Annotated in this window: 208 protein-coding genes and 1 tRNA gene (2 of these 209 running past the window's edge); 129 read left to right on the top strand and 80 right to left on the bottom strand. The window is 67.9% G+C overall.

Going from position 1 to position 226236, the window contains the following annotated elements; translation table 11 throughout:
- On the bottom strand, nucleotides 1–248 hold the 5' portion of the coding sequence (locus PQB87_RS16240; protein ID WP_489242378.1) for a bifunctional 2',3'-cyclic-nucleotide 2'-phosphodiesterase/3'-nucleotidase. 1822 nt of this gene lie to the left of the window's left edge; only the first 248 of its 2070 coding nucleotides appear in the window; the start codon lies at nucleotides 246–248; its stop codon lies beyond the left edge, outside the window.
- A 315-nt stretch (nucleotides 249–563) separates the two neighbouring features.
- Here PQB87_RS16240 and PQB87_RS16235 point away from each other — a divergent pair, with 315 nt between their 5' ends.
- From PQB87_RS16235 to PQB87_RS16190, 10 genes are all read left to right on the top strand, one after another.
- Nucleotides 564–1688, top strand: coding sequence for an MlaE family ABC transporter permease (locus tag PQB87_RS16235; RefSeq protein ID WP_027789023.1), 1125 nt, complete (start codon nucleotides 564–566; stop codon nucleotides 1686–1688).
- Nucleotides 1685–2599 (top strand): ABC transporter ATP-binding protein, encoded by a 915-nt coding sequence (locus PQB87_RS16230; protein WP_021164214.1) that lies wholly within the window; start codon nucleotides 1685–1687, stop codon nucleotides 2597–2599. Before PQB87_RS16235 ends, PQB87_RS16230 begins: the two co-directional genes overlap by 4 nt.
- Before the next feature lie 18 nt (nucleotides 2600–2617).
- Complete coding sequence (locus PQB87_RS16225) at nucleotides 2618–3547, top strand: MlaD family protein (RefSeq protein ID WP_059687446.1); 930 nt, start codon at nucleotides 2618–2620, stop codon at nucleotides 3545–3547.
- 38 nt (nucleotides 3548–3585) lie between these two features.
- The gene (locus PQB87_RS16220; RefSeq protein ID WP_059687455.1) at nucleotides 3586–4209 is read left to right on the top strand and encodes an ABC-type transport auxiliary lipoprotein family protein; all 624 of its coding nucleotides are present in this window, start codon (nucleotides 3586–3588) and stop codon (nucleotides 4207–4209) included.
- Nucleotides 4210–4228: 19 nt separating this feature from the next.
- Entirely contained in the window at nucleotides 4229–5380 is a 1152-nt protein-coding gene (locus PQB87_RS16215) for a VanZ family protein (RefSeq protein WP_153488883.1), read from the top strand.
- 317 nt (nucleotides 5381–5697) lie between these two features.
- Nucleotides 5698–6015, top strand: a complete 318-nt coding sequence (locus PQB87_RS16210) for a (2Fe-2S) ferredoxin domain-containing protein (RefSeq protein ID WP_011694422.1) — start codon at nucleotides 5698–5700, stop codon at nucleotides 6013–6015.
- A 13-nt stretch (nucleotides 6016–6028) separates the two neighbouring features.
- Nucleotides 6029–6673, top strand: a complete 645-nt coding sequence (locus tag PQB87_RS16205; protein WP_027789027.1) for an alpha/beta hydrolase — start codon at nucleotides 6029–6031, stop codon at nucleotides 6671–6673.
- A 488-nt stretch (nucleotides 6674–7161) separates the two neighbouring features.
- Entirely contained in the window at nucleotides 7162–8472 is a 1311-nt protein-coding gene (locus PQB87_RS16200) for a D-alanyl-D-alanine carboxypeptidase family protein (RefSeq protein ID WP_021157031.1), read from the top strand.
- Between the two features lie 48 nt (nucleotides 8473–8520).
- Complete coding sequence (locus tag PQB87_RS16195; RefSeq protein WP_027789029.1) at nucleotides 8521–9447, top strand: D-amino acid aminotransferase; 927 nt, start codon at nucleotides 8521–8523, stop codon at nucleotides 9445–9447.
- Nucleotides 9447–9755 (top strand): HP0495 family protein, encoded by a 309-nt coding sequence (locus tag PQB87_RS16190; RefSeq protein ID WP_011353335.1) that lies wholly within the window; start codon nucleotides 9447–9449, stop codon nucleotides 9753–9755. The genes PQB87_RS16195 and PQB87_RS16190 overlap by 1 nt, the downstream gene beginning before the upstream one ends.
- On the opposite strand, the gene PQB87_RS16185 is transcribed toward PQB87_RS16190, so the two are convergent.
- The gene (locus PQB87_RS16185; RefSeq protein ID WP_059687444.1) at nucleotides 9739–10725 is read right to left on the bottom strand and encodes a transcriptional regulator GcvA; all 987 of its coding nucleotides are present in this window, start codon (nucleotides 10723–10725) and stop codon (nucleotides 9739–9741) included. The genes PQB87_RS16190 and PQB87_RS16185 overlap by 17 nt on opposite strands.
- Before the next feature lie 102 nt (nucleotides 10726–10827).
- Here PQB87_RS16185 and PQB87_RS16180 point away from each other — a divergent pair, with 102 nt between their 5' ends.
- The 6 genes from PQB87_RS16180 to PQB87_RS16155 all read left to right on the top strand — a co-directional run bounded on the left by PQB87_RS16180 (nucleotide 10828) and on the right by PQB87_RS16155 (nucleotide 16051).
- On the top strand, nucleotides 10828–11154 hold the full coding sequence (locus tag PQB87_RS16180; protein WP_021157035.1) for a DUF2917 domain-containing protein: 327 nt from the start codon (nucleotides 10828–10830) through the stop codon (nucleotides 11152–11154).
- Nucleotides 11155–11238: 84 nt separating this feature from the next.
- Nucleotides 11239–11997, top strand: coding sequence for a lipoyl(octanoyl) transferase LipB (gene lipB, locus PQB87_RS16175; protein ID WP_021157036.1), 759 nt, complete (start codon nucleotides 11239–11241; stop codon nucleotides 11995–11997).
- Nucleotides 11990–12982, top strand: a complete 993-nt coding sequence (gene lipA, locus PQB87_RS16170) for a lipoyl synthase (protein WP_011886137.1) — start codon at nucleotides 11990–11992, stop codon at nucleotides 12980–12982. The genes lipB and lipA overlap by 8 nt, the downstream gene beginning before the upstream one ends.
- A 251-nt stretch (nucleotides 12983–13233) precedes the next feature.
- Nucleotides 13234–14250, top strand: a complete 1017-nt coding sequence (gene tauA, locus PQB87_RS16165; RefSeq protein WP_321966558.1) for a taurine ABC transporter substrate-binding protein — start codon at nucleotides 13234–13236, stop codon at nucleotides 14248–14250.
- A 38-nt stretch (nucleotides 14251–14288) separates the two neighbouring features.
- Nucleotides 14289–15086, top strand: a complete 798-nt coding sequence (locus PQB87_RS16160) for a taurine ABC transporter ATP-binding protein (protein WP_489242377.1) — start codon at nucleotides 14289–14291, stop codon at nucleotides 15084–15086.
- On the top strand, nucleotides 15086–16051 hold the full coding sequence (locus tag PQB87_RS16155; protein WP_059687442.1) for an ABC transporter permease subunit: 966 nt from the start codon (nucleotides 15086–15088) through the stop codon (nucleotides 16049–16051). The genes PQB87_RS16160 and PQB87_RS16155 overlap by 1 nt, the downstream gene beginning before the upstream one ends.
- Nucleotides 16052–16068: 17 nt before the next feature.
- Here PQB87_RS16155 and PQB87_RS16150 read toward each other — a convergent pair whose 3' ends face one another.
- The 3 genes from PQB87_RS16150 to PQB87_RS16140 form a co-directional block, all read right to left on the bottom strand.
- Entirely contained in the window at nucleotides 16069–16665 is a 597-nt protein-coding gene (locus PQB87_RS16150; protein ID WP_489242376.1) for a hypothetical protein, read from the bottom strand.
- A 5-nt stretch (nucleotides 16666–16670) separates the two neighbouring features.
- Nucleotides 16671–18548, bottom strand: coding sequence for a gamma-glutamyltransferase (ggt, locus tag PQB87_RS16145; protein WP_059621161.1), 1878 nt, complete (start codon nucleotides 18546–18548; stop codon nucleotides 16671–16673).
- A gap of 71 nt (nucleotides 18549–18619) precedes the next feature.
- Nucleotides 18620–19582, bottom strand: a complete 963-nt coding sequence (locus tag PQB87_RS16140) for a LysR family transcriptional regulator (RefSeq protein ID WP_021157042.1) — start codon at nucleotides 19580–19582, stop codon at nucleotides 18620–18622.
- A gap of 249 nt (nucleotides 19583–19831) precedes the next feature.
- Here PQB87_RS16140 and PQB87_RS16135 point away from each other — a divergent pair, with 249 nt between their 5' ends.
- The 9 genes from PQB87_RS16135 (at nucleotide 19832) to PQB87_RS16095 (ending at nucleotide 32901) form a co-directional block, all read left to right on the top strand.
- Nucleotides 19832–21964 (top strand): 3-hydroxyacyl-CoA dehydrogenase NAD-binding domain-containing protein, encoded by a 2133-nt coding sequence (locus PQB87_RS16135; RefSeq protein ID WP_059697015.1) that lies wholly within the window; start codon nucleotides 19832–19834, stop codon nucleotides 21962–21964.
- Between the two features lie 29 nt (nucleotides 21965–21993).
- The gene (locus tag PQB87_RS16130) at nucleotides 21994–23202 is read left to right on the top strand and encodes an acyl-CoA dehydrogenase family protein (protein ID WP_111938911.1); all 1209 of its coding nucleotides are present in this window, start codon (nucleotides 21994–21996) and stop codon (nucleotides 23200–23202) included.
- Between the two features lie 14 nt (nucleotides 23203–23216).
- The gene (locus tag PQB87_RS16125) at nucleotides 23217–24353 is read left to right on the top strand and encodes an acyl-CoA dehydrogenase family protein (protein ID WP_027789038.1); all 1137 of its coding nucleotides are present in this window, start codon (nucleotides 23217–23219) and stop codon (nucleotides 24351–24353) included.
- A 30-nt stretch (nucleotides 24354–24383) separates the two neighbouring features.
- On the top strand, nucleotides 24384–25589 hold the full coding sequence (locus tag PQB87_RS16120) for a CaiB/BaiF CoA transferase family protein (protein WP_301863406.1): 1206 nt from the start codon (nucleotides 24384–24386) through the stop codon (nucleotides 25587–25589).
- Between the two features lie 191 nt (nucleotides 25590–25780).
- A complete protein-coding gene (locus PQB87_RS16115) occupies nucleotides 25781–26086 on the top strand; it encodes a DUF485 domain-containing protein (protein WP_021157047.1) in 306 nt (101 codons plus the stop codon).
- Between the two features lie 11 nt (nucleotides 26087–26097).
- Complete coding sequence (locus tag PQB87_RS16110; RefSeq protein WP_301863405.1) at nucleotides 26098–27792, top strand: cation acetate symporter; 1695 nt, start codon at nucleotides 26098–26100, stop codon at nucleotides 27790–27792.
- 355 nt (nucleotides 27793–28147) lie between these two features.
- On the top strand, nucleotides 28148–29437 hold the full coding sequence (locus tag PQB87_RS16105) for a dicarboxylate/amino acid:cation symporter (protein WP_059489813.1): 1290 nt from the start codon (nucleotides 28148–28150) through the stop codon (nucleotides 29435–29437).
- A gap of 4 nt (nucleotides 29438–29441) precedes the next feature.
- Nucleotides 29442–31451, top strand: a complete 2010-nt coding sequence (locus PQB87_RS16100) for a sensor histidine kinase (protein ID WP_174415898.1) — start codon at nucleotides 29442–29444, stop codon at nucleotides 31449–31451.
- A 94-nt stretch (nucleotides 31452–31545) separates the two neighbouring features.
- A complete protein-coding gene (locus PQB87_RS16095; RefSeq protein ID WP_027789045.1) occupies nucleotides 31546–32901 on the top strand; it encodes a sigma-54-dependent transcriptional regulator in 1356 nt (451 codons plus the stop codon).
- A 97-nt stretch (nucleotides 32902–32998) separates the two neighbouring features.
- Here the strand turns inward: PQB87_RS16095 and PQB87_RS16090 are convergent, their stop codons facing one another.
- Nucleotides 32999–33535: a TlpA disulfide reductase family protein gene (locus PQB87_RS16090; protein ID WP_027789046.1), complete on the bottom strand. Its 537-nt coding sequence runs from the start codon at nucleotides 33533–33535 to the stop codon at nucleotides 32999–33001.
- A gap of 160 nt (nucleotides 33536–33695) precedes the next feature.
- Between PQB87_RS16090 and PQB87_RS16085 the strand changes: the two genes are divergently transcribed.
- Nucleotides 33696–34268, top strand: a complete 573-nt coding sequence (locus tag PQB87_RS16085; RefSeq protein WP_059904176.1) for a hypothetical protein — start codon at nucleotides 33696–33698, stop codon at nucleotides 34266–34268.
- 332 nt (nucleotides 34269–34600) lie between these two features.
- Here the strand turns inward: PQB87_RS16085 and PQB87_RS16080 are convergent, their stop codons facing one another.
- Nucleotides 34601–36229, bottom strand: a complete 1629-nt coding sequence (locus PQB87_RS16080) for a YifB family Mg chelatase-like AAA ATPase (protein WP_301863404.1) — start codon at nucleotides 36227–36229, stop codon at nucleotides 34601–34603.
- A gap of 242 nt (nucleotides 36230–36471) precedes the next feature.
- On the bottom strand, nucleotides 36472–36723 hold the full coding sequence (locus PQB87_RS16075) for an accessory factor UbiK family protein (RefSeq protein WP_006489451.1): 252 nt from the start codon (nucleotides 36721–36723) through the stop codon (nucleotides 36472–36474).
- A 355-nt stretch (nucleotides 36724–37078) separates the two neighbouring features.
- Here PQB87_RS16075 and PQB87_RS16070 point away from each other — a divergent pair, with 355 nt between their 5' ends.
- The 7 genes from PQB87_RS16070 to ptsP (PQB87_RS16040) all read left to right on the top strand — a co-directional run bounded on the left by PQB87_RS16070 (nucleotide 37079) and on the right by ptsP (PQB87_RS16040) (nucleotide 44512).
- On the top strand, nucleotides 37079–37417 hold the full coding sequence (locus tag PQB87_RS16070; protein ID WP_027789049.1) for a P-II family nitrogen regulator: 339 nt from the start codon (nucleotides 37079–37081) through the stop codon (nucleotides 37415–37417).
- A 37-nt stretch (nucleotides 37418–37454) separates the two neighbouring features.
- The gene (locus tag PQB87_RS16065; protein WP_059489822.1) at nucleotides 37455–38969 is read left to right on the top strand and encodes an ammonium transporter; all 1515 of its coding nucleotides are present in this window, start codon (nucleotides 37455–37457) and stop codon (nucleotides 38967–38969) included.
- Nucleotides 38970–39212: 243 nt separating this feature from the next.
- On the top strand, nucleotides 39213–40502 hold the full coding sequence (gene gshA / locus PQB87_RS16060; protein ID WP_489242375.1) for a glutamate--cysteine ligase: 1290 nt from the start codon (nucleotides 39213–39215) through the stop codon (nucleotides 40500–40502).
- 26 nt (nucleotides 40503–40528) lie between these two features.
- Nucleotides 40529–41485, top strand: a complete 957-nt coding sequence (gshB, locus tag PQB87_RS16055) for a glutathione synthase (RefSeq protein ID WP_027789051.1) — start codon at nucleotides 40529–40531, stop codon at nucleotides 41483–41485.
- Nucleotides 41486–41715: 230 nt separating this feature from the next.
- Nucleotides 41716–42186 (top strand): PTS sugar transporter subunit IIA, encoded by a 471-nt coding sequence (locus PQB87_RS16050; protein ID WP_059688656.1) that lies wholly within the window; start codon nucleotides 41716–41718, stop codon nucleotides 42184–42186.
- Nucleotides 42187–42259: 73 nt separating this feature from the next.
- Nucleotides 42260–42529 (top strand): HPr family phosphocarrier protein, encoded by a 270-nt coding sequence (locus tag PQB87_RS16045; protein ID WP_006477716.1) that lies wholly within the window; start codon nucleotides 42260–42262, stop codon nucleotides 42527–42529.
- Nucleotides 42530–42739: 210 nt separating this feature from the next.
- On the top strand, nucleotides 42740–44512 hold the full coding sequence (ptsP, locus tag PQB87_RS16040) for a phosphoenolpyruvate--protein phosphotransferase (RefSeq protein ID WP_059688699.1): 1773 nt from the start codon (nucleotides 42740–42742) through the stop codon (nucleotides 44510–44512).
- Nucleotides 44513–44585: 73 nt separating this feature from the next.
- Here the strand turns inward: ptsP (PQB87_RS16040) and PQB87_RS16035 are convergent, their stop codons facing one another.
- The 3 genes from PQB87_RS16035 to gpmA form a co-directional block, all read right to left on the bottom strand.
- The gene (locus PQB87_RS16035; protein ID WP_048025695.1) at nucleotides 44586–45338 is read right to left on the bottom strand and encodes a HesA/MoeB/ThiF family protein; all 753 of its coding nucleotides are present in this window, start codon (nucleotides 45336–45338) and stop codon (nucleotides 44586–44588) included.
- 106 nt (nucleotides 45339–45444) lie between these two features.
- The gene (locus PQB87_RS16030) at nucleotides 45445–46992 is read right to left on the bottom strand and encodes a S41 family peptidase (RefSeq protein WP_027789055.1); all 1548 of its coding nucleotides are present in this window, start codon (nucleotides 46990–46992) and stop codon (nucleotides 45445–45447) included.
- Nucleotides 46993–47288: 296 nt separating this feature from the next.
- Nucleotides 47289–48035 (bottom strand): 2,3-diphosphoglycerate-dependent phosphoglycerate mutase, encoded by a 747-nt coding sequence (gene gpmA, locus PQB87_RS16025; RefSeq protein WP_021164239.1) that lies wholly within the window; start codon nucleotides 48033–48035, stop codon nucleotides 47289–47291.
- Nucleotides 48036–48171: 136 nt separating this feature from the next.
- Here gpmA and PQB87_RS16020 point away from each other — a divergent pair, with 136 nt between their 5' ends.
- The 5 genes from PQB87_RS16020 (at nucleotide 48172) to PQB87_RS16000 (ending at nucleotide 51088) form a co-directional block, all read left to right on the top strand.
- Entirely contained in the window at nucleotides 48172–48594 is a 423-nt protein-coding gene (locus tag PQB87_RS16020) for a rhodanese-like domain-containing protein (protein ID WP_021164238.1), read from the top strand.
- Nucleotides 48591–48851, top strand: a complete 261-nt coding sequence (gene grxC, locus PQB87_RS16015; RefSeq protein ID WP_021164237.1) for a glutaredoxin 3 — start codon at nucleotides 48591–48593, stop codon at nucleotides 48849–48851. The genes PQB87_RS16020 and grxC overlap by 4 nt, the downstream gene beginning before the upstream one ends.
- A gap of 107 nt (nucleotides 48852–48958) precedes the next feature.
- Entirely contained in the window at nucleotides 48959–49441 is a 483-nt protein-coding gene (gene secB, locus PQB87_RS16010) for a protein-export chaperone SecB (RefSeq protein ID WP_011353285.1), read from the top strand.
- Between the two features lie 28 nt (nucleotides 49442–49469).
- The gene (locus tag PQB87_RS16005) at nucleotides 49470–50468 is read left to right on the top strand and encodes an NAD(P)H-dependent glycerol-3-phosphate dehydrogenase (RefSeq protein WP_027789057.1); all 999 of its coding nucleotides are present in this window, start codon (nucleotides 49470–49472) and stop codon (nucleotides 50466–50468) included.
- A gap of 95 nt (nucleotides 50469–50563) precedes the next feature.
- Nucleotides 50564–51088 carry an O-acetyl-ADP-ribose deacetylase gene (locus tag PQB87_RS16000; protein WP_027789058.1) on the top strand — a complete coding sequence of 175 codons (525 nt, stop codon included), beginning with the start codon at nucleotides 50564–50566 and terminating at the stop codon, nucleotides 51086–51088.
- 34 nt (nucleotides 51089–51122) lie between these two features.
- Here the strand turns inward: PQB87_RS16000 and trmL are convergent, their stop codons facing one another.
- Both trmL and PQB87_RS15990 read right to left on the bottom strand, forming a co-directional pair.
- Nucleotides 51123–51593 (bottom strand): tRNA (uridine(34)/cytosine(34)/5-carboxymethylaminomethyluridine(34)-2'-O)-methyltransferase TrmL, encoded by a 471-nt coding sequence (gene trmL, locus PQB87_RS15995; protein WP_489242374.1) that lies wholly within the window; start codon nucleotides 51591–51593, stop codon nucleotides 51123–51125.
- A 105-nt stretch (nucleotides 51594–51698) separates the two neighbouring features.
- Entirely contained in the window at nucleotides 51699–52496 is a 798-nt protein-coding gene (locus tag PQB87_RS15990; RefSeq protein ID WP_233345227.1) for a ComF family protein, read from the bottom strand.
- Nucleotides 52497–52577: 81 nt separating this feature from the next.
- Here PQB87_RS15990 and PQB87_RS15985 point away from each other — a divergent pair, with 81 nt between their 5' ends.
- The 8 genes from PQB87_RS15985 (at nucleotide 52578) to PQB87_RS15950 (ending at nucleotide 59659) form a co-directional block, all read left to right on the top strand.
- A complete protein-coding gene (locus tag PQB87_RS15985; protein ID WP_059498614.1) occupies nucleotides 52578–53543 on the top strand; it encodes a methyltransferase domain-containing protein in 966 nt (321 codons plus the stop codon).
- Between the two features lie 195 nt (nucleotides 53544–53738).
- Nucleotides 53739–54263, top strand: a complete 525-nt coding sequence (locus tag PQB87_RS15980) for a DUF2244 domain-containing protein (RefSeq protein WP_021163744.1) — start codon at nucleotides 53739–53741, stop codon at nucleotides 54261–54263.
- A 57-nt stretch (nucleotides 54264–54320) separates the two neighbouring features.
- Nucleotides 54321–55916, top strand: a complete 1596-nt coding sequence (gene coxB, locus PQB87_RS15975) for a cytochrome c oxidase subunit II (protein WP_059688660.1) — start codon at nucleotides 54321–54323, stop codon at nucleotides 55914–55916.
- 43 nt (nucleotides 55917–55959) lie between these two features.
- Nucleotides 55960–57567: a cytochrome c oxidase subunit I gene (ctaD, locus tag PQB87_RS15970; protein ID WP_014895962.1), complete on the top strand. Its 1608-nt coding sequence runs from the start codon at nucleotides 55960–55962 to the stop codon at nucleotides 57565–57567.
- Between the two features lie 80 nt (nucleotides 57568–57647).
- Nucleotides 57648–57788, top strand: coding sequence for a cytochrome oxidase small assembly protein (locus PQB87_RS15965; RefSeq protein WP_027789063.1), 141 nt, complete (start codon nucleotides 57648–57650; stop codon nucleotides 57786–57788).
- 35 nt (nucleotides 57789–57823) lie between these two features.
- Entirely contained in the window at nucleotides 57824–58432 is a 609-nt protein-coding gene (locus PQB87_RS15960; RefSeq protein WP_011353276.1) for a cytochrome c oxidase assembly protein, read from the top strand.
- 16 nt (nucleotides 58433–58448) lie between these two features.
- A complete protein-coding gene (locus PQB87_RS15955; RefSeq protein ID WP_021163748.1) occupies nucleotides 58449–58649 on the top strand; it encodes a DUF2970 domain-containing protein in 201 nt (66 codons plus the stop codon).
- A 152-nt stretch (nucleotides 58650–58801) separates the two neighbouring features.
- A complete protein-coding gene (locus tag PQB87_RS15950) occupies nucleotides 58802–59659 on the top strand; it encodes a cytochrome c oxidase subunit 3 (protein ID WP_027789064.1) in 858 nt (285 codons plus the stop codon).
- Between the two features lie 174 nt (nucleotides 59660–59833).
- Here the strand turns inward: PQB87_RS15950 and PQB87_RS15945 are convergent, their stop codons facing one another.
- Complete coding sequence (locus tag PQB87_RS15945; RefSeq protein WP_059688661.1) at nucleotides 59834–60043, bottom strand: twin transmembrane helix small protein; 210 nt, start codon at nucleotides 60041–60043, stop codon at nucleotides 59834–59836.
- Nucleotides 60044–60127: 84 nt separating this feature from the next.
- Between PQB87_RS15945 and PQB87_RS15940 the strand changes: the two genes are divergently transcribed.
- The 5 genes from PQB87_RS15940 to PQB87_RS15920 are packed head-to-tail and all read left to right on the top strand — an operon-like array spanning nucleotide 60128 to nucleotide 64209.
- Nucleotides 60128–60838 carry an SURF1 family protein gene (locus PQB87_RS15940; protein WP_233345266.1) on the top strand — a complete coding sequence of 237 codons (711 nt, stop codon included), beginning with the start codon at nucleotides 60128–60130 and terminating at the stop codon, nucleotides 60836–60838.
- Between the two features lie 60 nt (nucleotides 60839–60898).
- Nucleotides 60899–61525 carry an SCO family protein gene (locus tag PQB87_RS15935; protein ID WP_027789066.1) on the top strand — a complete coding sequence of 209 codons (627 nt, stop codon included), beginning with the start codon at nucleotides 60899–60901 and terminating at the stop codon, nucleotides 61523–61525.
- A 24-nt stretch (nucleotides 61526–61549) separates the two neighbouring features.
- Entirely contained in the window at nucleotides 61550–62662 is a 1113-nt protein-coding gene (locus tag PQB87_RS15930; protein WP_021163752.1) for a COX15/CtaA family protein, read from the top strand.
- An 8-nt stretch (nucleotides 62663–62670) separates the two neighbouring features.
- Entirely contained in the window at nucleotides 62671–63573 is a 903-nt protein-coding gene (gene cyoE / locus PQB87_RS15925) for a heme o synthase (protein WP_006477738.1), read from the top strand.
- A gap of 18 nt (nucleotides 63574–63591) precedes the next feature.
- Nucleotides 63592–64209 (top strand): SCO family protein, encoded by a 618-nt coding sequence (locus tag PQB87_RS15920; RefSeq protein ID WP_042978155.1) that lies wholly within the window; start codon nucleotides 63592–63594, stop codon nucleotides 64207–64209.
- Between the two features lie 144 nt (nucleotides 64210–64353).
- Here the strand turns inward: PQB87_RS15920 and PQB87_RS15915 are convergent, their stop codons facing one another.
- Nucleotides 64354–64644: a YciI family protein gene (locus PQB87_RS15915; RefSeq protein WP_021163754.1), complete on the bottom strand. Its 291-nt coding sequence runs from the start codon at nucleotides 64642–64644 to the stop codon at nucleotides 64354–64356.
- Nucleotides 64645–64869: 225 nt separating this feature from the next.
- Between PQB87_RS15915 and PQB87_RS15910 the strand changes: the two genes are divergently transcribed.
- Nucleotides 64870–66507 carry a methyl-accepting chemotaxis protein gene (locus tag PQB87_RS15910; RefSeq protein WP_153488871.1) on the top strand — a complete coding sequence of 546 codons (1638 nt, stop codon included), beginning with the start codon at nucleotides 64870–64872 and terminating at the stop codon, nucleotides 66505–66507.
- A gap of 204 nt (nucleotides 66508–66711) precedes the next feature.
- Complete coding sequence (locus PQB87_RS15905; protein WP_048025688.1) at nucleotides 66712–67527, top strand: MetQ/NlpA family ABC transporter substrate-binding protein; 816 nt, start codon at nucleotides 66712–66714, stop codon at nucleotides 67525–67527.
- Between the two features lie 107 nt (nucleotides 67528–67634).
- Here the strand turns inward: PQB87_RS15905 and PQB87_RS15900 are convergent, their stop codons facing one another.
- On the bottom strand, nucleotides 67635–67943 hold the full coding sequence (locus tag PQB87_RS15900) for a VF_A0006 family four-cysteine protein (protein WP_489242373.1): 309 nt from the start codon (nucleotides 67941–67943) through the stop codon (nucleotides 67635–67637).
- 333 nt (nucleotides 67944–68276) lie between these two features.
- On the opposite strand from PQB87_RS15900, the gene PQB87_RS15895 reads away from it, so the two are divergent.
- The 6 genes from PQB87_RS15895 to PQB87_RS15870 all read left to right on the top strand — a co-directional run bounded on the left by PQB87_RS15895 (nucleotide 68277) and on the right by PQB87_RS15870 (nucleotide 76765).
- Nucleotides 68277–69242: an ABC transporter substrate-binding protein gene (locus PQB87_RS15895; RefSeq protein ID WP_060067331.1), complete on the top strand. Its 966-nt coding sequence runs from the start codon at nucleotides 68277–68279 to the stop codon at nucleotides 69240–69242.
- Nucleotides 69243–69381: 139 nt separating this feature from the next.
- Nucleotides 69382–70278 (top strand): ABC transporter permease, encoded by an 897-nt coding sequence (locus PQB87_RS15890; protein ID WP_021163152.1) that lies wholly within the window; start codon nucleotides 69382–69384, stop codon nucleotides 70276–70278.
- A gap of 1 nt (nucleotide 70279) precedes the next feature.
- Nucleotides 70280–71074 (top strand): ABC transporter ATP-binding protein, encoded by a 795-nt coding sequence (locus PQB87_RS15885; RefSeq protein ID WP_021163153.1) that lies wholly within the window; start codon nucleotides 70280–70282, stop codon nucleotides 71072–71074.
- Nucleotides 71075–71409: 335 nt separating this feature from the next.
- On the top strand, nucleotides 71410–72117 hold the full coding sequence (imuA, locus tag PQB87_RS15880) for a translesion DNA synthesis-associated protein ImuA (protein ID WP_060067328.1): 708 nt from the start codon (nucleotides 71410–71412) through the stop codon (nucleotides 72115–72117).
- Nucleotides 72050–73555, top strand: a complete 1506-nt coding sequence (locus PQB87_RS15875) for a Y-family DNA polymerase (protein WP_301863401.1) — start codon at nucleotides 72050–72052, stop codon at nucleotides 73553–73555. Before imuA ends, PQB87_RS15875 begins: the two co-directional genes overlap by 68 nt.
- A gap of 6 nt (nucleotides 73556–73561) precedes the next feature.
- Entirely contained in the window at nucleotides 73562–76765 is a 3204-nt protein-coding gene (locus PQB87_RS15870) for an error-prone DNA polymerase (RefSeq protein ID WP_489242372.1), read from the top strand.
- A 74-nt stretch (nucleotides 76766–76839) separates the two neighbouring features.
- Here the strand turns inward: PQB87_RS15870 and PQB87_RS15865 are convergent, their stop codons facing one another.
- Genes PQB87_RS15865 through PQB87_RS15855 form a run of 3 tightly spaced genes read right to left on the bottom strand, consistent with a single transcriptional unit; the run spans nucleotide 76840 to nucleotide 82723 of the window.
- Entirely contained in the window at nucleotides 76840–78291 is a 1452-nt protein-coding gene (locus PQB87_RS15865; RefSeq protein ID WP_489242371.1) for a short-chain fatty acid transporter, read from the bottom strand.
- 25 nt (nucleotides 78292–78316) lie between these two features.
- Nucleotides 78317–79252, bottom strand: coding sequence for a bifunctional Delta(1)-pyrroline-2-carboxylate/Delta(1)-piperideine-2-carboxylate reductase (lhpI, locus tag PQB87_RS15860; RefSeq protein ID WP_489242370.1), 936 nt, complete (start codon nucleotides 79250–79252; stop codon nucleotides 78317–78319).
- Between the two features lie 24 nt (nucleotides 79253–79276).
- Nucleotides 79277–82723, bottom strand: a complete 3447-nt coding sequence (locus tag PQB87_RS15855) for a molybdopterin-dependent oxidoreductase (protein ID WP_489242369.1) — start codon at nucleotides 82721–82723, stop codon at nucleotides 79277–79279.
- Between the two features lie 183 nt (nucleotides 82724–82906).
- Between PQB87_RS15855 and PQB87_RS15850 the strand changes: the two genes are divergently transcribed.
- From PQB87_RS15850 to nagE, 6 genes are all read left to right on the top strand, one after another.
- Complete coding sequence (locus PQB87_RS15850; RefSeq protein WP_060067312.1) at nucleotides 82907–83818, top strand: LysR family transcriptional regulator; 912 nt, start codon at nucleotides 82907–82909, stop codon at nucleotides 83816–83818.
- Between the two features lie 458 nt (nucleotides 83819–84276).
- Complete coding sequence (locus tag PQB87_RS15845; RefSeq protein WP_027789079.1) at nucleotides 84277–85011, top strand: GntR family transcriptional regulator; 735 nt, start codon at nucleotides 84277–84279, stop codon at nucleotides 85009–85011.
- Between the two features lie 98 nt (nucleotides 85012–85109).
- Nucleotides 85110–86213: an N-acetylglucosamine-6-phosphate deacetylase gene (gene nagA, locus PQB87_RS15840; RefSeq protein ID WP_048025681.1), complete on the top strand. Its 1104-nt coding sequence runs from the start codon at nucleotides 85110–85112 to the stop codon at nucleotides 86211–86213.
- A complete protein-coding gene (locus tag PQB87_RS15835; protein ID WP_027789081.1) occupies nucleotides 86206–87213 on the top strand; it encodes an SIS domain-containing protein in 1008 nt (335 codons plus the stop codon). The genes nagA and PQB87_RS15835 overlap by 8 nt, the downstream gene beginning before the upstream one ends.
- A gap of 15 nt (nucleotides 87214–87228) precedes the next feature.
- On the top strand, nucleotides 87229–89811 hold the full coding sequence (gene ptsP, locus PQB87_RS15830; RefSeq protein WP_060232908.1) for a phosphoenolpyruvate--protein phosphotransferase: 2583 nt from the start codon (nucleotides 87229–87231) through the stop codon (nucleotides 89809–89811).
- A 97-nt stretch (nucleotides 89812–89908) separates the two neighbouring features.
- Nucleotides 89909–91672 (top strand): N-acetylglucosamine-specific PTS transporter subunit IIBC, encoded by a 1764-nt coding sequence (gene nagE, locus PQB87_RS15825; RefSeq protein WP_059688672.1) that lies wholly within the window; start codon nucleotides 89909–89911, stop codon nucleotides 91670–91672.
- Nucleotides 91673–91826: 154 nt separating this feature from the next.
- Here nagE and PQB87_RS15820 read toward each other — a convergent pair whose 3' ends face one another.
- The 6 genes from PQB87_RS15820 to rpoH all read right to left on the bottom strand — a co-directional run bounded on the left by PQB87_RS15820 (nucleotide 91827) and on the right by rpoH (nucleotide 99412).
- Entirely contained in the window at nucleotides 91827–94310 is a 2484-nt protein-coding gene (locus tag PQB87_RS15820; protein WP_233345237.1) for a beta-N-acetylhexosaminidase, read from the bottom strand.
- Nucleotides 94311–94909: 599 nt separating this feature from the next.
- Nucleotides 94910–95026, bottom strand: coding sequence for a cytochrome bd-I oxidase subunit CydX (gene cydX / locus PQB87_RS15815; protein WP_059688674.1), 117 nt, complete (start codon nucleotides 95024–95026; stop codon nucleotides 94910–94912).
- A gap of 55 nt (nucleotides 95027–95081) precedes the next feature.
- A complete protein-coding gene (gene cydB / locus PQB87_RS15810) occupies nucleotides 95082–96218 on the bottom strand; it encodes a cytochrome d ubiquinol oxidase subunit II (RefSeq protein WP_021163034.1) in 1137 nt (378 codons plus the stop codon).
- A 31-nt stretch (nucleotides 96219–96249) separates the two neighbouring features.
- Complete coding sequence (locus PQB87_RS15805; protein ID WP_111938893.1) at nucleotides 96250–97830, bottom strand: cytochrome ubiquinol oxidase subunit I; 1581 nt, start codon at nucleotides 97828–97830, stop codon at nucleotides 96250–96252.
- The gene (gene cydP, locus PQB87_RS15800; RefSeq protein ID WP_174415966.1) at nucleotides 97820–98104 is read right to left on the bottom strand and encodes a cytochrome oxidase putative small subunit CydP; all 285 of its coding nucleotides are present in this window, start codon (nucleotides 98102–98104) and stop codon (nucleotides 97820–97822) included. The genes PQB87_RS15805 and cydP overlap by 11 nt, the downstream gene beginning before the upstream one ends.
- A gap of 372 nt (nucleotides 98105–98476) precedes the next feature.
- Nucleotides 98477–99412 carry an RNA polymerase sigma factor RpoH gene (gene rpoH / locus PQB87_RS15795; RefSeq protein ID WP_059688678.1) on the bottom strand — a complete coding sequence of 312 codons (936 nt, stop codon included), beginning with the start codon at nucleotides 99410–99412 and terminating at the stop codon, nucleotides 98477–98479.
- 358 nt (nucleotides 99413–99770) lie between these two features.
- Between rpoH and PQB87_RS15790 the strand changes: the two genes are divergently transcribed.
- Both PQB87_RS15790 and PQB87_RS15785 read left to right on the top strand, forming a co-directional pair.
- Nucleotides 99771–100340, top strand: a complete 570-nt coding sequence (locus PQB87_RS15790; RefSeq protein ID WP_021163039.1) for an acyloxyacyl hydrolase — start codon at nucleotides 99771–99773, stop codon at nucleotides 100338–100340.
- Between the two features lie 45 nt (nucleotides 100341–100385).
- A complete protein-coding gene (locus tag PQB87_RS15785; protein ID WP_027789089.1) occupies nucleotides 100386–100769 on the top strand; it encodes a nuclear transport factor 2 family protein in 384 nt (127 codons plus the stop codon).
- Between the two features lie 142 nt (nucleotides 100770–100911).
- Here PQB87_RS15785 and leuA read toward each other — a convergent pair whose 3' ends face one another.
- Both leuA and ybiB read right to left on the bottom strand, forming a co-directional pair.
- Complete coding sequence (gene leuA / locus PQB87_RS15780) at nucleotides 100912–102558, bottom strand: 2-isopropylmalate synthase (protein ID WP_233345267.1); 1647 nt, start codon at nucleotides 102556–102558, stop codon at nucleotides 100912–100914.
- 380 nt (nucleotides 102559–102938) lie between these two features.
- Complete coding sequence (ybiB, locus tag PQB87_RS15775) at nucleotides 102939–103913, bottom strand: DNA-binding protein YbiB (protein WP_059688680.1); 975 nt, start codon at nucleotides 103911–103913, stop codon at nucleotides 102939–102941.
- A gap of 193 nt (nucleotides 103914–104106) precedes the next feature.
- Here ybiB and maiA point away from each other — a divergent pair, with 193 nt between their 5' ends.
- A complete protein-coding gene (gene maiA / locus PQB87_RS15770; protein ID WP_059688681.1) occupies nucleotides 104107–104751 on the top strand; it encodes a maleylacetoacetate isomerase in 645 nt (214 codons plus the stop codon).
- An 83-nt stretch (nucleotides 104752–104834) separates the two neighbouring features.
- On the opposite strand, the gene ftsY is transcribed toward maiA, so the two are convergent.
- Nucleotides 104835–105989, bottom strand: coding sequence for a signal recognition particle-docking protein FtsY (gene ftsY, locus PQB87_RS15765; RefSeq protein WP_021163045.1), 1155 nt, complete (start codon nucleotides 105987–105989; stop codon nucleotides 104835–104837).
- A gap of 216 nt (nucleotides 105990–106205) precedes the next feature.
- Between ftsY and rsmD the strand changes: the two genes are divergently transcribed.
- From rsmD to PQB87_RS15750, 3 genes are all read left to right on the top strand, one after another.
- Complete coding sequence (rsmD, locus tag PQB87_RS15760) at nucleotides 106206–106820, top strand: 16S rRNA (guanine(966)-N(2))-methyltransferase RsmD (protein ID WP_027789093.1); 615 nt, start codon at nucleotides 106206–106208, stop codon at nucleotides 106818–106820.
- Nucleotides 106821–106931: 111 nt separating this feature from the next.
- Nucleotides 106932–107429 carry a pantetheine-phosphate adenylyltransferase gene (gene coaD, locus PQB87_RS15755; protein ID WP_021163047.1) on the top strand — a complete coding sequence of 166 codons (498 nt, stop codon included), beginning with the start codon at nucleotides 106932–106934 and terminating at the stop codon, nucleotides 107427–107429.
- Between the two features lie 59 nt (nucleotides 107430–107488).
- Nucleotides 107489–107755, top strand: coding sequence for a YfhL family 4Fe-4S dicluster ferredoxin (locus PQB87_RS15750; RefSeq protein ID WP_006477774.1), 267 nt, complete (start codon nucleotides 107489–107491; stop codon nucleotides 107753–107755).
- Between the two features lie 84 nt (nucleotides 107756–107839).
- On the opposite strand, the gene hisC is transcribed toward PQB87_RS15750, so the two are convergent.
- The 8 genes from hisC to PQB87_RS15710 all read right to left on the bottom strand — a co-directional run bounded on the left by hisC (nucleotide 107840) and on the right by PQB87_RS15710 (nucleotide 114999).
- On the bottom strand, nucleotides 107840–108907 hold the full coding sequence (gene hisC, locus PQB87_RS15745; protein WP_059688683.1) for a histidinol-phosphate transaminase: 1068 nt from the start codon (nucleotides 108905–108907) through the stop codon (nucleotides 107840–107842).
- 114 nt (nucleotides 108908–109021) lie between these two features.
- The gene (pth, locus tag PQB87_RS15740) at nucleotides 109022–109621 is read right to left on the bottom strand and encodes an aminoacyl-tRNA hydrolase (RefSeq protein WP_021163050.1); all 600 of its coding nucleotides are present in this window, start codon (nucleotides 109619–109621) and stop codon (nucleotides 109022–109024) included.
- Nucleotides 109622–109741: 120 nt separating this feature from the next.
- Complete coding sequence (locus PQB87_RS15735; protein WP_021163051.1) at nucleotides 109742–110347, bottom strand: 50S ribosomal protein L25/general stress protein Ctc; 606 nt, start codon at nucleotides 110345–110347, stop codon at nucleotides 109742–109744.
- Between the two features lie 161 nt (nucleotides 110348–110508).
- On the bottom strand, nucleotides 110509–111471 hold the full coding sequence (locus PQB87_RS15730) for a ribose-phosphate pyrophosphokinase (RefSeq protein ID WP_027789096.1): 963 nt from the start codon (nucleotides 111469–111471) through the stop codon (nucleotides 110509–110511).
- 45 nt (nucleotides 111472–111516) lie between these two features.
- Nucleotides 111517–111593, bottom strand: a tRNA-Gln gene (locus PQB87_RS15725).
- Between the two features lie 55 nt (nucleotides 111594–111648).
- Entirely contained in the window at nucleotides 111649–112530 is an 882-nt protein-coding gene (gene ispE / locus PQB87_RS15720) for a 4-(cytidine 5'-diphospho)-2-C-methyl-D-erythritol kinase (protein ID WP_226144869.1), read from the bottom strand.
- A 25-nt stretch (nucleotides 112531–112555) separates the two neighbouring features.
- A complete protein-coding gene (lolB, locus tag PQB87_RS15715) occupies nucleotides 112556–113176 on the bottom strand; it encodes a lipoprotein insertase outer membrane protein LolB (RefSeq protein WP_021163054.1) in 621 nt (206 codons plus the stop codon).
- Entirely contained in the window at nucleotides 113176–114999 is a 1824-nt protein-coding gene (locus PQB87_RS15710; RefSeq protein ID WP_301863396.1) for a tetratricopeptide repeat protein, read from the bottom strand. Before PQB87_RS15710 ends, lolB begins: the two co-directional genes overlap by 1 nt.
- Nucleotides 115000–115085: 86 nt before the next feature.
- Here PQB87_RS15710 and mutM point away from each other — a divergent pair, with 86 nt between their 5' ends.
- Nucleotides 115086–115913 (top strand): bifunctional DNA-formamidopyrimidine glycosylase/DNA-(apurinic or apyrimidinic site) lyase, encoded by an 828-nt coding sequence (gene mutM, locus PQB87_RS15705; RefSeq protein WP_042977157.1) that lies wholly within the window; start codon nucleotides 115086–115088, stop codon nucleotides 115911–115913.
- Nucleotides 115914–115951: 38 nt separating this feature from the next.
- Nucleotides 115952–117058, top strand: coding sequence for an A/G-specific adenine glycosylase (mutY, locus tag PQB87_RS15700; protein WP_060348972.1), 1107 nt, complete (start codon nucleotides 115952–115954; stop codon nucleotides 117056–117058).
- A gap of 106 nt (nucleotides 117059–117164) precedes the next feature.
- Here the strand turns inward: mutY and PQB87_RS15695 are convergent, their stop codons facing one another.
- From PQB87_RS15695 to kdsD, 11 genes are all read right to left on the bottom strand, one after another.
- Nucleotides 117165–117800 carry an LON peptidase substrate-binding domain-containing protein gene (locus PQB87_RS15695; protein ID WP_021162603.1) on the bottom strand — a complete coding sequence of 212 codons (636 nt, stop codon included), beginning with the start codon at nucleotides 117798–117800 and terminating at the stop codon, nucleotides 117165–117167.
- A gap of 27 nt (nucleotides 117801–117827) precedes the next feature.
- Entirely contained in the window at nucleotides 117828–118736 is a 909-nt protein-coding gene (rapZ, locus tag PQB87_RS15690) for an RNase adapter RapZ (RefSeq protein WP_021162602.1), read from the bottom strand.
- Nucleotides 118737–118811: 75 nt separating this feature from the next.
- Entirely contained in the window at nucleotides 118812–119780 is a 969-nt protein-coding gene (hprK, locus tag PQB87_RS15685; RefSeq protein WP_011353227.1) for an HPr(Ser) kinase/phosphatase, read from the bottom strand.
- 131 nt (nucleotides 119781–119911) lie between these two features.
- The gene (locus PQB87_RS15680) at nucleotides 119912–120451 is read right to left on the bottom strand and encodes a PTS sugar transporter subunit IIA (RefSeq protein WP_034195946.1); all 540 of its coding nucleotides are present in this window, start codon (nucleotides 120449–120451) and stop codon (nucleotides 119912–119914) included.
- A 168-nt stretch (nucleotides 120452–120619) separates the two neighbouring features.
- A complete protein-coding gene (hpf, locus tag PQB87_RS15675; protein WP_006477786.1) occupies nucleotides 120620–120979 on the bottom strand; it encodes a ribosome hibernation-promoting factor, HPF/YfiA family in 360 nt (119 codons plus the stop codon).
- Between the two features lie 158 nt (nucleotides 120980–121137).
- Nucleotides 121138–122643, bottom strand: a complete 1506-nt coding sequence (locus tag PQB87_RS15670) for an RNA polymerase factor sigma-54 (RefSeq protein WP_027789104.1) — start codon at nucleotides 122641–122643, stop codon at nucleotides 121138–121140.
- 171 nt (nucleotides 122644–122814) lie between these two features.
- Nucleotides 122815–123591, bottom strand: a complete 777-nt coding sequence (gene lptB, locus PQB87_RS15665) for an LPS export ABC transporter ATP-binding protein (RefSeq protein WP_021162599.1) — start codon at nucleotides 123589–123591, stop codon at nucleotides 122815–122817.
- Nucleotides 123588–124253 (bottom strand): lipopolysaccharide transport periplasmic protein LptA, encoded by a 666-nt coding sequence (gene lptA / locus PQB87_RS15660; protein ID WP_021162598.1) that lies wholly within the window; start codon nucleotides 124251–124253, stop codon nucleotides 123588–123590. Before lptA ends, lptB begins: the two co-directional genes overlap by 4 nt.
- Before the next feature lie 20 nt (nucleotides 124254–124273).
- The gene (gene lptC, locus PQB87_RS15655; RefSeq protein ID WP_059688689.1) at nucleotides 124274–124888 is read right to left on the bottom strand and encodes an LPS export ABC transporter periplasmic protein LptC; all 615 of its coding nucleotides are present in this window, start codon (nucleotides 124886–124888) and stop codon (nucleotides 124274–124276) included.
- 3 nt (nucleotides 124889–124891) lie between these two features.
- The gene (locus tag PQB87_RS15650; RefSeq protein ID WP_021162596.1) at nucleotides 124892–125428 is read right to left on the bottom strand and encodes a KdsC family phosphatase; all 537 of its coding nucleotides are present in this window, start codon (nucleotides 125426–125428) and stop codon (nucleotides 124892–124894) included.
- Entirely contained in the window at nucleotides 125428–126411 is a 984-nt protein-coding gene (kdsD, locus tag PQB87_RS15645; protein WP_021162595.1) for an arabinose 5-phosphate isomerase KdsD, read from the bottom strand. Before kdsD ends, PQB87_RS15650 begins: the two co-directional genes overlap by 1 nt.
- A 126-nt stretch (nucleotides 126412–126537) precedes the next feature.
- Between kdsD and PQB87_RS15640 the strand changes: the two genes are divergently transcribed.
- The 5 genes from PQB87_RS15640 (at nucleotide 126538) to purU (ending at nucleotide 131679) form a co-directional block, all read left to right on the top strand.
- Nucleotides 126538–128544, top strand: a complete 2007-nt coding sequence (locus PQB87_RS15640) for a monovalent cation:proton antiporter family protein (protein WP_048028905.1) — start codon at nucleotides 126538–126540, stop codon at nucleotides 128542–128544.
- A gap of 82 nt (nucleotides 128545–128626) precedes the next feature.
- Complete coding sequence (locus PQB87_RS15635) at nucleotides 128627–129193, top strand: adenine phosphoribosyltransferase (RefSeq protein WP_011353218.1); 567 nt, start codon at nucleotides 128627–128629, stop codon at nucleotides 129191–129193.
- A gap of 41 nt (nucleotides 129194–129234) precedes the next feature.
- Nucleotides 129235–129849 carry a LysE family translocator gene (locus tag PQB87_RS15630; protein ID WP_021162592.1) on the top strand — a complete coding sequence of 205 codons (615 nt, stop codon included), beginning with the start codon at nucleotides 129235–129237 and terminating at the stop codon, nucleotides 129847–129849.
- A gap of 5 nt (nucleotides 129850–129854) precedes the next feature.
- Nucleotides 129855–130721: an NUDIX hydrolase gene (locus PQB87_RS15625; RefSeq protein ID WP_059688690.1), complete on the top strand. Its 867-nt coding sequence runs from the start codon at nucleotides 129855–129857 to the stop codon at nucleotides 130719–130721.
- Nucleotides 130722–130794: 73 nt separating this feature from the next.
- Entirely contained in the window at nucleotides 130795–131679 is an 885-nt protein-coding gene (purU, locus tag PQB87_RS15620) for a formyltetrahydrofolate deformylase (RefSeq protein ID WP_021162590.1), read from the top strand.
- 86 nt (nucleotides 131680–131765) lie between these two features.
- On the opposite strand, the gene PQB87_RS15615 is transcribed toward purU, so the two are convergent.
- The gene (locus PQB87_RS15615; protein WP_165843528.1) at nucleotides 131766–132851 is read right to left on the bottom strand and encodes an AI-2E family transporter; all 1086 of its coding nucleotides are present in this window, start codon (nucleotides 132849–132851) and stop codon (nucleotides 131766–131768) included.
- Nucleotides 132852–133104: 253 nt separating this feature from the next.
- A complete protein-coding gene (gene uvrA, locus PQB87_RS15610; protein WP_027789111.1) occupies nucleotides 133105–135990 on the bottom strand; it encodes an excinuclease ABC subunit UvrA in 2886 nt (961 codons plus the stop codon).
- A gap of 264 nt (nucleotides 135991–136254) precedes the next feature.
- Between uvrA and PQB87_RS15605 the strand changes: the two genes are divergently transcribed.
- From PQB87_RS15605 to PQB87_RS15585, 5 genes are all read left to right on the top strand, one after another.
- Entirely contained in the window at nucleotides 136255–137442 is a 1188-nt protein-coding gene (locus PQB87_RS15605; protein WP_059688693.1) for an MFS transporter, read from the top strand.
- 101 nt (nucleotides 137443–137543) lie between these two features.
- Nucleotides 137544–138104, top strand: coding sequence for a single-stranded DNA-binding protein (locus PQB87_RS15600; RefSeq protein ID WP_059651374.1), 561 nt, complete (start codon nucleotides 137544–137546; stop codon nucleotides 138102–138104).
- Nucleotides 138105–138224: 120 nt separating this feature from the next.
- Nucleotides 138225–138773: a G/U mismatch-specific DNA glycosylase gene (gene mug, locus PQB87_RS15595; RefSeq protein WP_489242368.1), complete on the top strand. Its 549-nt coding sequence runs from the start codon at nucleotides 138225–138227 to the stop codon at nucleotides 138771–138773.
- Nucleotides 138760–139383, top strand: a complete 624-nt coding sequence (locus PQB87_RS15590; protein WP_489242367.1) for a DNA-3-methyladenine glycosylase — start codon at nucleotides 138760–138762, stop codon at nucleotides 139381–139383. Before mug ends, PQB87_RS15590 begins: the two co-directional genes overlap by 14 nt.
- Nucleotides 139384–139484: 101 nt before the next feature.
- Nucleotides 139485–140249 carry a ParA family protein gene (locus tag PQB87_RS15585; protein ID WP_059688697.1) on the top strand — a complete coding sequence of 255 codons (765 nt, stop codon included), beginning with the start codon at nucleotides 139485–139487 and terminating at the stop codon, nucleotides 140247–140249.
- 34 nt (nucleotides 140250–140283) lie between these two features.
- Here PQB87_RS15585 and PQB87_RS15580 read toward each other — a convergent pair whose 3' ends face one another.
- Entirely contained in the window at nucleotides 140284–140469 is a 186-nt protein-coding gene (locus PQB87_RS15580; protein WP_124544371.1) for a hypothetical protein, read from the bottom strand.
- Nucleotides 140470–140754: 285 nt separating this feature from the next.
- Between PQB87_RS15580 and phaP the strand changes: the two genes are divergently transcribed.
- The 4 genes from phaP (at nucleotide 140755) to PQB87_RS15560 (ending at nucleotide 144088) form a co-directional block, all read left to right on the top strand.
- The gene (phaP, locus tag PQB87_RS15575; RefSeq protein WP_059688698.1) at nucleotides 140755–141339 is read left to right on the top strand and encodes a TIGR01841 family phasin; all 585 of its coding nucleotides are present in this window, start codon (nucleotides 140755–140757) and stop codon (nucleotides 141337–141339) included.
- A 291-nt stretch (nucleotides 141340–141630) separates the two neighbouring features.
- Entirely contained in the window at nucleotides 141631–142812 is a 1182-nt protein-coding gene (locus tag PQB87_RS15570) for an acetyl-CoA C-acetyltransferase (protein WP_069253953.1), read from the top strand.
- A gap of 217 nt (nucleotides 142813–143029) precedes the next feature.
- The gene (gene phbB / locus PQB87_RS15565) at nucleotides 143030–143773 is read left to right on the top strand and encodes an acetoacetyl-CoA reductase (RefSeq protein ID WP_175829488.1); all 744 of its coding nucleotides are present in this window, start codon (nucleotides 143030–143032) and stop codon (nucleotides 143771–143773) included.
- Nucleotides 143774–143881: 108 nt separating this feature from the next.
- Nucleotides 143882–144088, top strand: coding sequence for a hypothetical protein (locus PQB87_RS15560; protein WP_048025658.1), 207 nt, complete (start codon nucleotides 143882–143884; stop codon nucleotides 144086–144088).
- Between the two features lie 97 nt (nucleotides 144089–144185).
- Here PQB87_RS15560 and PQB87_RS15555 read toward each other — a convergent pair whose 3' ends face one another.
- The 10 genes from PQB87_RS15555 to PQB87_RS15510 form a co-directional block, all read right to left on the bottom strand.
- On the bottom strand, nucleotides 144186–144485 hold the full coding sequence (locus PQB87_RS15555; protein ID WP_226144884.1) for a hypothetical protein: 300 nt from the start codon (nucleotides 144483–144485) through the stop codon (nucleotides 144186–144188).
- A 31-nt stretch (nucleotides 144486–144516) separates the two neighbouring features.
- Nucleotides 144517–145020, bottom strand: a complete 504-nt coding sequence (locus tag PQB87_RS15550) for a hotdog family protein (RefSeq protein WP_174415964.1) — start codon at nucleotides 145018–145020, stop codon at nucleotides 144517–144519.
- Nucleotides 145020–145835, bottom strand: coding sequence for a beta-ketoacyl synthase chain length factor (locus PQB87_RS15545; RefSeq protein ID WP_489242366.1), 816 nt, complete (start codon nucleotides 145833–145835; stop codon nucleotides 145020–145022). The genes PQB87_RS15550 and PQB87_RS15545 overlap by 1 nt, the downstream gene beginning before the upstream one ends.
- An 8-nt stretch (nucleotides 145836–145843) precedes the next feature.
- A complete protein-coding gene (locus tag PQB87_RS15540) occupies nucleotides 145844–147055 on the bottom strand; it encodes a beta-ketoacyl-[acyl-carrier-protein] synthase family protein (RefSeq protein ID WP_489242365.1) in 1212 nt (403 codons plus the stop codon).
- A 63-nt stretch (nucleotides 147056–147118) separates the two neighbouring features.
- Nucleotides 147119–148012, bottom strand: a complete 894-nt coding sequence (locus tag PQB87_RS15535; protein ID WP_489242364.1) for a polysaccharide deacetylase family protein — start codon at nucleotides 148010–148012, stop codon at nucleotides 147119–147121.
- On the bottom strand, nucleotides 148009–150483 hold the full coding sequence (locus tag PQB87_RS15530) for an MMPL family transporter (RefSeq protein ID WP_489242363.1): 2475 nt from the start codon (nucleotides 150481–150483) through the stop codon (nucleotides 148009–148011). The genes PQB87_RS15535 and PQB87_RS15530 overlap by 4 nt, the downstream gene beginning before the upstream one ends.
- A complete protein-coding gene (locus PQB87_RS15525; RefSeq protein ID WP_489242362.1) occupies nucleotides 150483–151136 on the bottom strand; it encodes an outer membrane lipoprotein carrier protein LolA in 654 nt (217 codons plus the stop codon). The genes PQB87_RS15530 and PQB87_RS15525 overlap by 1 nt, the downstream gene beginning before the upstream one ends.
- Nucleotides 151133–152116: a lysophospholipid acyltransferase family protein gene (locus tag PQB87_RS15520; RefSeq protein ID WP_489242361.1), complete on the bottom strand. Its 984-nt coding sequence runs from the start codon at nucleotides 152114–152116 to the stop codon at nucleotides 151133–151135. The genes PQB87_RS15525 and PQB87_RS15520 overlap by 4 nt, the downstream gene beginning before the upstream one ends.
- A complete protein-coding gene (locus PQB87_RS15515) occupies nucleotides 152113–153843 on the bottom strand; it encodes an AMP-binding protein (protein ID WP_489242360.1) in 1731 nt (576 codons plus the stop codon). The genes PQB87_RS15520 and PQB87_RS15515 overlap by 4 nt, the downstream gene beginning before the upstream one ends.
- A gap of 64 nt (nucleotides 153844–153907) precedes the next feature.
- Nucleotides 153908–154561, bottom strand: a complete 654-nt coding sequence (locus PQB87_RS15510) for a COG4648 family protein (protein WP_027789128.1) — start codon at nucleotides 154559–154561, stop codon at nucleotides 153908–153910.
- A 570-nt stretch (nucleotides 154562–155131) separates the two neighbouring features.
- Between PQB87_RS15510 and PQB87_RS15505 the strand changes: the two genes are divergently transcribed.
- The 5 genes from PQB87_RS15505 (at nucleotide 155132) to loiP (ending at nucleotide 159491) form a co-directional block, all read left to right on the top strand.
- Complete coding sequence (locus PQB87_RS15505; protein ID WP_042975727.1) at nucleotides 155132–155392, top strand: phosphopantetheine-binding protein; 261 nt, start codon at nucleotides 155132–155134, stop codon at nucleotides 155390–155392.
- A gap of 110 nt (nucleotides 155393–155502) precedes the next feature.
- Entirely contained in the window at nucleotides 155503–156219 is a 717-nt protein-coding gene (gene fabG, locus PQB87_RS15500) for a 3-oxoacyl-ACP reductase FabG (protein ID WP_021160651.1), read from the top strand.
- Between the two features lie 102 nt (nucleotides 156220–156321).
- Nucleotides 156322–157626: a chorismate transformation FkbO/Hyg5 family protein gene (locus tag PQB87_RS15495; RefSeq protein WP_489242359.1), complete on the top strand. Its 1305-nt coding sequence runs from the start codon at nucleotides 156322–156324 to the stop codon at nucleotides 157624–157626.
- 125 nt (nucleotides 157627–157751) lie between these two features.
- Complete coding sequence (locus tag PQB87_RS15490) at nucleotides 157752–158534, top strand: glycosyltransferase family 2 protein (protein ID WP_111938875.1); 783 nt, start codon at nucleotides 157752–157754, stop codon at nucleotides 158532–158534.
- A 195-nt stretch (nucleotides 158535–158729) separates the two neighbouring features.
- Nucleotides 158730–159491, top strand: a complete 762-nt coding sequence (loiP, locus tag PQB87_RS15485; protein ID WP_027789132.1) for a metalloprotease LoiP — start codon at nucleotides 158730–158732, stop codon at nucleotides 159489–159491.
- Nucleotides 159492–159601: 110 nt separating this feature from the next.
- Here the strand turns inward: loiP and PQB87_RS15480 are convergent, their stop codons facing one another.
- From PQB87_RS15480 to PQB87_RS15465, 4 genes are read right to left on the bottom strand one after another with little or no spacing between them, the layout of a single operon-like run.
- Nucleotides 159602–161314 carry a lactate permease LctP family transporter gene (locus PQB87_RS15480; RefSeq protein ID WP_021160647.1) on the bottom strand — a complete coding sequence of 571 codons (1713 nt, stop codon included), beginning with the start codon at nucleotides 161312–161314 and terminating at the stop codon, nucleotides 159602–159604.
- Nucleotides 161315–161371: 57 nt separating this feature from the next.
- Nucleotides 161372–162817: a LutB/LldF family L-lactate oxidation iron-sulfur protein gene (locus tag PQB87_RS15475; RefSeq protein ID WP_489242358.1), complete on the bottom strand. Its 1446-nt coding sequence runs from the start codon at nucleotides 162815–162817 to the stop codon at nucleotides 161372–161374.
- Nucleotides 162814–163545, bottom strand: coding sequence for a LutC/YkgG family protein (locus PQB87_RS15470; protein WP_489242357.1), 732 nt, complete (start codon nucleotides 163543–163545; stop codon nucleotides 162814–162816). The genes PQB87_RS15475 and PQB87_RS15470 overlap by 4 nt, the downstream gene beginning before the upstream one ends.
- The gene (locus tag PQB87_RS15465; RefSeq protein WP_174416054.1) at nucleotides 163542–164342 is read right to left on the bottom strand and encodes a (Fe-S)-binding protein; all 801 of its coding nucleotides are present in this window, start codon (nucleotides 164340–164342) and stop codon (nucleotides 163542–163544) included. Before PQB87_RS15465 ends, PQB87_RS15470 begins: the two co-directional genes overlap by 4 nt.
- Before the next feature lie 134 nt (nucleotides 164343–164476).
- On the opposite strand from PQB87_RS15465, the gene PQB87_RS15460 reads away from it, so the two are divergent.
- The 5 genes from PQB87_RS15460 to PQB87_RS15440 all read left to right on the top strand — a co-directional run bounded on the left by PQB87_RS15460 (nucleotide 164477) and on the right by PQB87_RS15440 (nucleotide 169785).
- Nucleotides 164477–165193, top strand: coding sequence for a FadR/GntR family transcriptional regulator (locus PQB87_RS15460; protein ID WP_027789137.1), 717 nt, complete (start codon nucleotides 164477–164479; stop codon nucleotides 165191–165193).
- 223 nt (nucleotides 165194–165416) lie between these two features.
- Nucleotides 165417–167039, top strand: coding sequence for a phospholipase D family protein (locus tag PQB87_RS15455; RefSeq protein WP_174416053.1), 1623 nt, complete (start codon nucleotides 165417–165419; stop codon nucleotides 167037–167039).
- A 147-nt stretch (nucleotides 167040–167186) separates the two neighbouring features.
- Nucleotides 167187–167960, top strand: a complete 774-nt coding sequence (locus PQB87_RS15450; protein ID WP_174416052.1) for a class II aldolase/adducin family protein — start codon at nucleotides 167187–167189, stop codon at nucleotides 167958–167960.
- A 338-nt stretch (nucleotides 167961–168298) separates the two neighbouring features.
- The gene (locus PQB87_RS15445; protein WP_021161337.1) at nucleotides 168299–168733 is read left to right on the top strand and encodes a CHRD domain-containing protein; all 435 of its coding nucleotides are present in this window, start codon (nucleotides 168299–168301) and stop codon (nucleotides 168731–168733) included.
- 89 nt (nucleotides 168734–168822) lie between these two features.
- Nucleotides 168823–169785: an alpha/beta hydrolase gene (locus PQB87_RS15440; protein ID WP_174416051.1), complete on the top strand. Its 963-nt coding sequence runs from the start codon at nucleotides 168823–168825 to the stop codon at nucleotides 169783–169785.
- Here PQB87_RS15440 and PQB87_RS15435 read toward each other — a convergent pair.
- Nucleotides 169755–170597 carry an EcsC family protein gene (locus PQB87_RS15435; RefSeq protein WP_060067143.1) on the bottom strand — a complete coding sequence of 281 codons (843 nt, stop codon included), beginning with the start codon at nucleotides 170595–170597 and terminating at the stop codon, nucleotides 169755–169757. The genes PQB87_RS15440 and PQB87_RS15435 overlap by 31 nt on opposite strands.
- 107 nt (nucleotides 170598–170704) lie before the next feature.
- Here PQB87_RS15435 and PQB87_RS15430 point away from each other — a divergent pair, with 107 nt between their 5' ends.
- On the top strand, nucleotides 170705–172300 hold the full coding sequence (locus tag PQB87_RS15430; protein ID WP_021161334.1) for an MDR family MFS transporter: 1596 nt from the start codon (nucleotides 170705–170707) through the stop codon (nucleotides 172298–172300).
- A gap of 26 nt (nucleotides 172301–172326) precedes the next feature.
- The gene (locus PQB87_RS15425; protein WP_021161333.1) at nucleotides 172327–172773 is read left to right on the top strand and encodes a MarR family winged helix-turn-helix transcriptional regulator; all 447 of its coding nucleotides are present in this window, start codon (nucleotides 172327–172329) and stop codon (nucleotides 172771–172773) included.
- An 81-nt stretch (nucleotides 172774–172854) separates the two neighbouring features.
- Here PQB87_RS15425 and PQB87_RS15420 read toward each other — a convergent pair whose 3' ends face one another.
- Together PQB87_RS15420 and PQB87_RS15415 are read right to left on the bottom strand one after the other, a co-directional pair.
- A complete protein-coding gene (locus PQB87_RS15420) occupies nucleotides 172855–173436 on the bottom strand; it encodes a DJ-1/PfpI family protein (RefSeq protein ID WP_021161332.1) in 582 nt (193 codons plus the stop codon).
- A 157-nt stretch (nucleotides 173437–173593) separates the two neighbouring features.
- A complete protein-coding gene (locus tag PQB87_RS15415) occupies nucleotides 173594–174874 on the bottom strand; it encodes an amino acid deaminase (protein ID WP_048023194.1) in 1281 nt (426 codons plus the stop codon).
- A 119-nt stretch (nucleotides 174875–174993) separates the two neighbouring features.
- Between PQB87_RS15415 and PQB87_RS15410 the strand changes: the two genes are divergently transcribed.
- From PQB87_RS15410 to PQB87_RS15395, 4 genes are all read left to right on the top strand, one after another.
- Nucleotides 174994–175932 (top strand): MurR/RpiR family transcriptional regulator, encoded by a 939-nt coding sequence (locus tag PQB87_RS15410; RefSeq protein ID WP_060067149.1) that lies wholly within the window; start codon nucleotides 174994–174996, stop codon nucleotides 175930–175932.
- A gap of 2 nt (nucleotides 175933–175934) precedes the next feature.
- The gene (locus PQB87_RS15405; RefSeq protein WP_059688762.1) at nucleotides 175935–177416 is read left to right on the top strand and encodes an N-acyl-D-amino-acid deacylase family protein; all 1482 of its coding nucleotides are present in this window, start codon (nucleotides 175935–175937) and stop codon (nucleotides 177414–177416) included.
- Between the two features lie 124 nt (nucleotides 177417–177540).
- A complete protein-coding gene (locus PQB87_RS15400; RefSeq protein WP_006751946.1) occupies nucleotides 177541–177927 on the top strand; it encodes a RidA family protein in 387 nt (128 codons plus the stop codon).
- Between the two features lie 174 nt (nucleotides 177928–178101).
- Complete coding sequence (locus PQB87_RS15395; protein WP_048023200.1) at nucleotides 178102–178521, top strand: bleomycin resistance protein; 420 nt, start codon at nucleotides 178102–178104, stop codon at nucleotides 178519–178521.
- Between the two features lie 142 nt (nucleotides 178522–178663).
- Here the strand turns inward: PQB87_RS15395 and queF are convergent, their stop codons facing one another.
- Together queF and ilvA are read right to left on the bottom strand one after the other, a co-directional pair.
- Nucleotides 178664–179488, bottom strand: coding sequence for an NADPH-dependent 7-cyano-7-deazaguanine reductase QueF (queF, locus tag PQB87_RS15390; protein ID WP_060067152.1), 825 nt, complete (start codon nucleotides 179486–179488; stop codon nucleotides 178664–178666).
- 11 nt (nucleotides 179489–179499) lie between these two features.
- Nucleotides 179500–181023, bottom strand: a complete 1524-nt coding sequence (ilvA, locus tag PQB87_RS15385) for a threonine ammonia-lyase, biosynthetic (RefSeq protein WP_021161327.1) — start codon at nucleotides 181021–181023, stop codon at nucleotides 179500–179502.
- A gap of 576 nt (nucleotides 181024–181599) precedes the next feature.
- Here ilvA and PQB87_RS15380 point away from each other — a divergent pair.
- The 18 genes from PQB87_RS15380 (at nucleotide 181600) to PQB87_RS15295 (ending at nucleotide 203675) form a co-directional block, all read left to right on the top strand.
- Nucleotides 181600–185625: a DUF3683 domain-containing protein gene (locus PQB87_RS15380; RefSeq protein WP_233345250.1), complete on the top strand. Its 4026-nt coding sequence runs from the start codon at nucleotides 181600–181602 to the stop codon at nucleotides 185623–185625.
- An 85-nt stretch (nucleotides 185626–185710) separates the two neighbouring features.
- Complete coding sequence (locus PQB87_RS15375) at nucleotides 185711–186154, top strand: HIT family protein (RefSeq protein ID WP_059688767.1); 444 nt, start codon at nucleotides 185711–185713, stop codon at nucleotides 186152–186154.
- Nucleotides 186151–186564 (top strand): gamma-butyrobetaine hydroxylase family protein, encoded by a 414-nt coding sequence (locus PQB87_RS15370; protein ID WP_021161323.1) that lies wholly within the window; start codon nucleotides 186151–186153, stop codon nucleotides 186562–186564. Before PQB87_RS15375 ends, PQB87_RS15370 begins: the two co-directional genes overlap by 4 nt.
- A gap of 53 nt (nucleotides 186565–186617) precedes the next feature.
- Nucleotides 186618–187349 (top strand): bifunctional demethylmenaquinone methyltransferase/2-methoxy-6-polyprenyl-1,4-benzoquinol methylase UbiE, encoded by a 732-nt coding sequence (gene ubiE, locus PQB87_RS15365; protein ID WP_111938866.1) that lies wholly within the window; start codon nucleotides 186618–186620, stop codon nucleotides 187347–187349.
- A gap of 41 nt (nucleotides 187350–187390) precedes the next feature.
- Complete coding sequence (locus PQB87_RS15360) at nucleotides 187391–188422, top strand: Tim44 domain-containing protein (RefSeq protein ID WP_111938865.1); 1032 nt, start codon at nucleotides 187391–187393, stop codon at nucleotides 188420–188422.
- A gap of 163 nt (nucleotides 188423–188585) precedes the next feature.
- Entirely contained in the window at nucleotides 188586–189212 is a 627-nt protein-coding gene (locus PQB87_RS15355; protein ID WP_006487883.1) for a ubiquinone biosynthesis accessory factor UbiJ, read from the top strand.
- A gap of 12 nt (nucleotides 189213–189224) precedes the next feature.
- Nucleotides 189225–190802 (top strand): ubiquinone biosynthesis regulatory protein kinase UbiB, encoded by a 1578-nt coding sequence (ubiB, locus tag PQB87_RS15350; RefSeq protein ID WP_039360107.1) that lies wholly within the window; start codon nucleotides 189225–189227, stop codon nucleotides 190800–190802.
- A 17-nt stretch (nucleotides 190803–190819) separates the two neighbouring features.
- Nucleotides 190820–191446, top strand: a complete 627-nt coding sequence (locus PQB87_RS15345) for a methyltransferase domain-containing protein (protein ID WP_489242356.1) — start codon at nucleotides 190820–190822, stop codon at nucleotides 191444–191446.
- 95 nt (nucleotides 191447–191541) lie between these two features.
- The gene (locus PQB87_RS15340) at nucleotides 191542–191889 is read left to right on the top strand and encodes an FmdB family zinc ribbon protein (protein ID WP_027789154.1); all 348 of its coding nucleotides are present in this window, start codon (nucleotides 191542–191544) and stop codon (nucleotides 191887–191889) included.
- Nucleotides 191890–191950: 61 nt separating this feature from the next.
- Nucleotides 191951–192601 carry a DUF502 domain-containing protein gene (locus PQB87_RS15335; RefSeq protein ID WP_027789155.1) on the top strand — a complete coding sequence of 217 codons (651 nt, stop codon included), beginning with the start codon at nucleotides 191951–191953 and terminating at the stop codon, nucleotides 192599–192601.
- Between the two features lie 67 nt (nucleotides 192602–192668).
- Nucleotides 192669–194471, top strand: a complete 1803-nt coding sequence (aspS, locus tag PQB87_RS15330; protein ID WP_021158416.1) for an aspartate--tRNA ligase — start codon at nucleotides 192669–192671, stop codon at nucleotides 194469–194471.
- Between the two features lie 159 nt (nucleotides 194472–194630).
- Nucleotides 194631–195125, top strand: a complete 495-nt coding sequence (nudB, locus tag PQB87_RS15325; protein WP_059688818.1) for a dihydroneopterin triphosphate diphosphatase — start codon at nucleotides 194631–194633, stop codon at nucleotides 195123–195125.
- Nucleotides 195122–196396: a cardiolipin synthase ClsB gene (gene clsB / locus PQB87_RS15320; protein ID WP_489242355.1), complete on the top strand. Its 1275-nt coding sequence runs from the start codon at nucleotides 195122–195124 to the stop codon at nucleotides 196394–196396. Before nudB ends, clsB begins: the two co-directional genes overlap by 4 nt.
- Before the next feature lie 199 nt (nucleotides 196397–196595).
- Nucleotides 196596–197195, top strand: a complete 600-nt coding sequence (locus tag PQB87_RS15315) for a TetR/AcrR family transcriptional regulator (RefSeq protein WP_006751498.1) — start codon at nucleotides 196596–196598, stop codon at nucleotides 197193–197195.
- A 58-nt stretch (nucleotides 197196–197253) separates the two neighbouring features.
- The gene (locus PQB87_RS15310) at nucleotides 197254–199041 is read left to right on the top strand and encodes an acyl-CoA dehydrogenase C-terminal domain-containing protein (protein ID WP_059485372.1); all 1788 of its coding nucleotides are present in this window, start codon (nucleotides 197254–197256) and stop codon (nucleotides 199039–199041) included.
- 112 nt (nucleotides 199042–199153) lie between these two features.
- Complete coding sequence (locus PQB87_RS15305; RefSeq protein WP_021158421.1) at nucleotides 199154–201589, top strand: 3-hydroxyacyl-CoA dehydrogenase/enoyl-CoA hydratase family protein; 2436 nt, start codon at nucleotides 199154–199156, stop codon at nucleotides 201587–201589.
- Between the two features lie 26 nt (nucleotides 201590–201615).
- On the top strand, nucleotides 201616–202815 hold the full coding sequence (locus PQB87_RS15300) for an acetyl-CoA C-acyltransferase (RefSeq protein ID WP_048026145.1): 1200 nt from the start codon (nucleotides 201616–201618) through the stop codon (nucleotides 202813–202815).
- A gap of 92 nt (nucleotides 202816–202907) precedes the next feature.
- Nucleotides 202908–203675: an enoyl-CoA hydratase gene (locus PQB87_RS15295; protein ID WP_027789159.1), complete on the top strand. Its 768-nt coding sequence runs from the start codon at nucleotides 202908–202910 to the stop codon at nucleotides 203673–203675.
- Nucleotides 203676–203726: 51 nt separating this feature from the next.
- Here the strand turns inward: PQB87_RS15295 and fdhD are convergent, their stop codons facing one another.
- Nucleotides 203727–204569 carry a formate dehydrogenase accessory sulfurtransferase FdhD gene (gene fdhD, locus PQB87_RS15290; RefSeq protein WP_370448782.1) on the bottom strand — a complete coding sequence of 281 codons (843 nt, stop codon included), beginning with the start codon at nucleotides 204567–204569 and terminating at the stop codon, nucleotides 203727–203729.
- Nucleotides 204570–204684: 115 nt separating this feature from the next.
- Between fdhD and PQB87_RS15285 the strand changes: the two genes are divergently transcribed.
- Complete coding sequence (locus tag PQB87_RS15285; RefSeq protein WP_489242353.1) at nucleotides 204685–205167, top strand: nitrate reductase associated protein; 483 nt, start codon at nucleotides 204685–204687, stop codon at nucleotides 205165–205167.
- A gap of 47 nt (nucleotides 205168–205214) precedes the next feature.
- On the opposite strand, the gene PQB87_RS15280 is transcribed toward PQB87_RS15285, so the two are convergent.
- Nucleotides 205215–205610, bottom strand: coding sequence for an acyl-CoA thioesterase (locus PQB87_RS15280; RefSeq protein ID WP_034208354.1), 396 nt, complete (start codon nucleotides 205608–205610; stop codon nucleotides 205215–205217).
- A gap of 174 nt (nucleotides 205611–205784) precedes the next feature.
- Between PQB87_RS15280 and PQB87_RS15275 the strand changes: the two genes are divergently transcribed.
- Nucleotides 205785–207656: an ABCB family ABC transporter ATP-binding protein/permease gene (locus PQB87_RS15275; protein WP_489242351.1), complete on the top strand. Its 1872-nt coding sequence runs from the start codon at nucleotides 205785–205787 to the stop codon at nucleotides 207654–207656.
- 311 nt (nucleotides 207657–207967) lie between these two features.
- On the opposite strand, the gene murU is transcribed toward PQB87_RS15275, so the two are convergent.
- Together murU and PQB87_RS15265 are read right to left on the bottom strand one after the other, a co-directional pair.
- A complete protein-coding gene (murU, locus tag PQB87_RS15270) occupies nucleotides 207968–208687 on the bottom strand; it encodes an N-acetylmuramate alpha-1-phosphate uridylyltransferase MurU (RefSeq protein ID WP_059495429.1) in 720 nt (239 codons plus the stop codon).
- Nucleotides 208688–208718: 31 nt separating this feature from the next.
- Complete coding sequence (locus PQB87_RS15265) at nucleotides 208719–209768, bottom strand: aminoglycoside phosphotransferase family protein (protein ID WP_111938862.1); 1050 nt, start codon at nucleotides 209766–209768, stop codon at nucleotides 208719–208721.
- 223 nt (nucleotides 209769–209991) lie between these two features.
- Here PQB87_RS15265 and PQB87_RS15260 point away from each other — a divergent pair, with 223 nt between their 5' ends.
- Genes PQB87_RS15260 through rsmA form a run of 4 tightly spaced genes read left to right on the top strand, consistent with a single transcriptional unit; the run spans nucleotide 209992 to nucleotide 215643 of the window.
- Complete coding sequence (locus PQB87_RS15260; protein ID WP_111938861.1) at nucleotides 209992–212352, top strand: LPS-assembly protein LptD; 2361 nt, start codon at nucleotides 209992–209994, stop codon at nucleotides 212350–212352.
- Between the two features lie 51 nt (nucleotides 212353–212403).
- Nucleotides 212404–213762, top strand: coding sequence for a peptidylprolyl isomerase (locus PQB87_RS15255; RefSeq protein ID WP_027789167.1), 1359 nt, complete (start codon nucleotides 212404–212406; stop codon nucleotides 213760–213762).
- An 11-nt stretch (nucleotides 213763–213773) separates the two neighbouring features.
- Nucleotides 213774–214763 carry a 4-hydroxythreonine-4-phosphate dehydrogenase PdxA gene (pdxA, locus tag PQB87_RS15250; RefSeq protein WP_059688774.1) on the top strand — a complete coding sequence of 330 codons (990 nt, stop codon included), beginning with the start codon at nucleotides 213774–213776 and terminating at the stop codon, nucleotides 214761–214763.
- Between the two features lie 49 nt (nucleotides 214764–214812).
- Nucleotides 214813–215643, top strand: a complete 831-nt coding sequence (rsmA, locus tag PQB87_RS15245; protein WP_027789169.1) for a 16S rRNA (adenine(1518)-N(6)/adenine(1519)-N(6))-dimethyltransferase RsmA — start codon at nucleotides 214813–214815, stop codon at nucleotides 215641–215643.
- A 135-nt stretch (nucleotides 215644–215778) separates the two neighbouring features.
- Here rsmA and PQB87_RS15240 read toward each other — a convergent pair whose 3' ends face one another.
- Nucleotides 215779–216711, bottom strand: coding sequence for a DMT family transporter (locus PQB87_RS15240; RefSeq protein WP_174416045.1), 933 nt, complete (start codon nucleotides 216709–216711; stop codon nucleotides 215779–215781).
- A gap of 378 nt (nucleotides 216712–217089) precedes the next feature.
- Between PQB87_RS15240 and gloA the strand changes: the two genes are divergently transcribed.
- Nucleotides 217090–217479 (top strand): lactoylglutathione lyase, encoded by a 390-nt coding sequence (gloA, locus tag PQB87_RS15235; protein ID WP_021161200.1) that lies wholly within the window; start codon nucleotides 217090–217092, stop codon nucleotides 217477–217479.
- A 105-nt stretch (nucleotides 217480–217584) separates the two neighbouring features.
- Here gloA and PQB87_RS15230 read toward each other — a convergent pair whose 3' ends face one another.
- From PQB87_RS15230 to glyQ, 5 genes are read right to left on the bottom strand one after another with little or no spacing between them, the layout of a single operon-like run.
- Complete coding sequence (locus PQB87_RS15230; protein WP_174416044.1) at nucleotides 217585–218472, bottom strand: M48 family metallopeptidase; 888 nt, start codon at nucleotides 218470–218472, stop codon at nucleotides 217585–217587.
- 46 nt (nucleotides 218473–218518) lie between these two features.
- Nucleotides 218519–219283 carry a lysophospholipid acyltransferase family protein gene (locus PQB87_RS15225; RefSeq protein ID WP_021161198.1) on the bottom strand — a complete coding sequence of 255 codons (765 nt, stop codon included), beginning with the start codon at nucleotides 219281–219283 and terminating at the stop codon, nucleotides 218519–218521.
- 43 nt (nucleotides 219284–219326) lie between these two features.
- A complete protein-coding gene (gene gmhB, locus PQB87_RS15220) occupies nucleotides 219327–219890 on the bottom strand; it encodes a D-glycero-beta-D-manno-heptose 1,7-bisphosphate 7-phosphatase (protein ID WP_089426288.1) in 564 nt (187 codons plus the stop codon).
- A 10-nt stretch (nucleotides 219891–219900) separates the two neighbouring features.
- Nucleotides 219901–222000 carry a glycine--tRNA ligase subunit beta gene (glyS, locus tag PQB87_RS15215; protein WP_489242345.1) on the bottom strand — a complete coding sequence of 700 codons (2100 nt, stop codon included), beginning with the start codon at nucleotides 221998–222000 and terminating at the stop codon, nucleotides 219901–219903.
- Nucleotides 222001–222022: 22 nt separating this feature from the next.
- Nucleotides 222023–223027 carry a glycine--tRNA ligase subunit alpha gene (gene glyQ, locus PQB87_RS15210; protein WP_081064905.1) on the bottom strand — a complete coding sequence of 335 codons (1005 nt, stop codon included), beginning with the start codon at nucleotides 223025–223027 and terminating at the stop codon, nucleotides 222023–222025.
- A 321-nt stretch (nucleotides 223028–223348) separates the two neighbouring features.
- Between glyQ and PQB87_RS15205 the strand changes: the two genes are divergently transcribed.
- The gene (locus tag PQB87_RS15205; protein WP_489242343.1) at nucleotides 223349–225013 is read left to right on the top strand and encodes a tetratricopeptide repeat protein; all 1665 of its coding nucleotides are present in this window, start codon (nucleotides 223349–223351) and stop codon (nucleotides 225011–225013) included.
- A 78-nt stretch (nucleotides 225014–225091) separates the two neighbouring features.
- Here PQB87_RS15205 and lnt read toward each other — a convergent pair whose 3' ends face one another.
- Nucleotides 225092–226236: the 3' portion of an apolipoprotein N-acyltransferase gene (gene lnt, locus PQB87_RS15200; RefSeq protein WP_489242341.1), read on the bottom strand. The gene runs 544 nt beyond the window's last position; the window shows 1145 of its 1689 coding nt (coding positions 545–1689); its start codon lies off the right edge, out of view — the gene reads right to left on this strand; it ends in the stop codon at nucleotides 225092–225094.

Here is a 226236-nt window from a genome sequence, read left to right as displayed (position 1 = left end):
ACGCGTTCGAAGCCGAGCGAATTGTCGGCGGCGAGCTTGAAATAGTCGTACGACAGCACGTTGGTGTGCAGGTCGGTCGTCTCGAGCAGGGCGAGCGTGGCCGTCGTGCCGACGGGCGCCTGGGCTGCCGGCGGCGTCGCCGGCGGCGAGGTGACGTCGTCGCCGCCGCAGGCGGCGAGGATGAAGGCGAGGCTGGCGAGCGCGGCGATGGCCGGCACGCGACGGCGGGAAAGCAGGGGGAGACGCATCGGTTGTCCTGTTCGGTGTTCTGTTTTATGAAACGCGAGGTGCGCAACGATTGGCGGCGCGGGGCGCCGACGGCCTGATGTGCGGCGCGAGAGAGTATCGAAAGGAAACGTGACGGAAGAATGAAAGGTGGTGACGTCGGCATCGGGCAACGGGCGGCGGCTTCCTCGCGCACGCCGGGGCGGGCGCCCGGCCGCCCCCGGCCAGGCTCCCCGGCTGCGCGCCCCGAGCTTGCCGCCCGCACGGAAATCCTCACGTCGCGGCGACGGGCGGTTCGCTACAATGGCCGCTGTCACCTTTTTGCAAACAACCTGCCCTTGGACTTCGAGACTCCTCCCGGCCTGTCGGTCGACGCCGGCGGCCAGGGCCAGACGGTGCGCCTGACCGGCCAGTGGACCGCACTCTCGCTTGCACGCAATCGCGGCGCGGTGGCGCGCCGTGTCGCGAGCATCGCGTCCGGGCGCGTGAGCGAATGGGATCTGTCCGGCATCGAGCGGCTCGACCACGTCGGCGGCCAGGCGCTGTGGCGCGTGTGGGGCCGCAAGCTGCCGGACGGCGTCGCACTGAGTGCCACGCAGCGCACGATCTTCGAGCGCATCGAGCGGCTCGACAGCGAGCGCGAGGCGCCCGAGCGCGTCGTGCGCGTCGATCCCGTCACGCGGCTCGGCCAGGCGATCTTCCGGTTCGGCGAGCACCTGCAGGGCGGCATCGCGCTGTTCGGCCTCGTGATCCTCGATGCGCTGTCGGTGTTGCGCCGTCCGCAGACGATGCCGTGGAAGGAGACCTCCGCGAACATCTACAGCGCGGGCGCCCAGGCGCTGCCGATCACCGCGCTCGTCGCGTTCCTGATCGGCATCGTGCTCAGCTACCTGTCCGCGCAGCAGCTGCAGATGTTCGGCGCGAACCGCTACATCGTGAACATCCTCGGGCTGTCGGTGATCCGCGAGCTCGGCCCGGTGCTGTCGGCCATTCTCGTCGCGGGCCGCTCCGGCTCGGCGATCACCGCGCAGATCGGCGTGATGCGCGTGACCGAGGAGCTCGACGCGATGCGCGTGATGGGCATCCCGCACGGGCTGCGGCTGATCCTGCCGCGCGTGCTCGCGCTCGGCGTCGCGATGCCGCTGCTCGTGATGTGGACCAACATCATCGCGCTGACGGGCGGCGCGCTCGCCGCGAAGCTCGTGCTCGGGATCGACGTCAACTATTTCGTGCGCTCGCTGCCGGGCGTCGTGCCGATCGCGAACCTGTACATCGGGGTCGGCAAGGGCGTCGTGTTCGGCATGCTGATCGCGCTGGTCGCCTGCCATTTCGGCTTCCGGATCAAGGCGAACTCGCAGAGTCTCGGCGAAGGCACGACCACGTCGGTCGTGACGTCGATCACGGTCGTGATCCTTGCCGACGCGGTGTTCGCGATCCTGTTCCAGAACGTGGGGCTCGGATGAACGCATCGAACGAAACGACCGCGCACGCCGCGGCCATCGGTGCCGGGTCGGTCGGCGAGCGGCCGGCCGCGGCGGCCGCTCCCGGCGATCTCGTGATCGAGGTGCGCAACCTGACCAAGCGCTACGGGCGCAACATCATCCACCAGAAGCTCGACTTCGACGTGCGGCGCGGCGAGATCGTGTCGATCGTCGGCGGCTCGGGCTCCGGCAAGACCACGCTCGTGCGGCAGATCCTCGGCCTCGAGCGGCCGACGTCCGGCACGATCAAGGTGTTCGGCGAGGACACGGCGACGATCGACGACGCGAGCGCGCGGATGATGCGCACGCGCTCCGGGATGCTGTTCCAGCAGGGCGCGCTGTTCTCGTCGATGACGGTGTTCGACAACGTCGCGCAGCCGCTGCGCGAGCTCGGCCGCGTGCCGCCGGACCTGCTGCACGACATCGTGATGCTCAAGCTCGAGATGGTCGGGCTGCCGTGCAAGCACGCGTCGAAGATGCCGGCCGCGCTGTCGGGCGGGATGGTCAAGCGGGTCGGCATCGCGCGCGCGATCGCGCTCGAGCCCGAGCTGCTGTTCCTCGACGAGCCGACGGCCGGCCTCGATCCGCAGGCGTCGGACGAATTCGTCGAGCTGATCGCGACGCTCCACCGCACGCTCGGGCTGACCGTCGTGATGGTGACGCACGATCTCGACACGATGGTCGCGCTGTCGACGCGCGTCGCGGTGCTGGCCGACCGCAAGGTGCTGGTCGCCGCGCCGGTGGAGGAGGCCGCGAACGTCGACCATCCGTTCATCCACGAATATTTCCTGGGGCTGCGCGGGCGCCGCGCATTGCAGGCGCTGCCGCCCGAGCGGCGCGCGAAGCTGCCGAAGGCGGCCCTCGAACCGGCGCTGTCGAGCGTCGAGCTGTAGGAACGAAGGAATCCGCGAATGGAAAACAAATCACATGCGTTCTGGGCCGGCCTGTTCACGATCGCGCTGACGCTCGCGATCGCGGGCACCGTGTTCTGGTTCAACGTCGACCGCACCGTGCGCGTGCCGTACGACCTGCTCGCGCGCACCAACGTGACGGGGCTGTTCCCGGACGCGGCCGTGCGCTTTCGCGGCCTCGACGTCGGCAAGGTGCAGTCGATCGGCTTCGACCGCGCGCACCCGGGGCAGATCCGGATCCGGATCCTCGTCGACCACGACGCGCCGATCACGCAGTCGACCTACGGCAGCCTCGGCTTCCAGGGCGTGACGGGGATCGCGTTCGTGCAGCTCGAGGACACGGGCCGCGACCTGGCGCCGCTGCCGTCGTCGCCGAAGGCGATCGCGCAGATCCCGATGCGGCCGAGCCTGTTCGACCAGATCCAGGAGCGCGGCGACGTGCTGCTGCGGCAGCTCGAACTGGCCGCGAAGAGCGCGAATGCGCTGATGTCGCCCGAGATGCGCGAGCAGTTGCGCGCGACCGCCGAAAGCCTGCAGCACGCGGCCGACGGTGCCGCCACGCTGACGAAGCAGCTCGGCCCGGCGGTCACTGCGCTGCCGGAAACGATGCACGAGGTGAACCGCGCGATGGCGTCGGCGAACACGCTGCTGCAGCCGAACGGGCCGCTCGTGTCGAACCTGAACAAGGCCGGCACGGCCGCCGAGCAGGTCGGCGTCGCGCTGAACGATCTCAACGCGCGCGTGCAGTACGACACGCTGCCGCGCTTCAACGCGCTGGCCGGCAGCGTCGGCGATGCGTCGCGGCAATTGAAGGACGTGGCCGGTGAACTTGGCCGCAACCCGCGCAGTCTGTTGTTCGGTTCGCCCGGCGCGGCGCCGGGGCCCGGCGAGCCGGGCTTCGTCTGGCCGGGCGCGACGGCCGGGCAGTGACACCCATCGAAACCGGAAACATCATGCAGGAACACGCCATGCCACGAATCCTTGACCGCGCGCTGCGTCCGGCCGCGGCCGCGCTTGCCGTGCTGACGCTGACGCTCGCGGCCGGCTGCGCCGGCAACAGCGCGGCGCTGTCGAATGTCCGCTACGACCTCGGGCCGGCCACGCAGGTCGTGACCGCGGGCACGGCCCCCGCGCTGAAGGTGCTCGACGTCGTCGTGCCCGACGCGCTCGACTCCGACAAATTCGCGTACCGCCTCGCATACGTGGACGCGCAGCACGTGGCCGTCTATCGCGACAGCCGCTGGACGGCACCGCCCGCACAACTGCTCACGCAGCGGCTGCGCGGCGCGCTGTCGTCGCGCGGCACGGTGCTCGAAGGGGCCGACGGCGTGCGCGCGCCGACCCTCAAGGTCGACCTGAACGAATTCGAGCAGGTGTTCGACGGCCAGTCGCAGAGCTACGGCGCCGTCACCGCGCGCGCGACGCTGACGCTGGACGGCAAGGTGCTCGGCCAGCGCACGTTCGTCGCGCGCGCGCCGTCGAGCACGCCCGACGCGGCGGGCGGCGCCCGTGCGCTCGCGGCGGCGAGCAACGAGCTCGTGTCGCAGATCGCCGCATGGGTCGGCATCCAGGCGTACGCGGGCACGCCGTGACGCGTGCCGCGCAGCCGCGATGAGCGCGACCGGCACGCCTCGCGCATCGCCGCTCGCGCGGCAGGCCTTTGCCGCTTACGCGGCACTCATCGTCTACGCGTCGCTGTATCCGTTCGCAGGCTGGGTGTCGCTCGGCATCGGGCCGTTCGACTACCTGTTCGCGCCGATGCAGCGCTACGTGACCGCATTCGACGTCGTCACGAACGTGCTCGGCTACCTGCCGTTCGGCGCGCTCGGCGTGCTCGCGCTGCACCCGCGCTGGCGCGGCGTGGCCGCGACGCTGATCGCGGCCGGGCTCGGCGTGCTGCTGTCGGGCGCGATGGAAGCGCTGCAAACCTACCTGCCGACGCGCGTCGCGTCGAATCTCGATCTCGCGGCCAACGCGCTCGGCGCGCTGCTGGGGGCGGCGCTCGTCGCGCCGGCCACCGGTGCGCTGCTCGATCGCGGCGCGCTGCGCCGGCTGCGCTTCGCGTGGTTCGAGGACGACGGTGCGACGCCGCTGCTGCTCGCCGGGCTGTGGCCGTTCGCGATCCTGTTCCCGTCGCCGTTCCTGTTCGGCATCGGCGACTGGCCGGCCGCGCTGTGGGAGCGTGCCGACGCGTCGATGCAGGACACGCTGCTCGCGTGGCTGCCGGCCGCGTGGCGCGTGGGCGAATGGCCCGAGCGCGTCGACGGCTGGCTGTCCGACTCCGCGTGGGAGGCCGCGCTCGGCGGGCTGATGCTGTTCGCCGCGCTGGCGATCGCGTCGCTCGCGATGCGGCCGCGCGCACCGCGCATCCGGCTGCTGATCGCGCTCGTCACCGCGACGCTCGTGCTGAAGGCGGCCGCGACCTTCATGCAGTCGGCCACCGGCCTCGTCGTCGTGTGGGCGACGCCCGGCGCGCGGCTCGGGATCGAGCTCGGCTTCGCGGCCGCGCTCGTCGCGCTGCACGTGCCGGCGACGTGGCGCGCGACGCTGGCGGCGCTCGCGCTGCTGGCCGGCGTGGCGCTCGTGAACCTGCTGCCCGTCAACCCGTTCTTCGACTTCACGCTGTCGGGCTGGCGGCAGGGCCGCTACGTGCACTTCAACAGCCTCGCACGCTGGCTCGCGTGGATCTGGCCCTACGCGGCGCTGATCTGGCTCGGCCAGCGCGTCGAGCACGCATGGCTGCCGGCCGTGCTGCGCCGCTGACGCGAAGGCTGCGGCGGTTACGCCGCGATGGCCGCGGCGGTACCGCGGGCAGCGGCGTGCGCCCCTCGTTATAATCGTCCGCACGAGTGCAGTGTTCGGCACCAATCGGCACTTGTGTGCGGCGCCTTCGCACCCGTGGCCGCGTTGCAAATCCTCGCGATGCCACCAGGCATCGCTGCGGTTTGCGCGTCGCCACGAGCACGAATCCGCTGGCACACAAGCGCCGCCGGGCACCGAACACTACACGCCCGTTGCCCCGCGCAGCGGCAACCGCTCCTCTTTCCGCACGGCCTTGCGCCGGGCAGCTCGCCACCACCATGGATTCCTACTACCAGCACCACGTTTTCTTCTGCCTGAACCAGCGCGAACCGGGCGCCGAACGCCCGAGCTGCGCGCAATGCGACGCGCAGACCATGCAGGAATACGCGAAAAAGCGCGTGAAGGAGCTCGGCCTCGCGGGGCCCGGCAAGGTTCGCATCAACAAGGCCGGCTGCCTCGACCGCTGCGAGGAAGGGCCGGTGATGGTCGTGTATCCGGAAGGCACGTGGTACACGTACGTCGACCAGGCCGACATCGACGAGATCGTCGAATCGCACCTGCGCGACGGCAAGGTCGTCGACCGCCTGAAGATCTGAGCGGGCCTGCCGAATGAACGTTCATACGCAGAAGTCGCTGATCGCGGGCCCGGTCGGGCAGATCGAAATCGCGGTCGACCTCCCCGATGCCGTGCGCGAAGGCGGCGCCGCGCCGCGCGGCATCGCGCTCGTCGCGCACCCGCATCCGCTGTTCGGCGGCACGATGGACAACAAGGTCGCACAAACGCTCGCGCGCACGCTCGTGCAGTTGAACTACGTCGTGTTCCGGTCGAACTTCCGCGGCGTCGGCGCGACCGAGGGCGTGCACGACAACGGCACCGGCGAGGCCGACGACCTGCTCGCGGTACTCGCGCACATGCGCGCGCAGCCCGCGTATGCGGACCTGCCGCTCGTGCTTGCGGGCTTCTCGTTCGGCACCTTCGTGCTGTCGCACGTCGCGAAGCGGCTGCGCGACGCGGGCGGGACGATCGAACGGATGGTGTTCGTCGGCACGGCAGCGAGCCGCTGGCAGGTGGCCGACGTGCCCGAGAACACGCTCGTGATCCACGGCGAAACCGACGACACGGTGCCGATCGCGTCGGTGTACGACTGGGCGCGGCCGCAGGAACTGCCGGTCGTCGTGATCCCCGGCGCCGAGCATTTCCTGCATCGCAAGCTGCACGTGCTCAAACGCATCATCGTCGACGCCTGGCGCTAGCCGGCACGCGGGAGGCCGGCGCGACGCCGGCGACCCGCGCGGTGTTGCATGCACGTGCTCCGGCCGGCGCCGGACGCGCGTTTCCCTTCTCGCGACATCGCGCCGCGGCGTGCGGCGCGACCCGACTTCTCCTTCGCTTGCGCACACCTTTCGCACACCTTCGCGTGCGATGACGCGCAGCTTGCCGGCACCCCGCGCCCGATGAAGATGGACGGCGGTCCGGCGCCAGGTTCGCGAAAACGCGCTGCGCGGCCACGTATAATGGCCGGATTCCGCGTCGCCCGCGGCCCGGCTGGGCCCATGCGGCGCTCGTTTCGCCGCCTGTCCGCCCGCTTGCGACGGCCGCGAACCGAACGCGTCCGCACGAGTCCAACCGGCGCGTTTCGCGTCGCCCGACGATTTCGGGCGAGTGCCCGAAACGCCCGCCGCCTTGCCGTTCAACCCTGCGCGTTTCGCACCGCACTTTCTGCCATCAGCCTGAATCGATCATGCGTCTGTCTTCCCAAGGCCTCAAGTCCCTCGCTTCCTCCATCGCCTTCGGCACCGCCGCGCGCAACGTCGCGCTCGGCGTGATGCTGCCTGTCGCGCTCGCGTCGACGATCGTCGTCGCCGAGGCCAAGCCGGCCGCCAAGGCCAAGGCCGCGCATGCGGCGCCGGCCGCCGAGCAGTTCACCGGCGCGCCCGCGACCTACATGCCGGGCGCGGTGCCGCCGCCGGGCGTGAATGCGCGCTCGTGGGTGCTCGTCGATGCGACCAGCAACACGGTGCTCGCGTCGGGCAATGCCGATGAACGCGTCGAGCCCGCATCGCTGACGAAGCTGATGACGGCGTACCTCGTGTTCGAGGCGCTCGACAAGAAGAAGATCTCGATGGAGCAGATCGTCACGCCGAGCGAAGCCGTGCGCCGCGTCGGCCGCGACGAGTCGCGCATGTTCATCGAGGCGAACAAGCCGGTGTCGGTGCACGACCTCGTGTACGGGATGATCATCCAGTCGGGCAACGACGCCGCGATCGCGCTGGCCGAACTGGTCGGCGGCAGCGAAGGGCAGTTCGTCACGATGATGAACGACGAGGCGGCGCGCCTCGGCATGAAGGGCACGCACTTCGCCGACGTGAACGGCATGCCCGACCCGAACCACTACACGACGGCCGGCGACCTCGCGAAGCTGTCCGCGCACCTGATCCGCGATTTTCCGCAGTACTACAGCATCTTCTCGGAGAAGGAATTCAAGTACAACAACATCCGCCAGGGCAACCGCAACCGCCTGCTGTGGCTGGATCCGACGGTCGACGGCCTGAAGACGGGCCATACGCAGGCGGCCGGCTACTGCCTGATCGCGTCGGCGAAGCGCGCGATCCCGGGCGTGGACGGCCAGCGCCGCCTGGTGTCGGTGATGATGGGCGAGCAGAAGGAAAGCGAGCGCACGCAGGACAGCATGAAGATGCTGAACTACGGCTACAGCGCGTTCGATTCGGTGCGCCTGTTCAAGGGCGGCCAGGCGATGTCGACGCCGCGCATCTACAAGGGCAAGGAAAACACCGTGCAGGTGGGCGTGAAGGGCGACCAGTGGGCGACCGTGCCGCGCGGCCTCGGCGACAAGGTCAAGACGGAAGTCGACGTCAACGCGCCGCTGATCGCGCCGCTCGCGGCAGGCCAGCAGGTCGGCACCGTGAAGATCGTCGCCGACGGCAAGACGCTGTCCGAATTCCCGGTCGTCGCACTGCAGGCCGTGCCGGAAGCGGGTATCTTCGGGCGTATCTGGGACTCGATCCTGCTGATGTTCAGCAAGAAGAAGTAAGCACGACGGGCCTTTGTTTTCACGACTTCATCCCCATCTGTCATAGCCATGAGCCAAGCCGAATTCGAACCGATCGTCTACCTCAGCGTGTCGTCGCAGGAGGAAATGGTGCCGCTGTCGGAAGCCCGTGTACCGGTGCTCGACCGCGGGTTCATCTTCGGCGACGGCGTGTATGAAGTTGTCCCCGTTTATGCACACGACGGCGCGCACGTGCCGTTCCGGATCGAGCAGCATCTGGCGCGGCTCGAGCGCAGCCTGAAGAAGATCGGCATCGCGAGCCCGCACGACGACGCGGGCTGGCGCGCGCTGATCGAGCGCGTCGTCGCGGCGAATGCCGAAGGGCTCGGCGACGGCAACGCGCTCGTCTACCTGCAGGTGACGCGCGGCGTCGCGAAGCGCGGCCACGCGTTCCCGGCGAACGCGGTGCCGACGGTGTTCGTGATGACGAGCCCGCTGCGCCTGCCGTCCGCCGACGAACGCGCGCAGGGCGTGCGCTGCGTGACGGCCGAGGACCGCCGCTGGCTGCATTGCGACATCAAGTCGATCTCGCTGCTCGGCAACGTGCTGATGGCGCAGCATGCGGCCGAACGCGATGCGTTCGAGACGCTGCAGCTGCGCGACGGCAACCTGACGGAAGGTTCGTCGTCGAACGTGTGGATCGTGAAGAACGGCGAGCTGCTCGCGCCGCCGCGCAGCAACAAGATCCTCGAAGGGATCCGCTACGCGCTGATCGAGGAGCTGGCCGACGAATGCAAGATCCCGTTCGTCGCGCGCGAGATCAGCGAAGTGGAATTGCGCGCGGCCGACGAGATCATGATCACGTCGGCCACGAAGGAAGTGCTGCCCGTCACGTCGCTCGACGATCTGCCCGTCCACGGCGGCAAGCCGGGCCCCGTATTCGCGGCGTTGTATGACGCGTACCAGCGTGCGAAGGCACGCGAGTTTGAACAGTTTGACCTAACCCGGAGAAAATGATGAGCGAACCGACCAAAACCATCGAGGTGACCGGCGCGATCGATACCCGGAAGGAGTCGCTGCTGGAGTTTCCGTGCGATTTCCCGATCAAGATCATGGGCAAGGCGCACCCCGAGTTCAAGGACACGATCTTCAAGGTCGTGGCCGTTCACGACAACGAGATCGACGTCGAGAAGATCGAGGAGCGTGCGTCGAGCGGTGGCAATTACACGGGCCTCACGATCACCGTGCGGGCGACCAGCCAGGAACAGCTCGACAACATCTACCGCGCACTGACCGGCCATCCGATGGTCAAGGTCGTACTTTAAGCGCCTTCCATCCTCCTTCCTGCGCGCACTCGGCGGGGGTCTTCCCCGCCGCGCGCCGCGCGTCCAGCTCGTCGCACAGCCGCTGGTATTCGGCGACTTCCTCGAGCAGCCAGGTCCTGAATGCCTGCACGCGCGGCGCGTTCAGCAGCGGCGGCGGACACACGAAAAAATAGTGCCACGGGCTCGGCCCGTCGATGTCGAACAGGCGCACGATGCGCCCGTCGAGCAGGTCGTGCACCGCGAGCGAGCGGCGCACGAGCGCGATGCCCTGGCCGTCGATCGCGGCCAGCAGCAGGTTCGACGAATCCTGGTACAGAATCCCCCGTTTCGGCTCGGTCAGCGTCTTGAGTCCGGCCGCGTCGAACCACGGCCGCCACAGCTCGTCGTCCGAGCGCAGCAGGTTGTAGTGCACGAGATCGGCGGGCGTTTGCGGCAGCTTGCCGCCGTTCAGCGTCGGCGCGCATGCCGGAAAGAACACTTCGTCGAACAGCGGCTCGACATGCAGCCCCGGATAACTGCCGTGGCCGAAGCGGATCGCGAGATCGACGTCGTCGCGCGCGAAATCGGTGAGCGAGTTGGTCGACTGCAGCTCGACGTCGATTTCCGGATGCCGTTCGATGAACGAGCCGATGCGCGGCGTGATGAAGCGCGCGGCGAACGACGACAGCATCGACACCACGAGCCGCCGGTCGCGGTCGCTCGCGCGCACGTCGCGCGTCGCGTCGGCGATGACCATCAGCGCGGTGCGGATCTGCTGCGCGTAGCGCATGCCGGCGTCGGTCAGGCACAGCCGCTTGCCGTTGCGCGTGAACAGCTGCACGCCGAGCTCCTCCTCGAGCGCGCGCACCTGGTGGCTGACCGCGCCGTGCGTGACGTACAGCTCGTCGGCGGCGCGCGAGAAATTCTCGTGACGGGCGGCGGCTTCGAACGCGCGAATCGCGTTCAGCGCAGGCAGCTGGCGGAGGTCCATTTGCTAATTTTCCTCACATCGACGTGAAAATTGGTCGTTTTGTCGGACGCCTTGAAGTGACTACGATTGTAGCCATCGAAGCACTTATTGGCGGAGTCGATCATGCAAGAAATTTCTTCAAGCATCACGTTCGAAATCCCGGTGGGCGAAACCGTGCCGTTGAAGGTACAGCGCAGCACGCGGCTGGTGGTGCAGTGCGGGCCGGTGTGGGCGACGCGCAGCAACGACGTCGACGATTACTTCCTGGTCGACGGCGAGACGCTGAAGCTGCGCCGCGGCGAGCGGCTGTGGCTCAGCGCGGAAGGCCGGGAGGGCGCGCGCGTGGCGTTCTCGGTGTCGCGGCCGCCCCGCGAAGTCGCGCTCGGCGGGCTGGCACGGCTGCGCGAACGCGTGAGCGCGCTGCTCCACGACGGATGGCGCACCGTCTGACCATCATTTCCTCCGACGGATACCGGCGATCCGTCCCCCCTCCGAGGCCGGCGAGACCGACGGGTTTTCGGTAAACTACCGCCCATGTCCGTTTCGCCGGTTTCCATCGTGTCCACGCCTGTCGCCGTTTCCGCATCGCCCGCCGGGTCCCCGGATCAGCCGGCCCCGCCGGTCACCGTGCGGTGGCGGGGCGTCGAGACTTACGAAACGAGCTTCGACGCGATGCGCGCGTTCACCGACACGCGCACGGCCGATACCGGCGACGAGATCTGGCTGGTCGAGCATCCGCCCGTCTACACGCTCGGCCAGGCCGGCGACCCGGCCCACCTGCTGGTGGCCGACAGCGGCGTGCCGCTCGTGAAGGTCGACCGCGGCGGGCAGATCACCTATCACGGCCCCGGCCAGATCGTCGCCTACCTGCTGCTGGACCTGCGTCGGCGCAAGCTGATGGTGCGCACGCTCGTGACGAAGATCGAGGAGGCCGTGATCGAAACCCTCGCGGCGTATAATCTCGCTTCGGTCCGCAAGGCGGGCGCGCCCGGGATCTACGTGGCATCCGGCGTGCACGAGGGCGCGAAAATCGCGGCCCTCGGCCTGAAGATCCGCAACGGCTGCAGCTATCACGGGCTGAGCCTGAACGTGAAGATGGATCTGCGCCCGTTTCTTGCGATCAACCCGTGCGGCTATGCCGGACTGGAAACTGTCGACATGGCGAGCCTCGAGGTTGCCGCCGACTGGAACGACGTCGCCCATACGCTGGTGCGCCGTCTGATCGCCAACCTCGACGGCGCATCCGCGGCCGCCGACAAGCCGCAGGCACTGGAACAACATTCGAATGACTGACGTTACCGCTTCCCCCGCACCGGCCGATCCGGCCGCGACCCCTGCCTACGATCCGACCGCCAAGCAGAAGGCGCAGGCGAAGACGGCGCGCATCCCGATCAAGGTCATTCCGATCGAAAAGCTGAAGAAGCCCGAGTGGATCCGCGTGAAGGCGGCCACCGGCAGCTCGCGCTTCAACGAGATCAAGACGATCCTGCGCGAGCACAACCTGCATACGGTGTGCGAGGAAGCGAGCTGCCCGAACATCGGCGAATGCTTCGGCAAGGGCACCGCGACGTTCATGATCATGGGCGACAAGTGCACGCGCCGCTGCCCGTTCTGCGACGTCGGCCACGGCCGTCCCGATCCGCTCGACGCGGATGAACCGAAGAACCTCGCGCGCACGATCGCGGCGCTGAAGCTCAAGTACGTGGTGATCACGAGCGTCGACCGCGACGACCTGCGCGACGGCGGCGCCGCCCACTTCGTCGAGTGCATCCGCGAAACGCGCGCGCAGTCGCCGGACACGCGCATCGAGATCCTGACGCCGGACTTCCGCGGCCGTCTCGACCGCGCGATCTCGATCCTGAACGCCGCGCCGCCGGACGTGATGAACCACAACCTCGAAACGGTGCCGCGCCTGTACAAGGAAGCGCGCCCGGGTTCGGACTACGCGCACTCGCTGAAGCTCCTGAAGGACTTCAAGGCGCTGCATCCGGACGTCGCGACGAAGTCGGGCCTGATGGTCGGCCTCGGCGAGACCGAAGAGGAAATCCTGCAGGTGATGCGCGACCTGCGCGCGCACGACGTCGACATGCTGACGATCGGCCAGTACCTGCAGCCGTCCGAGCACCACCTGCCGGTGCGCGCGTACGTGCATCCCGATACGTTCAAGATGTACGAGGAAGAGGCGTACAAGATGGGCTTCACGCACGCGGCCGTCGGCGCGATGGTGCGGTCGAGCTATCACGCCGATCTCCAGGCGCATGGGGCAGGGGTGGTCTGAGCCCCCTTGCTTCGTCGTCCTCAGGCGAACCCGAAAAAAGCCCGCAGCGATGCGGGCTTTTTCGTTGGTGCGGCCGCCGCCCGCGCATTCGCACGGCAATCGTCACCCGACCGGACACGCAATCCGGTCGAGCATGGAAAGCAAAGCTGAAACGGCATCGATAGCTTCGCAGGATAAGTTCGCTCCCGCCGTGCGCAAAACTCCTATAGTCGGCTCTCCCGCAGCAATGCCCGCATTCGAAGGAGAGCCGCATGTCCCGTTTCAGCTTCATCCGCCGCGCCGTCGTCGCGCTGACCGCCTTTGCCGCGCTGGGCGCGGCGCACGCCGAATCGCGCGAAGTCGTGATCGCGTACCAGGACATGGTCGTGCCGTGGCGCTATGCGCAGGCGAGCGGTGAAGTCGAAAAGGCGACCGGCTACAAGGTCACGTTCCGCAAGCTCGACAGCGGCGCCGACGTGATCCGCGCGCTCGCATCGGGCTCCGTGCAGCTCGGCGAAGCCGGCTCGAGCCCGATCGCGGCCGGGCTGTCGCAGGGGCTCGACATCTCGCTGTTCTGGGTGCTCGACAACATCAACGACGCCGAGGCGCTCGTCGCGCGCAACGGCTCGGGCGTCACCAACGTCGCCGCGCTGAAGGGCAAGAAGATCGGCGTGCCGTTCGTGTCGACGTCGCATTTCCATACGCTCGTCGCGCTGCAGGCCGCGGGCGTCAATCCGAACGACGTGAAGATCGTCAACCTGCGTCCGCCCGAAGTCGCGGCTGCGTGGGCGCGCGGCGACATCGACGCGACCTACATCTGGGATCCGGTGCTCGCGAAGGTCAAGCAGTCGGGCACCGTGCTCACGACGTCGGGCCAGGTTGCGAAGGAAAGCGGCAAGGCGACCTTCGACGGCTTCGTCGTGAGCCGCAAGTTCGCGCGCGAGAACCCCGAGTTCGTCACGCGCTTCGTGAAGGTGCTCGCGGCCGCCGATGCCGACTATCGCGCGCACGCTGCCGCGTGGAAGGTCGGCTCGCCGCAGGTCGCGGCGGTCGCGAAGGTGTCGGGCGCGAACGCGCAGGACGTACCGGCCAGCCTCGCGCTCTACGCGTTCCCGACGCCGGCCGAGCAGGCGTCGCCGACGTGGCTTGGCGGCGGTGCGCAGTCGGGCGCCGCGAAATCGCTCGCGGCCACGGCCACGTTCCTCAAATCGCAGGGCACGATCCAGACGGTGCTCGCCGACTACTCGGCCGGCGTCGATCCGCAGTTCGTGCAGAAGGCCGCGCGCTGAGTGCGGTCGCACAAGCTACTCGTCGCGGAGTCCTGAACATGAGCACGCTGGAAGTCCGTCAGGTATCGGTCGACTATCCGGGCGAACGCGGCCGGCCGACGACGCAGGCGCTCGCGCACGTCGACCTGCGCATCGAGGCCGGTGAATTCGTCGTCGCACTCGGCGCGTCCGGCTGCGGCAAGACGACGTTGCTGAACTGCATGGCCGGCTTCGTCGCGCCGACGACGGGCGACGTGCGCGTCGACGGCGTGCCGGTCACGGGCCCCGGCGCCGATCGCGGTGTCGTGTTCCAGAAATACGCGCTGCTGCAGTGGCTCGACGTGCTCGACAACGTCGCGCTCGGGTTGCGCTTCGCACGCGTGTCGAAGGCCGAACGCGAAGCGCGGGCGCGGGAGATGCTCGCGCTCGTCGGGCTCGACAGGCATGCGCATGCGCGCGTGTACGAGCTGTCGGGCGGGATGCAGCAGCGCGTCGGCATCGCGCGCGCGCTCGCGAGCGACCCGCGCGTGCTGCTGATGGACGAGCCGATGGGCGCGCTCGACGCGATGACGCGCGGCACGATGCAGGCGCTCGTGCTCGACGTATGGGCACGCACCGGCAAGACGGTGTTCTTCATTACGCACGATGTCGAGGAGGCGCTGTTTCTCGCGACGCGTCTCGTCGTGATGACGCCCGGCCCCGGCCGGATCGCGGAAACCTTCGAACTGCCGTTCGCGCGCCGCTACGTCGAATCGCGCGATGCGCGCGCGGTGAAGTCGTCACCGGATTTCATCGCATGGCGCGAACGGCTGATCGCGTACCTGCATCGCGACGAGGCCGCCGAGGCGGCGGCGTGATGCACGAACTCGCGCGACAGGGCGCGTCGGTCGGACGCGGTCGGATCAGCACCTTGCACAGGCAGGACAGCATGAGCACGCAGGATTCTTGGGCGGCCGATCGCACGGCCGCGGAGCCCGGGCAGGATCAACGCGCGACGCAACGGCGTCACGCGGCGCGTCCGGCTCGCGCATCGCATCGCTACCGGTTGCCGGGGCAGGGGAAGACAGCCGGGCTGAGCGCGGCGACGGTCGCGGCACTGGCACTGCTGTGGTGGGTCGCCACCCATCGCCAGTGGCTGCCGCCGCTGTTCCTGCCCGCGCCGGAAGCCGTGTGGACGGCATTCGTCGACGCATGGCACGGCCGCATCCAGGGCGGCCTGCCCTTGTCCGAGCATTTGTTGTGGAGCGCCGCGCGCGTGTTCGGCGCGTTCCTGCTCGCGACCGCGATCGGCGTGCCGGCCGGCATCCTGATGGGCGTGAGCCGCATCGCGCGCGGCGTGCTCGATCCGCTGCTGGAGTTCTACCGGCCGCTGCCGCCGCTCGCGTACCTGCCGCTCGTCGTGATCTGGTTCGGCATCGACGAAACGGCGAAGCTCGTCGTGATCTTCCTCGCGTGCTTCGCGCCGATCGCGATGGCCGCGCGCGCCGGCGTGCGCGCGGCGACGGTCGAGCAGATCAACGCCGCGTATTCGCTCGGCGGCAGTTTCGCGCAGATCGTGCGGCACGTGGTGCTGCCGGCCGCGCTGCCGGAGATCCTCACCGGGCTGCGGATCGCGATCGGCTTCGGCTGGACGACGCTCGTCGCGGCCGAGATGGTTGCCGCGACGGCCGGGCTCGGGCAGATGGTGCTCAACGCATCGAGCTTCCTGCGCACCGATATCGTCGTGATGGGCATCCTCATCATCGGCGCGATCGCGTGGCTGTTCGACCTCGCGATGCGGTGGGTCGAGCGGCGGGTGGTGCCGTGGAAGGGGCGCGGTTGACGCAGCGCGCAGGGCGCTCAGATGTGCTGGTGCACGACCGTCAGCGGCCGGCCGTACGCGGCGGTGAATTCGGCGATGAACGCATCGCTCAGCAGCCAGTTCTGGAAATTGAAGCCGAGATGGCCGAAGGCCCACGGCGGATCGTAGCGCCATTGCGTGACGGGTTGCCGATGGCCGCACGCGCCGCATACGAGCGGAGCCGCATCGTCACCCTCGAACCAGTCGGAAAATGCCTCACCCCATGCGGCGCCGAGCGCGGTCTGCTCCGCGTTGCACCCCGGGCAGAAAATCTCGAGGCCGTTCCCGCCTGCATCGAAGATGCGGCGTTCCACGGCGACCTCCAGCCAGTTCGGGATGGACGGCGGCAAATTTGCGCGCGCGTCGCAGGCGTTCGCATAAAGCGGGCCGGGTGGGTAACCGGTTCGGTCGATGGCCGTCAGATCGCTCTCCTTGAGCCCCCAGGTCGTGCCCCAGTCGCGGTACAGGTCGCCGACGCGCGTCGCCGCGCCGACGATTCCGCGCGCCTGCAGCCACGCGATCATGCGCTGTGCCTCGGCGGGCGCTTCAGCGAGCGAAACCACCGGATCGACCAGATAGGTGAAGTTGTCGCTCATCGCACTCATTCCCCCATCGCCACACCTTCCCGCCGCGGATCCGCCCCGCCGAACCACACCGTCTGCCCCTGCACGTTCAGCCGCTGGATTCCCTGCAGCCCCGAGTTCATCTCGACCACCCGCACGTCGTGCCCGCGGCCCTTCAGCCCGTCGGCGAGCGCATCGGACACGCGGCCGCGTTCGAGTTGCGTCGGCCCGTTCATCGACCCGAAGTTCGGCAGCGCGATCGCCTGCTGCATCGTCATCCCCCAGTCGAGCACGCCGACCAGCGTCTTCGCGACGTGATTGATGATCGCGGGGCCGCCGGCCGAGCCGACGATCATCGTCACCTGTTTCGTCTTCTTGTCGAACACGAGTTCCGGCGACATCGCCGAGCGCGGGCGCTTGCCGGGCTGCACGCGGTTCGCGACCGGCCGGCCGTTGTCGTTCGACACGAACGAGAAATCGGTGAGCTGGTTGTTCAGCATGAAGCCGCGCACCATCAGCCGCGAACCGAACGCATCCTCGATGCTCGTCGTCATCGACAGCGCCTGGCCGTAGCGGTCGACGATCGCGATGTCGGAGGTCGACGGCAACTCGGGGCTGCGGTCGTCGGCCATCGCGAGCGTCGCGCCCTGCGGCGTGCCGGCCTGCGCGACGCCCATGCTGCTGTCGCCGATCAGGTGCGCGCGCTGCGCGAGATAGGTCTTGTCGGTGAGGCTCGCCCAGCTGCCGCCCGGCAGCGGCACGAAATCGGGATCGGCGACATAACGCGCGCGGTCCGCATAGGCGAGCCGCCCGGCTTCGCTGAACAGGTGCGCGGCGAACGGCGTCGGCTCGTAGCCGACGTCGTTGCGCACCGGCTTCTGCGCGCCGATCTGCTGCCAGTCGGGCATCGCTTCGAGGATGCCGAGCATCTGCGCGATCGCGAGGCCGCCCGACGACGGCGGCGGCATCCCGCACACCACCGAGCGCCGGTAATCCGCGCACAGCGGCGCGCGCACCTTCGCCTTGTAGCGCGCGAGATCCTGGAGCGACAGCAGGCCCGGGTTGGTCGGGTGCCTGCGCACCTTCGTGACGATGTCGCGCGCGATCGCGCCGCTGTAGAACGCGTTCGCGCCGCGGTCGGCGACTTGCCGCAGCACGGTCGCGAGCGCGGGGTTCTTCAGCACCGTGCCGGCTGCCTTCGGCGTGCCGTCCGGGTTGTAGAAGTACGCACGCGCAGCCGGGTCGTTCTTCAGGTACTTGTCGTTGGCGATCAGCGTCGCGAGCCGCGGGCTGATCGTGAAGCCGTGCTCGGCGAGCCGGATCGCCGGCTGGAACAGCCGGCGCCACGGCAGCTTGCCGTGTGCACGGTGCGCGGCGTCGAGCATGCGCAGCACGCCCGGCGTGCCGACCGAGCGCCCGCCGACGACACCTTCGTAGAAGCTCATCGGCTGGCCGGTCGGCCCGTAGAACAGGCGGTCGGTCGCGGCGGCCGGCGCGGTCTCGCGGCCGTCGTAGGCCTGCGTCGCCTTGCCGTCGAAGTACAGCAGGAATGCACCGCCGCCGATTCCCGACGATTGCGGCTCGACGAGCGCGAGCACCATCTGCGTGGCGATCGCCGCGTCGATCGCGGTGCCGCCCGCCTTCAGCATGTCGTAGCCGGCCTGCGTCGCGAGCGGATTCGCGGCCGCGATCATGAAGTGCTGCGAGGTCCAGCCCGGCTTGTCGGTCCAGCCGGACGACAGCTCGGGCGCATGGACGCCGGGCAGCGGCACGGCGGCGCCCGATGCGGCGGCGACGGGCACCACCGCGCCCGACGGCGGCGTGGACGGGGACGTGCAGCCGGCGTTGAACGCGACGAGCGCGACGGCGGCGAGCAGCGTCCAGGAGCGCGAATGCGGACGAATCCGGTCGAACATTGAACCCTCGGCAGCAGTGAATTCGAAGGAGGCGACGATGCCGGCGCAACGCGGCTGCCCGCCCCGGCGCGCTATTGTCGCCGCGCGGCCGGCGGGTTGTCACCCGACAGGAAACCCTGACGCATCGCGCCGGGCCCGCCCCGGCCGGTCTTTCCGGCCTGTTCGAGGATGAACTCTATGAACGTCGACGTCGCGCGCGTGTGGTGCCGGTTCGGCATGTAGAGCATGTACATGTGCGTGCCGAAGATGCTGAGCCGGTACGCGTCGAGCGACGTGACGACCGTGCCGCGCCGGATGTCGTCCTGCACCACGTAGTCGGGCACGATGCCGACGCCGATCCCGCCGAGGATCGCCTGCCGCAGGAACAGGAAGTTCTCCGAAATCAGCGTGGGCTCGAGCAGCACCTCGTGGCGCTCGTCGCCGAGATACGCGGCGATCCTGAGCTGCCGGCCCATCACCGTCGCGGTGACGACGGGGGAGGCCGACAACGCGCCGAGGCTCGCCGGCATCCCGTGCTCGGCCGCGAACGCGGCCGATGCGCACGCGACGTAGCGCACCGCGCCCATGTCGCGCGCGACGAGGTTCTGCGGCGGCTCGGGCATCACGCGCACGGCGATGTCGATCTCGTCGCGCATCAGGTCTTCCACGCGGTTCTCGAACACGACGTCGAGCACGATGCCCGGATGCAGCCGCTTGAACGCGAGCAGCCAGTCGGACATCACCATCTGCCCGTAGCCGCTCGGCACTGACAGCCGCACGCGGCCCTGCAGATCCTGGCCGAGCGTCGTCACCGACTCCTGCGCGGCGAGCAGTTCGTTGCGGATGCGCCGCCCGTGCTCGTACAGCTTCAGCCCGATTTCGGTCGGCTCGATGCGCCGCGTCGTGCGCCGCACGAGCTGCTGGCCGATCGAGCGCTCGAGCTGGTTCAGCCGGTAGCTGACGTTCGCGCGGCTCATCTTGAGCCGCTGCGCGGCCTTGCTGAGATTGCCGGCGTCGAGGATCTCGACGAGCAGCGTCAGCGCGTTCAGGTCCATGCGTCGCGTCTCCTGATCCGTCCCGTTTAACGGTCGGAAGCATTCAGTGTCAAGTCAGACTTGACAGCTTGTAAAAGCGGGAGGGAATTGTCAATGAATCTCGATCAATCGAGAATCAGGTCATGCCCGGCGTACGGCCGGATCTTGTCCCGCTTCGTGCGGGACCGGGGCAGGCGCCCCGGCGCCGCTCGCGTGGCCGCGAGCCACGAACCGGCGTCGCCGCGCCTGCCGCCGCGTCAAGGAGACACGATGAACTCACCCGCTTCCCCCACCGGCCCGGCCGGCACCGTCACGCGCGAGCGGCGCGACAAGGTGCTCGTCGTCACGATCGACCACGCGCCCGTCAACGCGCTGTCCGCCGACGTGCGGCGCGGCCTCGCCGACGCGCTCGACGCCGCGCAGGCCGACGACGCGATCCGCGCGGTGCTGATCGTCGGCGCCGGCCGCAACTTCATCGCGGGCGCCGATATCCGCGAATTCGGCAAGCCGCCCGTGCCGCCGTCGCTGCCCGACGTGTGCGAGCGGATCGAATCGGGCACGAAGCCGGTCGTGGTCGCGCTGCATGGCGCGACGCTCGGCGGCGGCCTCGAAGTCGCGCTGGCCGCGCATTACCGGCTCGCGGTGCCCGGCGCGAAGCTCGGCCTGCCCGAAGTCACGCTCGGCCTGCTGCCCGGCGCGGGCGGCACGCAGCGCGCGCCGCGCCTGATCGGCGCGAAGGCCGCGCTCGACCTGATGCTGACGGGCCGCCACGCGAGCGCGGACGAAGCGCTCGCGCTCGGCCTCGTCGACCGCGTCGCACACAGCGACGACACGCTCGCCGAAGGCCTCGCCTACGCGCAGGAGCTCGTGTCGCTCGGCGCACCGGTGCGCCGCACGCGCGACGCGCAGGGGCTGGCCGACCGCGCGGCCGCGCAGGCCGCGATCGACGCGGCGCGTGCCGAGTTGCCGAAGAAGTCGCGCGGCCTTTTCTCGCCCGCGAAGATCGTCGACGCGGTCGAGGCCGCGCTCACGCAGTCGTTCGACGCGGGGATGAAGCTCGAACGCAGCCTGTTCCTGCAGTGCATCGACAGCCCGCAGCGCGCGGGCCTCGTGCACGCCTTCTTCGCGGAGCGTGAAGCGGCGAAGGTGCCCGAGGCACGTCGCGCGAGCGCGCGGCCGGTCGAGCGGATCGGCGTGGTCGGCGGCGGCACGATGGGCGCGGGCATCGCGGTCGCGGCGCTCGATGCCGGGCTGCCGGTGACGATGATCGAACGCGACGAAGCGTCGCTCGCGCGCGGCCGCGCGCACGTCGAGAAGGTGTACGACGGCCTCGTCGCGAAAGGGCGGATGACACCGGCCGCGCACGCTGCGCGGCTCGCGCGTTTCAAGGGCAGCACGTCGTACGACGCGCTCGCGCAGGCCGACGTCGTGATCGAGGCCGTGTTCGAGGACATGGCCGTGAAAAAGGCCGTGTTCGCCGAACTCGCGCGCGCGTGCAAGCCGGGTGCGGTGCTCGCGACCAACACGTCGTATCTCGACATCGACGAGATCGCCGCGAGCATCGACCGGCCGGCCGACGTGATCGGCCTGCATTTCTTCTCGCCGGCCAACGTGATGAAGCTGCTCGAGATCGTCGTGCCGGCGCGCGTGAGCGCCGAAGTGGTCGCGACCGCGTTCGCGCTCGCGAAGCAGTTGAAGAAGACGCCGGTGCGCGCCGGCGTGTGCGACGGCTTCATCGGCAACCGGATCCTCGCCGTCTATCGCACGGCGGCCGACTACCTGATGGAAGACGGCGCGTCACCGTACCAGATCGACCGCGCGGTGCGCGAATTCGGCTTCCCGATGGGGCCGTTCCAGGTCGTCGACCTCGCCGGCGGCGACATCGGCTGGGCGACCCGCAAGCGCCGCGCGGCGACGCGCGACCCGCGCGCGCGCTACGTGGAGATTTCCGACCGGCTGTGCGAGCGCGGCTGGTTCGGGCAGAAGACGGCGCGCGGCTACTACCTGTATCCGGACGGCGCGCGCGTCGGCACGCCGGACCCGGAAGTCGAGGCGATCGTCGCGCAAGAGCGCGCGAAGAAGGGTATCGCGCCGCGCACGTTTACCCACGACGAGATCATGCGCCGTTACCTCGCGGCGATGATCAACGAAGGTGCGAACGTCGTGCACGAGAAGATCGCGCTGCGCCCGCTCGACGTCGACGCAGTGTTCCTGTACGGCTACGGCTTCCCGCGTTATCGCGGCGGCCCGATGCATTACGCGGACACGGTCGGCCTCGCGAACGTGCTCGCCGATATCCGCGCGTTCGCGAAGGAAGATCCGCTGTTCTGGAAGCCGTCGCCGCTGCTCGTCGATCTCGTCGCGCGCGGCGCGGATTTCGCGAGCCTGAACCGCCTCGACTGAACGCCAACCGCATTCGCCACGGACTGACGATGGACCTCAATTTCACTCCCGAAGAGGAAGCCTTCCGCACGGAAGTGCAGCGCTTCCTGCAAGCCGAACTGCCCGGGCGCATCGCGCGCAAGGTGAAGGGCGGCCTGCATCTCACGCGCGACGACATGCGCGAATGGCACGCGATACTCAACGCGCGCGGCTGGCTCGCGAGCCACTGGCCGCGCGAGTACGGCGGCCCCGGCTGGAGCGTCGCGCAGAAGTTCCTGTTCGACAACGAATGCGCGCTCGCGGGTGCGCCGCGCATCGTGCCGTTCGGCGTGAACATGCTCGGCCCCGTGCTGATCAAGTACGGCGACGAAGCGCAGAAGCGCCGCTGGCTGCCGCGCATTCTCGACGGCACCGACTGGTGGTGCCAGGGCTATTCGGAGCCGGGCGCCGGCTCCGATCTCGCGTCGGTGAAGACGAGCGCGGTGCGCGGGCTCGACGCGCAGGGCGAGCACTACATCGTGAACGGCCAGAAGACGTGGACCACGCTCGGCCACTACGCGAACATGATCTTCTGCCTTGTGCGCACCGCGACCGACGTGCGCAAGCAGGAAGGCATCAGCTTCCTGCTGATCGACATGAACACGCCGGGCGTCGAGGTCCGCCCGATCATCACGCTCGACGGCGAGCACGAAGTGAACGAGGTGTTCTTCACCGACGTGCGCGTGCCGGCGGAGAACCTCGTCGGCGAAGAGAACCGCGGCTGGACCTACGCGAAATACCTGCTCACGTACGAGCGCACCAACATCGCCGGAATCGGTTTTTCGACGGCCGCGCTCGACCGGCTGCGCGCGGTTGCCGCGAAGGTCACGAAGAACGGCCGGCCGCTCGCGGACGATCCGTTCTTCGCGGCGCGCGTCGCGCGTGTCGAGATCGAACTCGAGAACATGCGCACGACCAACCTGCGCGTGCTGGCGGCGGTCGCGGGCGGCGGGGTGCCGGGCGCGGAAAGCTCGATGCTGAAGATCCGCGGCACGCAGATCCGCCAGGAGATCACCGCGCTGATGCGGCGCGCGATGGGGCCGTATGCACAGCCGTTCGTCGACGAGGCGCTCGATGCCGACTACGACGGCGAGCCGGTCGGCCCGGACGAAGCGGCAAGCGCCGCGCAGCAGTATTTCAACAACCGGAAGCTGTCGATCTTCGGCGGCTCGAACGAGATCCAGAAGAACATCATCGCGAAGATGATGCTCGGGCTGTAACGAGGAGCGCGACGATGGATTTCCAGCACACAGAAGACCGCCGGATGCTGGCGGACACGTTGAACCGCTTCATCGCCGAACAGTATGCGTTCCCGGTGCGCGATCGCATCGCGCAGTCGCCCGAGGGCTTCGATCGCGCGATGTGGCAGCGCTTTGCGGAACTCGGCACGGTCGGCGCGCTGTTCGCGGAAGCCGACGGCGGTTTCGGCGGCGCGGGCTTCGACATCGCCGTGGTGTTCGAATGCCTCGGGCGCGGGCTCGTCGTCGAGCCGTTCCTCGGCGCGCTGCTCGCGGGCCGCGCGCTGTCGCTCGCCGGCGGCGACGCACATCGCGAGCGGCTCGCCGCGCTGATCGACGGCAGCGCGAGCGCCGCGTTCGCGCATGACGAGCCGGGCTCGCACTACGAACTGACGACCGTGCGCACGCGCGCCGAACGCTCGGGCGACGGCTGGGTGCTCACGGGCGCGAAGGGCGTCGTCGACCAGGCTGCGCAGGCGGCGTTCTTCGTCGTCAGCGCGCGCGTGTCCGGGCAGGACGACGACGCGGCCGGCATCGGCCTGTTCGTCGTGCCGGCCGACGCACCGGGCGTGTCGCTGCGCGACTACCGGAAGATCGACGGCGGCCGCGCGGCCGAAGTGCGCTTCGAGCGCGTCGTGCTGCCGGCCGATGCGGCGCTCGGCGCGCACGACGGCGAAGCGGGCGCCGAGTTGCTCGAACGCGTGCTCGGCTACGGGCTGCTCGCGCTGTCGGCGGAAGCGCTCGGCGCGATGGACGTCGCGAAGGAGCACACGCTCGAGTACCTGCGCACGCGCAAGCAGTTCGGGCTGCCGATCGGCAGTTTCCAGGCGCTGCAGCACCGGATGGCCGACCTGCTGCTCGAAGTCGAGCAGGCGCGCTCGGCCGTGATCAACGCGGCCGCGCAGCTCGATGCGCCGCGCGTGGTGCGCGAACGCGCGCTGGCCGCGGCGAAATTCAGCATCGGGCGGATCGGCACGCTCGTCGCCGAGGAGAGCATCCAGTTGCACGGCGGGATCGGGATGACGTGGGAGCTGCCGCTGTCGCACTACGCGAAGCGCCTCGTGATGATCGATCACCAGCTCGGCGACGAGGATCACCATCTCGCGCGCTACATCGCGCTGTCGAAACAGTAAAGACGAACGACGCGAATGGAGGAGACAAGGATGACGAACGAATCGCGCGTTTTGCCGCTGGCCGGCGTGAAAGTGCTCGACTTCTCGCGCGTGCTCGCGGGGCCGTGGTGCGCGATGGTGCTCGCCGATTTCGGCGCGGAAGTGATCAAGGTCGAGCATCCGGCGCGCGGCGACGACACGCGCGACTGGGGCTTGAGGATCGGCGCCACCGAAACGACCTACTTCAACAGCGTGAACCGCAGCAAGCGCTCGATCTGCCTCGACCTGCAGACCGACGAAGGGCGGCGGCTCGCGCGCGAGCTGGCCGCGCAGGCCGACGTGGTGCTTCACAACTTCAAGTTCGGCGGCGCGGAGAAGCTCGGGCTCGGCTACGACGCGCTGGCCGAACTGAACCCGCGCCTCGTGCATTGCGCGATCTCCGGCTACGACCGCTCGGGCGCCGAGGCCGCGCGGCCCGGCTACGACCTCGTCGTGCAGGGCGAGGCCGGGCTGATGGCGCTGAACGGCGAAGCCGGCCAGCCGCCGCTGAAGTTCGGCGTCGCGGCGGTCGACCTGTTCACCGGCATGTATTCGGCGCAGGCGATCCTCGCGGCGCTGTACGAACGTCATGCGACGGGGCGCGGGCGGCGCATCGAGATGGCGCTGTTCGACTGCGGGCTGATGATCACCGCGTACTACGGGCTCGACGCGCTGCTGATGGGCGAGGACCCGCCGCGCTACGGCAACGCGCATCCGTCGATCGTGCCGTACGGCGTGTTCGACGCGGCTGACGGCCCGCTCGTGATCACGGTCGGCAACAACACGCAGTTCGCGCGCTTTTGCGACGCGATCGAGCGACCCGACCTCGCCGCGGACGAACGCTACAAGACCAACCTCGGCCGCTCGGAGAACCGCGCCGACCTGCTGCCCGAGATTCGTCGCGAACTCGCGCGCCGTTCGCGCGCGACTTTGCTCGCGGCGCTGGCCGACGCGGGCATTCCGTGCGGCGAAGTGCTCGGGCTGCACGAAGCGCTGACGTCGGAACGCGCGACGAGCGCGGGGCTCGTGACGCGGCAGCCGCATCCGGTCGCGGGCGTCGTCGACGTGCTGGCGCCGCCGTACCGGTTCGACGGCGCGCGGCTGCCGGTGCGCGGCGCGCCGCCGGTGCTCGGCGCCGATACGGCCGACGTGCTCGGCGGCTGGCTCGGGATGTCGGCCGACGAGGTCGCGCGGCTGCGCGCGGATCGCGTCGTGTAGATCGCTTTTTCCGCCACGGCGCGGGCGGGGTAGTCGACGCGCGCCGACCATTCCACACAACACCCTCGCAATGACGAGTTGGTTTGCCCTGCGGGGGCCTGAGTAGGCGCTGAAGCGCCAACTCAGGTCGACCGCGAAGCATGGGACCTGAGTAAGCGCTAAAGCGCTAACTCTGGTCGACAGGAGACACCATGGAGCTTTCGTTCATCGAATCGGTCACGGCGCGCCGCGACTATCAGCAGCTCGTGCGTGCGCGGCGCCGTTTCAGCTTCACGCTGACGGCACTGATGATCGCCACGTACTACGGCTTCATCCTGCTCGTCGCGCTCGCGCCGCACGTGCTCGCGGCGCCGCTGTATCGCGGCGCGACGACGACGGTCGGGATCGCCGCGGGCGTCGCGATCATCCTGGTCGCGATCGGGCTGACCGCGTGTTACGTGCTGCGCGCGAACCGTGCGTTCGACCGCCGCGTCGACGCGCTCCTGCAGCGTTCGTGAAGGAGGCCGACATGCGACGTACCTCGATCGCGCTCCGCGCGCTTGCCGTTCCCGCGGCCCTCGTTTCGTCTGCCGCGCATGCGGTATCGGTCGCGGGCCCGATGCCCGACAAGGTCGAACTGAACCCGGTCGCGATCGGGATGTTCTTCGCGTTCGTGTTCGCGACGCTCGCGCTCACGCGCTGGGCCGCGCGCCGCACGCGCTCGACGCGCGACTTCTACACGGCCGGCGGCGGCATCACCGGGCTGCAGAACGGGCTCGCGATCGCGGGCGACTACATGTCGGCCGCGTCGTTCCTCGGGCTGTCGGGGATGGTGTTCATGTTCGGCTTCGACGGGCTCATCTACTCGATCGGCTTTCTCGTCGGCTGGCCGTTCGTGATGTTCCTGATCGCCGAACCGCTGCGCAATCTCGGCAAGTTCACGTTCGTCGACGTCGTTGCGTACCGCTTCGCACAGCGGCCGATCCGGCTGCTGACGTCCGCGAATTCGCTGACCATCGTCGTGCTGTACCTCGTCGTGCAGATGGTCGGCGCGGGCAAGCTGATCCAGCTGCTGTTCGGGCTGTCGTACGGCACGGCCGAGCTGATCGTCGGCGTGCTGATGGTCGTCTACGTGTTCTTCGGCGGGATGACCGCGACCACCTGGGTGCAGGTGATCAAGGCCGTGCTGCTGCTGTGCGGCGCGACGCTGCTCGTCGTGCTCGCGCTCGCCGAATTCGGCTTCAGCGTCGACGAGATGTTCCGCCGCGCGGTGGCCGTGCATCCGGGCGCGCTGTCGATCATGGGCCCCGGCAAGCTGATCCGCGATCCGGCCAACGCGCTGTCGCTCGGCATCGCGCTGATGTTCGGCACGGCCGGCTTCCCGCACATCCTGATGCGCTTCTTCACGGTGCCGAACGCGAAGGAGGCGCGCAAGTCGGTGCTCTATGCGACCGGCTTCATCGGCTACTTCTACCTGCTGACCTTCGTGATCGGCTTCTCGGCGATCGTGCTGCTCGCGCAGCATCCGGAATTCTTCAAGCTGGGCGCCAACGGTTCGTTCAATCTCACGCACGACCTGCTCGGCGGCTCGAACATGGTCGCGGTGAAGCTCGCGCAGGCGGTCGGCGGGAACTGGTTCTACGGGTTCATCGCGGCGGTCACGTTCGCGACGATCCTCGCGGTGGTCGCGGGCCTCACGCTCGCCGGCGCGACGACGATCTCGCATGACCTGTACGCGCAGATGTGGGCGCGCGGCAAGCCCGACGAGCGCCTCGAGATGCGTATCTCGCGCGCGGCGACGATTGCGTTGTCGGCGGTCGCGATCGGGCTGTCGATCCTGTTCGAGCACGTGAACGTCGCGTTCATGGTCGGCCTCGTCGCGGCGGTGGCCGCGAGCGCGAATTTCCCGGTGCTCGCGATGTCGATTTTCTGGCGCGGGATGACGACGCGCGGCGCGGTGCTCGGCGGCGGCCTCGGCCTCGTGTCGGCGGTCACGCTCACGGTGCTGTCGAAGTCGGTGTGGGTCGACGTGCTGCATCACGCGCACGCGCCGGTGTTCCTCGACAACCCGGCGCTCGTGTCGGTGCCGCTCGCGTTCGTCGGGATCGTCGTCGGTTCGCTCGCGGATCGCGGCGAGCGTGCGCGGCGCGAGCGCGACGCGTTCGCGCAGCAGGAGTTCTACGCGCAGACGGGCTTGCTGGCGGGCGAGGCGGTGCAGCACTGATTCATCGGAAGAATGCGCCAATCCGTCCGAATCCCCGGACGGATATTTTCCGGAAATCCGGAAAGCCGGATTTCCTTGCCTGCCGCATTATGAGAAATACAATGAAAACAACGGTTTGAGGGGTTACGGAAACCTGGCATCGACCTTGCGATATAAAGCGCACGGCCACCCCCCCGGCCGAACTACTACAGCAAGCAAGGAGACAATCGATGACCACTGCCTTCCTCCCCTGTCGGATGTCCTGAGGCATCGCTTGTTGCGGCACGACAGCCGCGCGGGCGATTTGTTTCCCCTGACATTCGTCCGCGCGCGTGACGCCGTTTCCATCGGCTCATCTACTTCAGCAGGAACCATCGTGAAGAAGAAACCCTTCTACAAAGTGCTCTATGTGCAGGTGATCTTCGCCATCATCGTCGGCGTGATCCTCGGCCATTTCTACCCGTCGATTGCCACCGACATGAAGCCGCTCGGCGACGGCTTCATCAAGCTGATCAAGATGGTCATCGGCCCGATCATCTTCTGTACGGTCGTCACCGGCATCGCCGGCATGGAGGACATGAAGAAGGTCGGCCGCGTCGGCGGCAAGGCACTCCTGTACTTCGAGATCGTGTCGACCTTTGCGCTGGTGCTCGGCCTCGCGGCCACGCACATCCTGCGTCCGGGCGTCGGCTTCAACATCGATCCGGCGACGCTCGACGGCAAGGCCGTCGCATCGTACGCGGCGAAGGCGCACGGGCAGTCGACGGTCGACTTCCTGATGCACATCATCCCGAACACGATGGTCGATGCGTTCGCGCAGGGCGAAATCCTGCAGATCCTGCTGATCGCACTGCTGTTCGGCAGCGTGCTCGCGCACCTCGGCGAGCGCGGCAAGGTCGTCACCGACTTCATCGACGGGCTCACGCGCGTGCTGTTCGGCATCGTGCACATCGTCACGAAGCTGGCACCGATCGGCGCGTTCGGCGCGATGGCGTTCACGATCGGCAAGTACGGCGTCGGCTCGCTGGTGCCGCTGCTCAAGCTGATCGGCACGTTCTACCTGACGTCGGTCGTGTTCGTGCTCGTCGTGCTCGGCACGATCGCCCGCGTCACGGGCTTCTCGATCATCCGCTTCGTGTCCTACATCAAGGAAGAGCTGCTGATCGTGCTCGGCACGAGCTCGTCGGAAGCCGCGCTGCCGCAGTTGATGGAAAAGCTCGAGAAGGCCGGCTGCTCGCGCTCGGTCGTCGGCCTCGTCGTGCCGACCGGCTATTCGTTCAACCTTGACGGCACCAACATCTACATGACGATGGCCGTGCTGTTCATCGCGCAGGCGACCAACATCGAACTGACGTGGATGCAGCAGCTCACGCTGCTGGCTGTCGCGATGCTGACGTCGAAGGGCGCGAGCGGCGTCACCGGCGCGGGCTTCATCACGCTCGCCGCGACGCTCGCCGTCGTGCCGACGATCCCGCTGTCGGGCATGGTGCTGATCCTCGGCATCGACCGCTTCATGAGCGAATGCCGCGCGCTGACCAACATCGTCGGCAACGGCGTCGCGACGGTCGTCGTGTCGGCATGGGAGAAGGAACTCGACCGCAACAAGCTGCGCCAGGCGCTGAAGGGCGGCGGCGAAGTCACGCCGACCGAGACGGCCGGCGTCTGACGTCATGAAGGAGCAGGCGGCGGCATCGCCCGCGGGCGGTGCGGCCCGCGGCGGCCAGGGCGGGCAGGTGGAGGCCTATGACACAATAGGCGATCCGCATCGCCAGGAAGCCTCGACCGTGACGCGCCGCCTGCTCATTCTCGTCGTGCTTGCCGCCGCGCTCGCCGCGGCGTGCACGCTGACGTGGACGATCACCTGGCGGCGCGGCGTCGCAGAGTTGCAGCGCAACGCCGCGGTGCGCGTCGACCGCACCACCAACGCGCTCAAGAGCACGCTCGACCGCTACGAATCGCTGCCTTATCTGCTCGGCAGCCATCCGTACGTGCAGGACCTGCTCGCCGAGCCGAAGCGCACCGACTACACCGCACGCGTCAACCGCTATCTCGAAGACCTCAACGAACACGCGCACGCGACCGTCACCTACGTGATCGGCGCGGACGGCCTGTGTGTCGCCGCCAGCAACTGGCGCGCGCCCGACAGCTTCGTCGGGATCGAATACCGCTTCCGCCCGTATTTCCTCGATGCGATGAACGGCCAGGTCGGCCGTTTCTTCGGGATCGGCACGATCTCGCGCGATCCCGGCTACTACATCTCGCAGCCCGTGTGGCGCGACGGCAGGATCGCAGGCGTTGTCGTCGTGAAGCTCAACCTCGAATGGTTCCAGGGCGCCGATGCGTCCGAGCCGCTCGTCGTCGCGGACGACCATGGCGTCGTGTTCCTGTCGTCGGTGCCCGCCTGGAAGTACCACACGCTGCGGCCGCTGACGGGGCCCGTTGCCGCGTCGATCTACGAGACGCGCCAGTACGCGCAGCAGCCCGTCACGCCATTGCCGCTGCGCATCGAGCAGGTGCTGGGCCCCGATGCGGAGATCGTGCGTCTCGGCGCGGGCCTGCGCGCGCCGCGCTACCTCGCGAGCAAGCGCCGGATCGGCGAGCCCGACTGGCTGCTCGTCACGCTGGCGCCGATCGCGCCCGTCGACGCCGACGCGCGCAACGCGACGATCGTCACGGGCTTCGGCTTCGTGTCGGTCGCGCTGCTCGCGTTCTACTGGCGGATGCGCCGTGCGCGCGTGCGTGAAATGATTCGCGGCCGCGCGCTGCTGCAGCAGGCGTACGCGGAGTTGAACCGGCGCGTCGAAGAGCGCACGGCCGACCTGTCGGAAGCGAACGAGCAACTGCAGAAGGAGGTCGGCGACCGGATCCGCGCGGAACAGGAACTGCGCGCCGCGCACGACGAACTGATCCAGGCGAGCAAGCTCGCCGCGCTTGGCCAGATGGCGGCCGGCATCACGCACGAACTGAACCAGCCGCTCGCGGCGCTGCGCAGTTTCTCGGACAACACGCGTGTGCTGCTCGATCGCGGTGAGCAGGCGGCCGCGCGCGAGAACCTCGAGGCGATCGCCGCGCTCACGGAGCGGATGGGCAAGATCACGAACCAGCTGAAGCTGTTCGTCGGCCGCGCGAAGCCGCGCAACGAGCAGGCGCTCGTCGTGCGCGCGCTGCGCAGCGTGCTGTCGTTGCTCGACGAGCGCCTGCGCGGCGTCGCGCTCACGCTGACGTTGCAGGATGCGACCGTGTCGCCCGCGCACGATGCGCCGCTCGACCTGGCGCGCGACTATCCCGAGCTCGTCGCGCGCTGCGAGGACCTGCGCCTCGAACAGGTGCTGATCAACCTGCTCGGCAACGCGCTCGACGCGGTCGCCGGCGTGGCGGCGCCAGCGATCGAGGTGACGATCGCGGTGTCGGCGGCGACGCTCGCGATCGAGGTGCGCGACAACGGCTGCGGCATTGCGCCCGACCTGCTGCCGCGCCTGTTCGAGCCGTTTTTCACGACCAAGGAAATGGGGCGCGGGCTCGGGCTCGGGCTCGCGATCTCGTCGTCGATCGCGAGCGACGCGGGCGGGGCGCTGACCGCGCGCAACGCGCCGTCGGGCGGCGCGCTGTTCGTCTTGACGCTGCGGCGCGCCCGCACGCATCATCCGGACTCCGTGTCCGAGCCGGCGGGCTCGCGCTAGGCGCGCCACGCCGCCCGCCCGATCGGTGCACGACCGGTATCAACGCCGCCGCGCGCGCTGCTGCCGCGCGGCCCGTCAGGAGCAAGTGAGTACGATGGCCAACCGCCTGCAAGTGATCTATATCGAAGACGATGCGCTCGTTCGCCGGGCAAGCGTGCAGAGCCTTCAGCTGGCGGGGTTCGACGTCGCCGGCTTCGAGTCGGCCGAGGCAGCCGAGAAGGCGATCGTCGCGGATACCGCCGGCGCGATCGTCAGCGACATCCGGCTGCCCGGCGCGAGCGGGCTCGACGTGCTCGCGCAGTGCCGCGAGCGCGTGCCCGACGTGCCCGTGATTCTCGTCACGGGGCACGGCGACATCTCGATGGCCGTGCAGGCGATGCGCGACGGCGCATACGACTTCATCGAAAAACCGTTCGCGGCCGAGCGCCTGATCGAGACGGTGCGCCGTGCGCTCGAGCGGCGCGAGCTCGTGCTCGAGAACCACGCGCTGCGGCGCGAGCTGGCCGGGCAGAACGTGGTCGCGCCGCGCATCATCGGCCGCAGCCCCGCGATCGAGCAGGTGCGCAAGCTGATCGCGAACGTCGCGCCGACCGACGCGTCGGTGCTGATCAACGGCGACACGGGCGCCGGCAAGGAGCTGATCGCGCGCAGCCTGCACGAGCTGTCGCCGCGTCGCGACAAGCCGTTCATCGCCGTGAACTGCGGCGCGCTGCCCGAGCCGATGTTCGAATCGGAAATGTTCGGCTACGAGCCCGGCGCGTTCACCGGCGCCGCGAAGCGCCGGGTCGGCAAGCTCGAGTACGCATCCGGCGGCACCTTGTTCCTCGATGAAATCGAAAGCATGCCGCTCGCGCTGCAGGTGAAGCTGCTGCGCGTGCTGCAGGACGGCGTGCTGGAGCGGCTCGGCTCGAACCAGCCGATTCGCGTGAACTGCCGCGTCGTCGCGGCCGCGAAGGGCGACATGAGCGAGCTCGTCGCGGCCGGCACGTTCCGGCGCGACCTGCTGTACCGGCTCAACGTCGTGACGATCGCGCTGCCGCCGCTTGCCGAGCGCCGCGAGGACATCGTGCCGCTGTTCGAGCACTTCATGCTCGATGCGGCCGTGCGTTACGCGCGGCCCGCGCCGGTGCTGACCGACCGGCAGCGCGCGAGCCTGATGCAGCGCGACTGGCCCGGCAACGTGCGCGAGCTGCGCAACGCGGCCGACCGCTTCGTGCTCGGCGTGGCCGACATGCCGCAGGAGACGGGCGCGAACGGCGGCGACGCCGACAACGAGCAGACGCTGAAGGAGCGCATCGAGCAATTCGAGCGCGCGGTGATCGCCGAGGCGCTGAACCAGACGGGCGGCGCGGTCGCCGCGACGGCCGACCGGCTGCATGTCGGCAAGGCGACGCTGTACGAGAAGATGAAGCGCTACGGGCTGTCGGCGAAAGGCGAAACCGAGCGCTGAAAAGCGAACGGACCGCGGAACCGGGTTGCCCGGTCGTGCGGTCCGTCGTGCGGGGAAGGGCGCGGCGCGCGGCCCTTCGAGCCGGATCGGGCGGCGCTCAGGCCGCGTTGCTGTCGAGTGCCTTCTTGAGCAGTGCGTCGAGTTCCGCGAACTGCGGTGCGCCGACGTAGCGCTTCAGGATCTTGCCGTCCTTGTCGACGACGAAGGTCGTCGGCGTGAGCTGCACGTTGCCGAACTGCTTCGCGACGCTGCCGTCGTCCAGCGCGACCTTGAACGGCAGCTGGCGCGTCTGCGCGTAGTTCGCGACGTACATCGGCGGATCGTAGTTCATCGCGACCGCGACGAACTCCAGCCCCTGACCCTTGAAGCGATTATAGGTATCGACCATCTGCGGCATTTCCTGCATGCAGGTCGCGCAGCTCGTCGCCCAGAAGTTCACGAGATAGACCTTCCCTTTCAGGTCGCCTGCGGTCGAGACCTTCTGGCCCGACAGCAGCGTGAACGTGGCGTCCGGCACGGTGGACTTGCCGTTGAACGCGAAGAAGCCGGCAACGGCGATCGCCGCGACGACGGCGGCGGCGACGATGTAGCGGACGGGGCCGGCGCTGCGCCGGGCGGGAGGCGTGGTGTTCATCTGGAGCTCTCGGAGTCGGTCGATGACGCGGATCGAAGCAAAGGACATCGAAATTCGGCGCTCATTTTAGCGCGAATGCAGGATGTGCACCGACGGCGGCCACGCATCCCGGAATTCACGTTCGGCGGATAATGCCCGTTTTGCCTGCCCGCTCCACGCCATGCCGAAGGAAGTCACCGATTCGTTGCGCCCCCTTTTTCGTCCACTGCGACACTTCGCCGCGCTCGCGTGCATGAGCGTCGCGCTGGCCGCGTGCTCGCCGTCGTACGACTGGCGCACGCTGCACAACGACGCCGGCTACACCGTCGACCTGCCGGCGAAGCCGACCGTCGAGCAGCAGCCGGTGGCGATCGGCGGCGCGTCGATGCCGATGCGGATGCAGGCCGCGCACGTGGACGGTGCGGTGTTCGCGGTCGGCACGCTGACGCTGCCGGACGACAGCGACGACACGCGCCGCGCGGCGCTCGAGTTCCTGCGCACCGGGCTGTCGCGCAACCTCGACGGCGCGCCGCAGACGGCTGCGGTGCCGGTGCCGCTTGCAGCCGGCGGCGCGGTGAACGGGCTCGAGCTGCGCATCGCGGGCGCGGCCGCCGGCGGCGATCGCGCGCGCAAGACGATCGTCGCGCGGCTTGCCGCGCGCGGCCGGCATGCGTACCAGGCCGTCGTGATTGCCGACGGGCCGCTTGCCCAGGAGCAGCTCGACCAGTTTTTCGGGTCGTTCAAGCTCGACTGACGGCATCGGCGAGGGCGCCGGGATACCCCGTGACAACTGAAAGTTCGTTCGCAACTTTCGGCGCTAGTCGCCGGATTTTGCGAGGTTTTTTCGGCTATCCACAGCGCATGTGGATAACTTTGTTGAAAAGTTGCCCGAATTTCCCGCCAAGCCGCGCGGGACGGCCTTCCGGCCCATTTGGTCGCTCGCTCGTGTTTTGGGAAACGTCAATCAAAACAACGAGATACGGATTCCGTGCTGCAAAGGTCCCGCCGAGCCCCGATCCGGGGCCGGATTCGTGGAATTGTGCATAAGTCAAGTCTTGACAGCCGGATTTTGTCCTCCGCAGGCACTCACAGCGCCGTCAGCGCACGCCGGTAGCGGATCGCCTCGGCGATCTGCGCAGCCGTCGGCAGCGGGTCGCCGGCCAGGTCGGCGATCGTCCGCGCGACCTTCAGCACACGGAAATACGCACGCGCCGACCAGCCGAAACGCTCGCCGGCCTCGCGCAGCAGCCGCTCGCCTTCGTCGGTCGGCCGGCACAGGTCGTCGGTTTCGCGGCCGCTCAGCATGTGATTCGTCTTGCCCTGCCGGTCGAGCTGCAGCGCACGCGCGTGTGCGACCCGTGCGGCCACCGCGGCACTCGGCTCGCCGGGCGCCGTCGCGCGCGACGCGAGTTCGGCCGGCGACAGCGCGGGCAGGTCGATCTGGATATCGATGCGATCGACGAGCGGCCCCGACAGCTTGCGCAGGTAGCGCGCGGCGACGTCCGGCGTGCAGCGGCAGCGTCCGGACGGATCGCCGTGCCAGCCGCACGGGCAGGGATTCATCGCGGCGATCAACTGGCATGCGGCCGGGAAGTCGGCCTGCTGCGCCGCGCGCGAGATCGTGATGCGGCCGGCTTCCAGCGGCTCGCGCAGCATTTCGAGCACATGCCGGTCGAATTCCGGGAGCTCGTCGAGAAACAGCACGCCGAGATGGGCGAGCGTGATTTCGCCCGGCTGCGGCGGGTTGCGGCCGCCGACCAGTGCGGCGGCGCTCGACGAATGATGCGGCGCACGGAACGGCCGCCGGCGCCACTGTGCCGGTGAAAAGCCGAGGCGGCTCGCGGAGAGGAGCGCCGCCGACGTCAGCGCCTCGTCGTCGGTCAGCGGCGGCAGGAGGCCCGGCAGCCGTGCGGCCAGCATCGACTTGCCGGCGCCCGGCGGCCCGACCATCAGCATGTGATGGCCGCCCGCGGCCGCGACTTCCAGCGCGCGGCGGGCACCGCGCTGGCCGACCACGTCGGCGAGATCGGGGGCGGCCGGCATCGGCAGGCCGTCGAGGCATGGCGCCGCGACCGGCGCGAGCCGGGCGTCGGGCGTGCCGGCGAGGTGGGCGCACAGCGCGGGCAGGTCCGGCGCACCGAACACGGTGACGCCCGGCACGAGCGCCGCCTCGGCGGCGCTGGCGAGCGGCAGGTACAGCTCGGGAGCATCTGACGCGACGGCGGCCGGATCGGGGGCGGCCCGTTGATCGCCGTTGCCCGAGCCGGAAAGCGCGCCGGCGCGTGAACCGGAAGCCGCACCGCTTTCCGCGACCTGCCAGTCCCGCGCGACCCCGCACGCCATCGCGAACGCGCCGCGCATCGGCCGCAGCGCGCCGGTCAGCGACAGTTCGCCCGCGAATTCGCGGCCGGCCAGTGCGTCGGCCGGGATCTGGCCGTTCGCGGCGAGGATGCCGAGGGCGATCGGCAGGTCGAACCGCCCCGACTCCTTCGGCAGGTCGGCCGGCGCGAGGTTGACGGTGATGCGGCGCACGGGGAATTCGAAGCCGCAGTTCTGCAGCGCGGCACGCACGCGCTCGCGGCTTTCGCGGACCTCGAGATCGGGCAGGCCGACGATCGAGAACGACGGCAACCCGTTGGCGAGATGGACTTCGACGGTGACGTCCGGCGCACGGCCGGAGGCGGGCGCGCGACTGCGCACCACGGCGAGCGACATGGCGAGGCTCCTGTAAACAAGACGGACGGGCGACGGCCGTTCGTGGCCGCATGCCGCGGGAATCGGAGGAATCGGTGCGCGCTTGCCGGCGTGGCGCGAGGAAAGAACGAGGTGTTGCGAACGACGAACAGCGAAGAGCGGAGGGTGCTGCGAAGAACGACGGACGACGAAGTGCGGAGGAAGGTGGCGGGCGCGGGCCGCACGAGGCGGCCCGCGCCCGGACCTTGCGGCCGGGTGGGGCGTCAGGCTTGCGGCGCGGCGAGCTTCTGCTCGAGTTCGGCGACGCGCTTTTCGAGTTCCTCGAGGCGCACACGGGTGCGGGCGAGCACTTGCGCCTGCGTGTCGAATTCCTCGCGCGTGACGAGGTCGAGTTTCGAAAAGCCTTGCGACAGCATGGCCTTCACGTTGCGCTCGACGTCCTTGGCCGGCGAGTTTTTCAGCAGATCGCTGACGCGCGACTGCAGATCGTTGAAAACGTCGCTGGGTTGCTTCATGTGATTCCCCTTCCTTGCACAAAAAATGTGCATCTTCAGTTGCGTACGTGCCCATGATGCACGCATGACCGGAAATGGTGCGCCGGGGGCGCGAATTCCGGGCATGGCGCCGGCATGGGTGAATGGCCCGGTGACCCGGGACGTGCGTGCACTCTAGCAACGTTCCTTTCGCCGCGCCAGCAAACCCGCCCGCGTTGGCCATTCGGCCGGGCTTGCGCACCTTACATCGCGGGATGCGACCCCTTGATGAAGCCCTTTGAAACGGTGCTCGAACCGACATGGCATGCGAGTTGCTGAGGAGAGTCCGTTACAACATTCCAACCAATTCGACGGGACAACTCAGCGAGAGGACTTCATGAAACTCATTACCGCAATCATCAAGCCGTTCAAGCTCGATGAGACGCGCGAGGCGCTGTCGGCGCTTGGCGTCTCGGGAATCACGGTGACCGAGGTAAAAGGGTTCGGCCGCCAGAAGGGGCACACCGAGCTGTATCGCGGCGCCGAATACGTGGTCGATTTCCTGCCGAAGATGAAGATCGAGGCAGCGGTGTCCGACGATCTGGTCGACCAGGCGGTCGAGGCGATCGAGCGGGCCGCGCGCACCGGCAAGATCGGCGACGGCAAGATCTTCGTCACGGCGATCGAACAGGTGATCCGGATTCGCACCGGGGAGACGGGCGCAGACGCGCTGTAACAGAACAGACAAGACAAGCGACAAGAGGAAACCCAAGATGCGCAAACTTCTGATGTCCCTGCTGATGGCCGGCTCGCTGATCGCGGCAGGCGTCGGCTCCGCGCTTGCCGACGACGCGGCGTCCGCCGCCGCTGCGTCCGCGCCCGCCGCAACGGCTTCCGACGCCTCGGCTGCCGCCGCGCCGGCCGCTTCGGCACCGGCCGCAACCGATGCATCTGCACCGGCCGCTGCCGCCGCACCGGCTTCGGGCGCCGCCGACGCATCGGCCGCCGCCGCCGCGTCCGCGCCGGCCGCACCGGCTGCGCCGACCGCACCGTTCTCGGTCGATTCGTCGAAGATCAGCGCGGGCGACACCGCGTGGATGCTGACGTCGACCGCGCTCGTGCTGTTCATGACGATCCCGGGCCTCGCGCTGTTCTACGCGGGCATGGTCCGCAAGAAGAACGTGCTCGCGACCGTGATGCAGAGCTTCGCGATCACCGCGGTGATCACGGTGCTGTGGACGGTGGTCGGCTACAGCCTCGCGTTCACGCCGGGCAACGGCTTCATCGGCGGCCTGTCGCGTGCATTCCTGCACGGCATGAACTACATCAAGGGCGACAAGGCGACGACGCTGACCGTCAGCCATCTCGCGACGACGATTCCGGAATCGGTCTACTTCGTCTACCAGATGACGTTCGCGATCATCACGCCGGCGCTGATCTGCGGCGCGTTCGCCGATCGCATGAAGTTCTCGGCGATGCTCGTGTTCATGACGCTCTGGTCGCTGATCGTCTACGTGCCGGTCGCGCACATGGTGTGGGAGCCGACCGGCTGGCTGTCGGCCGACGGCGTGCTCGACTTCGCGGGCGGCACGGTGGTGCACATCAACGCCGGTATCGCGGGCCTCGTGTCGTGCCTCGTGCTCGGCAAGCGCGTCGGCTACGGCCGTGAATCGATGGCGCCGCACAACCTCGTGCTGACGATGATCGGTGGCTCGATGCTGTGGGTCGGCTGGTTCGGCTTCAACGCGGGCTCCGCGGTGGCCGCTGACGGCCGTGCCGGCTTCGCGATGCTGACCACGCAAGTGGCGACCGCCTGCGCGGCGCTCGGCTGGATGTTTGCCGAGTGGATCGCGAAGGGCAAGCCGTCGGTGCTCGGCATCGTGTCGGGCGCGGTCGCGGGTCTCGTGGCGATCACGCCGGCCGCCGGTTTCGTCGGCGTGGCGGGCGCACTGGTGATCGGCATCGCCGCCGGCGTCGTCTGCTTCTGGTCGGCGACCTGGCTCAAGTCGAAGCTCGGCTACGACGATTCGCTCGACGCGTTCGGCGTGCACGGCATCGGCGGGATTCTCGGCGCGCTGCTGACGGGTGTGTTCGCGGTCAAGGACATCGGCGGCGCCGACGGCAGCCTGCTGCTGCAGGCGAAGGGCGTGCTGATCACGCTGGTCTACAGCGGCGTGCTGAGCTTCGTGCTGCTGAAGCTGATCGACCTGACGATGGGCCTGCGCGTGTCCGAAGAGGAAGAGCGCGAAGGTCTCGACGTGATCCTGCACGGCGAGCACGTGGAATAAGTCACACGAATCAATGGCGGGCCGCCGCGACGACGGCGCCCGCCCCGAATGAGCGCAGCGACTTCGGCCCGCCCACCCGGCGGGCTTTTTTTCTCCTGTCACGCACTGACGTAGCGGATAACCCTTCACTCTATCGGGTCAATAGCCGAAAACTTCCTGCATATCCTTGTGAAGCCGGGAACAATCCCCAAATGGGCAAGGCAATTGCTCTACAATCTTCATTCTCCCGCTCGCGAGTGATTCATGGTTCCCCACCTCGTTACGGCGTTGAACGGTCCGCTGCTCGAACTCGAGCAGAAGATCCTCGACGCGACGCCTGCGATCGAACGCTGGTTCAGGCTCGAATGGCAGGAACACACCCCGCCGTTCTATTGTTCGGTGGACCTGCGCAATGCCGGCTTCAAGCTGGCGCCCGTCGACGCGAACCTGTTTCCCGGCGCGTTCAACAACCTGCCGTCCGAAGTGCTGCCGCTCGCCGTGCAGGCCGCGATGGCCGCGATCGAGAAGATCTGCCCGGACGCGAAGAACCTGCTCGTGATTCCCGAGCTGCCGACCCGCAACGCGTTCTACCTCGAAAACGTCGCGCGCCTCGCGACGATCATGCGCCAGGCCGGCCTGAACGTGCGCTTCGGCTCGCTCGACCCGAGCATCACCGACATGACGCCGATCACGCTGGCCGATGGCCAGAAGATCGTGCTCGAACCGCTCGAGCGTTCGCAGCGCCGCCTCGGCCTGAAGAATTTCGACCCGTGCTCGATCCTGCTGAACAACGACCTGTCGGCCGGCATCCCGGCCGTGCTGGAAAACCTGCACGAGCAGTACCTGCTGCCGCCGCTGCACGCGGGCTGGGCCGTGCGCCGCAAGTCGACGCACTTCGCGTGCTACGACGACGTCGCGAAGAAGTTCGCGAAGATGGTCGGCGTCGATCCGTGGATGGTGAATCCGTATTTCGCGCACGTGGAAGGCGTCGACTGGCAGGCGCATGAAGGCGAGCAGGCGCTCGCCGACGCGATCGACGGCGTGCTGAAGAAGATCGCGCGCAAGTACCGCGAATACGGGATCAGCGAGAAGCCGTACGTCGTCGTGAAGGCCGACGCGGGCACGGCGGGGCGCGGCGTGATGACCGTGCACGACGCGGCCGAGATCGGCCGGATGTCGAATGCCGAGCGCGCGCAGATGGCCGAGTCGAAGGCCGGCCTCGCGGTGCGCGACGTGATCGTGCAGGAAGGCGTGTATACGTTCGAGCGCGTCGGCGACGAAGTGGCCGAGCCCGTTGTATACATGATCGACCGCTACGTGGTCGGCGGCTTCTACCGCACGCACGCCGGCCGCGAGCGCGACCAGAACCTGAACGCGCCCGGCATGCACTACGTGCCGCTCGGCTTCGAGCACACCGCGCTGCCGGATGCCGGCGCGAAGCCGGGTGCCGCACCGCCGAACCGTTTCTACATGTACGGCGTCGTCGCGCGGCTGTCGCTGATCGCGTCGTCGATCGAACTGGAAAAGACCGACCCCGAAGCCATCCAGGTATAACGGACCTTCGCCAAGTACAGGACCTCATGGACATTCTCTTTATCGCCGACCCGCTCGAGCGCTTCAAGATCTACAAGGATTCGACCTACGCGATGATGGCCGAGGCCGCGCGGCGCGGGCATGCGGTGTACGCGTGCCAGCCGCACCAGCTCGCATGGACGGGGAGCGGTGTCGAGGCGGACGTGCAGCGCGTGACGATCGTCGGCGACACGGCCGACCTGCACCGCGAACCGTGGTACGAGGCGGCCGCTCACGAGTCGCGTGCGCTGACGTCGTTCGGCGCGGTGCTGATGCGCAAGGATCCGCCGTTCGACATGGAATACGTAACGGCCACGTGGATGCTCGAGCTTGCCGAACGGGCGGGTGCGCGCGTATTCAACAAGCCGCAGTCGATTCGCGATCACTCGGAAAAGCTCGCGATCGGCGAGTTTCCGCAATTCGTCGCGCCGACGCTCGTCACGCGCGATGCGGCGCGCCTGCGCGCCTTCCACGCCGAGCACGGCGACGTGATCGTGAAGCCGCTCGACGGGATGGGCGGGATGGGCGTGTTCCGCGTGAAGGCCGACGGCATGAACCTCGGTGCGATCATCGAGATGCTCGGCCATGACGGCACGCGCTCGCTGATGATCCAGAAGTTCATTCCCGAGATCAAGGCCGGCGACAAACGCATTCTGCTGATCGCGGGCGAGCCGGTGCCGTATTCGCTCGCGCGGATTCCGCAGGGCAGCGAGGTGCGCGGCAATCTCGCGGCGGGCGGGCTCGGGGTCGCGCAGCCGCTGACCGCGCGCGATCGCGAGATCGCCGACACGCTCGGGCCCGTGCTCGCGGCGCGCGGGCTGTTGCTGGTCGGCCTCGATGCGATCGGCGACTGGCTGACCGAGGTGAACGTCACGAGCCCGACGTGCTTCCGCGAGATCATGGAGCAGACGGGCTTCGACGTTGCCGCGATGTTCATCGACGCGCTGGAGCGTGCGGCCGCGTAGGCCGTCTCCCGCGCAACCCCGGCGGCGGCCGCGCAGGTCCCCCGTCGCCGGAGCAGTTCGACCGGCCTGCTACAATGCCCGCTTGCCCGGTGCCGCGATCGCGCACCAAAGGCCCGGCGGTCGGGCCGAAACTGTTGCAAGGCTGACCATGAAACGTTTCCCACACTCGCTACGCTCATTGCCCCGCCGCGGGGTATCGGCCCGCCAGGGGCGGCCGGGAGCGATCTGACATGGCCGGGATCCTGATCATCGCGCATGCCCCGCTCGCCACCGCGTTGCGGGACTGCATCGCGCACATCTATGGCGGCGTGCCCGCCCGCATCGGCTGTATCGACGTGATGGCGGACAGCGATCCGACCCAGGTGATGGCGTTCGCGCATGCGGAGCTCGCGCGGCTCCGGGAAGACAACGGCGTGGTCGTGCTGACCGACATGTACGGCGCGACGCCGGCGAACATCGCCGGCCAGCTCGCGAAGCTCGACAACGTGCGCGTGCTGGCGGGCGTGAACCTGCCGATGCTCGTGCGGGCCGTCTGCTACCGCACCGTGCCGCTCGACAAGCTCGTCGACAAGGCGTTGTCCGGCGGGGCGAAGGGCGTCCACGAGGTGTCGGCCGGCACGCCGCCGCCGCCGACGGAAACCGGCTGCGGCCAGTGCGCGCCGATTCCGCCGGAACCGCAACCGCGCACCGAGTCGCACTGATTTCCCGTTTTCCGTTTTAGACAGCACCGCCGGCGCGCGCCGCCGGCGGTCCCGACCGACCCGACCGAGAATCATGCTTCAACAAGAAACCACCATCGTCAATAAATTGGGGCTCCATGCGCGCGCATCGGCCAAGCTTACGCAACTGGCCGGTAACTTCCAGTCGGAAGTCTGGATGACGCGCAACGGGCGCAAGATCAACGCGAAGAGCATCATGGGCGTGATGATGCTGGCGGCGGGCATCGGCAGCACCGTGACGATCGAGACCGAAGGGCCCGACGAGCGGGAAGCGATGGACGCACTGCTGAAACTGATCGCGGACAAATTCGGCGAAGGCCAGTGATCCGCGCGCGCCGCGCACGGGATCGTTGCCGTTTCCAGTCAGAATGCCGCGGATTCCGCGGCATTTTTTTCGTCGGAAGCATTGATGCGGAATGTGCAATGCTGCGGTGCATGCAGTCAGCGGGGAGTCGCGGAATTTATAATCGCTAACCGGGGTCATAAGCGCATCGCAGCAGTGTGCCGCGGCTTTACTTGTACAGAGGAGGTGCGCGTGTCCTTCACGCTGCATGGCATTCCCGTCTCACGAGGTATCGCGATCGGGCGAGCGTACCTGATCGCGCCGGCGGCGCTCGACGTCGCCCATTACCTGATCGACGCAAACCAGATCGATGCCGAGGTCGAGCGCTTCCGCACGGCGCTCGATGTCGTGCATCACGAACTCGAGGCGCTGCGCGCCGACCTGACCGACGACACCCCGAGCGAGGTCGGTGCATTCATCGATGTCCACGCGATGATCCTGAGCGACGAGATGCTCGTGCAGGAAACCATCGACCTGATCCGCACGCGCCGCTACAACGTCGAGTGGGCGCTGACCGAGCAGCTCGAGCTGCTCACGCGTCACTTCGACGACATCGAGGACGAATACCTGCGCGAGCGCAAGGCCGACATCGAGCAGGTGGTCGAGCGCGTGCTGAAGGCGCTCGCCGGCGCACCGTCCGCGTCGCAGGCGCTCGACCGCGCGGCCGCGAACGGCACGAACGAGATGATCGTCGTCGCGCACGACATCGCGCCGGCCGACATGATGCAGTTCAAGTCGCAGTCGTTCCAGGCGTTCGTCACCGACCTCGGCGGCCGCACGTCGCACACGGCGATCGTCGCGCGCAGCCTCGGCATTCCGGCCGCGGTCGGCGTGCAGCACGCGAGCGCGCTGATCCGCCAGGACGACCTGATCATCGTCGACGGCGACCAGGGCATCGTGATCGTCGATCCGGCGCCGATCGTCCTCGAGGAGTATTCGTACCGGCAGTCCGAGAAGCTGCTGGAGCAACGCAAGCTGCAGCGTCTGAAGTTCTCGCCGACGCAAACGTTATGCGGCACCAAGATCGATCTGTACGCGAACATCGAGCTGCCCGACGACGCGAAGGCGGCCGTCGAGGCCGGCGCGGTCGGCGTCGGGCTGTTCCGTTCCGAGTTCCTGTTCATGCATCAGAAGGAGATGCCGGAAGAGGAGGAGCAGTTCGCCGCCTACAAGCGGGCCGTCGAGTGGATGAAGGGCATGCCGGTGACGATCCGCACGATCGACGTCGGCGCGGACAAGCCGCTCGAGGCGCTCGACGAGGGCTACGAGACGGCGCCGAACCCCGCGCTCGGCTTGCGCGCGATCCGCTGGAGCCTGTCCGAGCCGCAGATGTTCCTCACGCAGTTGCGTGCGATCCTGCGTGCGTCCGCGTTCGGCCAGGTGAAGATCCTGATCCCGATGCTCGCGCACGCGCAGGAGATCGACCAGACGCTCGACCTGATCCGCGAGGCGAAGCGCCAGCTCGACGACGCGGGGCTCGCGTACGATCCGAACGTGCGCATCGGCGCGATGATCGAGATCCCGGCCGCGGCGATCGCGCTGCCGCTGTTCCTGAAGCGGTTCGATTTCCTGTCGATCGGCACGAACGACCTGATCCAGTACACGCTCGCGATCGACCGTGCGGACAACGCGGTCGCGCACCTGTACGACCCGCTGCACCCGGCCGTGCTGCACCTGATCGCCTATACGTTGCGCGAAGCGAAGCGCGCGGGGGTATCCGTGTCGGTGTGCGGGGAGATGGCGGGCGACCCGGCGCTTACGCGCCTGCTGCTCGGGATGGGGCTCACCGAGTTCTCGATGCACCCGAGCCAGCTGCTCGTCGTGAAGCAGGAGATCCTGCGCGCGCACCTGAAGGCGCTCGAAAAGCCGACGGCCGACGTGCTCGCGGCGTTCGAGCCGGAGGAAGTGCAGGCCGCGCTGCAGCGCCTGTCGGTCGCCGAGCCGCGCGCGGATGCGGCCGCATAGGCGCCCACGTCGACGCTAAGACAGTAGCGAAGTGTCACCACGCATGCGCCGCCTGGCGCATGCCCGTCGCGCGTCAGTGCCGGCCCCCGCACACGGGGCAGTCGGCCTGGCGCGCGATTTTCATCGTCGTCCATTCCATCCGCAGCGAATCGAGCATCATCAGCCGCCCGTTGAGCGTCTTGCCGATGTCGCCGATCACGCGCAGCGCCTCGGCGGCCTGCATCGCACCGATGATCCCGACCGTCGGCGCGAACACGCCCATCGTCGCGCACGCGACCTCCTCGAACGGCTGGTCTTCCGGAAACACGCACGCATAACAGGGCGCGGCCGGGTCGCGGAAATCGAACGTGCTGATCTGGCCGTCGAAGCGCAGCGCGGCGCCCGACACGAGCGGCACGCCGTGCGCGACGCACGCGCGGTTGATCGCGTGCCGCGTCGCGAAGTTGTCGGTGCAGTCGAGCACGACGGTCGCGTTCGGCACGTGCGCGTCGAGCCATGCGTCGTCGACGCGCGCGGCGACCGCGTGTACCTTCACCTCGGGGTTCAGTTGCGCGAGCGTGTCGCGCCCCGATTCGACCTTGCTGCGGCCGACCGAGGCCGTCACGTGCAGGATCTGCCGCTGCAGGTTCGTGAGATCGACCGTATCGGCGTCGACGAGCGTGATCGTGCCGACGCCCGATGCCGCGAGGTACATTGCGGCGGGCGAGCCGAGGCCGCCCGCGCCGACGACGATCGCATGCGCATCGAGAAAGCGCTGCTGCGCCTCGATGCCGATTTCGTCGACGAGGATGTGGCGGGAGTAGCGAAGGAGTTGATCGTCGTTCATGGGGGGAGTCGTGGGCGAAGCGGCGGACGTGTCGTTATTTTAGGCGCGCATGAAAAACGGGCCATCGCGGTCTTCCCGCGATGGCCCGTCGGATGCCGGCCGGCGCTTACTTCGGCGCCGACGCGGGCTTCGGTGCGGAAGCCGGCTTCGCGCTTGCGCCCGATGCCTTCGGGGCCGTGGCGGCCTTGCCGGCCGTGCCCTTCGTGCTTTCGGCGAGCAGCGACTTCGATTCCTGCACCGGCTTGCCTTCGAGCTTGTTGAGCGCCTGCTGCATCATGAAGTCGTCGGCGCTGCCGAACTCGATCGGCTTGCGATCGCGATCCTTCTGGCGCTGCTCCGGCGTCTTCTTGTCGTTCTGCTCTTCGAGGACGCGCAGTTGATCCATCCGGCGCTGCTCGCGCTCTTCCTGTTCCTTCTTCTCGTTCGGATCCTGCGTGTTCGCGAGGTGGTTCGTGTAGTCGACCTCGCGCGTCACGAGCACGTCGTCCGGATCGCCGTCCGCGTACTGATCGACCGGCACGTCCGGCGTGATGCCCTTGTTCTGGATCGAACGGCCGCTCGGCGTGTAGTAGTACGCGGTGGTCAGGCGCAGCGCGGTGTCGGCCGTCATCGGGCGGACCGTCTGCACCGAACCCTTGCCGAACGTCGTCTTGCCCATGATCTGCGCGCGCTTCGAATCCTGCAGCGCACCGGCGACGATTTCCGACGCGGACGCCGAATAGGCGTTCGTCAGCACGATCATCGGCACCGTCTTGAAGACCGGCGGCAGGTTCTTCAGCGGATCGCCGTCGAAGGACGGCAGGCGATAGTTGTCGTACGTATCGCGGTAGACCTGCTTCGAATCGGGGATCTGGCCGTTGGTCGACACGACGACGGAGTCGGGCGGCAGGAACGCGCCGGCCACGCCGACCGCGCTCTGCAGCAGGCCGCCGCCGTTGTTGCGCAGGTCGAGGACGAGGCCCTTCAGGTTCGGCTGCTGGCGTGCGATGTCCTGCAGCTTCTGCGCGAGATCGGGCGTCGTGCGCTCCTGGAAGCTCGTGATGCGGACATACGCATAGCCCGGATCGAGGATCTTCATCTTCACGCTCTGGACCTTGATGATCGCGCGCGTGACGGTGACCGGGAACGTGCGGTCGTCGCTCTTGCGGAAGATCGTCAGCGTGACCTTGGTGCCCGGCTCGCCGCGCATCTGCTTCACGGCCTTGTCGAGCGTCATGCCGCGCACCGGCTTGTCGTTGATGCGCGTGATCAGGTCGCCCGGACGGATGCCGGCGCGGAACGCGGGCGTATCTTCGATCGGCGAGATCACCTTGACGAGGCCGTCTTCCTGCGAGATCTCGATGCCGAGACCCGCGAAGCGGCCCTTCGTCTGCTCCTGCAGCTCGTCATAGTCGGTCTTGTCGAGGAACGACGAGTGCGGGTCGAGGCTCGACACCATGCCCTTGATCGCGGCCGTCAGCAGCTTCTTGTCGTCGACCGGCTCGACGTACTCGCGCTTGATCTGTCCGAAGACTTCCGCGAACAGGCGGAGCTGGTCGAGGGGAAGCGGCGCCGTGGCGGTCTGCTCGGCCGATGCGGAAACCTGCAGCGTGGCGAACACGCCCGTGGCGAGGCCCGCGGCAATCAGGCCGATGTTCTTCAATTTCATTCGCATAGAGATCTGGTGCGGTCGGGAAGCGCGTGGCGGTAGCGGGGATGTAGCGGACAAGTATAACTGTTCGTCCGAAGACTCAGTGGAACGGCGCGAATTGCGTCGCAGCGGGCGTCGCGGCGGGCCCGGAGGCGGCCCGGCCGGGCACCGCCGGACGCGCCGCGGGTTCGAAAGCGGATTCGACAGCGCCGGGGGCGCGAAGGTTCGCGCGGTGCGCCGGCAAGGGGCGGGGCCGGGGTCGGGCATGCCGGGCCGGACGCGGCCCGCCCGGCCCGGCAGGCTCGCCCGGCCGACGGGCGTCAGCCCGCCTTGCCCTGCTTCGCGACGGCGGCCTGCGCCTGCGCGATCGCGTCCTGGTCGCCGAGGTAATAGTGCTTGATCGGCTTGAGGTTCTCGTCGAGTTCATACACGAGCGGCACGCCGTTCGGGATGTTCAGGCCGACGATGTCGCTGTCCGAGATGCCGTCGAGGTACTTGATCAGCGCGCGCAGCGAGTTGCCGTGCGCGGCGATCAGCACCTGCTTGCCGGCGCGGACCGCCGGGGCGATCGACTCGTTCCACAGCGGCAGCACGCGCGCGACCGTGTCCTTCAGGCACTCGGTGAGCGGCAGCTGCTCGCGCGGCACCTTCGCGTAGCGCGGGTCGTTGAACGGCGCGCGTTCGTCGGTCGGCTCGAGCGCGGGCGGCGGCGTGTCGTAGCTGCGGCGCCACACGAGCACCTGGTCGTCGCCGAACTTCGCGGCCGTTTCCGCCTTGTTCAGGCCCGACAGCGCGCCGTAGTGGCGCTCGTTCAGGCGCCACGAGTGGACGACCGGCAGGTACATCAGGTCCATCCGGTCCTGCACGTGCCACAGCGTGCGGATCGCGCGCTTGAGTACCGACGTGTACGCGATGTCGAACGTGTAGCCGGCCTCCTTGAGCAATTCGCCGGCCTGGTAGGCCTCGTTGCGACCCTGTTCGGTCAGGTCGACGTCGACCCAGCCGGTGAAGCGGTTTTCCTTGTTCCACGTCGATTCGCCGTGGCGGATGAGAACGAGTTTGTACATGGATCTTGCGGTCGGTAGTGATAGGGAAGCGGGGCGCGTCGTACGGGACCCGACCGGGGCCCGCCATCGCGCAAGACGGTTATTTTATAATGGCGGGATTGTCCTCATCCGATTTCTCTTTTTCCGGCGGAATTCCGTGACGTTCTTTACCGATTACACCAACCTGGCCCTTATCGCGATCCTGGTGGTATCCGGCGGCCTGCTGGCCTGGCCCGCGCTGCGCCGCGGTCGCGGCGGCCTGTCGGCCGCAGAGGCGACGCAACTCATCAACCGCCGCAATGCGGTCGTGATCGACGTGCGCGCCGCGTCCGACTTCGCGGCCGGCCACCTGCCGTCGGCCCGCCAGGTCGCGGCGGGCGAGATCGGCGCGAAGATCGCGCAGGTCGCGAAGAACAAGAGCACGCCGGTGCTGCTCGTCTGCCAGAACGGCCAGCAGTCGCAGAAGGCGGCGCGCGAGGTCGAGGCGGCGGGCTACGCCGAGGTGCACGTGCTCGAGGGCGGCGTGGCTGCCTGGCAGCAGGCCGGGATGCCGGTCGTCAAACAAGGAGTGGCGAAGTGAACAAGGTTTTGATGTACAGCACGCAGGTGTGTCCGTATTGCATCCAGGCCGAGCGCCTGCTGAAGCTGCGCGGTGTCGAGCAGATCGAGAAGGTGCTGATCGACCGCGATCCGGCCCGCCGCGACGAAATGATGTCGCGCACGGGGCGCCGCACGGTGCCGCAGATCTATATCGGCGACACGCACGTCGGCGGCTACGACGATCTGTCGAAGCTCGACCGCGAAGGCGGGCTCGTTCCGCTTCTGCAAGCGGCCTGATTAGGGCAGAATGGCCGCCGGCCGCGCCGCGGCTTGGGCGCGCAGGATTCATCCGTGGCGGCCGGCGCGAAGCCGGGCCGCCCCGTCACCACTTTTAGGGAAACACCATGTCCGACGTCGAAAACCAACCGTTCTTCAACATCCAGCGCGTCTACCTGAAGGATATGTCGCTCGAGCAGCCGAATTCGCCGGCCATCTTCCTCGAGCAGGACATGCCGTCGGTTGAAGTCGAAGTCGACGTCAAGGCCGACCGTCTCGCGGAAAGCGTGTTCGAAGTCGTCGTGTCGGGCACCGTCACCGCGAAGGTGAAGGACAAGGTCGCGTTCCTGATCGAAGCGAAGCAGGCCGGTATTTTCGACATCCGCAACATTCCGGACGAACAGCTCGACCCGCTCGTCGGCATCGCGTGCCCGACGATCCTGTTCCCGTACCTGCGTTCGAACATCGCCGACGCGATCACGCGCGCGGGCTTCCCGCCGATCCACCTGGCGGAAATCAACTTCCAGGCGCTGTACGAACAGCGTCTCGCGCAGCTTCAGCAGCAGGCCGGCGCCGCAGCAGGCGCGCCGAACGGCACGACGCTGAACTGACGTTTTGCTCGGAGGACCGGTGCTGGGTATGAAAGTAGCCGTTCTCGGCGCCGGTGCCTGGGGCACCGCGCTCGCGGGCCATCTGGCCGCGCGGCACGATACGCTTCTGTGGGCGCGCGATGCCGCGCTCATCGCCGGGCTGCAGGCCCGGCACGAAAATTCCCGCTACCTGGACGGCATCGCGCTGCCTGACGCGTTGCGCTACGACGCCGATCTCGGCGCCGCGCTCGCGCACGGCGCCGCGGACGACGCTCTGTGCGTGATCGCCGCGCCGGTGGCCGGGCTGCGCACGCTGTGTCACGCGATGCGCGCTGCGGGCTGCGTGCCCGCGCACATCGTCTGGGTTTGCAAGGGCTTCGAGGCCGACACGCATCTGCTGCCGCACCAGGTGATCGCGGCCGAGCTGCCCGAACAGCACAGCAACGGCGTGCTGTCGGGGCCGAGCTTCGCACGCGAGGTCGGGCAGTCGCTGCCCGTCGCGCTGACGGTGGCGAGCACGTCCGCCGAATGCCGCGAGCGCACGCTCGCCGCGTTCCATCACGGTGCGATGCGGATCTATACGGGGGACGACGTGGTCGGCGTCGAGGTCGGCGGCGCGGTGAAGAACGTGCTCGCGATCGCGACCGGTATTGCCGACGGCCTCGGCCTCGGGCTGAACGCGCGTGCCGCGCTGATCACGCGCGGCCTCGCCGAAATGTCGCGGCTGGGCGTCGCGCTCGGCGGCCGTGCGGAAACCTTCACGGGCCTGACCGGCCTCGGCGACCTGATCCTCACCGCAACGGGCGACCTGTCGCGCAACCGCACGGTCGGCCTGCAACTGGCGGCCGGCCGCACGCTGAACGATATCCTCGGCGCGCTCGGCCACGTGGCCGAAGGCGTGCGCTGTGCGCAGGCCGTGCTGGCCATCGCGCGGGCGCAGTCGATCGAAATGCCGATTACCGAAGCCGTGTGCGGCGTGCTGTTCGACGGCATCGCGCCGCGCGACGCCGTCAGCGGCCTGCTGCGGCGCGACGCGCGCGCCGAGTAGCGCGGCCGGGCGCCGCCTGGCGCCGTGTTCGCCGCGGGCGCGCGGCGTCAAAGCGCGCTACGCTTGAACAGTCTCCGGCGTTCCGGGAGGTTGTCATGCTGCAGATCCATTCCACCACGCTCGATGCGCAGGTCGTCGACATCACGACGCTCGATGTCGACGCGATCGTCAACGCCGCGAACGGCTCGCTGCTCGGCGGGGGCGGCGTCGACGGCGCGATCCACCGCGCGGCCGGCCCCGGCCTGCTCGCCGAGTGCCGCACGCTCGGCGGCTGCGACACGGGCGACGCCAGGCTCACGCGCGGCCACGGGCTGCCGGCGCGTTACGTGATCCATGCGGTCGGGCCCGTGTGGCATGGCGGCGGGCGCGGCGAGGCCGACCTGCTCGCGTCGTGCTACCGCCGCGCGATCGAGCTGGCCGAGGAGGTCGCGGCGACGTCGATCGCGTTCCCGGCGATCAGCTGCGGAATCTATCGCTATCCGGCCGAAGAAGCCGTCGATATCGCCGTGGGCACCGTCGCCGAAATGCTGCCACAGGCGCCGAACCTCGCACGCGTGGTGTTCGCGTGCTTTTCCCCCGACATCTACGACCTGTACCGCGCGCGGCTCGCTCGGACGTGACGCCTTCCGCGGGGCGGGAGGCGCCGTCCCGGCGTCATGCGCCGCCTTCGAAACCGGCCTGGCGCCACGCCTCGAACACGACCACCGCGACCGTGTTCGACAGGTTCAGGCTGCGGTTGTCCGGCCGCATCGGCAGGCGCACGCGCTGTTCGTTCGGGAAGCGCTCGAGCAGTTCGGCGGGCAGGCCGCGCGTTTCCGAGCCGAACACGAACCAGTCGCCCGGCAGGAACGCATGATCGTGGAAGCGGCCCGAGCCGCGTGTCGTGAACGCGAACATTCGCGCCGGATCGGGCGTTTCCGCCGCGATGAACGCGTCCCAGTCGCGGTGTACGCGCATCTGCGCATACTCGTGATAGTCGAGGCCCGCACGGCGCATCCGCGCGTCGTCGAGCGGGAAGCTGAGCGGCTCGATCAGGTGCAGGCGCGCGCCCGTGTTGGCGCACAGGCGGATCACGTTGCCGGTGTTCGGCGGGATTTCGGGGGCGACGAGGACGACGTTGAACATGTTTCGGTTTGGCTGGGCCGGCCGGGGCGGCGCTACGCGCGTGTTCCCGGCCGGCCGGTTCGTGACGGCCGCCGCCGTGTCCGGTCGGTCGGCCTCTCTATCTAATTAATCCCTGGCGGTGCGCAGCGCAACCAGATTCGTCACGCGTGCGGCGCCCGCCGCCTTCAGTGCGTGCGCGGCGGCCGCGAGCGTCGCGCCGGACGTCATCACGTCGTCGACGAGCGCAACGTGGCGGCCGGCGACGCCGCCCGTCACCGCAAATGCCGCGATCACGTTGTCGCGCCGTGCGTGCCGGTCGAGCCGCGACTGCGGCGCGGTGTCGGCGACGCGCGCGAGCAGCGCCGCATCCGCGCGCACCCCGAGCCGCCGCGCGAGCGGGCGCGCGATCGCCCACGCCTGGTTGTAGCCGCGCGCGACGAGCCGCCGGTGCGACAGCGGCACCGGCGCCACCAGGTCGAAGCCGCTGGCGCCGGGCGTATCGTCGATCAGCCGCGCGAGCCGTGCCGCGAATTCGGTGCCGAGCGCGAGTTGCCGGTGAAACTTCAGGCCGCGCGCGAGCCCGTCGAGCGGCGCGCGGTAATCCGCCAGCGCGAGCGTCGCATCGAACGGCGGCGGTGCCGCACGGCACGCGTCGCAACGGTACGCGGCCGCGCTGCCGGCGCGAGCGCCGCGGGGCCGGTGCGAACGCGGTTGCCCGATGCCCAGCGGTATCGCGCAGACGCCGCAGCGCAGCCGCGCTTCATTCCAGTACGCGGCGTCGCAGGCGACGCAAATCATCGTGTGTGACAAATTGCCGCACAGTGCGCAGCGATTCGGCAGCGCGACCGCGGCGACGCGCGCGGCCAGCGCGCGAACCTGCGACAAAGCGACGCGCATCGTGCGCCGGGCGGAACTGCGGATCATCGCAACACTCCTGACACCCCGCCTCAATGAAGCCTGCGGGGCGAGCGAGTATACTTCGGGCTCTTCGCCAGTGTGCCCGACATGTCCCCAGCTTCGACTTCAACCGGCCGTCCGGCCAATGACGCAAGGCGCCTGCGGCGGATCTTCGATCGCCGCGCCGCCACGTTCGACGCGGTCGCGTTCCTGCCGCGCGAGATCGCGCAGCGGATGAACGAGCGCCTCGAATACATCAAGGTCAGCCCCGCGGCCGTGCTGGACGCGGGCTGCGGCCCGGGGGACGACCTGCCGGCGCTGCGCGCGCGCTTTCCGGAGGCACCCGTATTCGGCGTCGACCTGTCCGGCGCGATGCTCGCGCGAGCCGGTCAGCGCGAGGTCGAGCAGACGAGCTGGCGCCGCTGGCTGCCGGCCTCGCTCGGCCGTGCGCTGGGCCAGCGCGGCCCCCGCGTCGCCCAGGCCGACTTCGCCGCGCTGCCGTTCCCGGGCGGCGCGTTCGACCTGATCTGGTCGAATCTCGCGCTCCACTGGCATTCGCGTCCGGACACGGTGCTGCCCGAATGGCAGCGCGTGCTGCGCGTGAACGGGCTGCTGATGTTCAGCACGCTCGGCCCCGATACGCTGCGCGAACTGCGCGCGGCCTGCGCGGATGCGGAAGCGGCGCTCGGCATCGTGCCGCCCGCCGCGCGCGTGATCGATTTCGTCGACATGCACGACCTCGGCGACATGCTCGTCGAGAGCGGCTTCGAGATTCCCGTGATGGATCAGGAAGTGCTGACCGTCACCTACAAGACCCCCGACTCCCTGCTGGCCGACGTGCGCCGCTGGGGCGCCTATCCGTTCGAGCGCGAGGCGCCGCAGCGCGCGACCCGGCGCTTTCGCGCGGCGCTCGGCGACGCGCTGGAGGCGCGCCGGCGCGCGGACGGCACGATCGCCCTGACGTTCGAAGTGATCTACGGCCACGCGTGGAAGGCCGTGCCGCGCACGACCGCCGAGGGGCACGGGATCGTGCGCATCGAGGACATCGGAAAGGGGCGTCCGAAGAATCGGTAGAGCGGTAAAGAGGGGTTTTGTTATGTCTGAAATTAGCGGCGCAAAGCGGGGTCGAATTGGCGCCTGAAATGGCCGGAAAGCTTGTCGCGCTTGGCTTGCGGGGCGATAGCCGCTTGCTTGTGGATGCCATTGAACCCGCCTATAATGCGTCAGCTTGTCGTCCCGGGGTCCCCGCAATACGGGGCGACGAGTCCGATGCAGGCATGCATCGCATGCCATTCGCGTGAGGCGGCGATGGAAGCAGCGAGGGTTTTGGCGGAGACGACGAACGGCGAGCCGGTCCTCGAAGACTGGCTGATGAAACGCAACTGTTCGGCGTCGCCGCGCCAGTTCGTGCTGTTTTACGCGTCGCTCGCGGGCTTCTCGCTGGTGATCGCGACATTGCTGATGTGGCGGGGGGCCTGGCTCGTCATGCCCTTCACCGGAATCGAGTTGCTGGCGGTGGGTGTCGCATTTGCGATCTATGCTCGCCATGCGGTCGATTACGAACGCATCAGGCTGTATCCGCACCGGCTCGTGATCGAGCGGATGGATGCGGAGCGGCTCACGCAGATCGAATTCAACCCGCGCTGGGTGCGGGTCGAGCCGGGTGCGACGCCACGCGATCCGATTCGGCTGGTATCGCGCGGGCAGACCGTCGTAATCGGGCAGCATCTCGCGCAGTACAAGCGTGCGCAGTTCGCCGACGAACTGCGTGCATCGCTCAGGCGCTGCGGCTGACGAGGCGCGGGCACTGGCCGGAAACGGGCCGGAGGCTTGCGACGGGGGAGGGTTTGAATGGAAATTTTGGGTAAGGATGCTATGAAAACAATCAAGCGAGCCCTCACGGGCGTGCTGGCATGCAGCGGATTGCTCTTTGCCGGTGCCGCCCTGGCGGTCGGTGATAGCCCGGGCGGCCCCCGCGTCAACGAGATCAACTTTCAGCCGCCGGTCACGAAAATCGCCGAGGAGCTCTACGATCTCCACACGATGATGCTGATCCTGTGTACGGTGATCTTCGTCGGCGTGTTCGGTGTGATGTTCTATTCGATCTTCGCGCACCGCAAATCCAAGGGCCACAAGGCCGCCAATTTCCATGAAAGCACGACCGTCGAGATCATCTGGACGATCGTGCCGTTCGTCATCGTCGTGCTGATGGCGCTGCCGGCGACGAAGGCCGTCGTCGCGATGAAGGACACGACCAACGCCGATCTCACGATCAAGGTCACCGGCTACCAGTGGAAGTGGGGCTACGACTACGTGAAGGGCCCGGGCGAGGGCATCGGCTTCCTGTCGACGCTCAGCACCCCGCGTGACGAAGTGATGGGCAAGAAGCCGATCACCGACACCTACCTGCAGGAAGTCGACAACCCGCTCGTCGTGCCGGTCAACAAGAAGATCCGCATCATCACGACCGCGAACGACGTCGTCCACTCGTGGTACGTGCCCGCGTTCGGCGTGAAGCAGGATGCGATCCCCGGCTTCGTGCGCGACACGTGGTTCAAGGCCGACAAGGTCGGTACGTTCCGCGGTTTCTGTACCGAGCTGTGCGGCAAGGAACACGCGTACATGCCGGTCGTCGTCGAAGTCCTGTCGGACGAAGACTACGCGAAGTGGGTCACCGCGCAGAAGGCCAAGCTGGCCGGCGCCGCAGTCGATCCGAACAAGGTCTACACGATGGCCGAACTCGTCGCGCACGGCGAGGAAGTCTACAAGGCGAACTGCGCGGCCTGCCACCAGGTGAGCGGCAAGGGCCTCGGCGCATTCCCGGCCATGGACGGCAGCCCGATCGTGAACGGCCCGATCGCCGGCCATGTCGAGCGCGTGCTGCACGGCAAGGGCGCAATGCCGTCGTGGGCGTCGCTGTCGGATCTCGACATCGCTTCGGTCATCACGTACGAACGCAACTCGTGGGGCAACCACAAGAACGACCTGCTGCAGCCGAAGCAAGTGGCCGACGCGCGTAACGGCAAGATGCCGGAAGACACCGCAGGCGCCGCAGCACCGGCCGAAGCGGCTTCGGCGCCGGCGCAAGCCGCGTCGGGCGCAGCCGAACAGCCGGCGGCAGCGTCGGCATCGGCCGCACTGTCGACGATCTACTTCGAGACGGGCAAGAGCGTGCTGCCGGCCGACGCGAAAGCGGCGATCGCCGCCGCGGCCGACTATGCGAAGGCACATCCGGACGCGAAGCTCGCGCTGTCGGGTTTCACCGACAAGACGGGCTCGGCCGACGCGAACGCCGAACTGGCGAAGCATCGCGCGCAAGCCGTGCGCGACGCGCTGAAGGCAGCAGGCGTGGCGGAAGACCACATTATTCTCAAAAAGCCGGAAACGATCACGGGCGGGGCGGACGCGAAGGAAGCCCGGCGTGTCGAGATTGGGCCGGCGGCTTGACGTGTCGCTGAGTTAGTCGACGTATTCGCATTAGGAGATTCTCATGTCTAGCATCGGGCACGACGTAGCCGCGGACCACGCGCACGACGACCACGCGCACGAAATGCCGCACGGCTGGCGGCGCTGGCTGTTCGCCACCAACCACAAGGACATCGGTACGCTGTACCTGCTGTTCTCGTTCATCATGTTCCTGTCGGGCGGCGTGATGGCCCTCGGCATCCGGGCCGAGCTGTTCGAGCCGGGCCTGCAGATCATGCGTCCGGAGTTCTTCAACGAACTCACGACGATGCACGGCCTGATCATGGTGTTCGGCGCGATCATGCCGGCGTTCGTCGGCTTCGCGAACTGGATGATTCCGCTGCAGATCGGCGCATCCGACATGGCGTTCGCGCGGATGAACAACTTCAGCTTCTGGCTGCTGCCGGTCGCTGCCGTGCTGCTGGTCGGTTCGTTCTTCGCGCCGGGCGGCGCGACGGCCGCCGGCTGGACGCTCTACGCGCCGCTGTCGACGCAGATGGGCCCGGGCATGGACTTCGCGATCTTCGCGGTGCACATCATGGGTGCGTCGTCGATCATGGGCGGGATCAACATCGTCGTGACGATCCTGAACATGCGCGCACCGGGCATGACGCTGATGAAGATGCCGATGTTCGCATGGACGTGGCTGATCACGGCGTACCTGCTGATCGCGGTGATGCCGGTTCTGGCGGGCGCGATCACGATGGTGCTGTTCGACCGTCACTTCGGCACGTCGTTCTTCAACGCGGCAGGCGGCGGCGACCCGGTGATGTACCAGCACATCTTCTGGTTCTTCGGCCACCCCGAGGTGTACATCATGATTCTGCCGGCGTTCGGGATCGTGTCGCAGGTGATCCCGGCGTTCGCACGCAAGACGCTGTTCGGCTATAGCTCGATGGTGTACGCGACGGCTTCGATCGCGATCCTGTCGTTCATGGTCTGGGCGCACCACATGTTCGCAACGGGCATGCCGGTCACCGGCCAGCTGTTCTTCATGTACGCGACGATGCTGATCGCGGTGCCGACCGGCGTGAAGGTGTTCAACTGGCTCGCGACGATGTGGCGCGGCTCGATGACCTTCGAAACCCCGATGCTGTTCGCGATCGGCTTCCTGTTCGTGTTCACGTTCGGCGGTCTCACGGGCCTGATGCTCGCGATGGCGCCGCTCGACATCCAGTATCACGGCACCTACTTCGTGGTGGCGCACTTCCACTACGTGCTGGTGGCCGGCTCGCTGTTCGCGCTGTTCTCGGGCTGGTACTACTGGGCGCCGAAGTGGACGGGCTGGATGTACAACGAGACGCGCGGCAAGATCCACTTCTGGTCGTCGATGATCTTCTTCAACCTGACGTTCTTCCCGATGCACTTCGTCGGTCTCGCCGGCATGCCGCGTCGTTATGCGGACTACCCGGCGCAGTTCACGGACTTCAACCAGGTCGCGACGATCGGCGCATTCGGCTTCGGCCTCGCGCAGGTGTACTTCCTGTTCGCGGTCGCGCTGCCGGCCTACCGTGGCGGCGGCGAGCTGGAAAAGGCGTCGGACAAGCCGTGGGATGGCGCGACGGGCCTCGAGTGGACGGTGCCGAGCCCGGCTCCCTTCCATACGTTCGAGCAACCGCCGCACGTCGAATAAGTTTCACCCTGCGCTCCGCCGTTGCCTGCCGCGCAGGCAGGCGCGGCGGGCGCGGAATTGAAATGTCAGCGAAGTTTCAGATGAACCGGAATCCACAACAAAGACGAACGCCCGAGCAGATCCGCGCGGGCAACAAGCGGCTCGGCCTCATCCTGCTCGTCATCGCCGCCGTTTTTTTTGTGGGTGTCGTGATCAAGCAGTGGTGGCTGTCCACTCACTGATGCAGCAACAGACGCAGTAGCGAGGAAGTTGTCGTATGTCGAAGCCGGAAGAGGGCGCCGTCGATCGCGCGTTCAATCGTTCGATGCTGGTGAAGCTCTTCGTCGTGGCCGGGCTGATGTTCGGTTTCGGCTTCGCGCTGATCCCGATGTACCGGGCGATCTGCCAGATCACCGGCATCAACAACCTGGTGCAGCGCGACGTGAGCGAGCGCGAGGTGAAGAATTCGCAGGTCGACACCAGCCGCACGGTGTCGGTCGAGTTCGACGCGAATGCGCGCGGCCCGCTCGGTTTCAAGCCGGAGCACAACAGCCTCGACGTGCATCCGGGTGAGCTGACGACGATCGTGTACGACGTGACGAACGGGCAGGGCAGGCCGGTCGTTGCACAGGCGATTCCGAGCTACGCGCCGAAGCAGGCGACGGAGTTCTTCAAGAAGATCGAGTGCTTTTGCTTTACGCAGCAGACGCTGGCCGCGAACGAATCGCGCAAGATGCCGGTGGTGTTCGTGATCGATCCGAAACTGCCGAAGGACGTGAAGACGATCACGCTGTCGTACACGTTCTTCGAGCTGAATACGCCGGCCACGCCGGCGCCGGCGCCGGGCAAGACCGCGGCGCAGGGCGCGGCGAAGCCGGACGCATGACGACGGAGGCGGGGCGATGACGGAGGTCAAGCGGGGCGGGTCGTTCGGTCAGGCGCTGAAGGCCGTGCTGTGGTCGTTCTTCGGGGTGCGCAAGCGGCGCGACCTGGAGGCCGACGCGACGCAGCTGAATCCGCTGCACGTGCTGATCGTCGCGTTGCTGGCGGCCGGTGTGTTCATCGGCGTGCTGATCCTGATCGTGCGTGCCGTCGTGGGCTGAGGCGTACGGCTAGCGGCGCGCGGTCACGAAAGAATGCAGTGCGCGGCGCCACGGCGCCGCGTGCAGGAAAGAGCGGTGGCGGTCACGCCGCGCAAGAAATAAAGCCGGAGCGGTTTCCGGTACACAAATTGGACAGAAGTGGAGAATCAAGCATGAGCGGTCAAAACCAGACCCCGTACTATTTCGTGCCGCATCCGTCGCACCATCCGATCAGTGCGGCCATCGGCCTGCTCGTCATGCTCGGATCGGCGGCGCTGTGGATCAACGGTCACGACTGGGCGCCGTTTACGGCACTGCTCGGCCTGCTGTGGTTGCTCTTCACGCTGTATCACTGGTTCGGCGACGCGATCGCCGAGTCGGAAGGCGGTCATTACGGCAAGAACGTCGACAAGTCGTACCGCTGGAGCATGAGCTGGTTCATCTTCTCGGAAGTCATGTTCTTCGGCGCGTTCTTCGGCGCGCTGTTCTATGCACGCGAAATCGCGCTGCACCAGCTCGGCAGCCTCGACTACAAGCTGATCTGGCCGGATTTCTCCGCCGTGTGGCCGAACGAAGGCCCGGCAGCACTCGCCGGTCACTTCAAGACGATGGGCCCGTGGCCGATCCCGACGCTGAACACCGCGTTCCTGCTGTCGTCGGGCGTGACGCTGACGATCTCGCACCACGCGCTGCGTGACGACCATCGCAAGAAGGCGATCGCATGGCTGGCCGCGACGCTCGTGTTCGGTATCTGCTTCCTGTTCCTGCAGGGCTTCGAGTACTACCACGCGTACAACGAACTGAACCTGACGCTGAACTCGGGCGTGTACGGTTCGACGTTCTTCCTGCTGACGGGCTTCCACGGCTTCCACGTGTTCCTCGGCGGCACGATGCTCGCGGTGGTGCTGGTGCGGATGATCCGCGGCCACTTCAAGCCCGATCACCACTTCGCATTCGAAGGCGCCGCGTGGTACTGGCACTTCGTCGACGTCGTCTGGCTCGGCCTGTACGTCGTCGTCTACTGGCTGTAAATGGAAAAACGGCCCGCGCAGCAATGCGCGGGCCGTTTTCATTGGTGTCGTGGGCGCGGCAGCGAGGCTGCGAGCGACACCACCCTGGCGCCGCCGCGACTCAGTCAGGCGGCGCTTTTGCTTGGTGGCGCGGCCGTGCGGCGAAATGTCACAGCGGCGACCGCGGCAACGGCATCAACGCCCGATCGGCAGGCCGGTCGAATGGATCCAGCCCATCCAGTTCGCGACCAGGATGAGCAGGAACAGCGAGACCGACAGCCCGACGCGGGTGGCGAGCGACCAGACCATGCGTTTCGTGTGGCCTCGGTCGTGCATCATGAAGTAGAGCGCCGAGCCCATGCTGGCAATGATGAGGACGAAGGCGATGGGAACGAGTATGTGCATGACACGAACCGGACGACGGCAATTCGGAAGGAAGAGGATAATTATCGCACTTCGCATTCCGGCACATGCCGGGCGGGCCGCATGATGAAGATTCGCTGGCTGCCTGCGCTGCTGATTCTCGTCGTCGTCGCGGTCACGATCCGTCTCGGTTTCTGGCAGCGCGACCGCGCGCACCAGAAGGAAGTGCTGCAGGCGAGCATCGAGCGCTACGAGCAGGCGGCGCCCGTCGACGTCGGCGCGCAGCCGATGCCGCTCGCGTCGATCGAGTTTCACCGCGTGCGGGCGAAGGGCCGTTTCCTGCCTGAACAGGCGGTGTTCCTCGACAATCGGCCGTATAACGACCAGCCGGGTTTTTACGTCGTGATGCCGTTTAAACTCACGGGCGGCGGCGTCGTGCTCGTGAACCGCGGCTGGCTGCCGCGCAATATCGCCGATCGCACGGCGATCGAGCCGTTCGCGACGCCGGCGGGCGATGTCGAGATCGTGGGCATCGCGCGTGCCGACGCGTCGCGTGCGTTCGAGCTCGGCGAAGGCGGGTCGGCGGCGCACCAGAAGATCCGGCAGAACCTGGACGTCGCCGCGTATGCGAAGGAAACGGGGCTGCCGCTGCAGCCGTTCGTGATCCAGCAGACGAGCGACGACGGCGACAAGCTCGTGCGCGACTGGCCGGCGGCGACGACCGGCGTCGAGCGCAATTACGGTTACATGTTTCAGTGGTGGGCGATGGCGGCGGCCGCGCTCGGCTTCGGCCTGTACGCCGCGCGGCGTGCGGCGAAGAAGTCGGCCGGCGCGTGAGCGCCATGCCAGGACGCGGCGCCGGCGCCGCGGGTTCGTTTCGAGAGGTTTGATTTGTCCATGCAATCTTCCCGTCAGGGTTCGGCCGCTGCGCCGATGTCGCCGGCGGCCCGCAAGCGCGGCCGCTGGATGCTCGTGCTGCTGGGTCTCGTGTGCGCGGCACCGATGATCGCGTCGTACTTCACCTATTACGTGATCAAGCCGAAGGGCGGCTCGACGAACTACGGCACGCTGATCGAGCCGCAGCGTCCGATCCCCGCGGATCTGCAGGTGACCGACGAAACCGGCAAGACCGTGCCGCTGTCGTCGCTGCGCGGCGTGTGGCTGTTCGTGATGACCGACCGCAGCGCGTGTGACGACGCATGCGCGCAGAAGCTCTATTTCATGCGCCAGATCCGCGTCACGCAGGCAGGCGAGCGGCACCGGATCACGATGGTGTGGCTGCGCAGCGATGCGGGCGCGATGCCGCAGAAGGTGCTCGACGCGTACCCCGACACACGCCGGCTCGTCGCCGATCCGGCCGCGGTGGCCGCATGGCTGCCGGCCGATGCCGGCACGAAGGACAGCGACCACCTCTACATGGTCGACCCGAACGGCAACCTGATGATGCGTTTCCCGAAGGATCCGAACCCCAGCAAGATCAAGTCGGACGTGACGAAGCTGCTGAAGTGGTCGAGCATCGGCTAAGGCAAGACGAGAGGCAAAGAACCGATGTCGTATCTACTGCAACTCGGCCTGATCGGCCTGTGCATCGCGCTGCTGCCGCTGTCGTACGTGTGGGTGAAGGCCGACGACAACAAGTTTCGCAAGCTGGTGTGGATCACCACCTTCCTGACGCTCGACCTCGTGATGTTCGGCGGCTTCACGCGGCTGACCGACTCGGGGCTCGGCTGCCCTGACTGGCCGGGCTGCTACGGCACGTCGTCGCCGTTCATCGCGCACGCCGCGATCACGGCCGCGCACCAGGCGATGCCGACGGGCCCCGTCAGCATGACGAAGGCGTGGATCGAGATGATCCACCGCTATTTCGCGATGGCGATCGGCGTGCTGATCATCGCGCAGGTCGTGATCGCGTGGTCCGCGAGGCTGCGCCGCCGCCCGCTGCACGTGTCGCCGTGGTGGCCGACGAGCCTGCTGCTGCTGATCCTCGTGCAGGGCGCGTTCGGCGCGTGGACGGTCACAATGAAGCTGCAGCCGGTGATCGTCACGATCCACCTGCTGCTCGGCCTCACGCTGCTCGGCACGCTCGGGTGGCTTGCGGCGCGGCAGACGCCGCTGCCGTCGTACGATCCGGAAGCCGGCCGCTATCGCGCGGCCGCGCTCGCGGCGCTCGTGCTGCTGGTCGTGCAGATCGCGCTCGGCGGCTGGGTAAGCACCAACTACGCGGTGCTCGCATGCACCGACTTCCCGACCTGCAACGGCCAGTGGATTCCGCCGATGGACTTCCAGCACGGCTTCCACCTGTGGCGCGCGCTCGGAATGACGAAGGACGGCGACGCGATCACGCAGGACGCGCTGGTCGCGATCCACTGGACGCACCGCACGTTCGCGTTCGTCGTGGTCGCGTATCTGGTCGCGTTCGCGCTGAAGATGCGCCGCTTCGAATCGCTGCGGCGGCCCGCGAACGGCGTGCTGCTGGTCGTCCTGCTGCAGTTCGTGACGGGCCTGACCAACATCGTGCTGCAGTGGCCGCTGCCGGTCGCCGTCGCGCACAACGGCGGGGCCGCGATCCTGCTGCTGCTCGTCGTCATGTTAAACTTTCGCATCCTTTCAAGCCGCCCCGGCCGTGTCGCGCAGCCTGCGCGCGACGCCGCCCCGGCGTGACCGCCCCCATGCAAAGCACCCTCTCCCAATCGCCCGGTAGCCGCTTTTCCCAGTACATGGCGCTGACGAAGCCGCGTGTCACGCAGCTCGCGGTGTTCTGCGCGGTGATCGGCATGTTCCTCGCGACGCCGGGCATGGTGCCGTGGCACGTGCTGATCGGCGGTACGGTCGGTATCTGGCTGCTGGCCGGCGCGGCGTTCGCGATCAACTGCCTCGTCGAACAGAAGATCGACGCGATGATGCGCCGTACCGCGTGGCGCCCGTCCGCGCGCGGCGAGATCACGACGCCGCAGATCCTGCTGTTCTCGGCCGTGCTCGGCAGCGTCGGCGCATGGACGCTCTATACGTTCACGAACCCGCTGACGATGTGGCTGACGATCGCCACCTTCGTCGGCTATGCGGTGATCTACACGCTGCTGCTCAAGCCGATGACGCCGCAGAACATCGTGATCGGCGGCGCGTCGGGCGCGATGCCGCCGGCGCTCGGGTGGGCCGCGGTCACCGGCGCGGTGCCGGGCGACGCGTGGATCCTCGTGCTGATCATCTTCGTGTGGACGCCGCCGCATTTCTGGGTGCTCGCGCTGTATCGCCGCAAGGATTACGAAAACGCGGGGCTGCCGATGCTGCCCGTCACGCACGGCGAGAAGTTCACGCGGCTGCATATCCTGCTGTACACGGTGATCCTGTTCGCGGTCACGCTGATGCCGTTCATCTCCGGGATGAGCGGGGCCGTCTACCTGACGAGCGCGGTGCTGCTCGGCGCGGTGTTCCTCGCGTATGCGTGGAAGATCCATCGCGACTATTCGGACGAACTCGCCCGCAAGGCCTTCCGCTACTCGATCGTCTACCTGTCGCTGCTGTTTGCCGCGCTGCTCGTCGATCACTATGCACGCCCGCTGCTCGGCGTGTAACCGCACGGTTTGAACGCAATGCTCCAATCACGGTTCGGGCGCCGCGCGCGCCAAGGCTGGATGCTCGCATGCGCATTCACGGCAGCGCTGCTGCTCGCCGGATGCGACAACGCGCCGAAATTCCAGAATCTCGACATCACCGGCAACACGCAGTTCGGCAGCGACTTCTCGCTGCCCGATACGGCCGGCAAGGTGCGCACGCTCGGCGATTTCAAGGGCAAGGCCGTCGTGATGTTCTTCGGCTATACGCACTGCCCGGACGTGTGCCCGACGACGATGGCCGAGCTGTCCGAAGCGTTGAAGCAGCTCGGGCCCGATGCCGCGAAACGCGTGCAGGTGCTGTTCGTCACCGTCGACCCGGAGCGTGACACGCCGGCGCTGCTCGGCCAGTACGTGCCCGCGTTCGATCCGTCGTTCATCGGCCTGCGGCCGGCCGACGAAGCCGCGCTGAAGAAGGTCACGAAGGATTTCCGCGTGTACTACGCGAAGGTGCCCGGCAAGACGCCCGGCAGCTACACGATGGATCACACCGCCGCGAGCTACGTGTTCGACCGCGACGGCAAGCTGCGCCTGTTCGTGCGTGACGGCCAGGGCCCCGGCCCGTGGGTCCACGACCTGAAGCTGCTGGTCGACTGACCGGCAGCCGCCGGGCGCCCGGCCCGGCGTTGCGCGTGACGGCCGTCACGCGTCGTCACCCTGGTTCTCTCCTCGTTGTTGGCATGCGCCGCCCGTCGGGCGGCGTGTCGGCGCGCGCGCATCGCGCACGCGTCGCATGTCGCGTTACGGCAGCGCGGGTACGTTGAAGCCGGATGCGGCGCGCGTGATCCGGAATTCCGTCACGCGATACGTGGCGAGCCCCTCGGTGACGAACGGATCGGTCTTCAGGATCGCGTCCAGCTCGTCGCGATCGATGCGGGCCGCGAGGATCACGCCGCCTTCGCGCGGCACCTTCGGCCCGGCCGCGATGAAGATGCCCTTGTCGAACTGCGGCTGCAGGAATGCGCGATGGCGTTCGAGCGCATCGTCGATATGTTCGAGCGATGCGGTGTAGTGGATGTCGATGACGTACATGGATGGCCCCCGGAATGGTGCCGGCTCCTCGTGTGCCGGCCAGCCGGTCTTTTTAGCACAGCGGATGCGGGCTGTCGCGCTGCGGGCGGCCGACCGACCGGCGGTTTGCCGCACCCGCGCGTATTCAAGTTGTAAGCCTCGGTGCCGTAAATAAAAAGGCAAGCGTTTGCGCGGGGCGGGCCGTTCGCGCGCAGCGTGCGCATCGACATCGACAAAGGCACGCAGATGAGCAGAATGAGTTTGAACCGCAAGCTGTGGCTCGCGCTTGCGCTGGTATGGATCGGTCTCCTGGGCGTCGGCGCATGGAGCGCATACGAGACGCGCGCGACGATGCTCGCCGAACGCAAGGCAGGCATCGCGAATCTCGTCGACTCGGCGGCCGGCATCGTGAAGGCGTATCACGCACTCGCGCAGGGCGGCACGCTGCCCGAGGCCGACGCGAAGCGCGACGCGCTCGCGAGCCTGGCCGCGATGCGCTATGGCGATTCGGGCTACGTGTTCGTGATGGACTCGAAGCCGGTCGTGCTGATGCATCCGACGCTGCCGAAGCTGGTCGGCACGCCGGTCGGCGACTATCTCGACCCGGACGGCAAGCCGCTGTTCGTCACGATCCTGAACGCCGCGAAGGAAACCGGCAGCGGCTTCGCCGAGTACCGCGGGCGCCTGCCGCACAGCGAAACCGCCGTGCCGAAGATCAGCTACGTCACGCGCTTCACGCCGTGGGACTGGAACATCTCGAGCGGCGTCTTCCTGAAGGACATCGACACCATCTATTACCGGACGCTGCTCGGCCACCTCGCGGTCGTGTTCGTGATCGGCTTCGTGATCAGCGCGGCGATGCTGGTGATCATCCGCAACGTGCGCGGCAGCCTCGGCGGCGAGCCCGACGAAGCCGCCGCGCTCGCGGCGCGCATCGCGCAGGGCGACCTGACGCAGCCGGTGCCCGTGCGCGCGGGCGACCGTACGAGCATGATGGCCGCGATGCACGACATGCAGGCCCGCCTGCAGGCGACGATCGGCGGGATTCGCCAGTCGGCCGGATCGATCGCGTCGGCGAGCCGCCAGATCTCCGCCGGCAACGACGACCTGTCGCAGCGCACCGAGGAGCAGGCCGCGTCGCTGGAGGAAACCGCCGCGAGCATGGAGCAGCTGACCGCGACGGTGAAGCAGAACGCCGACAACGCGCGACAGGCGAGCGGGCTCGCGAACAACGCATCGGAGATTGCACGCACGGGGAGCGACGTCGTGAACCGCGTGATCGGCACGATGGGCGAGATCGACGACAGCTCGCGCAAGATCGCCGACATCATCGGCGTGATCGAGGGCATCGCGTTCCAGACCAACATCCTCGCGCTGAACGCGGCGGTGGAAGCGGCGCGCGCGGGCGAGCAGGGCCGCGGCTTCGCGGTGGTCGCGGGCGAAGTGCGCTCGCTCGCGCAGCGCAGCGCGACGGCCGCGAAGGAGATCCGCGAGCTGATCGTCGACTCGGTCGAGCGCGTGCGCAACGGCTCGACGCTGGTCGGCCAGGCCGGCACGACGATGGGCGAGATCCTGCAGGCCGTCGCGCGCGTGACCGACATCATGGGCGAGATCGCGGCCGCGTCCGAGGAGCAGGCGAGCGGCATCACGCAGGTCGGGCGCGCGGTCACGCAGATGGATCAGGTGACGCAGCAGAACGCGGCGCTCGTCGAGGAAGCGGCGGCGGCCGCCGCGTCGCTGCAGGAACAGGCCGCGCGGCTGCGCGATGCGGTCGGCGCGTTCCGGGTCGTCGATGCAGACGGCCTGTCGCCGCGCCGGGCCGGCGGGCAGAGGGGCGAGCCTGCATTCGGCACGAAGGCGGCCGACCATGCGACGGCGGCGTGACGCACACCGGCTGACGCGCACGTCGCTCAAACGCAACTAACGGCCGAGTCGCGCAGCCTCCGCCGGCACCGCTGCGGTGCATACCCATATGAGCGGGATGTATTTCACTTCCCGCCGATCCTGTGACACCATTTGCCCCTTCCTGCGAGTCGGGGCATACCCGTATCGCGCCCCATTTCCAGTAAGCAAGAAAGCGAGAAACAGATGAAGCGTCGCAGTCTCCTGAAGGTATTTTCCGTGCTGGCCACCGGCGCAGCGCTGACGCTGTCGGCAGGCGCGCACGCCGAAGACAAGGTGATCAAGGTCGGCACGGTGGCCGGCCCGGATGCGGAAGTGTGGCAGCTCGTGCAGAAGGTCGCGAAGGAGAAGGAAGGCCTGAACGTGAAGGTCATCGAGTTCAACGACTACGTGCAGCCGAACGCGGCGCTCGATTCGGGCGACCTCGACGCGAACAGCTTCCAGCACCAGCCCTACCTCGACAGCCAGGTGAAGCAGCGCGGCTACAAGATCGTCAGCGCGGGCCTGACCTACATCTCGCCGATCGGCGTGTACTCGAAGAAGTTCAAGACGCTGAAGGACCTGCCGCAAGGCGCGAAGCTCGCGGTGCCGAACGATCCGTCGAACGAGAACCGCGCGCTGCTGCTGCTGCAGACGCAGGGCGTGATCAAGCTGAAGGCGGGCGCCGGCACGGGCGGCAACAACGCGACGGTGCTCGACATCGCCGAGAACCCGAAGAAGCTGAAGATCTCCGAACTCGACGCCGCGCAACTGCCGCGCGTGCTGTCGGACGTCGACGCGGCCGTGATCAACACGAACTACGCGCTCGCCGCGAACCTGCAGCCGACCAAGGACGCGATCGCGCTCGAATCGCTGACGAGCCCGTACGCGAACCTGATCGCCGTGCGCGCGAAGGACAAGGACCAGCCGTGGGTGAAGAAGCTGGTCAAGGCGTACCAGTCGCCGGAAGTGCGCGAATTCATCAAGAAGCAGTTCAAGGGCTCGATGGTCGCGTCGTTCTGAACGCCGCACACCGGCCGGACCGCTGAACGAAAGGGCCTGCATCGAGCAGGCCCTTTTTCATTGGCGCGGCCGGTCGGGGGCCGCGGGATGCCGCGTCCGGCGTCGTCTCACATCTCGCCGCGCCGCGAGCAGATCGACATGATCTGCTGGATCGCATAGTTGTCGCGCACGCCCGGCAGCGACTGCACGACGCACTCGTGAAAGCGCCGCTCGCGCGGCAGCAGCATCGCGTTGTTGCGGTACAGCGCGTCGCACGAGCGCTGGATCAACTGGGCCGCCGCACCGTTGCGGCTCTCGCGCAGCGCATTGAGCATGCAGTCGTCGTATTGCGCGCTGCCGTCGGTCAGCGCGAACGCCGCCCCCGGCAACACCAGCGCGACAGCCGCGAATGCGATGGCTCGGATCTCCCGTTTCATGTCGCCTCCGATGGTGTGGACTGGGTCGGCCGACAGCATAACGTAAAGCCGCGAGCACGGCTGACGCGTTGCGCCGGGGCCGGCCGAAACTGCCGCCGGCCGGGCTTCGCGCGCGGTGACGGCGCCCCGGCGGGCGCCGCGGCCCGGCCTTTTCAAGAAAGCTCGGAGTCAGGCGGTGGTCTGCGGAAATGGTATCCTCGTGCGTTCGCCGCTGCGCACCTTCCCGGGGGGCGCACGGGCCGGCCGCCACCGCGTCGCACGTGTGGCGGCGCCCGCATGACGGCGGCGGAAATTCATCATCCAGAACCGACACAATACGGGGGAGACACACCCATGAAGCGTTTCAAGACTTTCGCGATCCGTTCGATCACGGCCGGCGTGGCCGCGCTCGCGCTGGCCGGTGCCGCGCACGCCCAGACCGTCAAGGTGCTGTCGATCGTCGACCACCCGGCGCTCGATGCGATCCGCGACGGCGTGCGCGCCGAACTGAAGGCGGAAGGTTACGGCGACGACAAGCTCAAGTGGGAATACCAGAGCGCGCAGGGCAACACGGGCACGGCCGCGCAGATCGCGCGCAAGTTCGTCGGCGACCAGCCCGACGTGATCGTCGCGATCGCGACGCCGGCCGCGCAGGCGGTGGTTGCATCGACGAAGAGCGTGCCGGTCGTCTATTCGGGCGTGACCGATCCGGTCGCCGCGCAGCTCGTGAAGGGCTGGGGCCCGTCGGGCACCAACGTGACGGGCGTGTCCGACAAGCTGCCGCTCGATCGCCAGGTCGCGCTGATCAGGCGCGTCGTGCCCAACGCGAAGACGGTCGGCATGGTCTATAACCCGGGCGAGGCGAATTCGGTCGTCGTCGTGAAGGCGTTGAAGGAAATCCTCGCGAAGCAGGGGATGACGCTGAAGGAAGCGGCCGCGCCGCGCACCGTCGACATCGGCCCGGCGGCGAAAAGCCTGATCGGCAAGGTCGACGTGATCTACACGAACACCGACAACAACGTCGTGTCCGCGTACGAAGCGCTCGTGAAGGTCGCGAACGAAGCGAAGATCCCGCTCGTCGCCGGCGACACCGACAGCGTGAAGCGCGGCGGCATCGCGGCGCTCGGCATCAACTACGGCGACCTCGGCCGCCAGACGGGCAAGGTCGTCGCGCGCATCCTGAAGGGCGAGAAGCCGGGCGCGATCGCGTCGGAAACGAGCAGCAACCTCGAGCTGTTCGCGAACACGGGCGCGGCCGCGAAGCAGGGCGTGACGCTCGCGCCGGATCTGCTCAAGGACGCGAAGACGGTCATCAAGTAAGCCGCGGCCCGACCGCCGCGCCTGCAGGCCCGATCCGGGCCTGAACGACACCGCCGGACGGGCGGCTCCCACCCGGGGCCGCCCGTTCGCTTCGCCCGGCCGTACACGTCCGGCCGGGAAGCAACAGGATTTCCCCATCATGTCTCTGTTCTCGTTTCTGGGCGCCCTGGAGATCGGCCTGATCTTCAGCCTCGTCGCCCTCGGGGTGCTGATCTCGTTTCGCATCCTCAACTTCCCCGACCTCACCGTCGACGGCAGCTTTCCGCTCGGCGGCGCCGTCGCCGCGACGCTGATCTCCGCCGGCTACGACCCGTTCAGCTCGACCTGCATCGCGATCGTCGCGGGCGCGGTGGCCGGCTTCATCACCGGCTGGCTCAACGTGCGCCTGAAGATCATGGACCTGCTCGCCAGCATCCTGATGATGATCGCGCTCTATTCGGTGAACCTGCGGATCATGGGCCGGCCGAACGTGCCGCTCATCACCGAGCCGACCGTCTTCACCGTGCTGCAGCCCGACTGGATGCCCGATTACGTGCTGCGCCCCGCGCTGCTCGCGATCGTCGTCGTGGTCGCGAAGCTCGGCCTCGACTGGTTCTTCTCGTCGCAGCTCGGCCTCGCGATGCGCGCGACCGGCGCGAACCCGCGGATGGCGCGCGCGCAGGGCATCGCGACCGGCCGCGCGACGCTCGCCGGGATGGCGCTGTCGAACGCGCTCGTCGCGCTCGCCGGTGCGTTGTTCGCGCAGACGCAGGGCGGCGCGGACATCTCGATGGGGATCGGCACGATCGTGATCGGGCTGGCCGCGGTGATCATCGGCGAGACGCTGCTGCCGGCGCGCCGGCTCGTGCTGACGACGCTCGCCGTCGTGCTCGGCGCGATCGTCTACCGCTTCTTCATCGCGCTTGCGCTGAACAGCGAATTCATCGGCCTGAAGGCGCAGGACCTGAACCTCGTGACGGCCGCGCTCGTCACGATCGCGCTGGTGCTGCCGGCAACGCGCAAGAAGCTGTTCGCGCGCAAGAACGGAGGGGCCTGACATGCTGTCCGCACAAGACCTGAAACTGACGTTCAATCCCGGCACGCCGATCGAGACGCGCGCGCTGCGCGGGCTGTCGCTCGAGATTCCCGACGGCCAGTTCGTCGCGGTGATCGGCTCGAACGGCGCCGGCAAATCGACCTTCCTCAATGCGATCAGCGGCGACCAGGCCGTCGATGCGGGACGCATCTCGATCGACGGCACGGACGTCACGCGCAAGGCCGCGTGGGATCGCGCGCACCTCGTCGCGCGTGTGTTCCAGGATCCGATGGCCGGCACCTGCGAGGCGCTGACGATCGAGGAGAACATGGCGCTCGCGATGGCGCGCGGCGCGCGGCGCGGCTTTCGCGCGGCGCTCGACCGGCCGTCGCGCGAGCTGTTCCGCGACAAGCTGCGGCTGCTGAACCTCGGGCTGGAAAACCGGTTGACCGACCGGATCGGGCTGCTGTCGGGCGGCCAGCGGCAGGCGGTGAGCCTGTTGATGGCGTCGCTGCGGCCGTCGCGGATCCTGCTGCTCGACGAGCACACGGCCGCGCTCGACCCGAAGACGGCCGCGTTCGTGCTGGAGCTGACCGCGCGCATCGTCGCCGAGAGCAAGCTGACGACGATGATGGTCACGCACAGCATGCGGCAGGCGCTCGACTACGGCGACCGCACGGTGATGCTGCACCAGGGGCAGGTCGTGCTCGACGTGTCGGGCGACGCGCGCAAGGGGCTCGACGTGCCGGACCTGCTGCAGATGTTCGAGAAGGTGCGTCACGAGCAGCTCGACGACGACGCGCTGCTGCTCGGCTGACGGGCGGCTGGCGGGCCGGCGCGGCGCGGGGTGTTGCATCGTGCCGGTTCGCGTGAGGGGTGGTGTGTCGGCCCGGCGAGTCGGGTCGACAAGTCGGCCCGACGAATCAGCCCGACGAATTGGGGTGGCGCGGCGGGTCGGCAATTCGGCCCGGTTGGCGGTGGCGCGCGTTCGGGCGGCACGGTCCGGCCACACCCGCTCCGGTGCGGCGTAACATGACGACCGCGCCGGCTTGCCCGTCGTTTCTCCTCTGACGAAAACCGGTTTCGCGCCGGTGCTGTGCGACGCGAGCGCATTGCCATATACTGTATATCCATACAGTTGTGGGTGGCGTCATGCTCGCATCCTCCATTTCTCCCGAATCCCTTCATCCGTCGCTGTGGCGCGGTTCCCAGCTCGCGCGCGGCGGCCCGCGCACGATCGATACCGGCTTCGCCCCGCTGTCGGCCGAGCTGCCGGGCGGCGGCTGGCCGGTCGGCGGGCTCGTCGAACTGCTGGCCGCGCAGCCGGGCTGCGGCGAGATGCGGCTGCTCGCGCCCGCGCTCGCACGCACCGTCAGCGCGCGCCGTCCGCTTGCGCTCGTCGCGCCGCCTCAAGCGCCGCATGCGACCGCGCTCGCCAGCCTCGGCGTACCGTCCGACGCGCTGCTGTGGCTGCGTGCCGGCAGCCGCACCGATGCGTTGTGGGCTGCCGAGCAGGCGCTCAAGACGGGGTGCTGCGGCGCGCTGCTGCTCTGGCAGGATGCGCGGCCCGATGCGCTGCGGCGCCTGCATCTCGCGGCCGCGCGCACGGGCGACACGCTGTTCGTGATGCTGCGCCCGCTGTCGGCCGGGCGGCAACCGTCGCCGGCCGTGCTGCGCGTCGCGCTGTATCCGGTGCCGGGCGGCGTGTCGCTCGACATCGTCAAGCGTCGCGGCCCCGCACGCGGCGAGCCGCTCGTGCTCGACCTGCCGTCGCCCATCGTGGAGAGCCGCTATGCGCGTCTTGCTCGGCATCCATCTGCCGCGCCTGCCGCTCGACGTGTGCGCCCCGCCGCCGTCTGACGGCGCGGCGCAACGCGTAGACGAAGCGGACGAAGCAGGCTGCGCGGTGCTCGAGCAGGGTGTCGTGCTGATCGCCGATGCGCCCGCGCGCCGGCAGGGCGTGCGCGCGGGCATGAAGCGCGGCGGCGTGCTTACGCTCGCGCCGCACACGCGGCTCGTCGAACGCGACCCCGCGCGCGAAGCCGATGCGCTGCGCGCGGTCGCGCTCGCGTTGCTGCGCTTTTCGCCGTGCGTTGCGCTCGACGACGAAGCCACGCTGATCGTCGACGTCGGCCCGAGCCTGCGCCTGTTCGGCGGCCTGCCGTCGCTGTGCCGACAGGTGCGCGCGACGCTCGCGGCGCTCGGCTATGCGGCGCGCCTGTCCGCCGCACCGACCGGGCGTGGCGCGTGGCTGCTCGCGCGCGTGTCGGCCCGTGCACGCCTCCGGCGCCGCGTCGCCGGCCAGGTGTCGCTCGTGCGTTCGCTCGACAGGCTGCCGTGCGTGCTGCTGCCCGATGCGCGTCCGTATGCGGGCTGGTTCGACGGCCTCGGCTGCCGCACGCTCGCCGACCTGCGCAACCTGCCGCGCGCGGGGCTGCAGCGCCGCTGCGGTCCCGCGTTGCTGGCCGCGCTCGATCGCGCGTACGGCGATGCGGTCGAGCCGCTCGCATGGATGGCGGTGCCGCCGGTGTTCGACGTGCGGCTCGAATTGCCGGAGCGCGTCGAATACGCGGAAGCCGTGCTGTTCGCCGCGCGGCGGCTCGTCGTGCAGCTGTGCGGCTGGCTGGCCGCGCGGCAGCTGTCGCTGGCCGCGATGACGTTCGATCTCGAGCACGAGCGCGGCCGTCAGGCCGTGCCGCCGACGCCGCTCGAACTCGCGTTCGCCGCACCCGTGCGCGACGAGACGCATTTCATGCGGCTGCTCGGCGAGCGGCTCGCGCGCGTCGAGTTGCCGGCCGCGGTGATCGCGGTGCGTCTGAAGGCCACGCGCGTCGAATCGGTCGCGCCGCCGGCCGACGATCTTTTCCCCGAGCCGGGCGGCACGAAAGAGACGCGCGCGCGGCTGTTCGAGCTGCTGGTCGCACGGCTCGGCGCGGAGAACGTGCTGCGCGCGGCACCCGTCGCCGATCACCGGCCCGAGGCCGCGAACCGCTGGCTGCCGCTCGATGCGCAGGTCGGCAAGCCGGCCGGCGGGCCGCCGGCCGTGCCGCCGAGGCCCGCGTGGTTGCTGGACGAGCCGCTGCCGCTGTTGATGCGGGGGGAGCGGCCGGTATTTCATACGCCGCTCAGGATGATGTCGTCGGTGGAACGGATCGAGGCCGGGTGGTTCGATGGCCAGCTCGCCGCACGCGATTACCACGTCGCGCAGGACGAAACCGGTGCGTGCTACTGGGTGTTCAAGGAGCGGGCAGCGAGCGAGGCCGCGCCGCGCTGGTTCCTGCACGGCCTGTTCGGGTGAACGGTCATGGTTGCGGAATTCAGCTGGCTGCCCGATTACGCGGAGTTGTTCTGCCGTTCGAACTTTTCGTTCCTGCATGGCGCGTCGCATGCGGAAGAACTGGTCGAGCGTGCGGCGGAACTCGGCTATCGCGGGATCGCGATCACCGACGAATGCTCGCTCGCCGGCGCACCGCGCATGCACGTCGCGGCGAAGGCGAAAGGGTTGCCGCTCGTCATCGGTTCGTACTTCGAAGTCACACCGGATGAAGTCGCACCGGGCCACGATCCGGGCCCCGGCGCGTTCGGGCTCGTGCTGCTCGCGCAGAATCGGGAAGGCTACGGCAACCTGTCCGAGCTGATTTCGTGGCGGCGGATGGAAGCGCCGAAGGGGACGTACACGCTGACGTCGCACATGCTGTCGAGGCCGCCCGAGGCATTCGCACACCTGCGCGGCATGCCCGACTGCTTCGCGATTCTCGTGCCCGCGTACCCGGTGCGCGCGGACGTGCTCGATGCACAGGTCGCGTGGTTTCGCGCGACGTTCGGCGAGCGTGCACGGCTCGGGCTCGTGCAGTTGCAGCGCGCGCTGGACGGTGCGCAGCGCGAAGAGATTCGTGCGGCGGGCGAGCGGCGCGGCGTGCGCATCGTCGCACTCGGCGACGTGACGATGCACCGGCGCTCGTGCAAGGAACTGCAGGACGTGATGACGGCGATCCGTGTCGGGATGCCTGTCGCGGAATGCGGTTATGCGCTCGCGCCGAATGCGGAGCAGCATCTGCGTGCGCGCGGGCGGATCGGGAAGCTGTTTTCGCCGGAAGAGATCGCGGAAACGTGCGCGATGCTCGACGGCTGCAATTTCTCCCTCGATGACCTGAAGTATGAATACCCGCTCGAACTCGTCCCGCGCGGGCATACGCCGACGAGCTACCTGAAGCAGGAGACCTGGGCGGGTGTGGCCCGGCGTTACTGGAATGGTGTGCCGGAGAAAGTAGCCAGGCAGATCCGGTATGAACTCGCCCTGATCGCGAAACTGAATTACGAGCCGTTCTTCCTGACCGTCTACGACATCGTCAAATTCGCGCGCAGCCAGAACATCCTGTGCCAGGGACGCGGCTCGGCGGCGAACTCGGTGGTCTGCTATTGCCTCGGCATTACCGAGGTCGATCCCGATCAGAGCACGATGCTGTTCGAGCGCTTCATCAGCGTGGAGCGCGGCGAGCCGCCCGATATCGACGTCGATTTCGAGCATCAGCGCCGGGAAGAAGTGATTCAGCATATCTACGAGAAGTACGGGCACGATCGCGCCGCACTGGCGGCAGCCGTATCGACCTATCGCCCGCGCGGCGTGCTGCGCGAGACCGGCAAGGCGCTCGGTGTCGATCCGGTGCTGGTCGATCGCGTCGCGAAAGCGCATCGCTGGTTCGACGGCAGTCGCGACCTGCTGCAGCAATTCTCGACGACCGGGCTCGATCCCGAGACGCCGCTCATCCAGGCGTGGGCCCGGCTCGCCGCGCGGCTGCTGAACTTCCCGCGCCATCTGTCGCAGCACTCGGGCGGCTTCGTGATCAGCCGCGGCAAGCTCACGCGGCTCGTGCCGGTCGAGAACGCGGCGATGGACGGGCGGCGCGTGATCCAGTGGGACAAGGACGATCTCGAAGCACTCGGGCTGATGAAGGTCGACGTGCTCGCGCTCGGCATGCTGTCGGCGCTGCATCGCGCGTTCGACATGCGCACCGCATGGCGAGGCCCGCCGAAGGCTGACGGCAAGCCGTTCACGTTGAAGCACATTCCGAAGGATGACGACGCAACTTACGACATGATTTGCCGCGCCGACACGGTCGGCGTGTTCCAGATCGAATCGCGTGCGCAGATGTCGATGCTGCCGCGCCTGCGGCCGCGCACTTATTACGACCTGGTGATCGAGGTGGCGATCGTGCGGCCGGGGCCGATCCAGGGCGGGGCAGTGCACCCTTATCTGAAACGACGCCAGGGCATCGAAAAGGTCAGTTATCCAAAGGAGGACCTGAAGCCCGCGCTCGAACGGACGTACGGCGTGCCGATCTTCCAGGAACAGGTGATGCAGATCGCGATGATCGCGGCCGGCTTCACGGCCGGTGAGGCCGACCAGTTGCGTCGCGCGATGGCCGCGTGGAAGCGCAAGGGCAATCTGGAGCAATATCACGGCAAGATCGTCGACGGGATGCGCGAGCGCGATTACCCGCCCGAGTTCGCCGAACAGATCTTCGAGCAGATCAAGGGCTTCGGCGATTACGGTTTCCCCGAGAGCCACGCGGCGAGCTTCGCGAAGCTCGCCTATGCCAGCAGCTGGCTCAAATGCCACGAACCGGCGATCTTCCTCGCCGCATTGCTGAACAGCCAGCCGATGGGTTTCTATCCGCCGTCGCAACTCGTGCAGGACGCGAAGCGTCACGGCGTGCAGGTCCTGCCGATCGACGTCACGCAAAGCGGCTGGGAGGCATCGCTCGAAGCGCTGCCCGGCCAGCCGCCTCCGCACGGACAGCCGGCCGTCCGGCTCGGGCTGTCGCTCGTGAGCGGTCTGGGAGAAGCCGCTGTCCGCAGGATCGAAGCCGCACGCGCGGCGGGCCCCTTCGACAACGTCGACACTCTCGCGCGTCGCGCGCAGCTCGAGCGCCGCGATCTCGAAGCGCTCGCCGCCGCGAACGCGCTCGCGACCCTCGCCGGCCATCGTCGCGACGCGCTGTGGCAAGCGGTTGCAGCGGCACCCGAGCGTGACCTGCTCGCGACCGCACCGATCGACGAAGTGGAGAAGCCGGCACTCGGCGCGCCGTCGGAAGCCGACGACATCCTCGCCGACTATCACACCACCGGCCTCACGCTGAACCGTCACCCGGTCGCGCTGCTGCGGCCCGAGCTGCGCGCGCGGCGGCTGTCGTCCGCGGCCGAACTGCACGACCGCCCCGACGGCCGGCTCGCGCGCGCGTGCGGGCTCGTGACCGCGCGCCAGATGCCGGGCACCGCGAAAGGCGTGATGTTCATGACGCTCGAGGACGAAACCGGCTGCGTGAACCTGATCGTCCGGCCCGAGCTGCTCGCGCGGCAGCGCCGCGAAACCCTCGATTCGCGGCTGCTCGCCGTGTCCGGCGTGTGGCAGGTCGCGAGCGACGTGAGGCACCTCGTCGCGCAGCATTTCGAGGATCTGACGCCGCTGCTCGGCGGCCTGCGCACGTCGAGCCGCGAGTTCCATTGATGCCAGGTGCACCGCGCGTGGCACGACGGGCGTGAAGCCGATCGATCGTCGCGATGCCGTGAACGCGTCGCGCGTTACGGCATGACGGGCGGATGGTAGGCGAGTGTGCCCGCGAGTGCCCAGAGCATGAAGATCACGAGCGGCAGGTGAACCGCCAGTTGCGTGAACGTGAAACCGACAATGTCGCGGGCACGCAACCCGAGCACCCCGAGTAGCGGCAGCATCCAGAACGGGTTGATCAGGTTCGGCAACGCCTCGGCTGCGTTGTAGACCGTCACGGCCCAGCCCAGATGAACCTGCAGCAGTTTCGCCGCCTCGATGACGTACGGCGCCTCGATGATCCACTTGCCGCCGCCGGACGGCACGAAGAACCCGAGCACGGCCGAATACACGCCCATCACTGCGGGAAACGACGCATGCGACGACATCGCAACGAAGAAATGGGCGAGGTGATCGGAGAGCGGCAGTCCGGCGGGTGCCGCGGCTTTTGTCAGGATGTAGGCGATCCCGCCGTACAGCGGAAACTGGATCAGCACACCCGCAACAGACGGCACCGAACGCGCGACGGCATTGAGGAATCGTCTCGGCCGCCAGTTCAGCAGCATGCCCAGCAGCAGGAACAGAAAGTTGTACGTGTTCAGATTCGAGATCGCGATCAGCGGATTCTTCGTCGTGAACTCGTGCCAGGCCCAGATCGCGCCGATCGCCACGATGGCAATGGTGACGAGCGGACTGTACTCGAGCCAGTCCCCCGGGCGGGTCGGACGTGCGAGCGTCGCATGGCTTTCGTCGAGATGAATGCCCAGCTCCGCCGCGGTTTTCGCCCGTGCGTCGTTGGGCGCGGACAGATACGCGATCAGCAGCGACGCGCCGGTCAGCACGGCGGCCATCAGCATCGACTGCGGGAGAAAGATCGTCTCGGTGAAGGGTATGACGCCGGAGATGGCCAGCAGCGCCTTGGGCAGGCTGTCCGGATTTGCCTGCAATTGCGAGGCGGATGAACTCAATCCCAGCGCCCACGTCGCACCCATCCCGAGATAGGCCGCCGCGCCCGCTGCCCGGTAATCCATGCGCAGATCGGTGCGGCGGGCCAGCGCACGGACCAGAAGGCCGCTGAAGATCAGGCTGATCGCCCAGTTGAACAGCGATGCGACGATACTGACGAGCGCAACGAACGTTACCGATGCGCGCCCGGACGAAGGCAGGCGCGCGAGCGCATCGATCAGCCTCGACGCGGGCGGCGACACCGCGACGACATAGCCCGAGATGGCGACGATCGCCATCTGCATCGTGAACGGGATAAGGCTCCAGAAGCCATCGCCGAACGCAACGCCGATCCGCGTGACCGGCGCACCGGCTGTCAGTGCGCCCACCGCCACGATCACCACGGCGAGCGCGGCGAAGATGTAGGCGTCCGGGAACCACTTTTCCGACCAGCGTGCCATGCCCGCGGCCATCCGTTCCAGCATGCGTTCACGGTCGACCGCCGGCGCGTCGCAGTCCTGCACGTCCATCAGCTCTTTCATTTCGATCTCCTTGCCCGTCACGGCTTCAGTTTGTCTTTTCAACTATTTGAACGGCCGCGGCCAGATCCTCGAGTGCGGTGCCGACCGCCTTGAACACGGTGCGCTGGCTGTCGTTCGTCCGCCCCTGTGCTTCGCCCCGGCATAGCGCCGTCAGCGTCCGGTTCAGGCGGTCGGGCGCAATGACGTTGCGCGCGAGCGGACCCAGAAGGTCGCCGGATTTCTGCGGTGCCTCGTCCGTATCGACATAAATCTCCGCCTGCCGGAAGCAATCGTCGTCGGCTTCGCGCATGCGCGGCGTAAAGCTGCCGATCAGGTCCAGGTGCGACCCCGGTGCGAGCCACGCGCCGCGGACAATCGGTTCCGTCGCAAGCGTCGTGCAGGTGACGACGTCCGCGCGACGGATGCTTGCCTCGAGGTTCGTGACGGGTGAGGCGTCGAAACCGAGCCGGGTCAGCCCGTCGACCAGTCGTGCAACCGCGTCGCGATCCCTGTCCCAGACCTCGACGACCGAGATCGGCAACTGGCTGCGATAGGCGGGCGGAACCAGGCTGCCGACCCGGCCGGCCCCCATCAGCACGAGGCGCGACGCATCCGGGCGGGCCAGATAGGTCGCGGCCAGCGCGGACGCAGCCGCGGTGCGGCGCGACGTGATTTCGTTTCCGTCCAGCTGCGCAAGCGGCTGGCCTGTCCGCCCGTCATAGAGCACGTAGGTCGAGTGCAGTCCGGGCAGGCCGTGTCTCGCATTGCCCGGGAAGATGTTGACCGTCTTGATGCCCAGGTAGCCGTTGTCTTCCCACGCGGGCATGATGAGCACCGTGCCTTCGTCTTCGCCGTCGGCATGGAGTGTGTGCGCATGGCGAAGCGGGACGTGGCAGCCGTCGATGAACGCCTGTCGCAGGCGTGCGACCAGCGATTCGAAATCCAGTGCGTCGCGTGTCGCGACGGCGTCGAAAAATTTCATGGTGAACCTTTCCTCGAACGGGGGTTATGCGTCGATGCTGACGTCGGTGGCCGGAATGGCCTGGCAGGCGAGGCACATGTCCGGTTCGTCCGGTCCATGCCCGCTCGAATGCGTGACTTCGCCCGATATGACCTTGACCGCGCAGCTCTCGCATTGCCCGACCCGGCAACCGCTCGGCAATGCGATGCCGAGACGTTCCGCGAACGACAGCAGGCTGCCGTCGCGAGGCGTCCAGGTGGCCGTGCGACGCGATCGCGCGAACTGCACCGCGTATTGCTTCGACGGGTCGGGCGTCGGCCTGGACGGCGATCTGAACGCCTCCTTGAAGATGTCGAACGGCGGTACGCCGCGCTCGATCAGTCCCGACGCAATCGCCTGCATCATCGGTTCGGGGCCGCACAGAAAAAAACGCGCGCGCCGCCGGATCAGGTCGTCGTCGACCACGTCGGCCGACAGATAGCCGAGCATCTGATAGTCGTGTCCCGGCGTTTCGTCGTGCGGCTGGTTGTAGCAGTTGATGACCTCGAGCGTCGGCAGCCGCCGCTTCAACGTCTCGATGCGTTCGCGGAACGCGTGGGTCGTGCTGTTCAGGTTCGCATAGAAGAGTCTCGACTCCGGCGCACGGTCCGCCTGGTCCCGGATCGATTCCAGGTACGAGATGAAGGGCGTGATGCCGATGCCGCCGGCGAACATCACGACCGGCTGCCGCGATGCCGGCGGCACGACGAACGTCCCGCCGGGCGCACCGAGCAACACGGGGTCGCCGACCTTGAGCGTGCCGTGGATGTACGACGACATCGCGCCTTCGAATGCCGTGCCGTCGCGGGCCAGGCCTTTCTGGTGGCGTACCGAGATGGAATACGTGCGGCGATCGTCTTCGCGGGCGGCGCCCGTCAGCGAATAGGCGCGTGTCGTCCCGCCGTCGCCGAGCGACGGGACATGCAAGGTCACGTGCTGGCCGGGCAGATAGTCCGGCAGTGCGCCGCCGTCCGCGGCGCGAAACGTGACGGTTCGCACGCCGCTCGCTTCTTCGTGCATGGCGGATACGACAAAATCCCGCAGGCCTTTCCACGATCGGCGCGACGGATCGACCGACGGGTCGAGCCTGATGCGGCAACGCACGGAACGCAGCGGCGACGATCCGCTGACCGGATCGAGTTGCGCCGCCGAGACGAGGCGGTTGAAATTGCTGTTGTCGTGCCCGTCCACCGGGAGCGCATCCTGGCCGACCTCGTCGCAGGCTTGCCACCAGCCGTATTCGGCCACGATCACGTCGCGCGCGAGTTCCGGGACGACGCGTGCCTTGAAGCGTGCCGAGCCGTTCGTCGTTTCGATCAGGCACCAGTCGCCGTCGACGATGCCGTGTTCCGCCGCCCGTTCGTCATTGAGTTCCGCTACCGGGTACGGCGCGCGGCGACGCAGGCTTGGCAGGCCGCGATGCTGGCTGTGGCAGTAGTACCCGTTCTTCATCGAGGTCAACGTACAGGGGAAGCGACGGCGATTGTCCGCCCGCGCGTCTTCGCCGTGCTGCGGCGGTACGTACCGCGGAACGGGCGGGTAGCCGTGACGATGCAGTTTCTCGGAGTACAGTTCGACACGCAGCGTCTCCGTGTTGAAACCACGCAGGCCGTCGGGCGTCGCCGCCGCGTACTGCCGCTCGCTTTGAGGCAACGGCCTGACGATGCCTTCCGGATGGGCGCGCAGCGACGCAACGTCCAGCCCGAGCGGTTCGAGCACGTGATTCCATCCCGCCTCGATGCTGCCGCCGAAGAATGTGTCCTGCATGCCGAGTCGCACGGCGAGGTCGAAGACGATGTCGTAGTCCGCGCGGCTCTCTCCTCTCGGCGGCACCATGCGCTGCCTGAGCTGCACGAGTTCGACCGCGCGCTCGTCGATCTCGAAGCCGAGACGCAGGCCTTCCCGTTCCCACGGTGTGTTCACGGGCAGCAGGATGTCCGCATAGCGTGACGACGGCGTTTCGAAGAGATCGCAGTGAACATGGAAGTCGAGCGCGCAGAGCGCGTCGTGCGCGACGCCGCCGTCCGCCTGGGACAGCACCATGTTCGTACCGAACGCGACCAGCGCGCGAACGCGGTAGGGCTCTCCGTCGAGGATGGCGCGATAGACGTCGCGCGCCGTGACCCAGCCTTGCGACGGCGGGCCGAGCGGCCGATCCGCGAGGCCGAGCGCTTTTGCGCGTTGCTGCGGGTTCAGCATCGCGTAGCTGCTGACCGGGTTGGCCGGCTGCTTCGTCCATTCCCGATTCGAGCCGCGCGTGTCGAACGCACCCGTCAACGCGTACAGCGTCGCAATCGCGCGCTCGGTCTGGGTGGCGTTGGTGTGCATGCCGACGCCCGACCACGCGTGATAGGCGATTGCCTGATGCGGCCGCAGCATTCGGGCGGCTTCGACGATGTCGGCTGCGTCGACCCCGGTGATCGTCGCCGCATGTTCCGGCGTATAGGCGTCGAGCGCTGCCGAATAGAGGTCGAAGGCCGGTGTGCATGCCACGTGCATGCCGTGCCCGGCCGAATCCCGGACCGCCACATGGCGGACGCCGGCCATCAACAGATCGGAAGGTCGGGTCGCGGTTTCCTCTCCGGCCGGTTCCAGCCGGTCGAGCGTCGCGTTCCAGAGCATGTACCGGTTGCCCGGCGCATCGCCGTCGATGTCGCGCTCGCGCAGAAACCGCCCGGTGTCGGCACGCACGAGCAATGGGCCGTTCGTCCATTCCCGGACGAACGCATCGTCGACGTTGCCGGTTGCGATCATCTGCCGTGCGATCGCCATCGCGAGCGCGCCATCCGTCCCGGGATTCACGCGCAGCCACAGATCGGCCTCGCGTGCGAGCGCGGTCGGCCGCGGATCGACGACGATCAGCCTGGCCCCGTTGCGGCGGCCCTTCGCGATGGCGTCGGCCTGCGCCAGCCAGGTGTTGGCGGGATTGTTTCCCCACAGCATGATGAGCTCGGCATTCCGGTAATCCGCGGCTGGAATGCCGCAACCGAACGTAAAGGCATGCGCGCTGTCCTTGTGCCAGTTGCAGATCTCGGTCGCATAACAAATGTTCGGGCTCCCGAATGACCAGACGAATCGCTCGACCCAGTCGATGCTGTCGCTCATCGGCGTCCCGCTTGGCGTGGTGACGCCAAACGCGACCGACTCGGCCCCGTTTTCCCGTTTGAAATGAGCAAGACGTTCCGCGATCTCGGAGAGCGCCTCATCCCAGCCGATGCGTTGCCAGCCGGGATCGGCGGCATCCTTCGGGCGCGTGCGCCGCATGGGATGCAACACCCGATTCGGGTGATGTACGAGTTCGGGCGCGGCCTTTCCCTTCATGCACATCGCGTGGCCGGTCGGATGCGTGTCGTCGGGGCGGACCTTGATCATCGTGTCGCCGCGCACGACGTTGACCGTGCCGCAGCGCGACCGGCACAACGTGCAATAGCCTTTCTTTTCCTGCGTCTCCATCGGTTCGCATCGTCCACTTCATGTTTGCGACTATGCTAGGAAGCGGAGGCAGCCATGACAAATTCATCCTTTCGATGGTCCGATATATATTGAATCAATATCGCGACCGTCGATCCGATGTACCGTCCGCACCATCGGGACAACGCTGATCCTGCGCTGCCCGCACTTCCCGGACCCTTTCCCGTGAACACGCACATCACCCTGCGCCAGATCGAATACTTCGTCTCCGTTGCCGATACGGGGCAAATTTCGAAGTCGGCGAATCTTTGTTCGGTGTCTCAATCGTCGATGACGATCGCATTGAGGAAACTCGAGGATTCGGTCGGCGTCACGCTGCTTCTGCGTCATCCGAAAGGCGTCCGTCTGACACCGGCCGGCGAGCGATTCCTGCGTCATGTGCAGCACGCGACGATGTCCATCGACCGTGCCGTTTCCGCCGCGCAGGAGGACCCCGAGCAGATCTCGGGGCATGTCCGTATCGGGATGACCGAAACCATCTCGGCGTATCTGATGCCGTCGCTGATGTCCGCCATTTCGCGGCGGTTCGGCAACCTGGGCGTGAGCATCGTCGAAAACGAACGCGAAGCAATCGAGGAGATGCTGGCCGACGATCGCCTCGATATTGCGTTGCTGCTGGTGTCGAACACCGCGGAAGTCGACGACCTGAAATACGAGACGATTCTTCGTTCGCCTCGCCGGTTGTGGACCCATCCGGATCATCCGCTGCAGGACGCCCGTCGCGTCACCCTCGAAGACGTCGCGCGCGAGAACTATCTGCTGCTGGACATGGACGAGCACCTGCGAACCGTCGGCAAGTACTGGGGAAGCTACGGGATCACGCCGAACGTCTGGATGCAGAGCAAGTCGATCGAGGCCGTGAGAAGCCTCGTCGCGCTCGGGCACGGGGTGACGATCCTCTCGGACCTCGTGTACCGGCCCTGGTCCCTGGAAGGCAACCGGATCAGCCGCCGCAATCTCAGCGTGACCGTGCCGACGATGGACGTCGGCGCGGTGTGGCGACGGGGCGGGGCGACGTCGACGCCATGCCGTGCGCTGCTGGATCTGTTCCGCTCGTGGAAAAGGACGGCCGAGTAGGACAGGGCCTTCGGACATCACGGTCGTGCCGGATGCGGATCTCGAGCCGGCGGACGACAGCGTGAGATTCGGCTGCGGTAAACGTTCGTCCCGTCCACGATTGCAGGGTGTGTGCCCGCGGCTTTCCGGTGCCGGGCGATCCACGTGCCCCCGTCGTACCGGCACCCTCGACGTCGATGCATACCAGTCGGCCGAACTGGTTCTATTCCGGTATCGTTTCCATCCCTCCGAACCCGGCAAATCCGGCGCTTGAACTGTCCCCTTGCATACCAATCCGGGTAAATCCCTATCCCGCATCGCGTTGTAAACAAAGGCTTTCTCGCAACTAAAACGCTTGCCGGGCAAGGCTTTCGGCGATTTCCACGTCGCTAATACCAGTTCGTTGACTGGTATTATGGTGGTTATATAATGCCCTCACTTTCGACGGCCTGCGGTCGTCGTCCGACACCCGGAGGCACATGGAAACCGGCTGGTCCGAACTGGCGCCCGATCCCCTCAGCGATACGCCGCTCTATCTGCAGCTCGCCCGCAACCTGGCGAGCGCGATCCACGCCGGCGCGTGGCGGGCCGGCGAGGCGCTGCCGTCGGAGCGGTTGCTGTCGGTGTCGGTCGGCGTATCGCGGATCACGGCCCGTCGCGCACTCGCGCTGCTGGTCGAGCAGGGGCTGATCAAGCGGGCGCGCGGGGCGGGCAGCTTCATCACGCCGCGCGTCGCCGATCCGCTGTCGCGTCTCGTCGGCTTCACCGCGAAGATGAAGCAGCGCGGCTTCGTGCCCGATTCGGTATGGCTGTCGCGCACGCTGCGCGCCGCGAGCCGCGACGAGATCACGCATCTCGGCCTCGCCCCCGGCGCGACGGTGGCGCGGCTCGAGCGGCTGCGCCGCGCGGACGGCATCGTGATGGCGGTCGAGCACTCGACCCTGCCGGCCGCGGTGGTGCCCGATCCGCAGGCGCTCGGTGCGTCGCTGTACGAGTACCTCGACGCGCGCGGGATGACCGTCGTGCGCGCGCTGCAGCACTTTCGCGCGGCGAACGCGACCCACGCGATCGCGAAATGGATGGCGGTGAAACCGGGCTCGGCGCTGCTGGTGATCACGCGGATCGGCTACGGTGCCGACCAGCGCGCGATCGAAGTGAGCGAAACGTATTGCCGCGACGATTACTACGACTTCGTCGCCGAACTGAAACGCTGACGCGCGAGATTGCCCGCGCGCGACAGCCGTGAAGCAACGACACGGAATTGCAAATCACGACGCGGATACCCGCGTCACCAGATCATCAAGAGAACGTCATGCTGACTGGAAACATCCTTACCCCCGACGGCTGGATTCAGGGTTCGCTCGATAGCGAGAACGGCCGCATCACGACACTCGACGGCAAGCCCGTCGATCCCGCGAAGAACGACGCGCCTTACATCCTGCCCGGCTTCATCGACCTGCACGTGCACGGCGGCGGCGGCGCCGACGTGATGGAAGGCGGCGACGCGATCGAGACGATCGCCCGCACGCACGCGCAATTCGGCACGACGAGCCTGCTCGCGACGACGATGACCGCGCCGCGCGACGAACTGATGAAAGTCGTCGGCAACCTCGGCAGCGTCGCGCGTACCCGCACGCCGGGCGGCGCGCGCGTGCTCGGCGTGCATCTCGAAGGCCCGTACATCAACCCCGGCAAGCTCGGCGCGCAGCCCGACGCGGCCGTCTCGGCCGTGCTCGACGAAGTGCTGAAGTACCTGTCGATCGCGCCGATCCGCGTCGTCACGCTCGCGCCGGAAATCGCCGGCCACATCGAGATCATCGGCGAGATGGCCGCGCGCGGCGTGCGCGTGCAGCTCGGCCATTCGCTCGCGACCTACGACGACGCCGTCGCCGCGCTCAAGCACGGCGCGTGCGGCTTCACGCACCTGTTCAACGCGATGTCGCCGCTGCATCACCGCAACCCCGGCCTGGTGGGCGCGGCGCTTGCTCACGCCGAATACGCGGAAATCATTCCCGATCTGCTGCACGTGCACCCGGGCGCGATTCGTGCGGCGCTGCGCGCGATCCCGCGCCTGTACGTCGTGACCGACAGCACGTCCGCGACGGGCATGCCCGACGGCGAATACCGGCTCGGCAGCCAGCACGTGACGAAGTGCCTCGGCGGCGTGCGTCTTGCCGACGGCACGCTCGCCGGCAGCACGCTGACGATGGACCAGGCGCTGCGCAACCTCGTGTCGCTCGGCCTGCCGATCGCCGATGTGTCGAACCGGATGTCGCGCTATGCGGCCGACTACCTCGGCATCGCCGATCGCGGCCGCCTCGAGCGCGGTGCATGGGCCGACCTCGCGGTGTTCGATCGCGACCTGAACCTCACCGCGACCTACGTCGAAGGAGAATCGATTGTCGAATATGCTTAAGGAAGCGCGCGAGTCCGCCCAGGTCGTCGCCGCGCAGATCGCCGACACCACGCGCGTCGAAGCGCTCGCCGGCCAATTGCTCGATCACCCGCCGGCCGTCGCGCTGACGGTCGCGCGCGGCAGCTCGGATCACGCCGCGAGCTATTTCGCGAGCCTGACGATGAGCCGCCTCGGCGTGCCGGTCGCGTCGCTGCCGATGTCGGTCGCCACGCTGCAGCAGGCGCCGCTGAAGGTGCAGGACCAGCTCGCGATCGCCTTCTCCCAGTCGGGCAAGAGCCCCGATCTCGTCAACACGATGGCCGCGCTGCGCGAAGCCGGCGCGCGCACCGTCGCGGCCGTGAACGTGCTGCCGTCGCCGCTCGCCGACGCGTGCGAGCACCAGCTGCCGCTGCTCGCCGGCCCCGAATTGTCGGTCGCCGCGACGAAGAGCTATATCGCGATGCTGTCGCTGTCCGCGCAGATCGTCGCGTACTGGCAGCGCGACGCCGCGCTGATGACCGCATTGCGTGGCCTGCCCGACGTGCTCGCGCAGGCCGGCCGGCTCGACTGGTCGCAGGCCGTCGCCGCGCTGGCGGGTGTCGAGCGGATGATCGTGATCGGCCGCGGCCTGGGCCTCGCGATCGCGCAGGAAGCCGCGCTGAAGCTGAAGGAAACCTCCGGTATCCAGGCCGAGGCGTTCTCGAGCGCCGAAGTCCGTCACGGCCCGATGGAGCTGATCGACCGCGACTATCCGCTGCTCGTGTTCGCCCCGCCGGGCCCCGAGCAGGCCGGCCTGCTGCAGCTCGCGCAAGACATGCGCGCACGCGGCGCCGCAGTGCTGCTCGCGGCGCCCGCCGGCACGCCCGGCGCGACCTTGCCGCTCGCGCAGTCCGCCCACTCGGCGCTCGACCCGATCGCCGCCATTCTTTCGTTCTACGTAATGGCGGCGGATCTCGCCGTCGCGCGCGGCCGCAATCCCGACACGCCGCGCCACCTGAACAAAGTCACCGAAACGCACTGATAGCCGAGACAGCCGATGAGACGCGCCGAGGAGTCCCAGTTGAAGAGTTCCACCCATGATCAGATCGTCCTGCTCAGCCCCTTGACCGGGCCGATCGTCGCGCTGGCCGACGTGCCCGATCCGGTGTTCTCCGGCGGGATGTTCGGCGACGGCATCGGCATCGACCCGCTCGCGGGCCAGCTCGTCGCGCCGTGCGCGGGCGTCGTGTCGCATCTCGCGCGCACCGGCCACGCGGTGACGATCACGACGCCGCAAGGCGCGGAAGTGCTGCTGCACATCGGCATCGACACCGTCGAGCTGAACGGGCAGGGCTTCACCGCGCACGTCGAGGCCGGCGCGCGTGTCGAGGCGGGCGCGCTGCTGATCGAGTTCGACCAGGACGCGGTGGCGCGCAGCGCGCATTCGCTCGTGTCGGTGATCGCGATCGCGAACTCGGATGCGTTCGAGGTCGTCGATCGTGCCAGCGGCTTCGCGACGGCCGGCAAGACGCCGCTGCTCACGTTGCGCGGCAAGGGCGAAGCGGCTGCGCAGGCGGCACAAACCGGCGCAGCGGCGCATCACGAAGTGCGCCGTGAAATCGTGCTGGCCCAGCCGGGTGGCCTGCACGCACGGCCGGCCGCGCGTGCGCGCGAAGCCGTGCGCGGGTTCGACGCGACCGTCGACGTGCTGTTCGACGGCCGCAAGGCGTCGATCGCGAGCGTCGTCGGCCTGCTCGGCCTCGGTGCGGGCGAAGGCGCGACGGTCGAACTGGTCGGCCGTGGCGCGCACGCACAGCAGGCCGTCGATGCGGTCGAGCACGAGCTGCTGCGCGAAGCACACGGCGAAGTCGAAGAAAAGCCGGCGCGGCTGAGGTCGCCCGCGCCGCAGACGGTTGCGCGCAACGTCGGCGCACCCATTGATCCGAACACGCTCGCGGGCGTGTGCGCGGCACCCGGCATCGCGGTCGGCACGCTGGTGCGTCTCGACGATGCGGAGATCGTGCCGCCCGAACAGGCCGCCGGCACGCCCGCGTCGGAGAGCCGCCAGCTCGACCAGGCGCTGAAGGCCGTCGACGCCGAACTCGACGAAACGGTGCGCCACGCATCGGCGCGCGGCGCGGTCGGCGAAGCGGGCATCTTCGCGGTGCACCGCGTGCTGCTGGAAGACCCGACGCTGATCGACTCAGCACGCGACCTGATCAGTCTCGGCAAGAGCGCGGGCTTCGCATGGCGCGCGACGATCCGCACGCAGATCGACACGCTGTCGAAGCTCGACGACGCGCTGCTCGCCGAACGCGCGGCCGACCTGCGCGACATCGAGAAGCGCGTGCTGCGCGCGCTCGGTCATACGAACGGTGCCGCGCGTGCGCTGCCCGACGAGGCGGTGCTCGCGGCCGAGGAATTCACGCCTTCCGATTTGTCGTCGCTCGATCGCCAGCGCGTGACCGCGCTCGTGATGGCGCGCGGCGGCGCGACGTCGCACGCGGCGATCATCGCGCGCCAGCTCGGCATTCCGGCGCTGGTGGCGGTCGGCGATGCGCTGTACGCGATCCCGGACGGCACGCAGGTCGTCGTCGATGCGAGCGCGGGCCGGCTCGAACATGCGCCGACCGCGCTCGACGTCGAGCGCGCGCGGCACGAGCGCCAGCGCCTGGACGGCGTGCGCGAGGCGAACCGGCAACTGGCGGGGGCCGCGGCCGCCACCGTCGACGGGCGCGCGATCGAGGTCGCCGCGAACATCGCGACGCTCGACGATGCGAACACCGCGGTCGACAACGGCGCCGACGCGGTCGGCCTGCTGCGTACCGAGCTGATGTTCATCCATCGCCAGGCCGCGCCGACGGTCGTCGAGCACCAGCAGAGCTACCAGTCGATCGTCGACGCGCTGCAGGGCCGCACGGCGATCATCCGCACGCTCGACGTCGGCGCCGACAAGGAAGTCGATTACCTCACGCTGCCGCCCGAACCGAACCCGGCGCTCGGCCTGCGCGGCATCCGTCTCGCGCAGGTGCGCCCCGACCTGCTCGACGATCAGTTGCAGGGCCTGCTCGCGGTGAAGCCGTTCGGCGCGGTGCGCATCCTGCTGCCGATGGTGACCGACGCGGGCGAGCTCGTGCGCCTGAAAAAGCGCATCGACGAATTCGCGCGCGCCCAGGGCCGCACCGAGCCGGTCGAGGTCGGCGTGATGATCGAGGTGCCGTCGGCCGCGCTGCTGGCCGACCAGCTCGCGCAGCACGCGGATTTCCTGTCGATCGGCACCAACGACCTGACGCAGTACACGCTCGCGATGGACCGCTGCCAGGCCGATCTGGCCGCGCAGTCCGACGGCCTGCATCCGGCCGTGCTGCGCCTGATCGACATCGCGGTGCGCGGTGCCGCGAAGCACGGCAAGTGGGTCGGCGTGTGCGGCGCGCTCGGCGGCGATCCGCTCGCGGTGCCGATCCTGGTGGGCCTCGGCGTGACCGAGCTGTCGGTCGACCCCGTATCGGTGCCGGGCATCAAGGCGCGTGTGCGCCGTCTCGATTACCAGTTGTGCCGTCAGCGCGCGCAGGATCTGCTCGCGCTCGATTCGGCACAGGCGGTAAGGGCAGCAAGTCGCGAGGTCTGGCCGCTCGACTGAGCGTCGACGGCAGGTTCGCGACCCGTATTACGACGAAAGCAATCAGCTCAACGACGATTAACGACGCTTAACGACGAGACAAGGATTGGAGGACTGAATGAACGGGAATCCGTTTCTGAAAATACAGGGCCTGGGCCGGGCGCTGATGCTGCCGATCGCGGTATTGCCGGTTGCCGGCATCCTGCTGCGACTCGGCCAGCCTGACGTGTTCAACATCAAGATGATCGCCGACGCCGGCGGCGCGATCTTCGACAACCTGCCGCTGCTGTTCGCGATCGGCGTGGCGGTCGGTTTCGCGAAAGACAACAACGGCGTGGCGGCACTCGCGGGCGCGATCGGCTACCTGATCGAAACCGCGATCATGAAGGACATCGATCCCAAGCTGAACATGGGCGTGCTGTCCGGGATCATCGCGGGTGTCGTCGCGGGCCTGCTGTACAACCGCTACAAGGACATCAAGCTGCCGGACTACCTTGCGTTCTTCGGCGGCAAGCGGTTCGTGCCGATCATCACGGGGCTGGTGTGCGTGGTACTCGGCATCGCGTTCGGGTACGTGTGGCAGCCGGTCCAGCATGCGATCGACGCGGCCGGCCAGTGGCTGACGACGGCGGGCGCGATCGGTGCGTTCGTGTTCGGCTTCCTGAACCGCCTGCTGCTCGTCACGGGCCTGCACCACATCATCAACTCGCTCGCGTGGTTCGTGTTCGGCAACTTCACGCCGCCCGCCGGCGGCGAGATCGTGCACGGCGACCTGCACCGCTTCTTCGCGGGCGACCCGACCGCGGGCACCTTCATGGCCGGCTTCTTCCCGATCATGATGTTCGGCCTGCCGGCCGCGTGTCTCGCGATGCTGCACGAGGCACCGAAGGAGCGCCGCGCGATGGTCGGCGGCCTGCTGTTCTCGATGGCGCTCACGTCGTTCCTGACCGGCGTGACCGAGCCGATCGAATTCAGCTTCATGTTCCTCGCACCGGTCCTGTACGTGATCCACGCGGTGCTGACGGGGCTGTCGCTCGCGATCTGCCAGATCCTCGGCGTGAAGCTCGGCTTCACGTTCTCGGCCGGCGCGATCGACTACGTGCTGAACTACGGGCTGTCGACGAAGGGCTGGATCGCGATCCCGCTCGGCATCGCGTACGGCGCCGCGTATTACGGGCTGTTCCGCTTCTTCATCCGCAAGTTCAACATGGCCACGCCGGGCCGTGAGCCGGCATCGGCCGACGCGGCCGCGGAATCGTACGCATCGGGCGGCTTCGTCGCGCCGGCGGCGGGCGCCGCTGCGGCTGCGCCGCGTGCGCAGCGCTACATTGCCGCGCTGGGCGGAGCCGGCAACCTGTCGGTCGTCGACGCATGCACGACGCGCCTGCGCCTGACCGTCGTCGATCCGGAGAAGGTCTCGGAGCCGGAACTGAAGTCGATCGGCGCGCGCGGCGTGCTCAAGCGCGGCGGCAACAGCGTGCAGGTGATCATCGGGCCCGAGGCGGACATCATTGCCGACGAGATGCGTGCCGCGATCGGCAGCGGCGCGACCGGTGCCGCGTCGACGGCGACGGCCGCCGCGGCGCAGCCCGTCACGGGCGCGGCCGCCGGTCCGCTCGATCCGGAGCCGGCGCGCTGGCTCGCGGTGTTCGGCGGCGCGACCAACGTCGTGTCGCTCGACGCGATCGCGACCACGCGCCTGCGTGTGGTCGTGCGCGATCCGTCGGCGGTCGATCGCGATCGTCTCGGTGCGCTCGACGTCGCGTGGGTGTCGCTCGACACGTTCCACATCGTCTGCGGCAATGCGGCGGCACGCTATGCCGAACAGCTCGGCGCGCGCCTGCCGCCGTCGGGCAGCGGGGCGGCCGCGCAGCCGGCCTGATGTGATCAGGCCGGCCCGATCCGCGATGCGGATTCGGGCCGGCCGGCAAAACGAAAGCGGCTTGCGATCATTGCGTCGCAAGCCGTTTTTTCTTGGTGCGGGCGATGGCGCGATGCACGTGTTTGCATCGCGCGTCGCCCGGTCGTTCAGCCGATCACGGATTCGTCAGCGTGAAGGTCGGCTTCCGGTAGCCGACACCGGCCCGGTCGAGCTTCGGCAATTCGCGTTGCGTGAGCAGCGTCGCGAAGCCGGCCCAGTCGCGCTGCAGCGCGGCGACGTCGACGTGGTGCGTGTCGCCGCGCTTGAAGCGCACGCCGGCCGCATACGGCAGCTCCCAGTCGGCCCGGTGCCACGCGCGCTCGGCCAGCGCGAGCAGCCGCGGATAGGTCATGTACTCGAGGAAGGTGTCGTTGCGCATGACTTCGCCCCACGCCTGGCCCTGCATGCCTTCGATGCGCGGCGCGGCGCCCGTGCCCGTCACCTCGAACGCGTTGCCGTCACGGTCTCCCATCACTTCGGCGTTCTGCGGCAGGTTCTCCGGTGCGAGCGAGAACACCTTGTACTCGTCCGTCGCGTGCGAGCCCCAGTAGTAGCCGCGCTCGCGCGGATTGAGCGTGTACGGGAAGTCGAAGTACAGGTAGTCGGGCAGCGCGAGCACCGTCAGGTAGCCCTTGCCGCTCAGGTCGCGCGCGCTGTCCGACGCCCCCCAGAAGATCGTGTCCCACAGCGACACCATCACATGGCGCGTGCTGAAGTCCTGCGGCCCGTTCGCATGCTTGATGCCGTCCTGCCACGCGGCCATCGTGTCGATCCCGTTCGCGCCGACCGCCGCGCTCACCTGCTGAGCGAAACGCGTCGGCAGCTCGTCGATCGACTTGATCTCGCCGCGCTGGAGCAACGCCGTGCATGCGGGCGAACGCGCCCACGGCTTGTCCTGCGCGGCGAGATCGATGCGCCCCTTGTTCGGATCGGTGCCGTTCAGCGGCTGGAAGCCCGCGCCGAGGAAGATGTTCTTCGCCTCGTCGCCGCCGTAATGCCAGATGTGCAGCGGCGCCTGCGCATCCGCATGCATCGCCGCGATCTCGCGGATCACCTTCGATGCGAAATTGAGCGCGCCCGGCACGCACGGGTTCAGGTCGCTGCGGCGGTCGTAGAACTGCACCGTCGTCAGGTTCGACGTGTCCTGCGGATCGAGCAGCCGGTATGCGTTCGCTTCCTGCTCGCGCCCGGCCGCATGCAGCCGCCGGTAACGTGCCTCCATCGTCACGACGGCCGCGCGCGCATGCGCGGGCATGTCGATCTCGGGGACGATCTCGACGAAATGCGCGGCCGCGTAACGCACGAGCGCCACGTAGTCGTCGCGGGTCAGGTAGCCGCCGCCCGAGCGGTTGTCCGGGCCGGAGCCAAGCTGCGGCAGCAGGCAGCGCGTCTCGCTCGGATCGTGGCAGCGGCGCGAGCCGATCGCGGTCAGTTCGGGCAGGCCGGGAATCTCGATGCGCCAGCCCTCGTCGTCCGACAGGTGCAGGTGCAGGCGATTGAGCTTGTACGCGCTCATCTGGTCGATCAGGCGGCGCAGCGTCGCCGGGTGCTTGAAGTTGCGTGCGAGATCGACGTGCATCCCGCGATGCGTGAAGCGCGGCGCATCCTCGACGAGCATCGCCGGGATCGGGCCGCCGCCGGCCGGTGCGAGCGAGTAGAGCGTCTGCACGCCGTAGTAGAGGCCGGCGCGATCGTAGCCCTCGATCAGCACGCCGCGCGGCCCGATCGCGAGCCGGTAGCCGCCCGGCGTCGCGATGTCGGCCGGCAGCCGGCGCGGCGCGACGGCGCCCCGCACCGGCACGCGCGCGCCGTCGAGCCCGAGTGTCGTCGCACGTTCGCGCAGCGCCGCGACCTGCGCGTCCGGCAGATCGGGCAGGGCGAGCTCGACACCGCGCAATTCGAGCGTGCCGGGCAGCGGCTGCTCGCGCTTCACGCTCGGCAGCGCGCGGCTCGGGTCGGGCCGTGCGGCCACGGGCGGCGCGTTGCCCGTCGAGTTGTTCTGCGCGTCGGCCGGCAGCGATTCGACGTAGCGCAGCTCGTCGTCGGTGTCGTCGTAGCGGAGCACGGCGGGCGGCGCGCCCTCGACGACCACGTACGGGCGCGGGATCACGTCGCTGTAGCGCAGCAGCCAGTATTCGGCGACGAACGGCAGTTCGATGCGTTCGCCCGGTGCCAGCCGCACCGAGCCGGGTTGCGGTGTCAGCTCGTACAGGTCGCCGGTGAGCCGCCGCAGCGCGAAGCCGGGGCGATCGATTCGCAGCAGGCGGCGGATGCTGTGCAGGTAGAGCTTCCAGCCGCCGTCGGCGATCGCCTGGTGGCCGCGGTTCTGCAGGATCAGGCGGCCCGTCGCGCAGGCCGCGCCGTCGGCGCCGAGGTCGGCGCACGGCACGCCGGCCGAGGCCGCGTGATTGTTGTCGACGGTGACGCGCAGCGCGAGGCCGTTCGACAGCCGCGCCGCGAGATCGGCCGGCGGCACGGTTGGACGGGCGGCACCGGCTGCCGCGACCGCCGCACTCGACGCGGGCAGCGCGCCGAGCGCGACCGGCGGCAGTGCCGCGATCAGCACGCCGGCAAACAGGGTGGACAAGGTTCGGCTCATGCGGACTCCTGAGAAAAAAGGGGGGCGTAGCGGCGTCACGGGATGACGTCGCTGCGGGCGGGTCTTTCAACGGAGCTGCGGGGACAACAGGGTGCGCGGGCGATGCGGCTGCCCTGCGCGCAGTCGGCACGCGGATGCGTGCGTTACGGAACGGGCGGCGGGCAGGCGTGCCGGTCGGATCGGCGCGGACGGGTGCGTGTCCTCATCGGCCGGGCACGATGGCGGCCGCGGCTGCGGACGACGCTGACCCTGACGCGGTGGCGACGCGCCCGATGACAAAGGCGCACGCGCGGCCGGCGCGGACGACGGCGGCGCGGGTCGTGGACGAAGCGCAACCGGCCGCCGCGCGGCGACGGCGAGATGGCGCGCACGCGCGCGCCGCATACGGGATTCGCATGTCTCCCCCACCCAGGTGGATTCGGCCTGTCAGCGGCCGTGTCCAAAGATCTTATGAAACCTTTTATTGGTATTCAAGTGGTATCAATCTGGCGCTAAATTGGCATCGGCGTGTCCGGCTTGTCCGGCCTGCCGGGGCGAAAAAAAACCTCGCGCGAGGCGAGGTTCCTTCCGGGCGGCGGCAGCCCGATCGGCCGAACGCGTCAGTTGCGGGGTACGCGTGCTTCCTGCGTCTTCTGCCGTGCTTCGAGCCACATCGCATTGACGATGCCGAACGACAGCGCGACGCCGATACCGAGAATCCAGCTGAAATACCACATGATCCGACTCCTTGCGAAACGGGGGCGGCGGGGCGCCTGCGCGCCCCGGCCGGGTTCAATACATCGAATGCGTGTTCTCTTCGAGCACCTCGCGCGTGACCTTGCCGCGCATCACGCGATACACCCAGCTCGTGTAGAGCAGGATGAGCGGCAGGAACACGATCACCGCGAACAGCATCACCTGCAGCGTCATGTGGCTCGACGTCGAATCCCACACGGTCAGGCTGCTTCTCGGGTCGAGCGACGACGGCATGATGAACGGGAACATCGAGAAGCCGGCGGTCAGGATCACGCCGACGATCATCAGCCCCGTGCAGAAGAAGGCCGTCTTTTCCTGCTTCGAGCCGGCGAGCAGCATCGCCAGCAGGCCGCCCGCGATCCCGACGACGGGCGCCGCGATCATCCACGGGAATTCGCCGTAGTTCGCGAGCCACAGGCCCGAGCCCGCGGCGACGTCCTTGAGCAGCGGGTTCGCGACCGTATCGGTCGGCGCGGCGTGCGTGATGTGGAAGCCGCCGACATACGATGCGATCAGCACGCCGGCCAGCACGAACAGCACGACGGCGAGGAACGACGCCACGCGCAGCGCGATCGATGCGCGGCGCGCGATCACGCCTTCCGTCTTCATCTTGATGAAGGCCGCACCGTGTGCGACGAGCATCGTGAGGCTGACGAGCCCGCACAGCAGCGCGAACGGGTTCAGCAACGCCCAGAAGCCGCCGTAATAGGTCACGCGCAGGTCGCTGTCGAACTTGAACGGCACGCCTTGCAGCAGGTTGCCGAACGCGACGCCGAACACGAGCGCCGGCACGAAGCCGCCGACGAACAGGCCCCAGTCCCAGCCCGCGCGCCAGCGCGGGTCAGGGCGCTTGCTGCGGTAGTCGAAGCCCACCGGCCGGAAGAACAACGCGAACAGCACGAGCAGCATCGCGAAGTAGAAGCCGGAGAACGACGCCGCGTAGACGAGCGGCCAGGCCGCGAACATCGCGCCGCCGGCCGTGATCAGCCACACCTGGTTGCCTTCCCACGTCGCACCGACGGTGTTGACGATGATGCGGCGTTCCTCGTCGGTCTTGCCGAGGAACGGCAGCAGCGCGGTCGCGCCCATGTCGAAGCCGTCGGTGACGGCGAAGCCGATCAGCAGCACGCCGACGAGCAGCCACCAGATCACCTTGAGAGTTGCATAGTCCATAGCGATTCCTTGTTCCGTTTCAGGTGCGTGCTCAGGCCGGGGCGCGCTCGCTGGCCGCCTCGAGTTCGTGGTGATAGCGGCCGGTATGCAGCGACGACGGGCCGAGGCGCGCGTACTTGAACATCAGCTTGATCTCGATGACGAACAGTGCCGTGTAGAACGCGATGAAACCGGCGAGGCTCAGGTACAGGTCCGTCGACGTCAGGCTGGACGCGGACAGATGCGTCGGCAGGATGCCCGCGATCGTCCACGGCTGGCGGCCGAGCTCGGCGACGACCCAGCCGAATTCCGCGGCGAGCCACGGCAGCGGGATTGCCCACACCGCATAGCGCAGGAACCAGCGGCGGTTGTCCTGCAGCAGCTCGCGGCGCGCGCAGAACCAGAACGCGGCTACGAAAGTCGCGAGGAACAGGATGCCGAGGAACACCATCATCCGGAACGAGAAGAACACGGGCGCGACCGGCGGGATGGTCTTCTTCGCGGCGGCCTTGATCTGCTCCGGCGTCGCATCGGTCACGTTCGGCGTGAACTGCTTGAGCATCAACCCGTAGCCGAGATACTGCTTGTGCTGGTCGAACGATGCGCGGGTCGCGTCGCTCGTGTCGCCTTCCTTGATCTTCTGCAATGCGCCGTACGCGACCATCCCGCTCTGGATGTGCTCCTCGCTGCGCTTCGCGAGCTCGCGCAGGCCGATCACCGGTTCGTCGATCGAGCGCGTCGCGATCAGGCCGAGCGCGTACGGGATCTTGATCGCGTAGTCGGTGCGCTCTTCCTTCTGGTTCGGAATGCCGATCAGCGTGAACGAGGCCGGCGCCGGCTGGGTTTCCCATTCCGATTCGATCGCGGCGAGCTTCATCTTCTGCACTTCGCCGGTCGTATAGCCCGACTCGTCGCCGAGCACGATCACGCAAAGCGTCGACGCAAGACCGAAGCCGGCCGCGACCGCGAACGAGCGCAGTGCGAAGTCGGTGTCGCGCTTCTTCAGCAGGTACCACGACGAGATGCCGAGCACGAACATCGCGGCCGTCACGTAGCCGGCCGACACGGTGTGCACGAACTTCACCTGCGCGACCGGGTTGAACAGCACGTCGAACAGGTTCGTCAGCTCCATGCGCATCGTCTGGTAGTTGAACTCGGCGCCGACCGGGTTGTTCATCCAGCCGTTGGCGACGAGGATCCACAGCGCGGACAGGTTCGAGCCCAGCGCGACGAGGAACGTGACCATCAGGTGCTTGACCTTCGACAGGCGGTTCCAGCCGAAGAAGAACAGGCCGACGAACGTCGATTCGAGGAAGAACGCCATCAGGCCTTCGACCGCGAGCGGCACGCCGAAGATGTCGCCGACATAGTGCGAGTAGTACGACCAGTTCGTGCCGAACTGGAATTCGAGCGTGATGCCGGTCGTCACGCCCATCGCGAAGTTGATCCCGAACAGCTTGCCCCAGAACTGGGTCATGTCCTTGTAGACCTGTTTGCCGGTCATCACGTAGACGGCTTCCATGATGACGAGCAGCCAGGACAGGCCGAGCGTCAGCGGCACGAACAGGAAGTGGTAGAGCGCCGTGATGCCGAACTGCAGACGCGACAGATCGACGACTTCGCTACTTATCATGGTGGTCTCCCTCGGTGGGTGCAGGCGCCGGCACCGAGAGCAGCTTCTCGGCGACGGCGGCAGGCGGAAGCGACATGTGCTCGGCCTGCGGATGATTGAAGAATGCGTATTTGAGCGACATCAGGAGGATCAGCTTGACGATCAGCACCAGGCTGATGTCGCGGGCGAGGGTCGGGCCGCGTGCCCACGCGGCGATGCGCGCGCGCCAGCCGATCGAACCGGCCGGCCGCGGGGGAGGCGGCGCTGGCTCTTTATTGATCGAGATCAAGGCGATTTTCCTGAATCGACTTACGTCGGAATTGGGGCGACTTTACGTCGGATTTATGACGGCCGTGAAGCTGTTTTAATCCTTTTGCGCCTGACATGCCAATTTTAAAAGGACGGCTTTCCGCTGCCGAGTGCTGCGCTGCGGCAGACCGTCGCGAAACACGGCCCGAAACTTGAGGCAGATCAAGCTTATGCGGAAGGGGCCCGCGAACCGTCCAATACCTGATCAAACAGGTCGATTAATCGACGGAGAAACGAGCGAAGAGGCGGGCGGAAAGGCGAGTGATAAACCGGCCAAAAACCGGTGAAAAAGGCGGGCAAAAAAAACGCTGCCGGTCAGGCAGCGGTTTTCGATGAGGCGCTTTGAATCGCCAGTGATTTACGCGTATTCGGCGAGGGCAGTGCGCATCTTTTTCATTGCGCTCGCCTCGATCTGGCGGATGCGTTCCGCCGACACGCCGAACTCGGCGGCGAGATCGTGCAGCGTCGAGCCGCCCGAGCCGTCGTCGTCGACGTGCAGCCAGCGCGCCTCGATGATGCGGCGGCTGCGCGCGTCGAGCGCGTCGAGTGCCTGCGCGATGCCGTCCGTCTGCAGCGAGTCGCGCTGACGCGCGGCGAGCACGGCGGTCGGTTCGTTGTGCGAGTCGGCCAGGTAGGCGATCGGTGCGTACGACTCCTCGCCGTCTTCGACCTGCCCTTCGAGCGCGATATCGCCGCCCGACAGGCGCGTTTCCATTTCGGTCACGTCTTCGCGCTTGACGTTGAGCTCTTGTGCGAGGCCGTCGATTTCCTCGGGCGTCATCGCCTGCATGCTCTTCTTGTGGCTGCGCAGGTTGAAGAACAGCTTGCGCTGCGCCTTCGTCGTCGCGACCTTCACCATGCGCCAGTTGCGCAGGATGTACTCGTGGATCTCGGCCTTGATCCAGTGGATCGCGTACGACACGAGACGCACGTTCTGGGCCGGATCGAAGCGCTTCACGGCCTTCATCAGGCCGATGTTGCCTTCCTGGATCAGGTCGCCGTGCGGCAGGCCGTACCCGAGATAGTTGCGCGCGATCGACACGACGAGCCGCAGGTGCGACAGCACGAGGCGGCGTGCCGAGTCGAGATTGTTGCTTTCGCGGAATTCGGTCGCGTACTGGCGTTCCTCTTCTGCCGTCAGCAGCGGAATGCGATTGACGGCCTGGATGTACGCGTCGATGTTGCCAAGCTGGCCCGGCAACATTGATTGAGCTGCGAGCGCCAGCGAGCCTGCCGATTCGGCCTTGGCCGGCGTCGGGCTCAGGATGTTCGGGAGGGTCAGGGCGTTGCTCACTAAAAACTCCTTTGGAATCAGGGACAAACCCCCGGTCTCGAATGAGATTCCGTGGGGCATCTTAGCACTCCCGCAAGCTGAGTGCTAATTCCTTAGAGCAAGCGTGGGCATCGGAGTTCCCGTTTTTCTATCGAGTTAGTCGAGTCGATAGTCTATTCTGCGACAGGGGACGCGCGGCGAAGTTCCGTAAGCCGTTGTTTCAGATGGTAATCAGTAGACGATTTCAATTTTTGTTGTTTTGGAAGGAAGCCATTTCGCTTCGTGATGCCGATCCGAAAAGTCCTTTACCATACCATTCAGTTCGCTTGAGCCGGCCGAAGCGGCAGGTTCCATTCAACCCACAAAGTTGGAGTGTCAGATGAACAATAAGAAGAATCGCCGGCCCCGCAGCCGGCTTGTCCTGCACGCGATGCTGGCGGCGTCCCTTCTGGGAGGATCGGGCGCGGCATTCGCGGATCGATGGGGGATTCAGGCGGGCGGCGGTTTTTCGGATCGCCACGGGGTCGACAAGGGCGATCTCGGCGTGGTGTGGGATCCGGGCTGGAACTGGTGGGAAATGGGCGGTTGGCACTTCGCGTTCGTCGTGGAAGGGCACGCCGGCTACTGGCACACGGGCGGCAACGTTCACGGCAGCATCGGCGAATTCGGCGTGACGCCGCTGTTCCGCTTCATCAAGAGCGCCGGGGAGATTCGCCCGTTCATCGAGGCCGGCGGCGGCGTCCGGCTGCTGACGCACCCGACGATCTCGGATCATTTCTCGCTGGGAACGGCGTTCCAGTTCTCGCCGACCGCGGGGGTGGGCGTGCAGTTCGGCCAACGGCAACAGTATCAGGTCGGCTACCGTTTTGAACATGTGTCTAACGCGGGTATCAAAGAGCCGAATCCTGGTATAAATTTCCACCAGTTCTACGTGCAGTACAACTTCTGATCCGCACGCCCGCGCACGGCGTGCGCGTTGCCGAGGAGTCAGGCGATGGCGAAGGTGATCGATGCGATCCGCGCGCTCGAGCGCGATCGGTTCCGGGCGATGGTGGACGGCGACGGCGAGGCGCTCGGCGCGCTTTTGTCGGACAAGGTGTTCTTCGTGCACACCAACGGCAAACGCGAAACCAAGCAGCAGTTCATCGACGCCATCGTCGCCGGCCGCCGCCGCTATCGCCAGATCGAAATCCAGTCGCAGGATGTGCTGCCCGTCGGCGATGAAACCTGCGTCGTCACCGGGCGCGCGTTGATCGAGATGGAAACGAACAACGGCGGCCTGGTCTTCCCGATTGCGTATACCTCCGTCCACACCCACGAACAGGGCCGCTGGAGCCTGTTCGCGTGGCAGGCGACGCGGTGCGCGACCGAGACATGAGCGCGCGTGGCGCCCGTTTTCATGTCCCGATCGAAGCGGCCTTCTGGGCCGCTTTTTGCTGCCTCGTGCGGCGCGGATCGCGCGGCGCACGAGCGGTCACGCACCGCTCGCTGACGTTTGAACCCTGAAACGGAACCGGCCGTCAGGCCGCCGCGCGGCGATCCGCGCAGTGCCATGCCGAGCGATTGATCGCGCTGACGAGCGCATCGAGCGCGGCGCCCGCCGCATCGGCGTGCAGGCCGACGCCGTGCCGCAGCGGCGCATCGCCGACCCGGCAACCCACCGATACCGCGAGCCGCCCGTCCGTCGTGCGCGCGTGTTCGCACGAAGCAATGTCGATCGCGACGCCGGCGGCGGCCGCGAATGCCGCGGCCAAACGTCGCACGGCATCGTCAGGCGCGATATCCGCCGCGGGCGCCGTCGCGATCTCGCGGTTCTGCCAGCGCGCGCCGTTGCCGTGGCGCGCGGCCGGGCCGTCGGTCTCGAAGAATTCGCGCGCGAACAGCGCGCAGATCGCGTCGCCCGTCACTTCCTCTCCCGACGCGTCGGCAAGCGTCTGCACCGCGTGGCTGAATTCGATCTGCACGCGCCGCGTCGGCGTGAAGCCCATCCCGCGTTCGAGCAGGAACGTCGCGCCGCCCTTGCCGGACTGGCTGTTGACGCGGATCACCGCGTCGTAGCTGCGGCCGAGGTCGGCCGGGTCGATCGGCAGGTACGGCACTTCCCACGGCGCGTCGGGGCGCTGCTGCGCGAAGCCCTTGCGGATCGCGTCCTGGTGCGAACCGGAGAACGCGGTGAACACGAGGTCGCCCGCATACGGATGGCGCGGATGCACCGGAATCTGGTTGCAGCGTTCGACGACGCGGCGCACCGCGTCGATGTCGGAGAAATCGAGGCCAGGATCGATGCCCTGCGTGTAGAGGTTCAGCGCGAGCGTGACGAGATCGACGTTGCCGGTACGCTCGCCGTTGCCGAACAGGCAACCCTCGATGCGGTCGGCGCCCGCGAGCAGCGCAAGTTCGGCCGCCGCGACCGCCGTGCCGCGGTCGTTGTGCGGATGCACGGACAGCACGATGCTGTCGCGATACGCGAGGTTGCGGTCCATCCATTCGATCTGGTCGGCGAACACGTTCGGGCTCGCGGCTTCGACGGTGGCCGGCAGGTTGACGATCATCTTGTGGTCGCGGGTCGGGCGCCAGGTTTGCGCGACCGCGTCGCAGATCTCGCGTGCGAACGTCAGCTCGGTCATGCTGAAGGTTTCCGGCGAGTACTGGAAGGTCCACTGCGTGTCGGGGCGCGCGGCGGCGTGCTCCTTGATGATGCGCGTGCCGTCGATCGCGAGCGCCTTCACGTCGGCCTTCGACATCCCGAACACGATGCGGCGGAACGACGGGCAGACCGCGTTGTACAGGTGCACGATCGCGCGCGGCACGCCTTCGAGCGCGTCGAACGTGCGTGCGATCAGGTCTTCGCGCGCCTGCACGAGCACTTCGATCGTCACGTCGTCGGGAATCCGCTTGTCGTCGATCAGCTTGCGGACGAAATCGAAGTCGGTTTGCGACGCCGACGGAAAGCCGACTTCGATCTCCTTGAACCCGATCGCGACCAGCATCTCGAAGAATTCGAGCTTCTGCTCGATGCTCATCGGCTCGATCAGCGACTGGTTGCCGTCGCGCAGGTCGGTGCTCATCCAGACGGGCGCGCGCTCGATGGTGCGCGACGGCCATTTGCGGCCATTGAGGCGGACGGGCTCGAACGGACGGTACTTGTCTTGCGGATTGCGCTGCATCTTCTGGACCTCGGGTCTCAAGTCGCGAGCGAAGACGGGCGGCATGGGCGACGGTTGGCGCTGCCTCGCTCCGCGGCACGTGAGCGCGCTGCGGATGCGGATGATCTTCGCGAATCGGCCGACGGATAGACGGACGAATGCTGACGACTTCGGGTTGTAAAAACTGCGAGAGGGGTACTGCGAGGAACTGCTGGGAGGGACCGTGCGGACAGCACACGGCGCTACGACAGCCTTAGGCTAGTCGTAGCGATAGCGGCCGCGCTAGGCGGCCGGAGGTAATTCGGAGGGTGTTCGGAAAGGAACGCATGACGGCAACTCTATGCCAGGATGCGCCCGCGTGTCAAATGCCCGGCGCGCGGGGCCGGTTCGCGGGCGTGCCGTCAGCGCGCGATGCGGGTGATCTGCACGATCGTCGCGACCTGGCGGGCGACGGTGTCGGGCACCGGCACCTCGCCGCGCAATACGGCGTCCGTCCACGCGGCCGTCGTGGCCGCATCGCGCGATTCGGGCAGGGCGACGGGGGGCGCATCGGTCGACGAGCGCTCGGCCTCGATCAGCGTGTCGCACACGCCGTCGTGTAACCAGTCGACCTGTACCTGGCGCCGCGTGTCGGCAACGGCTTCGCCCTCGGTGCCGCGCGCCAGCAGCGCGCCGCCGAGCGCGGCGTCCGGATGGTCGCGGAACAGCTGCGCGAGGCTGTCGCGGTACGGCGGGTGCGTGTAGTTGACGAGCCGCAGGCCGGCCGGTGCGAACGGCTGCAGGATCTTCACGAGCGTGTGCGTCGAATTGCGCACGCCGAGCACGCGACGCATCGACAGCAGGTGGGCGATGCGCGGCGCCAGCACCTCGATCGACGCGAACGCGACGCGGCGCTCGGCAAGCGTGTCCTCGATCGCATCGTGCGACGCCGACGGCGCGAGCGACAGCGCCGAGAAGATCTCGGCGCTCGTCACACGGCCCGGATCCTGCTCGACACCATGCACGAGCACCGGCACGCCTTCGCGCGCGAGCAGCAGTGCGAGCAGCGGCACGAGGTTCGGCTGCTTGCGCGCGCCGTTGTAGCTCGGGATCGCGACGGGGCGGAACGCCGCGTCCTGTACGTGCACGGGCTCGAACGACGCCTGCGCGGCGGCGAGCATCGCGGCCAGCTCGTCGGCGGATTCGCCCTTCAGCCGATAGGCGATCAGGATCGCGCCGAGTTCGACATCCGACACGCGCGCGTCGAGCATCGCGCGATAGAGCTCGAACGTGTCCTCGGCGGACAGCGCGCGTGCGCCGTTCGGGCCGCGGCCGATTTCCTTGATGAAGCGGGCGCACGGGAACGGAACGGCGGCGGGGTCGTGGGAAGCGGTCATCGGGGCGTGGGGCGGGCGGCCGGCATCGGGCCGCGCTGTGAGCGGTGAGGAATGCCCGAGTATCGCATGGGCACGGCCGGCGCAAGCAAGGGGGCGCATCGCGGCGCGCTACACTCTGGTTCCCGGCGGTGCGCGCGCCGGCTGCGCCGCGCCCGTGCCGTTGCCGGCCGAATACGACTACGAGAGACATCCCATGAAGCTTTACAGCTATTTCCGCAGTTCCGCGTCGTACCGCGTGCGGATCGCCCTGAACCTGAAGCAGCTGCCGTTCGACTACGTTCCCGTGCACATGCTGCGTGACGGCGGCGAGCAACTGAAGGACGCGTACCGCGCGCTGAATCCGGACGCGGTCGTGCCGACGCTGACCGACGGCGACGCGACGCTGCAGCAGTCGCTCGCGATCATCGAATATCTCGAGGAAACCCATCCGGAACCGGCGCTGCTGCCGAAGCAGCCGGTCGATCGCGCCTATGTGCGTGCGGTGGCGCTGCAGATCGCGTGCGAAATCCATCCGCTCAACAACCTGCGCGTGCTGAAGTACCTGAAGCACACGCTGAAGGTGCCCGAAGAGGCGAAGAACGCGTGGTACCGCCACTGGATCGAGGCGGGCTTCGAATCGCTCGAGACCCGTCTCGCGAGCGATCCGCGCACCGGCAAGCTGTGTTTCGGCGACACGCCGACACTCGCCGACGTGTGCCTCGTGCCGCAGGTGTTCAACGCGAACCGCTTCTCGATCGACACGACGCGTTATCCGACGATCCAGCGGATCGTCGACCATGCGTCGACGCTCGAGGCGTTCAAGGCCGCCGAACCCGGCGCGCAGCCCGACGCCGAATGAGCGCGGTGCGCCCGGCATGCATGACCGGGCGCGCATGAAAAAGGGCGCCCGAAGGCGCCCCGTGCGATGCGTGCCGGCGGTGTTCAGCCGAGCAGCGCGTCCGCGAATTCGACTGCGCTGAACGGCTGCAGATCCTCGACCTTCTCGCCGACACCGATGAAGTAGACCGGCACCGGGCGCTGCCGCGCGATCGCGGCGAGAATCCCGCCCTTCGCGGTGCCGTCGAGCTTCGTGACGATGAGACCGGTGAGGCCGAGCGCGTCGTCGAATGCCTTGACCTGCGTGAGCGCGTTCTGGCCGGTGTTCGCGTCGATCACCAGCAGCACTTCGTGCGGCGCGCCGTCGTGCGCCTTCGAGATCACGCGCTTCACCTTCTTCAGCTCTTCCATCAGGTGGAGCTGCGTCGGCAGGCGGCCGGCCGTGTCGGCCATCATCACGTCGATCTTGCGCGCGCGCGCGGCGCTGACCGCGTCGAAGATCACCGCGGCCGGATCGCCGCTTTCCTGCTGCACGACCGTCACGTTGTTGCGCTCGCCCCAGACCGCCAGCTGTTCGCGCGCGGCCGCGCGGAACGTGTCGCCCGCGGCCAGCAGCACCGACTGGTCGAAGCTCTGCAGATGCTTTGCGAGCTTGCCGATGCTGGTCGTCTTGCCCGCACCGTTCACGCCGGTGATCATCATCACGAGCGGCTGCGCGCGGCCGAGCATCAGCGACTTCTCGAGCGGCGTCAGCAACTCGACGAGCAGGTCGTGCAGCGCGGCCTTCACCTGCTGCGGGTCGGTCAGGCGGCCCGCGCGCACCTTTTCGCGTAGCGCGCCGAGCAGGTACTCGGTCGCGTCGACGCCCGCGTCGGACATCAGCAGCGCGGTTTCGAGCTCCTCGTACAGATCCTCGTCGATCTTCGTGTTGACGAAGACGCCGGTGATGCTCGAGCCCGTCTTGGCAAGCCCCGTTTTCAGGCGGGCGAGCCACGATTTCTTCGCGGTGGCGTCCTGCAGCGGCGGCGGAACGATTTCGACCGTCTCGACGACTTCGTCGCGCCCGTCGTTGGTCGGCGTGACCGTCATCACGACGGCCGGCGCGGCCGGTTGCGCGGGCGCTTGCGGCACCTCGGCCGCAGGCGGGGCCTCGACCGCGGGCGCATCGGACGGTTCGTCCGTTTGCTGCGCGTCGGCCGATTGCGATTCCGCCGGATCGGGCTCCTGCGTTTTCTTGAATCGTTTGAAGAAGCTGAACATGGTCTGACGTCGGGAAGAGGGCGGGCCGCCGCCAGAAGCGGGGCACCGGACGGGCCGTCCTGCGTTCGCGCGGGCGCGGCGCACGGCGGCCGAAACCGTGCATTTTATCAGCGCGGCGTGGCGCTCGCGTCAGTGCGCGCCGCCGCTGTGGTAACGTGCGCCTGTTTGGCGGTGCGCCCCTGCGCGCGCCCGGTCCCTCCGTCGTCGATATTCCGTATGTCCCGTTCCTCTTCCGGCCGCCCGGCGGCCCCTTCCAGCCGCGGCAAGCCGCACACGATCCGCATCATCGGCGGTGACTGGAAACGCACGCCGCTCGCGGTGCTCGATCTCGACGGCCTGCGGCCGACGCCCGATCGCGTGCGCGAGACGCTGTTCAACTGGCTCGGCCAGGATCTCGAAGGCCGCCGCTGCCTCGACCTGTTCGCGGGCACGGGCGCACTCGGTTTCGAGGCCGCGTCGCGCGGCGCGGCGAGCGTCGTGATGGTCGAGCGCCATCCACGCGCCGCGCAGCAGCTGCGTGCGATCAAGGACAAGCTCGGCGCGCGTGCGGTCGAGGTCGCGGAGGCGGACGCGTTGCGGCTCGCGGCCGGGCTCACGCCGGGCGCGTTCGACGTCGTGTTTCTCGATCCGCCGTTCGGCGAACCGGCTGTGCTCGATCGCGCGGTCGCGCTGGCGGCGCCGCTCGTCGCGGCGGGCGGCGCGCTGTACGTCGAAACGGGCGCGGAACTCGACCCGGCCGCGCATGATGCGCTCGCGGGCTGGGAGGTGGTGAAGCACGGCAAGGCCGGTGCGGTTCACTATCATTTGCTGCGGCGCGAAAATGATGAATAATGCGCGTTCCATACGAGGCGGCGCGCTGCAAAGGCGACGCATGCCCATCTCGGCAGTCGCGTGCGCATGGCACCGCTGCCATCCCGTTTGCGTGATGACAGGAGGAGCGACATGGTAGTCGCCGTGTATCCCGGTACGTTCGATCCGCTGACGCGCGGGCACGAAGACCTCGTGCGGCGTGCGTCGAGCATTTTTGATACGCTGGTGGTCGGTGTGGCCGACAGCCGCGCGAAAAAGCCGTTCTTCTCGCTGGAAGAACGTCTGACGATTGCGAACGAGGTGCTCGGCCATTACCCGAACGTGAAGGTGATGAGTTTCACCGGCCTCCTGAAGGACTTCGTCCGCACCAACAACGCACGCGTGATCGTGCGCGGCCTGCGCGCCGTGTCCGATTTCGAATATGAGTTCCAGATGGCGGGGATGAACCGCTATCTGTTGCCCGACGTCGAGACGATGTTCATGACGCCGTCCGACCAGTACCAGTTCATCTCGGGCACGATCGTGCGCGAAATCGCGCAGTTGGGCGGTGATGTCAGCAAGTTCGTGTTCCCGTCCGTCGAGAAGTGGCTGACCGAGAAAGTGACGGCGATGGGAGGCCCTGCCGCGTGACGCGGCGCCGGCCGGTTTCGTCGCGAAGCCGGCCGCCGGCCTGAAGAAGTGAGATCAGTATGGCTTTGATGATTACCGACGAGTGCATCAATTGCGACGTGTGCGAGCCCGAGTGCCCGAACGGCGCGATTTCGATGGGCCCGGACATCTACGTGATCGACCCGAACAAGTGCACCGAGTGCGTCGGCCATTTCGACGAACCGCAGTGCCAGCAGGTGTGTCCGGTCGAATGCATTCCGCGCGATCCGCAGCATGACGAATCGCACGCGCAATTGATGGAGAAGTATCACGCGTTGATCGCCGTGAAAGGCGACGACGCGTCGTGACCCCGTGGTGACGCGCGCGCCTGGGTTCTTCGGCACGCACGTCACGCATCCGGATCGGCGCCGCCTGGCGCCGGTTCCTTCATGTCAGGCCAGCAGCTCGCGCAACGCCGCGACGAGCGCATCGCATTCGGCATCGGTGCCGACGGTGATGCGCAGGTGCTGGTCGATTCGCGGCAGCCCGAAGTGCCGCACGAAAATTTCCCGTTCCTTCAGTTTGGCCGCGATGGCGCCCGCGTCGTGCGCGGGATGGCGTGCGAACACGAAATTCGCGGCCGACGGCACGACGTCGAAGCCGAGCGTGCCGAGCGCGTGCGTGAGCCGCGTCCGGCTGTCGATCACGCGCCGGCAGGTTGCGCTGAAATAATCGGTGTCTTCGTATGCCGCCTGCGCGGCGACTTGCGCGAGCCGGTCGAGCGGATATGAGTTGAAGCTGTCCTTCACGCGGTTCAACGCGTCGATCAGCGCGGCATCGCCGAATGCGAAACCGACGCGCATGCCCGCGAGCGAGCGTGCCTTCGACGTCGTGTGCACGACGAGCAGGTTCGGGTAGCGGTCGATCAGCGCAATCGCGGACTGCGCGCCGAAGTCGACATAGGCTTCGTCGATCACGACGACCGACGACGGATTCGCGGCCGCGATCCGCTCGACATCCGCGAGCGGCAACGCGCGCCCGGTCGGCGCGTTCGGGTTCGGAAACAGCACGCCGCCGGCATCGTCGAGATAGTCGTCGACACGGATCGAGAGGTCATCCGCGAGCGGGACGACCGTCGTCTCGACGCCGTACAGGCGTGCATAAGTCGGATAGAAGCTGTACGTGATGTCGGGGAAGCGCAGCGGCCGGTCGTGCTTGAGCAACGCCTGGAATGCGTGCGCGAGCACCTCGTCGGAGCCGTTGCCGACGAACACCTGCTCGGGCTGGATGCGGTGATGGGCCGCGACCGTTTCGCGCAGCGCGCGTGCAACCGGGTCCGGATAGCGGCGCAGCGTGTCGCCGGTCGCGCCGAGTTCGCGCGCGATCGCCGCGACGACGCGCGGCGACGGCGGATAGGGATTTTCGTTGGTGTTCAGCTTGACCGGGTGTGCGAGCGCGGGCTGCTCGCCCGGCACGTAAGGCACGAGTTGCTGAACGACGTCGCTCCAGTAACGGCTCACCGCTTGGCTCCTGTCGGGCAAAGCGACCAGATTACCGCAAGTATGCGCAGGATGGGGCGGGCGGGGCCGCCCGGCGACGCCGGACGGCGCGATGATCGCGGAGGAGCGCTGCGGTCAGTTGCGATGCAGCTGCATCGTCGCGCGGTCGAGTTCGCCCTTGACGACCATCGGCATCACGGCGAGCGCGCGTTCGATCGACGCGTCGATCACGTCCTGTTCCTCGCGGCGCGGCGGCTTCAGCACGAAGTTCGCGACATCGGGCTTCGCGCCGGCGCGGGCGCTTTCCGGAATCAGGTCGCGCGGATGGCCGATGCCGATTCGCAGCCGCCAGTACTGTTGTGACGACAGGTGTGCGGTGATGTCCTTCAGGCCGTTGTGGCCGCCACTGCCGCCGCCGAGCTTCAGCTTCACGGTGCCGGGCGGCAGGTCGAGCTCGTCGTGTGCGACGAGGATCTGGTCGGGCAGGATCTTGAAGAACTGCGCGAGCGCGACGACCGACTGGCCGGAGCGGTTCATGTAGGTTTGCGGCTCGAGCAGGTGGACTTCCTCACCGTGCAGGCGCGCTTTCGCGTAGAAGCCATGGAAGCGGCGTTCGTCGCGCAGCGTCGCGCCTGCTTCGCGGGCGAGCTGGTCGATCAGCCAGAAGCCGGCGTTGTGGCGCGTCGCGGTGTATTCCGCCCCGGGATTGCCGAGGCCGACGATCAATTTGATCATGACGTTTCGAAGGCGGCAGCCGCCGCCTGGGCGCAGAAAAAGAAAAACCCGCCGGGCAAGCCGCGGCGGGTTGCGTCGACCGTTTCGTGAAACGGATCGATGGGGCGCGTAGGCAGCCGCTTAGGCAGCCGGCGTTTCGCCTTCGGCTGCGTCCGACACGGCACCAGCCGGGACCGTCGCCGATGCGACAACCGGGTTTTCCGCGTCGACGTGCGCGACCAGCGCGACGCCCTTCGGCAGTGCGATGTCCTTCGCGTGCAGCGATTGACCGGCTTCGATCTTCGACAGGTCGACTTCGAGGAACTCCGGCAGGTCAGCCGGCAGGCACTCGATTTCGATTTCCGTCGCGACGTGCGAAACGATCGCGCTCGACAGCTTCACGGCCGGGCTGATTTCAGCGTTCAGGAAGTGCAGCGGAGCCTTCGTGTGCAGCTTCTTCTTCGCGTCAACGCGCTGGAAGTCCACGTGCAGCACCAGTTGCTTGAACGGGTGGTATTGCACGTCGCGCAGCAGAACCTGTTGCGACTGGCCAGCCACTTCGAGGTCGAGGATCGACGAGTGGAAAGCTTCCTTCTTCAGGGCGTGCCACAGGGCGTTGTGATCGAGTTCGATCTTTTGCGGGGCTGCTTCGCCACCGTAAACGATACCCGTGGTCTTACCGGCGTTGCGCAGGCGGCGGCTCGCACCCGTACCTTGCTGTTGGCGCTCGAAAGCGACGACTTTCATATGATTCTCCAATGGCTGCCCGCGACCAGGCAGTAAAACGGGGCCGTCAAATGTCGGCCCCCGATGAAGCGGACGGGGTTTCGTCTATCCCGTCCGATTGTGCAAAAAGCGAAGCGTTGCCGCTTCGCTTTCTGCGCATGCTTTGTTCAGTCGATTCGCGATCAGGATTCCGCGAACAGCGACATCACCGAATCGCCGCGGCGGATCCGCGAGAACGTTTCGGCCAGCAGGCTCGCGCTCGTCAGTGCACGGATCTTCGAGCAGCCGAGCGATTCGGCGGACAACGGGATCGTGTCGGTGACCACCAGCTCGTCGAGTGCCGACGCGGCGATGCGATCACCCGCGCCACCCGACAGCACCGGGTGCGTCGCGTAGGCGAAAACCTGTTTCGCGCCGCGCTCCTTCAGCACTTGCGCGGCCTTGCAGAGCGTGCCTGCCGTATCGACCATGTCGTCCATGATCACGCAGGTGCGGCCTTCGACTTCACCGATGATGTTCATCACTTCGGAGACGTTCGCCTTCGGGCGACGCTTGTCGATGATCGCGAGATCGCAGTTGAGCTGCTTCGCGAGTGCCCGGGCACGCACCACGCCGCCGACGTCCGGCGACACGACGAGCAGATCCGGGTAGTTCTGCTTGCGCAGGTCACCCAGCAGGATCGGCGTTGCGTAGATGTTGTCGACCGGGATGTCGAAGAAGCCTTGAATCTGGTCGGCGTGCAGATCCATCGTGATGATCCGCTCGACGCCGGCGATTTCCAGCATGTTCGCGACGACCTTCGCCGAGATCGCAACGCGCGCCGAACGCGGGCGGCGATCCTGACGGGCGTAGCCGAAGTAGGGGATGGCTGCAGTGATCCGGCCGGCGGATGCGCGCTTGAGCGCATCGACCATGATCATCAGTTCCATCAGGTTGTCGTTCGTCGGTGCGCATGTGGATTGCAGGACGAAGACGTCCTTGCCGCGCACGTTTTCCTGGATCTCGACCTGGATCTCGCCGTCGGAGAAACGGCTGACCATTGCTTTGCCGAGGGGGATACCAAGGATATTGACGACTTCCTGGGCGAGCGCGGGATTCGCGTTGCCAGTAAAGACCATCAGGCCATCATGGCTGTGGCTGCTCATCGTGCACCTGCTTCAGGCTTGGGCGGGAAATGCGGGAAAATTTTTTGGCAGGGGAGGAAGGACTCGAACCCTCGCATGCCGGAATCAAAATCCGGTGCCTTGACCAACTTGGCGACTCCCCTACACTTAACTGACTGCTTCACCGAACTCGTGTAGGCCGTTCGGCAAAGTAAAACTTCATGACGCGAAAGCGAAGAGCGGATGCTCGTCCAGACTCTCGGCAACTGCACCATTCCAACTGGCGGGCAGCTTGGCTTTCGCCGCTTCTGCCTCGTGCTTGCTGTGAAACGCTGCAAACACGCTTGCTCCGGAGCCGGTCATCCTCGCGGGGGTCAAATCATACAACCATTTAACCGCCTGCGCAACTTCCGCGTACTTCCTTGTTACAACTTCCTGCATGTCGTTCCGGCCGAAGCTGTCTGGCCATCCCGCATCGCTGGTTTGCTGTGCAAGAAAGTCAGCAATTGTGACGGGCTTCGTATCTCTTGTCAACAACTCATCTGAAAATATTTCAGCGGTCGGGACATGAACGCTTGGCGTCACAACCAAGAACCAGCGAGTCGGCAATTGTACCTCAGCTAATTCTTCTCCGATACCCTCTGCGAACGCATTTTTTCCAAAAATAAAAAACGGGACGTCTGCGCCGAGTTTGACCGCGAGCGACTGAAGCTCGGCGCGCGGCAGGTCGAGTCGCCACAGGCGGTTCAGTGCGAGCAGCGTCGTTGCGGCGTCGGAGCTGCCGCCGCCAAGGCCGGCCCCCATCGGCAGGCACTTGTCGATCTCGATGTCGACGCCGTGCACGGTGCCCGTATGTGCTTTCAGCAGGTTGGCCGCGCGCACGACGAGGTCGCTTTCCTCGGGCACACCGGGCACGTCGGTGACGCGCACGACGCGACCGTCGTCGCGCAGCGTGAAATGCAGCGTGTCGCCCCAGTTCAGCAACTGGAACACGCTCTGCAGATCGTGATAGCCGTTCGGGCGGCGGCCGGTGATGTGCAGGAACAGGTTGAGTTTCGCGGGCGCAAGGCAATTGCGCAGCGAGCGGGTCGAATCGGTCATGCGTATGTCTGGGCTGGGCCGGTGCTCACTGGTCGAGCACGAGCTTGATGTCGAGCGGCGGGGTCGCGCGCACGAGGTTGACGCGTTTGACGCCCGTGGCCGGGGCATCCGCGTAGGCGAGGTAGTCGATCGTCCAGCCGTCCTGGCGGATCTGCTTGACGCGCGTGCCGTCGGCCGGGTCGCGCACCGTCTCCGCAGGGGTCGCGGGCGCGGCCGTGGGCAGCAGCCAGTAGCGCAGGCCCGCGAGCGGCAGTTCGAAGCCGAGCGTTTTCTGCATCAGGTCGCCGACGTCCGGCGCATATTGCGTCGGACGGTTCGGCAATTCGAGCGATGCCGCCTGCGGCGTCGATTTCACGACCGCGAGCGTCTGGCCGAGCGGGCTGCGCAGCTCGAGCGACACGTCGTCGCCGTGCTCCTGCCAGTCGAAGTTGCCGTACACGTTCTGCTGCTTGCCGAGACGGTCGTCGTACTGCACCGCGAAGCGGCCATGGTAAGCGTGCGTTGCGGCGGTCTGCAGCGGCGCGCCCGTCGGCGCGCTGGCCGACGGCGGCGTGCTCGCGCAGCCGGCGAGCGCGAGCGCCGCGCCGGCTGCGGCCAGCGTGCGCTGCGCGCGGGAGGACAGGGAAAACGTCGGGAACATCTGCATCAGAGGCCGTTGATCTGGAGGCGTTTCAGCGTCTGCACGAGCGTGTCGTTGTCCGGCTCGAGCTTCTGCGCGTCACGCCACGCGGAACGCGCGTCGTCCTGCGCGCCGCTCTTCCACAGCACTTCGCCGAGATGCGCGCCGATTTCGGCGTTCGGCTGCAGTTCGTACGCGCGCCGCAGCACCTTCGCCGCGCCGGCCGTATCGCCCATCCGGTACTTCACCCAGCCGAGACTGTCCATGATGTAGGCATCGTTCGGCGCGAGCGTCATTGCCTTGTCGATCAGCTTGCTGGCTTCGGGCAGCCGCTGGTTGCGGTCGGCGAGCGAATAGCCGAGCGCGTTGTACGCCTGCGGATTGTCGGGCTGCGTGCGGATCAGCTCGCGCAACTGCTTTTCCATCGTCGTGTAGTGGCCGGTTTTTTCGGCCGCCATCGCGTAGTCGTAGCGCAGGTCGGGATCGTCCGGGAAGTCCTGGACCGCCTGCCCGAGCCGGGCCTCGGCTTCCGGATAGCGCTTCGCGGTGAACAGGATCGACGCGTCGGTGCGAGCGACCACGGCGGCATCGCGCGGATCCGTGATCGGCAGGTCGTCGAGCACCTTGCGCGCCTCGTCGGTCTTGCCCTGTTTCTGCAGCAGTTGCGCGCGCGTGATCTGCGCGGGGAGATAGTGCTGGCTCGTCTGGTCGACCTTGTCGAGCCATTGCGACGCCTGCGCATCGTTGTTCTGGTCGATCGCGATCTGCGCGAGGTAGATGTAGCCCTGGCCGACGTCGAGGTTCGGCTGCTTGTCGCCGAGCTGCACGTACTGCTTCAGGTAGGCGGTGGCTTCGTCGAGCTTCTTCTGCTGGATCTTGATCAGCGCGAGCGCCATCAGCGGCGTCGGATCCTTCGAGTCGAGCTTGCGCATCGTCTCGAACTGCTTCTGCGCGTCGTCGAGGCGATCGTCGGCGAGATAGAGCTGCGACAGCGCGAGCCGCGCATCGCGCGACTTCGGATTCTGCTGAACATACTTCTCGAACGACGCGATGCCCGCCGCGCGTTCCGCAGGCCCCATCTGCGACAGCATCAGGGCCGCCGGCAGGTAGTCGGGGCGGATCTGCAGCGCCTGCTTCAGCGACTGCGCGGCGCCGTCCTTGTCGTCGACCGCAAGCTGCTGGCGCGCGATCGCGAGCTGAGCCTCGGGCCGGTTCAGGTCGTTCTTCAGCATGTCCTTCAGCACCGCGAGGCCGCCGACGCGGTCGGGGCCGCGCACGAGCAGCGCCTGCAGCGCGAGGATCGCCGGGCCGCGCGTCTCGCCGGTCGCCCTGGCCAGCTCGCGCGCGAGCATCGGCTGCGCGTCGGCCGGCTTGCCGGCGAGCACCAGCAGCGCGGCGTCGACTTGCGACGCCCGGTTCGATTCCGGTGCGTACTGGCGCCACAGGTTCGCGGCGGACAGCGCGTCGGCAGGGCTCTGCGCACCGAGCGCGATCTCGGTCGCGCGCTGGGCCATGCGCGGATCGCGCGTGTCGCGGGCAAGCGCGAGGTAGGTCTGGTAGGCCGGCGCGGGCTGGTTGCGCTGGAGCGCGACCTCGGCGGCGAGCACCTGGTAGACGATCTGGCTCGTCAGCGGAACGCCGGGGAGATTCTTCTGCTCGTCCGGCATCACGTGCTCGAACGCACCCTGCGGTTCCGCGTCGTCCGATGCCGGATCCTGCGCGTGAGCCGGGAAGGCGGTGAGGGTCCAGGCGGCGAACAGCGCGGCGCCGAGCGCACGGCGGACCGGGAAGGCACGCGCGCCGCGCACGGCGGCGGGGCGCTTCAGAAGCAGCTTCGAGGGCAGGGTCATGGAAATCCGTTCGATGTTTCAACCGATTGTAACGCGCTCGCTACAATACACGCACGATCGTGAATCCAGCCTCAGACCCGTAAAACATGCCAGAGTTGCCAGAAGTCGAAGTCACGCGCCGGGGCATCGAGCCCTTTGTCGCGGGCCGCCGCGTCGAGCGAGTCGACGTCCGTACCGAGATGTTGCGCTGGCCCGTGCCGGCAGGGCTCGCCGAGCAGTTGCGCGCGCGCGAGGTGCTCGCCGTCGAGCGTCGCGGCAAGTACCTGCTGTTCGAGGTCGACGCCGGCTGGTTCATCGTCCATCTCGGCATGACGGGCACGCTGCGCGTGCTGCCCGCCGACGGCGTGCCGGTCGCCGCCAGGCATGACCACATCGACTGGATCTTCGACGAATTCGTGCTGCGGTTCCGCGATCCGCGCCGTTTCGGCGCGGTGCTGTGGCACCCGCGCGAAGCAGGCGACGTGCATGCACATCCGCTGCTCGCGAGCCTCGGCGTCGAGCCGTTCTCGCCGGCGTTTACCGGCGCGCTGCTGCACGCGCGCACGCGCGGCCGCACCGTGTCGGTCAAGCAGGCGCTGCTCGCGGGCGACATGGTCGTCGGCGTCGGCAACATCTATGCGTCGGAGAGCCTGTTTCGCGCGGGCATCCGGCCGACGACGGCCGCCGGCAAGGTCTCGCTGCCGCGCTACGAGCGGCTGGCCGACGCGGTGCGCGCGACGCTCGCCGACGCGATCGAGCGTGGCGGCAGCACGTTGCGCGATTTCGTCGGCAGCAACGGCGAAAGCGGCTATTTCCAGCTCGACTGCTTCGTCTACGACCGTGCCGGCCAACCCTGCCGCGTATGCGGCACACCGATTCGCCAGATCGTGCAGGGCCAACGGTCGACTTATTTTTGCCCGACCTGCCAGCGTTGAAACCTCAGCGTTGAAACCTTATTCCCCGATCAGATAACTTGAAGCCGCCCCGCATCGCCCCCGCTCCGTTCCCCGTCACGCCGCTGCATCGCACGTTCGCCACGCGCCTGGTCGCATGGCAGCGCGAGCATGGCCGCCACGACCTGCCGTGGCAGAACACGCGCGATCCGTACCGGATCTGGCTGTCGGAAATCATGCTGCAGCAGACGCAGGTATCGACCGTCATCCCGTATTACACGCGCTTTCTCGAACGCTACCCGGACGTCGCCGCGCTCGCGGCCGCGCCGACCGACGACGTGATGGCGCTGTGGGCGGGGCTCGGTTACTACTCGCGCGCGCGCAATCTGCACCGCTGCGCGCAGGTCGTCGTGGCCGAGCACGGCGGCGCGTTTCCGGCGACGCCCGACGCGTTGGCCGAACTGCCGGGTATCGGCCGTTCGACGGCCGCGGCGATCGCGTCGTTCGCGTATGGCGCGCGCGCGACGATCCTCGACGGCAACGTGAAGCGCGTGCTTGCCCGGGTTTTCGGCGTCGAGGGCTTTCCGGGCGAGAAGCGTGTCGAGAACGACATGTGGGCGCTCGCCGAATCGCTGTTGCCCGACGCCGCGAATGCGGCCGACGTGAGCGCGTACACGCAGGGGCTGATGGATCTCGGCGCGACACTGTGCGTGCGCGGCAAGCCCGATTGCGCGCGGTGCCCGTTCGCGGGCGATTGCGTTGCGCAATCAACGGGCCGCCAGCGCGAGCTGCCGGCCGCGCGGCCGAAGAAGGCGGTGCCGACACGCAAGACCTGGATGCTCGTGCTGCGCGACGGTGACGCCGTGCTGCTCGAGCGCCGGCCGCCGACCGGCATCTGGGGCGGGCTGTGGAGCCTGCCGCAAGCGGACGGCGACGCCGCGCTTGCGGAACTCGCGCGCGGCTTCGGCGGTGGCGGCACGGTGCCGCTCGCGCCGCTCACGCACACGTTTACGCATTTCCGGCTCGAGATCGAGCCTCGGCTGAGCGACATGGCCGACGGTGGCGGCCTGCCTTCGGGGGCGCGGGATGCGGATACCGCGTGGGTCCCGCTGAGCCGGCTCGACGCGTACGGCGTGCCGGCGCCCGTGCGCAAGCTGCTCGATGCGCTGAGCGGGCCGCTGTTGTAACGAACGGGAAGGGCGCGGCGCGGGCCGCGTTCGGGAACGCGCGGGATGCCGCTTGCGGGAAAGGTCTTCCGGCGGGTGCGACGCGCGACGGAATCGGCCGCGGTAGTTACAGCCAGCCGTGCCGGTCGAGTACGTGGTGCACGGCATCGATGCGTGCGCCGACGTCCGGAAACTCCATCAGCTTCTGCCGCGCGCGCAGGTCGAGCGGCAGCAGTTCCGCGAGGCGGTTCGACACCCAGCTCGGATCGTCGAGGCGGAACGGTTCGCCGAACGGCATTTTCTCCGGATCGGACTTCTTCAGCGCGTCGATGATGCGCTCGAGCACCTCGGCGCACGAGCCGAATTGAGCGAGCGCCTGCTCGCCTTCGAGCGGGATGTCGTCGGGCAGCGGCTCCGCGATGCCGACCAGCAGCCCGTTGCCTTCGACGCGATACGACAGCAGCTCGAAACGCTGCGTGCCGACGGCCTGCAGATAAAGCATGCCGAATTCGCCGGTATCGCACTCGGTGATGCGCGCCATGCAGCCGATGGTCTCGGGCACCGACACGGCGCCGTCCTGTGCGACTTCGGGCCCGCTCTTCAGCAGGCACACGCCGAACGGCGCGTTGTCGCGCAGGCACGCGCGGGACATGTCGAGATAACGCGCCTCGAACACCTTGAGCGGGAGCAGCCCCCCCGGAAACAGCACCGTGTGCAGCGGAAACAGCGGCAGGTCGATCAGGGTGGTCGATAGGGAGGACATGGCGCGCGGGCGTTGGGGCGTGCGTCGCTAGGGTCGGTCGACCTCGGAGACGAGCCGCGACGACGCGTCGACATCCACTGGCGCGTCACGATGCCGCACGATCACGTTCGCCTCGCGCGCAAGGCGCGCGGCAAGCGTTTCCGCGATGAACACCGAACGATGCTGCCCGCCCGTGCAGCCGATGGCGACGGTCAGGTAGCTGCGGTTGTCATCGCGGAAGTGCGGCAGCCATTTCATCAGGAACGCATGGATGTCGTCGATCATCTGGTGGACGATCGGCAGTGCGTCGAGAAAGGCGATGACCGGTTGGTCGAGCCCGGTGAGCGGGCGCAACTCGTGGTCGTAGTACGGGTTCGGCAGCGCGCGCACGTCGAACATCAGGTCGGCGTCGAGCGGCACGCCGCGCTTGAAACCGAACGATTCGAACATCACCATCAGGTCGTTGTTCTTCTGCTCGATGAAGCGCTTGACCCACGTACGCAGCGCGTTCGCGCGCAGCGTGCTCGTGTCGATCTGGTGGCCGAATTCGGCGAGCGGCGCGACGAGGTGGCGTTCGCGCTCGATCGCTTCCTCGAGCGACGACAGCAGGCCGACGTCCGCATCGTGCGACAGCGAGCCGGACAGCGGATGACGGCGGCGTGTTTCGGAGAAGCGCTGGATCAGCGACTGGGTGCTCGCGTTGAGGAACAGCACGCGGACGTCGTGCTCGCGCGACAGCTCGCGAATCAGGCCGGGCATTTCGTCGAGCGATGCGCTCGAGCGCGCGTCGATCGCGACCGCGAGCCGGTGCTGGCCATCCTCCGCGAGGTAGCGGGCAAGTTCGGGGAGCACGTGCGGCGGCAGGTTGTCGACGCAGTAATAGCCTGCGTCTTCGAGCGCGTTCAACGCGACGGACTTGCCTGAGCCGGAGATGCCGGTGATGAGGACGATGCGCATGGGAAGCAGAGAATCCTGACGTTTCATCATAGCACCGGCTCGACGCGTCGGCGTTGCGTGGCCGGCGCGTGCGGGTTACACCAGTTTGCCGGGGAATTGACTGTCGGGATCTTGCATCGCGAGTCGTTGCCGATCCATGAAATCGCGCAACGTGTCGATTCCGCGCAACTGCAGGATCGTGTTCCGGACGGCTGCCTCGACGAGCACCGCGAGGTTGCGGCCGGCCGCAACCTGGATCGTGACCTTGCTGATCGGCAAACCGAGCACGTCGACGGTCTGGCTTTCGAGCGGCAGGCGCTGGAATTCGCCGTCGGGGCGCCGCACGAGCTGGACGATCAGCTTCAGCTTCATTTTCCGCCGCACGGCGGTTTCACCGAAGATCGTCTTGATGTCGAGCAGGCCGAGGCCGCGCACTTCGAGCAGGTTCTGCAGCAGCGGCGGGCAGCGCCCTTCGACGAAATCGGGGCCAAGTCGGACGAAATCGACCGCGTCGTCGGCGACGAGGCCGTGGCCGCGGCTGATCAGCTCGAGGCCGAGCTCGCTCTTGCCGAGGCCCGAATCGCCGGTCAGCAGCACGCCCATCCCGAGGATGTCGATGAACACGCCGTGCAGCGTCGCGCGCGGCGCGAGGATCCGCGACATGTAGAGCCGCAGGCTGTCGATCACCGCGGCGGCCGACATCGGCGTCGTGAACAGCGGGGTCGACGAGCGCGTACAGCGCAGCACGAGTTCGGGCGGGGCGGCGGCGCCGCCCGCGACGACGAGGAACGGCGGTTCGAGGGCGATCAGCTCGGCCATGTGGCGCGAGCGGTCTTCGTCGGTCTGCCGCTGGTAGTAGTCGATTTCGGCTTCGCCGAGCACCTGGATCCGGTTCGGGTGGATCAGGTTCAGGTGGCCGACGAGGTCGGCGCTCGAAGTTGCATTGCCGACGGTGTCGGCCGAAAAGCCGCGTTCCCAGCCTTCATGCCCCGTCAGCCAGCTCAGCTTCAGCGTGGCCGCGTTGTCGTCGAAGATGCTCTGGGCGTTGATGCTGGACGTATCCATGACTGCTCCGTCACTCCAATGGGCCGGTGCATGCGCGCGGCGACGGACGTCGCCATGCCGGGCCGGCGCCGGGCGGCCCTGGACGGCGGCATGTGCCGCCTCGTACGGGAAAATAATCCGCCCGGATCAACTCAAGGTTGCCACTGAGTGAGCAGGCGATGCAACTCGGCGATATCCGTTTCGTTGTGCAGACGCTCGCGCGCGTCGCGATCGGACAGCAGTTGCGCGATTTCCGACAGGATCTCGAGGTGTTGCTGGGTGGCTTGCTCGGGCACGAGCAGGAAGATCAGGAGGCCGACCGGCTGGCCGTCGGGGGCTTCGAACGGGATCGCATCGGCGAGCCGGACGAACGCGGCGAGCGGGTGCTTGAGACCCTTGATGCGCCCGTGCGGAATCGCGACGCCCTCGCCGAGCCCGGTCGAGCCGAGGCGCTCGCGCGCGAACAGGTTGTCCGTGACGGTGCTGCGGGCGATGCCGTTCTGATTCTCGAACATCAGCCCGGCTTGTTCGAACACGCGTTTCTTGCTGGTGACTGAGAGGTCGATGACGACGTTCTCTATGGGCAGGATTTTGGCTAGGCGATTCATGTTGGCAGGCGATTGGGCGGCCTGGGGTCTCCTTGCGGCGGCAGACTGATCATCCATGTTCGGCGATATCAAGGCGTTCTGCATCGGCAATCTGCAAGGCAGCTACCGCATCCAGCGCCCCCCGGCGATAACCGGAACATTATAGAGCACAGCTGCGTGCGTGGCGCAGCGTGGACGGACCGGTTGCACCACCGCGCGGAGTCGCAAAAAAAACGCCCGGCGAGCCGGGCGACGTGTGTGTTGCGGTGAAGGTTACTGCGGCGGCAGTTCGATCTGGTCGATCGACGGTTGAAGCTTGATCGGGTCGTGCGCGTGCGTTTGCAGGCGCTCCATGTGCTTGACGACCTGACGGTCCAGCTTGTCGATCAGCAGGTCGATCGCCGCATACAGGTTACCGTTCGCGCTTTCGACGAAGATGTCCTTGCCCTTCAGGTGCAGATTGATTTCCGCGCGCTGCTGCTTGTCCTTTTCCTTGTGATTGTCGACCGAGAGGATCACAGTGCCATCGATCACCTGATCGCTATGCCGTAGCACCCGGTCCAGCTTGGTGATCACGTATTCGCGAATTGCAGGCGTGACTTCGAGATGATGTCCACTGATCTTCAGGTTCATAGTGCTTCTCCAAGCGAGTGACCACCCGGCCGCATCGAGGCGGCGCTCCGGTCGACTTGCCCATGCCGCACGAGGCGGCGTATCGCGGACAGGTCGCCCGGCCTGTTCCCCGTGTGCGCGGTGGCCGGAACACGCCTGCCGCCGGGCAGGCAGCAGGCTTAAAGAGACTTGCGCAGATTCACTGCCGGGATCTTGAGGGCTTCGCGATACTTCGCAACCGTGCGGCGCGCGACCACGAACCCCTGTTCTGCCAGCAGCTCGGCAATGCGGCTGTCCGAAAGTGGCGATTTTGGGTCTTCAGCTCCTATCAGTTGCTTGATGAGGGCTCGGATGGCGGTCGACGAGGCGGCGCCACCGGTGTCGGTCGAGACGTGAGATCCGAAGAAGTACTTAAATTCAAGCGTCCCGAACGGGGTCAGCATGTACTTCCCGGTTGTCACACGGCTGACAGTCGACTCGTGTAGGCCCAGCGTATCAGCTATTTCCCGCAAAACCAAGGGGCGCATGGCAATTTCACCGTGCGCAAAGAAGTTCTTTTGACGCTCGACAATCGCCTGCGCGACACGCAGGATCGTGTCGAATCGCTGCTGGATGTTCTTGATCAGCCAGCGTGCTTCCTGGAGCTGCTGCTTGAGCGAACCGGCCGACGGATCGCCCCGGCTGTTGCGCAGGATGTTCGCGTAGAGGTTGTTGATCCGCAGGCGCGGCACGACCTCCGGATTGAGCTCCGCGAGCCATCCCTGGCCGGCCTTCTTCACGATGATGTCGGGCACGACGTAGTCGGCCTCGGCCTTACCGTATGCGGCGCCGGGGAACGGCTCCAGCGAGCGGATCAGCGTGTGCGCGTCGCGCAGCGCGTCGTCGCTCGCCTTCAGGTGCTTGCGCAGCCGCGTGAAGTCGCGGGCGGCGAGCAGTTCGAGATGCTGCGACACGATCTCGAGTGCGAGCGTGCGTGTCGGGGACGGATCGAGGCGCAGCAACTGCAGCTTCAGGCATTCGGATGCCGAGCGGGCACCGACCCCGGCCGGGTCGAAGCTGTGCAGCAGCGCGAGCGCCGCGTTCAGTTCGTCGCAGTCGATTTCCAGCTCGGGCGGCAGGTCGGCGAGCACTTCGTCGAGCGTGGCGGTCAGGTAGCCGTCGTCGTCGAGCGATTCGATCAGGAACATCACGAGCGCGCGATCGCGCGGGCCGGCCTGCGTGACACGCAATTGCGCGGACAGGTGGTCGCGCAGCGACGTCGCCGCTTCCTGCACCTGCAGCGGCGGGAGGTCGTCGTCGTCGGACGCGCCGCTCGCGCGGCCGAATTCGTCGAGGTTCCACTGGGGGCCGTCGTTGCCGTCGCCGGACGCGTAACCGTCGTATTCGTCCGCGCCGGCCGGTTCGTCGCGCTCGGCGCGCTCGCTCGACGAACTGCTACTGTTTGTCGCAGCGGGCTCGGTGTTCTGGGCGGGAGGCGTCTGCGCGATCAACGATCCGTCCGCTGCGACACGCAGCGGGCTCGCTATCCATTCGTCGTCGTTCTCGAGCAGCGGGTTCTGCGCGACGGCCATCGCGACTTCCTGCTGCAATTCGAGCGTCGACAACTGCAGGAGCCGGATCGACTGCTGTAGCTGGGGCGTCAGCGCCAGATGTTGCGACAGGCGGAGTTGAAGGCTGGCTTTCATGGCAAGGAGGGAGTCATACCGGCAGTTTGCCACGACCCAGGCGCGTTGAGCCATCCGCGATTACGCGCGGCGCGCCGCCCGGCCGCGGGCACGGCCGCGGGCGTGGTTGCAAAGCAGGGCGCAGCCCCGCGCGGCGATGCCGGGCGGGGTGCAGCCAGCCACGAAGGGGAGTTACATCCGGAAGTGTTCGCCGAGGTACACGCGGCGCACGCTTTCGTTTTCGATGATTTCGCTCGGCGCACCGGCGGCGAGCACCGAACCGTCGCTGATGATGTATGCGTGGTCGCAGATGCCGAGCGTTTCGCGGACGTTGTGATCGGTAATCAGCACGCCGATGTTGCGCTGCTTCAGGAACTTGACGATCTTCTGGATCTCGAGCACCGCGATCGGGTCGACGCCGGCGAACGGTTCGTCGAGCAGGATGAAGTTCGGGTTGGTCGCGAGCGCGCGCGCGATTTCGACCCGGCGCCGCTCGCCGCCCGACAGCGACAGCGCGGGGTTCTCGCGCAGGTGGCCGATCTGCAGCTCGTCGAGCAGCGCTTCGGTGCGCGACGCGATCGCGTCCTTCGACAGCCGCTTGCCGTCTTCGCCGTGCTGCAGCTCGAGCACCGCGCGGATGTTTTCCTCGACGGTCAGCTTGCGGAACACCGACGCTTCCTGCGGCAGGTACGACAGGCCGAGCGATGCGCGCTTGTGGATCGGCAGCAGGCTGATCGAGCTGCCGTTCAGCGAGATCTCGCCCGCGTCGAGCGGCACGAGGCCGACGATCATGTAGAACGACGTGGTCTTGCCGGCACCGTTCGGGCCGAGCAGGCCGACGACTTCGCCGCTCTTCACGTCGAGCGACACGTCCTTGACGACCGTGCGCGAGCCGTAGCGCTTCTTCAGGTTGCGGACCACGAGCGAACTCGTGGTGCCGGCCGGCTGGCGGTTCGGTAGTGCGTTCATTGGCCCGGCGCCCCCTGGATCGTGGTCGACGGCGACAGCTTCGCCGGCGCGCCGTTCAGCGGCGCGGGGCCGCCGTTTTTCGGCGACAGCATCGCGCGCACGCGGCCGTTCGGGTTGCCCGGCGCGGCGACGTCCTTGCCGCCCTTCGCGGTGTAGAAGTCGCGCTGGCCGTCGTACGTGATCACGCTGCCGTGCACGGTATCGGCGACGGTCGACGTGCCCTGCAGGCGGCGCACGGTCGCGGCGGTGGTCAGCGTGGTCAGGTCCTGCTTGCCGTCGTAGTCGATGCGTTCGGCGTCGCCGTCGATGTACTCGTCGAGGCCTTCGCGCTTCTGGCGGAACGTCGCGTGCTTCTTGCCGCTGCCGAACGAGGTGGCGTACTGATAGCCTTCCGGGTCCTGGCGCACTTCGACGCGATCGCCCTTGATGATGATCGTGCCCTTCGTGATCACGACGTTGCCGGTCGCGACCGTGACCTGCTTCAGGTCGTCATAGGTCAGGTTGTCGGCCTCGACGTTGATCGGCTTGTTCTGGTCGGCCTTCTCGGCATGGGCGAGCGGCGCCAGCCCGGCCAGCGGGAGCGCCACGAGCGCCGCGGCAAGCGCGGCGCGGACGGCGCGCGCAGCGCCGCCGGAATTCTGTCGAGGGAACGGTTCGTTCATGCAGTCACGTGAGGGATGCGTCACTTGGGTTGACCTTTCGAGCCGCCGGACGTGTCCGCCGCGGCGATCGTGCCGCGCACGTTGCCGTAAAGCTCGATGACCCGGGTGACGTTGTTGTACTTCATGCCGTCGGTCGCGTTGACGAGCGACAGGCCGCGCTGAAGTTTAACCGGCTTTTCGGTCTGGATCACATCGTCATTGACGAAGATCCGGAAATGCTGGGAATCGGCCTGCATCTGCGGATCGCCGCCGCCGGCCGCGCGCAGGATGCGCGCGTCGTCGTACAAGTCGACGATCGACACGTCGCCGTTGACGATGCCGCGCTTCGCGGTGGTCGTCACGACCGGCTTGCCGGGCTGGAACGCGCGCATGGCCGGATCGGTCAGGTCGCTGTTTTCGGTGTCTTCGTAGTGGATCAGCTTCGCGGCCGTCAGCCGGTACTGGGTCGTGCCGGACTGGTCGAGCTCGGTGACCGAGAAGTTGTCCGCGAAATAGTCGGGCGTATGGCGTTTCGGCTGCGCGATGCCCTCGCCGGGCGGCGGCAGCGTGGCCTGCAGCAGCCACCACGTGATGCCCGCGAGCGCGGCGACCGCGACGAGCGGCAGCAGCTGGGTCCAGCGGAAATGCGTATTCATCCGTCAGGCTCCGCAGGCGGCCGCGAGCAGCGCGTCGTAGCGGCGCTGCGCGCGCAGGATCGCGTCGCAGACTTCGCGTACGGCGCCGTGGCCGCCGCGGGCCTCGGCCACCCAGTGCGCGCGGGCGATCACCTCGGGGTGCGCATTCGCGGGGGCAGTCGCGAAGCCGCAGCGCAGCATCACGGGCAGGTCGGGCCAGTCGTCGCCCATGTAGCCGCATTGGTCGGCGGCGAGGCCGAGCGATGCGATGAGATCGGCGAACACGGCAAGCTTGTTCTCGACGCCCTGGAACAGGTGCGCGATCTTCATTTCCTTCGCGCGTGCCGCGACGATTTCCGAGCGGCGGCCCGTGATGATCGCGGTTGCGATGCCGGCTTCGCCGAGCAGCTTCACGCCGTGGCCGTCGAGGGAATTGAACGACTTCATCGTGTCGCCGGCCGCCGTAAACAGCAGGCCGCCGTCGGTCAGCACGCCGTCGACGTCGAAAATCATCAGCTTCACGCGACTCGCGCGTTCGGCCGCAGTCAGCGCTGCGCTCATCAGATCACCTTCTTCGAAAACAGGTCGTGCATGTTCAGCGCGCCGATCAGCGCGCCGTCGGCATCGACCACCAGCATCTGGTTGATCCGGTGGCGCTCCATCAGTTCCACGGCCTCGACCGCCAGGTGATCCGGTGCGATCGTGCGCGGGTCGCGCGTCATCACGTCGGTGATCGACAACGTGCGGAAGTCGCCGTCGCGCGCGAGCACGCGGCGCAGGTCGCCGTCGGTGAAGATGCCGGCGACCTTGCCGTCGGCGTCGACCACGGCGGTCATGCCGAGGCGCTTCGCGGTGATCTGGAACAGCGCGTCCGACAGCGTCGCGTCGAGCCCGACGGACGGGACGTCGTCACCCGAGCGCATCACGTCGCGCACGTAGGTGAGCAGGCGCCGGCCGAGCGCGCCGCCCGGGTGCGAGCGCGCGAAATCTTCCGAACCGAAGCCGCGCGCGTCGAGCACCGCAACGGCGAGCGCGTCGCCGAGCGCGAGCGCGGCGGTCGTGCTCGCGGTGGGCGCGAGGTTCAGCGGGCAGGCCTCTTTCGAGACCGCGGCGTTCAGGTTTACGTCGGCGAGCGTGCCGAGGCTCGATCCGGCGCGGCCCGTGATCGCGATCAGTTTCGCGCCGATCCGCTTCACGAGCGGCAGGATCGCGACGAGTTCTTCCGATTCGCCGGAATAGGAGATGCCGATGAAGACGTCGTCGGAGGTGACCATCCCGAGGTCGCCGTGGCTGGCCTCGGCGGGGTGGACGAAGAAGGCCGGCGTGCCGGTGCTGGCCAGCGTGGCCGCGATCTTGCGGGCGATATGCCCCGATTTGCCGATACCGGACACCACCACGCGGCCGCGGCAGCCGAGCAGCAGCGCGACGGCCTGGACGAAGCCGCCGTCGAGCTGGTCGCGCAGCGCGCGCACGGCGTCCGCCTCGATGTCGAGCACGTCGCGGGCGAGCGCGAGCGCCCGATCATCATTGATTTTCGCTATCATGCGCGGAGTATAGCAAAGGCGTTTGTTCGCCGCGCCGGGCCTTCGGACTCGTCCGATGTCGCCTGTCCACCGCCACCCTGCCGCGCCCGCTTTCCCGTGGCCCCGACGAACGAGGACGCTTTGCCCGTGATTTCCCCGCTCGAAATGACGCTCCTGCTGCTGCTGGCATCGGTGGTGGGCGTCGTCGTATTCCGTTCGCTGAACCTGCCGCCGATGCTCGGCTACCTGACCGTCGGCATCCTGGTCGGCCCGCACGCCTTCGGCATCGCGGCCGACCTCGAGCGCGCGGAGCATCTCGCGGAATTCGGCGTGGTGTTCCTGATGTTTTCGATCGGCCTCGAGTTTTCGCTGGCGAAGCTGAGGGCGATGCAGCGGCTCGTGTTCGGGCTCGGGCTGCTGCAGGTCGTCGCGACACTCGTGCTCGCGCTCGTGCTCGGCATGCTGTTCGAGCACTGGGTGCACATCACGTGGCAGGGCAGCATCGCGCTCGGCGGCGCGCTCGCGATGTCGTCGACGGCGATCGTGTCGAAAATGCTCGCCGAGCGGCTCGAGATCGAGACCGAACACGGCCGCAACATCTTCGGCGTGCTGCTGTTCCAGGATCTCGCGGTGGTGCCGCTGCTGATCGTGATCGCCGCGTTCGGCGCCGAATCGTCGAAGGACCTCGCGCTCACGCTCGGCTTCGCGGCCGTCAAGATCGTGATCGCGCTCACGCTGCTGCTGGTCATCGGCCAGCGCTTCATGACGCGCTGGCTCAACGTCGTCGCGCGGCGCCGCTCGCAGGAGCTGTTCGTGCTGAACCTGCTGCTCGTCACGCTCGGCGCCGCGTTCATCACCGACCGCTTCGGCCTGTCGCTCGCGCTCGGCGCGTTCATCGCGGGGATGCTCATTTCCGAGACGCCGTTCCGCCATCAGGTGGAGGAGGACATCAAGCCGTTCCGCGACGTGCTGCTCGGCCTGTTCTTCGTGACGACGGGCATGCTGCTCGATCCGCGCGTGATCTGGGAGCATCCGTTCCTCGTGCTCGGTTTCTTCGTCGGGCAGATCCTGTTCAAGGGGACGATGATCGCCGGGCTCGCACGGCTGTTCGGCGCGACGCCGGGTGTCGCGATGCGCACCGGCATCGGGCTCGCGCAGGCCGGGGAATTCGGCTTCGTGCTGCTGAACCTGATCCTCGACCGGCATCTCGTCGATTCGACGCTGCTGCAGGCGATCCTCGCGTCGATGCTGCTGTCGATGCTCGCCGCGCCGTTCCTGATCCAGAACGCCGACCGGATCGTGATGCGGCTTTCGTCTACGGAATGGATGCAGCAGTCGCTGCAGATGACGCGGATCGCGACGCAAAGCCTCAAGCAGCGCGGCCACGTGATCATCTGCGGTTATGGCCGCGCGGGCCAGAACCTGGCGCGGATGCTCGAACAGGAAGGCATTTCGTACGTCGCGCTCGACCTCGACCCCGATCGCGTGAGCGCGGCCGCGGCGGCCGGCGAATCGGTCGTGTTCGGCGACGCGGCGCGCCGCGAGTCGCTGCTCGCGGCCGGTATCCATCGCGCGGCAGCGGTGGCGATCACCTATGCGAACACGCCGTCCGCGCTGCGCGTGCTTCACCACGTACACGAACTCGAGCCGACGCTGCCCGCGATCGTGCGCACCGTCGACGATGCCGATCTCGAGAAACTGCTCGCGGCCGGTGCGACCGAGGTGATTCCGGAGATCGTCGAGGGCAGCCTGATGCTCGCGTCGCACACGCTGGTGCTGGTGGGCGTGCCGATGCGCAAGGTCGTGCGGCGCGTCGAGGAAATGCGCGACGAGCGCTACAGCCTGCTGCGAGGCTATTTCCGCGGTGCGGACGATGCGGACGACGACGACCACGAGCAGGTGCGGCTACAATCGGTGCCGGTCGATGCGCGCGCGGACGCGGTCGGGCGTTCGCTGGAAGAACTCGGGCTGTATGCACTCGGGCTCGAAGTCACGGCGATCCGCCGGCACGGCATCCGCGGCGTCGAACCCGATCCGCAGACCAAGCTGCGCGCGAGCGACATCGTCGTGCTGCGCGGGCTGCCCGAGGCCCTCGCGCTCGCGGAGGAGCGGCTGTCGCGCCATCGGCGCGATCCGCCGGCCGCGGCAGCCTGAGCCGCGCATGGATTGATAACCTGACCCGTATTTATTCGAAACGGTGCCCGATCTTCGCGCACCGTTTTTTTCGGAGAGTTTCATGCCGCATTCGTCGTCGGGCGCACCGCTCGATCCGGTCGCCTTCATCCACAGCCAGATCCGCACGGTGCCCGACTGGCCGCAGCCGGGCGTGATGTTCCGCGACATCACGACGCTGCTGCAGAGCCCGAAGGCGTTGCGCATCCTCGTCGACCTGTTCGTCGAGCGTTATGTCGATGCGAAGCTCGACTACGTCGCGGGCCTCGACGCGCGCGGCTTCATCATCGCGCCGATCGTCGCGTACGAGCTGAGCGTCGGCTTCGTGCCGATCCGCAAGGTCGGCAAGCTGCCGTACAAGACGCGCTCGGAATCGTACGACCTCGAATACGGCAGCGCGACGGTCGAGATCCATGAAGACGCGTGCCGCCCCGGCGACCGCGTGATCATCATGGACGACCTGATCGCGACCGGCGGCACGATGATGGCGGGGCGCAACCTGCTGCAGCGGCTCGGCGCGGAGGTCGTCGAAGGCGCGGCGATCATCGACCTGCCCGATCTCGGCGGCTCGGCGCTGCTGCGCAACGCGGGATTGCCGGTTTATACCGTCACCGAATTCGCCGGCCACTGATCGCCGGCACGCCTGATTCCACGTTACACAGCGAGGTCTCGATGCCCAACTTCATGCTGTTTCTCGCCACGTCGATCGCGATTACGTTCGCGCCGGGTCCCGACAACCTGCAGGTGCTCGCACGCGGCATCTCGCAGGGCCGCGCGGCCGGTTTCGTCGCCGCGCTCGGCTTCACCGCCGGGATCCTGTTCCACACGACGCTCGCGGCGCTCGGCGTCGCGGCCGTGCTGCGTTCGTCGCCGGTCGCGTTCGAGATCCTGAAGCTCGCAGGCGCCGCGTACCTCGTGTGGATCGGCATCAAGGCGCTGCGCAGCCAGGGCCTCGCGAACGCGCACGAGCGTCCGCCGCAGCCGCTCGGCACGATCTTCCGGCAGAGCGTGATCGGCAACCTGATGAACCCGAAGGTCACGCTGTTCTTCGTCGTGTTCCTGCCGCAGTTCGTCGATCCGCACGGCGGGCAGGGCGTGACGCTGCAGATGTTCGAACTCGGCGCGCTGTTCATGCTGCAGACGGCCGTGGTTTTCTCGCTGTTCGGCGTCGGCGCGGGCATGATCGGTGCGTGGCTGAAGCGCCGCCCGAAGGCCGGCGTGTGGCTCGACCGGATCGCGGGCGCGACGTTCATCGCGATCGGCATCCGCGTGGCGCTGAAGGACTGACGACGATGACGTTTCCGTGCATTGCGGCCGCGCGCCGTTTCGACCCGGCCGCGCACCTGCGTTTCGAGATGGCCGGCCAGGCGGTCGGCTGGGTGCGCCGCCAGGATGTCGCGATGCTCGCCCGCTGGCCCGACGTGTTCGAGCTGACCGACGAGCGCGTCGTGCTGGCGGCGCGCTACGACTCGGTCGACGCACGCAGCATGGCGCTGGCGAGTGCCATCGGCGCGCTCGCGGCCGAAGGCGCGATTCCCGGCTGGCGCGACGAGATCTACGCGATCCGCAACCGCTTCGACGATCCGCCGCTCGCGTACATCGAGCGCGCTGCGTCGCGCTTCTTCGGCACGCAGACTTACGCGGTGCATCTGAACGGCATCGTAGAATATGCGGTTGCGCCGGGCGAGCCGCCCGCCGCGGCCGTCCCGCAGATGTGGCTCGGCCGCCGCAGCGAGACCAAGGCAACCGACCCCGGCATGCTCGACAACGTCGTCGCGGGCGGGATCGGCTGGGGCCTGGGCGTTCACGAGACGCTCGCGAAGGAATGCTGGGAAGAAGCCGGCATTCCCGCCGAACTGGCCGCGCGCGCGATCGCGGGCCGCGCGGTGCAGGTGCTGTGCTCGCTGCCGGAAGGCACGCAGTCCGAACTGATCTTCGTGTACGACCTGCCGCTGCCGCGCGACTTCGCGCCGCGCAACCAGGACGGCGAAGTGGCCGAGCACCTGCTGGCCGGCGTGCCCGAGGTGATCGGCTGGCTGCGCGCCGGCCGCGCGACGATGGATGCGAGCCTCGCGACGCTCGACACGCTGCTGCGCCACCGCTGGATCCCGGCGGCCGACGCGGCGGGCATCGACGCCCTGTTCGCACCGGCCGCGTGACGCGTGCCGCGCACGCAGTCCGGCGGCGCGAACGGGCAATTTGACGAATACGGAAACGAAGGGAGTAGCGGTCATGCCGACCGATCACAGCTTTATCTTGAAACTGTCGTGCCCCGACCGGCACGGCATCGTCCATGCGGTCTCGGGCTTCCTGTTCGAGCGCAGCAACAACATCCTCGATTCGGCGCAGTTCGGCGACAGCCGCACCAGCGAATTCTTCATGCGCGTGCACTTCGAGCAGGACGGCGGCGGCGCGGATGCCGCGACGGCGCTCGACACGCTTCGCAAGGAATTCGCGCCGCTCGCCGAGCAGTTCTCGATGCGCTGGGAACTGCATGACGCGGCCGTGAAGCCGCGCGTCGTGATCATGGTGTCGAAGATCGGCCACTGCCTGAACGACCTGCTGTTCCGCTATCGCACCGGCCAGCTGCCGATCGAGATCCCGGCGATCGTGTCGAACCACAAGGAGTTCTATCAGCTCGCCGCGAGCTACAACATCCCGTTCCATCACTTTCCGCTGATCGGCGGCTCGTCCGATGCCGCGAAGGCCGCGCAGGAAGCGCGCGTGCTGGAAGTGATCGACGAGCACCAGGCCGATCTCGTCGTGCTCGCGCGCTACATGCAGATCCTGTCGCCGAACATGTGCGAACAGCTCGCCGGGCGGGCGATCAACATCCACCATTCGTTCCTGCCGAGCTTCAAGGGGGCGAAGCCTTATTACCAGGCGTTCGATCGCGGCGTGAAGCTGATCGGTGCGACCGCGCACTACGTGACGACCGATCTCGACGAAGGCCCGATCATCGAGCAGGAAGTCGAGCGGGTCGACCACAGCATGACGCCCGACCAGCTGACCGCGATCGGCCGCGACGTCGAGTGCGTGACGCTCGCGCGTGCGGTGAAGTGGCACGTCGAGCACCGGATCGTGCTGAACGGGACGAAGACGGTCGTGTTCCGCTGATTCGCCGGCGCAGGCCCGTTACAAGCAAAAACGCCGCACCCTTTACGGGGTGCGGCGTTTTTTGTTGCGTGAGCGCGCCGGCTGCTTCAGATCAGCCGCAGCAGGTACAACTCGCGCTTCAGGTACGCATAGAAGATCGGCGCGGCGATCACGCCGGGCAGCCCGAACGCGGCTTCCATGATCAGCATCGCGAGCAGCAGCTCCCACGCGCGCGACTCGATCTGGCCGCCGATGATCTTTGCGTTCAGGAAGTACTCGAGCTTGTGGATGACCACGAGGAACGCAAGCGACGCGATCGCGGTGCCCATGCTGACCGACAGCGACACGGCGACGATCAGCGTGTTCGAGATCAGGTTGCCGATCACGGGCAGCAGGCCGACGATGAACGTGACGAGCACGAGCGTTTTCGACAGCGGCAGCCGCTGGTGGAAAATCGGCAGCGCGACGAGCAGGTAGATGCCGGTGAACACCGCGTTGATCGCCGAGATCTTGATCTGCGCGAACACGATCCGGCGGAATGCGTCGGCGAAGCGCGACACGCGCGTGACGAGCGCGGTGGACAGCGGCCGGCGCACCTTGCCGTGCTCGACGCCGATTGCGATCATCGCGCCGATGATCATCCCGAACAGCACGTGGCCGAAGCCGCGCGCGACGCTCTTGCCGCTTTGCTGAAGCTGGTCCATGTGCGAGTGCATCAGCACGGCGGCCTTCGTCTTCATCTGCTCGACGTCGACGGGCAGCAGGTTCGCGATCCAGGCCGGTGTGCGCGCGCGGGTCTGCTCGACGATCTGCATCAGCTGGTCGAGCAGGCTCTGCAGGTTCGGCACCGTGCGTTCGAAGTGCTCGATGATGCCGATCGTCAGGCCCGTCAGCGCGCCGACGATCGCGATGGCCAGCAGCACGACGGCGACCCAGCGCGCGCGCATGCTCGTGGTGTGACGTTCGATCACGGGGGCGATCGTGTGGATCAGCTGATAGACGAGCAGGCCGGCCAGCAGCCCGCCGAGCAACTTGAGCTCGATCACGAGCCACATCGCGAGGATCGCAAACGCATAGCTGCCGATCTCGAGTGCCGACAGCTTCGGCAGGCTGAAATCGCTCGTCAGCCGCACGCTGCGCAGGTGCGGTTCGCGATTCTGCGTATCGCGAGACGAGTCTGGTTGCTTCTCCATCGTGGATTCCTGTCGTTCGTGTGTCATGCCGCGGAATGCACGGCAGAGCCGTGTTCGCCCGGTACCGCACCGGATTGGTGCGTACGGCGAACCTTACGACCGTAAAGTATAGCCGCCATTATGGGCCGCAACGGGGCCGTTTGGCGCATGGTGTAAACGCAGAAGGGAAAACGAGAGGAGGCCGGTTGCGCGGTGCGGGCAGGCGCGCGCGGCCGGGCGGCCGCGCGCGGGAGGGACAGGGCGGCGCGAAGCGTCAGCCCGCCGCGACCTTGCGGGTCGGGCGCTTGAGCAGCGGCGCGAGGTACTTGCCGGTAAAGCTCGCTTTCGTCTTCGCGACCTGCTCGGGCGTGCCCTGCGCGATGATCTGGCCGCCGCCGGCACCGCCTTCGGGGCCGAGGTCGATCACCCAGTCGGCCGTCTTGATCACGTCGAGGTTGTGCTCGATGATCACGACCGTGTTGCCCTGGTCGCGCAGCCGGTGGATCACTTCCAGCAGCAGCGCGATGTCGTGGAAGTGCAGGCCGGTGGTCGGCTCGTCGAGGATGTACAGCGTGCGGCCGGTGTCGCGCTTGGAGAGTTCGAGCGACAGCTTCACGCGCTGCGCCTCGCCGCCCGACAGCGTGGTGGCCGACTGGCCGAGGCGGATGTAGCCGAGGCCGACGTCGAGCAGCGTCTTCAGCTTGCGCGCAATGACCGGCACCGCGTTGAAGAACGCATACGCGTGCTCGACGGTCATGTCGAGCACTTCGCTGATGTTCTTGCCCTTGTACTGCACTTCGAGCGTTTCGCGGTTGTAGCGCTTGCCGTGGCACACGTCGCACGGCACGTAGACGTCCGGCAGGAAGTGCATCTCGACCTTCAGCACGCCGTCGCCCTGGCACGATTCGCAGCGGCCGCCCTTCACGTTGAACGAGAAGCGGCCCGGATCGTAGCCGCGTTCCTTCGAGGTCGGCACGCCCGAGAACAGCTCGCGGATCGGCGTGAACAGGCCCGTATAGGTGGCCGGGTTCGAGCGCGGCGTGCGGCCGATCGGCGACTGGTCGACGTTGATCACCTTGTCGAAGTGCTCGAGGCCCTCGATCGCCTCGTGCGGCGCCGGTTCGGCCGACGAGCCGTACAGGTGGCGCGCGACCGCGTGATACAGCGTGTCGTTGATCAGTGTCGACTTGCCGGAGCCCGACACGCCGGTGATGCAGGTCAGCAGGCCGACCGGCAGCTCGAGATCGACGTGCTTCAGGTTGTTGCCGTGCGCGTCGACGATGCGCAGCATCCGCTCGGGATCGGGCGCGAGCCGCTCGTCCGGGTACTCGATCGTGCGCTTGCCGACCAGGTACTGGCCGGTGAGCGACTGCGGGTTCGACTGCACCTGCTTCGGCGTGCCTTCGGCCACGATCACGCCGCCGTGCTCGCCGGCGCCCGGGCCCATGTCGACGACGTAGTCGGCCGTGCGGATCATGTCCTCGTCGTGCTCGACGACGATCACCGAGTTGCCGAGGTCGCGCAGGTGCTTGAGCGTCGCGATCAGGCGGTCGTTGTCGCGCTGGTGCAGGCCGATCGACGGCTCGTCGAGCACGTACATCACGCCCGTCAGGCCCGAGCCGATCTGCGACGCGAGCCGGATGCGCTGCGCCTCGCCGCCCGACAGGGTCTCGGCGCTGCGCTCGAGCGACAGGTAGTCGAGGCCGACGTTGTTCAGGAACGTCAGGCGCGCGACGATTTCCTTGATCACCTTGTCGGCGATCTCGCGCTTCGCGCCTTCGAGCGTCAGGCCGTCGAAATAGCCGAGCGCGTCGCGCAGCGGCCAGCCGCTGATTTCATAGATGCCGCGCGCGTGGTCGCCGGTGCCGATGCGCACGTGGCGCGCTTCGCGGCGCAGGCGCGTGCCTTCGCACGACGGGCACGGCTGGTTGTTCTGGTACTTCGACAGTTCTTCGCGCACCGCGACCGAGTCGGTCTCGCGGTAGCGGCGCTCGAGGTTCGGGATGATCCCTTCGAACACGTGCTCGCGGATCGTCGTGCGGCCGCGCTCGTTGATGTACGAGAACGGGATCGTCTGCTTGCCCGAGCCGAACAGCAGCACCTTCCGGATCTTCTCCGGCAGGTCCTCGAACGCGGCGTCGATGTCGAACTCGTAGAACGCCGCGAGGCTCTGCAGCATCTGGAAGTAGAACTGGTTGCGGCGGTCCCAGCCTTTCACGGCACCGGCCGCGAGCGACAGCGACGGGTGCGCGACGACCCGCTTCGGGTCGAAGAACGTGATCTGGCCGAGGCCGTCGCATTCCGGGCACGCGCCCATCGGGTTGTTGAACGAGAACAGGCGCGGCTCGAGCTCCTGGAGGGAGTACGAGCAGATCGGGCACGCGAACTTCGAGCTGAACAGGTGCTCGTGGTCGGTATCCATTTCCAGCGCGATCGCGCGGCCGTCGGCGAGGCGCAGCGCCGTCTCGAACGATTCGGCGAGGCGCTGCTTCATGTCCGGGCGCACCTTGAGACGATCGACGACGACGTCGATCGTGTGCTTGTCGTTCTTCTTCAGCTTCGGCAGCGACTCGACCTCGTAGATCTTCGCGACGCCTTCGTTCGCGGCGCCGCCGCCCGAGCGCACGCGAAAGCGCACGAAACCCTGCGCCTGCATGTCCTCGAACAGCTCCGCGTGTTCGCCCTTGCGGTTCGCGATGACGGGCGCGAGGATCATCAGCTTGGTGTCCTCGGGCAGCGCGAGCGCCGCGTCGACCATCTGCGACACGCTCTGCGCTTCCAGCGGGATGTCGTGATCGGGGCAGTACGGCGTACCGACACGTGCGTACAAAAGTCGCAGGTAGTCGTGGATTTCCGTGACCGTGCCGACGGTCGAACGCGGGTTGTGGGACGTCGCCTTCTGCTCGATCGAGATCGCGGGCGACAGACCCTCGATCAGGTCGACGTCGGGTTTCTCCATCAGTTGCAGGAACTGGCGGGCATACGCGGACAGGCTTTCGACGTAGCGGCGCTGGCCCTCGGCATAAAGGGTGTCGAACGCGAGCGACGACTTGCCCGACCCGGACAACCCGGTAATCACGATCAGCTTGTGGCGCGGCAGGTCGAGATTGACGTTTTTCAGGTTGTGGGTACGTGCCCCACGGATACGGATCTGTTCCATGAACCTGGCGAAAATGGAGGGAACCAAACCTGCTACTATAACGGCTTTTCGAGGCCGTCGTTTGGGGCCCCCGGCCTTGGCCGCAGGTGGCAGCAAGGCGGCGCCTGCGCCGGGAAAGCGGCCGCGCCGCGCGGTTCCGGGTGGCCTGCGGGCTGCCTGAATCCTGCCCCGACGTGTCGCCCGCCAAGCCTCCCGGGCCGCTGGTCCTGATCTTCCGCCGCCCGGTGTCGGGCGGTCATCCCGATCATTCGAAATTCATTCCCGATGTCCAATCCGTCTGCCACGTCTTCCCGCATGACTGCGCCCGAATTGCGCGCGACCACGTCGCTCGCGGCGATCTTCGCGCTGCGCATGCTCGGCCTGTTCATGATCATGCCGGTGTTCTCGGTCTACGCGAAAACCATCCCGGGCGGCGACAACGTGCTGCTCGTCGGCATCGCGCTCGGGGCCTACGGCGTCACGCAGTCGCTGTTCTACATCTTCTACGGCTGGGCGTCGGACAAGTTCGGCCGCAAGCCGGTGATCGCCACGGGCCTCGTGATCTTCGCGATCGGCAGCTTCGTCGCCGCGTTCGCGCACGACATCACGTGGATCATCGTCGGCCGCGTGATCCAAGGGATGGGCGCGGTCTCGTCCGCGGTGCTCGCGTTCATCGCCGACCTGACCTCCGAGCAGAACCGCACGAAGGCGATGGCGATGGTCGGCGGCTCGATCGGCGTGTCGTTCGCGGTCGCGATCGTCGGTGCGCCGATCGTGTTCCACTGGGTCGGGATGAGCGGGCTGTTCGCGATCGTCGGCGTACTGTCGATCCTCGCGATCGGCGTCGTGCTGTGGATCGTGCCCGACGCGGCGAAGCCCGTGCACGTGCCCGCGCCGTTCGCCGAGGTGCTGCACAACGTCGAGCTGCTGCGCCTGAACTTCGGCGTGCTGGTGCTGCACGCGACGCAGACGGCGCTGTTCCTCGTCGTGCCGCGCCTGCTCGTCGACGGCGGCCTGCCGGTCGCCGCGCACTGGAAGGTCTACCTGCCGGTGATGGGGCTCGCGTTCGTGATGATGGTTCCGGCGATCATCGTCGCGGAAAAACGGGGCAAGATGAAGCCGGTGCTGCTCGGCGGCATTCTGGCTATCCTGATCGGTCAATTGCTGCTGGGCAGCGCGCCGCATACCATCCTGATTGTGGCGGCGGTCCTGTTCGTCTACTTCCTCGGTTTCAACATCCTGGAAGCGTCGCAGCCGTCGCTCGTGTCGAAGCTCGCGCCCGGTTCGCGCAAGGGCGCGGCCACGGGTGTCTACAACACCACGCAGTCGATCGGGCTCGCGCTCGGCGGCATCGTGGGCGGCTGGCTGCTGAAGCACGGGGGCGCCAACACGGTGTTCTACACGTGCTCGGGGCTCGTTGCCGCGTGGCTTATAATCGCGGCCAGCATGAAAGCGCCGCCGCGCAAGGCCTGAACTTACTTCGGGCAGGCACCGGCGGCGTTCGCCGGCTTGCCCGGCGGGCCGCACCGGCAGCGTGAGCGGGCGGCCCGGCATCGAATTTACTGGAGAAACACATGGCATCCGTCAACAAGGTCATCCTCGTCGGCAATCTCGGCGCCGATCCTGAAGTCCGTTACCTGCCGAGCGGCGACGCGGTTGCGAACATCCGTCTCGCGACGACCGACCGCTACAAGGACAAGGCCAGCGGCGATTTCAAGGAAATGACCGAGTGGCATCGCGTCGCGTTCTTCGGCCGTCTGGCGGAAATCGTCAGCGAATACCTGAAGAAGGGTTCGTCGGTCTATATCGAAGGCCGCATCCGCACGCGCAAGTGGCAGGGCCAGGACGGCCAGGATCGTTACTCGACCGAAATCGTCGCCGACCAGATGCAGATGCTCGGCGGCCGCGGCGGTGCGGGCGGCGGCGGTGGCGGTGGTGACGAAGGCGGTTACGGCGGCGGCTACGGTGGTGGTGGTGGCGGCGGTGGTCGCGGCGAACAGATGGAACGCGGCGGTGGCGGCGGCGGTCGTGCCGGCGGCGCGGCGCGTGGCGGTGCTGGCGGCGGCGCGCAAAGCCGTCCGAGCGCACCGGCAGGTGGCGGCTTCGACGAAATGGACGACGATATCCCGTTCTGATCGACACGCCGGTATCCCGCATCACGATGGGCCCGAATCTCCGAGTCAAGCCGATTGCTTGGCCCGGGTCTTCGGGCCTTCTTTCGTTTACGTCGATGCTCCTTGCACGCCAGGCAAAACGTGGCTGACGAACTTCCCGACCTCATCGCTCCGTATCTCGACGTGCTGTTCTGCGGGATCAACCCCGGCCTGACCGCGGCCGAGACCGGGCATCACTTCGCCGGGAGGAGCAACCGCTTCTGGCGCGTGATCCATCTCGCGGGCTTCACGCCGGCGGAAATTTCGCCGCGGGACGATCGCGCGATACTCGGCCATGGCTGCGGCCTGACGGCGGTGGTGAAGCGGCCGACCGCAAGCGCTGATCAGCTTTCGCGCGCGGAATTCATGGCCGCGGCCGCGGGGTTCGAGCAAAAGGTGGCGCGTTATCGGCCGCGCTTCGTTGCCTTTCTCGGCAAGGCGGCGTACTCGGCGCTTTCCGGCCAGCGTGAGGTCGGGTGGGGCTTGCAGCCGGCCCGCATGCAGGGGGCAAGTGTCTGGGTGCTGCCCAATCCCAGCGGGAGAAATCTCGCGTTCGGCCTCGACGATCTGGTCGATGCCTACCGTCAGCTGCGTCTGCACGCGAAGGCCGGTTCCGGTCTTCAACCGGAGGGGCGGGATGCGGCGCGGTGAACCCGCGCCTGCGTGGCCGGGCGCCGTGCTGCCCCGCGCGTTCTTCGACCGCGCGGCCACCGACGTCGCGCCGCAACTGCTCAACAAGATCCTCGCGGCCGCGGACGGCCGGGCAGGGCGGATCGTCGAAGTGGAAGCCTATGCCGGTGCGATCGACCCGGCGGCGCATACCTATCGCGGCAAGACGCCGCGCAACGCGACGATGTTCGGGCCGCCGGGGCACCTGTACGTCTATTTCACCTACGGCATGCACTGGTGCTGCAACTGCGTGTGCGGCCCGGACGGCACGGGAACGGGCGTGCTGATCCGTGCGCTCGAGCCGCTGCACGGGATCGAACGGATGCGTGCGGCTCGGCCGCCGCAGACGCGCGATCGCGACCTGTGCCGCGGGCCGGCGCGGCTGACGCAGGCGATGGGCATCGGTGGTGCGCAGGATGGCGTCGATCTCGTCGCTGCGCGCGAAGGGTTCGCGATCGTCGGCGACGGCACGGCGCCGCCCGTGAACCTGGCGGGCGGGCCTCGCATCGGCATTCGCGTCGGCATGGACTTCCCGTGGCGGTGGTGCGTGCCCGGCAGCCGGTACGTGTCGGGGGCGCTGCCGCGCACCTGATGCGTGCCGTACACAAGTCGCACGCAATTCGACCTGCGTCACGCGGTCGCCATTATTGACCGGCTAAGCTGCTCTTTTCGACGTTCGATCGAGGGGGCACCATGCGGCGGGTCGTATTCAACCAGAAGGGCGGCGTGGGCAAGTCGACGATCGTCTGCAACCTGGCGGCGATCAGCGCGAGCGAAGGATTGCGCACGCTCGTCATCGACCTCGACGCACAGGCGAACTCCACGCGCTACCTGCTCGGCGACGCGACGGCCGACGCGCAGCCGGGTGTCGCCGATTTCTTCGAAACCGCGCTGACCTTCAACTTCCGTCCGGTCGACGTCGCATCGTTCATCCATCCGACCCCGTTCGAAGGGCTCGACGTGATGCCCGCGCATCCGGATCTCGACACGCTGCACGGCAAGCTCGAATCGCGTTACAAGATCTACAAGCTGCGCGACGCGCTGAACGAGCTCGATGCCTACGACGCCGTGTACATCGACACGCCGCCCGCGCTGAATTTCTATACGCGCTCGGCGCTGATCGCGGTCGAGCGCTGCCTGATCCCGTTCGACTGCGACGATTTTTCACGTCGCGCGCTGTACACGCTGCTCGAGAACGTGAAGGAGATCCAGCAGGACCACAACGCGGCGCTCGAGGTGGAAGGGATCGTGATCAACCAGTTCCAGCCGCGAGCGAGCCTGCCGCAGCGGCTCGTCGACGAACTCGTCGAAGAAGGGCTGCCGGTGCTCGCGTCGAGGCTGTCGGCCTCGGTAAAGATCCGCGAGTCGCATCAGCAGTCCAGGCCGGTGATCCATCTGGAGCCCGGGCACAAGCTCGCGCAGGAGTTCCTCGCGCTGCATCGCGAACTGGCCGGCTGATCTTCCGCGCCTGCCTGACCAGCACGCGGCCGCATCATGCGGCCGTTTTTTTATTGCGACCCGCAATTCGTCCGATCATTGATTTCGTCATTAATAATCCCGAAAACGATTTCATAATAAATCCGCAAAAAACGATTACATAAGCGACTGCTCCATTTTCAATGTGCGCCGGTTTTCTAATAAACGGAATAATGAATTGGTAAATGTTGCGCGACGTCATGATGGGCTATCCTGTAAAAAGGTAAAAATGCATTGCGGGACAGAGTGAAGCGCCGTCTCGTCTGCGATGTCGGCGCATCACGGGTTCCAGCGGTCGCCCGGGATTAAGATAAGGGTTTACACCTAGTATTAATGCCATTTAATTGACAATTAATCGATCTAGAATGGGCTCCTTCAACTTCCCGTACTCAAACAAGTGACGGGTTGTCAATAAGGAAGTCCGCTATCGAGCCGGCTTCCGATTTTCCTTACGTCGTCTCTCGCATTGCCAACAGGAGCGTGCCCGATGTCCGTATTTGCCCCCGAAAAACTCAACGCCGATTATCAGTCCGGTATCGCCGCGTGGTTTGCGATCGCCCGTCCGGCTATCCAAGGTTTCGAGGCTGTCGTCGAACTCAACCTGCAAGCGGCCCGGACGGCGCTCGAGGAATATGAGGACAAGCTGAAGAACGCGTTCAACAGCAGCAATCCGGCCGTGGGCTTCGCGCAGCAGATCGCCGTGCCGCAGGAAGCGGCCGGCAAGGCCGTGTCCTACGGCCGCCACCTGTTCGACATCGCGGTGTCGACGCAGTCCGAATGGGCAAAGGTCGCGCAAGCCCAATACGAACAGAACGACAAGCGCCTGAAGGACGTGCTGGGCGAGCTGTCGAAGCACGCGCCGGCCGGCTCGGCGCCGGTGGTGGCCGCGCTGAACTCGGCGCTGTCCGCGGCGACTGCCGCGGCCGACTCCGTACGCGCAGCGACGGGGCAGGCGATCGAAGCCGCCCAGAGCGGCTTCGACGCGGTCAGCGAAACGGCAACGCGTGGTGCGAAGCAAACGGCCGCCGCCGCGCGCAAGGACGCCGCGGCCGCCCGCGAATCGGCTGCGTGATCGCGTAGCCGCGCAAGCATGTGTCGCGCACGGGCGCGACACGATTGACCGGCGCCGGATGGCGCCGGACGCCGCGTGTGCCGCGCGGTGTCCGGCTCACGTCCGGTTTGCCGCAACGCGCCGGTGACCGGCGAGACGTGCGGGTGTGCCGCCCGTGCGAACGGGCGCGGTTCGCCGTACGGAGGCATGCGACCGCTACCGCGCCGGATGGCCCGGGGAGCGCGTTCGCCGGCCGAGACCGGCTCGCACCGGCGTCGGAACGACGAACTGATTTCAATGCAGGAACTGGACATGACGGACGTAGTGATCGTATCGGCCGCGCGGACCGCGGTCGGCAAATTCGGCGGTTCGCTTGCGAAGATTGCGGCGCCCGAACTGGGCGCGACGGTGATCCGCGCGGTGCTGGAGCGCGCGGGCGTGAAGCCCGAGCAGGTGAGCGAAGTGATCATGGGCCAGGTGTTGACGGCCGGCTCGGGCCAGAACCCGGCGCGGCAGTCGCTGATCAAGGCCGGGCTGCCGACGGCAGTGCCGGGGATGACGATCAACAAGGTGTGCGGCTCGGGCCTGAAGGCCGTGATGCTGGCAGCGAACGCGATCGTCGCGGGCGACGCGGACATCGTGATCGCGGGCGGCCAGGAGAACATGAGCGCGTCGCCGCACGTGCTGCCGGGATCGCGTGACGGCTTCCGGATGGGCGATGCGAAGCTGGTCGACACGATGATCGTCGACGGCCTGTGGGACGTGTACAACCAGTACCACATGGGCATCACGGCGGAGAACGTCGCGAAGGAATACGGGATCACGCGCGAAGAGCAGGACGCATTCGCGGCGCTGTCGCAGAACAAGGCGGAAGCCGCGCAGAAGGCGGGCCGCTTCGACGACGAGATCGTGCCGGTGTCGATCCCGCAACGCAAGGGCGAGCCGCTGCAGTTCGCGACCGACGAGTTCGTGCGACATGGCGTGACGGCGGAGTCGCTGGCGGGGCTGAAGCCGGCGTTCTCGAAGGACGGCTCGGTGACGGCGGCGAACGCGTCGGGGCTGAACGACGGTGCGGCGGCGGTGCTGGTGATGTCGGCGCAGAAGGCGGCGGCGCTGGGTCTGACGCCGCTGGCGAAGATCAAGGCATACGCGAACGCGGGTGTCGATCCGAGCGTGATGGGGATGGGCCCGGTGCCGGCATCGCGCCGGTGCCTGGAGCGCGCGGGCTGGACGCCGGGCGACCTGGACCTGATGGAGATCAACGAGGCGTTCGCGGCGCAGGCGCTGGCGGTGCACAAGCAGATGGGCTGGGACACGTCGAAGGTGAACGTGAACGGCGGGGCGATCGCGATCGGTCACCCGATCGGCGCGTCGGGCTGCCGGATCCTGGTGACGCTGCTGCACGAGATGGCCAAGCGCGACGCGAAGCGCGGGCTGGCGTCGCTGTGCATTGGCGGCGGGATGGGCGTCGCGCTCGCGGTCGAGCGCGCCTGAGCGGGGCCTGACGATTCGTCCCGCGTGCGGCGCCGGTGAGCGCCGCACGCGGGTGAAGCGGTTTTCGCGCACGACAAGTGGTCAACAACAAGCGCGAGGTGCCGGTGCGGGCCGTGCCCGCGACGCGGGCGGTTGCGCATCGAAGCGGTGGGGCGGCAGCATGTGCGATGCCGTCGCCCCGCTTTCATCGATTACTTTTTTGTCGGTAATTTATAGGATGACTAAGCGAATTGCAGTTGTGACTGGTGGAATGGGCGGCCTCGGCGAAGCGGTCAGCATCAGGTTGAACGACGCGGGCCACCGGGTAGTCGTCACGTATTCGCCGAGCAACACCGGCGCGGACCGCTGGCTGACCGAGATGCATGCGACCGGCCGCGAGTTCCATGCGTATCCGGTGGACGTGGCCGACCACGATTCGTGCCAGCAATGCATCGAGAAGATCGCCCGGGACGTCGGCCCGGTCGACATTCTCGTGAACAACGCGGGCATCACGCGCGACATGACGCTGCGCAAGCTCGACAAGGTCAACTGGGATGCGGTGATCCGCACGAACCTCGATTCCGTGTTCAACATGACGAAGCCGGTCTGCGAAAGCATGGTCGAGCGCGGCTGGGGCCGCATCGTCAACATCTCGTCGGTGAACGGCTCGAAGGGTTCGGTCGGCCAGACCAACTACGCGGCCGCGAAGGCCGGCATGCACGGCTTCACGAAATCGCTCGCGCTCGAGATCGCGCGCAAGGGCGTGACGGTGAACACCGTGTCGCCGGGCTACCTCGCGACGAAGATGGTCACGGCGATCCCGCAGGACATCCTCGACTCGAAGATCCTCCCGCAGATTCCGGCGGGCCGGCTCGGCAAGCCCGAGGAAGTCGCGGCGCTGGTCGCTTACCTGTGCTCGGAGGAGGCCGGCTTCGTGACGGGCTCCAACATCGCGATCAACGGTGGCCAGCACATGCACTGACGCACGGCGGCCCGGACGGCGCGCATGCCCGTGCCGGGCCGTGTTCCGCTGGTTCCAGTGCCGCGGCGGCACAGGTGTGCCGGTGCGGCCCCGCATTCCGGAGAAGGCATGAGCGACACCTGGATGGGACTCGCGATCGGCGGCGCGGCACTGGCCGTCGCGCTGACGATGGCGATCTCGCTCTTCTGGCTCGAACGGCGCCGTGCGCGGCTGCTGCGGAACTTCGATCATCGCGATTGCTGGCTCGTCGCTTACGGCAAGTGTTTCGCGCGCGTGCGGGCCAGGCCGGCACGCCGCATGCGCGGCGCGCGTTGACGGCAGCGGCATGGCGGCAGTTACGCATCCGTTGACGCGCGGTCACGCATCGCGCGCATGCCGCAAGGCGGTGCGCGCGATGTCCGTCGTCAATCGCTCAATCGCTCTTTTCGCTCTTTCCGCCCGACTCGCCGGAGCCGTTCTTGTGGAAGACCCGCTTCGTCGCGCGCTTGGTGGCATCCCAGCCTTCGCGCGACGCGTGTGCGACCCCGTGCCCGACCGCCTTCGCCGCACTCGCGGTCGCGTGGCCGAAGCTGCGGGCCGCCTCGCCGGTCTTGTGCGCGGCTTCCTTCGAATCGCGCTTGATGTCCTGCTTCACTTCCGACATGTCCGCGTGCGCGATCGGGCTGATCAGCGCCAGAACGAGCGCGGTACCAATGAACTGACGAACTTTCACGACCTGGTTTCCTTCCGTTGATCAAGCCTCTTCAGCGAGGATTCGCATCGCCGGCGGGCGCCGGGCGATGCACGCCGGCCGCCGATGCGTCGAGCATCACCGCGGCGCGGCCGGACAGCAGCACGCGCTCGCCGCAGCGCAGCGCGAAGCCGTACAGCACCGAGCGGGCGTCGCCGCTCACGCGTTCCGCTTCGACGACGAGCGGCTGCGTGAAGGTGTCGAGCCGGTCGACGAACGCGTCGACGTTGCGCACGCTCGCCAGATAGCCGACGCGCGGGCGCGCTTCGTGCGCACCGAGCAACGCGCCGTGCACGGCCATCGCCTGCGCCGCGTATTCGATGCCGCAGACGGACGCGAGCCGGCCGTGCGCGCGCAGCGGGTTGTGCGGATCGCGGTGGCTCGTCGCGGTGCAGCGGATGCGGGCGGCATCCCACGCATCGACCGTATCGAGCACGCACATCGCGCCGTCGTGCGGAATGTGCGCGGCGATCCACGCGTGGTCGAGCGGCGGCGCGAGCGGGATCGTCGCGGTCATCACGCACGCTCCGCGAACGTATCCGGCATCGCGACATCGACCTGCACGCGTGTATCGGCCAGGTAGTCGAGCACGACGCGTGTCGAACGCCGTGCGGCGAGCGCCTCGAGCAGCGGCAGCACGCGCGCGGCCGGATTGCCGGCACGCAGCGCGTCGAGCCCGGCGTGCGCGAGCGTCGTGGCGGGGGTGTCGGTGAGTTGCACGTCGATGCGGGCGAGCGCGTGTTCGCTCGCGTCCGGCGCGAGCACGAGCGCGACGCCGAACGCATCGTCGATCGGCCGCACTGCGCGCAGCGGTTCCGGATAGTCGGTGTCGTACGCGATCAGCAGCGTCGGCACGCGATCGACGACGACTTGGCACAGGCTCTCGAGCAGCCCGGCCGCAAAGCTGCCGTCGTGCGCGCACAGCACGTTCGACGTCGCCATCGCGCGGGTCGCGATGCTCCAGTAGCCGGCCGGCGCGTTGTGCACGGAGTTGTGGAAGCGCGTCGGCGACAACTGGCGATCGTCGCCGGCGAGGGTTTCGCAGATCGCATGGCAGTTCTGGCCGTCGCCGCCCGACGCGCTGAACACGGTCGCGAGCGTCGCGGCGTCGCGTGCGCTTGCGGCCACCGCTTCGTGGCCGGCCGCGAGCGCCGTGCGCACGACGGGGCCCGTGCGGCGCCGCTCGGCCGACGGCAGGCCGGCCGGCGGCGGCAGCTCGGTGCGGGCGGGCGCATACGGCGCGCGGCCCGCGAGCACGTCGGCCGCGTGCGGCCAGCCGCTCAATCCCGGGCCGACGAGGCCGATGCTTTCGATGAAGGCGGTCAGTGTCATGGCGGGCCTCAACGGCGTGCGTGGTCGGCGCGGCCGAGGATCAGGCTGCAATTCGTGCCGCCGAAGCCGAACGAATTGGAGAGGACGGCGCGCACGCGCGCATCGCGGCTCGCGAGCACGTAGTCGGCGACGAGTGTCGGGTCGGGTTGCGTCGTGTTGACGCCGGCCGGCACGAACTGCTCGCGCAGCGCGAGCGCGGCGACGACCGCCTCGAGCGCGCCCGCCGCGCCGAGCGTATGGCCGGTCGCGCCCTTCGTCGAGCTGCACGGCGTGCCGGCGAACAGCGCGCCGATCGCGCGGCTTTCGGCCGCGTCGTTGCTCGGCGTCGCGGTGCCGTGCAGGTTCACGTAGTCGATGTCGTTCGCGCCGAGGCCGGCGGATGCAAGCGCCTGCTCGATGGCGACGCGCGCGCCGAGCCCGTCCGGATGCGGCGACGACATGTGATGTGCGTCGCTCGATTCGCCGATGCCGAGCAGCAGGATCGCATCGGCGTCGAGCGGGGCGGGCGGGTCGGGCACGCGTTCGACGAGCGCGAACGCGGCGGCCTCGCCGATCGAGATGCCGTCGCGCGCGACGTCGAACGGACGGCACGGCCGGCGCGACAGCAGTTCGAGCGAATTGAAGCCGTACAGCGTCGTCAGGCACAGCGAATCGACGCCGCCGACGACGGCCGCATCGATCAATCCCGCCTCGATCATGCGGCGCGCGGAGCCGAACACTTTCGCGCCGGACGAGCATGCGGACGAGATCGCCATCGCCGGCCCGCGCAGCGCGAAAAACGCGCGCACGAACGCGGCCGGCGAATACGGGTTGTGCGTGTGGGCGTAGCGGAAGTCGGCGGGCAGTGCGCCGCTCGCCGGGTCGCGGCGCTGGTATGCGCGCTCGGTCTCGAGGATGCCGGCCGTGCTCGTGCCGACGAACACGCCGACGCGCGCCGCGCCATGGCGCGCGACGGCCGCCGCGACGCGTGCGTCGAAGCCGTCCTGCATGAGGCCGAGCTGCGCGAGGCGGTTGTTGCGGCACTCGAAGTCGGCGAGGTCGGCGCGCACGGGCTGCGCGTCGACGCCGTCCACCGAGCCGATCCACGTGTCGAGATCCGCACGCTCGAAGTCGCAGGGCGTGAGCCCGCCGCGCGCGTGGCGCAGTGCATCGAGGGTCGCGTCGAGGCCGCGGCCGATGCAGCTGGTGGCGGTGAAGTGCGAGAGCAGGAGAGGTTTCACGAGGGTCGCATCCGGTGGCCGGAACGGGCGCCGCAGCAGGGCTGGCAGGCGCGCCGCTCGAGGTCAGATTTTATCAAACGGGGGGGCCGAACCGGCCGGCTCGCGTGGCCCGGCCGGCGGTTCGGGCGCGAGCGCCGCGCGCAGCGTGACCCAGTGCAGCTGCGCGTCGGCGGCCGCGCGCAGCACCGTTTGCAGCACGTCGAGCACGACCGGTTCGCCGCGCGCGTCGCGCGCCGCGTGGCCGTCGTGCACGAGCAGGATGTCGCGCGGCGCGAGACCGTGCAGCAGACGGCGCGTGACGGTCGCGGCATCGTGCGCGCGCGTGTCGAAACCGCGCCGCGTCCAGCTCGCCAGCTGCAGGCCGAGCTCGCACAGCACCGGTTCGAGGAACGGATTGCGCAGGCCGGCCGGTGCGCGGAAGAACAGCGGGCGCGTACCGGCGATCTCGGTCAGCGTCCGCTGCGCGGCGGCGATCTCGCGCCGCAGCGCGGCGGGCCCCGACAGCGAGAACGTATGCCGGTGCCGTTGGCTGTGGTTTTCGATCGCGTGACCGCGCGCGACGATCGCCTCGATCCAGCGCGGATGACGGCGCGCGAGATCGCCGATGCAGAAGAACGTCGCGCGCGCGTCGTAACGGTCGAGCAGGTCGAGCACGCGCGGCGTGACGTCGGGGTCCGGGCCGTCGTCGATCGTCAATGCGATGCGGCGGCCGGCGCCGGGCGGCAGGCGCGTCCAGTTCGGCCCGAGCAGTGCGCTGCGCGGCCACAGGCCGGCGGCGGTCAGCGCGAGATGCGACGCGACCACGCCGCCGACCGCCCACGGCCACACGGTCGGCTGCGCGACGACGGCGGCTGCCGCGCCCGCGTGCAGCGCGGCGGTGCCCGCGATCAGCGGCGTGGGCCGCCAGCGGCGCGCATCGCCGGGCTGTCGATGCGGAACGGACGACGGTGCATTCATGCGCGGCTTCCTTGATGACGGTTGCCGGCCGCGGCCGCGGCTGCGCGCGGTGCGAGGATCGCCGCGAACGCGAGCGCGAGCATCGCGCCCGGGCCGACGGTCAGCCCGAAGGTTTCGAGCAGCGGCACGCGCGACAGCGCCAGCAGCCCGAAGCCGGCGACCGTCGCGAGGTTCGCGATCAGCAGCGACACGAGCGTGTGGGGCGTGACGGGCTGCGCGTCGTCGCGCTTGCAGAAGAACAGCGCGTAGTTCGAGCCGACCGCGACGATCAGCAGCATCCCGACGAGGTGCAGGATCGTCAGCGGCACGCCGGCGAGCGCGAAGCCGGCCGTCACGACCAGCACGGCCGCGACGAGCGGGGCGAGTGCGCGCACGACACGGCGCGGCGAGCGCAGGGTGATCAGCAGCAGCACGGCGATCGCGGCAAAACCCGCGAGCGACAGCCGGATGTCCTCGTGCACGTAGCTCACGTACAGGCGATCGGCTTCGGCCTTCATGTCGACGAACAGCGCATCGGGCACGCCCGCGCGCGCGACGGCCGCGCGGATCGGTGTCGCATCGAGACTCGATGCCGGTTGCGCGGTGCGGGCGGCGTCCGGCGCGCGCAGCGGCAGCATCGCGCTCCAGCGGCCGTCGCGTTCGGTCAGCAGCGCATCGACGGCGAGCGCCATCGACGTGCCGCGCAGGTCCGCGCGCGTCAGCAGCCGTGCGTGGCGCGCGGCTTCGACGTCGGCGATGAACGGTGCGAACAGGTCGGGCCTGACCGCGATCGGCTGGTTCGCGACGGCGTCGCGCATCCGCGCGGCGAGCACATCGGCATCCGGCAGGCTCGCGAGGCGCGCGCGCTGCGCGGCGTCGCTCGGCAGGAAGCGCGCGGGAGTTTCGAAACCCGCGAGCGCGCCCCGGTCGACGAGCGGCTGCAACTGCGCGGCGAGCCGTTCCGCGCGCTCGAGCGCGGCCTGTTCGGTCGGCGCGGCAATCACGACGAGGTAGCGCACGTCGGGCGCGCCGACATCGGCGCGCAGCCGTGCGTCGAGCGCCTGCGCTTGCGCGGGCACGGGGCTCAGCGCGGCGAGTTCGCGGCTCCACAGGCCGTCGCGATGCAGCACGAGCGTCGCGCCCGCGGCGATCACCAGCACGGCGAGCGGCCAGCGCAGCCGCGGCGCGGCGTCGGCCGCGCGCGCGAGCACGGCGCCGATGCGTGACACGTCGCGGATCGCGACATGCTCGCCGCGCAGGTGCGGCAGCACGAAGCGCGTGACGAGCGCGGCGGCCGTCAGCCCGACGATCGAATACAGCCCGAGCTGCACGAGGCCGGGGAACCCGGAGAACAGCATCGACGCGAAACCACACACGGACGTCAGCACGCCGAGCCGGATCGTCGGCCAGTACGCGGCGACCCAGGCGCGCGTCGCATCGGCCGGGCGCGACGCGACGCGTGTGCCGGCCTGCGCCGATTGCACGAACAGGTAGATCGAATAGTCGACGGCTTCGCCGATCAGCGTCGTACCGAAACCGAGCGTCAGCCCGTGGACCGTGCCGAACGCGACGTTGACCGCCGCGATTCCCGCCGCGACGCCCGTCAGCACCGGCAGCAAGCCGAGCGCGAGCGTGCGCGGCGAACGGTACAGCGTCAGCAGCAATGCGACGATCAGCACGACGCTCGCCGTCGACAGCCGTTCGACGTCGTGCCGGATCGTGTCGCGCGTGTCGACCGAGAACACGCCGGGGCCCGTCATCGCGAGCGTGGCGGCGGCGTTCGGCACGGCCTGCTTTGCGGCGGCGAACGCGCGGCGCACCGCGTCGATCGCACGGGCCTGGGCATCGGTATCGGAACCAGCGGCGGCCGTCTGCACGACGAGTACCGCGCGGGTGCCGTCGCGCGACGCCCACACGCCGTCGCGGCTCGCCGGTTGCGCCGCGCCGTCGAGCAGGTCGACGAGCGCGGCGACTTCGCCGGTCGGGTCGCGCGGCAGCATCGCCTTGGCCACGAGGCCGGCCGACGAGCTCAGCAGGTCGAGGCTGTCGCCGAGCGCCCGGTGCAGGCCGTCGGCGCTGAAGCGCTGCGGCGTGACGGCCGGGCTCAGCAGGTAGCGGTGATCGAAGATGAACTGCCGGTCGCGCGCGTCGTTCGCCGCTTCGCCGTTGTGAACCGCCGCGAACTGCGGGTCGGCGCGCAGCGTGCCGGCCACGCGCCGCGACAGCGCGGCGCGCGTGGCCGCATCGCCGCCGTCGATCGCGACGAGGATCAGCCGCGACACGATGCCGTCGCGCAACTGGTCGACGAGCACGCGCTGCCCGGCGCTCGGCGAACTCGGCAGGAATGCGGACAGGTCGGCCGTGAAGTGCGCGCGCCCGATCGCGACGCCGCACGCGACGAGCGCGAGCAGCCACACGAGCACCGCGCGCTGCCGCAGCGCGTGCAGGCGGCGGGCGACCGGCGAAGAGGGGGGCCGGGTGCGTTGGTCCATCAGTTCGGGTTCGCCGGAACGGGTTGCAGGCGCATCACCGAACGGTCGCCGTCGGCCTGCCGGATCGCGACGCTGCGCAACAGGTCGCGCGTGCCGTCGAGGGTGATCGTGCTGACGACCTTCAGCATCCGCGAGTCGAGCGGCGTGAGCGTCAGCGTCCAGTCGTCGCCGCGCCCGGCGAGTGCGACCTGGTAGACCTGTTCGAGCGCGAAGCGGTTGCCGGCGAGCGTCGCGCGGATGCTGTCGATGAACGCGCCGAGTTCCGGATAGCGCGCGAGCGCGAGCGTGTACTTGCGGTTGTTGCGCTCGACGGTGAGCATGTCGCCGTCGACGACGAGGTGTTCGGGCTTCGGGCTCAGCGTGTGCTTCTCGAGATGGTCCGGCGCGACGAACACGAGTTCGCCGGACGATTCGACCGGCTGCGTCGCGATCGACAGGTACTTCGTCTCGGTGAACGTCGCACGGCCCGACTTGTGCTGCGCGAGCGTCGACATCAGCCGGTCGAGGGTCCACGCGGGCGCCGCGTCGGCCGCCCGCGCGGGCGCGGCGGCCAGCGCGATCGCGGCGGTGCTTGCGGCGATGGCGGTGGCCAGCGTGCGGACGGCGCGACGCAGGGCGGGCGTGAGCGTGGGCAGGCGGCGAACGGCGGTCATGCGTCGGAATCCCTCGTGGCGGACAGGCCGGCACCGGCGCACGCGGCGTCGCCGCGCGCGGCCGCGGTCGCGGTATCGCCGCCGTGCCAGAAGTCGAAATAGTTGAACCAGTTGTACGGTGCCGAGCGACAGTACCTGTCGAGCAGCGCGACGTAGCGCGCGAGTGCCGCGTCGACGGCCGCCGCGCGCGCGTCGCGCCGCACGTCGGAGAAATCGGCGAGCGTCTCGAAGTGCACGTCGTAGCGGTTGCCGTCGCGATAGAGGCCCGTCATGAAGATCACCGGGCGCCGCAGCATCGCGGCCATGTAGAGCGGCCCGAGCGGGAACGCGGCCGGCGCGCCGAGCAGCGGCAGCCGCCGCAGCGACGCGGCCGCGTCGTCGAGCAGCGTGCGGTCGGCGAGCATGCCGACCATGCAGTTCGCGTCGAGGCGCTCGCGTACCTTCAGCATCGAGTCGACTTGCCCGAGCGGAATCACTTCCGGCTGCGCGGCGGGATTCACCGCTGCGAGCGTCGCGTTGATCTTGCGCGCGTTCTTCTCGTACATCGTCACGACGACGCGCAGGTCCGGGTGCGTGCGGCCGATCGCGCGCACGACCTCGAAGCTGCCGAGATGCGCGCCCATCAGGAACGCGCCGCGTCCGCCCGCGAGCGCTTCGTCTACCAGCGTCTCGCCGTGCAGCCGGATGTCGAACAGGTCGAAGCGCCCGTTCATCAGGTAGATGCGGTCGTGGATCGTCGCCGCGAACGTGAACACGTGCCGGTACACGTCGCGCCAGCGCGCGGGGCGGCCGAGCACGCGACACAGGTAGTCGCGCGACGCCGCGCACGCGACCGGCGAAAACAGCACGAAGTACGTCGCGATGAGGTGCAGCACGACGCGCGCGCGCTGCCGGCCGAAGCGCAGCGAGATCCACGTCATCGCGCGCAGCAAGCCCGCATTGCTGCGCTCCTGGCGTTCGGCCCACGCGGTGCGCTTCATGGCTGCGCACCGTCCTGCCCGGCCGGCGGCGCGGACAGCACGCCGCTCGCGACGTCGCGCGCCCCGGCGCGCAGCGTGAAGCGGATCGCACCGCTGGCCGCGGCGTCGTACGCGAGATCGAGCGGCTCGCCGGGCGCGACCGGGCTCAGGAATTTCGCGGACCCGAGCCGCCACGCGTGCAGCGGGCGGTTCAGCGCGGTGCCGAGTGCATGGATCGCGTGATCGAGCAGCACGACGCCCGGCACGACCGGATGGCCGGGGAAGTGGCCGGGCAGTGCCGGGTGATCGGCGGGGATCGTGAACCCGAGTGCGGGCGTGCCGGCCGGATCGGGCACGGGCACGGGGCGCGCATGTTGTGCAACGAGTGCGGCGAGCACGTCGCGCGGCAGCTTGCCGGTTTCGTTGCGCGGCAGCGCGTCGACGAACACGAGCGGGCGCGGCATGAACGCGGGATCGATCCGCTCGCGCAGCGCGCGCTGCAGACCGGCTGCCGTGAGCGTCGGCGCGACGACGAGCGCGACGAGGCGCGTGACCGGCTCGAGGCGGGTGTCGTCGTGTGCCGTTGCGGCTTCGTCGGGCATGAAGAATACGCCGTCGAGCACCTGCGGAATCGCGTTGAGCTGATGGTTCAGGTACGCGAGCGACGTGCGCTTGCCGGCGATGTTGACGAGGTCGGCCTTGCGGCCGTGCAGCAGGAACCGGCCGTCGCCGAGCAGTTCGAGTGCATCGCCCATCGGCACGGGCGCCTCCACATGTCCGCCCGACACCCACACGGTCGGGCCGCTGTCGTCGTCGTCCGGTTCGGCGCGCGCGTCGAGACGGATGTCCGGGAACAGTTCCCATGCCGCGCCCTGCGACGTGCGGCGGGTGGCGATCTGGCCGGTCTCGGTGCTGCCGTAGATCTCGACGAGCGGCGCGTCGAGCGCGGCCTCGGCTTCGCACGCGAGCTTTTCCGACAGCGGCGCGGTGGCCGACAGCACGAGCGCCGCGCGCGGCAGCGCATGGCCGGCCGCCAGCAGCGCACGCAGGTGGATCGGCGACGTGACGAGCACGCGCGGTTGCGGGATCGCGTCGAGTTCGTCGCGAATGTCGACCGGGTAGAACGGCTGGCGGTTGCTGAACGCGAGGCCGCCGATCAGCGCGAGCAGCACCGTCGACTCGAACCCGTACATGTGCTGCGCGGGCACCGTGCCGATCAGCGTGGCCGCGCGGCCGTCGAGCAGCCCGAGGCGGTCGGCCGCCGCGCGCACACAGCCGACCAGGAAGCCCCAGGTCTTGCGGTGCGGCACCGGCGCGCCGGTCGAGCCGGACGTGAACACGTAGGCCATGATCCGCGCCGCATCGATCTGCGGCACGGCGAACGGCGCGTCGTCCGCGAGCGCGCCGGGGGCGGCATCGGGGTACGCGAAGCGCGGCAGGTCGATCGTGCAGTCGGGCGCGTCGTGCAGGCAGAACGCGTCGGGCGCGAACGACGCGAGCTGGCGGACCATTTCCGGCGTATGCGTCGACGGCAGCAGGCTGACCTTGCCGGCGACGAGCGCGGCGCACAGGCTGACCGCGAAGCGGTAGCGGTCGCGGCACACGTTGAACACGTGCGCGCCGGCGGGCAGCGCGGCGGCCACGCGCGCGACGTCGGCGACGAACGTGCGCACGGTGACGGGCGCGCCGTCGCGCCAGGCGATCGTCTGGTCGGGCGACGAATGGAAAACCAGCGGGTGAGTCGGCATAAATCGGTCGAAACAGGAGCGAAGGCCGGCGCGGCCGCGTTGCGGCGCCGCGCCGGCCGTGAATTCATCGTGATGCCTGCGACGCGTGTGTCGTCGCGCGATACGCGCGCACCGCGTCGACCATGCGCGGCCGCGGTTCGTGCGGCAGGGCGAAGCGTCGGCACGCATGCTCGGCCGCGAACATCACGGCGACGAGCGGCAGCGACAGGTAGTTCGCGAACGTCGACCACGTGACGATCGGTGCGGTCGCGAACAGCAGCGTCGACACGGCGGCGATCGCGACGAAGAACAGCGTCCACGCGAGCGTGATCTGCCGCGTGTAGTGCGCGACGGCCGGCGTGATCGCGCCGTGGATCATCGTCGCGAAATGCGTGCACAGCGGCACCTTGCCGGCCGCGAGTGTGCGGCCGAACAGCAGCGCCATCGCGAGGTTGAAACTCGCGTGTTCCAGGTACAGGCCCCATTCGAAGTGCCGCGCGAGCGGCACGCGCGCGGCCCACAGCGCGGCGGCGGCAAGCAGCCATGCGGACACGAACCCGATGCGGTGCGGCGAGCGCAGCGCCGCGCCGAGCGCGAGCAGCAGCGGCGGCACGAGCGCCATCGCGAGGCCGAGGCCGTGCGCGCCGGGCGTTGCGGCCGCGTAGTGCGCGCCGGCCTGGTATGCCGCGACGGCGCCGACCGCGGCGATGCCGCGTGCGACAGGCAGCAGCCGGCTCATCGGCGGCCTCCGCGCGCACGGCGCGGGTACCCGTCACCGGCGGCCGGGCGGCGGCGGACGGACGGGCGAACCGGAACGGAGCGGAAGGACGGGCGCGGCATGACTGGCGACATCGGGCGGATCGTGGCCGGACGCGAGGGTCGGGCCGTCAAACATCATATGAAAGGCGGCCGGGACGGGTCCGGGCCGGTGGTCGGGCACGCTCATTTTAGGGCCGCGGCACCGCGTGTTCGGAGCGGGCGCGAACGGGTTTTGTAACCGATTGTATGGCGCCGGACGAACGGTTTCGCGGGGTCGGTCCATTTCCATCCAAAGCGGCTCAAGCATCTGCTGCGTTCGGGTCTCGCAACGGGGCGCGGCGCCGGCTCGCCAGTCTGTAACCATTGGCGGTATACGGCCCGATACCCGTTCGTCTAGAATCCGCGTAACTTTTACAAACGATCCCCAAAAAACGCAGGCGGGGAAGCCGGCAGACGCCGGAGGGACGGAGATTCGCACGCGCCGGGCGTGCATGGCGATTGCCGTTTCCGGGCGCCTTCCGCTGCCACGGGCCGCCTGCCCGCACGCATGATGAACGCACTGGAACAAGAGCTCGCCACGCTGATCATCGGCGAACTGAATCTCGAAGACGTCCCGCTCGAAACAGTGACGGCCGACACCCCGCTGTACGGCGAGGGTTTCGGGCTCGACTCCATCGACATCCTGGAAATCGCGCTGCTGATCTCGAAGAAATACGGCTTCGAGCTGCGTTCGGACAATCCGGACAACCAGAAGATCTTCGCGACGCTCGGTGCACTGGCTGCGTACGTCGCCGCGCACCGCACGAAGTGACGGCGTCGCGCACGGGCGCGGCGCGCAGATGATGACGGCACGCGGCCGCGATCGGCAGACGATACGCGGCCGCGTCGATCGAGGTGGAACGCGATGAACGGAGCAATTCGATGCGGGCGCTCGTGACGGGCGGCAGCGGCGCACTCGGGCAGGCGATCTGCACGGCGCTCGCGCAGGCCGGCCATGAAGTATGGGTGCATGCGAACCGCCATCTCGCGCAGGCGGAGGCGGTCGCGCAGCAGATCGTCGCGGCCGGCGGCACCGCGCGCGCGATCGCGTTCGACGTGACCGACGCCGATGCGACGCTCGCCGCGCTGGCGCCGCTGGCCGACGATGCGCCGGTGCAGATCCTCGTCAACAACGCGGGCATTCACGACGATGCGCCGATGGCCGGCATGTCGCGCCGGCAGTGGCACAGCGTGATCGACGTGACGCTCAACGGCTTCTTCAACGTCACGCAGCCGCTGTTGCTGCCGATGATCCGCACGCGGCGCGGACGGATCGTCAACATCGCGTCGGTGGCCGGCGTGACCGGCAATCGCGGGCAGGTCAACTACGCGGCCGCGAAGGCGGGGCTGATCGGCGCGACGAAGTCGCTGTCGCTGGAGCTCGCGTCGCGCGGCATCACCGTGAACGCGGTCGCGCCCGGCATCATCGAATCGCCGATGGCCGAACAGGCGTTTCCCGCCGAACGCATCAAGCAGCTCGTGCCCGCGCAGCGCGCGGGCCGGCCCGACGAAGTCGCGGCGATGGTCGCGTACCTGGTGTCCGACGCCGCGGCCTATGTGACGGGACAGGTGCTGTCCGTCAACGGCGGGCTCGCATGACGAAGGGCGCGGCGTCGGCGTGACGTAATGCAACGCGGCATAACGCAACGCAGCGCATGCCGCGAGGTTGCGCGGCCAGCGCCGCATAGTGAGGAAATCGAAGTGTCCGTGCATCCAGTCGACGCCGAACGGCGCCCGTGTTCCCTGTCGTCCTCCGCTGCGCCGCTCGCGCGCGGGGAGGCGGCGGCCGGGCCGGCCGCATCGCGACCGGGCGTGCCGCTCGTGCCCGACGAGGGCCGCGCGCTGCGGCTCGTCCGGATGAGCCATGCCCGGCTCGCCGCGTTGCTGCACGATGCACGCAGCCGTGACGACGGATTCGACCACGTGTTGCCCGGCGCACTGGGCGCGGTATGCATCGGCGCGGGCGACCTGCTGCGCGCTTCCCGAACCGGATCGCACGCGGACGCGGCGGCGCGGATGCTGGCCGAAGTCGTGCCCGACCTGCCGGTCGCGCCGGTGCCGATGGCGCTGCTCGGCGCGGGCATCGCGCCGGACGACGCCGTCTGCGAAATCTGGCAATGCCATGCGCGCGACCTGCGCAGCGAACGACGCGGCGCGCTGCACTATCGCTACAGCGAAACGGCGGGTCTCGTGTTCGGCAGCATCGTCGTGCACGAGCACGACACGCCCGACGCGCATCGCGACGGCGGCACGCCGCTCGAACGCGCGACGCACGATGCGTACCGCGCGCTGTTCGACGTGCTCGATTCGCTCGGCATGCCGCATCCGCTGCGCATCTGGAATACGGTGCCGGCGATCAATGCGGTGCAGTTCGGGATCGAGCGCTATCGTCAGTTCAATATCGGCCGCCAGCATGCGTTCGACGCGTGCCGGCGCGCACTGACGGGCGGCGTGCCGGCCGCGTGCGCGCTCGGTTCGGTCGTGCCGGTCGCGGGCGATGCATCGCCGGCCGCGCCGCTCGCGATCCATTTCCTCGCGAGCCGCACGCCGGCCGATCCGGTCGAGAACCCGCGCCAGGTCAGCGCGTATCACTATCCGGCGCAGTACGGCCCGCGGGCACCGACGTTCGCGCGCGCAGCCGCATGGCCGGCGGGCGATGCCGCGCCGGTGCTGTTCGTGTCGGGCACCGCGAGCATCGTCGGGCATCGCACCGTGCATCTCGGCGACGTCGTCGCGCAAACGCGCGAGACGGTCGCGAACCTCGCGGCCGTGCTCGAGCAGGCCGCGCGCCAGGGTCACGGCCCGTTCACGCTCGCCGACCTGAGCTATCGCGTCTACGTGCGCGACGCCGGCGATGCCGCGGCGCTGGCCGCGATCGGGCAGGTGCTGCGCGACGCGGCCGGCCCCGGCGTGCGGCCACTCGTCGTCCATGCGGACGTGTGCCGCGACGACCTGCTGGTCGAGATCGAGGCCAGCGCGGGTCATGAGGAGGCGTGGCTGTCATGAAGCGCGAGAGCCTCACGATCCGGCAACCGGCTCCGCATTCGGACGGCGCCGACGAAGCCTGCCGGCGTTCGCCGGCAAGTCATAAACTTTTGTCAGGATCCCCGTCTTCGCAATCGGCCGTTTCCATGTCCAAGCTGCACGCCTCGTCCACCCATCTCGTCCTGATTCCGAGCTACAACCCGGGCACCAAGGTCGACACGACCGTGCGCAATGCGCGGGCGCAGTGGAATCCGGTGTGGGTCGTCGTCGACGGCAGCACCGACGGCAGCGCCGAACGGCTGCAGGCCATGGCCGAACGCGACCCGGGGTTGCGCGTGATCGTGCTGCCCGAGAACCGCGGCAAGGGCGCCGCGGTGCTCGCCGGGCTCGACGCGGCAGCCGCGAGCGGCTTCACGCATGTATTGACGATGGATTCCGACGGCCAGCATCCGGCCGACCTGATTCCCGCGTTCATGGCCGCGTCGCAGGCCGCCCCCGACGCGATGGTGCTGGGCGTGCCGAAGTTCGACGCGAGCGCGCCGCAGTTGCGCGTGCAGGGCCGCCGGCTGTCGAACGCGTGGGCCGACCTCGAGACGCTGTGGGCCGGAATCGGCGATTCGCTGTACGGGTTTCGCGTGTATCCGGTCGCGCCGCTGGCCGCGATCATGCGCCGCCAGCCGTGGATGCGCGGCTTCGACTTCGATCCCGAGGCGGCCGTGCGGCTGTGCTGGGCCGGCGTGCGTCCGATCCGCATCGACGCGCCGGTGCGCTATTTCGGCCGTCACGAGGGCGGCGTCTCGCACTTCCACTACGGCCGCGACAACGCGCTGCTCGCGTGGATGCACCTGCGCCTTTTCACCGGCTTCGTGGCGCGGCTGCCGATGCTGGTCGCGCGGCGGTTGGCGCGCCGCCACGATCAGACCGCCTGAGCACACCCGATTTCCACGCCGATCGTCGCCCGGTCGCGGCGATTGCCCCGCTTTTTGTCGTCAATCCCGCGCCGGCGCACCGCTTCGTTCCAGTTTGCTGAGTAATGAACGTGTCATCCGATGTAAACATCTGGTAATTTTCTGCCGGATTATGCAAAATCGCCGCTCCCAAATAAAACTATCGAGGGATCCGGGATGCAACTCAAGAAAGCGGTGGCAGCGTGTGGCGTGGCGTTTCTGTTGAGCGCGTGCGGCGGGGTACAGAGCCTTGACGCGAACAGCCTGACGTCGGCGGGGACGAGCCTGTACAAGGCAGCGACGTTGTCGGATGCCGACATCGCCGCGCTGTCGAACGATTCGTGCAAGTCGAGCGATGCGGAATCGAAGGTCGCGCCGGCGAACAGCGCGTACTCGAAGCGTCTGACGAAAGTGATGAAGGGCTTCGGCGACATGACGCTGAACGGCCAGAAGATCAACTACAAGGTCTACATGACCAAGGACGTCAACGCGTGGGCGATGGGCAACGGCTGCGTGCGCGTGTACAGCGGCCTGATGGACATGATGAACGACGACGAGCTGCGCGGCGTGATCGGCCATGAAATGGGCCACGTCGCGCTGGGTCACTCGAAGAAGGCGATGCAGACGGCCTACGCGGTCAGCGCGGCGCGCACCGCGGCCGGTGCGGCATCGCCGGGCGTGGCGGCGCTGACGAGCTCGCAGCTCGGCGACATCACCGAGAAGTTCATCAACGCGCAGTTCTCGCAGACGCAGGAAAGCGCGGCCGACGATTACTCGTTCGACCTGATGAAGCAGAAGAACATGAGCCAGAAGGGCCTCGTCACCGCATTCCAGAAACTCGCGCAGCTCGATGGCGGCAAGAGCTCGATGATGAGCTCGCACCCGTCGTCGTCGAGCCGGGCGCAGCACATCCAGGATCGCATCGCGAAGGGCAGCTGATCGCCGCCCGATGCGCCGGCTCCGTCCGGCGCCCTGGATGAACGAAACCCCACGCTTCGCGGCGTGGGGTTTTTGTTTTTCGGGGGACCGGAAAACGGCCGACCGCTTGCTTACGGCACCATCCCCGGCAACACGTACGCCTGCACGAGCGTGATCAGGCCGACGATCACCGCGAACAGCAGGCTGTGCCTTACCGTGAAGCGGAACAGCTCCGACTCCTTGCCGACGAGGCCCGTTGCCGCGCAGGCCACCGCGATCGACTGCGGCGAGATCATCTTCGCGGTCACGCCGCCCGTCGTGTTCGCGGCCACCGCGAGCGTCTCGGGTACGCCGAGCTGATGGGCCGTGGCCTGCTGCAGCGAGCAGAACAGCGCATTCGACGACGTGTCCGAGCCCGTCAGGAACACCCCGAGCCAGCCGAGGAACGGCGAGAAGAACGGGAACGCGGCGCCGGTCGCGGCCAGCATCAGCGCGAGCGTCGACGACATCCCCGAATAGTTCGCGACGAACGCGAATGCGAGCACGAGGCCGATCGACAGGATCGGGCGGGTCAGTTCCTTCAGCGTCTCGCCGAACGTGACGAGCGCGTCGCGCGGCTTCATCCGCAGCAGCACCATCGAGATCAGCGCGGTCACGAGGATCGCGCTGCCCACCGCCGACACGAGATCGATCTTCAGCACGGCGTCGAGCGCCTTCGGCGTCGCGGCGATCGGTGCGGTCTTCACGACGAGCTGGTCGAGCCCCGCCACGTGGAATTTCAGTACGGTCGACGCGAGCGCGCCGTGGGCGGCGAACAGTGCCTTGAACGGCGCGATGCTCCACACGGTGACGACGGCCGTCAGGATCAGGAACGGCGACCATGCGCGCACGGTCTGCGCGAGCGTGTACGGCGATGCCTGCCGGCTGGTGCCCGCGCCGAAGCCGTTGCGCGAGCCCGCGCCGCCGAAGCCCGCGAGCGCGGCGCCGCCGCCCGACGCGACGACGCTGCCGGCCGCCTGCTTCGCGGTGCGCGGCTGCCAGACCTTCAGGAACGCGGCGAGCGCGACGAGGCTGACGAGCGACGACGTGATGTCCGGCAGCTCGGGCCCGATGTGGTTCGACGTGAAGTATTGCGTCACCGCGAAGCTGCCGCCCGCGACGAGCGCGGCGGGCCAGGTCTGCCGCACGCCGCGCAGCCCGTCCATCATGAACACGAGCCAGAACGGCACCGCGAGCGACAGCAGCGGCAACTGGCGGCCGGCCATCGCGCCGATATGGAACGGGTCGATGCCCGTCACCTGTCCGGCGACGATGATCGGGATTCCCATCGCACCGAACGCGACCGGCGCGGTGTTTGCAATCAGACACAGTCCAGCCGCGTGCAGCGGCTTGAAGCCGAGCCCGACGAGCAGCGCGGCCGTGATCGCGACGGGTGCGCCGAAGCCGGCCGCGCCTTCGAGGAACGCGCCGAACGAGAAGCCGATCAGCAGCATCTGCAGGCGCTGGTCGTCGGTGATCGACAGCACGGACGCGCGGATGATGTCGAACTGGCCGGTCTTCACGACGATCTTGTACAGGAACACGGCCGCGACGATGATCCACGCGATCGGCCACAGGCCGTATGCGAAGCCGAAGCCGGCCGCCGCGAGCGCCTGCGGCACGGGCATCCCGTATGCGAGGATCGCGACGCCGAGCGACAGCAGCAGCGTGATCGCCGCGGCGACGTGGCCCTTGAGCCGCAGCGCGGCCAGCGCGACGAAAAAGAAAATGATCGGGATTGCGGCGACGAACGCCGACAGCCCGAGGCTGCCGAGCGGCGTATAGATCTGGTGCCAAACCTGCATGGGTGTCTCCTCCATCTGTGTCTGTCTATCTATGGGTATGGGTGGGTAAAGCGGGGGCTACTCGGGCTGGCCGCGTGCGCGCAGCAGGTCGGACAGGCTGCGCGGTGCCGGTTCGAGCGGCGTGCGGTGCTGCGTCCAGCCCATCTGTTTCGCGGGTGTCAGCGCACGCAGGCGCGTCGCGGTCCAGCGGAACGCGCGGTACGCGCGCGGATGCGCGAACGCGCCCGACCAGAAGCGCCACACGAGGTCTTCCGCGCGGGTGTAGTTCGCGCCCTGGCCGCGCAGCGGATGCGCGACGGGTTCGTCGGGCTTGCGGTTCGCCTCGGTACGCAGCCGCACGAGCAGTTGCGGGATCGGGATCCGCACCGGGCACACCTCGCCGCATGCACCGCACAGCGTCGACGCGGTCGGCAGGTCGGCCGTCGCGTCGAGGCCGAGCAGGTGCGGCGAGATGATCTTGCCGATCGGGCCCGGATAGGTCGTGCCGTACGCGTGGCCGCCGATGCGCGTGTAGACGGGGCAGTGGTTCATGCACGCGCCGCAGCGGATGCACTGCAGCGTCGCGCGCAGCTGTTCGTCCGCATAGGCCTGCGTGCGGCCGTTGTCGAGCAGCACGAGATGCAGCTCGCGCGGGCCGTCGCGTTCGCCGTCGCGGCGCGGGCCCGAGATCAGGTTGAAGTAGGTCGTGATCGCCTGGCCGGTGGCCGAGCGCGTGAGCAGGCTCGACAGCGGCACGATGTGCTCGAGTTTCTCGACGACCTTCTCGATCCCCATGATCGCGACGTGCGTGTCGGGCACCGTCGTCGACAGGCGGCCGTTGCCTTCGTTCTCGACGAGCCACAGCGTGCCCGTGTCGGCCGCCGCGAAGTTCACGCCGGACAGGCCGATGTCTGCATCGGCGAACGCGCGCCGCAGGGCGCGCCGGCCGGTCTGGATCAGTTCGTCGACGTCTTCCGTGTAGCGCGTGCCGGGGATGTGCTCCTCGAACAGTTCGGCGATCTCGCCGCGCGTCTTGTGGACCGCCGGCATCACGATATGCGACGGCTTCTCGCCCGCGAGCTGCACGATGAACTCGCCCATGTCGGATTCGATGCAGTCGACGCCGTGCTCCGCGAGGTAATGGTTCAGCTCGATTTCCTCGCTCGCCATCGACTTGCCCTTGATCACGCGGCGCGCCTTCTTCGCCTGTGCGATGTCGAGCACGATCGCGTTCGCGTCGGCGGCCGTCTCGGCCCAGTGCACGTGCACGCCGGCCTCGGTGAGCTTCGTCTCCAGCCGTTCGAGCAGCGCGGGCAACTGCGCGAGCGCGTGTTGCCGCACCGCTTCGCCGAGGTCGCGCAGCTGCTGCAGCTCGGCGTCGTCGGGGAACTGCGTCGCGCGCTTGCCCTGCAGGAAGTCCATCGCGCCGCGAAAGCTCCGGCGCAATGCGGGATCGTCGAGCGCGGCGCGCGCGCGGGCCTTGAAGTCGCCGGGGGCGACGAATTGCAGCGTGTGGTCGCTCATTGTGGGAGGTCCTCGCGGGCGGTTGCAGCCGGCCGGGCGGCGGAATCGGTGACGATCACGACCCACAGGCGGCGCGGGCCGTGTGCGCCATAGGCGAGCGTCTGCTGGATGTCGGACGTCTTCGACGGGCCCGACACCAGCACCAGGTTGGTCGGCATGCCGGCGTGCCAGCGCTCCGCGTGGACGGCCGCGTGCAGGTCGGAATGCAGCGTGCTCGCATGGACGAGCGCGACATGCAGCGGCGGCACCAGCGACACCGTGCGCGGCGTGCCGGCATCGGGGGCGAGCACGACGGTGCCGGTGGCGGCGATGCCCGAACGCGCGACGGTGAAGCCCGCGTCGATCGTGTCGAACAGCTCGGCCTTCCACGCGTCGATCGGCCGGTCGAACGGCACAGGCGCAACCGTGTCGGGCAGCGCGCGGGCGAGTGCAGCGGATTCGGCGCGGGCCGGATCGAGCAGCAGCCGGCGCACGCCGGCTTCGGCGAGCCGCGCGGCGAGCTGCGCGGGCCATGCGTCGCCGGTCGCGCACCAGACGTCCGCGTGCGACGCGGTGAGCGCGGCCTGCATCGTGTGGGCGAGCGTGTGCGGATCGTGTGCGGTCTCGGCCTGCGAGCGGCGCGTGTCGTAATGCGTGTCGATGCGTGCGTCGAGCGCGCGGCCGGACGTTGCGGCGACGCCCGGCGCGGCGGCGCGCAGCCGCGCGAGGATCGCGTCGCGCGCGCTCATGGCTGGTCTCCGCGCAGCGACGCGGCGCTCGCGGTGCGCCGCCACAGGAAGCTGGCGAGGTGTTCGACCTGCAGCGGCGCGCCGGCCTTGGCCGCCGCGTGGCCGATGTTCAGCAGGCAGCCGCAGTCGGCGGACACGAGCCGGTCGCAGCCCGTCGCGCAGGCCGACGCGACCTTGTCGCGCACCATCGCGCCGGAGATGTCGGGATGCTTCAGCGAGAACGTGCCGCCGAAGCCGCAGCATTCGGATTCGCGTTCGTGTTCGATCCGTGTCACGCCCGGCAGCGCATCGACGAGCGCGACGCCGTGCCCACGCGTGCCCATCTCGCGGCGCGCCGCGCATGACGTGTGCAGCACGACGCGTTCGTCGGGCCCGGCGCCGGCCGTCGCCGCGTCGAGCCGCACGTCGAGCACGTGGACGAGGAATTCGGCGAGTTCATAGGTCCGCTCCGCGATCGCGCGGGCTTGCGGGCCGTGCACGGGATCGTCGGCGAATAGCGCCGGCCAATGGTGGCGGATCATCCCCGCGCACGAGCCGGAGGGCACGATCACGGGCCACGGTTGCGCGAACAGGTCGAGCTGCGCGGCCGCGACGCGGCGCGCTTCGTCGGGATTGCCGCTGCTGTAGGCCGGCTGCCCGCAGCAGCTCTGGCCGCGCGGATAGTGGACGGTCAGGCCTTCGCGTTCCAGCAGGCGGACCGCGTCGAGCCCGGCTTCGGGGACGAACAGGTCGACCAGGCAGGTCGCGAACAGATAGACGTGCGCGGGGGCGGCGGCGGGGTATTGCCTTTCGTTCATGTCTCGCTCCAGTGGCGACGGCCCGGCATGCGGATGCGGGACGACGATTTCGCTGCATAATTCCCGCGACGGCGCTGCGGCTCAAATTGGTTGGGCCAATCGGCGCGGCACGCATTGAGCGGGGAGACGCGACGATGGCAGCGATGACGGCACGGGGCCGGACCGAAGGAGTGATGCGCAAGATCGAGACGGCACTGCTCGACGGCACGTGGCCGGCCGGTGCACGCCTGCCGGCCGAGCGCGTGCTCGCGCAGCAGTACGGGGTTGCGCGCAATACGGTGCGCGAGGCGACCCAGCGGCTCGTCGCGCGCGGGCTGCTGCAGAGCCGGCGCGGCGCGGGCGTCTACGTGACGGACCAGTTGCGCGCCGGCATCGCGTCGCCGTGGGGGCAGCTGGTCGCCGATCACCCCGCGCTGCGCGACGACATCCTCGAATTCCGGCGCGTGCTCGAAGGCGCGACCGCGTATTTCGCCGCGCTGCGCGCCGACGCGCACGACCGGCGCCGGATCCGTGCGCTGCTGCGCGAGCTCGAAACCGCGCACGCGAACGGCGCGGCGGCCGTCGAAGCCGCGACCGACGCGAAGCTGCACGAGGCAATCGCGCTCGCGTCGCACAACACGATGTTCCTGCACCTGCATACGAGCGTGATCGGGATGCTGCGCGAGCACATCTCGATCAACGTGGCGGGCATGACGACGCACGACGAGCACGCGTCCGAACTCCTGCTGCTGCAGCACCGCGTCGTGTGCGATGCGATCTGCGCGCAACGGCCCGAAGAGGCGCGCACCGCGATGCAGACCCATATCGACTACGTGCGCAGCCATTTCGAGCGCAGCGGCGACGAGGCCTGAGATTGGTCGGACTACTTCGGTGCGAGGCCCGCCCGGCGGGCACCTCCGGTGCGGCGGGTCTCGATGCCCGGCACGCGCGCGCACGCCTGCGGTTCGAGGCCGTCGGTGCCGCCCGCGCGATTGACCGGTTCATCGGGCGCCTACTAGAATCGGCCGGAACCGCGCGCCAGCCGCGCGCCGCGGCGCATGCGGGCCCTGTGTTCCGCCAGTCGAGGAAGTCTTCGTGTTCACGTCTCTGATCCGGCGCGCACCGGCCGCGCTGTCGTGGCGCGCCGCATGCCGCCCGGCCCGCGCGCTGGCCGCCGGCGTACTCTTGTCGCTCGTCGCCGCGTGCGCGACGCATCCGCCCGCCACCACGCTCGATCGCCCGGTCTCCCATGCGTTGCCGCCCGATACCGCGACGCCGTTGCGCGATGCGCTGGCCGCGCCCGAGGCCGCGCATCCGGGCCAGTCGGGTTTCCGGCTGCTGGCCGACGGCGCGCAGGCGTTGCAGATGCGCATCGCGCTCGCGCGGGCCGCGACGAAGACGCTCGACATGCAGTACTACATCGCGACCGAGGACACGACCGGCAAGCTGCTGCTCGCCGCGGCGCTCTACGCGGCCGATCGAGGCGTGCGCGTGCGGATGCTGGTCGACGACCTGAATTTCCGCGACATCGATCGCGTGATGGCCGCGCTGAACACGCACCCGAACGTCGAGATCCGCGTGTTCAACCCGTTCGGCGCATCGCAGGGGATGGTCGAGCGCACGGCCAACTTCTTCACGCGCATCGACAGCTTCACGCGGCGGATGCACAACAAGGCGATGATCGCGGACAACCAGATTGCGATCGTCGGCGGCCGCAACCTCGGCGACGAATACTTCAGCGCGAGCCCGACGCTGCAGTTCCGCGATCTCGACGTGCTCGCCGCGGGCCCCGTGACGAACGACATCTCGGCGAGCTTCGACACCTACTGGTCGAGCGCGAGCAGCTATCCGCTGCGCGTGCTGAATCATCAGTCGTTCGATACGAAGGATCTCGACGCGATGCGCGACGAGCTGCGCGACCACTGGCGCAAGAATGCCGATCCGTACAACGCGAAGCCGCTGAACGCGACGCCGCTCGCGCGGCAGATCGCGCGCGACGAGCTCGGGCTCGTGTGGGCGCCGGCCGAGTTCACGGCCGATGCGCCCGACAAGGTCGCGAAGCCGACCGACGCGTACGTGAGCCCGCCGATGCAGCGCCTCGTCGAACTCACGCGCGGCGCGCAGCGGGAATTCCTCGCGTTCTCGCCGTATTTCGTGCCGCACGACGCGGGCGTGAAGATCCTCGGCGACACGACCGCGCGCGGCGTGCGTGTCGCGATCCTGACCAATTCGCTCGCGGCGACCGACGCGGTCGCCGTGCAGGCCGGCTACGGGCCGTACCGCGTGCCGCTGCTGCAGCACGGCGTCGAGCTGTACGAGTTCAAGGCGCAGCCGGGTCGCCAGCGTCCGCGCCTGTTCGGGTCGCGTTCGCGCGCGAGCCTGCACGCGAAGGCGTACGTGATCGACCGGAAGATCCTCGTGATCGGCTCGATGAACCTCGATCCGCGTTCCGCGCACCTGAACACCGAACTGGCGCTGGTGATCCATAGCCCGACGCTCGCCGAGCAGGTCGCGCAGATCTTCGCGCGCGCGACGCAGCCGGACGAAAGCTACCGCGTGAGCCTCGTGACGCCGGCGGGCGGCGGCACGCCCGAACTCGAATGGACGGGCACGGACGACGGCAAGCCGGCCGTCTATCACGTCGATCCGCACGCAGGGCTGCTGCGCAACCTGATGACCGGCGTCTTCATGCTGCTGCCGGTCGACGACCAGCTTTAGGGGCCGGAAGCGCTCCGGCTAAACCCGCGTTTCCGGTGCGCGGGCAAAGGTGATATGGTTGTGCGCGCAACGAGTGTGGCGCGCAGGACGGCGCCGCCGGGCGGCCCGTGCCACGCGTGCCGCGCACATCCGCAACCGGAGTTCCCCATGCAACGTGTCCCGAACCAGCCGTTCACGCGTCCCGCCCGTTTCTCCGAGGCCGAATGGCAGGCGCGCGTGCAGCTCGCGGCGGCTTACCGCATCTTCGACCATCTCGGCTGGACCGAGCTGATCTACAACCATATCTCGCTGCGCGTGCCGGGCGAGGACGAGCACTTCCTGATCAACCCGTTCGGACTCCATTACCGCGAGGTGTGCGCGTCGAACCTCGTGAAGATCGACATCGACGGCAACGTGATCGGTCATTCCGACTGGCCGATCAATCCGGCCGGCTTCACGTTCCACAGTGCGATCCATGCGGCGCTGCCCGATGCGCACTGCGTGATGCACGTGCACACGACGCCGACGATGGCCGTGTGCTGTTCGCGCGACGGGCTGTCGTTCTCGAATTTCTATTCGGCGCAGCTGTACGGGAAGATCGCGTATCACGACTTCGAGGGCATCACCGTGCATCTCGAAGAGGGGCGGCGCATCGTCGAGAGCGCGGGCGGGCGGCCTGTGCTGCTGCTGCGCAACCATGGGCCCGTGACGATCGGCGCGACGCTCGCGCAGACGTTCTCGCTGATGTGGCTGCTCAATCGCGCGTGCGAGGTGCAGGTCGCCACGCATGCGATCGGCGACGCACTGCCGATCGCGCCGCCCGTGCTCGAAGGGTGCGTGCGCGATTCGCTGAATTTCGATCCGAAGCATGGCGCGGGGCAGGATGCGTTCGACGCGCTGCAGCGTATCGTCGATCGCATCGATCCCGGCTATCGGGCGTGACGCGGGGCGGCGTGATCGCTGCGTCGTGCTCGATGCGGCAGGACCCGAATCTGGCGGCGTGCAAAAAAAACGCGGCCGGGTGGCCGCGTGAATACTCGCAGACTCCTTCGGACGAAGGAAACAAGCAACTGTGAGATGAAGTGTAGCGAAAGGCCGCACGCGGATTCAGCCATCAGGCTGCAAAGGTCCATTCCAGCCTGAGGCAGACTGGCCTGCCGAGCGCGCTGCGGCGTTTTGCGGCATGGCCGTTCGACGGGCTCCCGGATCGGCGGCGATCGACTACCATCATGTGTGGCGCCGCCGTTCGGTCGGCGTACAACGTCGTACAAGGAGAGCCCATGCTCAAGCTGCGTTTGCTCCAGGTCGCGTTACTCGCGGGTGTGCTGGCCGCCGGCACCGCCGCCGCCGAAACGGTGCGCCTGTCCGCCAATCTCCAGCCGTCGAGCGAGGTGCCGCCGACGGCGACCAAGGGCTCGGGCGACGTCGAGGCCACCTACGACACGGCAACGCACATGCTGCAGTGGACGGTCCGTTACGAACACCTCACCGGCCCGGCCACCGCCGCGCATTTCCACGGGCCCGCGCCGGTCGGCCAGAACGCGGGCGTGCAGGTGCCGATTCCAAAGGACGAGCTGGCGAGCCCGATCAAGGGTTCGAAGGCACTCACCGACGCGCAGGTCACCGACCTGATGGGCGGCAAGTGGTATTTCAACGTCCATACGAAGGAGCACCCGGCCGGCGAGATCCGCGGCCAGGTGATGCCGGCGAACTGAGCGCCGGCGTTTGATATGGAGGCACCTGTCGAGCGGTGCGGGAACGATCGCACGTACCATCGTCACACTGCGAATACGGAGTGCGTCCGATGAGTTGGCAAAGCAAGTTCGCCTGCTGGCTGCTGCGCTGGCAGTTCCGTCCCGAGACTACGCGCGAGGTGCTCGATCCCGCCCGCGCACGGCGCTTTACCGACCTGCGGATGATGGTGCCGCGCCGCGCGCCGTCGGGCTACCGGTTGCGCCAGCGCTACGGCGCGGGCGACGCGCCGCTGCGCGGCGAATGGCTCGAGCGCACCGACGCGGGCGCGGGGCGCGGGCCGGGCCGCACGCTGCTGTACTTCCATGGCGGCGGCTATTACTTCTGTTCGACGAAGACCCATCGGCCGCTGGTGTTCGGCCTGACGAAGCGCGCGGGCGTGCGCTCGTTCTCGCTCGACTACCGGCTTGCGCCCGAAAACCGTTTCCCGGCCGCGCTCGACGACGCGCTGGCCGCGTACCGGCAGCTGCTGGCGCTCGGCACGCCGCCCGAGTCGATCGTGTTCGGCGGCGATTCGGCGGGCGGCGGCCTCGCGCTCGCGACGCTCGTCGCGCTGCGCGATCGCGGCGAGCCGCTGCCGGCCGGCGCGATCCTGTTCTCGCCATGGACCGACCTGGCCGCCACCGGCGCCACGCTGCGCACGAACGACGGCGCCGATCCGATGTTCGCGGGCGCGGCGCTGCCGAAGGCCGCGAAGCTGTACCTCGGCGACGAGCCGGGGACGAATCCGTACGCGTCGCCGCTCTATGCGGATTTCGCGGGCCTGCCGCCGCTGTATATCCAGGTCGGCAGCACCGAGGTGCTGCTCGACGATTCGCGCCGCGTCGCCGAGAAAGCGAAGGCCGCTGGGGTGGCGGTGGAGATCGAGGTGTGGCCGGACATGCCGCACGTGTGGCAGCTGTACGCACCGATGGTGCCGGAAGCACGCGACGCGCTCGACCGCGCGGCCGCGTTCCTGCGCCGCGTCGCGGTCGAGCGCGCGGTTCAGCGGGCCGGCGAGACGTCGATTGCCTGATAGGCGGCCTTGACGGCCGCCGAGCCGTACTTGCGCTCGAGCCGGCGGACGGTGAAGTGGCCGTGCGCCATCTGCTGGAAGTGGTCGATGAACAGCGTATTGACGGTCGCGCCGAGCACGGCGCCGATCGCCGGAATCGACTTCGCGGCCATCTGCTCGGTCACCTGCACCGAGAAGCGCGACGCCACCGTCTGCACGAGCTTGAACACGGCCGCCGAGCTGTGCGCGGCGATGCCCTTCGTCGTGATGTCGGACGAGGCCTTCGAGATCGCCTGCGCGAGCGCGCCGCGCAGCACGAAATAACCGAGATCGGCGTCCTCTTCCTGCTTGTCCGGGTTGCCGCCCATGCCGAGCACGGCCAGGCATTGCAGCTGCGTATCGACCGAGCCCAGGTCTTCACCCTCGCTGCGCGCGATGTCGCACACGGAGCGGAAGATCAGCGTCGTCGTCACCGGCAGCTCGACCGGCAGCGCGAGAAAGCCGAACGCGCCGCCCGCCGCGCCGGTCGTCGCGACCGCGAGCTTGTGCAGCAGGTTGCTCGGCTTGTCGGGTTCGGCGTCCGGCGCGGGCGGCTTGCCGAGCGTTCGCAGCGCGATGTTCAGGCACTTGCGCAGCGCGAGCTGCGTCGCGTCGTTGATCTTGCCGGTCGCGAAATCCGGCAGCCGGGCGATCATTTTCTCGACCGGTGCGCCCAGCATGCCCGTCAGCTTCATCGTCAGCGACGGACTTTCCAGCACCTGCTTCGCGCGCCACAGCGCGTCCCGATCGTCCTGCGACAGCGTGGTGGCGGGGGGGATTGAAATCGGTTCCATCTTTCTCCTTGGCGGTCTGGAACGGTTTGACCGTCGCCAGCCTAGATTACTCCCGCATGCTAGAATTTCGAGATTGTTTGACTCGTCAAAAGTTGCGCCAACAAAAAATGGCCGTCCATACAGCCGCCCACCATTCGAGCGGGCAAGTCCTGCCGTTCCGCGAATCGCTGCTGGCGATGATCGGAATCTCGTTCGTCACCATGCTCGTCGCGCTCGACCAGACCGTCGTCGGCACCGCGTTGCCGACCATCGTCGCCGAGCTTCGGGGGTTCGACCTGTACGCGTGGGTCGCGACCTCGTACCTGCTCAGTTCCGTGATCACGGTGCCGATCTTCGGCCGGCTCGGCGACTATTACGGGCGCAAGCCGTTCGTCATCGTGTCGATCGTCGTGTTCACCGGCGCGTCCGTGCTGTGCGGGATGGCGAACGACATGCTGATGCTCGTGCTCGCGCGCGGGCTGCAGGGGATCGGCGGCGGGATGCTGGTCGGCACCGCGTTCGCGTGCATTCCCGACCTGTTCCCCGATTCCGTCGTGCGCTTGCGCTGGCAGGTGCTGATGAGCTCCGCGTTCGGCATCGCGAACGCGGTCGGCCCGTCGCTCGGCGGCGTGCTGACCCAGTCGTTCGGCTGGCGCTCGGTGTTCTACGTGAACCTGCCGATCGGCCTGCTGTCGCTGCTGTTCGTGTGGCGTTACCTGCCGCACCTGCGCCATGTCGAGCACGATCGCAAGATGCGGCTCGACTGGCCGGGCGCGCTGCTGATCGCGCTGTCGCTCGGCGCGCTGCAGCTGTTCGTCGAATGGCTGCCGAAGTACGGCGTCGCGAGCTGGGCGTCGCTGTTGCTCGTCGTCGCGGTCGCGGCCGGTTTCGGCCTGTGGCACTGGGAGAAGCGCTGCGCGCAGCCGATCTTGCCGTTCGACATGTTCGGCAACCGCGCGCTGTCGGCGCTCTTCGTGCTGGCGATCCTCGCCGGCTTCTCGATGTTCTCGCTGCTGTTCTACGCACCGCTGCTGTTCCAGGGCGGCTTCGGGATGTCGCCGAAGGAGGCGGGGCTCGTGATCACGCCGCTCGTCGTGTTCATCACGATCGGCAGCATCATGAACGGCCGTGTCGTCACGCGCATCCGCAATCCGAATGCGATGCTGCACGTCGGCTTCGTACTGTTCGCGATCACCTGCGCGGGCGTCGTCGTGTCGACCCACACGACGCCGAAATGGCTGCTGATGGCGCTGATGGTCGCGGGCGGCATCGGGCTCGGCTTCGTGCTGCCGAACCTCACCGTATTCGCGCAGCAGACGGCCGGCCGCGAGCACCTCGGCATCGCCACGGCGCTGCTGCAGTCGCTGCGGATGGTCGGCGGGATGATCGGCACCGCGCTGACCGGCACGCTTGTCAACCAGATGTACTCGGGCGGCGTGCGCGATGCGCTGTCGGCCGATCACGCGATGCAGTGGCACGCGCAGCTCGCCGATCCGCAGATCCTGATCGATCGCGCCGCGCAGGGCGGCCTTGTCGCGGAGCTGACCCGTGCCGGGCATAATGGCGCGCTGCTGCTGGAAGCGGCCCGCGAATCGCTCGTCGGCGCGATTCACGTGGGCGTCGCGATGGCGGCCGTCGTCGCCGTGGTGTCGGTGTGGCAGTGCCGCCGCGTGCCGCCGATCGCGCTGCGGCGCAAGATCGAACCGCATGTCGCGGCCGATTGAACGATTGAACGAGTAGAACTGAGCGCATGGAAGAACAGGACCGCGTCGCGATCTTGCAGCAATTCGGACGGACGTATCGCGCGTTCATGACCGCATTCGAGACGCACGTCGGGCAACCGATGCCGCGCTGGCGCATCATGGTCGCGTTGCACACGATGGGCGGGCATTCGTCGCAGAAGAAGCTCGTCGAAGTGCTGCGCATCGATCCGGGCGCGCTCACGCGCCAGTTGAAGTCGCTCGACGCGCTCGGCTGGATCGAGCGCGAATCCGACGCACGCGACAATCGCGTGACCAACGTGACGCTGACGGACGCCGGCCGCGCCGCGTTCGACGCGTGCCTGCCGCGCCGCAAGGCGTTTCTCGAACAGACGATGGCGCAATTGCCGGACGACGTGCTGAATGCGCTGTCGGGCGCGCTGGCGATGCTGGAGTCGCGGATCGCGGACGTCGGCTCGACGCCGGCCGCGCGTTGAAGCACGGGGCAGGGCGGCGCAGGCCGGCGTGAGTACGCCGCGCCGGCCCGGCACTTCATCTCATTTCGATTCCCTGCGGGTTCAAAGCTCGATGCGCGTGCCCAGCAGCGCGAGGAACTGCGCGAGCCAGGCCGGATGCGCGGGCCACGCGGGCGCGGTGACGAACGGCGCGTCGGTCACGGCCGCGTCGACCGGAATGTCCGCATATTCGCCGCCCGCGAGCTTCACCTCGGGCGCGCAGGCCGGGTAGGCCGAGATGCGCTTGCCGCGGATCACGTCGGCGGCCGCGAGCAGTTGCGCCGCGTGGCAGATCGCGGCGATCGGCTTGCCGGCTTCGGCGAACTCGCGCACGAGCGAGATCACCTTCGGATCGAGTCGCAGGTATTCGGGGGCACGGCCGCCCGCGATCGCGAGCGCGTCGTAGCGCGAGGCGTCGACGTCGTCGAATGCCGCGTTCAGCGTGAACTGGTGGCCGGGCTTCTCGGTGTAGGTCTGGTCGCCTTCGAAATCGTGGATCGCGGTCTTGATCTTGTCGCCCGCGCGTTTGCCCGGGCAGACTGCATCGACGTGGTGGCCGACCGCCTGCAGCGCCTGGAACGGCACCATCGTTTCGTAGTCTTCGGCGAAATCGCCGGTCAGGAACAGGATCTTCTTCGCGGCCATGGCTTTCTCCAGTGGAGCTGCGTTGAGGGCCCGCCGCGGCAGGCGATTGCCATGCCCGCCCGGGGCCCCGAGGACGAAAGCGCAGTGTACTCCGGCCGCTTGAAGCGCGCGTGACGGCCGCCCCGCGCGAGCGGCGGGGCGGGGCGCGCGACGTGCGTCAGAAGAAGGTTTCGACGACTTCCGTCACGCGGAACTGCGGATCGAGCACGAGCACCTGGCGCCACTTGTCGAACGTCAGGCACGGGTGCGAGATGTCGAACGCGACCATGTCGCCGACCTTCACGTCCGCGCCCGGCGGGATCTGCAGGTACGCGTGCTGGTCCATCATCCCGGTGACGGCCCAGCCTTCGGCGGCGGCGACGTCGCGCGGGGCGGTGTCCCGGCCCGGGCGGAAGTGGCGCGCCGGCTCCGGTAGCCCCGCGTCGAACGCCGCGTCGCGCTTGCCGAGCGCGACGATCGCACGGTCGGCCTCGGGCACCGACTGCACGTAGGCCCACAACTGCAGCGCGGGCAGCAGCCCTTCGCCCATCGTGCGTGCGATCGGGTTGCGCGCGAACACGTCGGTCTGCGCCTTCTTGTAGATGCCGACATCGTGCGTCAGGTAGCAGCCCGGACGCAGCACGACTTCCGCGAAGCCCGCGTCGGACGCCTTCGCGAATTCTTCCGCGACCACGTCGTACCACGCCGAACCGGCGCCGGACAGGATCGCCGGCGTACGCGCGAAGCGGCCTGCCTCGGCCAGTTCGCGCGTGAGCGCGACCGCTTCCTGCAGGAACGTGCGGATCTCGCCTTCCTCCTTCAGCACGCCTTCGTAGAGTTCGATGCCGGCCAGCTTCAGCGTGTCCGGATAGCGCGCGATCGCGGCGAGCACGGCCTCGCGCTGCGCGGCATCGCGCACGCCCGCGCGGCCGCCCGGTACGCCGAGCTCGAGCAGCACGTTCAGCGGCTTCTTCAGCGCGCCGAAGAAGCGGCCGAGCTGGTCGACGCTCTCCGCGGAATCGACGAGGCAGAAGAATTCGAAGTCGGGATCGGACAGCAGCCCCGCGATGATCGTCATGTTCTGGCGGCCGACCAGCTGGTTCGCGAGCAGCACGCGCCGCACGCCGCCGTGATACGCGGCCTGCGTCTGGTGCGCGGTCGCGAGCGTGATGCCCCACGCGCCGGCGTCGAGCTGGCGGCGGAACAGTTGCGGCGCCATCGTCGTCTTGCCGTGCGGCGCAAACTTGACGCCGTACTTCTGGACGAATGCCTGCATCCAGTTCAGGTTGTGTTCGATGCGATCCTCGTAAAGCACGGCGGCCGGCAGGCTGACGTCTTCCGCGAGCAGGTTCCACTCGAGGCGGCCCGCGTCGCCGAGCGGCACGCTCGCGCTCGGCAGATTGCCGAGGCCCTTGCCGAACGGATCAATCGTCGCTTCCTGATAGTTTGTAACTTTCATGTCATCCCGCTCCATCATCACTATGCATTGCACTGAAGTTGACACGCAGATGGTACAGAAAGTAGCATCTGCGCGGTGATGTTATTTAGTAACATCGAGCTTCGCACCCTTTTCCGCAGATGAATACGCCCGCCAATCCGTCCGCTCCGCACGCGGCCGAGCCCTATCCGGCACCGGCCGCCCCGCCGGTCCTCGACATCGTCGCGCGGATCGCCGAATGCGCGCCCGAGCTGCGCGAAGCCGAGCGCAAGGTCGCCGCGTTCATCCTCGCCGATCTCGCGCGCGCCGCACATGCGAGCATCGGCGCGCTCGCGCGCGACGCGGAGGTCAGCGTCGCGACGGTCACGCGTTTCGCGAAGGCCGTCGGCTGCCGCGACGTGCGCGAACTGAAGGTGCTGGTCGCGCAGGCGGCGGCGGTCGGCCAGCGCTTCCTCGTGCCGTCCGACGACGCGCCGGCCGACGATACGAGCCCCGCGTCGATGGTCTACGACGAGATCCGCGTGGCGCTCGCGCACAACCACCAGTTGCTGCGCAATACGTCGTTCGAGGAAGCCGCCGACCTGCTCGCCGGCGCGAAGATGACCTATGTGTACGGGCAGGGCGGCGGCTCGACCGCGCTCGCCGACGAGCTGCGTTTCCGGCTCGTGCGCTTCGGCCGGCCGGTCGCGAGCTACCAGGACAGCCTGCTGCAGCGGATGGTGGCCGCGACGCTGTCGCGCGACACCGTCGTCGTCGCGCTGTCGGTGAGCGGGCGCGTGCCCGAGCTGCTCGAGAGCTGCCGGCTCGCGAAGCGCTACGGCGCGAAGCTGATCGCGATCACCGCGCCGGCCTCGCCGCTCGCGAAGCTGGCCGACCACCTGATCCCGGTCGTCGCGTTCGAAACCGATTTCATTTACAAGCCGTCGACATCGCGTTACGCGATGATGATGGCGATCGACGTGCTCGTCACCGGAGTCGCGTTGCGGCTCGGCGATGCGGGCCGGGAATCGCTGCGTCGCATCAAGCACGCGCTCGATGCGCACCGCGGCGGCGGAGACCGTCAACCGGTAGGAGACTGACCATGCATTCGCATCCCGAAGCCGCCGATACGCTGATCGTCGGCGCGCAGCTTTACGACGGTACCGGCGCGCCGCCCGTCACGCGCGACGTCGCGATCCGCAACGGCGTGATCGCGGCGATCGGCAACCTGTCGAACTGGCTCGCCGAAACCGTCGTCGATGCGAACGGCCGCGCGCTCGCGCCGGGCTTCGTCGACGTGCACACGCACGACGACACCCATGTAATCCGCGCGCCGCAGATGGTGCCGAAGATCTCGCAGGGCGTGACGACCGTGATCGTCGGCAACTGCGGGATCAGCGCGTCGCCGGTGACGCTCGCGGGCGATCCGCCCGACCCGATGAACCTGCTCGGCGAGCGCGGTGCGTTCCAGTACCCGACCTTCGCTGACTACGTCGCGGCCGTGAACGACGCGCGTCCGGCCGTGAACGTCGCGGCGCTCGTCGGCCACACGGCGCTGCGCAACAACCAGATGGACCGCCTCGACCGCGCGGCGACCGACGGCGAGATCGCCGGGATGCGCGCGCAGCTCGAGGAGGCGCTCGCGAACGGCGCGCTCGGCCTGTCGTCGGGCCTCGCGTACGGCTCCGCGTTCGCGGCGCCGACCGAAGAGGTGATGGCGCTCGCCGAGCCGCTCGCGAACGCCGGCGCGTTGTACACGACGCACATGCGCACCGAATTCGACGCGATCCTCGATGCGATGGAAGAGGCGTACCAGGTCGGCCGCCATGCGCGCGTGCCGGTCGTGATCTCGCACCTGAAGTGCGCGGGCCCGTCGAACTGGGGGCGCAGCACCGAAGTGCTCGCGTCGCTCGAAGGCGCGCGTCGCTACCAGCCGGTCGGCTGCGACTGCTATCCGTACAGCCGCAGCTCGTCGACGCTCGACCTGAAGCAGGTGACGGGCGACATCGACATCACGATCACCTGGTCGGAGCCGCACCCGGAAGTGGCGGGCAAGCTGCTGAAGGCGATCGCGGCCGACTGGGGCGTGACCGAGCAGGAAGCCGCGCAGCGCATCCGCCCGGCGGGCGCCGTGTACCACAACATGTCCGAGGAGGACGTGCGCCGGATCCTGTCGCACCCGGCGACGATGGTGGGCTCCGACGGCCTGCCGAACGATCCGCTGCCGCACCCGCGGTTGTGGGGCGCGTTTCCGCGCGTGCTCGGCCATTACGTGCGCGACACGAACCTGCTGCCGCTCGAGGAGGCGATCCGCAAGATGACGTCGCTGTCCGCGCGCCGCTACGGCATCGCGCGGCGCGGCGAGGTGCATGTGGGCTACCACGCCGACCTCGTGCTGTTCGACCCGGCGCGCGTGATCGACGCCGCGACGTTCGAGAAGCCGCAGCAGCCCGCGCACGGAATCGACGCCGTGTGGGTGAACGGCGTGCTGACCTACGAAAACGGCCAGCCGACCGGCGAGCGCGCCGGCGGCTTCGTCGCACGCGGCGAGCGCGTGCCGGCGAGTGCCGACGCCGCGTTCTGAACGCGGTTGTTGTTCCGATCTGCCGCGCGCGCCATCGTCGGCGCGCGCATCCGCAACCGTGCGTTGCATGGGACCGGCGCCGGCGCAAAAGCGTCGAGGCGGTCGACAAACAAGGAGTGAAACGATGAAGCGATATGGCGTAGGCGAAGCGAAGGGGACGGGCGGCCAGGTGATGCCGTTCGCACGCGCGGTCGAGGCCGACGGCTGGCTGTACGTGTCGGGCCAGACGCCGATGGTGAACGGCGAGGTCGTCGAAGGCGGGATCGTCACGCAGTCGAAGCAGACGATCGAGAACGTGATCGCGATCCTGAAGGAAGCCGGCTACGGCCTCGAGCACGTCGTGCGCTGCGGCGTGTGGCTCGACGACGCACGCGATTTCGCGTCGTTCAACAAGGTGTTCGTGTCGTACTTCGGCGAGCATCCGCCGGCACGCGCGTGCGTGCAGTCGAGCATGGTCATCGACTGCAAGGTCGAGGTCGACTGCATCGCGTACAAGGCGCCGGCGAAGTAACGCCGCAACGGCGAGCCGCTCCAGAACGGGCCCGGCGCATTCACGTGCGCCGGGCCCGTTTTGTCGTGTGTCGCGCACGGTTCGATTGTTGCCCGGTGCGCCACGGCGGCAACCGCCGCAACGCCGCCCGCCCGTTCATGTAATGTGCCGCGTGATCGTACGGAGGGGAAATACATGGAATGGGCTGCGCTGGTGCCGGAGCTGATCTGCTCGGACCTCGCCGGAAGCGTGCGCTTCTATCGTGACGTGCTGGGATTCCGGATTCGCTTCGAACGTCCGGAAGACGGCTTCGCCTATCTGGAAATCGGGCGGGCTCAGCTGATGCTCGAGCAGTACGGCGCGGAGGGCTGGCTGACCGGCCCGCTGGAGCCGCCGTTCGGGCGCGGAATCAATTTTCAGATCGAGGTCGATGCGCTCGACCCCATTCTCGACAGGATCCGTGCCGCGGGCGTGCCGCTGTTCGTCGAGCCGCGCACGTCCTGGTATCGGGAGGGCGAGATCGAGCATGGCCAGATCGAGATGCTGGTGCAGGATCCCGACGGATACCTGTTGCGTCTGGTGGAGATCCTGCCGGAGCGGCCGGTGAGCGGGTGATCGTCGGTCGTCCGCGCCTTTCCCGCACAATGAAAAACAGCCCGGCCGGTTGATTCCGGTCGGGCTGTTGTATTTGGGGTGGCGGCTGCGCGTCGCCGGCGGCAAAAGGCAAACGGCAAACTGCGGCGGCCACCCGCCGCCGTCACTGCCGCGCGTTGCGCGCGTTGTCCGGCATCGGCTGGTTGTAGTTCGTGCGGAACGGGTTGATGTCGAGCCCGCCGCGGCGCGTATAGCGCGCATACACCGCGAGCTTCACCGGTTTGCATGCGTGCAGGATGTCGAGGAAGATCCGCTCGACGCACTGCTCGTGAAAGCCCGTGTGGTTGCGGAACGAGATGATGTAGCGCAGCAGGCCCGCGTGGTCGATCTGCGGCCCGACGTAGTGAATCTGCACGCTGCCCCAGTCGGGCTGGCCGGTGACCGGGCAGTTCGAGCGCAGCAGGTCGGACACGAGCGTCTCCTCGACCGGCGCTTCGTCGACGGCCGCCGACAGCAGCGACGGATCGGGTTCGTACACGTCGGTGTCGAGGTCGAGCCGGTCGAGCGACAGCCCGTCGAGTTCGTCCATTTCGAGCTTGCCGAAATCGTGCGGCGACACGAGCTGCACGGCGACGCTCGCACCGCACGCGGCCGACACGTCGCGCTTCAGCGTGTCGCGCACCGCTTCGATCGAGTCGAATTTCGTCTGCGCGAACGAGCCGAGATACAGCTTGAACGACTTCGATTCGACGATGTTCGGCGATTCGGCCGGCACGTAGAAGGTCGCAACCGCGATCTGCGGCTTGCCGCGCGCGTTGAGCCAGGACAGCTCGTATGCGTTCCAGATGTCGGTGCCGAAGAACGGCAGCGCCGACGCGATGCCGAGCTGCTCGCGCGCGCCGGCGCGCGGGATCGGGAACAGCAGCGACGCGTCGTACTGGGCCGCGTAGACGGTGGCCTTGCCGAGCGGGGAATGTTCGGGATTCATGCGTGACGCCTTTACGACAGGAAGAGGCGGTAAGCCGGGTTGGCGCTCTCTTCGACATACGGGTAGCCGAGTGCCGCGAGGAAGCGTTCGAATTCGGCGCGATCGGCCTGCGGCACCTGCAGCCCGACGAGGATCGAGCTGTAGTCCGCGCCCTGGTTGCGGTAATGGAACAGGCTGATGTTCCAGTCCGGCGCCATCGACGACAGGAATTTCATCAGCGCGCCCGGCCGTTCCGGGAATTCGAAGCGGAACAGGCGCTCGTCGAGCGCGAGCGGCGAACGGCCGCCCACCATGTAGCGGATGTGTTCCTTCGACAGCTCGTCGTGCGTCAGGTCGACGGACTTGAAGCCGTGCGATTCGAAGTTCGCGGCGATCTCGGCCGATTCGCCGCGGCGCTTGATCTGCACGCCGACGAAGATGTGCGCGGCCTGCGCATCGGCGATCCGGTAGTTGAACTCGGTGACGTTGCGGTCGCCGACGAGCGAGCAGAACCGCTTGAAGCTGCCGCGTTCCTCGGGGATCGTGACCGCGAACACGGCTTCGCGCGCTTCACCCACTTCCGCGCGCTCGGCGACGAAGCGCATCCGGTCGAAGTTCATGTTCGCGCCGGACGTGACCGCGACGAGCGTCTGGTTCTCGATGCCTTCGCGTTCCGCGTAGAGCTTCGCGCCCGCGACCGCGAGCGCGCCGGACGGCTCGAGCACGCTGCGCGTGTCCTGGAAGACGTCCTTGATCGCCGCGCACAGCGCGTCGGTGTTCACCGTCAGGACGCCGTCGAGGTATTCGCTGCAGAGCCGGAAGGTTTCCTCGCCGACCAGCTTCACGGCGGTACCGTCCGCGAACAGGCCGACCTCGCTCAGCTCGACGCGCTTGCCCGCGTCGAGCGACTGCGCCATCGCGCACGAATCCTCGGCCTGCACGCCGATCACCTTGATCTCCGGTCGCACCGCCTTCACGTAGGCCGCGACGCCGGACGCGAGCCCGCCGCCGCCGATCGGCACGAAGATCGCGTGGATCGGGCCCTGGTGCTGGCGCAGGATCTCCATCGCGATCGTGCCCTGGCCGGCGATCACGTACGGATCGTCGAACGGATGGACGAACGTGAGGCCGCGCTCCTCCTGCACCTTGACCGCGTGTGCATACGCGTCGCTGTACGACTCCCCGGCCTGGATCACCTCGACGCTCGGGCCGCCGTGCGCGCGCACCGCATCGACTTTCACCTGCGGCGTCGTGACGGGCACGACGATCACGGCCTTGACGCCCATCCGGGCCGCCGAGAACGCGACACCCTGCGCATGGTTGCCGGCCGATGCCGTAATCACGCCGCGCGCGAGCGCGTCCGCCGGAATGTGCGCCATCTTGTTGTACGCGCCGCGCAGCTTGAACGAGAACACCGGCTGGTTGTCCTCGCGCTTGAGGTAGACGGCGTTGCGCAGCCGGGCGGACAGGTTGCGGGCGGATTCGAGTTCCGTCTCGATCGCGACGTCGTAGACGCGCGCGGTGAGGATTTTCTTCAGGTAATCGTGGGATGCCATGGGCGCTCGCGTGCAGTGCGGTAGCAGACGGTAAAGGATCAATGATAGCGCCAAGGGTCCGCCTGTACGCAAGCGGCATGCCGGGCGCTCGCTCGCGGGGCCGCGCGGACGGGGCATCGGCGACGTTGCGCGGCCTCTTTTGCCGGCTTAACCGTGTGGTTACCGACCGGACGGACGGCGAATGGCCGTGTGAAATCGCGCCGAGCCAGGCCTGGCGCGGCTCGCGGCGATAGCCCCACGACCTGTCCGACGTGTCACGCGTAGCCCGATCATGGGTTAGAATTCCGTTTTGAATCAAGGATTCGGAAGATGCAGAGGCACCCTCGGATCGCACCGTTGAAGCCGACGCCGCGCGCAGCCAGCCCCGCGGCGGAACGGCATGCGCGCCGCGCGCGATCGTGCTGATGATCGAGTGCCGCCAGGCCCTGTCGCCGGCCAGGAGGAGCGAATCGTCGCCCGCTCCGGCCCCATGAAGGACAGCCGCGCGCCTGGTAACAGAACAGATTTCCCCAAGATTGCGCCCACGCGCTTGCCGACGCCCGTGCACGGTGTATCGGCCCTCCGAGTCGTCCGAACATGAACGCACCACAAGTTTTCGATCCGCATGGCGCGGCCGCCGCCGTCGCCGCCGACCCCGCGCCCCGTTTGCGCGAGATTCCCTACAACTACACGTCCTTCTCGGATCGCGAGATCGTGATCCGCCTGCTCGGCGAAGAGGCGTGGTCGGTGCTCGACGAGCTGCGCGCCGAGCGCCGTACGGGCCGCTCGGCACGGATGCTGTATGAAGTGCTCGGCGACATCTGGGTCGTGCGCCGCAACCCGTACCTGCAGGACGACCTGCTCGACAACCCGAAGCGCCGCGCGCTGCTGATCGAGGCGCTGAATCACCGGCTGACCGAAATCGGCAAGCGCCGCAGCGCGGATCTCACCGAGCACCGCGACGACGCGGGCCGCGAACGCGCATTGCGCGTCGAGATGCTCGAAACCGCCGCGCAGCGCGCGGTCGACGAGTTCGCCGACGAATTCGAGAAGATGGCCGACCTGCGTCGTCGCGCGACCAAGGCGCTCGGCCGCTGCACGCAGAAGGACAACATCCGCTTCGACGGGTTGTCGCGCGTGTCGCACGTGACCGACGCGACCGACTGGCGGGTCGAATACCCGTTCGTCGTGCTCACTCCCGATACCGAAGCCGAGATCGCCGGCCTCATCAAGGCCTGCTTCGAGCTCGGCCTGACCGTGATCCCGCGCGGCGGCGGCACCGGCTACACGGGCGGCGCGGTGCCGCTCACGCCGTTCTCCGCGGTGATCAACACAGAGAAGCTCGAACAGCTCGGCGCGGTCGAGCTGACCGAGCTGCCGGGCGTCGCGCACAAGGTGCCGACGATCTTCTCCGGCGCGGGCGTCGTCACGCGTCGCGTGACGGAAGCCGCGGAAGCGGCCGGCTACGTGTTCGCGGTCGATCCGACCTCGCTCGACGCATCGTGCATCGGCGGCAACGTCGCGATGAACGCGGGCGGCAAGAAGGCCGTGCTGTGGGGCACCGCGCTCGACAACCTGGCGTGGTGGCGGATGGTCGACCCGGACGGCAACTGGCTCGAAGTCACGCGCCACGAGCACAACCAGGGCAAGATCCACGACATCGCGGTCGCGCGTTTCGAGCTGAAGTGGTTCGACGGCGCGTATGCGCCGGGCGAGAAGCTGCTGCGCACCGAGATGCTTGAGATCGAAGGCCGCCGGTTCCGCAAGGAAGGCCTCGGCAAGGACGTGACCGACAAGTTCCTCGCCGGCCTGCCGGGCGTGCAGAAGGAAGGCTGCGACGGGCTCATCACGTCCGCGCGCTGGGTGCTGCACAAGATGCCCGCGCACACGCGCACCGTCTGCCTGGAATTCTTCGGCCAGGCGCGCGAGGCGATCCCGAGCATCGTCGAGATCAAGGACTACCTGTTCGAGACGTCGAAGCAGGGCGGCGCGATCCTCGCGGGCCTCGAGCACCTCGACGAGCGCTACCTGCGCGCGGTCGGCTACGCGACCAAGAGCAAGCGCAACGCATTCCCCAAGATGGTGCTGATCGGCGACATCGTCGGCGATGACGCCGACGCGGTCGCGCACGCGACGTCCGAAGTGATCCGGATGGCGAACGGCAAGAGCGGCGAAGGTTTCGTCGCGATCAGCGCGGAGGCGCGCAAGCGCTTCTGGCTCGACCGCAGCCGCACGGCCGCGATCGCGAAGCACACGAACGCGTTCAAGATCAACGAAGACGTCGTCATCCCGCTGAACCGGATGGGCGAGTACACCGACGGCATCGAGCGGATCAACATCGAGCTGTCGCTGAAGAACAAGCTGCAGCTGGTCGACGCGCTGGAAGCGTTCTTCCGTGCCGGCAACCTGCCGCTCGGCAAGACCGATGACGCGAACGAGATCCCGAGCGCCGAACTGCTCGAGGATCGCGTCCAGCAGGCACTGGAGCTGCTCAAGCGCGTGCGCGCGCGCTGGGAATTCGTGCGCGACCGGCTCGACCAGCCGCTGCGCGAGGCGCAGCACTACCTCGTGCAGCTCGGTTACGAGGCGCTCGCCGAGAAGTTCGCCGATCGCGCGGACGAGCAGCCGGGCGCGACCGTGTTCCACGTCACGCAGGACCGCACGGTGCGCATCTCGTGGAAGCAGGAGATCCGCGCGGAGCTGCGCGCGATCTTCAACGGCGGCGCGTTCAAGCAGATCCTCGACGAAGCGCAGGCGATCCACAAGCAGGTGCTGCGCGGCCGCGTGTTCGTCGCGCTGCACATGCACGCGGGCGACGGCAACGTCCACACCAACCTGCCGGTCAACTCCGACAACTACGAGATGCTGCAGGACGCCCACGCGGCGGTCGCGCGCATCATGACGCTCGCGCGTTCGCTCGACGGCGTGATTTCCGGCGAGCACGGCATCGGCATCACGAAGCTCGAGTTCCTGACCGACGACGAGATCGCCGAATTCCGCGCGTACAAACAGCGTGTCGACCCGAACGGCCGTTTCAACAAGGGCAAGCTGCTCGAAGGCGCCGATCTGCGCAACGCCTATACGCCGAGCTTCGGGCTGATGGGATACGAGTCGCTGATCATGAAGCAGTCCGACATCGGCGCGATCGCCGATTCGGTGAAGGACTGCCTGCGCTGCGGCAAGTGCAAGCCGGTGTGCGCGACGCACGTGCCGCGCGCGAACCTGCTGTACAGCCCGCGCAACAAGATCCTCGCGACGTCGTTGCTGGTCGAGGCGTTCCTGTATGAGGAACAGACGCGCCGCGGCGTGTCGATCAAGCACTGGGACGAGTTCAACGACGTGGCCGACCACTGCACGGTGTGCCACAAGTGCGCGACCCCGTGCCCGGTGAAGATCGATTTCGGCGACGTCACGATGAACATGCGCAACCTGTTGCGCAAGATGGGCAAGAAGAAATTCAACGCCGGCAATGCGGCGGGCATGTTCTTCCTGAACGCGACCAACCCGCAGACGATCAACGCCGCGCGCAGCGTGATGATGGGCGTCGGCTACAAGGTGCAGCGCTTCGCGAACGACATGCTGAAGAACGTCGTGAAGAAGCAGACGCAGCACCCGCCGGCGACGGTGGGCAAGCCGCCAGTCGTCGAGCAGGTGATCCACTTCGTCAACAAGAAGATGCCGGGCAACCTGCCGAAGAAGACGGCACGCGCGCTGCTCGACATCGAGGACAACAAGATCGTGCCGATCATCCGCAACCCGAAGTCGACGACCGTCGATTCGGAAGCGGTGTTCTACTTCCCGGGCTGCGGCTCCGAGCGTTTGTTCTCGCAGGTCGGCCTCGCGACGCAGGCGATGCTGTGGGAGGCGGGCGTGCAGACCGTGCTGCCGCCGGGCTACCTGTGCTGCGGCTATCCGCAGCGCGGCTCGGGCCAGTACGACAAGGCCGAGAAGATCGTCACCGACAACCGCGTGCTGTTCCACCGCGTCGCGAACACGCTGAACTACCTCGATATCAAGACGGTGGTCGTGTCGTGCGGCACCTGCTACGACCAGCTCGCCGGTTACGAATTCGACAAGATCTTCCCGGGCTGCCGGATCATCGACATCCACGAGTTCCTGCTCGAGAAGGGGATGAAGCTCGACGGCGTGACGGGTACGCGCTACATGTATCACGACCCGTGCCACACGCCGATCAAGACGATGGACCCGGTGAAGCTCGTGAACGAGCTGATGGGCACGGAGAAGGACGGCTACAAGATCGAGAAGAACGACCGTTGCTGCGGCGAATCGGGCACGCTCGCGGTCACGCGCCCGGATGTGTCCACGCAGGTCCGCTTCCGCAAGGAAGAGGAGATCCGCAAGGGCGCCGCGAAGCTGCGCAGCATCCCGGTCGTGGCCGGCAACGCGCCGGCGCCGGCCGCCGCGGCCGCGAACGGCCCGGACGTGAAGATCCTGACGAGCTGCCCGTCGTGCCTGCAGGGCCTGTCGCGCTACAGCGAGGATGCGAACCTCGAAGCCGACTACATCGTGGTCGAAATCGCGCGCCAGGTGCTCGGCGAGAACTGGATGGCCGATTATGTCGCACGCGCGAACAATGGCGGGATCGAGCGCGTGCTGGTCTAATGCGGGCATGACGACCGCCCGACCGGGCTGGGGATGAGCGGGCGCCGGCGCGGCAATGCCGGCGCCCGTCCACATGGGAGCGACGATGGAATGCGTGTTTTGCCGTGAAGACGGCGGCGAGGTGCTCTGGCAGGACGACGCGCTGCGCGTCGTCCTCGCGACGGGCGAGCACGAGTATCCGGGCTTCTGCCGGGTGATCTGGGGCAAGCACGTAGCGGAATTCTCCGATCTCGGCGAGCCCGAGCGGGCCCACCTGATGCGCGTGGTCTACGCGGTCGAGCGGGCCGTGCGCCGCGTGATGCAGCCGAACAAGGTGAATCTCGCGAGCCTCGGCAACATGGTGCCGCACGTGCACTGGCACGTGATCCCGCGCTTTTCCAACGATGCCCACTTCCCGCAGCCCGTCTGGGCGCCGCGCCAGCGCAGCGTGTCCGAGGCGCTGCTGCGCACGCGCGCGGCGCAGGCCTCGCTGCTGCACAATGCGGTGCGCGAGGAAATTCAACGCATGACCGATTCGAGGCAGCCATGAGCGGTTTGACTTCCACGACGCCGATTCCGTCCGGCGTCGTCGTGCACGCGGTATCGCGCGTGCTCGAATTGCAGTACCCGAACGGTGAAAGCTACCGGATTCCGTTCGAGCTGATGCGCGTGTATTCGCCGTCGGCCGAGGTGCGCGGCCACGGGCCCGGCCAGGAGACGCTGCAAACCGGCAAGCGCGAGGTGACGATCACCGCGCTCGAGGGCGTCGGCAACTACGCGCTGCAGCCCACGTTTTCCGACGGCCATTCGACCGGCATCTACTCGTGGGACCTGCTGTACGAGCTGGCCACGCAGCAGGACGCGCTGTGGCGCGACTATTTCGACAAACTGAAGGCGGCGGGCGTCGAGCGCGACGCCCCGATGCAGGCGGCCTCCGCGTCGCACGGCCACTGCCACTGAAATTCGACGGCGCCCGCTCGGCGCCGTCTTGCCATTTACTGAGGATCAACGCGATGAGCAAAACCCACTTCGGCTTCGAAAGCGTCGAGGAAAACGAAAAAGCGAAGAAAGTGGCGGGTGTGTTCCATTCGGTCGCGAGCAACTACGATCTGATGAACGACCTGATGTCGGCGGGCATGCACCGCGCGTGGAAGGCGTTCACGATCGCGCAGGCGAACGTGCGTCCCGGCTTCAAGGTGCTCGACATCGCGGCCGGCACCGGCGACCTGACCAAGGCGTTCGTGAAGGCAGCCGGGCCGACGGGCGAGGTCTGGCACACGGACATCAACGAATCGATGCTGCGCGTCGGTCGCGACCGGCTGCTCGACAAGGGCATCGTGACGCCGTCGCTGCTGTGCGACGCGGAGAAAATTCCCTTCCCGGACAACTACTTCGATCTGGTCACGGTCGCGTTCGGGCTGCGCAACATGACGCACAAGGATGCCGCGCTGGCGGAGATGCGCCGCGTGACGAAGCCCGGCGGCCGCGTGATGGTGCTGGAATTCTCGAAAGTCTGGGATCCGCTGAAAAAGGCGTACGATCTGTATTCTTTCAAAGTATTACCGTGGCTTGGCGACAAGTTCGCGAAAGATGCTGAAAGTTACCGGTATCTTGCTGAATCTATCCGGATGCACCCCGATCAGGACACGCTGAAGACGATGATGGAACAAGCGGGCCTCGATGCCGTCAAATATTACAATTTGTCAGGTGGCGTGGTAGCTTTACACATGGGAGCCAAGTACTAAGGGGCTCTTTCCATACATTTGTCTTACATCTGGAGAAGCTGATGTCCGAAACGCGTTCGTTGTTCAACCGTAGCAAGCCGTCGAAGCCGTGGGCTCGACGAGTCGGCACACTGCTGATGGTCGGCCTGCTCACGGCCGGCACGTTCGCATCGCTCGACGCTGAAGCCAAGCGCATGGGCGGCGGGCGCAGCATCGGCCGCCAGAATTCCACCGTCACGCAGCGTCAGGCCACGCCGCCGGCGCAGCAGCCGATGCAGCAGGCCGCGCCGTCGCAGGCGCAGCGTGCGAACCCGGCCGCGCCCGCGCCGGCCGCGCAGCCCAACCGCTCGCGCTGGCTCGGGCCGATCGCCGGCCTCGCGGCCGGCCTCGGCATCGCGGCGCTGCTGTCGCACTTCGGCCTGGGCGGCGCATTCGCGAGCATGATGGCGAACGTCATCGTGATCGCGCTGCTCGCGATGGTCGGCATCTGGCTGATCCGCAAGTTCATGAACCGCCGTCGTCCGCAGGAGCCGGCATACTCGGTCGGCGGCTCGGCGTCGTCGTCGGGCGGCTACTCGCAGAGCCCGTCGTTCCAGCAGGGCGGCACCGGCAGCAACTATGCGGGTGGCGGCAGCAGCTACGCGAACGAAGCGCAAGGCGTGTTCGGCGGCGGTGCCGCGGCCGCAGGCGCGGCGGCGGCGGCGGCCGCGCCGCTCCAGGTGCCGGCCGGCTTCGACACCGAAGCGTTCCTGCGCAGCTCGAAGGTTTATTTCGTGCGCCTGCAGGCCGCGTGGGACCAGGGCAACCTGGCCGACATCCGCGAGTTCACGACGCCCGAAATGTTCGCCGAGATCAAGATCGACCTCGATTCGCGCGGCAACGAGTCGAACCAGACCGACGTCGTGCAGCTCGACGCGGAACTGGTCGCGATCGAGGATCGCGGCATCGAGCAGTCGGCGAGCGTGCGTTTCCACGGCCTGATCCGCGAATCGGCGAATGCGTCGGCCGCGCCGTTCGACGAGGTGTGGAACCTGTCGAAGTCGGGCAGTCAGGGCTGGCTGCTCGCGGGCATCCAGCAGATCAACACGCACTGAGCGTGTCCGGCGGCCACGCCGCCGGACACCCGGGCAACGGCCGTCGCACTGCGACCGCTTGCCGCCCGGGTGTGCGGTCAGGCACGGCCTGCCGACGATCCGACGTTACAATAGAAACCCGCGTGGGCGCCCGGCCTGCGCGGGTTTTTTCTTTCCCAGCCCGATGACCTTTGCCGCCAAGCCTTTTGCTGCTGCCGTCAATCACCTGCTCGCCCGCGAATCGTGGGCGCGCGACCGCCTGATTCCGTATGCGGGCAAGACTGCCCGGATCGACGTGCCTCCCGTTACGCTCACGCTGCTGGTGCAGCCCGACGGCTATCTGTCGGCCGTCGACGCGCACGATGCGCAACAGGTCGACGTGTCGATCGCGCTCGCGGGCGACACGGTCGCCGCGTTCCTGCAGGGCGGCCAGGCGGCCGTGATGAAGCACGTGAAGATCGAGGGCGATGCGGAGTTCGCGACGCAGATCGCGAAGCTGGCCGAGCACCTGCGCTGGGAACCTGAAGAAGATCTCGCGAAGCTGGTCGGCGACGCGGCGGCATACCGGATCGCGACGGTCGTGCGCGACGCCGGTGCGCGCGCGCGACGTACCGGCCGCAACGTGCTCGATTCCGTTGCCGAATACTGGCTCGACGAGAACCCGCAAGTCGTCCGGCGCGCGTCGCTCGGCGGCTTCGACGCCGAACTGGCGCGCGCACGCGATGCGCTCGCGCGGGTCGAAAAGCGGGTCGAGCGACTCGAACAAAAAATCGGCGCGCGCACGGGTTCCGGCCCGCGCGGCGCGCACTGAGGGCCGCAGGGCATGCGCATTTTCCGTTTCATCAAGATTGTCTACACCGTCATCCGCTTTGGTCTCGACGAAGTGATGCTGTCCCGGATCGACGACCGGCGCGTGAAGCTGCTGCTGCGGATCACGACGATCGGCCGCCGTTATTCCGATCCGCCTGCGGTGCGGCTGCGCCATGCGCTCGAAAGCCTCGGCCCGATCTTCGTCAAGTTCGGCCAGGTGCTGTCGACGCGCCGCGACCTGCTGTCGGTCGATTTCGCGAACGAACTCGCGAAGCTGCAGGACCAGGTGCCGCCGTTCGATTCGGCGGTCGCGATCGGGATCATCGAGAAGTCGCTCGGTGCGCCGGTCGACGAGCTGTTCGACGAATTCGAGCGCGAGCCGGTCGCGAGCGCGTCGATCGCGCAGGTGCATTTCGCGAAGCTCAAGCAGGGCCAGCACGCGGGCAAGGCCGTCGCCGTCAAGGTGCTGCGCCCGAACATGCTGTCCGTGATCGATTCCGACCTCGCGCTGATGCGCGACATCGCGATCTGGACCGAGCGCATGTGGGCCGACGGCCGGCGCCTGAAGCCGCGCGAAGTCGTCGCCGAGTTCGACAAGTACCTGCACGACGAGCTCGACCTGATGCGCGAGGCCGCCAACGGCAGCCAGCTGCGCCGCAACTTCGCGGGCCTCGACCTGCTGCTCGTGCCCGAGATGTTCTGGGATTTCTCGACGTCGCAGGTGCTCGTGATGGAGCGCATGACCGGCGTGCCGATCAGCCAGGTCGAGACGCTGCGTTCGGCCGGTGTCGACATCAAGAAGCTCGCGCGCGAAGGCGTCGAGATCTTCTTCACGCAGGTGTTCCGCGACGGCTTCTTCCATGCGGACATGCACCCGGGCAACATCCAGGTGAGCCTCGATCCGAACACCTTCGGCCGCTACGTCGCGCTCGATTTCGGGATCGTCGGCGCGCTGTCCGATTTCGACAAGAACTACCTCGCGCAGAACTTCCTGGCGTTCTTCAAGCGCGACTACCACCGCGTCGCGACGCTCCACCTCGAATCGGGCTGGGTGCCGCCCGAGACGCGCGTCGAGGAGCTCGAAAGCGCGATCCGAGCGGTGTGCGAGCCGTATTTCGATCGCGCGCTGAAGGACATCTCGCTCGGCCAGGTGCTGATGCGCCTGTTCTCGACGTCGCGCCGCTTCAACGTCGAGATCCAGCCGCAGCTCGTGCTGCTGCAGAAGACGATGCTGAACGTCGAGGGGCTCGGCCGATCGCTCGACCCCGAGCTCGACCTGTGGAAGACCGCGAAGCCGTACCTCGAGCGCTGGATGACTGAGCAGATCGGCCTGCGCGGCTGGTACGAGCGCTTCAAGGTCGAAGCGCCGCAGTGGAGCAAGACGCTGCCGCAACTGCCGCGCCTGATCCATCACGCGATGGCGGCGCGCCACGACGCGCCGCGCGCGGCGAGCGAGGACCTGATGCGCCAGGTTCTCGTCGAGCAGAAGCGGACGAACCGGCTGCTGCAGGCGTTGCTGATCTTCGGTCTCGCCGTCGGCGTCGGGGCGCTCGTCGCGCGCGTGCTGCTCGCGCTCGCGTACGGCACATGACCGAAGGGAGCAGGGCGATGTCCGATCCGAAGCCACCGGCCACACCGGCAGCCGCCGATTTCGCGACGCGCGATCCCGGCAACGCATCGTTCTGGGACGAACGTTTCGCGCGTGGCGTGACGCCGTGGGAATTCGGTGGCGTGCCCGACGGGTTTCGCGTGTTCGCGCACCGGCTCGAGCCGTGCGCGGTGCTGATTCCCGGCTGTGGCAGTGCGCAGGAGGCCGGGTGGCTCGCGCAGGCCGGCTGGCCCGTGCGTGCGATCGATTTCTCCGCGCAGGCAGTGGCAGTTGCGAAAGCGCAGCTCGGCGTGCACGCGGAAGTCGTCGAGCAGGCCGATTTCTTTTCGTACCGGCCGCCGTTCGACGTGCAGTGGGTGTACGAGCGCGCGTTCCTGTGCGCGCTGCCGCCGGCCATGCGCGCCGGCTACGCGGCACGTATGGCCGAGCTGCTGCCCGTGGACGGATTGCTGGCCGGCTATTTTTTCCTGATGGCGAAACCGAAGGGGCCGCCGTTCGGGATCGAGCGTGCCGAACTCGATGCGCTGCTCACGCCGCACTTCCAACTGATCGAGGATTTGCCGGTGAGCGATTCGCTGCCTGTGTTCGAAGGTCACGAGCGCTGGCTCACGTGGCGCCGCCGCTGATGCGCGGGTGTCGCGGACATTGCCGGAGCGCAGCAGGGTTTCGGCTATAATTCAAGGTTTTGCAAGCCGTTTCCAGTTTCCGCGGGAAAAATATCATGCCGATCTACGCCTATCGATGCGAAGCGTGTGGTTTCGCGAAGGACGTGCTCCAGAAGATGAGCGACGCGCCGCTGTCGCAGTGCCCGGAATGCGGGAAGGATGCATTTCGCAAGCAGGTCACCGCGGCGGGCTTCCAGCTGAAGGGTTCGGGTTGGTATGTCACCGATTTCCGCGGCGGTTCGGGCGGCACCAGCGCGCCGGCGACGGCGTCGGGCGACGCAGCGCCGGCCGCACCGGCGGAAGCTGCGCCCGCCGCGGCCGCGCCGGCTGCATCGAGCAGTTCCGAAAGCACGACGACGAGCGCTGCGCCTGCCCCGGCAGCCGCGCCCGCCGCCAGCAGTTGACCGTCGCGGCCCGGCCGGGCTGCGACCAACCCGCGCCGCCGGCGCGGTTCATTGACGGCAGATGATGAAAAAGACGACCCTGAAATCGGTGTTTCTGACCGGCCTGCTGGTTCTCGTCCCGCTCGCGATCACGCTGTGGGTGCTCGGTCTCATCATCGGCACGATGGACCAGACACTGCTGCTGCTGCCCGAATCGTGGCAGCCCGAGCGGATGCTCGGCTTCCACTTGCCGGGGATCGGCGCGGTGCTGACGCTCGCGTTCATCTTCGTCGTCGGGCTGGCCACGCGGAACTTCATCGGCCAGAAGCTCGTCACGTGGTGGAACGCCGTGGTGCGTCACATCCCGGTCGTCGGGCCGATCTACACGAGCGTCAAGCAGGTGTCGGACACGCTGCTGTCGAGCAGCGGCAATGCGTTCCGCAAGGCGCTGCTGATCGAATACCCGCGTCGCGGCTCGTATACGATCGCGTTTCTGACCGGCACGCCGGGCGGCGACGTGCTCAATCATCTGACGGAAGAATACGTGAGCGTCTATATTCCGACGACGCCGAACCCGACGTCGGGCTTCTTCCTGATGCTGCCGAAGAGCGAAGTCATCGAACTCGACATGTCGGTCGATGCCGCGCTCAAGTACATCGTCTCGATGGGCGTGGTGGCGCCCCCGGCGCCGGTTCCGGCGCCTGCGCGCCGCCCCGTCGAGCCGCCGCTGTAAGTAAAGAATCATCGCCCGGGCCGCGCGTTGCGGCGCCCGTTGATCAAACCGAACGAAAGCAAACATCATGTCGATGCGTACTGAATACTGCGGTCTCGTGACCGAACACCTGCTGGGCCAAACCGTGTCGCTGTGCGGCTGGGTGCAGCGCCGCCGCGATCACGGCGGTGTGATCTTCATCGACCTGCGCGATCGTGAAGGCCTCGTGCAGGTGGTGTGCGACCCGGATCGCGCGGAAATGTTCGCGACCGCCGAAGGCGTGCGCAACGAGTTCTGCGTGCAGATCAAGGGCCTCGTGCGCAACCGTCCGGACGGCACGGTCAACGCTGGCCTGAAGAGCGGCAAGATCGAAGTGCTGTGTCACGAACTGAACGTGCTGAACGCGTCGGTCACGCCGCCGTTCCAGCTCGACGACGACAACCTGTCGGAAACGACGCGCCTCACGCACCGCGTGCTCGACCTGCGCCGCCCGCAGATGCAGCACAACCTGCGCCTGCGCTACCGCGTCGCGATCGAAGCGCGCAAGTACCTCGACGAGCAGGGCTTCATCGACATCGAAACGCCGATGCTGACGAAGAGCACGCCGGAAGGCGCGCGCGACTACCTCGTGCCGTCGCGCGTGAACGCGGGCCAGTTCTTTGCGCTGCCGCAGTCGCCGCAGTTGTTCAAGCAGCTGCTGATGGTCGCGAACTTCGACCGTTACTACCAGATCACCAAGTGCTTCCGCGACGAAGACCTCCGTGCCGACCGTCAGCCGGAATTCACGCAGATCGACTGCGAAACGTCGTTCCTCGGCGAGCAGGAAATCCGTGACCTGTTCGAAGACATGATCCGTCACATCTTCAAGACGACGATCGACGTCGAGCTCGACGCGAAATTCCCGGTGATGCCGTACTCGGAAGCGATGGCGCGTTTCGGTTCGGACAAGCCGGACCTGCGCGTGCAGCTCGAATTCACCGAGCTGACCGACGCGATGAAGGACGTCGACTTCAAGGTGTTCAGCACGCCGGCTAACGCGAAGGACGGCCGTGTCGCGGCGCTGCGCGTGCCGAAGGGCGGCGAGCTGTCGCGCGGCGACATCGACGGCTACACCGAATTCGTGCGCATCTACGGCGCGAAGGGCCTCGCATGGATCAAGGTCAACGAGAAGGCGAAGGGCCGTGACGGCCTGCAGAGCCCGATCGTCAAGAACCTGCACGACGCGTCGATCGCGGCGATCCTCGAGCGCACCGGCGCTGAAGACGGCGACATCATCTTCTTCGCGGCCGACCGCGCGAAGGTCGTCAACGACAGCCTCGGCGCGCTGCGCCTGAAGATCGGCCATTCGGAATTCGGCAAGGCGAACGGTCTGGTCCAGGCCGGCTGGAAGCCGCTGTGGGTCGTCGACTTCCCGATGTTCGAATACGACGACGAAGATGCGCGCTACGTCGCTGCGCACCACCCGTTCACGAGCCCGAAGGACGAGCACCTCGAGTACCTCGAGACCGACCCGGGCCGCTGCCTCGCGAAGGCCTACGATATGGTGCTGAACGGCTGGGAAATCGGCGGCGGCTCGGTGCGTATCTATCAGGAGGAAGTGCAGAGCAAGGTGTTCCGTGCGCTGAAGATCGGCGCGGAAGAGGCTCAGCTCAAGTTCGGCTTCCTGCTGGATGCACTGCAGTACGGCGCGCCGCCGCACGGCGGTATCGCGTTCGGTCTCGACCGCATCGTCACGATGATGGCCGGCGCCGATTCGATCCGCGACGTGATCGCGTTCCCGAAGACGCAGCGTGCGCAGGATCTGCTCACGCAGGCACCGAGCCCGGTCGACGAGCGTCAGCTGCGCGAACTGCACATCCGCCTGCGTCAGCCGGAGCAGCCGAAGGCGTAACGCGCTTCGCATCCGGTCGTGTGTGCGTTCGCGCGCACACGACGCTCATGAAAAAGGCGCAGCGATGCGCCTTTTTCGTTTTTTGCGGTACAGTCGCAGCACTTGCCGCCCGTTCGGAGCCTGTGTCCGTCGCGCGGCCCCGTGCTGCATGAAACGAAGATGACGAAGCCGCCGAAAATCCCCGAATCCGTTCTTGTCGTGATCTACACGCCCGACCTCGATGTGCTCGTGATCAAGCGTGCCGACCAGCCCGATTTCTGGCAATCGGTGACCGGCTCGAAGGACGCGCTCGACGAGCCGCTCGCGGTCACCGCCGCGCGCGAAGTGGCCGAGGAAACCGGCATCACGATCGGCACCGCGGATGTGCCGGCCAGCGCGCTCGTCGACTGGCGCCACCGGATCGAGTACACGATCTATCCGCAATACCTGCACCGCTATGCACCGGGTGTCACGCGCAACACCGAGCATTGGTTCGGCCTGTGCGTGCCGCATCGCGTCGGCGTGACGCTGTCGCCGCGCGAGCACGTCGACCATGCGTGGCTGCCGTTCCGCGAGGCGGCCGCGCGCTGCTTCTCGCCGTCGAATGCCGAGGCGATCCTGCAATTGCCCGCGCGCGTGGCACTCTCGCGCGCGCCGCACGGCTCGTCCGCATGACGGCGGAAGCCCGCAAGCGCTTCGCGCAATTGCGGCAGATGTTCCTGCAGGAACGCGGTTCCGCGTCGCGGCTCGCCTTTACGTCGGGCAACACCGTGCGGCTGTGCGAGGGCGGCGGCGCATTCTTCCGGGCACTGATCGAGCGGATCGATGCCGCCCGCGAGCAGGTGATGCTCGAAACCTACATCTTCTGCGACGACGCGGCCGGCCGGCCGGTGTCGGACGCGCTGATCCGCGCGGCGCAGCGCGGCGTGCGCGTGCGCGTGATCACCGACGGCATCGGCACCGCGCGCCTGCCGCTGTTCGACACGTGGGTAGCGGCCGGCGTCGAGCACTGCATCTACAACCGTTTCCTGTTCGGCCGCTTCGGCTTCTCGCGCACGCATCGCAAGCTCGCGGTGATCGATCACGCGGTTGCATTCTGCGGCGGCATCAATATCGTCGACGACTACGCGCAGGGCGGCACGACGCTGCGGTTTCCGCGCTGGGATTTCGCGGTCGAGATGGCGGGCCCCGCGGTGTCGGACGTGCGCGCCGCGTTCGAATTGCAGTGGCACCGGATCATGTTCGGCCACAAGCCGTATGCGCAATACGCGGCCGGGCTGCATGGCGGGGAAGCGTTCCCCGACATGTTCCGGCGCTGGATGCGCAGCCATCGCTGGATCAAGGCCGGTGCGCTGCGGGTCGTGACGGAGCCGAGCGTCGCGTTCGTCGCGCGCGACAACGTCGTGAACCGTCGCGCGATCGAGAAGGCGTATCTCGCGGCGATCGGCCAGGCGCGCCAGCGGATCCTGCTGGCCAATCCGTACTTCATGCCGGGGCGCAAGCTGCGCCGTGCGCTGACGGGCGCGGCGCGGCGCGGCGTCGACGTGCGGATCCTGATCGGCCGCAAGGAATTCGCGGCACTCGATACGGCCGTGCCGTTCCTGTATCACGCGCTGCTGCGCGCGGGCGTGCGCGTGGCCGAGTACGACAAGACGATGCTGCACGGCAAGGTGGCCGTGATCGACGACAACTGGGCGACGGTCGGTTCGTCGAATCTGGACGCGCTGAGCCTGATGTTGAACAATGAGGCGAATGTCGTGCTGGTGCGCTACGATGCTGTCACGAACGAACTGCGCGACGCGATCGCGGCCGCGTTCGCCGACGGCCGCGAAATCGACCCCGCCCGATTCGCCGCGCGCCCGCGCATCGAGCGCATGCTGAACTGGCTCGCCTATACGGCGTATCGCGTCGTGATGAAGGCGCTGACGGTCGGTGGTTACGACTGACGCAGACTAAGCGTTCGCTTCAAAAATCTGTCCGCACGTTCGTGCGGAAAAGCCGCTCCGGTCCCGCCGGAATCGCGCAAAATAGCGGCTCGGTTAGACACCGGTTTCTAATAATTTCCTTGTTTCGCGAGCGGCCGCACTCAATAATAGTACGGCCGTTCGATTTTATTCGAACCCCCGAACGGTTACAGAAATAGCTATGCGAAAAGGCGAACAGACGCGTGCCGCGATACTTGAAGCTGCTTTGGACCTCGCCAGCCGTGACGGGCTGGAGGGGCTGACGATCGGCCTGCTGGCCGAGCGCATGCAGATGAGCAAGAGCGGCGTGTTCGCGCACTTCGGATCGCGCGAGGACCTGCAGGTCGAGGTCGTCCGCGAGTATCACCATCGTTTCGAAAACGAGGTGTTCTTTCCGAGCCTGCGCGAGCCGCGAGGCTTGCCGCGCCTTCGGGCGATGCTGGCCCGCTGGACGGAGAAGCGCATCCAGGAGGTGACGACCGGATGCATCTACATCAGCGGGGCCGTCGAGTACGACGACCGGCCTGACAGCCCCGTGCGCGAGCAGTTGATCGCGAGCGTGACGGCCTGGCGTGCCGCGATGCTGCGTGCCATTTCGCAGGCGAAGGAAGAAGGCCATCTGCGTGCGGATACCGATCCGGACCTGATGCTCTTCGAGTTGTACAGCTTCACGCTCGGCCTGCATCACGACGCACGTTTCCTGCATTCGCCGGATGCCGTGCGCCTCACGTGGGCCGCGCTGGAAAAGACGATTGTTTCGTATCAGAGCGAGAGCCGTTAGCGGCGCGTGATCCGCCCGCCAGGAGCTCGAGCCGTTTTGCCCACCTTTGGAGAGAGTCATGGGACAGTACGCCGCGCCGCTGCGCGACATGCAATTCGTGTTGCACGAGCTTCTGAACGTCGAAGCCGAAGTCAAGCAAATGCCCAAGCATGCGGACCTCGACGCCGACACGATCAACCAGGTCCTCGAGGAAGCGGGCAAGTTCTGCTCCGAGGTACTGTTCCCGCTGAACCAGGTCGGCGACCGCGAAGGCTGCACGTATGAAGGCGACGGCGTCGTGAAGACCCCGACCGGCTTCAAGGAGGCCTACCAGCAATATGTCGAGGCCGGCTGGCCGGCGCTCGGCTGCGATCCGGACTACGGCGGCCAGGGCCTGCCCGCGTTCGTGAACAACGCGCTCTACGAAATGCTGAACTCGGCGAACCAGGCATGGACGATGTATCCGGGCCTGTCGCACGGCGCGTACGAATGCCTGCACGCGCACGGCGCGCCGGAACTCCAGAAGCAATACCTGCCGAAGCTCGTGTCGGGAGAATGGACGGGCACGATGTGCCTGACCGAGCCGCACTGCGGCACCGACCTCGGCATCCTGCGCACCAAGGCCGAACCGAACGGCGACGGCTCGTACTCGATCAGCGGCACGAAGATCTTCATCTCGAGCGGCGAGCACGACATGTCGAAGAACATCATCCACCTCGTGCTCGCGCGCCTGCCGGACGCGCCGCAGGGCACGAAGGGGATCTCGCTGTTCATCGTGCCGAAGTTCATTCCGGACGCTTCGGGCGAGCCGGGCGAGCGCAACGGCATCAAGTGCGGCTCGATCGAACACAAGATGGGCATCCACGGCAACTCGACGTGCGTGATGAACCTCGACGGCGCGAAGGGCTGGATGGTCGGCGAGCCGAACAAGGGCTTGAACGCGATGTTCGTGATGATGAATGCCGCGCGTCTCGGCGTCGGCATGCAGGGCCTCGGCCTCACGGAAGTCGCGTACCAGAACTCGCTCACGTACGCGAAGGAACGCCTGCAGATGCGTTCGCTGACGGGCCCGAAGGCACCGGACAAGCCGGCCGACCCGATCATCGTGCACCCGGACGTGCGTCGCATGCTGCTCACGCAGAAGGCCTATGCCGAAGGCGCGCGCGCGTTCACGTACTGGTCCGCGCTGCAGATCGACAAGGAGCTGTCGCACGCCGACGAAGCCGTGCGCAAGGAAGCGGCCGATCTCGTCGCGCTGCTCACGCCGATCATCAAGGCGTTCCTGACCGACAACGCGTTCGAGTCGACCAACCACGCGATGCAGATCTACGGCGGCCACGGCTTCATCTCCGAATGGGGCATGGAGCAGTACGTGCGCGACGCGCGGATCAACATGATCTACGAAGGCACGAACTCGATCCAGTCGCTCGACCTGCTGGGCCGCAAGGTGCTCGGCGACATGGGCGCGAAGCTGAAGAAGTTCGGCAAGCTCGTGACGGAATTCGCGGAAGCCGAAGGCGTGAAGCCGGAAATGGCCGAGTTCATCAACCCGCTCGCCGACATCGGCGACAAGGTGCAGAAGCTGACGATGGAAATCGGCATGAAGGCGATGCAGAACCCGGACGAAGTCGGTGCTGCCGCCGTGCCGTACCTGCGCACCGTCGGCCACCTGGTGTTCTCGTACTTCTGGGCGCGCATGGCACGCCTCGCCCTCGACAACGAAGCGTCGGGCGATCCGTTCTACAAGTCGAAGCTCGCGACGGCCCGCTTCTACTTCGCGCGCCTGCTGCCCGAGACGGCGTCGACGATCCGCGCCGCACGCGCCGGTTCGAAGACGATGATGGAAGTCGACGAATCGCTGTTCTGACGCGAGTCCGGGCGGGGCGCGAGGCGCGCCGCCCGGATGCATCGGTTCCTGGTACTCACTTCTCCGTGCAGCCCCAACCTCCGCGCTGCACGACACTATCCGGAGACATCCCGTGAGCAATTTCCTGATTCGCAAGGTCGCCGTGCTGGGCGCCGGCGTGATGGGCGCGCAGATCGCCGCGCACCTCATCAACGCGCGCGTGCCGGTGCTGCTGTTCGACCTGCCGGCCAAGGAAGGCCCGAAAAACGCGATCGCGCTGAAGGCGATCGAGAACCTGAAGAAGCTGTCGCCCGCGCCGTTCGGCGTGAAGGACGACGCGAAATACCTCGAGGCCGCGAACTACGAAGACGACATCGCGAAGCTCGCCGAGTGCGATGTCGTGATCGAAGCGATCGCCGAGCGGATGGACTGGAAGCACGACCTGTACAAGAAGGTCGCGCCGCACATCGCGCCGAACGCGATCTTCGCGACCAACACGTCGGGCCTGTCGATCACGAAGTTGTCCGAAGGTTTCTCGGACGAGCTGAAGTCGCGCTTCTGCGGCGTGCACTTCTTCAACCCGCCGCGCTACATGCACCTCGTCGAGCTGATCCCGACCGCGCATACGCGTCCGGAAATCCTCGACCAGCTCGAAACCTTCCTGACGAGCATCGTCGGCAAGGGCGTCGTGCGCGCGAAGGACACGCCGAACTTCATCGCGAACCGCGTCGGCATCTTCTCGATCCTCGCGGTGATCACCGAGGCCGCGAAGTTCGGCCTGCGCTTCGACGAAGTCGACGACCTGACGGGCAGCCGCCTCGGCCGCGCGAAGTCGGCGACGTTCCGCACCGCGGACGTGGTCGGCCTCGACACGATGGCGCACGTGATCAAGACGATGCAGGACAACCTCGCCGACGATCCGTTCTTCCCGGTCTACCAGACGCCCGCCGTGCTCGCCGAACTGGTGAAGCAGGGCGCGCTCGGCCAGAAGACGGGCGGCGGTTTCTACAAGAAGGAAGGCAAGGCGATCAAGGTGCTCGACGCGAAGACGGGCACCTACGTCGACTCGGGCGCGAAGGCTGACGAAACGGTCGGCCGCATCCTGAAGCGCCCGCCGGCGGAACGCCTGAAGCTGCTGCGCGAGACGGACCATCCGCACGCGCAGTTCCTGTGGTCGATCTTCCGCGACGTGTTCCACTACATCGGCGTGCATCTCGAGTCGATCGCCGACAACGCGCGCGACGTCGACCTCGCGATCCGCTGGGGCTTCGGCTGGAACGAAGGCCCGTTCGAAGGCTGGCAGGCCGCCGGCTGGAAGCAGGTCGCCGAGTGGGTGCAGGAAGACATCGCGGCCGGCAAGGCGCTCGCGAACGTGCCGCTGCCGTCGTGGGTGCTCGAAGGCGCGGTTGCCGAGAAGGGCGGCGTGCACACGGCCGAAGGTTCGTGGGCACCGGCTGCGAAGCGCTTCGTGCCGCGTTCGGACCTCGCGGTCTACGACAAGCAGGTATTCCGCGCGCCGCTGCTCGGCGAAGCGGGCGCCGATCCGAAGACGTACGGCAAGACGCTGTTCGAGACCGACGCGGTGCGCGCATGGGTCGACGATCGTGCGGGTGAAGACGACGTCGTGATCGTGTCGTTCAAGTCGAAGATGAACACGATCGGACCGAGCGTGATCGACGGCCTCGTGCAGGCGATCGAACTCGCGGAGAAGGACTACAAGGGCGTGGTGATCTGGCAGCCGACGTCGCTGAAGCTCGGCACGCCGGGCGGCCCGTTCTCGGCCGGCGCGAACCTCGAAGAGGCGATGCCCGCGTTCATGATGGGCGGCGCGAAGGGTATCGAGCCGTTCGTGAAGAAGTTCCAGGAAGGCATGCTGCGCGTGAAGTACGCGAACGTGCCGGTCGTCGCGGCCGTGTCGGGCATCGCGCTCGGCGGCGGGTGCGAGCTGATGCTGCACAGCGCGAAGCGCGTCGTCCACGTCGAGAGCTACATCGGCCTCGTCGAAGTGGGTGTCGGCCTCGTGCCGGCGGGCGGCGGCCTGAAGGAAGCGGCGCTGCGCGCAGCGGACGCCGCGACGGCCGCGAACGCGACCACCGACATCCTGAAGTTCGTCACGAAGTCGTTCGAGAACGCGGCGATGGCGAAGGTCTCGGCCTCCGCACACGATGCACGTGCGATGGGCTACGTGAAGCCGTCCGACACGATCGTCTTCAACGTGTTCGAACTGCTCGACACCGCGAAGAAGGAAGCGCGTGCGCTGGCCGCCACCGGCTACCGCGCACCGCTGCGTGCGAAGGACGTGCCGGTCGCGGGCCGCTCGGCGATCGCGACGATCAAGGCATCGCTCGTCAACATGCGTGACGGCCGCTTCATCAGCGACCACGACTACCTGATCGCGAGCCGCATCGCCGAAGCCGTGTGCGGCGGCGACGTCGAAGCCGGCAGCCTCGTCGACGAGCAGTGGCTGCTCGCGCTCGAGCGCCGTGCGTTCGTCGAGCTGCTCGGCACGCAGAAGACGCAGGAACGGATCATGGGTATGTTGCAGACCGGCAAGCCGGTGCGTAACTGAGCGAGCGATAAGGCAAGGAGTGTCAAATGAGCAAACAATTGCAAGACGCATACATCGTCGCCGCCAGCCGCACGCCGATCGGCAAGGCCCCGCGCGGTGTCTTCAAGAACACGCGCCCGGACGAGCTGCTGGTCCACGCGATCAAGTCGGCGGTTGCGCAGGTGCCGGGCTTCGACACGAAGCTGATCGAGGACGCGATCATCGGCTGCGCGATTCCGGAAGCCGAGCAGGGCCTGAACGTCGCGCGGATGGGCGCGCTGCTCGCGGGCCTGCCGCAGACGGTCGGCGGCGTGACGGTCAACCGCTTCTGCGCGTCGGGCATCACGGCGCTCGCGATGGCGGCCGACCGCATCCGCGTCGGCGAATCGGACGCGATCTTCGCGGGCGGCTGCGAATCGATGAGCATGGTGCCGATGATGGGCAACAAGCCGTCGATGTCGCCGCACATCTTCGATCGCAATGAAGACTTCGGCATCGCATACGGGATGGGCCTGACGGCCGAGCGCGTCGCCGAGCAGTGGAAGGTGAGCCGCGAAGACCAGGACGCGTTCTCGGTCGAGTCGCACCGCAAGGCGCTTGCTGCGCAGCAGGCCGGCGAGTTCAACGACGAGATCGCCGCGTACACGATCACCGAGCGTTTCCCGAACCTCGCGACCGGCGAAGTCGACGTGAAGACGCGCGAGATCAAGCTCGACGAAGGTCCGCGCGCGGATACGTCGATCGAAGGCCTCGCGAAGCTGCGCACGGTATTCGCGAACAAGGGCTCGGTCACGGCCGGCAACAGCTCGCAGACGTCGGACGGCGCGGGCGCGCTGCTCGTCGTGTCGGAGAAGGTGCTGAAGGAATTCAACCTGACGCCGCTCGCGCGCTTCGTGAGCTTCGCGGTGCGTGGCGTGCCGCCGGAAATCATGGGCATCGGCCCGAAGGAAGCGATTCCGGCCGCGCTGAAGGCCGCCGGCCTGAAGCAGGACGATCTCGACTGGATCGAGCTAAACGAAGCGTTCGCCGCGCAATCGCTGGCGGTGATGCGCGATCTCGGCCTCGATCCGTCGAAGGTCAACCCGATGGGCGGCGCGATCGCACTCGGCCACCCGCTCGGCGCGACCGGCGCGATCCGCGCGGCGACCGTCGTGCACGGCCTGCGCCGCCGTAACCTGAAGTACGGGATGGTCACGATGTGCGTCGGCACCGGCATGGGTGCCGCGGGCATCATCGAACGCCTGTAAGCAGGACACGACGCAAAGCGACGACGGTGCGCGGGCCACAAGCTTGCGCACCGTTTTTTCGTTCCGGTAGAGGAAAGTCAAAGGAGACGGTTGTGGCTGAAATTCAAGTGGAACGCGCCGAAGGCGTGATGACGATCACGATCTCGCGCCCGGCAAAGAAGAACGCGCTGACGGCGGCGATGTACCAGACGATGGCCGATGCGCTCGCCGACGCGCAGGAAGACAAGGCGATCCGCGTGATCCTGCTGCGCGGCAGCGACGGCAATTTCACCGCGGGGAACGATCTCGAGGATTTCATGAAGGCGCCGCCGAAGGACGACACCGCTCCGGTGTTCCAGTTCCTTGCACGGATCAGCACCGCGAGCAAGCCGATCGTGGCCGCCGTGCCGGGCCTGGCGATCGGCGTCGGCGTGACGATGCTGCTGCACTGCGATCTGGTGTACGCAGCCGACACCGCGACGTTCTCGCTGCCGTTCGCGCAGCTCGGCCTGTGCCCGGAAGCCGCGTCGAGCGTGCTGCTGCCGCGTCTGGCCGGCCATCAGGTCGCCGCCGAGAAGCTGCTGCTCGGCGAGGCGTTCGATGCGCTGGAAGCGCACCGGATCGGCATCGTCAACCGCGTGCTGCCGGCGGCCGAGCTCGACGCGTTCGCGGCGAAGCAGGCGGCGAAGCTTGCGGCGCTGCCGGCGGCATCGCTGCGCGTGACGAAGGCGCTGCTGAAGGATACGGGCGGTGTGGCGACGTCCGCGCGGATGGCCGAGGAGGCGGGCCACTTCGCCGCGATGCTGCGCGCGCCCGAAGCGCGCGAGGCGATGACGGCGTTCTTCGAGAAGCGCAAGCCGGATTTTCGTCAGTTCGACTGACGGAGCAGGCCGCGCCGGCGATGGCTCGCCGGCGCGCCGCCGCGAACGCGATCAGGCCGTGCCGTAGTCGACGTGGCCGGTTTCGCGGCAGAAGCTGACGAGCCGCAGGCCGGCCGCTTTCGCGATTTCGATCGCGAGCGACGACGGCGCGGAGATCGTCGCCACCAGCGGGATGCCGACCCGTGCGGCCTTGCGCACGAGCTCGTAGCTCGCGCGGCTCGACAGGAACACGAAGCCGTCGGTCGCGTCGGCGCGCGACAGCACGAGCGAGCCGATCAGCTTGTCGAGCGCGTTGTGGCGGCCGACGTCCTCGAACGCCATCCGGATCGCGCCTGTTGCGTCGCACCACGCGGCCGCGTGCAGGCCGCCCGTGAGCCGCGTGAGCGCCTGATGCGCCGGCAGCGCCTGCGCCGCGCGCGTCAGCGCGTCGGGGGCGAGGCGCGCGAGAAAGCCCGTATCGGGCACGCGCTCGGGCGCGAGGTCGAGCAGGTCGATGCTTTCGATCCCGCATACGCCGCAGCCGGTGCGCCCCGCGAGCGCGCGGCGCCGGTCCTTCAGCGCGGCGAACGCCTGCTGGACGACCTCCAGGTGGACCTCCGCATGCGGCAGCGGGGCGTCGGCGTGCAGGATCACCTCGATGTCCTTGATGTCGCTGCCGCGCGCGACGATCCCTTCCGAGATCGCGAAACCGACCGCGAACGCTTCGAGGTCGCACGGCGTACACATCATCACCGCGTGCGAGATGCCGTTGAAGACGAGGGCGACGGGCCATTCCTGGCCCACGTAGTCGTGCGCGGTTTCGACGGCGCCGCCGCGCGTGCGGCGCACGGACAGTTCGATCGCGCCGCGCGGTTCGTCGCGCATTTCACCGGATTCGGTCGGATTCACGAGCACTCCCGTTGATTCGGCGCGCGGGCGGCGGCATTCGTATCCGCCGCCCGCGCGCAGAGGTTCTAAAATACCCCAGGCAAGCCGGCCGCGCCGGCATCCGCCACATCAGGTAACGATCATGGGACTCAGCGACGCTCCACTGCTATTCGCCTTCGAACACGAATCGTCGGAAAACTTCACGTACATCCCGATGATCGTGCGTTTCAATCTCGACCGTTTCGGTCTGCGGATTTCGCTGGAGCAGTGGCAACTGCTGCCGCTCGAGGACCGCAAGCTGCTCGCACGCTTTCCGGCCGACGACGACACCGCGATCGAGCCCAACTTCGATCACGCGCTGTTCGAAATGCTGCGCACGCACGCGGATCTGGAACCCTCGTGGTTCCAGCCGGACGAGCAGCCGGCCTGGCGCGCCACCAACATCGTGCCGGAGTCGCTCGTGCAGCAGAGCGCGCTGGCCGGGCTGACGGCGCCCGGGCTCGCGCAGTGGCAGCGGCTTGCGCCGTTCCAGCGCTACGTGCTGGTGAAGCTGTCGCGCAAGCCGAAGCTGAACCACGATTTCCTGCCCGCGATGCGGGAGTTCGGGCTGACGGCCACGCACTGAGGTGGCCGCAGCCAGGTGGAGGGCGAGCGCCGCTCGGCGCTCGTCCGTCAGAGCGGCGGCAGTTGCCGCGGCTTGCGGTCGGGGCCGGTCGCGACGTAGGTGAGCGTCGCTTCGGTGACCTTCACGATTTCACCCATCAGGCGCATGCGCTGCGCGTACACCTCGACGTCGACCGTGATCGACGTGTTGCCGGTGCGCGTGATGGTCGCGTAGAAGCTCAGCAGATCGCCGACGAACACCGGCTGCTTGAACACGAACGAGTTGACCGCGACCGTCGCGACGCGACCGTTCGCGCGCTGGCTCGCGGGGATCGAGCCGGCGATGTCGACCTGCGACATGATCCAGCCGCCGAACACGTCGCCGTGGACGTTCGCGTCGTGCGGTTGCGGGACGACGCGCAGCGCGGGCTGTTTTTGCGGGAGTTCGAGGGTCGAATCGGTCATGGCGGGGGCTTTCATCCTGTAAGAAACATGCCGCCGTGCGCAGGCCAGCCGGCGAGGGCGCCGGCAGCGGCGCGAAGCGGCTTCTGCGACAATACAACGTTCGCAAATTGTACGAGAAAGTGAGCGAGCCGGCCGCCGATCACGCGCCCGGCACCGCCGCCGATCCTTCCCCTCATGCGCCGATTTCCTGCTTCCGGCGAGCCCGCGCCGGCTTCGACCGGGCCCCGCAACGACTGGCAGACCATCCGGTCGCTGCTGCCGTACCTGACCACCTACAAATGGCGCGTCGCGCTCGCGCTCGGCTGCCTGATCGGCGCGAAAGTCGCGAACCTCGGCGTGCCGGTCGTGATGAAGCGCATCGTCGACCACCTGTCCTACGTCCAGCAGATCACCGCGTTCGGCCGCGCCGAACAGTCGGCCGGCATCGTGCTCGCGGGCGGCGTCGGGTTGCTGGTCGTCGCGTATGCGTTCGTGCGGCTGTCGACGTCGCTGTTCACCGAGCTGCGCGAGATCCTGTTCTCGAAGGTCACCGAGAGCGCGGTACGCCAGCTCGCGCTGCAGGTGTTCCGGCACCTGCACGGGCTGTCGCTGCGGTTCCATCTCGAACGCCAGACGGGCGGCATGTCGCGCGACATCGAACGCGGCACGCGCGGCATCCAGCAACTGATCTCGTATTCGCTGTACAGCATCCTGCCGACGCTCGTCGAGGTCGGGCTCGTGCTCGGCTTCTTCGTGGTCAAGTACGAGGCCTATTACGCGTACGTGACGTTCGCGGCGCTGGTCACGTACATCGTGTTCACGGTGAAGGTCACCAACTGGCGTACGCATTTCCGCCGCACGATGAACGAACTCGATTCGCGCGCGAACTCACGGGCGATCGATTCGCTGATCAACTACGAGACGGTGAAGTACTTCGGCAACGAGGAGTGGGAAGCGCAGCGCTACGACGAGAACCTGAAGCGCTACCGGAAGGCCGCGATCCGTTCGCAGAATTCGCTGTCGGTGCTGAACTTCGGCCAGCAGGCGATCATCGGCACGGGGCTCGTGTTCATCCTGTGGCGCGCGACGCAGGGCGTGCTCGCGGGCAAGCTGACGCTCGGCGATCTCGTGCTGATCAACACGTTCATGCTGCAGCTGTACATTCCGCTGAACTTTCTCGGCGTCGTCTATCGCGAGCTGAAGCAGAGCCTCACCGACATGGACCGGATGTTCGGGTTGCTGTCGGCCGCGAAGGAAGTGGCCGACCTGCCCGATGCGCGGCCGCTTGCGGTCGCCGGCGCGCAGGTGCGCTTCGAGCACGTGAATTTCGCGTACGAGGCGTCGCGGCCGATCCTGCACGACGTGTCCTTCACGATCGACGCGGGCACGACGACCGCGGTGGTCGGCCACAGCGGCTCCGGGAAGTCGACGCTGTCGCGGCTGCTGTTCCGTTTCTACGATCTCGACCGGCAGGCGGGCGGCGCGATCCGGATCGACGGCCAGGACATCCGCGACGTCACGCAGGATTCGCTGCGTGCGTCGATCGGGATCGTGCCGCAGGACACCGTGCTCTTCAACGACTCGATCTACTACAACATCGCGTACGGCCGGCCGAGCGCGACCCGCGACGAGGTGATCGCGGCCGCGCGCGCCGCGCACATCCACGATTTCATCGAAAGCTTGCCGAAGGGTTATGACACGCCGGTCGGCGAGCGCGGGCTGAAGCTGTCGGGCGGCGAGAAGCAGCGCGTCGCGATCGCGCGCACGCTGTTGAAGGATCCGCCGGTGCTGCTGTTCGACGAGGCGACTTCGGCGCTCGATTCGCGCTCGGAGCGGGCGATCCAGCACGAGCTCGACCAGATCGCGCGGCATCGCACGACGCTCGTGATCGCGCACCGGCTGTCGACGGTCGTGCACGCGCAGCAGATCCTCGTGATGGATCACGGGCGGATCGTCGAGCGCGGCACGCACGACGAACTCGTGCGCGCCGACGGGTTGTATGCGCAGATGTGGGCGCTGCAGCAGCAGCGCGCGGCGGCGGGCGGGGAAGAGGCCGAGGCCGCGTAGGCGCGGGTATTGCGCGGTGCGCGGCAGGAACGGGCGGTGTGGTGCCGTCAGGGCCGGGGGATTTGGCGGAGCGTCGGCGACATCGGATCCCGGAGCTTGGTCCGGCGCCGATCGGCCGCGCAGTCGTTGACGAGTCGGGGTATCGACCGCCGAACCGCCGAACCGCCGAACCGCCGAACCGCCGAACCGCCGAACCGCCGAACCGCCGAACCGCCGAACCGCCGAACCGCCGAACCGCCGAACCGCCGAACCGCCGCTCAGCCGCTCAGCCGCTCAGCCGCTCAGCCGCGAAACGATCAGCCGCGAAACGATCAGCCCGCGGCGCGCAGCCGCGCGTCGAGCTCGCCGAGCTGCGCGGGCGTGCCGACGTTCTCCCAAAATCCTTCGTACAGTTCGCCGCTCGCGCGGCCGGCTTCGATCGCCGCGCGATAGTACGGCGTCAGCGCGCGCCGCGTGCCGGGCGCGAGATCGCGGAACATGCGCGTGTCGTACAGGCCGATGTTGCCGAACGTGAAGCGCGCGGCGCCGTCGAGCGCCAGGCGGCCGTCGTCGCCGAGCGCGAAGTCGCCGGCCGGGTGGAACGGCGGGTTCGGCACCATCACGAGGTGCATCGCCGGCGCATCGAGCGCGGCCATCCGGGCGGCGCGCGGCGCAAGCGTCCGGTAGTCGAAGGCGCAGTACACGTCGCCGCTGACCGCCGCGAACACGGCCGGTTGTCCGTCGCGCTCGAGCAGCGGCAACGCCTGCGCGATGCCGCCCGCGGTTTCCAGTGCCTCGCCTTCGGCCGAGTACGCGAGCCGCACGCCCCAGCGCGACCCGTCGCCGAGCGCGGCCTCGATCTGTTCGCCGAGCCACGCGTGGTTGATCACGATCGTCTCGATACCCGCGCGTGCGAGCGCTTCGATCTGCCACACGATCAGCGGCTTGCCGCCCGCTTCGAGGAGCGGCTTCGGGCGGGTGTCGGTGAGCGGGCGCATCCGTTCGCCGCGCCCGGCGGCGAAGATCATCGCCGTCGTCAGGGTGGTGCTCATGTTCGGCCGGGTGTCAGGAGAGTCGGAACGATCAGAACGTATAGCCCACGTCGGCCGGCGCGTTGCCCTCGAGCTCGTCGAGCAGCTTCGCGAACGGCACGAGCGGGCGGTAGCGCAGCGCGACCTTGCGCGCATACGCGATGAAGCGCGGCAGGTCGTTCAGGTAATGGGGCTTGCCGTCGCGGTAATTGATGCGCGCGAACAGGCCGAGCACCTTGATGTGGCGCTGCAGCCCCATCCATTCGAGCTGGCGGTAGAACTCGCCGAAATCGGGATCGACCGGCAGCCCGGCCTTTTTCGCCTTTTCCCAGTAGTACGCGAAGCAGTCGAGCTCGAACTCCTCGTCCCAGCTGATGAAGGCGTCGCGCAGCAGCGACACGACGTCGTACGTCAGCGGCCCGTAGACGGCGTCCTGGAAGTCGAGGATGCCTGGGTTCGGCTCGCACACCATCAGGTTGCGCGGCATGAAGTCGCGCAGCATGAAACCCTGCGGCTGCGCGTGGGCGCTCGCGACCAGCAGCGCGAAGGTGCGGTCGAGCGTGCCACGCATCGCGTCGGTGACGGGCTTGCCGAGGTGGCGGCCGACGAACCATTCGGGCATCAGCTCCATCTCGCGGCGCAGGAACGCCTCGTCGAACGGCGGCAGCACGTCGGGTTTCGACGTGAGCTGGAAGCGGATCAGTGCGTCGAGTGCCTCACGCATCAGCGGTTTTGCGGCGGCCGGGTCGGCCGGATCGAGCACCGAGATGTACGGCGTGCGGCCGAGATCGGTCACGAGCATGAAACCCGCGTCGAGATCGTGGGCCAGCACGTCCGGCACGTGGTCGCCGGCCGCGGCGAGCAACTGCGCGACCTGGACGAACTCGCGGCACTTCTCGGGCGGCGGCGCGTCGACGGCGATCAGCGTGCCGCCGGCGCTGGTGGCCGACGCAATCCGGAAATAGCGGCGGAAACTGGCGTCCGACGATGCGGGCGCGAGGGTCGACAGGTCGAGCGCGTAGCGCTCGGCGAGCGGGTGCAGCCACGCGGTGAGCGCTTCGAGGCGGGCGTCGGGCTGGGATGCGGCGGATGGGGGCGTCATGAAACTCGGAGGAGGGGGGAACGTCTTGCCATATAATACCCCACGACTTTTTTGACGCACCCCGCGTCAGCTTTCCGCCGCGCAGGCCCGCCGCCTGTCGCGCCGCCATCCGATCGCCCCCCCGGTTTGCGCTCAGCCGCAGTCGCGGTGCGACGGCGCGGCCCGCTGTGCGCGAATGTGCCGCGACGGCGCGGTTGACAAGGGGCGATTCGCCAAACGATAGATGCCGCCCAAACCGCTATTCCCGAATGTTTTCCCCGGTGACGGGGTGCCGCGCAAACGGCGGCTCGCGCTCGCGCTCCTGGCCGTGCCCGGCCTCGTGCCGGCCGTGTCGTACGCGCAGCTGTCGGGCGCGGCCGCGCAGCCGCAGCCGCTCGACTCGCCGTGGGATCTGCGTCTCGCGCCCCAGCTCGAGGATCGCCCGCTGAAGGAGGGCGCGAAGCCGGCCGCCTTCGTGATCGCCGACCACACGAGCGGCACGGCCGAGCAGGATCTCGCCGCAAAGGGTTCGGCCGAGCTGCGGCGCGGTGACGCCGTCGTGAAGGCCGACGCGATCCACTACGATCAGGATACCGACATGGCCGATGCGTACGGCCAGGTCAGGGTGATCAATTCCGGCACGTCGTTCGCGGGCCCCGAGGCGCACCTGAAGATCGAGGCGAACCAGGGCTTCATGACGGCGCCGAAGTATCACTTCAACGTGACGGGCGGCTCGGGCAGCGCGGAGCGTGTCGACATGGTCGACAACGAGCGCTCGGTGTTCGTCAACGGTACCTATACCGCGTGCCAGTGCTCGACGAACCCCGCGTGGTACATCAAGGGCAGCCGCTTCGACTTCGATACGGGCGCCGACGAAGGCACCGCGCGCAACGGCGTGCTGTTCTTCCAGGGTGTGCCGATCTTCGCGAGCCCGTGGATGACGTTCCCGCTGTCGGGCGAGCGGCGCAGCGGCCTGCTGCCGCCGACGTTCTCGGTGAACTCGAGCAACGGCTTCGAGCTGACGCTGCCGTACTACTTCAACATCGCGCCGAACCGCGACCTGACGCTCACGCCGCGCATCATCTCGCGGCGCGGCGTGATGACCGAGGCGACGTTCCGCTACCTGTCGCCGTCGTATTCGGGCACGTTCACGGCCAATTACCTGCCGAGTGACCGGCTCGAGCACCGCAACCGCTACGCGATCTACTGGCAGCACCAGCAGAACTTCGGCGGCGGTTTCGGCGGCTACGTCTACTACAACAAGGTCTCGGACAATCTGTATCCCGAGCAACTGGGTTCGTCGAACCAGTTCATCAACGGGACGCAGACGCTGTACCAGCAGGAAGCGGGCCTCACGTACAACAACGGCCCGTGGTCGGTGCTCGCGCGCTACCAGCACTGGCAGACGCTGCCGCCGTCGATCGCGCCGTACAGCCGCGAGCCTCAGTTGAACGTGAAGTACACGAAGTACAACGTCGGCGGCTTCGACTTCGGCGCGGAAGCCGACTATTCGCGGTTCCGCATCACGACGGCCGATGCGACCCAGGGTGACCGGATCGTCTTCAACCCGTACATCGCATACGGCGTGTACGGCCCCGGCTACTTCGTCGTGCCGAAGGTCCAGTACCACTTCGCGTCGTACGACCTGAACTACCTGTCGTCGACAACGCCGAACAGCCCGAAGCGCTTCACCGAGTCGATCCCGACCGTGAGCTTCGATTCGGGCCTGATCTTCGACCGCTCGGTGCGCCTGTTCGGCCAGGATTTCATCCAGACCCTCGAGCCGCGCCTGTACTACGTGTACACGCCGTATCGCGACCAGTCGAACGCGCCGCTGTTCGACACTGCGGAGTCGGACTTCGGCCTCGCGGAGATCTACCAGCCGAACACGTTCGTCGGCAACGACCGGATCGCCGATGCGAACCGCATCACGGCCGGCCTGACGTCGCGCTTCATCGATCCGCGCACCGGCGACGAGCGTGCGCGTTTCGTGATCGCGCAGCAGTACTACTTCGCCGATCAGCGCGTCACGCTGAATGCCGGGCAGAGTGCGGTGCTGGCGCGCCACTCGGACCTGATCGTCGGGGCCGCGCTGAAGCTCGGCTCGGGTTTCATGTCCGAGACGGCGTTCCAGTACAACCAGAACAACAACCAGCTCGTGAAGTCGAGCGTCGGTTTCGGCTACAGCCCGGGCGAGCGCCGCGTGATCAACGTCGGCTACCGCTATACGCGGGCGAACACCACGCTCGACAACCAGCCGATCAACCAGTTCCTGGTGTCCGCGCAATGGCCGCTCACGCGCCGCCTGTATGCGATCGGCCGCTTCAACTACGATCTCGCCGGCGATCGCGTGGTCGACGGTCTGGTCGGCTTACAATACGACGCGGATTGCTGGGCGCTCGGGGTCGGGGTGCAGCGGGCGGCGAACGGCATCAATTCGTCCGGACAGCAGAATTCGTCGACGCGCTTCATGATGCAGCTCACGCTCAAGGGCCTGTCGACCGTCGACAACGGCCTCGTGTCCGCGTTCCGCGCCGGGGTGCCGGGCTACACGCCGCTGCCGCCGCCGCCGCCGCCGATGTCCCGCTTCAGCAACTACGAGTAACGCCGGCTTGTCTGCACCGGTCAGCACGATTTCAATGGAGTTCCAGTGGCAATGAAGAAAACCCTTCGTTTCGCGGCAGTCGTGTCCAGCCTCGCTGCGGCCGCCGCGCTGCTCGCCTCTGCGCCGGCCGCGGCGCAGGCGCTCGGTTCGCAAGGTGCGCAGCTCGCCGACGAAGTCGTCGCGGTCGTCAACAACGACGTGATCACGGGCCGCGAACTCGACCAGCGTGCCGGCCTGATCGCGCGCCGGCTGCAGCAGCAGAACGCCCCCGTGCCGCCGACCGACCAGTTGCGCGCGCAGGTGCTGAACCAGATGGTGCTCGAGCGTATCCAGGTGCAGAAGGCCAAGGACGACGGGATCCGCATCGACGACGCGACGGTACAGTCCACGCTGCAGCGCCTCGCGCAGGCGAACGGCATGACGCTCGACCAGTACCGCGCGCGTCTCGAGGCGCAAGGCGTGCCCTGGAGCATCTTCACGAGCGACGCGCGCACCGAACTGATGCTGTCGAAGCTGCGCGAGCGCGAGGTCGACGGCAAGATCACCGTGTCGGACGCCGAGGTCGCGAACTACATCGCGAGCCAGCGCGGGCCGAACGCGTCGCAGCAGCAGGACCTGCGCTTCCAGCACATCTTCATCAAGGCACCGACCAACGCGCCGCAGGCCGACATCGAAGCCGCGCAGAAGAAGGCTGACGCGTTGCTGCAGCAGGCGAAGTCGGGTGCCGATTTCGAGAAGCTCGCGAAGAACAATTCGGAAGCGAACGACGCGAAGAAGGGCGGTGACCTCGGCTTCAAGTCGCCGAGCGCGCTGCCGGCCGACGTCGTCGACGCCGCATCGAAGCTGCGCCCGGGCCAGGTCAACCCGACGCTGATCCGCGTGCCGGACGGCTTCGAGATCGTGCGTCTCGTCGATCGTCGCCAGAGCCAGGGCGCGTCGGCCGCCGCACCGAAGATCGTCCAGACGCACGTGCGCCACATCCTGTTGCGCGTGGGCGAAGGCAAGTCCGAAGGCCAGGCGCGCCAGCAACTGGCCGACATCCGCAACCAGGTCGAGGCCGGCGGCGATTTCGCGAAGTTCGCGCGCACGTATTCGCAGGACGGTTCGGCGTCGCAGGGCGGCGATCTCGGCTGGATCAGCCCGGGCGAGACCGTGCCGGAATTCGAGCGCGCGATGAACAACCTGCAGGACGGCCAGATCAGCCAGCCGATCCGTACCGAGTACGGCTATCACCTGATCCAGGTGCTGGGCCGCCGCGAAGCGGAAGGTTCGGTGCAGCAGCAGATGGATATCGCGCGTCAGGCGATCGGCCAGCGCAAGGCCGAGCAGGCGTATGCCGACTGGCTGCGCGAGCTGCGCGATTCGTCGTACGTGCAGTACAAGATCGGCGGCGTCGGCCCGGCGAACTGAGCGAGCTTCCGATGACCACGCCCGCGCTGCAGATCGCGATCACGACCGGCGAACCCGCGGGGGTCGGCCCGGAGCTGACCGTGCAGGCGCTGCGTGATGCCGCGCAGCGCTGGCCCGACGCGCATTTCACCGTGCTCGGCGATGCGGCGCTGCTCGACGCGCGCGCGGCGGCCGTCGGCGCCGACCGGGCCACGCTGGCCGGCAGCGGGCCGGTGTCGGTCGCGCATCACGCGCTCGCCGTGCCCGCGCAGGCGGGCAGGCTGGACGCGGCGAACGGCCCTTACGTGCTCGGGCTGCTCGACGCGGCGATCGACGGCGCGCTGGCGGGCCGGTACGACGCGATCGTCACCGCGCCGTTGCAGAAGAGCACGATCAACGATGCGGGCGTGCCGTTCACCGGCCATACCGAATACCTGGCGGAGCGCACGCATACGCCGCGTGTCGTGATGATGCTGGCCGGTATCGGCCACCGGCCGCTGCGCGTGGCGCTCGCGACCACGCACCTGCCGCTGAAGGACGTAGCGGCCGCACTGACGGTCGACGGGCTCGTCGAGACGCTCGCGATCATCGATCGCGACCTGCGGCGCGACTTCGGTCTGGCCGCGCCGCGCATTCTCGTGACGGGCCTGAACCCGCACGCGGGCGAGAACGGTTATCTCGGCCGCGAGGAGATCGACGTGATCTCGCCGGCACTGGCCCGCGCGAACGCGCAGGGCATCGACGCGCGCGGCCCGTATCCGGCCGACACGCTGTTCCAGCCGCGCCATCTCGCCGATGCCGATTGCGTGCTCGCGATGTTCCATGACCAGGGCCTGCCCGTGCTGAAGTACGCGACGTTCGGCGAGGGCATCAACGTGACGCTCGGGCTGCCGATCATCCGTACGTCGGTCGATCACGGCACGGCACTCGATCTGGCCGGCACGGGCCGCGCGGATCCGGGCAGCATGATCGCCGCGCTCGACACGGCCGTCACGATGGCGCGCCATCGCCGCACCGCCTGACGCGGCCCGGCTTTACCTCATTCGTCGTATTTTTCGTTTTACTCAGTCGATGTCGAACAGCAGACAGCACCAAGGCCATTTCGCGCGCAAGCGCTTCGGGCAGAACTTCCTCGTCGATCACGGCGTGATCGACTCGATCGTCGCGACGATCGGCCCCGCGCGCGGCCAGCGCATGGTCGAGATCGGCCCCGGGCTCGGCGCGCTGACCGAGCCGCTGATCGCACGCCTCGCGACGCCCGAGTCGCCGCTGCATGCGGTCGAGCTCGACCGCGACCTGATCGGGCGCCTGCAGCAACGCTTCGGCGCGCTGCTCGAACTGCATGCAGGCGATGCGCTCGCGTTCGACTTCCGCTCGCTCGCGGCACCCGGCGACAAGCCGTCGTTGCGGATCGTCGGCAACCTGCCATACAACATTTCCAGCCCGCTGCTGTTTCACCTGATGACGTTCGCCGACGCGGTCATCGACCAGCACTTCATGCTGCAGAACGAAGTCGTCGAACGGATGGTCGCGGAGCCGGGCACGAAGGCGTTTTCGCGTCTGTCGGTGATGCTGCAGTACCGCTACGTGATGGAAAAGATGCTCGACGTGCCGCCGGAATCGTTCCAGCCGCCGCCGAAGGTCGATTCGGCGATCGTCCGGATGATTCCGTACGAGCCACACGAACTGCCGGATGTCGATCCCGGGCTGCTCGGCGAAATCGTCACCGCGGCGTTCTCGCAGCGCCGCAAGATGCTGCGCAATACGCTCGGCGACTATCGCGAGACAATCGATTTCGATGCGCTCGGCTTCGATCTCGCGCGCCGTGCGGAGGATGTGAGCGTGGCCGAATACGTCGGCGTGGCGCAGGCGCTGGCGAAGGTGCGCAAGGCCGCGGAGTAACGGCGGCGCGTGCGTCATGCGCGCGTCGCACGCCGGCTCGAGGTTCACGAGGCTGCCCTGGCGGGCAGCCTTTTTCATTTTCCCCGCGCCGTTTTCGTCGATGCCGGGCCGCGACCGGGCGGCCGCCGGGTGTCGTTACGTGCGCCGGCGCGGCGGCGCGTTGACGAGCGCGATGCCCGTCAGCACGAGCGCGGCCGCCGACATGAAGCGCCAGCCGACCGATTCGCCGAGCAGCAGCACGCCGAACGCGACGCCGAACAGCGGCGACAGGAACGTGAAGACGGACAGACGTGACGCGCTGTAGCGCGTCAGCAGCCAGAACCACGACAGGTAGCTGACGAACGCGACGATCACCGACTGGTACGCGAGGCTCGCGACCGCGACCGGCGTGACGTGCGCGAACGACATCTGGCCGAACAGTGCGGCCAGCGCGACCAGCACGACCGCCGATACCGCGAGCTGGTAGAACAGCGTCTTGCTCGCGCTCGCCCGTGCGAGCGCCGTCGAGCGCACGACGACGGTCGTCGCGGCCCACATCGCGCCGCCGAGGATCCCGAGTGCGTCGCCGGCGAGCCCGGCCAGCACGGATGCGCCGGGCACGCGCGGCTTCAGGAAGCCGTCCGCGAACGCGAGCGCGATGCCGGCGAATGCCAGGCCGACGCCGGCCCACTGCGTGCGCTGCAGCCGTTCGCCGGGTGCGAACAGGTGCAGGCCGAGCGCGGTGAAGCACGGCGCCGTGTACAGGAAGATCGCCATGTGCGACGCACTCGTCAGCGTCAGCCCGAAGAACACGCAGATGAATTCGCCGGCGAACAGCGCGCCGGCCGCGAGGCCCGCGCCGAACGTGCCGTCCGCCTGAAACAGCGGCGTACCGCGCGAGCGGGCCCAGCCCCACAGCAGCGCCGCCGCGATCACCGAGCGCAGCCCGGCCTGGAACATCGGCGCGATCGCGGCGTTCGTGCTCTTGATCGCGACCTGCTGGAAGCCCCAGATCGCGCACAGCAGCAGCATCAGGCCGACGGCGCGCATGTCGAGCGCGCGGCGCACGGGGCCAGCGAGTGCACTCATTGGCGAACCTCGCCGGTTCGGTGCGGCTGCTGCGGGGTCGGGAGGGGGGCGCATCCGGCGCGCTCGAATCGGCGGTATCGCACGGCAGTGTGGCGGTAGGGGGGAGTGGGTGGTCGCGTTCGGGCGGTGGGTCGCATGCCCGCTTTTGGTGCGAGGTGGAAGGATGTTACCCGATCCGCGCGGTGGCCGGGCGAGCAGGGTCGTGCTGTTTTCAGCCGTTGCCCTTGCGCCGGCAGGCGTCACCCGCCGGGCGCCCCCAGCCAGGCGCCCCCAGCCAGGCGCCCCCAGCCAGGCGCCCCCAGTCAGGCGCCCCCGACGAAGTTCACCCGACTCTGGTAGAGTTCCCGGTTCTGGAAAGTCCCCACAGGAGTACAACACATGCGATTTCTGCATACGATGCTGCGAGTCGGCGATCTCGACCGCTCGATCAAGTTCTACACCGAATTGCTCGGCATGAAGGTGCTGCGCCGCGACGACTATCCGGAAGGCAAGTTCACGCTCGCATTCGTCGGCTACGAGGACGAGAGCACGGGCACCGTGATCGAGCTGACCCATAACTGGGATACGCCGGCCTACGATCTGGGCAACGGCTTCGGCCATCTCGCGCTGGAAGTCGACGACGCGTACGCGGCCTGCGACAGGATCAAGGCGCAAGGCGGCAAGGTCACGCGCGAAGCGGGCCCGATGAAGCACGGCACGACCGTGATCGCGTTCGTCGAGGATCCGGACGGCTACAAGATCGAGTTCATTCAGAAAAAGGCGCACTGAGCGCCGGATGAACCGGGCCGCGGCGTGCGATGTGCGTGGCGGCAAAAAAGGGCGATGCGGAGTGACCCGCATCGCCCTTTTTCGTTGGCGGCGAAGCCGTGCGCGTCAAAGCGACGGCAGCAGCTCGGGCGGGTGATGCTTGAGCGTGTGGCGCGCTTCGCGGAACTCGGGGAAGATCGACTCGACGGTCTGCCAGAAGGCCGGGCTATGGTTCATTTCGCGCAGGTGCGACAGCTCGTGCGCGACGACGTAGTCGATGATCGACATCGGGAAATGGATCAGCCGCCAGTTCAGGCGGATCTTGCCGTCGCTCGAGCAACTGCCCCAGCGCGTCGCGGCCGACGACAGCGCATACATCGAATACGTGACGCCGAGCTTCTCCGCGTACACCGCGAGGCGTTCACCGAAGATCCGCCGGGCTTCGCCCTGCAGCCAGCCCTGCACGCGATCCTTGATCTGCTGCATGTCGGCCTGCACGGGCAGCGGCAGCGAGAGCCGCAACGCATCGGCGTCGAATGCGACGGCGCCCGCGCCGAGCGCGATCGTCACCGTCTTGCCGAGATAGGGCAGCTGCGCGCCGTCGCGCCAGTCGATCTGCGGCAGCGCGCGCTGCTCGGTGCGCGTCTTCCACTCGGCGAGCTTCGCGAAGATCCAGCGTTGTTTCTCGGCGATCGCGGCTTCGATGTCGGCGAGCGTGACCCAGCGCGGCGCGGTGATCGACAGCCCGCTGCCGTCGATCGTGAAGCCGATCGTACGGCGCGCCGAGCGTTTCAGGCGGTATTCGAGCACGCGGCTGTCGAGTGCGAACGTCCGCACGCGCGAGCGGTCGGGCGCGGGGCCCGGATCAAGGGGCGCAGCGGGGGCCGCTTCGGCCGGCGCGGGCGGGGCGGCGGGCGCCGACGGTGCGGCGGCCGGCCCGTCGAAGAGCGGCAGATCCATCTGGCGATGATCGAGGGCCACGACGGCAGGCCGTGGCCGCGGACGCTGTTTCATCAGTTCGCTTCTTTTTGTCGTACGCAACGGCTGCCACCCGGGGGCGTCAGACACGCGCGGCATCGCGCGTGCCGGCGTTGCCCGCCTGGCGATACGAATCCGGATCGATCCGGCGCATTTCCGCTTCGATCCATGCTTCGACCTGCGAGTTCAATGCATCGGGCGTCAGCCCCTCGCTGGGGATCGGCTTGCCGATCGACACGGTGACGACACCCGGGAATTTCGTGAACGAGTTGCGCGGCCACACCCGGCCTGCATTGTGCGCGATCGGTACGACGGGTGCACCGGTTTCGATCGCGAAGCGCGCGCCACCCGTCTTGTACTTGCCCTGCTTGCCGACAGGCGTGCGCGTGCCTTCCGGGAACATGATCATCCATGCGCCTTCCGACAGGCGCTTCTTGCCCTGGCGGATCACCGACGTGAACGCGTTCTTGCCTTCCTTGCGGTTGATGTTGACCATGTGCAGCAGCCCGAGCGCCCAGCCGAAGAACGGCACGTACAGCAGCTCGCGCTTGAACACGTAGCAGAGCGGTTTCGGCATCAGCGCGGGAAACGCGAGCGTTTCCCATGCGGACTGGTGCTTCGACAGCAGCACGGCCGGGCCGTCGGGCAGGTTCTCGTAGCCTTCGATCCGGTAGCGGATGCCGTTCAGCCAGCGCACGACCCACAGCGTGGACTTGCACCAGCCGGCCGCCATCCAGTAGCGCGCGTCGGCGCGCATGAACGGAAAGGCGATGAAGCACGCGGTGGCGTACGGCACCGTGTACACGACGAAGTAGATCAGCAGCAGCAGGGAGCGGACGAAGCGCATCGGCGTAAGTCTGGCGTTAGGGAGGATGCGCGCGGCGGCCGCATCACTCGTGTTCGTGTGAAAGGAAATCGAGCGCGAACGCGCGCAGGTCGTCGTGCACCTTCGTGCCGGGCGGCAGGTTGCCGGCGGCGAGCGTCTTCTTGCCCTTGCCGGTGAGCACGAGGTGCGGCTGGAAGCCGACCGCGACGCCGGCCTGCAGGTCGCGCAGCGAATCGCCGACTACCGGCGTGTGATCGGGATCGATCTCGAAGCGCTCGGCGATCATCTGCATCATCCCGGGTTTCGGCTTGCGGCAGTCGCAGTGATCCTCGGCCGTGTGCGGGCAGAAGAACACCGCGTCGATCCGCGCGCCGACCGCGGCCGCCGCGCGATGCATCTTCAGGTGCATCTCGTTGAGCGCGGCCATGTCGAACAGCCCGCGACCGATGCCGGACTGGTTGGTCGCGACGACCACGCGATACCCCGCGTGGTTGAGCCGGGCAATCGCCTCGAGGGCGCCGGGCAGCGCGATCCATTCGTCGGGCGTCTTGATGAACGCATCCGAATCGACGTTGATCACGCCGTCCCGGTCGAGGACGACGAGCTTTCGGTTGGGGCTGGTCGGCATCGTGCGGCCCTTATGCGGCGAGCTTCGAGATGTCGGCGACGCAGTTCATCTGCTGGTGCAGCGCGGACAGCAGCGCGAGACGGTTCGCGCGCAGTGCCGGATCTTCCGCGTTGACCATCACGTCGTTGAAGAACGTGTCGACCGGTGCGCGCAGCGCGGCGAGCGCCGACAGCGCGCCCGTGTACGCACGCGCCTCGAGCTGCGACTGCACGTGCGGCGTCACGGCCGCGAGCTGTTCGTGCAGCGCCTTCTCGGCGGCCTCGACGAGCAGCGTCGGCTGCACCGCGCCGTTCGCGCCGCCTTCCGACTTCTTCAGGATGTTCGAGATCCGCTTGTTCGCGGCCGCGAGCGCTTCGGCTTCCGCGAGGTGCGTGAATTCGCGCACCGCGTCGAGGCGCGCGACGAGATCGTCGACGCGCGTCGGGTTCAGGCTCAGCACCGCGTCGATTTCGCCGGCCGAATAGCCGCGCTCGCGCAGCAGGCCGCGCAGGCGATCCATGAAGAACGCGAGGATCGCGTCGGTCGATTCGGCGACGCCCGGCACGCCTTCGAAGCGCGCATGGGCCGTGCGCAGCAGCGACACGAGATCGAGCGGCAGCTGCTTCTCGAGCAGCAGGCGCAGCACGCCGAGTGCGTGGCGGCGCAGCGCGAACGGATCCTTCTCGCCGGTCGGCGCGAGGCCGATCCCCCAGATGCCGACGATCGTCTCGAGCTTGTCGGCGAGCGCGACGGCGGTCGACACGGGCGTGGTCGGCAGTGCGTCGCCGGAGAAACGCGGCTGGTAGTGCTCGGCGCACGCGAGCGCGACGTCGTCGGCTTCGCCGTCGTGACGCGCGTAGTACGTGCCCATCGTGCCCTGCAGTTCCGGGAACTCGCCGACCATGTCGGTCAGCAGGTCGGCCTTCGCGAGGCGCGCGGCGCGCTTCGCGTGCGCGGCGTCGGCGCCGATCGCGGGGGCGATCTCGCCGGCCAGCGCCTCGAGGCGCTCGACGCGCGCGAGCGCCGAACCGAGCTTGTTGTGATACACGACGTTCGCGAGCTGCGGCACGCGGTCGGCGAGCGGCTTCTTCTTGTCCTGCTCGAAGAAGAACTTCGCGTCGGCGAGGCGCGGGCGCACGACGCGCTCGTTGCCTTCGATGATCTCGCCCGGCGTCTTCGTCTCGATGTTCGACACGATCAGGAAGCGCGAACGCAGCTTGCCGCCGACGTCGGTCAGTGCGAAATACTTCTGGTTCGTCTGCATCGTGAGGATCAGGCATTCCTGCGGAACCTGCAGGAATTCGTCCTCGAAGCGGCACGGGTAGACGACCGGCCATTCGACCAGCGACGTCACTTCGTCGAGCAGCGCTTCGGGCATCACGACGGTATCGCCGTTCGCGTGTTCGTTCAGCTGCGTGCGGATCGTTTCGCGGCGATCGGCGAAGTGCGCGATCACGCGGCCCTTGTCGCGCAGCGTGTCGGCGTATGCGCGTGCATGCTGGATCGCGACGAGTCCGTCGGACAGGAAGCGGTGGCCGAGCGTCGTGTCGCCGGCGTCGATGCCGAACGCGGTGACGGGCACGATGCGGTCGTCGTGCAGCACCGTCAGGCGATGCACCGGGCGCACGAACTTCACGTCGGAGCCGTCCGGGCGCTGGTAGGTCATGAACTTCGGGATCGGCAGCTTCGCGAGCGTTTCGTCGAGCGCGGCCTGGAGGCCGTCGGCGAGCGTCGCGCCGGCTGCCGAATAGTTGATGAAGAACGCTTCGGCCTTGCCGTCCTGCGCGCGCTCGAGATCGGCGATCGACAGGTTCGGGTGGCCGAGCGCCGCGAGCTTCTTCGCGAGCGGGGCCGTCGGCTTGCCTTCGGCGTCGAGCGCGACCGACACGGGCAGGACCTTTTCGCGGACCTGCTTTTCAGGTGCGACGGCGCGCACGTTCTGCACGACGACGGCGAGGCGGCGCGGTGTGGCGTAGCGCTCGAACACGAGTTCGCCGTCGACGAGGTCGCGTGCCGCGAGGCGTTGCGCGAGGCCTTCGGCGAATGCGTCGCCGAGGCGCGCGAGGGCCTTCGGCGGCAGCTCTTCGGTCAGCAGTTCGACGAGCAGGGGGGCGGGATGATTGTGCGTCATGATTGGAATGAATCTCGTCTCGTCAGTCCTGATCGATCTTGCGTTCGACCTTGAGCGGCGGCGCCCATGCCGGCTGGGCGGCGTCCTGGGCGTCGGTGGTGAGGCCCGGCACGCCCGGCGGGTTGCCGAGCATCGGGAAGCCGAGCTTCTCGCGCGAGTCGTAGTAGGCCTGCGCGACGAGACGCGACAGCGCGCGGATGCGGCCGATGTATGCCGCGCGTTCGGTGACCGAGATCGCGCCGCGCGCATCGAGCAGGTTGAACGTGTGGCCGGCCTTCAGCACGAGTTCGTACGCGGGCAGCGCGAGCTGCGCGTCGATCATCTTCTTCGCTTCCGCTTCGTAGCTGTTGAAGAACGTGAACAGCAGGTCGACGTTCGCGTGCTCGAAGTTGTAGGTCGACTGCTCGACCTCGTTCTGGTGATAGACGTCGCCGTACGACAGGCGGCGCAGCTCGGGGCCGTTCGGGCCTTGCTCTTCCCACTCCGTCCACACGAGGTCGTACACGTTCTCGACCTTCTGCAGATACATCGCGAGGCGCTCGAGGCCGTACGTGATCTCGCCGAGCACCGGCTTGCATTCGATGCCGCCGACTTCCTGGAAATACGTGAACTGCGTGACTTCCATCCCGTTCAGCCACACTTCCCAGCCGAGGCCCCACGCGCCGAGCGTCGGGTTTTCCCAGTCGTCCTCGACGAAGCGCACGTCGTTCTGCTGCAGGTCGAAGCCGAGCGCCTCGAGCGAGCCGAGGTACAGGTCGAGGATGTTTTCCGGTGCCGGCTTGAGCACGACCTGGTACTGGTAGTAGTGCTGCAGGCGGTTCGGGTTCTCGCCGTAGCGGCCGTCCTTCGGGCGGCGCGACGGCTGCACGTACGCGGCGCGCCACGGCTCGGGGCCGACTGCGCGCAGGAACGTGTGCACGTGCGACGTGCCTGCACCGACTTCCATGTCGATGGGCTGGAGCAGGGCGCAACCCTGCTTGTCCCAGTAGGACTGCAGCGTCAGGATGATTTGCTGAAACGTAAGCATGAAGAGCCTTCGTGGCGCTGGCGCTCCGTTGCGGGCGGCGCTCCGGGCGGGGCCCGGAGGGTCGGCTCGCGCGGCGGCGCGGCTTGTTAGTGTGCTGAAACGCGTAATTTTACCGGATCGGCGAGCGGATGCGGCCGGAACGCGGGCGGGCGTGCCGTCGGCCCCGTCCGGGCGACCTGCGCGGGCATGGCCGGCGCGCGCCGGGCGGCCGCGCGCGGCAGGTCGCGACGCGCGTGCCGCACGGCTTCGCACGGGCGTTAAGATGCGCGTATTGCGGTGCGCGCGACGCGTGCCGCGCCACCGCTTGCCGATCCCGACTGCATGGACGATCCGACCGACATCCTCATTCCGCTGCTTCCGCCCTTCCTCGCGCTGCTCGGGCAGGCCGCCGACGCGCAGGCGCGCGGCGAGGCCGCCGCGCACGATCTGTGGCTGGCCGCCGCCGCGCACCTGCATGCGGTCGACGCCGATGCGCTCGCGCAGCTCGCCGGCGCGCTCATCACGCGGCAGCGCACGGCCGATGCGGTCGCGCTCTCCGAATGCGCGGCGCGCGTGCAGCCGGGCGCGACCGCGTACTTCAATCTCGGCTACGCGCTGCAGATGGCCGGTCGTCACGCGGATGCCGTGGCGCCGTATCGCGCGGCGCTGGCGCTCGACGCCGGGCGGCCGTCGCTGCGCAACAACCTCGCGATCGCGCTGCGGCTGTCGGGCAGCGACCGCGCGGAGGAGATCGCGCTGCTCGACGCGGCCGTGCGCGCCGATCCGTCCGACGTGCAGGCATGGATCAACCTCGTCGTCGCGCGGATCGCGACGCACGACCTGGACGGCGCGCTCGCGTGCGCCGCGCGGCTCGTGGAGCTCGCGCCCGACAACGCGCTCGCGATGAACAACGTCGCGATGGCGATGAAGGAGGCGCAGCGCTGGGACGATGCCGAGCGCTGCGCGGCGCGTGCGTGCGAGCTGGCGCCCGACGACGCGTCCTACCGTTTCAACCTGGCGATCATCCAGCTCGTGCGCGGCAACCACGCGGCCGGCTGGCGCGGCCACGAGGCGCGCTGGGACGGCGCGGGCGAGTTGCGCGGCCGCCGGCCGGTGTTGCCGGGCCCGCGCTGGCAGGGCGAGCCGCTCGCCGGCAAGACGCTGCTCGTGTGGGGCGAGCAGGGGCTCGGCGACGTGCTGCAGTTCTGCCGCTTCGTCGCGCCGCTCGCCGAGCGCGTGCATCGCGAGGGCGGCCGGCTCATATGGAACACGTTCCCGCAGGTGGGCACGCTGATGCAGCGCAGCCTCGGCGCGCATGCGGATGCGTTCAGCGCGGGCGGCGGCGTCGACGTGCTGCCCGCCTTCGATTACGAAATACCGCTGATCGGCCTGCCGCTGATGCTCGGCATGGAAGCGTCGACGCTCGCGTCGTCGGTGCCGTACCTGCATGCCGATCCGCCCGCGCGCGACGCGTGGCGCGCGCGGCTCGCGGGCGACAGCCGGCTGAAGGTCGGGCTCGTGTGGACGGGCAGTGCGGGGCACCAGCGCAATCCGTTCCGGCGCGTCGGGCTCGAGCGTTATGCCGACGCATTCCGCGGGATCGACGGCATCGCGTTTCATTCGCTGCAGCCGGGTGCGCAGGCGGATGTCGCGGCGGCGCGCGCGGCCGGCTTCGCGATCGAGGACTTCACGGCGGAACTGACGAGCTTCGACGATACGGCCGCGTTCATCGGCGCGCTGGATCTCGTGATCACCGTGTGCACGTCGGTCGCGCACCTGGCGGGCGCGCTCGGCGCGCGCACGTGGGTGCTGCTCGACGTGAATCCGCACTGGCCGTGGTTGCTCGAACGCACGGACAGTCCGTGGTACCCGACCGCGACCCTGTACCGGCAGCCGGCGTTCGGCGCGTGGGAGCCCGTGATGGCGGCGGTGAGCCGCGACCTGCGGCGCCTGTCTGCGCAGCCGGTTCAGGCGGCGGAGTCGGCGGAGTCGGCCCGGCAGGCCTGAGCGGCCGGCCGGTTCGCGGTCAACGGCCGCTGCATGCGGCGGCCGCCACCACGCGCTGCGCGGCGGCGGCGTGCCGCATCATTTCGGCGGGGCGTCGCCGTTGTTCCGGCCGTTGCGCCGGCGCAGCCCGGGGCCGAACGTGAAGCCGAACGCGAGCAGCACGAACGACACCGCGAGCACGATGTTGTTGCCGCTCGTCACGTAAGGCGTGAAGCCGCTCGTGCCTTCGATCCGCACGTCGAGCGAGCCGATCGTGAACGGCTTCAGCTGGCCGAGCACGCGGCCGCGCGCATCGATCGCGGCCGTCATCCCCGTGTTGGTCGAGCGCAGCATCGGCCGGCCCGTCTCGAGCGAACGCATCCGTGCGATCTGCAGGTGCTGGTCGAGCGCGATCGTGTCGCCGAACCACGCGAGGTTCGTCACGTTGACGAGCACGCCCGGCGGCTGCGGGTTGTCGCGGATCGTCGCGGCGATTTCCTCGCCGAACAAGTCCTCATAGCAGATGTCGGCCATCACCGGCTGGTTGTGCACGAGGAACGGCTTCTGCACCGGCGCGCCGCGCGCGAAGTCGCCGAGCGGCATCTTCATCAGGTCGACGAACCACCGGAAGCCCCACGGGATGAATTCGCCGAAGGGCACGAGGTGGTGCTTGTCGTAGTGATAGATGTCGCGCGAATTCGGCGTCACGCCGTACAGGCTGTTCGTATAGTCGACGTAGTGGCCGTCCTCGGTCACCGAGGCGCCGACCGCGCCGAACAGCACGGCCGAGCCCGTCGTGTCGCTGAACTTGCGGATCGCGACGGCGAACGGCTCGGGCAACTCCTGGATCATCACCGCGATCGCGGTTTCGGGCGTGACGATCAGGTCGGCCGGCTTCTCGACGATCATCTGCGTGTACATCTTGATCGCCGCGTCGATGCCCGCTTCCTCGAACTTGATGTCCTGCTTCACGTTGCCCTGCAGCAGCCGCACGGTGAGCGGCGCGTTCGCGGGCACGGTCCACGTGACCTGCGACAGCCCGAGACCGGCCGCGATCAGCGCGACCGCGATGCCGGCCGGCGCGGCGATGCGCACGCGCGCATTGCCGGCACGGGGTTCGGCGAGCGGCGACGGCCGGGCGGCGGCGAGCGCCTGCACGACGAGCGCGGCGAACAAGGCGAGCACCCACGCGATCCCGTACACCCCGGCGACCGGCGCGAAGCCCGCGAACGGGCCGTCGACCT

Source organism: Burkholderia sp. KL41, assembly GCF_057005415.2.
This window is presented reverse-complemented; position numbering and strand designations above follow the sequence as displayed.

Excerpts from the sequence above, each read along its gene's own strand:
- ctaD (WP_014895962.1), top strand. The coding sequence starts at position 55,960 with ATGTCTAGCATCGGGCACGACGTAGCCGCGGACCACGCGCACGACGAC.
- PQB87_RS15935 (WP_027789066.1), top strand. The coding sequence starts at position 60,899 with ATGCAATCTTCCCGTCAGGGTTCGGCCGCTGCGCCGATGTCGCCGGCG.
- cydB (WP_021163034.1), bottom strand. The coding sequence starts at position 96,218 with ATGGACTATGCAACTCTCAAGGTGATCTGGTGGCTGCTCGTCGGCGTG.
- PQB87_RS15570 (WP_069253953.1), top strand. The coding sequence starts at position 141,631 with ATGACGGACGTAGTGATCGTATCGGCCGCGCGGACCGCGGTCGGCAAA.
- PQB87_RS15395 (WP_048023200.1), top strand. The coding sequence starts at position 178,102 with ATGGAATGGGCTGCGCTGGTGCCGGAGCTGATCTGCTCGGACCTCGCC.
- PQB87_RS15945 (WP_059688661.1), bottom strand. The coding sequence starts at position 60,043 with ATGCACATACTCGTTCCCATCGCCTTCGTCCTCATCATTGCCAGCATG.
- kdsD (WP_021162595.1), bottom strand. The coding sequence starts at position 126,411 with ATGATAGCGAAAATCAATGATGATCGGGCGCTCGCGCTCGCCCGCGAC.
- PQB87_RS15895 (WP_060067331.1), top strand. The coding sequence starts at position 68,277 with ATGAAGCGTTTCAAGACTTTCGCGATCCGTTCGATCACGGCCGGCGTG.
- secB (WP_011353285.1), top strand. The coding sequence starts at position 48,959 with ATGTCCGACGTCGAAAACCAACCGTTCTTCAACATCCAGCGCGTCTAC.
- gmhB (WP_089426288.1), bottom strand. The coding sequence starts at position 219,890 with ATGCCGACCAGCCCCAACCGAAAGCTCGTCGTCCTCGACCGGGACGGC.
- PQB87_RS15950 (WP_027789064.1), top strand. The coding sequence starts at position 58,802 with ATGAGCGGTCAAAACCAGACCCCGTACTATTTCGTGCCGCATCCGTCG.
- loiP (WP_027789132.1), top strand. The coding sequence starts at position 158,730 with ATGCAACTCAAGAAAGCGGTGGCAGCGTGTGGCGTGGCGTTTCTGTTG.
- trmL (WP_489242374.1), bottom strand. The coding sequence starts at position 51,593 with ATGTTCAACGTCGTCCTCGTCGCCCCCGAAATCCCGCCGAACACCGGC.
- PQB87_RS15520 (WP_489242361.1), bottom strand. The coding sequence starts at position 152,116 with ATGAAGCGCACCGCGTGGGCCGAACGCCAGGAGCGCAGCAATGCGGGC.
- PQB87_RS15905 (WP_048025688.1), top strand. The coding sequence starts at position 66,712 with ATGAAGCGTCGCAGTCTCCTGAAGGTATTTTCCGTGCTGGCCACCGGC.
- PQB87_RS16160 (WP_489242377.1), top strand. The coding sequence starts at position 14,289 with ATGAGCACGCTGGAAGTCCGTCAGGTATCGGTCGACTATCCGGGCGAA.
- PQB87_RS15930 (WP_021163752.1), top strand. The coding sequence starts at position 61,550 with ATGTCGTATCTACTGCAACTCGGCCTGATCGGCCTGTGCATCGCGCTG.
- PQB87_RS16205 (WP_027789027.1), top strand. The coding sequence starts at position 6,029 with ATGAACGTTCATACGCAGAAGTCGCTGATCGCGGGCCCGGTCGGGCAG.
- PQB87_RS15870 (WP_489242372.1), top strand. The coding sequence starts at position 73,562 with ATGGTTGCGGAATTCAGCTGGCTGCCCGATTACGCGGAGTTGTTCTGC.
- ilvA (WP_021161327.1), bottom strand. The coding sequence starts at position 181,023 with ATGGCATCCCACGATTACCTGAAGAAAATCCTCACCGCGCGCGTCTAC.
- PQB87_RS16140 (WP_021157042.1), bottom strand. The coding sequence starts at position 19,582 with ATGGACCTGAACGCGCTGACGCTGCTCGTCGAGATCCTCGACGCCGGC.
- coaD (WP_021163047.1), top strand. The coding sequence starts at position 106,932 with ATGGTAGTCGCCGTGTATCCCGGTACGTTCGATCCGCTGACGCGCGGG.
- PQB87_RS16230 (WP_021164214.1), top strand. The coding sequence starts at position 1,685 with ATGAACGCATCGAACGAAACGACCGCGCACGCCGCGGCCATCGGTGCC.
- PQB87_RS16185 (WP_059687444.1), bottom strand. The coding sequence starts at position 10,725 with ATGGACCTCCGCCAGCTGCCTGCGCTGAACGCGATTCGCGCGTTCGAA.
- PQB87_RS15875 (WP_301863401.1), top strand. The coding sequence starts at position 72,050 with ATGCGCGTCTTGCTCGGCATCCATCTGCCGCGCCTGCCGCTCGACGTG.
- PQB87_RS16120 (WP_301863406.1), top strand. The coding sequence starts at position 24,384 with ATGACGAACGAATCGCGCGTTTTGCCGCTGGCCGGCGTGAAAGTGCTC.
- rsmD (WP_027789093.1), top strand. The coding sequence starts at position 106,206 with ATGTCCCGTTCCTCTTCCGGCCGCCCGGCGGCCCCTTCCAGCCGCGGC.
- PQB87_RS15490 (WP_111938875.1), top strand. The coding sequence starts at position 157,752 with ATGTCCAAGCTGCACGCCTCGTCCACCCATCTCGTCCTGATTCCGAGC.
- PQB87_RS15285 (WP_489242353.1), top strand. The coding sequence starts at position 204,685 with ATGGGACTCAGCGACGCTCCACTGCTATTCGCCTTCGAACACGAATCG.
- PQB87_RS16005 (WP_027789057.1), top strand. The coding sequence starts at position 49,470 with ATGAAAGTAGCCGTTCTCGGCGCCGGTGCCTGGGGCACCGCGCTCGCG.
- PQB87_RS16095 (WP_027789045.1), top strand. The coding sequence starts at position 31,546 with ATGGCCAACCGCCTGCAAGTGATCTATATCGAAGACGATGCGCTCGTT.
- PQB87_RS15920 (WP_042978155.1), top strand. The coding sequence starts at position 63,592 with ATGCTCCAATCACGGTTCGGGCGCCGCGCGCGCCAAGGCTGGATGCTC.
- PQB87_RS16155 (WP_059687442.1), top strand. The coding sequence starts at position 15,086 with ATGCACGAACTCGCGCGACAGGGCGCGTCGGTCGGACGCGGTCGGATC.
- PQB87_RS16115 (WP_021157047.1), top strand. The coding sequence starts at position 25,781 with ATGGAGCTTTCGTTCATCGAATCGGTCACGGCGCGCCGCGACTATCAG.
- PQB87_RS15900 (WP_489242373.1), bottom strand. The coding sequence starts at position 67,943 with ATGAAACGGGAGATCCGAGCCATCGCATTCGCGGCTGTCGCGCTGGTG.
- PQB87_RS15885 (WP_021163153.1), top strand. The coding sequence starts at position 70,280 with ATGCTGTCCGCACAAGACCTGAAACTGACGTTCAATCCCGGCACGCCG.
- PQB87_RS15530 (WP_489242363.1), bottom strand. The coding sequence starts at position 150,483 with ATGGACCAACGCACCCGGCCCCCCTCTTCGCCGGTCGCCCGCCGCCTG.
- PQB87_RS16000 (WP_027789058.1), top strand. The coding sequence starts at position 50,564 with ATGCTGCAGATCCATTCCACCACGCTCGATGCGCAGGTCGTCGACATC.
- lhpI (WP_489242370.1), bottom strand. The coding sequence starts at position 79,252 with ATGAAATTTTTCGACGCCGTCGCGACACGCGACGCACTGGATTTCGAA.
- PQB87_RS15480 (WP_021160647.1), bottom strand. The coding sequence starts at position 161,314 with ATGCAGGTTTGGCACCAGATCTATACGCCGCTCGGCAGCCTCGGGCTG.
- PQB87_RS15790 (WP_021163039.1), top strand. The coding sequence starts at position 99,771 with ATGAACAATAAGAAGAATCGCCGGCCCCGCAGCCGGCTTGTCCTGCAC.
- PQB87_RS16110 (WP_301863405.1), top strand. The coding sequence starts at position 26,098 with ATGCGACGTACCTCGATCGCGCTCCGCGCGCTTGCCGTTCCCGCGGCC.
- PQB87_RS16225 (WP_059687446.1), top strand. The coding sequence starts at position 2,618 with ATGGAAAACAAATCACATGCGTTCTGGGCCGGCCTGTTCACGATCGCG.
- murU (WP_059495429.1), bottom strand. The coding sequence starts at position 208,687 with ATGAGCACCACCCTGACGACGGCGATGATCTTCGCCGCCGGGCGCGGC.
- PQB87_RS15260 (WP_111938861.1), top strand. The coding sequence starts at position 209,992 with ATGCCGCCCAAACCGCTATTCCCGAATGTTTTCCCCGGTGACGGGGTG.
- PQB87_RS16085 (WP_059904176.1), top strand. The coding sequence starts at position 33,696 with ATGCCGAAGGAAGTCACCGATTCGTTGCGCCCCCTTTTTCGTCCACTG.
- PQB87_RS16200 (WP_021157031.1), top strand. The coding sequence starts at position 7,162 with ATGCGTCTGTCTTCCCAAGGCCTCAAGTCCCTCGCTTCCTCCATCGCC.
- PQB87_RS15650 (WP_021162596.1), bottom strand. The coding sequence starts at position 125,428 with ATGAGCGCAGCGCTGACTGCGGCCGAACGCGCGAGTCGCGTGAAGCTG.
- PQB87_RS15890 (WP_021163152.1), top strand. The coding sequence starts at position 69,382 with ATGTCTCTGTTCTCGTTTCTGGGCGCCCTGGAGATCGGCCTGATCTTC.
- PQB87_RS15980 (WP_021163744.1), top strand. The coding sequence starts at position 53,739 with ATGCAGGCATGCATCGCATGCCATTCGCGTGAGGCGGCGATGGAAGCA.
- PQB87_RS15630 (WP_021162592.1), top strand. The coding sequence starts at position 129,235 with ATGCCCAACTTCATGCTGTTTCTCGCCACGTCGATCGCGATTACGTTC.
- PQB87_RS15625 (WP_059688690.1), top strand. The coding sequence starts at position 129,855 with ATGACGTTTCCGTGCATTGCGGCCGCGCGCCGTTTCGACCCGGCCGCG.
- PQB87_RS15985 (WP_059498614.1), top strand. The coding sequence starts at position 52,578 with ATGTCCCCAGCTTCGACTTCAACCGGCCGTCCGGCCAATGACGCAAGG.
- PQB87_RS15445 (WP_021161337.1), top strand. The coding sequence starts at position 168,299 with ATGCTCAAGCTGCGTTTGCTCCAGGTCGCGTTACTCGCGGGTGTGCTG.
- phaP (WP_059688698.1), top strand. The coding sequence starts at position 140,755 with ATGTCCGTATTTGCCCCCGAAAAACTCAACGCCGATTATCAGTCCGGT.
- PQB87_RS16125 (WP_027789038.1), top strand. The coding sequence starts at position 23,217 with ATGGATTTCCAGCACACAGAAGACCGCCGGATGCTGGCGGACACGTTG.
- ispE (WP_226144869.1), bottom strand. The coding sequence starts at position 112,530 with ATGACCGATTCGACCCGCTCGCTGCGCAATTGCCTTGCGCCCGCGAAA.
- imuA (WP_060067328.1), top strand. The coding sequence starts at position 71,410 with ATGCTCGCATCCTCCATTTCTCCCGAATCCCTTCATCCGTCGCTGTGG.
- PQB87_RS15415 (WP_048023194.1), bottom strand. The coding sequence starts at position 174,874 with ATGAAAGTTACAAACTATCAGGAAGCGACGATTGATCCGTTCGGCAAG.
- PQB87_RS15535 (WP_489242364.1), bottom strand. The coding sequence starts at position 148,012 with ATGAATGCACCGTCGTCCGTTCCGCATCGACAGCCCGGCGATGCGCGC.
- rsmA (WP_027789169.1), top strand. The coding sequence starts at position 214,813 with ATGTCGAACAGCAGACAGCACCAAGGCCATTTCGCGCGCAAGCGCTTC.
- nudB (WP_059688818.1), top strand. The coding sequence starts at position 194,631 with ATGACGAAGCCGCCGAAAATCCCCGAATCCGTTCTTGTCGTGATCTAC.
- PQB87_RS15515 (WP_489242360.1), bottom strand. The coding sequence starts at position 153,843 with ATGCCGACTCACCCGCTGGTTTTCCATTCGTCGCCCGACCAGACGATC.
- ybiB (WP_059688680.1), bottom strand. The coding sequence starts at position 103,913 with ATGACCGCTTCCCACGACCCCGCCGCCGTTCCGTTCCCGTGCGCCCGC.
- PQB87_RS15545 (WP_489242366.1), bottom strand. The coding sequence starts at position 145,835 with ATGACACTGACCGCCTTCATCGAAAGCATCGGCCTCGTCGGCCCGGGA.
- PQB87_RS15845 (WP_027789079.1), top strand. The coding sequence starts at position 84,277 with ATGGAAACCGGCTGGTCCGAACTGGCGCCCGATCCCCTCAGCGATACG.
- ftsY (WP_021163045.1), bottom strand. The coding sequence starts at position 105,989 with ATGTTCAGCTTCTTCAAACGATTCAAGAAAACGCAGGAGCCCGATCCG.
- PQB87_RS15955 (WP_021163748.1), top strand. The coding sequence starts at position 58,449 with ATGACGGAGGTCAAGCGGGGCGGGTCGTTCGGTCAGGCGCTGAAGGCC.
- PQB87_RS15370 (WP_021161323.1), top strand. The coding sequence starts at position 186,151 with ATGAGCGGTTTGACTTCCACGACGCCGATTCCGTCCGGCGTCGTCGTG.
- gshA (WP_489242375.1), top strand. The coding sequence starts at position 39,213 with ATGGTTCCCCACCTCGTTACGGCGTTGAACGGTCCGCTGCTCGAACTC.
- coxB (WP_059688660.1), top strand. The coding sequence starts at position 54,321 with ATGGAAATTTTGGGTAAGGATGCTATGAAAACAATCAAGCGAGCCCTC.
- ubiE (WP_111938866.1), top strand. The coding sequence starts at position 186,618 with ATGAGCAAAACCCACTTCGGCTTCGAAAGCGTCGAGGAAAACGAAAAA.
- PQB87_RS15635 (WP_011353218.1), top strand. The coding sequence starts at position 128,627 with ATGCCGCATTCGTCGTCGGGCGCACCGCTCGATCCGGTCGCCTTCATC.
- PQB87_RS15865 (WP_489242371.1), bottom strand. The coding sequence starts at position 78,291 with ATGAAAGAGCTGATGGACGTGCAGGACTGCGACGCGCCGGCGGTCGAC.
- PQB87_RS16220 (WP_059687455.1), top strand. The coding sequence starts at position 3,586 with ATGCCACGAATCCTTGACCGCGCGCTGCGTCCGGCCGCGGCCGCGCTT.
- cydX (WP_059688674.1), bottom strand. The coding sequence starts at position 95,026 with ATGTGGTATTTCAGCTGGATTCTCGGTATCGGCGTCGCGCTGTCGTTC.
- nagA (WP_048025681.1), top strand. The coding sequence starts at position 85,110 with ATGCTGACTGGAAACATCCTTACCCCCGACGGCTGGATTCAGGGTTCG.
- PQB87_RS15590 (WP_489242367.1), top strand. The coding sequence starts at position 138,760 with ATGCGGCGCGGTGAACCCGCGCCTGCGTGGCCGGGCGCCGTGCTGCCC.
- PQB87_RS16030 (WP_027789055.1), bottom strand. The coding sequence starts at position 46,992 with ATGCGAATGAAATTGAAGAACATCGGCCTGATTGCCGCGGGCCTCGCC.
- PQB87_RS15310 (WP_059485372.1), top strand. The coding sequence starts at position 197,254 with ATGGGACAGTACGCCGCGCCGCTGCGCGACATGCAATTCGTGTTGCAC.
- PQB87_RS15400 (WP_006751946.1), top strand. The coding sequence starts at position 177,541 with ATGAAGCGATATGGCGTAGGCGAAGCGAAGGGGACGGGCGGCCAGGTG.
- PQB87_RS15550 (WP_174415964.1), bottom strand. The coding sequence starts at position 145,020 with ATGACCGCGACGATCCCGCTCGCGCCGCCGCTCGACCACGCGTGGATC.
- PQB87_RS15600 (WP_059651374.1), top strand. The coding sequence starts at position 137,544 with ATGGCATCCGTCAACAAGGTCATCCTCGTCGGCAATCTCGGCGCCGAT.
- PQB87_RS15670 (WP_027789104.1), bottom strand. The coding sequence starts at position 122,643 with ATGAAAGCCAGCCTTCAACTCCGCCTGTCGCAACATCTGGCGCTGACG.
- lolB (WP_021163054.1), bottom strand. The coding sequence starts at position 113,176 with ATGCAGATGTTCCCGACGTTTTCCCTGTCCTCCCGCGCGCAGCGCACG.
- PQB87_RS15205 (WP_489242343.1), top strand. The coding sequence starts at position 223,349 with ATGGACGATCCGACCGACATCCTCATTCCGCTGCTTCCGCCCTTCCTC.
- PQB87_RS15915 (WP_021163754.1), bottom strand. The coding sequence starts at position 64,644 with ATGTACGTCATCGACATCCACTACACCGCATCGCTCGAACATATCGAC.
- PQB87_RS15265 (WP_111938862.1), bottom strand. The coding sequence starts at position 209,768 with ATGACGCCCCCATCCGCCGCATCCCAGCCCGACGCCCGCCTCGAAGCG.
- PQB87_RS16075 (WP_006489451.1), bottom strand. The coding sequence starts at position 36,723 with ATGAAGCAACCCAGCGACGTTTTCAACGATCTGCAGTCGCGCGTCAGC.
- uvrA (WP_027789111.1), bottom strand. The coding sequence starts at position 135,990 with ATGGAACAGATCCGTATCCGTGGGGCACGTACCCACAACCTGAAAAAC.
- PQB87_RS15440 (WP_174416051.1), top strand. The coding sequence starts at position 168,823 with ATGAGTTGGCAAAGCAAGTTCGCCTGCTGGCTGCTGCGCTGGCAGTTC.
- PQB87_RS15335 (WP_027789155.1), top strand. The coding sequence starts at position 191,951 with ATGATGAAAAAGACGACCCTGAAATCGGTGTTTCTGACCGGCCTGCTG.
- ubiB (WP_039360107.1), top strand. The coding sequence starts at position 189,225 with ATGCGCATTTTCCGTTTCATCAAGATTGTCTACACCGTCATCCGCTTT.
- lipB (WP_021157036.1), top strand. The coding sequence starts at position 11,239 with ATGTCCGTTTCGCCGGTTTCCATCGTGTCCACGCCTGTCGCCGTTTCC.
- PQB87_RS15965 (WP_027789063.1), top strand. The coding sequence starts at position 57,648 with ATGAACCGGAATCCACAACAAAGACGAACGCCCGAGCAGATCCGCGCG.
- PQB87_RS15855 (WP_489242369.1), bottom strand. The coding sequence starts at position 82,723 with ATGGAGACGCAGGAAAAGAAAGGCTATTGCACGTTGTGCCGGTCGCGC.
- PQB87_RS15360 (WP_111938865.1), top strand. The coding sequence starts at position 187,391 with ATGTCCGAAACGCGTTCGTTGTTCAACCGTAGCAAGCCGTCGAAGCCG.
- PQB87_RS15315 (WP_006751498.1), top strand. The coding sequence starts at position 196,596 with ATGCGAAAAGGCGAACAGACGCGTGCCGCGATACTTGAAGCTGCTTTG.
- PQB87_RS15525 (WP_489242362.1), bottom strand. The coding sequence starts at position 151,136 with ATGACCGCCGTTCGCCGCCTGCCCACGCTCACGCCCGCCCTGCGTCGC.
- lptB (WP_021162599.1), bottom strand. The coding sequence starts at position 123,591 with ATGAACGCACTACCGAACCGCCAGCCGGCCGGCACCACGAGTTCGCTC.
- gpmA (WP_021164239.1), bottom strand. The coding sequence starts at position 48,035 with ATGTACAAACTCGTTCTCATCCGCCACGGCGAATCGACGTGGAACAAG.
- PQB87_RS15345 (WP_489242356.1), top strand. The coding sequence starts at position 190,820 with ATGTCCGATCCGAAGCCACCGGCCACACCGGCAGCCGCCGATTTCGCG.
- tauA (WP_321966558.1), top strand. The coding sequence starts at position 13,234 with ATGTCCCGTTTCAGCTTCATCCGCCGCGCCGTCGTCGCGCTGACCGCC.
- PQB87_RS15960 (WP_011353276.1), top strand. The coding sequence starts at position 57,824 with ATGTCGAAGCCGGAAGAGGGCGCCGTCGATCGCGCGTTCAATCGTTCG.
- PQB87_RS16050 (WP_059688656.1), top strand. The coding sequence starts at position 41,716 with ATGGCCGGGATCCTGATCATCGCGCATGCCCCGCTCGCCACCGCGTTG.
- PQB87_RS15375 (WP_059688767.1), top strand. The coding sequence starts at position 185,711 with ATGGAATGCGTGTTTTGCCGTGAAGACGGCGGCGAGGTGCTCTGGCAG.
- hpf (WP_006477786.1), bottom strand. The coding sequence starts at position 120,979 with ATGAACCTGAAGATCAGTGGACATCATCTCGAAGTCACGCCTGCAATT.
- gloA (WP_021161200.1), top strand. The coding sequence starts at position 217,090 with ATGCGATTTCTGCATACGATGCTGCGAGTCGGCGATCTCGACCGCTCG.
- PQB87_RS15425 (WP_021161333.1), top strand. The coding sequence starts at position 172,327 with ATGGAAGAACAGGACCGCGTCGCGATCTTGCAGCAATTCGGACGGACG.
- fabG (WP_021160651.1), top strand. The coding sequence starts at position 155,503 with ATGCGGGCGCTCGTGACGGGCGGCAGCGGCGCACTCGGGCAGGCGATC.
- PQB87_RS15460 (WP_027789137.1), top strand. The coding sequence starts at position 164,477 with ATGGCAGCGATGACGGCACGGGGCCGGACCGAAGGAGTGATGCGCAAG.
- PQB87_RS16045 (WP_006477716.1), top strand. The coding sequence starts at position 42,260 with ATGCTTCAACAAGAAACCACCATCGTCAATAAATTGGGGCTCCATGCG.
- PQB87_RS15990 (WP_233345227.1), bottom strand. The coding sequence starts at position 52,496 with ATGATCCGCAGTTCCGCCCGGCGCACGATGCGCGTCGCTTTGTCGCAG.
- PQB87_RS16130 (WP_111938911.1), top strand. The coding sequence starts at position 21,994 with ATGGACCTCAATTTCACTCCCGAAGAGGAAGCCTTCCGCACGGAAGTG.
- PQB87_RS15450 (WP_174416052.1), top strand. The coding sequence starts at position 167,187 with ATGCAACGTGTCCCGAACCAGCCGTTCACGCGTCCCGCCCGTTTCTCC.
- PQB87_RS15420 (WP_021161332.1), bottom strand. The coding sequence starts at position 173,436 with ATGGCCGCGAAGAAGATCCTGTTCCTGACCGGCGATTTCGCCGAAGAC.
- PQB87_RS16070 (WP_027789049.1), top strand. The coding sequence starts at position 37,079 with ATGAAACTCATTACCGCAATCATCAAGCCGTTCAAGCTCGATGAGACG.
- PQB87_RS15355 (WP_006487883.1), top strand. The coding sequence starts at position 188,586 with ATGACCTTTGCCGCCAAGCCTTTTGCTGCTGCCGTCAATCACCTGCTC.
- PQB87_RS15475 (WP_489242358.1), bottom strand. The coding sequence starts at position 162,817 with ATGAGCGACCACACGCTGCAATTCGTCGCCCCCGGCGACTTCAAGGCC.
- PQB87_RS15430 (WP_021161334.1), top strand. The coding sequence starts at position 170,705 with ATGGCCGTCCATACAGCCGCCCACCATTCGAGCGGGCAAGTCCTGCCG.
- lptC (WP_059688689.1), bottom strand. The coding sequence starts at position 124,888 with ATGAATACGCATTTCCGCTGGACCCAGCTGCTGCCGCTCGTCGCGGTC.
- PQB87_RS15835 (WP_027789081.1), top strand. The coding sequence starts at position 86,206 with ATGCTTAAGGAAGCGCGCGAGTCCGCCCAGGTCGTCGCCGCGCAGATC.
- PQB87_RS15820 (WP_233345237.1), bottom strand. The coding sequence starts at position 94,310 with ATGAGCCGAACCTTGTCCACCCTGTTTGCCGGCGTGCTGATCGCGGCA.
- hprK (WP_011353227.1), bottom strand. The coding sequence starts at position 119,780 with ATGGATACGTCCAGCATCAACGCCCAGAGCATCTTCGACGACAACGCG.
- PQB87_RS15585 (WP_059688697.1), top strand. The coding sequence starts at position 139,485 with ATGCGGCGGGTCGTATTCAACCAGAAGGGCGGCGTGGGCAAGTCGACG.
- ggt (WP_059621161.1), bottom strand. The coding sequence starts at position 18,548 with ATGTTCGACCGGATTCGTCCGCATTCGCGCTCCTGGACGCTGCTCGCC.
- PQB87_RS15405 (WP_059688762.1), top strand. The coding sequence starts at position 175,935 with ATGCATTCGCATCCCGAAGCCGCCGATACGCTGATCGTCGGCGCGCAG.
- PQB87_RS15255 (WP_027789167.1), top strand. The coding sequence starts at position 212,404 with ATGAAGAAAACCCTTCGTTTCGCGGCAGTCGTGTCCAGCCTCGCTGCG.
- lipA (WP_011886137.1), top strand. The coding sequence starts at position 11,990 with ATGACTGACGTTACCGCTTCCCCCGCACCGGCCGATCCGGCCGCGACC.
- PQB87_RS15465 (WP_174416054.1), bottom strand. The coding sequence starts at position 164,342 with ATGAACGAAAGGCAATACCCCGCCGCCGCCCCCGCGCACGTCTATCTG.
- lptA (WP_021162598.1), bottom strand. The coding sequence starts at position 124,253 with ATGAACGAACCGTTCCCTCGACAGAATTCCGGCGGCGCTGCGCGCGCC.
- PQB87_RS16180 (WP_021157035.1), top strand. The coding sequence starts at position 10,828 with ATGCAAGAAATTTCTTCAAGCATCACGTTCGAAATCCCGGTGGGCGAA.
- clsB (WP_489242355.1), top strand. The coding sequence starts at position 195,122 with ATGACGGCGGAAGCCCGCAAGCGCTTCGCGCAATTGCGGCAGATGTTC.
- PQB87_RS15505 (WP_042975727.1), top strand. The coding sequence starts at position 155,132 with ATGAACGCACTGGAACAAGAGCTCGCCACGCTGATCATCGGCGAACTG.
- PQB87_RS15225 (WP_021161198.1), bottom strand. The coding sequence starts at position 219,283 with ATGCGCTTCGTCCGCTCCCTGCTGCTGCTGATCTACTTCGTCGTGTAC.
- queF (WP_060067152.1), bottom strand. The coding sequence starts at position 179,488 with ATGAATCCCGAACATTCCCCGCTCGGCAAGGCCACCGTCTACGCGGCC.
- cyoE (WP_006477738.1), top strand. The coding sequence starts at position 62,671 with ATGCAAAGCACCCTCTCCCAATCGCCCGGTAGCCGCTTTTCCCAGTAC.
- ptsP (WP_060232908.1), top strand. The coding sequence starts at position 87,229 with ATGAGACGCGCCGAGGAGTCCCAGTTGAAGAGTTCCACCCATGATCAG.
- glyQ (WP_081064905.1), bottom strand. The coding sequence starts at position 223,027 with ATGCTTACGTTTCAGCAAATCATCCTGACGCTGCAGTCCTACTGGGAC.
- PQB87_RS15240 (WP_174416045.1), bottom strand. The coding sequence starts at position 216,711 with ATGAGTGCACTCGCTGGCCCCGTGCGCCGCGCGCTCGACATGCGCGCC.
- PQB87_RS16035 (WP_048025695.1), bottom strand. The coding sequence starts at position 45,338 with ATGAACGACGATCAACTCCTTCGCTACTCCCGCCACATCCTCGTCGAC.
- PQB87_RS15380 (WP_233345250.1), top strand. The coding sequence starts at position 181,600 with ATGAACGCACCACAAGTTTTCGATCCGCATGGCGCGGCCGCCGCCGTC.
- PQB87_RS15580 (WP_124544371.1), bottom strand. The coding sequence starts at position 140,469 with ATGACGTCGCGCAACATTTACCAATTCATTATTCCGTTTATTAGAAAA.
- PQB87_RS15735 (WP_021163051.1), bottom strand. The coding sequence starts at position 110,347 with ATGAAAGTCGTCGCTTTCGAGCGCCAACAGCAAGGTACGGGTGCGAGC.
- PQB87_RS15605 (WP_059688693.1), top strand. The coding sequence starts at position 136,255 with ATGTCCAATCCGTCTGCCACGTCTTCCCGCATGACTGCGCCCGAATTG.
- PQB87_RS15680 (WP_034195946.1), bottom strand. The coding sequence starts at position 120,451 with ATGCAGAACGCCTTGATATCGCCGAACATGGATGATCAGTCTGCCGCC.
- PQB87_RS15510 (WP_027789128.1), bottom strand. The coding sequence starts at position 154,561 with ATGAGCCGGCTGCTGCCTGTCGCACGCGGCATCGCCGCGGTCGGCGCC.
- nagE (WP_059688672.1), top strand. The coding sequence starts at position 89,909 with ATGAACGGGAATCCGTTTCTGAAAATACAGGGCCTGGGCCGGGCGCTG.
- leuA (WP_233345267.1), bottom strand. The coding sequence starts at position 102,558 with ATGCAGCGCAATCCGCAAGACAAGTACCGTCCGTTCGAGCCCGTCCGC.
- glyS (WP_489242345.1), bottom strand. The coding sequence starts at position 222,000 with ATGACGCACAATCATCCCGCCCCCCTGCTCGTCGAACTGCTGACCGAA.
- PQB87_RS15695 (WP_021162603.1), bottom strand. The coding sequence starts at position 117,800 with ATGTCCTCCCTATCGACCACCCTGATCGACCTGCCGCTGTTTCCGCTG.
- PQB87_RS16090 (WP_027789046.1), bottom strand. The coding sequence starts at position 33,535 with ATGAACACCACGCCTCCCGCCCGGCGCAGCGCCGGCCCCGTCCGCTAC.
- phbB (WP_175829488.1), top strand. The coding sequence starts at position 143,030 with ATGACTAAGCGAATTGCAGTTGTGACTGGTGGAATGGGCGGCCTCGGC.
- maiA (WP_059688681.1), top strand. The coding sequence starts at position 104,107 with ATGAAGCTTTACAGCTATTTCCGCAGTTCCGCGTCGTACCGCGTGCGG.
- rapZ (WP_021162602.1), bottom strand. The coding sequence starts at position 118,736 with ATGCGCATCGTCCTCATCACCGGCATCTCCGGCTCAGGCAAGTCCGTC.
- PQB87_RS16215 (WP_153488883.1), top strand. The coding sequence starts at position 4,229 with ATGAGCGCGACCGGCACGCCTCGCGCATCGCCGCTCGCGCGGCAGGCC.
- PQB87_RS15410 (WP_060067149.1), top strand. The coding sequence starts at position 174,994 with ATGAATACGCCCGCCAATCCGTCCGCTCCGCACGCGGCCGAGCCCTAT.
- PQB87_RS15940 (WP_233345266.1), top strand. The coding sequence starts at position 60,128 with ATGAAGATTCGCTGGCTGCCTGCGCTGCTGATTCTCGTCGTCGTCGCG.
- PQB87_RS15230 (WP_174416044.1), bottom strand. The coding sequence starts at position 218,472 with ATGAAACAGCGTCCGCGGCCACGGCCTGCCGTCGTGGCCCTCGATCAT.
- PQB87_RS15785 (WP_027789089.1), top strand. The coding sequence starts at position 100,386 with ATGGCGAAGGTGATCGATGCGATCCGCGCGCTCGAGCGCGATCGGTTC.
- PQB87_RS15300 (WP_048026145.1), top strand. The coding sequence starts at position 201,616 with ATGAGCAAACAATTGCAAGACGCATACATCGTCGCCGCCAGCCGCACG.
- PQB87_RS15560 (WP_048025658.1), top strand. The coding sequence starts at position 143,882 with ATGAGCGACACCTGGATGGGACTCGCGATCGGCGGCGCGGCACTGGCC.
- PQB87_RS16150 (WP_489242376.1), bottom strand. The coding sequence starts at position 16,665 with ATGAGCGACAACTTCACCTATCTGGTCGATCCGGTGGTTTCGCTCGCT.
- PQB87_RS15710 (WP_301863396.1), bottom strand. The coding sequence starts at position 114,999 with ATGACCCTGCCCTCGAAGCTGCTTCTGAAGCGCCCCGCCGCCGTGCGC.
- PQB87_RS16190 (WP_011353335.1), top strand. The coding sequence starts at position 9,447 with ATGAGCGAACCGACCAAAACCATCGAGGTGACCGGCGCGATCGATACC.
- PQB87_RS15730 (WP_027789096.1), bottom strand. The coding sequence starts at position 111,471 with ATGAGCAGCCACAGCCATGATGGCCTGATGGTCTTTACTGGCAACGCG.
- purU (WP_021162590.1), top strand. The coding sequence starts at position 130,795 with ATGCCGACCGATCACAGCTTTATCTTGAAACTGTCGTGCCCCGACCGG.
- PQB87_RS16065 (WP_059489822.1), top strand. The coding sequence starts at position 37,455 with ATGCGCAAACTTCTGATGTCCCTGCTGATGGCCGGCTCGCTGATCGCG.
- PQB87_RS15340 (WP_027789154.1), top strand. The coding sequence starts at position 191,542 with ATGCCGATCTACGCCTATCGATGCGAAGCGTGTGGTTTCGCGAAGGAC.
- PQB87_RS15435 (WP_060067143.1), bottom strand. The coding sequence starts at position 170,597 with ATGGAACCGATTTCAATCCCCCCCGCCACCACGCTGTCGCAGGACGAT.
- PQB87_RS15750 (WP_006477774.1), top strand. The coding sequence starts at position 107,489 with ATGGCTTTGATGATTACCGACGAGTGCATCAATTGCGACGTGTGCGAG.
- PQB87_RS16210 (WP_011694422.1), top strand. The coding sequence starts at position 5,698 with ATGGATTCCTACTACCAGCACCACGTTTTCTTCTGCCTGAACCAGCGC.
- PQB87_RS15805 (WP_111938893.1), bottom strand. The coding sequence starts at position 97,830 with ATGATAAGTAGCGAAGTCGTCGATCTGTCGCGTCTGCAGTTCGGCATC.
- PQB87_RS15910 (WP_153488871.1), top strand. The coding sequence starts at position 64,870 with ATGAGCAGAATGAGTTTGAACCGCAAGCTGTGGCTCGCGCTTGCGCTG.
- PQB87_RS15615 (WP_165843528.1), bottom strand. The coding sequence starts at position 132,851 with ATGGAGAAGCAACCAGACTCGTCTCGCGATACGCAGAATCGCGAACCG.
- PQB87_RS16195 (WP_027789029.1), top strand. The coding sequence starts at position 8,521 with ATGAGCCAAGCCGAATTCGAACCGATCGTCTACCTCAGCGTGTCGTCG.
- PQB87_RS16100 (WP_174415898.1), top strand. The coding sequence starts at position 29,442 with ATGAAGGAGCAGGCGGCGGCATCGCCCGCGGGCGGTGCGGCCCGCGGC.
- PQB87_RS15275 (WP_489242351.1), top strand. The coding sequence starts at position 205,785 with ATGCGCCGATTTCCTGCTTCCGGCGAGCCCGCGCCGGCTTCGACCGGG.
- gshB (WP_027789051.1), top strand. The coding sequence starts at position 40,529 with ATGGACATTCTCTTTATCGCCGACCCGCTCGAGCGCTTCAAGATCTAC.
- pth (WP_021163050.1), bottom strand. The coding sequence starts at position 109,621 with ATGATCAAATTGATCGTCGGCCTCGGCAATCCCGGGGCGGAATACACC.
- PQB87_RS16080 (WP_301863404.1), bottom strand. The coding sequence starts at position 36,229 with ATGTCGCTCGCCGTGGTGCGCAGTCGCGCGCCCGCCTCCGGCCGTGCG.
- aspS (WP_021158416.1), top strand. The coding sequence starts at position 192,669 with ATGTCGATGCGTACTGAATACTGCGGTCTCGTGACCGAACACCTGCTG.
- mutM (WP_042977157.1), top strand. The coding sequence starts at position 115,086 with ATGCCAGAGTTGCCAGAAGTCGAAGTCACGCGCCGGGGCATCGAGCCC.
- pdxA (WP_059688774.1), top strand. The coding sequence starts at position 213,774 with ATGACCACGCCCGCGCTGCAGATCGCGATCACGACCGGCGAACCCGCG.
- PQB87_RS15280 (WP_034208354.1), bottom strand. The coding sequence starts at position 205,610 with ATGACCGATTCGACCCTCGAACTCCCGCAAAAACAGCCCGCGCTGCGC.
- PQB87_RS16135 (WP_059697015.1), top strand. The coding sequence starts at position 19,832 with ATGAACTCACCCGCTTCCCCCACCGGCCCGGCCGGCACCGTCACGCGC.
- PQB87_RS15470 (WP_489242357.1), bottom strand. The coding sequence starts at position 163,545 with ATGAGCGCGCGCGACGCGATCCTCGCGCGGCTGCGCGCCGCCGCGCCG.